The organism is Tenacibaculum sp. FZY0031, from assembly GCF_036350695.1.
GTDB lineage: Bacteria > Bacteroidota > Bacteroidia > Flavobacteriales > Flavobacteriaceae > Polaribacter.
This window is the reverse complement of the sequence record NZ_JAZDVY010000005.1, coordinates 173,014-367,182: the sequence shown is the minus strand read 5'-3', so window position 1 is coordinate 367,182 and position 194,169 is coordinate 173,014. Positions and strand designations below refer to the sequence as shown.

Annotated in this window: 180 protein-coding genes, 5 tRNA genes and 1 other RNA gene (1 of these 186 only partly in view); 78 read left to right on the top strand and 108 right to left on the bottom strand. The window is 32.3% G+C overall.

What is annotated here, in order from left to right:
- Positions 1-932: 932 nt before the first annotated feature.
- Complete coding sequence (locus V1T75_RS09555; protein ID WP_125344477.1) at positions 933-1,289, bottom strand: winged helix-turn-helix transcriptional regulator; 357 nt, start codon at positions 1,287-1,289, stop codon at positions 933-935.
- Positions 1,290-1,399: 110 nt separating this feature from the next.
- Here V1T75_RS09555 and V1T75_RS09550 point away from each other — a divergent pair, with 110 nt between their 5' ends.
- The 3 genes from V1T75_RS09550 to ygiD all read left to right on the top strand — a co-directional run bounded on the left by V1T75_RS09550 (position 1,400) and on the right by ygiD (position 3,467).
- Positions 1,400-1,909, top strand: coding sequence for an NAD(P)H-dependent oxidoreductase (locus V1T75_RS09550; RefSeq protein WP_330488317.1), 510 nt, complete (start codon positions 1,400-1,402; stop codon positions 1,907-1,909).
- Between the two features lie 18 nt (positions 1,910-1,927).
- On the top strand, positions 1,928-2,503 hold the full coding sequence (locus V1T75_RS09545) for a YceI family protein (RefSeq protein WP_330488316.1): 576 nt from the start codon (positions 1,928-1,930) through the stop codon (positions 2,501-2,503).
- 133 nt (positions 2,504-2,636) lie between these two features.
- A complete protein-coding gene (ygiD, locus tag V1T75_RS09540; RefSeq protein WP_330488322.1) occupies positions 2,637-3,467 on the top strand; it encodes a 4,5-DOPA dioxygenase extradiol in 831 nt (276 codons plus the stop codon).
- A 57-nt stretch (positions 3,468-3,524) separates the two neighbouring features.
- Here the strand turns inward: ygiD and V1T75_RS09535 are convergent, their stop codons facing one another.
- From V1T75_RS09535 to V1T75_RS09510, 6 genes are all read right to left on the bottom strand, one after another.
- Positions 3,525-5,744, bottom strand: a complete 2,220-nt coding sequence (locus tag V1T75_RS09535) for a nitric-oxide reductase large subunit (protein ID WP_330488315.1) — start codon at positions 5,742-5,744, stop codon at positions 3,525-3,527.
- A 2-nt stretch (positions 5,745-5,746) separates the two neighbouring features.
- On the bottom strand, positions 5,747-6,469 hold the full coding sequence (ric, locus tag V1T75_RS09530; RefSeq protein ID WP_330488314.1) for an iron-sulfur cluster repair di-iron protein: 723 nt from the start codon (positions 6,467-6,469) through the stop codon (positions 5,747-5,749).
- Positions 6,470-6,535: 66 nt separating this feature from the next.
- Positions 6,536-6,976, bottom strand: coding sequence for an RrF2 family transcriptional regulator (locus V1T75_RS09525; protein ID WP_330488313.1), 441 nt, complete (start codon positions 6,974-6,976; stop codon positions 6,536-6,538).
- A 119-nt stretch (positions 6,977-7,095) separates the two neighbouring features.
- The gene (locus V1T75_RS09520; protein ID WP_330488312.1) at positions 7,096-7,521 is read right to left on the bottom strand and encodes a DUF2147 domain-containing protein; all 426 of its coding nucleotides are present in this window, start codon (positions 7,519-7,521) and stop codon (positions 7,096-7,098) included.
- Positions 7,522-7,566: 45 nt separating this feature from the next.
- Complete coding sequence (locus V1T75_RS09515; protein ID WP_330488311.1) at positions 7,567-8,094, bottom strand: KdsC family phosphatase; 528 nt, start codon at positions 8,092-8,094, stop codon at positions 7,567-7,569.
- Positions 8,078-8,836, bottom strand: a complete 759-nt coding sequence (locus V1T75_RS09510) for a Rossmann-like and DUF2520 domain-containing protein (protein WP_330488310.1) — start codon at positions 8,834-8,836, stop codon at positions 8,078-8,080. The genes V1T75_RS09515 and V1T75_RS09510 overlap by 17 nt, the downstream gene beginning before the upstream one ends.
- 152 nt (positions 8,837-8,988) lie before the next feature.
- Between V1T75_RS09510 and V1T75_RS09505 the strand changes: the two genes are divergently transcribed.
- From V1T75_RS09505 to V1T75_RS09490, 4 genes are all read left to right on the top strand, one after another.
- Positions 8,989-10,398 (top strand): MATE family efflux transporter, encoded by a 1,410-nt coding sequence (locus V1T75_RS09505; protein WP_330488309.1) that lies wholly within the window; start codon positions 8,989-8,991, stop codon positions 10,396-10,398.
- A gap of 75 nt (positions 10,399-10,473) precedes the next feature.
- Entirely contained in the window at positions 10,474-11,631 is a 1,158-nt protein-coding gene (locus V1T75_RS09500) for a trans-sulfuration enzyme family protein (RefSeq protein ID WP_330488308.1), read from the top strand.
- Positions 11,632-12,348, top strand: coding sequence for a bacillithiol biosynthesis deacetylase BshB1 (gene bshB1, locus V1T75_RS09495; RefSeq protein WP_330488307.1), 717 nt, complete (start codon positions 11,632-11,634; stop codon positions 12,346-12,348).
- 55 nt (positions 12,349-12,403) lie between these two features.
- Positions 12,404-12,479: transfer RNA gene (locus V1T75_RS09490), tRNA-His, on the top strand.
- An 82-nt stretch (positions 12,480-12,561) separates the two neighbouring features.
- Here V1T75_RS09490 and V1T75_RS09485 read toward each other — a convergent pair.
- The gene (locus V1T75_RS09485) at positions 12,562-13,470 is read right to left on the bottom strand and encodes a lysophospholipid acyltransferase family protein (RefSeq protein ID WP_330488306.1); all 909 of its coding nucleotides are present in this window, start codon (positions 13,468-13,470) and stop codon (positions 12,562-12,564) included.
- Positions 13,471-13,561: 91 nt separating this feature from the next.
- Between V1T75_RS09485 and V1T75_RS09480 the strand changes: the two genes are divergently transcribed.
- A complete protein-coding gene (locus V1T75_RS09480; protein ID WP_330488305.1) occupies positions 13,562-14,209 on the top strand; it encodes a rhomboid family intramembrane serine protease in 648 nt (215 codons plus the stop codon).
- A gap of 31 nt (positions 14,210-14,240) precedes the next feature.
- On the opposite strand, the gene V1T75_RS09475 is transcribed toward V1T75_RS09480, so the two are convergent.
- From V1T75_RS09475 to V1T75_RS09465, 3 genes are all read right to left on the bottom strand, one after another.
- Positions 14,241-14,313: transfer RNA gene (locus tag V1T75_RS09475), tRNA-Gly, on the bottom strand.
- Positions 14,314-14,355: 42 nt separating this feature from the next.
- Positions 14,356-14,428 (bottom strand) — tRNA-Gly (locus tag V1T75_RS09470).
- A gap of 42 nt (positions 14,429-14,470) precedes the next feature.
- A tRNA-Gly gene (locus V1T75_RS09465) sits at positions 14,471-14,543 on the bottom strand.
- A gap of 503 nt (positions 14,544-15,046) precedes the next feature.
- Between V1T75_RS09465 and V1T75_RS09460 the strand changes: the two genes are divergently transcribed.
- Positions 15,047-15,241: a cold-shock protein gene (locus V1T75_RS09460; protein WP_330488304.1), complete on the top strand. Its 195-nt coding sequence runs from the start codon at positions 15,047-15,049 to the stop codon at positions 15,239-15,241.
- Positions 15,242-15,613: 372 nt separating this feature from the next.
- Here the strand turns inward: V1T75_RS09460 and V1T75_RS09455 are convergent, their stop codons facing one another.
- Positions 15,614-15,763 carry a hypothetical protein gene (locus V1T75_RS09455; RefSeq protein ID WP_167455898.1) on the bottom strand — a complete coding sequence of 50 codons (150 nt, stop codon included), beginning with the start codon at positions 15,761-15,763 and terminating at the stop codon, positions 15,614-15,616.
- 112 nt (positions 15,764-15,875) lie between these two features.
- A complete protein-coding gene (locus V1T75_RS09450) occupies positions 15,876-16,322 on the bottom strand; it encodes a GNAT family N-acetyltransferase (RefSeq protein WP_330488303.1) in 447 nt (148 codons plus the stop codon).
- 29 nt (positions 16,323-16,351) lie between these two features.
- Here V1T75_RS09450 and V1T75_RS09445 point away from each other — a divergent pair, with 29 nt between their 5' ends.
- Together V1T75_RS09445 and V1T75_RS09440 are read left to right on the top strand one after the other, a co-directional pair.
- Positions 16,352-16,786, top strand: coding sequence for a GNAT family N-acetyltransferase (locus V1T75_RS09445; RefSeq protein ID WP_330488302.1), 435 nt, complete (start codon positions 16,352-16,354; stop codon positions 16,784-16,786).
- A gap of 46 nt (positions 16,787-16,832) precedes the next feature.
- On the top strand, positions 16,833-17,717 hold the full coding sequence (locus tag V1T75_RS09440) for an MBL fold metallo-hydrolase (RefSeq protein ID WP_330488301.1): 885 nt from the start codon (positions 16,833-16,835) through the stop codon (positions 17,715-17,717).
- A gap of 34 nt (positions 17,718-17,751) precedes the next feature.
- Here V1T75_RS09440 and V1T75_RS09435 read toward each other — a convergent pair.
- Positions 17,752-17,825: transfer RNA gene (locus tag V1T75_RS09435), tRNA-Met, on the bottom strand.
- 104 nt (positions 17,826-17,929) lie between these two features.
- Between V1T75_RS09435 and V1T75_RS09430 the strand changes: the two genes are divergently transcribed.
- Together V1T75_RS09430 and V1T75_RS09425 are read left to right on the top strand one after the other, a co-directional pair.
- On the top strand, positions 17,930-18,313 hold the full coding sequence (locus V1T75_RS09430) for an START-like domain-containing protein (RefSeq protein WP_330488300.1): 384 nt from the start codon (positions 17,930-17,932) through the stop codon (positions 18,311-18,313).
- A 105-nt stretch (positions 18,314-18,418) separates the two neighbouring features.
- The gene (locus tag V1T75_RS09425; protein ID WP_330488299.1) at positions 18,419-19,249 is read left to right on the top strand and encodes an aminotransferase class IV; all 831 of its coding nucleotides are present in this window, start codon (positions 18,419-18,421) and stop codon (positions 19,247-19,249) included.
- A 2-nt stretch (positions 19,250-19,251) separates the two neighbouring features.
- Here V1T75_RS09425 and V1T75_RS09420 read toward each other — a convergent pair whose 3' ends face one another.
- From V1T75_RS09420 to V1T75_RS09375, 10 genes are all read right to left on the bottom strand, one after another.
- The gene (locus V1T75_RS09420) at positions 19,252-19,809 is read right to left on the bottom strand and encodes a YqgE/AlgH family protein (RefSeq protein ID WP_330488298.1); all 558 of its coding nucleotides are present in this window, start codon (positions 19,807-19,809) and stop codon (positions 19,252-19,254) included.
- A gap of 96 nt (positions 19,810-19,905) precedes the next feature.
- Entirely contained in the window at positions 19,906-20,655 is a 750-nt protein-coding gene (locus V1T75_RS09415; protein WP_330488297.1) for a LytR/AlgR family response regulator transcription factor, read from the bottom strand.
- Between the two features lie 3 nt (positions 20,656-20,658).
- Positions 20,659-22,752 carry a sensor histidine kinase gene (locus V1T75_RS09410; RefSeq protein WP_330488296.1) on the bottom strand — a complete coding sequence of 698 codons (2,094 nt, stop codon included), beginning with the start codon at positions 22,750-22,752 and terminating at the stop codon, positions 20,659-20,661.
- 83 nt (positions 22,753-22,835) lie between these two features.
- Entirely contained in the window at positions 22,836-23,930 is a 1,095-nt protein-coding gene (locus tag V1T75_RS09405) for a hypothetical protein (RefSeq protein ID WP_330488295.1), read from the bottom strand.
- Positions 23,931-23,962: 32 nt separating this feature from the next.
- On the bottom strand, positions 23,963-24,178 hold the full coding sequence (locus tag V1T75_RS09400; RefSeq protein ID WP_047789227.1) for a hypothetical protein: 216 nt from the start codon (positions 24,176-24,178) through the stop codon (positions 23,963-23,965).
- A gap of 301 nt (positions 24,179-24,479) precedes the next feature.
- Positions 24,480-26,657, bottom strand: coding sequence for a PepSY domain-containing protein (locus V1T75_RS09395; protein WP_330488294.1), 2,178 nt, complete (start codon positions 26,655-26,657; stop codon positions 24,480-24,482).
- Positions 26,658-26,684: 27 nt separating this feature from the next.
- Positions 26,685-27,158: a DUF2271 domain-containing protein gene (locus V1T75_RS09390; protein WP_330488293.1), complete on the bottom strand. Its 474-nt coding sequence runs from the start codon at positions 27,156-27,158 to the stop codon at positions 26,685-26,687.
- Between the two features lie 67 nt (positions 27,159-27,225).
- A complete protein-coding gene (locus V1T75_RS09385) occupies positions 27,226-28,719 on the bottom strand; it encodes an ankyrin repeat domain-containing protein (RefSeq protein WP_330488292.1) in 1,494 nt (497 codons plus the stop codon).
- 11 nt (positions 28,720-28,730) lie between these two features.
- On the bottom strand, positions 28,731-31,154 hold the full coding sequence (locus tag V1T75_RS09380) for a TonB-dependent receptor (protein WP_330488291.1): 2,424 nt from the start codon (positions 31,152-31,154) through the stop codon (positions 28,731-28,733).
- 28 nt (positions 31,155-31,182) lie between these two features.
- The gene (locus V1T75_RS09375) at positions 31,183-32,091 is read right to left on the bottom strand and encodes a DUF6607 family protein (RefSeq protein WP_330488290.1); all 909 of its coding nucleotides are present in this window, start codon (positions 32,089-32,091) and stop codon (positions 31,183-31,185) included.
- 95 nt (positions 32,092-32,186) lie between these two features.
- Here V1T75_RS09375 and V1T75_RS09370 point away from each other — a divergent pair, with 95 nt between their 5' ends.
- Together V1T75_RS09370 and V1T75_RS09365 are read left to right on the top strand one after the other, a co-directional pair.
- A complete protein-coding gene (locus V1T75_RS09370; protein WP_330488289.1) occupies positions 32,187-34,253 on the top strand; it encodes a TonB-dependent receptor plug domain-containing protein in 2,067 nt (688 codons plus the stop codon).
- A gap of 17 nt (positions 34,254-34,270) precedes the next feature.
- On the top strand, positions 34,271-34,903 hold the full coding sequence (locus tag V1T75_RS09365) for an HmuY family protein (RefSeq protein ID WP_330488288.1): 633 nt from the start codon (positions 34,271-34,273) through the stop codon (positions 34,901-34,903).
- Between the two features lie 75 nt (positions 34,904-34,978).
- Here the strand turns inward: V1T75_RS09365 and uvrA are convergent, their stop codons facing one another.
- From uvrA to V1T75_RS09325, 8 genes are all read right to left on the bottom strand, one after another.
- Positions 34,979-37,771: an excinuclease ABC subunit UvrA gene (gene uvrA, locus V1T75_RS09360; RefSeq protein WP_330488287.1), complete on the bottom strand. Its 2,793-nt coding sequence runs from the start codon at positions 37,769-37,771 to the stop codon at positions 34,979-34,981.
- Positions 37,772-37,967: 196 nt separating this feature from the next.
- Complete coding sequence (locus tag V1T75_RS09355) at positions 37,968-39,698, bottom strand: FAD-dependent oxidoreductase (RefSeq protein ID WP_330488286.1); 1,731 nt, start codon at positions 39,696-39,698, stop codon at positions 37,968-37,970.
- A gap of 237 nt (positions 39,699-39,935) precedes the next feature.
- Positions 39,936-41,015, bottom strand: coding sequence for a linear amide C-N hydrolase (locus V1T75_RS09350; protein WP_330488285.1), 1,080 nt, complete (start codon positions 41,013-41,015; stop codon positions 39,936-39,938).
- A 76-nt stretch (positions 41,016-41,091) separates the two neighbouring features.
- A complete protein-coding gene (locus V1T75_RS09345) occupies positions 41,092-41,823 on the bottom strand; it encodes a hypothetical protein (protein WP_330488284.1) in 732 nt (243 codons plus the stop codon).
- 403 nt (positions 41,824-42,226) lie between these two features.
- On the bottom strand, positions 42,227-43,402 hold the full coding sequence (locus V1T75_RS09340) for a hypothetical protein (RefSeq protein ID WP_330488283.1): 1,176 nt from the start codon (positions 43,400-43,402) through the stop codon (positions 42,227-42,229).
- Positions 43,403-43,667: 265 nt separating this feature from the next.
- Complete coding sequence (locus tag V1T75_RS09335) at positions 43,668-44,414, bottom strand: LytR/AlgR family response regulator transcription factor (RefSeq protein WP_330488282.1); 747 nt, start codon at positions 44,412-44,414, stop codon at positions 43,668-43,670.
- Positions 44,415-44,417: 3 nt separating this feature from the next.
- Positions 44,418-46,133 (bottom strand): tetratricopeptide repeat-containing sensor histidine kinase, encoded by a 1,716-nt coding sequence (locus tag V1T75_RS09330; RefSeq protein ID WP_330488281.1) that lies wholly within the window; start codon positions 46,131-46,133, stop codon positions 44,418-44,420.
- Positions 46,134-46,156: 23 nt separating this feature from the next.
- On the bottom strand, positions 46,157-46,651 hold the full coding sequence (locus tag V1T75_RS09325) for a hypothetical protein (RefSeq protein WP_330488280.1): 495 nt from the start codon (positions 46,649-46,651) through the stop codon (positions 46,157-46,159).
- Positions 46,652-46,971: 320 nt separating this feature from the next.
- Here V1T75_RS09325 and V1T75_RS09320 point away from each other — a divergent pair, with 320 nt between their 5' ends.
- Positions 46,972-47,553, top strand: coding sequence for an RNA polymerase sigma factor (locus V1T75_RS09320; protein ID WP_330488279.1), 582 nt, complete (start codon positions 46,972-46,974; stop codon positions 47,551-47,553).
- Positions 47,554-47,793: 240 nt separating this feature from the next.
- Here the strand turns inward: V1T75_RS09320 and V1T75_RS09315 are convergent, their stop codons facing one another.
- Complete coding sequence (locus tag V1T75_RS09315) at positions 47,794-48,450, bottom strand: endonuclease III domain-containing protein (RefSeq protein ID WP_330488278.1); 657 nt, start codon at positions 48,448-48,450, stop codon at positions 47,794-47,796.
- Positions 48,451-48,560: 110 nt separating this feature from the next.
- Between V1T75_RS09315 and bcp the strand changes: the two genes are divergently transcribed.
- Positions 48,561-49,013, top strand: coding sequence for a thioredoxin-dependent thiol peroxidase (bcp, locus tag V1T75_RS09310; protein WP_330488277.1), 453 nt, complete (start codon positions 48,561-48,563; stop codon positions 49,011-49,013).
- A gap of 39 nt (positions 49,014-49,052) precedes the next feature.
- Here the strand turns inward: bcp and V1T75_RS09305 are convergent, their stop codons facing one another.
- The 5 genes from V1T75_RS09305 to V1T75_RS09285 are packed head-to-tail and all read right to left on the bottom strand — an operon-like array spanning position 49,053 to position 54,222.
- On the bottom strand, positions 49,053-50,003 hold the full coding sequence (locus V1T75_RS09305; protein WP_330488276.1) for a sterol desaturase family protein: 951 nt from the start codon (positions 50,001-50,003) through the stop codon (positions 49,053-49,055).
- Positions 50,004-50,058: 55 nt separating this feature from the next.
- Positions 50,059-50,697, bottom strand: a complete 639-nt coding sequence (locus V1T75_RS09300; RefSeq protein WP_330488275.1) for an alpha/beta hydrolase — start codon at positions 50,695-50,697, stop codon at positions 50,059-50,061.
- 3 nt (positions 50,698-50,700) lie between these two features.
- A complete protein-coding gene (locus V1T75_RS09295) occupies positions 50,701-51,027 on the bottom strand; it encodes a hypothetical protein (protein ID WP_330488274.1) in 327 nt (108 codons plus the stop codon).
- A 4-nt stretch (positions 51,028-51,031) separates the two neighbouring features.
- Positions 51,032-52,291 (bottom strand): dihydroorotase, encoded by a 1,260-nt coding sequence (locus V1T75_RS09290; RefSeq protein WP_330488273.1) that lies wholly within the window; start codon positions 52,289-52,291, stop codon positions 51,032-51,034.
- The gene (locus V1T75_RS09285; protein ID WP_330488272.1) at positions 52,288-54,222 is read right to left on the bottom strand and encodes a BatA domain-containing protein; all 1,935 of its coding nucleotides are present in this window, start codon (positions 54,220-54,222) and stop codon (positions 52,288-52,290) included. Before V1T75_RS09285 ends, V1T75_RS09290 begins: the two co-directional genes overlap by 4 nt.
- A 121-nt stretch (positions 54,223-54,343) precedes the next feature.
- On the opposite strand from V1T75_RS09285, the gene V1T75_RS09280 reads away from it, so the two are divergent.
- The 3 genes from V1T75_RS09280 to rlmF are packed head-to-tail and all read left to right on the top strand — an operon-like array spanning position 54,344 to position 57,461.
- A complete protein-coding gene (locus V1T75_RS09280) occupies positions 54,344-55,009 on the top strand; it encodes a class I SAM-dependent methyltransferase (protein ID WP_330488271.1) in 666 nt (221 codons plus the stop codon).
- Complete coding sequence (gene bshC, locus V1T75_RS09275; RefSeq protein WP_330488270.1) at positions 55,009-56,604, top strand: bacillithiol biosynthesis cysteine-adding enzyme BshC; 1,596 nt, start codon at positions 55,009-55,011, stop codon at positions 56,602-56,604. The genes V1T75_RS09280 and bshC overlap by 1 nt, the downstream gene beginning before the upstream one ends.
- Positions 56,604-57,461 carry a 23S rRNA (adenine(1618)-N(6))-methyltransferase RlmF gene (gene rlmF / locus V1T75_RS09270; protein WP_330488269.1) on the top strand — a complete coding sequence of 286 codons (858 nt, stop codon included), beginning with the start codon at positions 56,604-56,606 and terminating at the stop codon, positions 57,459-57,461. Before bshC ends, rlmF begins: the two co-directional genes overlap by 1 nt.
- A 133-nt stretch (positions 57,462-57,594) precedes the next feature.
- Here rlmF and V1T75_RS09265 read toward each other — a convergent pair whose 3' ends face one another.
- From V1T75_RS09265 to V1T75_RS09220, 10 genes are all read right to left on the bottom strand, one after another.
- Positions 57,595-59,436, bottom strand: a complete 1,842-nt coding sequence (locus V1T75_RS09265; RefSeq protein ID WP_330488268.1) for a cystathionine beta-synthase — start codon at positions 59,434-59,436, stop codon at positions 57,595-57,597.
- A gap of 145 nt (positions 59,437-59,581) precedes the next feature.
- Entirely contained in the window at positions 59,582-60,346 is a 765-nt protein-coding gene (locus tag V1T75_RS09260; protein ID WP_330488267.1) for a hypothetical protein, read from the bottom strand.
- Positions 60,347-60,452: 106 nt separating this feature from the next.
- Positions 60,453-62,588 carry an amino acid permease gene (locus V1T75_RS09255; protein ID WP_330488266.1) on the bottom strand — a complete coding sequence of 712 codons (2,136 nt, stop codon included), beginning with the start codon at positions 62,586-62,588 and terminating at the stop codon, positions 60,453-60,455.
- A gap of 414 nt (positions 62,589-63,002) precedes the next feature.
- Positions 63,003-63,539 carry an HD domain-containing protein gene (locus V1T75_RS09250; protein WP_330488265.1) on the bottom strand — a complete coding sequence of 179 codons (537 nt, stop codon included), beginning with the start codon at positions 63,537-63,539 and terminating at the stop codon, positions 63,003-63,005.
- Positions 63,540-63,574: 35 nt separating this feature from the next.
- Complete coding sequence (locus tag V1T75_RS09245; protein ID WP_330488264.1) at positions 63,575-64,087, bottom strand: hypothetical protein; 513 nt, start codon at positions 64,085-64,087, stop codon at positions 63,575-63,577.
- Between the two features lie 75 nt (positions 64,088-64,162).
- Entirely contained in the window at positions 64,163-64,573 is a 411-nt protein-coding gene (locus V1T75_RS09240) for a hypothetical protein (protein WP_330488263.1), read from the bottom strand.
- A gap of 60 nt (positions 64,574-64,633) precedes the next feature.
- Positions 64,634-65,710 carry a DGQHR domain-containing protein gene (locus V1T75_RS09235; RefSeq protein WP_330488262.1) on the bottom strand — a complete coding sequence of 359 codons (1,077 nt, stop codon included), beginning with the start codon at positions 65,708-65,710 and terminating at the stop codon, positions 64,634-64,636.
- Positions 65,707-66,303 carry a hypothetical protein gene (locus V1T75_RS09230; RefSeq protein ID WP_330488261.1) on the bottom strand — a complete coding sequence of 199 codons (597 nt, stop codon included), beginning with the start codon at positions 66,301-66,303 and terminating at the stop codon, positions 65,707-65,709. The genes V1T75_RS09235 and V1T75_RS09230 overlap by 4 nt, the downstream gene beginning before the upstream one ends.
- Positions 66,304-67,003: 700 nt before the next feature.
- Entirely contained in the window at positions 67,004-67,174 is a 171-nt protein-coding gene (locus tag V1T75_RS09225; protein WP_330488260.1) for a hypothetical protein, read from the bottom strand.
- Between the two features lie 321 nt (positions 67,175-67,495).
- Positions 67,496-69,928 (bottom strand): outer membrane beta-barrel family protein, encoded by a 2,433-nt coding sequence (locus tag V1T75_RS09220; protein WP_330488259.1) that lies wholly within the window; start codon positions 69,926-69,928, stop codon positions 67,496-67,498.
- Positions 69,929-70,261: 333 nt separating this feature from the next.
- Between V1T75_RS09220 and V1T75_RS09215 the strand changes: the two genes are divergently transcribed.
- The 9 genes from V1T75_RS09215 to V1T75_RS09175 all read left to right on the top strand — a co-directional run bounded on the left by V1T75_RS09215 (position 70,262) and on the right by V1T75_RS09175 (position 76,852).
- Positions 70,262-70,492 (top strand): hypothetical protein, encoded by a 231-nt coding sequence (locus V1T75_RS09215; protein ID WP_330488258.1) that lies wholly within the window; start codon positions 70,262-70,264, stop codon positions 70,490-70,492.
- Positions 70,493-70,581: 89 nt separating this feature from the next.
- The gene (locus V1T75_RS09210) at positions 70,582-70,812 is read left to right on the top strand and encodes a hypothetical protein (protein ID WP_330488257.1); all 231 of its coding nucleotides are present in this window, start codon (positions 70,582-70,584) and stop codon (positions 70,810-70,812) included.
- A 78-nt stretch (positions 70,813-70,890) separates the two neighbouring features.
- Positions 70,891-71,115: a hypothetical protein gene (locus tag V1T75_RS09205; protein WP_330488256.1), complete on the top strand. Its 225-nt coding sequence runs from the start codon at positions 70,891-70,893 to the stop codon at positions 71,113-71,115.
- Between the two features lie 434 nt (positions 71,116-71,549).
- On the top strand, positions 71,550-71,774 hold the full coding sequence (locus tag V1T75_RS09200) for a hypothetical protein (RefSeq protein WP_330488255.1): 225 nt from the start codon (positions 71,550-71,552) through the stop codon (positions 71,772-71,774).
- 35 nt (positions 71,775-71,809) lie between these two features.
- The gene (locus V1T75_RS09195) at positions 71,810-72,052 is read left to right on the top strand and encodes a hypothetical protein (RefSeq protein WP_330488254.1); all 243 of its coding nucleotides are present in this window, start codon (positions 71,810-71,812) and stop codon (positions 72,050-72,052) included.
- 257 nt (positions 72,053-72,309) lie between these two features.
- Entirely contained in the window at positions 72,310-72,537 is a 228-nt protein-coding gene (locus tag V1T75_RS09190) for a hypothetical protein (protein ID WP_330488253.1), read from the top strand.
- Positions 72,538-72,605: 68 nt separating this feature from the next.
- Positions 72,606-73,934: a radical SAM/SPASM domain-containing protein gene (locus tag V1T75_RS09185; protein WP_330488252.1), complete on the top strand. Its 1,329-nt coding sequence runs from the start codon at positions 72,606-72,608 to the stop codon at positions 73,932-73,934.
- Positions 73,924-76,122, top strand: a complete 2,199-nt coding sequence (locus tag V1T75_RS09180; protein ID WP_330488251.1) for a peptidase domain-containing ABC transporter — start codon at positions 73,924-73,926, stop codon at positions 76,120-76,122. The genes V1T75_RS09185 and V1T75_RS09180 overlap by 11 nt, the downstream gene beginning before the upstream one ends.
- Positions 76,123-76,147: 25 nt before the next feature.
- Positions 76,148-76,852 (top strand): hypothetical protein, encoded by a 705-nt coding sequence (locus V1T75_RS09175; protein ID WP_330488250.1) that lies wholly within the window; start codon positions 76,148-76,150, stop codon positions 76,850-76,852.
- A gap of 48 nt (positions 76,853-76,900) precedes the next feature.
- Here V1T75_RS09175 and V1T75_RS09170 read toward each other — a convergent pair whose 3' ends face one another.
- The 17 genes from V1T75_RS09170 to V1T75_RS09090 form a co-directional block, all read right to left on the bottom strand.
- The gene (locus V1T75_RS09170) at positions 76,901-77,029 is read right to left on the bottom strand and encodes a hypothetical protein (RefSeq protein ID WP_330488249.1); all 129 of its coding nucleotides are present in this window, start codon (positions 77,027-77,029) and stop codon (positions 76,901-76,903) included.
- A 235-nt stretch (positions 77,030-77,264) separates the two neighbouring features.
- Positions 77,265-77,858, bottom strand: coding sequence for a DUF6985 domain-containing protein (locus tag V1T75_RS09165; RefSeq protein ID WP_330488248.1), 594 nt, complete (start codon positions 77,856-77,858; stop codon positions 77,265-77,267).
- A 150-nt stretch (positions 77,859-78,008) separates the two neighbouring features.
- Positions 78,009-78,719, bottom strand: coding sequence for a hypothetical protein (locus V1T75_RS09160; protein WP_330488247.1), 711 nt, complete (start codon positions 78,717-78,719; stop codon positions 78,009-78,011).
- A 383-nt stretch (positions 78,720-79,102) separates the two neighbouring features.
- Entirely contained in the window at positions 79,103-80,191 is a 1,089-nt protein-coding gene (locus tag V1T75_RS09155; protein WP_330488246.1) for a serine hydrolase domain-containing protein, read from the bottom strand.
- Positions 80,192-80,262: 71 nt separating this feature from the next.
- Positions 80,263-80,841: an NAD(P)H-dependent oxidoreductase gene (locus V1T75_RS09150; protein ID WP_330488245.1), complete on the bottom strand. Its 579-nt coding sequence runs from the start codon at positions 80,839-80,841 to the stop codon at positions 80,263-80,265.
- Positions 80,842-80,846: 5 nt separating this feature from the next.
- Entirely contained in the window at positions 80,847-81,188 is a 342-nt protein-coding gene (locus V1T75_RS09145; RefSeq protein ID WP_330488244.1) for a hypothetical protein, read from the bottom strand.
- Positions 81,189-81,246: 58 nt separating this feature from the next.
- Complete coding sequence (locus tag V1T75_RS09140) at positions 81,247-81,828, bottom strand: Crp/Fnr family transcriptional regulator (RefSeq protein WP_330488243.1); 582 nt, start codon at positions 81,826-81,828, stop codon at positions 81,247-81,249.
- Positions 81,829-81,904: 76 nt separating this feature from the next.
- Positions 81,905-82,636, bottom strand: a complete 732-nt coding sequence (locus tag V1T75_RS09135) for a GNAT family N-acetyltransferase (RefSeq protein WP_330488242.1) — start codon at positions 82,634-82,636, stop codon at positions 81,905-81,907.
- Positions 82,633-83,082, bottom strand: coding sequence for a DMT family transporter (locus tag V1T75_RS09130; protein ID WP_330488241.1), 450 nt, complete (start codon positions 83,080-83,082; stop codon positions 82,633-82,635). Before V1T75_RS09130 ends, V1T75_RS09135 begins: the two co-directional genes overlap by 4 nt.
- 51 nt (positions 83,083-83,133) lie before the next feature.
- Positions 83,134-83,736 carry a Crp/Fnr family transcriptional regulator gene (locus V1T75_RS09125; RefSeq protein WP_330488240.1) on the bottom strand — a complete coding sequence of 201 codons (603 nt, stop codon included), beginning with the start codon at positions 83,734-83,736 and terminating at the stop codon, positions 83,134-83,136.
- Between the two features lie 7 nt (positions 83,737-83,743).
- Positions 83,744-84,688 carry an XdhC family protein gene (locus tag V1T75_RS09120; RefSeq protein WP_330488239.1) on the bottom strand — a complete coding sequence of 315 codons (945 nt, stop codon included), beginning with the start codon at positions 84,686-84,688 and terminating at the stop codon, positions 83,744-83,746.
- A 6-nt stretch (positions 84,689-84,694) separates the two neighbouring features.
- Positions 84,695-85,069 carry a hypothetical protein gene (locus V1T75_RS09115; protein ID WP_281980181.1) on the bottom strand — a complete coding sequence of 125 codons (375 nt, stop codon included), beginning with the start codon at positions 85,067-85,069 and terminating at the stop codon, positions 84,695-84,697.
- Between the two features lie 116 nt (positions 85,070-85,185).
- A complete protein-coding gene (locus V1T75_RS09110; RefSeq protein WP_330488238.1) occupies positions 85,186-86,148 on the bottom strand; it encodes a peptidoglycan DD-metalloendopeptidase family protein in 963 nt (320 codons plus the stop codon).
- Positions 86,149-86,165: 17 nt separating this feature from the next.
- On the bottom strand, positions 86,166-88,418 hold the full coding sequence (locus V1T75_RS09105; RefSeq protein ID WP_330488237.1) for a xanthine dehydrogenase molybdopterin binding subunit: 2,253 nt from the start codon (positions 88,416-88,418) through the stop codon (positions 86,166-86,168).
- An 8-nt stretch (positions 88,419-88,426) separates the two neighbouring features.
- Positions 88,427-89,824: an FAD binding domain-containing protein gene (locus tag V1T75_RS09100; RefSeq protein WP_330488236.1), complete on the bottom strand. Its 1,398-nt coding sequence runs from the start codon at positions 89,822-89,824 to the stop codon at positions 88,427-88,429.
- A 146-nt stretch (positions 89,825-89,970) separates the two neighbouring features.
- Positions 89,971-90,741 (bottom strand): zinc ribbon domain-containing protein, encoded by a 771-nt coding sequence (locus tag V1T75_RS09095; RefSeq protein WP_330488235.1) that lies wholly within the window; start codon positions 90,739-90,741, stop codon positions 89,971-89,973.
- Positions 90,742-90,744: 3 nt separating this feature from the next.
- A complete protein-coding gene (locus tag V1T75_RS09090) occupies positions 90,745-91,839 on the bottom strand; it encodes a Nif3-like dinuclear metal center hexameric protein (RefSeq protein ID WP_330488234.1) in 1,095 nt (364 codons plus the stop codon).
- A 144-nt stretch (positions 91,840-91,983) separates the two neighbouring features.
- Between V1T75_RS09090 and lpxK the strand changes: the two genes are divergently transcribed.
- A complete protein-coding gene (gene lpxK / locus V1T75_RS09085) occupies positions 91,984-93,015 on the top strand; it encodes a tetraacyldisaccharide 4'-kinase (protein ID WP_330488233.1) in 1,032 nt (343 codons plus the stop codon).
- Here the strand turns inward: lpxK and V1T75_RS09080 are convergent.
- From V1T75_RS09080 to V1T75_RS09065, 4 genes are all read right to left on the bottom strand, one after another.
- Positions 93,012-94,997 carry a translation factor GTPase family protein gene (locus V1T75_RS09080; RefSeq protein WP_330488232.1) on the bottom strand — a complete coding sequence of 662 codons (1,986 nt, stop codon included), beginning with the start codon at positions 94,995-94,997 and terminating at the stop codon, positions 93,012-93,014. The two genes, lpxK and V1T75_RS09080, sit on opposite strands and share 4 nt — an antisense overlap.
- 36 nt (positions 94,998-95,033) lie before the next feature.
- Positions 95,034-96,095: a mannose-1-phosphate guanylyltransferase gene (locus tag V1T75_RS09075; RefSeq protein ID WP_330488231.1), complete on the bottom strand. Its 1,062-nt coding sequence runs from the start codon at positions 96,093-96,095 to the stop codon at positions 95,034-95,036.
- Between the two features lie 7 nt (positions 96,096-96,102).
- Complete coding sequence (locus tag V1T75_RS09070; protein WP_330488230.1) at positions 96,103-96,702, bottom strand: SprT-like domain-containing protein; 600 nt, start codon at positions 96,700-96,702, stop codon at positions 96,103-96,105.
- A gap of 139 nt (positions 96,703-96,841) precedes the next feature.
- The gene (locus V1T75_RS09065) at positions 96,842-97,522 is read right to left on the bottom strand and encodes an SDR family NAD(P)-dependent oxidoreductase (protein WP_330488229.1); all 681 of its coding nucleotides are present in this window, start codon (positions 97,520-97,522) and stop codon (positions 96,842-96,844) included.
- A gap of 74 nt (positions 97,523-97,596) precedes the next feature.
- Here V1T75_RS09065 and V1T75_RS09060 point away from each other — a divergent pair, with 74 nt between their 5' ends.
- Positions 97,597-98,877 (top strand): metal-dependent hydrolase family protein, encoded by a 1,281-nt coding sequence (locus V1T75_RS09060; protein ID WP_330488228.1) that lies wholly within the window; start codon positions 97,597-97,599, stop codon positions 98,875-98,877.
- 356 nt (positions 98,878-99,233) lie between these two features.
- On the opposite strand, the gene V1T75_RS09055 is transcribed toward V1T75_RS09060, so the two are convergent.
- Positions 99,234-100,730 carry a hypothetical protein gene (locus V1T75_RS09055; protein ID WP_330488227.1) on the bottom strand — a complete coding sequence of 499 codons (1,497 nt, stop codon included), beginning with the start codon at positions 100,728-100,730 and terminating at the stop codon, positions 99,234-99,236.
- Positions 100,731-100,746: 16 nt separating this feature from the next.
- Positions 100,747-101,787: a glutaminyl-peptide cyclotransferase gene (locus tag V1T75_RS09050; RefSeq protein ID WP_330488226.1), complete on the bottom strand. Its 1,041-nt coding sequence runs from the start codon at positions 101,785-101,787 to the stop codon at positions 100,747-100,749.
- A gap of 197 nt (positions 101,788-101,984) precedes the next feature.
- Here V1T75_RS09050 and V1T75_RS09045 point away from each other — a divergent pair, with 197 nt between their 5' ends.
- The 3 genes from V1T75_RS09045 (at position 101,985) to V1T75_RS09035 (ending at position 104,973) form a co-directional block, all read left to right on the top strand.
- Positions 101,985-102,236, top strand: coding sequence for a type B 50S ribosomal protein L31 (locus V1T75_RS09045; RefSeq protein WP_047789607.1), 252 nt, complete (start codon positions 101,985-101,987; stop codon positions 102,234-102,236).
- Positions 102,237-102,328: 92 nt separating this feature from the next.
- Entirely contained in the window at positions 102,329-103,861 is a 1,533-nt protein-coding gene (locus V1T75_RS09040; RefSeq protein WP_330488225.1) for an FMN-binding glutamate synthase family protein, read from the top strand.
- A gap of 14 nt (positions 103,862-103,875) precedes the next feature.
- Complete coding sequence (locus tag V1T75_RS09035; protein WP_330488224.1) at positions 103,876-104,973, top strand: methyltransferase; 1,098 nt, start codon at positions 103,876-103,878, stop codon at positions 104,971-104,973.
- A gap of 43 nt (positions 104,974-105,016) precedes the next feature.
- Here the strand turns inward: V1T75_RS09035 and V1T75_RS09030 are convergent, their stop codons facing one another.
- From V1T75_RS09030 to V1T75_RS08975, 12 genes are all read right to left on the bottom strand, one after another.
- On the bottom strand, positions 105,017-105,640 hold the full coding sequence (locus tag V1T75_RS09030) for an outer membrane beta-barrel protein (protein WP_330488223.1): 624 nt from the start codon (positions 105,638-105,640) through the stop codon (positions 105,017-105,019).
- A gap of 54 nt (positions 105,641-105,694) precedes the next feature.
- Positions 105,695-106,864: a histidine decarboxylase gene (locus V1T75_RS09025; protein WP_330488222.1), complete on the bottom strand. Its 1,170-nt coding sequence runs from the start codon at positions 106,862-106,864 to the stop codon at positions 105,695-105,697.
- A 242-nt stretch (positions 106,865-107,106) separates the two neighbouring features.
- The gene (locus V1T75_RS09020; protein ID WP_330488221.1) at positions 107,107-108,138 is read right to left on the bottom strand and encodes a M28 family metallopeptidase; all 1,032 of its coding nucleotides are present in this window, start codon (positions 108,136-108,138) and stop codon (positions 107,107-107,109) included.
- Between the two features lie 65 nt (positions 108,139-108,203).
- Positions 108,204-108,908, bottom strand: coding sequence for an ABC transporter ATP-binding protein (locus V1T75_RS09015; RefSeq protein ID WP_330488321.1), 705 nt, complete (start codon positions 108,906-108,908; stop codon positions 108,204-108,206).
- 136 nt (positions 108,909-109,044) lie between these two features.
- On the bottom strand, positions 109,045-110,076 hold the full coding sequence (locus tag V1T75_RS09010) for a FecCD family ABC transporter permease (protein ID WP_330488220.1): 1,032 nt from the start codon (positions 110,074-110,076) through the stop codon (positions 109,045-109,047).
- A complete protein-coding gene (locus V1T75_RS09005) occupies positions 110,077-110,655 on the bottom strand; it encodes a non-canonical purine NTP diphosphatase (RefSeq protein ID WP_073183277.1) in 579 nt (192 codons plus the stop codon).
- 154 nt (positions 110,656-110,809) lie between these two features.
- Positions 110,810-111,169 carry a DUF2200 domain-containing protein gene (locus V1T75_RS09000; protein ID WP_330488219.1) on the bottom strand — a complete coding sequence of 120 codons (360 nt, stop codon included), beginning with the start codon at positions 111,167-111,169 and terminating at the stop codon, positions 110,810-110,812.
- A gap of 9 nt (positions 111,170-111,178) precedes the next feature.
- On the bottom strand, positions 111,179-111,505 hold the full coding sequence (locus tag V1T75_RS08995) for a DMT family transporter (protein ID WP_330488218.1): 327 nt from the start codon (positions 111,503-111,505) through the stop codon (positions 111,179-111,181).
- 29 nt (positions 111,506-111,534) lie between these two features.
- On the bottom strand, positions 111,535-112,209 hold the full coding sequence (locus V1T75_RS08990) for a hypothetical protein (RefSeq protein WP_330488217.1): 675 nt from the start codon (positions 112,207-112,209) through the stop codon (positions 111,535-111,537).
- Between the two features lie 45 nt (positions 112,210-112,254).
- Positions 112,255-112,839 carry an SMI1/KNR4 family protein gene (locus V1T75_RS08985; RefSeq protein ID WP_330488216.1) on the bottom strand — a complete coding sequence of 195 codons (585 nt, stop codon included), beginning with the start codon at positions 112,837-112,839 and terminating at the stop codon, positions 112,255-112,257.
- A gap of 164 nt (positions 112,840-113,003) precedes the next feature.
- A complete protein-coding gene (locus V1T75_RS08980; RefSeq protein ID WP_330488215.1) occupies positions 113,004-115,448 on the bottom strand; it encodes a carboxypeptidase-like regulatory domain-containing protein in 2,445 nt (814 codons plus the stop codon).
- A gap of 6 nt (positions 115,449-115,454) precedes the next feature.
- Complete coding sequence (locus V1T75_RS08975; protein WP_330488214.1) at positions 115,455-117,152, bottom strand: M23 family metallopeptidase; 1,698 nt, start codon at positions 117,150-117,152, stop codon at positions 115,455-115,457.
- Between the two features lie 147 nt (positions 117,153-117,299).
- Here V1T75_RS08975 and V1T75_RS08970 point away from each other — a divergent pair, with 147 nt between their 5' ends.
- The 4 genes from V1T75_RS08970 (at position 117,300) to rny (ending at position 119,676) form a co-directional block, all read left to right on the top strand.
- A complete protein-coding gene (locus V1T75_RS08970; protein WP_330488213.1) occupies positions 117,300-117,590 on the top strand; it encodes a hypothetical protein in 291 nt (96 codons plus the stop codon).
- A gap of 16 nt (positions 117,591-117,606) precedes the next feature.
- The gene (locus V1T75_RS08965; RefSeq protein ID WP_330488212.1) at positions 117,607-117,894 is read left to right on the top strand and encodes a cell division protein ZapA; all 288 of its coding nucleotides are present in this window, start codon (positions 117,607-117,609) and stop codon (positions 117,892-117,894) included.
- Positions 117,895-117,952: 58 nt separating this feature from the next.
- A non-coding RNA gene (ssrS, locus tag V1T75_RS08960) (6S RNA) lies at positions 117,953-118,061 on the top strand.
- A 49-nt stretch (positions 118,062-118,110) separates the two neighbouring features.
- Positions 118,111-119,676: a ribonuclease Y gene (rny, locus tag V1T75_RS08955; RefSeq protein WP_330488211.1), complete on the top strand. Its 1,566-nt coding sequence runs from the start codon at positions 118,111-118,113 to the stop codon at positions 119,674-119,676.
- A gap of 57 nt (positions 119,677-119,733) precedes the next feature.
- On the opposite strand, the gene V1T75_RS08950 is transcribed toward rny, so the two are convergent.
- Positions 119,734-120,456 (bottom strand): hypothetical protein, encoded by a 723-nt coding sequence (locus V1T75_RS08950; RefSeq protein ID WP_330488210.1) that lies wholly within the window; start codon positions 120,454-120,456, stop codon positions 119,734-119,736.
- Between the two features lie 239 nt (positions 120,457-120,695).
- On the opposite strand from V1T75_RS08950, the gene V1T75_RS08945 reads away from it, so the two are divergent.
- Positions 120,696-121,190, top strand: coding sequence for a DinB family protein (locus V1T75_RS08945; protein ID WP_330488209.1), 495 nt, complete (start codon positions 120,696-120,698; stop codon positions 121,188-121,190).
- On the opposite strand, the gene V1T75_RS08940 is transcribed toward V1T75_RS08945, so the two are convergent.
- The 12 genes from V1T75_RS08940 to V1T75_RS08885 form a co-directional block, all read right to left on the bottom strand.
- Entirely contained in the window at positions 121,191-122,375 is a 1,185-nt protein-coding gene (locus tag V1T75_RS08940; RefSeq protein ID WP_330488208.1) for a gliding motility-associated C-terminal domain-containing protein, read from the bottom strand.
- Positions 122,372-123,280, bottom strand: coding sequence for a hypothetical protein (locus tag V1T75_RS08935; RefSeq protein ID WP_330488207.1), 909 nt, complete (start codon positions 123,278-123,280; stop codon positions 122,372-122,374). The genes V1T75_RS08940 and V1T75_RS08935 overlap by 4 nt, the downstream gene beginning before the upstream one ends.
- An 18-nt stretch (positions 123,281-123,298) precedes the next feature.
- On the bottom strand, positions 123,299-124,408 hold the full coding sequence (locus tag V1T75_RS08930) for a hypothetical protein (protein WP_330488206.1): 1,110 nt from the start codon (positions 124,406-124,408) through the stop codon (positions 123,299-123,301).
- Between the two features lie 5 nt (positions 124,409-124,413).
- Positions 124,414-125,133, bottom strand: a complete 720-nt coding sequence (locus tag V1T75_RS08925; RefSeq protein WP_330488205.1) for a hypothetical protein — start codon at positions 125,131-125,133, stop codon at positions 124,414-124,416.
- A gap of 48 nt (positions 125,134-125,181) precedes the next feature.
- Entirely contained in the window at positions 125,182-126,135 is a 954-nt protein-coding gene (locus tag V1T75_RS08920; RefSeq protein ID WP_330488204.1) for a hypothetical protein, read from the bottom strand.
- Between the two features lie 87 nt (positions 126,136-126,222).
- The gene (locus V1T75_RS08915; protein WP_330488203.1) at positions 126,223-127,275 is read right to left on the bottom strand and encodes a D-alanine--D-alanine ligase; all 1,053 of its coding nucleotides are present in this window, start codon (positions 127,273-127,275) and stop codon (positions 126,223-126,225) included.
- Positions 127,276-127,278: 3 nt separating this feature from the next.
- Positions 127,279-127,518: a DUF6095 family protein gene (locus V1T75_RS08910; RefSeq protein WP_330488202.1), complete on the bottom strand. Its 240-nt coding sequence runs from the start codon at positions 127,516-127,518 to the stop codon at positions 127,279-127,281.
- On the bottom strand, positions 127,511-128,326 hold the full coding sequence (gene murQ, locus V1T75_RS08905) for an N-acetylmuramic acid 6-phosphate etherase (RefSeq protein ID WP_330488201.1): 816 nt from the start codon (positions 128,324-128,326) through the stop codon (positions 127,511-127,513). Before murQ ends, V1T75_RS08910 begins: the two co-directional genes overlap by 8 nt.
- Positions 128,327-128,519: 193 nt before the next feature.
- A complete protein-coding gene (locus tag V1T75_RS08900; protein ID WP_330488200.1) occupies positions 128,520-130,745 on the bottom strand; it encodes an NADP-dependent isocitrate dehydrogenase in 2,226 nt (741 codons plus the stop codon).
- A 715-nt stretch (positions 130,746-131,460) separates the two neighbouring features.
- Positions 131,461-131,808, bottom strand: coding sequence for a 50S ribosomal protein L19 (gene rplS, locus V1T75_RS08895; protein ID WP_330488199.1), 348 nt, complete (start codon positions 131,806-131,808; stop codon positions 131,461-131,463).
- Positions 131,809-131,930: 122 nt separating this feature from the next.
- A complete protein-coding gene (trmD, locus tag V1T75_RS08890; RefSeq protein WP_330488198.1) occupies positions 131,931-132,605 on the bottom strand; it encodes a tRNA (guanosine(37)-N1)-methyltransferase TrmD in 675 nt (224 codons plus the stop codon).
- Positions 132,606-132,640: 35 nt separating this feature from the next.
- A complete protein-coding gene (locus V1T75_RS08885; protein ID WP_330488197.1) occupies positions 132,641-133,495 on the bottom strand; it encodes an RluA family pseudouridine synthase in 855 nt (284 codons plus the stop codon).
- A 238-nt stretch (positions 133,496-133,733) separates the two neighbouring features.
- On the opposite strand from V1T75_RS08885, the gene V1T75_RS08880 reads away from it, so the two are divergent.
- From V1T75_RS08880 to V1T75_RS08755, 26 genes are all read left to right on the top strand, one after another.
- Entirely contained in the window at positions 133,734-134,579 is an 846-nt protein-coding gene (locus V1T75_RS08880; RefSeq protein WP_330488196.1) for a helix-turn-helix transcriptional regulator, read from the top strand.
- 205 nt (positions 134,580-134,784) lie between these two features.
- The gene (locus V1T75_RS08875; protein ID WP_330488195.1) at positions 134,785-135,360 is read left to right on the top strand and encodes a DUF4255 domain-containing protein; all 576 of its coding nucleotides are present in this window, start codon (positions 134,785-134,787) and stop codon (positions 135,358-135,360) included.
- Positions 135,353-136,174: a hypothetical protein gene (locus tag V1T75_RS08870; RefSeq protein ID WP_330488194.1), complete on the top strand. Its 822-nt coding sequence runs from the start codon at positions 135,353-135,355 to the stop codon at positions 136,172-136,174. Before V1T75_RS08875 ends, V1T75_RS08870 begins: the two co-directional genes overlap by 8 nt.
- A gap of 12 nt (positions 136,175-136,186) precedes the next feature.
- Positions 136,187-137,029 carry a hypothetical protein gene (locus V1T75_RS08865; protein ID WP_330488193.1) on the top strand — a complete coding sequence of 281 codons (843 nt, stop codon included), beginning with the start codon at positions 136,187-136,189 and terminating at the stop codon, positions 137,027-137,029.
- A gap of 23 nt (positions 137,030-137,052) precedes the next feature.
- Positions 137,053-138,636 carry a phage tail sheath family protein gene (locus V1T75_RS08860; protein ID WP_330488192.1) on the top strand — a complete coding sequence of 528 codons (1,584 nt, stop codon included), beginning with the start codon at positions 137,053-137,055 and terminating at the stop codon, positions 138,634-138,636.
- Between the two features lie 68 nt (positions 138,637-138,704).
- Positions 138,705-139,172, top strand: a complete 468-nt coding sequence (locus V1T75_RS08855) for a phage tail protein (protein ID WP_330488191.1) — start codon at positions 138,705-138,707, stop codon at positions 139,170-139,172.
- The gene (locus tag V1T75_RS08850; protein ID WP_330488190.1) at positions 139,162-139,632 is read left to right on the top strand and encodes a phage tail protein; all 471 of its coding nucleotides are present in this window, start codon (positions 139,162-139,164) and stop codon (positions 139,630-139,632) included. Before V1T75_RS08855 ends, V1T75_RS08850 begins: the two co-directional genes overlap by 11 nt.
- Positions 139,633-139,654: 22 nt before the next feature.
- Complete coding sequence (locus V1T75_RS08845) at positions 139,655-139,822, top strand: DUF5908 family protein (protein WP_330488189.1); 168 nt, start codon at positions 139,655-139,657, stop codon at positions 139,820-139,822.
- A 3-nt stretch (positions 139,823-139,825) separates the two neighbouring features.
- The gene (locus V1T75_RS08840) at positions 139,826-140,503 is read left to right on the top strand and encodes a CIS tube protein (protein WP_330488188.1); all 678 of its coding nucleotides are present in this window, start codon (positions 139,826-139,828) and stop codon (positions 140,501-140,503) included.
- On the top strand, positions 140,500-142,299 hold the full coding sequence (gene vgrG, locus V1T75_RS08835) for a type VI secretion system tip protein VgrG (RefSeq protein WP_330488187.1): 1,800 nt from the start codon (positions 140,500-140,502) through the stop codon (positions 142,297-142,299). Before V1T75_RS08840 ends, vgrG begins: the two co-directional genes overlap by 4 nt.
- A 13-nt stretch (positions 142,300-142,312) precedes the next feature.
- Positions 142,313-142,615 (top strand): PAAR domain-containing protein, encoded by a 303-nt coding sequence (locus V1T75_RS08830; RefSeq protein ID WP_330488186.1) that lies wholly within the window; start codon positions 142,313-142,315, stop codon positions 142,613-142,615.
- Entirely contained in the window at positions 142,608-143,033 is a 426-nt protein-coding gene (locus V1T75_RS08825) for a GPW/gp25 family protein (RefSeq protein WP_330488185.1), read from the top strand. The genes V1T75_RS08830 and V1T75_RS08825 overlap by 8 nt, the downstream gene beginning before the upstream one ends.
- 3 nt (positions 143,034-143,036) lie before the next feature.
- Positions 143,037-147,527 (top strand): hypothetical protein, encoded by a 4,491-nt coding sequence (locus V1T75_RS08820; RefSeq protein WP_330488184.1) that lies wholly within the window; start codon positions 143,037-143,039, stop codon positions 147,525-147,527.
- Positions 147,527-150,229, top strand: coding sequence for a hypothetical protein (locus tag V1T75_RS08815; protein WP_330488183.1), 2,703 nt, complete (start codon positions 147,527-147,529; stop codon positions 150,227-150,229). The genes V1T75_RS08820 and V1T75_RS08815 overlap by 1 nt, the downstream gene beginning before the upstream one ends.
- Positions 150,222-154,412 (top strand): contractile injection system tape measure protein, encoded by a 4,191-nt coding sequence (locus V1T75_RS08810; protein ID WP_330488182.1) that lies wholly within the window; start codon positions 150,222-150,224, stop codon positions 154,410-154,412. Before V1T75_RS08815 ends, V1T75_RS08810 begins: the two co-directional genes overlap by 8 nt.
- Positions 154,413-154,478: 66 nt before the next feature.
- Positions 154,479-156,383 carry a hypothetical protein gene (locus V1T75_RS08805; RefSeq protein WP_330488181.1) on the top strand — a complete coding sequence of 635 codons (1,905 nt, stop codon included), beginning with the start codon at positions 154,479-154,481 and terminating at the stop codon, positions 156,381-156,383.
- Positions 156,384-156,391: 8 nt separating this feature from the next.
- Positions 156,392-157,315, top strand: a complete 924-nt coding sequence (locus V1T75_RS08800; protein WP_330488180.1) for a hypothetical protein — start codon at positions 156,392-156,394, stop codon at positions 157,313-157,315.
- A gap of 82 nt (positions 157,316-157,397) precedes the next feature.
- Positions 157,398-158,150: a hypothetical protein gene (locus tag V1T75_RS08795; RefSeq protein ID WP_330488179.1), complete on the top strand. Its 753-nt coding sequence runs from the start codon at positions 157,398-157,400 to the stop codon at positions 158,148-158,150.
- Positions 158,151-158,191: 41 nt separating this feature from the next.
- A complete protein-coding gene (locus V1T75_RS08790; protein ID WP_330488178.1) occupies positions 158,192-159,109 on the top strand; it encodes a hypothetical protein in 918 nt (305 codons plus the stop codon).
- Positions 159,099-160,451, top strand: a complete 1,353-nt coding sequence (locus V1T75_RS08785) for an ATP-binding protein (RefSeq protein WP_330488177.1) — start codon at positions 159,099-159,101, stop codon at positions 160,449-160,451. Before V1T75_RS08790 ends, V1T75_RS08785 begins: the two co-directional genes overlap by 11 nt.
- Before the next feature lies 1 nt (position 160,452).
- The gene (locus tag V1T75_RS08780; protein WP_330488176.1) at positions 160,453-161,148 is read left to right on the top strand and encodes a GH-E family nuclease; all 696 of its coding nucleotides are present in this window, start codon (positions 160,453-160,455) and stop codon (positions 161,146-161,148) included.
- Between the two features lie 29 nt (positions 161,149-161,177).
- Positions 161,178-161,621 carry a hypothetical protein gene (locus tag V1T75_RS08775; RefSeq protein ID WP_330488175.1) on the top strand — a complete coding sequence of 148 codons (444 nt, stop codon included), beginning with the start codon at positions 161,178-161,180 and terminating at the stop codon, positions 161,619-161,621.
- Positions 161,622-161,641: 20 nt separating this feature from the next.
- On the top strand, positions 161,642-162,139 hold the full coding sequence (locus V1T75_RS08770) for an SET domain-containing protein-lysine N-methyltransferase (protein ID WP_330488174.1): 498 nt from the start codon (positions 161,642-161,644) through the stop codon (positions 162,137-162,139).
- A gap of 83 nt (positions 162,140-162,222) precedes the next feature.
- Positions 162,223-163,842, top strand: a complete 1,620-nt coding sequence (locus V1T75_RS08765) for an eCIS core domain-containing protein (protein ID WP_330488173.1) — start codon at positions 162,223-162,225, stop codon at positions 163,840-163,842.
- 149 nt (positions 163,843-163,991) lie between these two features.
- Complete coding sequence (locus V1T75_RS08760; RefSeq protein WP_330488172.1) at positions 163,992-165,044, top strand: hypothetical protein; 1,053 nt, start codon at positions 163,992-163,994, stop codon at positions 165,042-165,044.
- 134 nt (positions 165,045-165,178) lie between these two features.
- Positions 165,179-166,192, top strand: a complete 1,014-nt coding sequence (locus V1T75_RS08755; RefSeq protein ID WP_330488171.1) for a glycosyl hydrolase family 17 protein — start codon at positions 165,179-165,181, stop codon at positions 166,190-166,192.
- Positions 166,193-166,247: 55 nt separating this feature from the next.
- On the opposite strand, the gene V1T75_RS08750 is transcribed toward V1T75_RS08755, so the two are convergent.
- From V1T75_RS08750 to V1T75_RS08735, 4 genes are all read right to left on the bottom strand, one after another.
- A complete protein-coding gene (locus V1T75_RS08750) occupies positions 166,248-169,502 on the bottom strand; it encodes a S41 family peptidase (RefSeq protein WP_330488170.1) in 3,255 nt (1,084 codons plus the stop codon).
- 100 nt (positions 169,503-169,602) lie between these two features.
- Positions 169,603-171,282, bottom strand: a complete 1,680-nt coding sequence (gene ggt / locus V1T75_RS08745) for a gamma-glutamyltransferase (protein ID WP_330488169.1) — start codon at positions 171,280-171,282, stop codon at positions 169,603-169,605.
- Positions 171,283-171,288: 6 nt separating this feature from the next.
- Positions 171,289-171,876, bottom strand: a complete 588-nt coding sequence (locus V1T75_RS08740) for an acyl carrier protein phosphodiesterase (protein WP_330488168.1) — start codon at positions 171,874-171,876, stop codon at positions 171,289-171,291.
- Positions 171,877-171,940: 64 nt separating this feature from the next.
- On the bottom strand, positions 171,941-173,404 hold the full coding sequence (locus V1T75_RS08735; RefSeq protein ID WP_330488167.1) for an aminoacyl-histidine dipeptidase: 1,464 nt from the start codon (positions 173,402-173,404) through the stop codon (positions 171,941-171,943).
- A gap of 70 nt (positions 173,405-173,474) precedes the next feature.
- On the opposite strand from V1T75_RS08735, the gene recR reads away from it, so the two are divergent.
- On the top strand, positions 173,475-174,092 hold the full coding sequence (gene recR, locus V1T75_RS08730; RefSeq protein WP_330488166.1) for a recombination mediator RecR: 618 nt from the start codon (positions 173,475-173,477) through the stop codon (positions 174,090-174,092).
- Positions 174,093-174,125: 33 nt separating this feature from the next.
- On the opposite strand, the gene V1T75_RS08725 is transcribed toward recR, so the two are convergent.
- The 5 genes from V1T75_RS08725 to V1T75_RS08705 are packed head-to-tail and all read right to left on the bottom strand — an operon-like array spanning position 174,126 to position 177,678.
- A complete protein-coding gene (locus V1T75_RS08725; RefSeq protein ID WP_330488165.1) occupies positions 174,126-174,530 on the bottom strand; it encodes a lipocalin family protein in 405 nt (134 codons plus the stop codon).
- Between the two features lie 59 nt (positions 174,531-174,589).
- Positions 174,590-175,180 (bottom strand): CopD family protein, encoded by a 591-nt coding sequence (locus V1T75_RS08720; protein WP_330488164.1) that lies wholly within the window; start codon positions 175,178-175,180, stop codon positions 174,590-174,592.
- A gap of 2 nt (positions 175,181-175,182) precedes the next feature.
- A complete protein-coding gene (gene hemH, locus V1T75_RS08715; RefSeq protein WP_330488163.1) occupies positions 175,183-176,211 on the bottom strand; it encodes a ferrochelatase in 1,029 nt (342 codons plus the stop codon).
- 13 nt (positions 176,212-176,224) lie between these two features.
- A complete protein-coding gene (locus V1T75_RS08710) occupies positions 176,225-176,740 on the bottom strand; it encodes a TrmH family RNA methyltransferase (RefSeq protein WP_330488162.1) in 516 nt (171 codons plus the stop codon).
- Between the two features lie 56 nt (positions 176,741-176,796).
- Positions 176,797-177,678 (bottom strand): helix-turn-helix transcriptional regulator, encoded by an 882-nt coding sequence (locus tag V1T75_RS08705; RefSeq protein WP_330488161.1) that lies wholly within the window; start codon positions 177,676-177,678, stop codon positions 176,797-176,799.
- Between the two features lie 211 nt (positions 177,679-177,889).
- Between V1T75_RS08705 and hemA the strand changes: the two genes are divergently transcribed.
- The 9 genes from hemA to hemF all read left to right on the top strand — a co-directional run bounded on the left by hemA (position 177,890) and on the right by hemF (position 186,847).
- Positions 177,890-179,161: a glutamyl-tRNA reductase gene (hemA, locus tag V1T75_RS08700; RefSeq protein WP_330488320.1), complete on the top strand. Its 1,272-nt coding sequence runs from the start codon at positions 177,890-177,892 to the stop codon at positions 179,159-179,161.
- On the top strand, positions 179,145-180,731 hold the full coding sequence (gene hemC, locus V1T75_RS08695; RefSeq protein ID WP_330488160.1) for a hydroxymethylbilane synthase: 1,587 nt from the start codon (positions 179,145-179,147) through the stop codon (positions 180,729-180,731). The genes hemA and hemC overlap by 17 nt, the downstream gene beginning before the upstream one ends.
- Before the next feature lie 3 nt (positions 180,732-180,734).
- Positions 180,735-181,697 carry a porphobilinogen synthase gene (hemB, locus tag V1T75_RS08690; protein WP_330488159.1) on the top strand — a complete coding sequence of 321 codons (963 nt, stop codon included), beginning with the start codon at positions 180,735-180,737 and terminating at the stop codon, positions 181,695-181,697.
- Position 181,698: 1 nt separating this feature from the next.
- Positions 181,699-181,947 (top strand): hypothetical protein, encoded by a 249-nt coding sequence (locus V1T75_RS08685; protein WP_330488158.1) that lies wholly within the window; start codon positions 181,699-181,701, stop codon positions 181,945-181,947.
- Positions 181,948-183,240 carry a glutamate-1-semialdehyde 2,1-aminomutase gene (gene hemL, locus V1T75_RS08680; protein WP_330488157.1) on the top strand — a complete coding sequence of 431 codons (1,293 nt, stop codon included), beginning with the start codon at positions 181,948-181,950 and terminating at the stop codon, positions 183,238-183,240. It abuts the gene before it with no gap.
- Between the two features lie 198 nt (positions 183,241-183,438).
- Complete coding sequence (gene hemE, locus V1T75_RS08675; protein ID WP_330488156.1) at positions 183,439-184,470, top strand: uroporphyrinogen decarboxylase; 1,032 nt, start codon at positions 183,439-183,441, stop codon at positions 184,468-184,470.
- 20 nt (positions 184,471-184,490) lie between these two features.
- Complete coding sequence (locus tag V1T75_RS08670; RefSeq protein ID WP_330488155.1) at positions 184,491-185,093, top strand: TlpA family protein disulfide reductase; 603 nt, start codon at positions 184,491-184,493, stop codon at positions 185,091-185,093.
- Between the two features lie 74 nt (positions 185,094-185,167).
- The gene (locus tag V1T75_RS08665) at positions 185,168-185,914 is read left to right on the top strand and encodes an EI24 domain-containing protein (RefSeq protein ID WP_330488154.1); all 747 of its coding nucleotides are present in this window, start codon (positions 185,168-185,170) and stop codon (positions 185,912-185,914) included.
- A 30-nt stretch (positions 185,915-185,944) separates the two neighbouring features.
- Complete coding sequence (gene hemF, locus V1T75_RS08660) at positions 185,945-186,847, top strand: oxygen-dependent coproporphyrinogen oxidase (protein WP_330488153.1); 903 nt, start codon at positions 185,945-185,947, stop codon at positions 186,845-186,847.
- An 8-nt stretch (positions 186,848-186,855) separates the two neighbouring features.
- On the opposite strand, the gene V1T75_RS08655 is transcribed toward hemF, so the two are convergent.
- The gene (locus tag V1T75_RS08655) at positions 186,856-189,492 is read right to left on the bottom strand and encodes a DEAD/DEAH box helicase family protein (RefSeq protein WP_330488152.1); all 2,637 of its coding nucleotides are present in this window, start codon (positions 189,490-189,492) and stop codon (positions 186,856-186,858) included.
- Positions 189,493-189,741: 249 nt separating this feature from the next.
- On the opposite strand from V1T75_RS08655, the gene V1T75_RS08650 reads away from it, so the two are divergent.
- The 3 genes from V1T75_RS08650 (at position 189,742) to V1T75_RS08640 (ending at position 192,915) form a co-directional block, all read left to right on the top strand.
- Positions 189,742-191,043, top strand: coding sequence for a dihydrolipoamide acetyltransferase family protein (locus tag V1T75_RS08650; protein ID WP_330488151.1), 1,302 nt, complete (start codon positions 189,742-189,744; stop codon positions 191,041-191,043).
- 98 nt (positions 191,044-191,141) lie between these two features.
- Positions 191,142-191,882, top strand: a complete 741-nt coding sequence (locus V1T75_RS08645; RefSeq protein WP_330488150.1) for a DUF6263 family protein — start codon at positions 191,142-191,144, stop codon at positions 191,880-191,882.
- A gap of 211 nt (positions 191,883-192,093) precedes the next feature.
- Positions 192,094-192,915: a hypothetical protein gene (locus V1T75_RS08640; protein ID WP_330488149.1), complete on the top strand. Its 822-nt coding sequence runs from the start codon at positions 192,094-192,096 to the stop codon at positions 192,913-192,915.
- 35 nt (positions 192,916-192,950) lie between these two features.
- Here V1T75_RS08640 and V1T75_RS08635 read toward each other — a convergent pair whose 3' ends face one another.
- Together V1T75_RS08635 and V1T75_RS08630 are read right to left on the bottom strand one after the other, a co-directional pair.
- Positions 192,951-193,628, bottom strand: a complete 678-nt coding sequence (locus tag V1T75_RS08635) for a GNAT family N-acetyltransferase (protein WP_330488148.1) — start codon at positions 193,626-193,628, stop codon at positions 192,951-192,953.
- A protein-coding gene (locus V1T75_RS08630) for a TIGR01777 family oxidoreductase (protein ID WP_330488147.1) crosses the window boundary here: on the bottom strand, positions 193,621-194,169 show its 3' portion. The gene runs 339 nt beyond the window's last position; the window shows 549 of its 888 coding nt (coding positions 340-888); the start codon falls outside the window, past its right edge; its stop codon occupies positions 193,621-193,623. Before V1T75_RS08630 ends, V1T75_RS08635 begins: the two co-directional genes overlap by 8 nt.

Below are 194,169 nucleotides of genomic sequence, written 5' to 3'. Positions count from 1 at the left end.
GAACCTTGTTACTACCAAATACTTCTCGATACAAAATTCCCTTCACTATGTTTCATGAATTTCACTCGAAGTGACAGTTTGTTGTTAATTTTTGGCTTGTTTTCTAAGGACGTTTTATTATCGTTATTGTGATGAGAGTAGAGAAAAGTACGGATAAACGCCGACCTATTTTTATGTTGCCAGAATTCAAGGTTATGGAGTACAAGAGAATCCAAAGAGTTTACGGTCTGGATTCGAATACGGAATACAACGTAGAATTCAAAAAAGGAAAAATAAGTCTTGATTTTTTGTTTCGTTTTGTATCAAGACAAAATGAAAGTATATGTTTGTGAGAACCCCGATTTATGAGATTTCTCAGACTTTGCTACTTCTCGGTTCGAAATGACGGTTCTGTTTATTGTAGTATTGTTCTTTTTCCATTGATGAAAAAGAACCAAAAAATCTAGTCTTTCGAAACCTTCACTCGAAAATTATTATCCTCGAAACTAAATGAAAAGAACTCGCTGTCGCTCAAACAGCTTTTAATTTTTGACGTTTCTTGCGGTGTAATTTTCGGCTTGTTTTCTAAGGACGCTTTGTAACCGTCATTGCGAGGAGAGTAGAACGAAGCAATCTTTTTCTCGACTACTGTCACCTCGAATCGATATAAGAGGTCTCAAGGTTGTGAGTAACTAATATCCATTTAAGAGATTACGTCACCGTACTGTGTTCAATTCATAATGACGTTGAGATGTCAGTTCGAGTGATTTTGTGTAATCAAGTGGAACAAAATAGTATCGAGAACCTTGTTACTACCAAATACTTCTCGATACAAAATTCCCTTCACTATGTTTCATGAATTTCACTCGAAGTGACAGCTTATTGTTAATTTCAAGCTTGTTTTCTAAGGACGTTATATGTAATGTTGAGTGGAATAATAAAGAAGGATCAACTTATTTTAAAGTTAACTCTCTATGCTCAATACCCCATTTAACCATCACGTCTAAGGCAGTATGTAATCGCATTCCCGATTCTGTTAATTCATATTCAACCGTAACAGGAGTGGTATCGTAAATGGTACGCTTAATAATTCCGTTAGCTTCCAAATCTTTCAATTCTTTAGATAACATCCTTGGAGAAATTTTTCCAATATTTCGTTGCAATTCTTTAAAGCGCATTTTACCATATAACAAGCTACCAATGATAGATAGTTTCCACTTTCCGCTTATTACATTTAAAGTGTCTCTTAATGCTAATACATATTGAACAGAGCATCTTTTTAGCTCTTCCATTTGAACAACTGCTTCCATGTTTTTTTAGTTGGTATACTTTTGCATACTGGTATACTAAAGTATAGTAGTTACTTTTATATAGCAAATATACATACTTTTGTGATATAAAAACAAGTAAACATAAAAGAATGAAACACTTAGTAATTGTAACACACCCAAATATAGAGGAGTCAAAAGTTAACAAAACTTGGATAGATGAGCTGGAACAGCATGATGATAAAGTAACCATTCACCAACTATATAAAGAGTATCCAGATTTAAATATCGATGTAGCAAAAGAGCAAGAAGTATTATTGAATCATGATAGCATTATTATTCAATTTCCGTTGCATTGGTTCAATACGCCATTTTTATTAAAAAAGTGGATGGATGAGGTATTAACGTATGGTTGGGCTTTTGGACCAGATGGAGATAAGTTAAAAGGGAAAAAATTTCGTTTATCGGTATCAACAGGAGGTACTGAAGAAACCTATAATAGTTTCGTATCTTTAGAAGACTTATTAAAATCAGTAACTGTTTCGTTTCAATATTGCGGATTAGAAATGTTACCATTACACGTGTTTTACGGAGCTAATGACAATCCGAAGCTTGAAGACATAAAAGTAAATTCTAAACAATACGCAGATTTAATCTTATAATTATAAAAACCATAAACAATGAAAAATTTAAAAAATCCTCTAGTGTTCGTATTCATTGCATTTGCAACACTATCGTTTACTACCATTACAAAAGAAGTTAAAAAAGTAAATACCAAAGAAAGTAAAGTGGTATGGAAAGGGTATAAAGTAACAGGTTCTCACGAAGGAACGGTTAGTTTACAATCAGGAGTATTAAACTTTGAAAAAGAGAAATTAGTAGGAGGGGAGTTTACAATAGATATGACTTCTATAGCAGTGACAGATTTATCAGGAAAGTACCAAAAGAAATTAGAAGATCATTTAAAATCAGATGATTTTTTCGGGGTGAATAATCATCCAACAGCAAAATTAGTTTTTACTAAGGTGAAAGCTAAAGGAAAGAATTCGTACGAAGTAACAGCTGACCTAACAATTAAGAATAAAACAAATTCTGTAACTTTTCAAATTTCTGTTTACGGAGGAAAAGCAACAGCATCGTTAAAAGTAGATAGAGCAAAGTATGATGTGAAATACGGTTCTACAAGCTTTTTTGATGGTTTAAAAGATAAAGCAATTTACGACGAGTTTGATTTGGTTGTTGATTTGGTTTTTTAAAACCCAACTAAGATTGTATGCATGCCTCAAACATTGGTTTGGGGTATGTTTTTAAAATAGAGTTAAAGAAGAATCCCTTATGAAACGAACGACGTTTTTACAGTTATTAGGGTTAGCATCAGTAAATTTGAGTATGGGAACATTAAGTGGGTTAAAAAAGTTATCAGATAGTTTACCTGTTTCTCAAACAATGCCAGTATTGTTTTTAGGGCATGGAAGTCCTATGAATGCGATTGAAGAGAATGAGTTTACGAGAGGTTTTCAACATATTTCAAAAACACTTCCAAAGCCAAAGGCAATCATTTGTGTTTCGGCACATTGGTTTACCAAAGGAACAAAAGTAACAGCAATGGAGATGCCCAAAACAATTCATGATTTTGGTGGTTTTCCTCAAGAGTTATTTGAACAGCAATATCCAGCAATCGGAAGCCCTGAACTAGCAAAAGAAACCAAACAATTGTTACATCCTAATTTTGTAGAATTAGATGAGCATTGGGGGTTAGATCATGGTGCTTGGACCGTATTAAAACATTTATTTCCGAAGGCTGATATACCTGTAATTCAATTGAGTATTGATTATACCAAAGACGCTAACTATCATTTTGAATTAGCCAAACAGCTAACATCGTTAAGACAGAAAGGTGTATTGATTATTGGTAGTGGAAACATTGTTCATAATTTACGAATGGTTGACTGGAAAAATTTTGATAAGGATAATTACGGATATGATTGGGCTATTGAAGCAAGAGAAACGGTTAATACATACTTATTAGAAGGAAATTATCAACCTTTGATTGATTATACAAAACAGTCAAAAGTTTTTCAGCTAGCAATACCAACACCAGATCATTATTTACCGTTAATTTATAGTTTAGGATTGCAACAAAAAAATGAAGAAATTCAGCTTTTTAATGATAAACTATTAGCGGGTTCTTTAAGTATGACTTCCTTAAAAATAGGGTAATAAAAAAGTCTGTATAGATGGGGTCTACACAGACTTTTTATAAAAAATAAGGAGGGGTTACGATTTTTGTTTTATTGCATTAATCGTTGTTCTTACCACAAACCAGCAGAAACATACAATACCTAAAGAGAATACAATATCTCCTATCATTCGCATCCATTTTAAAGTTTGTACTGTAGGATTGTATAATAACTCAGGGTCTCTGGCAAAAGAATATCCTTTGGTAATTGAAGTATATGCTTGAATGATACCTACTGGTAATAAGCTTAATACCACCATTAATACCAATCCACCGTTTAAAAACCAAAATGCATTTTTTACGAGTTTTTCGTTCCAGGCAATGTTTGAATACAAGCGTAGGCAGATTAAAATAAAGCCCATACCTAACATACCGTATACTCCAAATAGTGCAGTATGTGCGTGTACCGCAGTTGTGTTTAACCCTTGGATGTAGTACAATGCAATAGGAGGATTGATTAAGAACCCGAAAACACCAGCACCGACCATGTTCCAAAAGGCAACAGCAATAAAGAAAAAGATAGGCCATTTGTAACGTTGAATCCAAGCATTCTTTTTCAATAAATTCCAGTTTTCTCTAATTTCAAAGCCCATTAAGGTAAGTGGAACCACTTCTAAAGCACTAAACGTAGCTCCTAAGGCAATGGCTTGTACTGGAGTTCCCGAATAATATAAGTGGTGTAAGGTGCCAATGATACCACCTGCTAAGAAAATTGTTGCTGATGCTATCGCTGTTTTTCCTGCTGTTTTGGTTGAAATAATTTTCATTCGAGAGAAAATATAGGCAATAATCACCGTCGCAAATACTTCAAAGAATCCTTCTACCCATAGGTGTACGAGCCACCATCTCCAATAATTAATTACAGGTAGTGAACTGTTTTCTCCATACATTAATCCTGAGAAAAAGAACATACCAATAGCAACTACAGCTATTAATAGGATAGAAAGTAAATGTTTTGAGTCGTCTTTTTTACGGATACCATAGAGCACGTGTCTACCAACCATAATTACCCATAAAATTAAACCAATACCTAAGAATATTTGCCAGAATCTACCTAAATCCATGTATTCGTATCCTTGGTGGCCAAAGAAGAAATTAGTAGTTAAATCCAAAAATTGATGTACACCTAACCATTCTCCTAGCATAGAACCCAAAACAATAATTAACAAGGCGATAAACAAGAAATTGATTCCGAAAACTTGGTACTTCATTTCTTTACCGCTGATAATTGGAGCTAAGAATAATCCTGTTGCTAACCATGTAGCGGCAATCCAAAATACAGCAAGTTGTGTATGCCAGGTTCTAGAGATAGAATACGGAAGATATTCTGATAAATTAAAACCAAAGAAAGCTTGACCTTCTACTGTATAGTGCACAGTAACAATACCCAATACAACTTGTAATACAATAAGAAGTGAGATGACTAAAAAGTATTTTAATACTGCTTTTTGAGAGCTGACTAACTTTAAGTCTAATAAAGGATCGTTGTTTGGGTTTGTTACTGCTTCTCCTTTTTCATGATTTCGAATGTAGTAATAGGTCAACACTCCAATAAATAGTAACAATAAAATTATTGAGAACCCTGACCAGAGTTGTGAATCGGGAGTAATTGTATTGTTAATTAACGGTTCATGAGGCCAGTTAGAAGTATAGGTATAGTCTTGATTGGGTCTTTCTGTACTGGCAGCCCAAGAAGTCCAGAATAAAAAAGCATTAAGTTTAGCCAGTTTTTCAGTATTGGTTAAGGCACCTTCTGGAATGGCATATTGTTCATGACCCTCTGAAAAAATGCTTGCATAATACGCAGCGTTTGCTTCAATGGCTTCTTTTCGCTCTTTAGAAATTGTTATTGATTGGTCTTTTTCATTAAAGGTGTTGGTTCTAATATCTTTTACCAAACGAGCTTTTAAAGCAGCTTTGTTTTCTTCATCTAAAGCATCATAGTTGGTATTAAAGTCTTTTTTAGCCCAGTAGTTTAATAAGTAAACAGCTTCTTTGTGAATCCAATCAGCTGTCCAGTCTGGAGCTACATAACTCCCATGACCCCAAATAGATCCGACTTCCATACCTCCAATAGATTCCCAAACATTTTGTCCATCTTGTATGTCTTTTTTAGTGTATATAGTTTCATTACTTCCGTTAACTTTTACTGTTTCAGGTATAGGGGGTTGGGTTTGATAAATTTCTGTACCTACCCATATTAATGCAATAAATGATAATACCACTACTGCAATAAATCCAGTCCAAATTTTTCTCATTATTAATTGTTTAATTGATTTTCTAATTTGATTGCTTTTTTAAATAGAATGTTATTTTCTAAATGAATGTGTTTGTGTAAGTCTTCTTCAAACTCCTGTAGCATGGCTAAAGCAACTTTATAAGTGTTACAAGCATCTTCAGGTGGAGTGTAATTATTGGTAAGTTTTGCAATTGTTCTAAATCTACTACCTTCATTATCATGTTCAGTATGCATCATGTTTATAGGGTTTTCTACTGTACCAAAGGGAGGAGGAGTAAGGGGCGTATTTGAATTACTCGCCTCAACTAACTTTTTTATAAAAGGAAATAAAATAAGTTCCTCTTTTTTCATATGGGTGGTAAGTTCTCCGGCACTTTCTTTAAAGAGTTGCAAAACCTCGTGTAGCTCAGGATGGTTGTTACCATGTACCTTAGCTATTTTAGTTAAGTACTCTAAAATTTCAGGAATTTGTTTTTCTACATAGGTATGATGATTTTGATAGATGTAATCACACAAAAAATCTAAGGACCAGTTTTGATAGTCGTTAGTAGATTTTGAACCTCTATCAATTCGGATGAGTTTATTGATCAATGTATCTGGAACAATGTTTTTCTTTGTTGAAACTTCTTGAATAGTTCTGTTACCATTGCAGCAAAAATCAATTCCGTATAGTTTAAAAATTGTAGCTGTTTTATAGTTATTCGCAACGATATCTGCTACTGTTGTGTTGTTATTTATCTCCATTTTGTTTCTGTTTATAGTTTATAAATTATAAAAAGACCTTTTTATCTTTTATTATTGTAAATTTTTTTATTCTCGTTTTAGCCAAAAAGTATTTTTCTTGTCGTTTGTGTATAATACATCATGAAGGGTATTTCCTTCTAACATTTTTCTCAAGTTATCTCTAATTTCTACAAATTTAAAGTGAAGAGGGCACGGAGAGCTATCATCACATTGTTTTAAACCCAATCCGCAACCTGTATATATACTATCACCATCTAATACACGAACCACATCGCTTAAGCGGATTCTTTTAAGGTCAGCTTTATTAATTACAAATCCGCCATAAGGACCTTTAATAGAATCGATAATATTGTTTTTCGTTAAAATTTGTAATATTTTCCCTGTAAAAGCTTCTGGAGAATCAATAGCAGCAGCAATGGCTTTTACACCAACTTTTGTCCCTGAGTTTGACTGTTCTGCAACAAAAATAGTCGCTCTTAAACCGTATTCACAAGATTTTGAAAACATAGAAAAATAATATGCTACAAAGATATTAGTTTTCTTTAAAAAAAGACACTTAAGTCTTTTATTTTTTTATGAAAAAAGCATCCTTTTTTAGGATGTTCTTATATATTGTTATACTGGGTTTATTTTTTTCTGTACCAGTAGGCTGTTCTACCAAAAGCAGCAAAACCTATATACCCTCTAATTTTTAATTTGTTGTCGTTTTCAAGTTTAATATAACACTTGTATTCTTTTCCGTTTTTAGGATCTAAAATTTTACCTCCGCTCCATTCGTCACCATCTTTAGATAGGCCGGTTAAAATATTCATTCCTAAAATAGGATTGTTTTTACGTTTACCGCTACATTTATCACAAAGAGCTTCTTGACGATTTTTGTCTGTAATCTCAATAATTTTAGCGTATGCCTTTCCATCTTTTTTATATACTTCAATTACAGAGTCAACTTTGTTGGTCTCTTCGTCACGATTTTCCCATTTTCCGAAAATAGTTTGTGCGCTCATCGATAAGCTAACGGTTGTAAATAATAAAGTAAAAAGTATTTTTTTCATAATCTAAAAGTTTTAATAGTATATCGTTTTCAAAAAGTATTCCAATTAATCGTATTGTGCATCAAAGTTGCTCTCCCATTTTCCTTGTACACGCAATACTTGTTCTATAATATCTCGAGCACAACCGTTACCACCAGTTTTATCAGAAATGTATCTTGAAATTTGTTGTATTTCACGAGCTGCATCGTTAGGGCAAGAAGGCATACCAACGAGTTTCATTACAGGATAATCAGGGATGTCATCTCCCATGTATACTATATTTTCTGGAGTTAGTTTGTATTTTTCAACCAATTCATTAAATTGTTGAATTTTATCATGAGCACCTAAATAAATATCGGTAATACCTAAGCCTTCTAAACGTGTACGCACTCCTTCGTTTTTTCCACCAGAGATAATACAAACCCTATAACCAGCTTTTACAGCTGCTTTTAAAGCATATCCATCTTTAATATTCATTTGACGTACAAGCTGTCCGTCAGGAAAAACGGTTACGATTCCGTTAGTTAATACTCCGTCTACATCAAAAATAAAGGTATCTATTTGAGGTAAGTATTCTTTATAACTCTTTTCCATTTTGTTGGATTGATTTTGTAATAAGTTTATAAATTTCTTGTTGTTCAGCATTTAATAATGCTAAATGGTTTTGAATAGTTTTTTGGTCATTTCTTTTGGCAGGACCTGTTTGTGCTGCCTCAGGACTCAATTCGGTTATTTTTTGAGCTGTTTCTTGAATTAAAGGGAGTAATACTTCAAAAGGAACTTGGTGTTCGTTGCAAATATCAGCACCCATTTTATACATATGATTCGTGAAATTGTTTACAAAAACAGCAGCAACGTGTAATCGTTTACGTTGTTCTGAGTTGATACGGTATACCTTTGTTCCAATAGATTTAGCAAGGGTTTCTAACAACTGTAAATCTTCTTCACTTTCAGCTTCTAAACAAAAAGGAATTTCATCAAAGTTCACATCTTTGTCTTTAGAAAAGCTTTGTAATAAGTAAAAAATACCTTTACGTCCAGTGTTTTGTAACGATTGCATAGCTACACTACCAGAAGTATGCACCACTAAACCGTTTTGTTGTTCAATTTTATGAGAAACATCACTAATAGCATCATCAGAAACCGCAATGATATACACATCGGCTTCTGTTAAAAATTCTATACTATTGGTAATAGAAGTAAGGTCTTTTAAGTGTTGAATTTGCTCAATATTTCGAGCATACATTTGTACTAACGAAACTTCGTTTGTTTTACTAAAAGCATTGGCTAAATGTGTAGCTACATTACCGCCTCCTATAATGGCAACCTTAATCATAGCACGAAGATATTGAAATTAATTAAAATTATTTTCGCATATTTGTACCATTATGATTGTATAAGTCACCTCAAATAGTTGTGTTGCTTGAGCAACAAATAGTTAAGTCTTACGCTTTTTAAGACAATTTTATGTATTTATAAAACTTTATAATGACTGATAACAATCAAACATCAAAACAATCCATATTCTCACTTTTTAAAGATGCTGTTTTAGGAAGACAGCAAGATTTTACAACAGGAAGCATTCGTAAGGCAATTTTTTTATTAGCAATTCCGATGATTTTAGAAATGCTGATGGAATCTATTTTTGCCTTGGTAGATATTATTTATGTATCAAGAGTAAGCGTAAACGCCGTAGCTACTGTTGGATTAACTGAATCGGTACTTACGTTAGTGTATGCGGTAGCCATAGGATTAAGTATGGCAGCAACTGCTTTGGTTGCTAGAAGAACAGGAGAGAAGGATTCAGAAGGGGCAAATCAAACAGCAGTACAAGTTATTTTTTTAGGAGTTTTTATTTCTATCCTTATCAGTATTGTTGGAATTTTATATCCGAAAGAAATATTAGGATTAATGGGAGGTGAGCCAGACTTAATAGCTGAAGGTTACGGATATACTCGTGTATTATTGGGCGGAAATATAACAGTAATGTTATTGTTTTTAATCAATGCTGTTTTTAGAGGAGCTGGAAATGCATCTATTGCAATGTGGACGCTCATCTTGTCAAATGGATTAAATATTATACTCGATCCTATTCTTATTTTTGGAGTAGGCCCCATACCTGCATACGGAGTAGAAGGAGCTGCCATAGCAACAACTATAGGAAGGGGAACGGCAGTTATAGCGCAATTAGGAGTATTATTTTTTGGAGCTGGTAAAATAAAAATAGCGGTCAAAGACTTAGTAATAAGGGTTTCAGTAATGATAAATTTAATTAAAGTGTCATTAGGCGGAATAGGACAGTTTATAATAGGTACTTCAAGTTGGGTGTTTTTAATGCGAATTATGTCTGAGTTTGGTAGTGAAGTGCTAGCAGGATATACCATTGCCATTCGAATAATGATGTTTACCTTAATGCCTGCTTGGGGAATGAGTAATGCTGCTGCGACATTGGTAGGGCAAAACTTAGGAGCAGAACAACCTGAGAGAGCCGAAAAATCTGTTTGGATAACGAGTAAATACTGTGCCTTTTTTATGGGAGCTGTCTCATTGATTTACATATTCTTTGCACCAACTTTTTTAGGATGGTTTTCTGAAAACACCGAAGTTGTTGAAAATGGAGCTTTGTGTTTGCAAATTATGGCAGCTGGATACATAGCATATGCTTATGGAATGGTTGTAATTCAATCTTTCAACGGCTCAGGAGATACCAAAACACCAACCTATATCAATTTTGTATGTTTTTGGTTATTTCAATTACCATTTGCATACCTAATGGCAATTACACTAGAATTTGGGCCTATTGGAGTTTTTTTAGCAATAACTTTAGCCGAAGTTTTAATAGCTGTTGTTGGTATTTGGTTGTTTAAAAAAGGAAAATGGAAATCTGTTAAGGTATAAGGGAGTTTTTGTAACTTAGCTACTAAAGTTCTGTAAAGAAATCTAAAGGCTGAGATTTTAAAACCTCTTATTACTATGAATACCAAGCAAAAATTAGGCATTAACACTATTTGTACCCATGTTGGTGAAATAAAAGACGAACAGTTTAAAGGAGCCATTTCTCCTATTTATATGTCAACTTCTTACCAATTTGAAAATGTAACCATAAAAAGATATCCGCGTTATTTTAATACGCCTAATCAGGAAGCTTTGTGTAAAAAAATAGCAGCTTTAGAAAAAACAGAAGCAGGTTTACTGTTTGGTTCAGGTATGGCAGCGATTAGTACTTCTTTATTAGCATTTTTGCAAAAAGGAGATCATGTCGTGTTACAAGAAACATTATATGGAGGAACCTATAATTTTGTAGTAGAAGAATTTGAAAAATTCGGAATAGCATATTCGTTTACCAATAGTTTAGCTATTGAAGATTTTGAAAAAGAAATTCAACCAAACACACGTGTAATTTTTATTGAAACGCCATCCAATCCTTTATTAAAAGTGGTAGATATAGAAGCGGTTGCTAATTTGGCAAAACAGCACGGTATAATAACCATGATTGATAATACCTTTGCCTCTCCAATTAATCAAACTCCAGTTGATTTTGGAATTGATATAATAATACATTCTGCTACCAAGTACATGGGAGGTCATTCAGATATATTGGCGGGAGCCGTTGCAGCTTCAGAAGAGCACATACACTGCATATGGAATTTAGCAAAGAATTTAGGAGGTAGCCTAAGTGATTTTACAGTGTGGATGTTAGAGCGTAGTTTAAAAACAATGAACTTACGTGTAAAACGCCAAAGCAAAAATGCGTTGAAAATGGCAAAATATTTAGAGAGAAATGAACATATAGCTAGGGTGTACTACCCAGGATTAAAATCGCATACAAATTATAAGTTGGCTAAATCTCAAATGAAGTATTTTGGAGGTATGTTGTCTTTTGAGTTACAGGAAGAAATAGATGCCATGACTTTTCAACGTAATTTAAAACTTATAAAACCGTCTATGAGTTTAGCAGGAGTAGAAAGTACGGTGTTGAGCCCTACCCAAACTTCACATGCATTGCTTTCACCTGAAGAAAGAGCAAAACAAGGAATACAAGATGGGCTTATTCGTTTTTCGGTAGGAATAGAGGAAACAAAAGATTTAATTCAAGATATAGAACAAGCTTTACAAAAAACAATACAATAAATGAAACTAGATATATTAGCTTTTGGAGCGCACCCAGATGATGTTGAACTAGGATGTGCAGCTACCATAGCCAAAGAAATTTCAGAAGGAAAAAAAGTTGGGATAGTCGATTTAACTCGTGGAGAGTTAGGAACAAGAGGTTCTGCTGAATTGCGTGATAAAGAAGCTGCAAATGCGGCTGAGATTTTAGGGGTTTCAGTACGTGAAAACCTAGGCTTTGCAGATGGCTTTTTTAAAAACGATAGAGAACATCAATTAGAAATTATTAAAATGATACGTAAGTATCAACCAGAAATAGTGCTGTGTAATGCTATTGACGATCGTCATATCGATCACCCTAAGGGAAGTCAGCTAGTGTCCGACGCTTGTTTTTTAAGTGGTTTACTTAAAATAGTAACTGAGTTAGACGGGGTTCAACAAGAAAAATGGAGACCGAAACAAGTTTATCACTATATACAATGGAAAAATATTGAACCTGACTTTGTGGTGGATGTTACTGGTTTTATGGATAAAAAAATAAGCTCAGTTATGGCATATTCGTCTCAGTTTTTTGATCCGAAAAGTAACGAGCCAGAAACTCCAATAACTAGTAAAAACTTTACCGATAGTATAGAGTATAGAGCAAGAGACTTGGGAAGATTGATAGGGGTTGATTTTGCAGAAGGCTTTACATCAGAACGTTACGTGGCGGTAGAAAATTTAAGTAAATTAATTTAAAAAAAAGTTTTGCCAGAATACTAAAAGCTTGTATATTTGCACCCGCAAGTTACATGGTGATTGTAGCTCAGCTGGTTAGAGCGCCGGATTGTGGTTCCGGAGGTCGCCGGTTCGAACCCGGTCTTTCACCCAAAACCTTCTCAATTTGAGAAGGTTTTTTTGTGTTTTAAATTTACTTTTAAAATTAGTATTGAATAAAAAAAGCTTCTCAGTTTATTGAGAAGCTTTTCTGTTTTTTAACCATTGTTCGTATTTGTCTTTATGCTTAAAGCGCTTGTGTGTCCATAAATAAAACTCTGGTTGTGCTTTGATATTTTTTTCGGTTATGCTTAAATATTTATCCGTAATTTGATAGTTTTCATAATCCTTAGGAATTTCGGTTATAAGTTCAAATTCGGTTTCGTAGTGTCCTCTTTTAATTTTTTTAGCACAGTAGTTAACAACAGCAAGATCGTATTTTTTAGAAAGCATTTCAGCGCCTGTATGTATCGGTACTCTAACGCCTAAAAATTCAGTCCAGTAATGAGTTTTGTGTACTTGAGGAGATTGATCGCTTAATAAAATGTACAGTCCTTGTATGTTTTCTTGATTGTTTTTGTGAATGCCTTTTACTGTTTCTGAAGTTTTGAACCCTGTAATACCAAACCTAGATCTAGAGTTTTTTACAGCTTTTTCAAAATAGTTATTAGCCAGTTTTGTATAAGCACCAAAAACTTGAATGTCTAGTGCCAGTGGTAAGTTAAAAGACCATTCCCAATTTGCTTGATGTGCTCCAACTAAAGCAATGCTTTTTCCCTCTTTGGCAAGTTTGTTTATAACTTCAGGATTTTTGTACTTGTATCGCTTGAGTATTTCTTTTTCGCTAATTGTAAAAGCTTTGATACTTTCAAAAATTAGATCGAAGAAATGTTTGTAGAATTTCTTTGTTATGTTTTTTATTTCTGTATCGCCTTTTTCAGGAAAAGCCGTTTTTAGGTTTTGAATTACTACTTTTTTACGATATCCTACCAAGTTGAAAATAACAAGACGGAAAAAATCAGAAATTATGTATAGTAATCTCATGGGTAAAATTGATAGTATCCATATTAGCGGATACACAATAATAAAGATGAGTAGTTTCATTAAGTTTTAATTTTAGGCAAATATCGTATTAATTAATGAATGATTCACTTTATTAACTTTTGTTTATGTTTGTACTTACACAAAAAAAAATATGAGTCAAATTATTATTATATTAATTGTAGCGAATGTATTAGTGTCTTTAAAAGGATTTAGTGATGCTACTTTTTTTGATCGCTATAAATTTCAAGTTCAAAAAATATTAGGGGGAGAGAAACTACGAATGTTAACTTCAGGTTTTTTGCATGTAGATTGGTTGCATTTAGGATTTAATATGTACGCTTTGTATTTATTTGGAAAAGTAGTTGACTCAAGTTTTGGAACATTAAACTTTATATTAATTTATTTTGCAAGTTTAATGGCAGGAAGTATGTATTCGTTGTATCAACATAAAAGAGAAGCTTATTATAGTGCAGTTGGAGCATCAGGAGCTGTGTCGGGAATAATATTTTCTTCTATAATGTTGTATCCAGGTATGGAGTTAATTATATTACCAATACCTGTTCCTATACCAGGGTATATTTTTGGTGTTGGGTATTTGCTGTATTCTATTTATGGAATGAAAAATCAAGTAGGAAATATTGGTCATTCTGCACATTTAGGAGGTGCTATTGGTGGATATTTAATCACTTTACTCTTACGACCAAGTGTCATAACAAATCATACCATAATGATTGGTGCGATGGCGCTCATCATAGTAGGGGTGTTCTTCTTTGGAGATAAATTAAAACTGAATAAATAAAAAAACCGAAACATTAGTTTCGGTTTTTTTGAGCGGGAGACCAGGTTCGAACTGGCGACATTCAGCTTGGAAGGCTGACGCTCTACCAACTGAGCTACTCCCGCGGTAAAGACTTTTGTAATTGCTTACAATTATGTAAAAATTAGAGCGGGAGACCAGGTTCGAACTGGCGACATTCAGCTTGGAAGGCTGACGCTCTACCAACTGAGCTACTCCCGCGGTAAAGACTTTTGTAATTGCTTACAATTATGTAAAAATTAGAGCGGGAGACCAGGTTCGAACTGGCGACATTCAGCTTGGAAGGCTGACGCTCTACCAACTGAGCTACTCCCGCAGTAAAGCGGTTGCAAATATAAGACTGTTTCTAATATCTGCAAATATTTTTTTGAAAAAAAATAGCAAAAACTATGTCTTTGATAGGTAGTTTTCAGAAAGTGAATAACATAGGTTTGTAAAGATTTTATAAGTTTTATAGATAGTGAATGTAAAATCTAATCTTGTATAGTCAAAAAGAGTATAAAAATCGGTTTTTATTATACGTATAACGTATGAAATTATAGTGCTTAAAATTAAAAACAAACTAATTTCTTAATAATCAATTGAAAAAGAGTATCTTTGTACCGTTCAAGTAGAACATCTTAATTATTTCAAAGTAGTATATAGTAATTAGTTTTTTGAGTTTATTCTCTTCTTGTCTTTTTTTATCTCATTATTCCTTTATTTTTTAAGTGTTTATAAGCATGATAGCCCTTTGTAATTGTATCATTACATTATAGGAAGTTATATAAAGGTTCTTCTTTTACAAAACATTACATAATAATTTAAAACTTAAGCAAGATGCAAGAAGGCACAGTAAAATTTTTTAACAACTCAAAAGGATTTGGGTTTATTACATCATCAGAATCAGGAGAAGATATTTTTGTACACAACTCAGGATTGATTGACGATATTAGAGAGAATGACAAAGTACGTTACGATACCGAACAAGGTAGAAAAGGCTTAAACGCTTTTAATGTAGAGATTGTAGATTAAAGTTTAGGTTATAAAATAACCTAAATCCAACTATATAGAAAAGGCTATCTGAAAAAGATAGTCTTTTTTTTATGCCCAATTTTTAAGTGAATCATTTTCAAAATAAAAAAAAGAACCCACTCAAAAAAGATTGAGTGGGAAAATTGCTATGAAAAAGAACTTAAGACGTCTCTTAAGTGTTGCTAAGATACTTAGATTTTAATTAACAGCAGCATAAAAAAGCGTAAAAAAGTTATGGCTTAACCATAAAAATAAGGCTCTTTATTTATGGTTTTTGTAGTATGAATTATAAAAAAATGTTTGTACAGTTGAAATGAAGTGTGAATATGTGAATAAAAGATAAAAAAAAAGCGGGAAAATCCCGCTGATTTTTTAAAGAGGCTGGCACTGAATTTCTGCACAACCAATCCAAATTTCAGAACAAGTATTGTCTGGAAGTAAGCAATGCTTTTTTCCTCCGTGAATAGATTGTTGTTCTTTTTTGTTTAAACCTGTTCCTAAATTAGAAATATTCTTTACCATAATAAAAATTTTGAGTTTTTTCAAACTTAAATTATTTAAAATGGAGTATTGGAAAATAAACCGTAATATAAGTATGGTTTTATACTATTTTTTTATGTGACTAGTATCAGAATTAAAAGAAAGCTTTCTCTTCTCTTATAATTTTAAGAAAATGGAACCCGTAAATTTCAAAGCCTTCGTTGTAATAAAACTTATGAGACTTTCTGTTAGCAGTATACGTATTTAACTCAACCGCTTCACATCCTTTAGATTTTGTATAATCATATACCCATTTAAAAAGCTGCTTACCTATATTGTTACCTCTGTAGTTTTCATCAACAATTACATGGTCAGGTTCTACACTCTTACCAATATAGTGCCTAGTGCTATACCAAAGTCCGCAAATACCTATTAGTTTATCATCATCAAAAACACCTATGCATTCATAGTTAGGGTATGCTGCCATTTCTAAAACTCTAGCTTTTAAAATATCTTTGGGTGTTGTAGTATTGGCTTTACGTAAAAGCGGAAGAATTACAAGAATATCTTCTTTGTTAATCAGGTTAAAATTTATATTCATTCTGTATTTTTGAGTTAAAGAAATTTTAGATGATAAAAATAAAAAATATATCAGTTCAAGAAACCTATGCTATTCGATTAGCTGTATTACGAAACAACATTGATTTGCCATACAAGTTTAAGGAAGATGAGCTTGATAACACGTTTCACCTAGGGGCTTTTTATAACAATAAGTTGGTAGGTATAGCTTCTTTTGTACAAAATAAAATTGAAGTTATTAAAGGAAGTCAATTTCAGTTAAGGGGAATGGCTACTTTACCAGAGGTAAGAGGAATGGGGGCAGGAAGACTATTGTTAGAAACCGCCAAAAATATCTTGAAAACGAAGAAGGTGGCTGTTTTATGGTGTAATGCTAGAAAAGAAGCTGTTGGTTTTTATAAAAACTTAGATTTCGAGATCATAGGAGAGGAGTTTGAAGTGGAAAAAGTAGGCCCTCATTTTAAAATGTATTATCGTGTAAATTAGTAGTTTATTTACCGACTACTTTTCAAAAAACTAAAATATTTTACAAATGAAAAACTCATTATTATTACTAACTACCTTCTTTTCTGTATTATCATCTAATGTCTTTTCGCAACAAAAAGAAGTTACAATAATTTCAGAAAAACTAACAGAAAATATCTATGTTTTAAAAGGGCAAGGTGGAAATATAGGGATTTTTGTGGGAGAGAACGGTGTGTTTATGATTGATGATCAATTTGCTCCTTTAAGTAAAAAGATACTAGCAACTATTAAAACAATTACAACGAAACCAATAACCTATTTGATTAATACACATTGGCATGGTGATCATACAGGAGGGAATGCTAACTTTCAAAAAGAAGGAGCTGTAATTGTTTCTCACGAAAATGTACGTAAACGAATGAGTATTGAGCAAGTTATTAGAGGTAAGAAAAGACCAGCATCACCTAAAGAGGCATTACCAGTAATTACCTTTTCAAAAGATATACAGTTTTATATTGATGAGGAGCCAATTATGATTACGCATATTCATAATGCGCATACTGATGGAGATGCCTTAGTGTACTTTGGAAATAGTAATGTATTACATGTAGGAGATGCTTATTTTCAAGGAAAGTTTCCCTATATAGATCTAAATTCTGGAGGTACTATTGATGGCTATATTGACGGAATTGAAAAAATAATAATGATAGCCGATGATGCTACTAAAATAATTCCAGGGCACGGAAATGTATCATCAGAAAAAGAATTAAAAGTGTATTTAAGCATGTTGAAAGATTTAAAAAACACTATTATCTCAGAAATTGAAAAAGGAGCAAGTTTAGAAGAGGTGAAAAATAACTCTTTGCTCACAGAGAAATATAAAAACTACAACGGTTGGATTACAGAAGAAAAAATAAAAGAAGCAATTTATAAAAGTTTGAAAATGAATTAAAAATAAAAACCCAAATCTTTCGATTTGGGTTTTGTAGCGAGGAGCAGATTTGAACTGCCGACCTCAGGGTTATGAATCCTGCGCTCTAACCAACTGAGCTACCTCGCCTGATTGCGGGTGCAAATATAATTACTTTTTGGTTTTAGACAACAAACATTTAAATTTTTTTTTAAAAAATAAATATCTATATTGGCGCTTAAACAAAAAAATAGATGAGCAAAGTTAAATTTGAGTTAGAGTTTCCCATTCATGCATCCCCAAGCATGTTATATCAATATTTTGCAACACCAGCAGGTTTAGAAGAATGGTTCGCAGACAGAGTTAATTCACGAGGAAAACTTATTACTTTTATTTGGGATGACTCTGAAGAAGAGGCAAAAATAGTTACCAAAAAAGCAGACGAACGTATTAAGTTTAAATGGACAGAAAGTGAAGGTGATGATAGTTATTTTGAATTCAAAATTCAAGTAGATCCACTAACAAAAGACGTTGCTGTAATTGTTACAGATTTTGCTGATGATGAAGATGATGCAGAAGAAGCGAAAATGCTTTGGCAAAATCAAATAGAAGAATTAAAGCATACTATAGGAGCTTAAGAAACAAGTAGCATAGAATTAAAAGAGCGACTCGGCAATTTTGTCGAGTTTTTTTGTGGCTAATATTCGCCTAAATTGTAAGTTTGCAATTAAAATTTTTAAGAAATGCTAAACTTTAATGGAACATTAATTTCTGATAACGAAGTACAAATTTCAACAAAAAACAGAGCTTTTAAGTACGGCGATGCTATTTTTGAAACAATTAAAGTATTCAATGGTAAGGTTGTTTTTGTTGAAGACCACTATTTTAGATTAATGGCTTCTATGCGAATGCTTCGTATGAAAATACCTATGAAGTTTACTCTTGAATATTTACAGGAAGAGATTCTTAAAGCAATAACAGAGTTACCAGCATCTTCTACGTATAGAGTGCGATTAACGGTTTTTAGGAAAGACGGTGGTTTATATGAGCCGCTTACAAACGAAGTAGATTATATTATAGAAGGAACTCCATTAATACCTACAGAAAAAGAAGTGTATAGGATGGATGTTTTTAAAGATTTTTATAATTATTCAGGATTGCTTTCAACAATTAAAACAACAAACAGAATGTTGAATACATTGGCTGCTGTTTTTGCCAAAGAAAACGATTTAGATAATTGTATTTTATTAAATGAACGTAAAGGAGTTGTGGAAACTATTAATGGAAATATTTTTATAGTAAAAGGAAACACAATAAAAACTCCTGCTTTAACTGAAGGTTGTATTAAAGGAATTGTTAGGAAAAAAGTAATTGAAATTATAGAGAAACACCCAGAGTATACAATAGAAGAAACAACTATTTCTCCTTTTGAAATCCAAAAAGCAGACGAAGTTTTTATAACGAATGCTATTGTAGGAATTCAACCAGTTACTAATTATCGTAAAAAAGAATTTTCAATAGATATAACTAATAAAATAAAAAGTAGTTTAAAACTAGCAACAGTAACTAGTTAAAACTAGTTCATTTGTATATCGCTAGGGGCATTTGCCCAAATTTTATACTTGCCTCCTCTTTGTAATAGTTTTTCTTTCCAAAAACCTTGGTTACTGGTGGTTAAAATATTTTCGTAGTCATTCTCTGTAATAAACCAAGAGTTCATGAGCAGTTCTTCTTCTAGTTGGTTTGTTCCCCAGCCAGAATAGCCTAAAAAGAAACGAATATCACTAGCTTTTAACTCCTTATTGTTTAACAGTTCTTTTAAAAGGTCAAAATTACCTCCCCAGTAAATACCGTTTGCAACTTCAATGCTGTTAGGAAGTAAGTGTGGAACTTTGTGGATAAAGTATAAATTATCCTGTTCTACTGGTCCGCCCTGATATACTGTAAAATCACAGTCTATCTCAGGAACTAAATCGCTAAGTACATGGTCTAAAGGTCTGTTTAATATAAAACCCACCGAACTTTTTTCATTATGCTCAGTAAGTAAAACGATGGCTCTCTTAAATGAACTATCATTTAAAATTGCTGGTTCAGCAATTAATAACCTACCTTTTTCCGGTTTAAATGCAACCATAATTTTTTTAGTTTATAAACACTAAGGTAAATAAAAAATTAATAAAACTTTAACAAAAGTGTTAAAAAACCAGAGGAAATAGGAAAAAAACGGGAATTATATTTTTTCTAAAACACTAATAACTTCATTTTTTTTACGGACCGAAACAGGAACAGTTGTTTTGTTTTTTAAAACTAAATACCCTCCATCAGATTTTATAAATTCTTTAATGAATTGAATATTAATTAGATGGCTTTGATGTACTCGTAAGAAGTCGTACTCTTTTAACATGTCAGCAAAGTGTTTTAAGGTTTTACCAACCAGTATTTTTTGTCCGTCATTCATAAAAAACTCCGTGTAGTTATTATCGGATTGACATCGAACAATATCGTCTAAATTTACCACCGTAATCTTATCAGATGTGTTTAATGAGATCTTTTTAGGACGTTGATTCGGTTTTGAAATGGATTGTTGGAGGACTGTAAGTTGTTCCTTGTCGGGTTTAATTTGATTTTTTGCTTTGTTAATTGCATTTGCCAAATCTTCGTTTGAATAGGGTTTTAATACATAATCAATAGCAGCAAACTTAAAAGCTTTAATAGCATATTCGTCGCTTGCAGTAACAAAAATAATTTTTGAAGATAAGTTTGGATGGATTTCTAGAACGTCGAAACCTGTACCGTCTCCCAACATAATATCTAAAAATAAAATATCTGGTTCTTGCTTTCGTAACACTTTTAATGCTTCTACCACACTTTTAGCAGTGTCAATAATTTCAATTTCTGGATGATACTGAGTAAGATCGTTTTGCAACATCTCTAGGGCTGTAGGCATATCGTCTACTAAAATTGCAGAAAGTTTTTTCATGTTTTAAAAATCAGTGTTTAAAGGAATTTCAAATACGACCTTAGTCCCCGTTACTCTTCCTTCATCATATAATTCACTAATAGAAAAAGCACTCTTTTTCGACAGGTTTTGAATTCGTTCTTGTGTAACTTTTAAAGCTACAGATTTATGTGGGCTTATTTTTTTAAACTCTTTTGATCGATAAACACCAATACCATTATCTATTATCTCACAATGTAAAAGATTCTTTTTTACCGAAAAATTTACCGTAATTTTTCCATTTTCAACAGAAGAGATTCCGTGTTTTATACTGTTTTCAACAAAAGGTTGTATTAGCATTGGTGGAATTAGAATTTCTTCAGCATCAATGCCAAGGTTTGTGGTTATTGAATATTCAAAGGTATTCGAGTTTATTTGCTGCTCTAGCTCGATATAATTTTTTAGTGTGGCAATTTCTTCAGTTAGGCTAATTTCTTCCTGTCTAGAATTGTGTAAAACACCCCGTAAAAGTGTAGCAAATTTACTAATAGTTGTATTTAATTCAGCCAATTTTCCTGAGTTTCCTAAAGCTTTAATGCCATTTAAAACATTAAAGATAAAATGTGGATTCATCTGTAACTGCAAAGCTTTTTGCTCTAGAGATATCAAATGATTTTCTAGCTCTAATTTTGCAACTTTGGCTTTATTCTTGGCTTGAATTCTTCGTATGTAAAACCAAATGATGAGTGTTAAAATTAGAGAGGTTAATCCAATACCCGACCAAATAAACCAACTTTTTTTATAGATAGGAGTATCAATAAAAAAATTAAACTCAATAGGGGTACTCTCTGTTTTTCCAATTCTTGATTGCGCAGCAAACCTATAGTTTCCGGGAGATAAATAGGCCAAATCAATAGCGCTTTTAGTACTCCAAGGGCTGGTTTGATTGTTGAGCGTATAACGATACTCTAATTTATTTAAGTTGTTAATATTTATTGTTTTGTAATAAAAAGAGAGGTGATTTTTATCAGCGGGTAGTTTTAGGGTTTTATGATAGTTGTTGATGTCGATACTGTCTAAAGAAGTAAAAACTACCTCAATATTTTTAAAAGAAATGGTCGGTTTTTTTTGTACTGGTTGGTCGCTTTTAATAAAGTAAATTCCAGAGTCTTTTGTAGAAATCCAAGTGTTATTTTCATTGTCTTGAAAAGCACTGGTAATTTTATTGGTGGTTAAGGTGTTGTATTTATTAATGTTTCTTACGAAATTAAAATTAGCATCTAGTACTTCAATACCATTATCTTCAGAGATAATCCAAAATTGATCATTAATTTTTTTTATGTTAGTAACATTCTGTGCAGTGATGGTTTGTGTGTTTACTTCTTCATTAACAATAAACTTTAGTCCGTCGTTATAGGTAGTTGCAACAATCGTTTTTCCATTAATTAAAATGGAAGTGTAGTTATTTACATCTATTCGTTTTAAAACTTCAGGGTTGATAAGTTTATCGAGTTTCCATAGAGATTTATTTGTCGCTATCCAGTAAAAATTTCCATCAAATAGCATGTCGTTTATTTGATTAAGGTCAATTTGAAAGTTAGTGCGAAGAGGAGAGAGGTAGTCTTCACGAACTCTAACAATTCCTTTGTTAGTTCCTAAAAAAGTATGGTTTTTAACGGTTAAAAAGCAGTTTATATTGTTGCTTTCAAAATTAGTAAACCCATGGTGGTTTTTAATACTTATTCCTTTATTAGTACCTATAAAAAGAGTATTACCTTTTGAAAAAACAGTATTGATATGGTTAGAAATAAGCCCGCTTTTAGTAGTAAAGCTTGTAAACTCTTTTCCGTTAAATTGTACCAAACCTTTATTAGATGCTAACCAAATATACCCCGTATTGTCTTGAGCAACATTGTTTATGTGTACGCTAGGAAGTCCGTTATCTTTAGTGTAGGTTTTTAACGATTGGTTTTGAGCAGAAATACGTATAAGACCATAAAAAAAACAGGACAAGAATAAAAAAGTAAAGCGTTGTATTGAGTGTTTTTTAGGACTCAATACAAAACTACTTTTCATGACTGTTTTTATGATATGATGTAGGGTTTCCATGATAACAAACATACTTAAATAAAACGTCATTACGAAGGGAAGAAGGTTGAAGTAGTTACTTTTATTATGAGGTTTTCCTAGGTTCGTAATGACGTTTGTTCAACAATTATTAGTTATTTCATAGCGTATAAACGTTTGTTATTGGTATCTGGTTTTACATGCTCTAATTCTCCGTAAGGTTTTGTTAATGGTTTTAAAACACAAAGAGCAGAAGCTTTTCCTTTGATAATTAATTGACTGCCTTTTACAGTATAAGTCCATCTAAATTTCTCTACAGGAATATTTGTCTTTTCAACTTCTTTCATTAATCCTTTTTCACTAGCAATGAAGTCCATTATTTCTTCTTGCATTACAAAGTGAGGGATGTCATTATCAGAATTATGGTAATCTAATTCTAGGTTTACAGGAATTGTATAATGAATTGTATAAGGTTCTCCTACATAACGTTCTCTTTCGTTATTTAAAGCATCATACCAAGAAATTTCTTTTTCTTCAGGGTATTTTTTAGCAATTTCTTTTGATAAATCTACTTTACCAGGAGAATTTGCAGTTGGATAAAATACATAGTAGGGTTGAGCTAAATAATGATTAGAAAACGCTCCTCCAAAAACATTGTAGTAGGGTGATACCACTACTTGCGGAATTTTGTGCTCAGTTATAAAAGCACTCTTTAATGTGTTTACTAAATCAGTGTTTTCAGCCAATTGATTGGTGTGAAAAATAATTTTGGTATCATCTGTGATAGCTTCACTTTTTACTGAAGGCAATGAACCTCTAGTTATTGTTTTTTGCAAAGCTTCAGCAGTTACTTTCTCTCCATTAATTACGGTTTCTAAGTTCATTGCTCTAAAAGGGTTATTGTTGTTTACAATATGAACTTCTCCGTAAGGATTTTTCGTAGCGTTGTTGTTCATCCAAGTAATAATTTCTTCTACTGAATATTTTCCGTTGATTATCTCGTAGTTTTTTTCCTTGAAATAAACTCGTGCACTATCGTAAAAATGACTATTACTTTTGTCGTCTCCAGTAATAAATACTATAGGTTTTCTGTATTCCACTACAGGTTTTTCAATAGTTTTCTCTGTAGTAGCAATGTTTCCCAGTTCTTTGTTTTTGTTGTCACTTTTTGTGTTATTACAATTTGAGAATGCCCCGATTAGTAGTAGTAATCCCATTACTGTACCTACTTTTAAAATGTTTTGTTTCATAGTTTTTTGTTTTAAGGTTAATATAGTTACTGTTATTGTTGTAAAATGATAGTTACATCCTTTCCTAAATTTATACTAGTTGATAGTTTGTTTAAGATGTTAGGAAGGTTTCGGTCGTTAATCCACTGACCGTTTTCTTGTTTTTCAACAGAAGCGATTAATCCGCTTGTGTTTATTTGTAATTTTAAGCTAGTGTATTTTTCTAAATACATTTTTAATACTGATGAATAATTGTTGTTTGACCACATAATTGTTGTTTTTATATGATCAAAATTACCACAGAAGTACAGGTAGATTTGGAGAAAATTAGAATTCGTAGTAGATAAATTAGAATTCGTTGTTTTTGGTCAGTAGCCGGTAATTGATAGCTAAGTAAGAAAGTTGGTTTGGAGTTAGGAAATACATAGTTTTAGCCAACCGCCAACCGCCAACCGCCAACCGCCAACCGCCAACCGCCAACCGCCAACCGCCAACCGCCAACCGCCAACCGCCAGCCGCCAACCGCCAGCCGCCAATCGCCAACCGCCAACTGCCAACTGCCAACTGCCTTTAATAACAGTCCGTTTTAATTTGATTGGTCTTTTTGAAGTGGTTTAAGGATGTGTTTAGTTTATTTGAAGTTATTTGCTCTAATACCTTTTCAACACCTTTCAGCATTTTAATAGAACCGCAAATCATAATAGTACCTCCATTTTGTAAAACAGTAGAAATTGTAGTTTCTTCTTTTAGTAACAAATCTTGCACATATTCTTTCTCTTTTTCTTGAGAATAGGCAATGTGAATGTTGCTTTGTTCTATGTTTTTTAACAAAGGGGCGTACATTTTTAATGATTCTTTTGTTCTTCCTCCCCAAAACAAATGTGCTTTTGTGCCTTTTTTATGTTGCAGCATTCCTAAAAAAGGAGCGATACCTGTTCCGTTAGCAATTAGCACTACTTCTTTCTTTTTCTTAGGAAAATAGAAAGCTTTATTCTGTTTAATGCTTGCTTTAAGTGGCTCGTTTTGTTTTAACTGATAAAGTAGGTTAGAGCACACTCCAAGATCATGTTTTTTAATACTTAGTATGATGTCATTACCTATTTTTCCAATAGAGTACAAGCGTTCAATATTGTCTTCTTTAGGAGTGATAGAAAGTAAATCACCAGAGTTAAAACGAAGTTTTCTAGTGGGGTGTAAACAGATTAAAAAAGAGTCGTCGTTGTTTACTTCAGTTTTAGAAAGGGTTGTAAAAGTTTGTTGTTTTTTAGGCTTTTTAATTTCTTGTATCAATTCAAAATTAATTTCAGTTTTTTCACTCCATTGGTGTCCCCAAGTTTTAAAATCTTGAAAGGATTGATTATTGATTTTATAAACAGGTAAAAGAGTCTTAAACTTTGGAAGTTGTTCTAGTATATTTTCTATATCAATAGCAAACTGACAAAAATGAGGGTATGCTCTTGAACCAAAGCCAACTATTGAATAGTTCACTGGGTTTTGAATAGTCGTTTGTTGAATTAGTTGTAAGAATTTAGAAGCGTTAGAAGGAGCTTCCCCTTCTCCGTAAGTTGAAGTTAATACAATTAGATGTTTTGCATTTTTATACGAAGTATAATTGTTTAAAATGTCAATAAAAACAGGGGTGTCTTTTTTTATGAATGCGTTGTATAGAGAGGAAGCAAAAGGGTAGGTGTTGTTGGTTTCCGAACCTACTAATATGATAACTTCAGCATTGTCTTTCTTAATTTTATTTTTAGGGAGGGAACTTTTTTGTATTCTTTTGAAGGTCATTGCAAACCCTGAATAGATAAAAAACAGGATAGATATTGAAGAAAGTAGTAATACAACTGACCAAATAATTGTTCCGTTTCCTGTGTGCAATAACAAACTCCAGTTTAAAAGTATACTGGTTAACGAAAGGTTTTCTTTACTAATTATAGTTCCTGTATATTGATGAATTAGTACTTCACTATCATTTAGTTTCGCAAAAAAGTAATCTTCTTCGTCTTCAGAAAAAGGGAACTCAATACTTTTTACCTTATTTAAGGTGGTGTTTGTAAATGTAGGGAATTCAACAACGGTTATTTTTTGGTTGGGAAAAGTAGAAGAAAAATCAAAAGAATGCTTTATTTTATCTGTAGGTAAAACCGAAAATTTATCTAACGATAAATACACTCCTGTTAGCGTAATGATTATTATTGGGATAAGCGTGTAACGACCAACAATAATGTGGTAATACTGTTCAAAATTTTCTTTTATAACCTTAGAGAAAAGTTGTTTGAAACCGCCTTGTCGTTTGGCGATTAAAATGAAACCTGTTACTGCAATTAAGCAGAGTAAAAAAGACATAAAACCGACGATAAATCTTCCTGTAGACTTTAAAAATAAAGACCTGTGTAAGCTAGTAGCAAACTGAAAAATAGGGTTCTTTTTCTCGATATCACCTAATTTTTCTCCTGTGATTGGATGTATGTAAAATGTATCACTTTTTCCTTCTTTGGTAACTACAGAAGCACTTACAAAATCATTCTCATCAACGGTGATTGAAATTATTTCATCGTACTGTTTTTGTAGGGCAGAAATTGTTTGAGCAAGTGTAATTTCTTCAGTGTTAGAAATACTGTAGTCTGAAAGCTGTTTTGAGATAGGTTCAAAAGATAAAACAATACCTGTAACAGCAGCAACGAGAACGAAAAGGAAAGAAGATATAGCCAAGGTTAAGTGGCTATATCTCCATATAGAAGTGGTCATTTTTGTTAGCTATTTCTATTGATAAAATTACTGAGGCATTAAACGGATGTAACGAATAAATCCATTTCCTTCAAACTTCCCTTTAAGGTTTTCGGTAGTTAATTCAAATTCTACATCATTTTTGTAGTATTCTTGATCTTCTACAGCCGATTCAAATCTAATTTTATACCCTTTATCAATTTTATCGTTGTCAATTTTTAAAACGGTAATAGCTCGATTACCTCCGCTAATGGTCGCTCCTGTGATAGCGTCAATATCTGTACGAACTTTTCCTTGAAATTTCCACCATTCAGTAATGTCAGAATACCATTCTTCATCATCACCTTGAACGTATAATGTTTTTTCGTATTCTCCATTAGGGTTTAATAATGAAATAGCAATGTAAGCACCTTCACCAGTATAATTTTTCATTTGAATCATACATTTGTAGGTAGTGCTATCTGTTGTGTTAAAAGCCATTATTGAGAATACAGTAATAAAAAGAGCTATGATTTTTTTCATTTTTATCGGTTTAGTTCCATACCAAATCGCGTGTAATTGTATTTACGCACGATTTGGTAGATTAAGTTTATTTTAAAAAGTTAATATCTATATTTTTTTTGGCTAAGATTTCATTTTCCTTAGCTAGGTCGTGTACCGTTTCATCAAAATCAGTAGTAATTGATTTGTTAGCTCCAATACTTAATAAATACTTAATTACATTCGTATTGTTTGCTTGCATAGCGGCTACATGTAATGGAGTTAAGCCCTCGTTGTTTTTTGCATTTACATCAATTTTTAACGTGTTGATTTTTTTAAGTAAATCGATGTTGTTTTTTTCTATTGCTATATGGAATAACGTATTTTTATTGGCTTGAAGTTGTATTAAGTTTAATCCGTTATTGGCCAAAAGATTCATTTTTTCTGTAAAATCGTTCACTTTTTTTGGATGATAACTTTTGATTAAATAATAAGCTAAAGAGTTTCCTTTATTATCTTTTACGTCAATATCAGCCTCGTTTTCTATTAAATAATCTACCACTGCCTCTGAGTTGTATTCAACTGCAGATGTAAGTGCTGAATGCCCTTTCTTATTAGTGTGATTAACATTCTTGGTTTTTCTTAATAATAACTGAACAATTTCTAAAGAGTTTCTGCTAGCAGCAATACTTAAAGGAGTGTTTCCGTTCTCATCAACTTGATTGGCATTTACACCTTTGTCAAGAAAATAATTAAAGGTATTCGAATCTTTGTTCCCACGAGCTAAATTATGTAGCGGTGTTTTTCCATTGCTATTAGTAATGTTTGGATTGATCCCTAAACTCTCTAAATAGTTAAAAAAGGCTAAAGAATTGTAACCGCTTCGAGACCCCTGTGTAGCTAATAACATAGCATTTCCTCCTTTTTTATTTAGGTTTTTATAAGGTAATCCTTTTTTTATAAGAAGTTCTAATACTTCTTTATTTCCTTTTTTAGCAACATAGTTAAAAGCGCCATTTCCATCGCTATCAACACTGTGTATGTCCAAGCCTTTAGAAGAAAGATATTCAACAAAAGAGAGGTCTTTTAAACTGGGTAAAACTAATAGCAAAGCATTCGCCCCGTGTTCGTCAACGTCTGTTTTGATATCAATTCCGTTTTGAATGCAAAGCTCATAAATTTCTTTATTAGTTTGTCCTGCATTGGCTGCAAAAGTTAGAGGAGATAATTGATGAGAATCTTTTAAGTCCATACGAGCATTGTTGGCTATTAAATACTTCATTATTTCAACATTGTTTTTATAAGCAGCCCAAAACACATAAGTTCTTTTATCGTGGGTAATCTTATTAACATCATTTCCTTTTTTGGTAAGTAAATGCTTGATCGTTTTATTAGGTGCGCTTGCAAGAATAGCATAAGTAACAGCATCAAATCCATTCGGATTTAAAGCAGTAACGTCGTTGCCCTTTTTTATTTTCTGCTCAACAGTCTTTATTGTAGGGTTGGTTTGCCAAAAGGATCTTTCAAAAAAGATGTTTTTTGTTTGTGCTTGCATTGCACTTATAAGAAGGACAAGAGCAAGTGTTATATGTTGTTTTTTCATGTTTTTAATTTTTAGAATTTATAGCGTAGTGTAGAGCCAAAATTGGCAGGCTCAACTCTATTAATATAGCTTGTACGATAAGCGTTGTAGCCTATTTCGCCAAAGATATTATTTCCAAATACATCTATACTTAATTTTTCATTGAATTTGTAAGAGGCTTGTACATTAACTGTAGTATATGCTTTTAGGTCGAAAGGTTTCACCCCAGGAACTACACCTGTATGTGTGTAGTTTCTAGACCATACATTATGAGGTCGTTCTCCTAAATAATAAGCTCCTGCGCCAATTGATAAACCATCTAATGATTTTTGAAAAGCATAACGTGCCCACAAGTTAGCTGTATGCTTTGGTGTGTTCATTGGGCGAGAGTTGTAATAATAAGATACATGATCTTTGTATTTAGCATTTAAATATGAATATCCACCAATGATTTCTAAATTAGGAAGGATACGACCAACTAATTCAATTTCTACACCATTTCTAACATCGTCACCCCCTTGAGTATAATAACCTAAGTTGTTACCCGCGTTATCATATACTGGTAGGTTTAAGTTTTTACTTGAAGTAAAAAATGTAGTAATATTAAAGCGTAAAGCGTTGTTTAACCAGGTAGATTTGATACCTGTTTCAATTTGATCCCAACGCTCTGTACCTAACTCGTTACCGTCAACATCCATATAAAAAGAAGTTCTAGGGTCTGAGCTACTAGCGTATGAACCAAAAACAATGATATTTTCATTTGGTTTCAGATTAAAACCTACAAGAGGGTTAAAGGCGTCATCACTTTTAGATGTTCCTAATGGACTTCCTATAAAATTACCTTTGGTTCTCTTCATAGAGGTGTAGCGTAATCCTAAGAAAACATCTGCCCAATTGGTTAAGCTAATTTTATCTTGAACGGTAATTCCGTAAGCTTCTGTTCTCGATCCTGTATCTGCACTTGCGTTTCTGCTAACACTAATTCCGTTAGGAAGAGTATTATTTATAGGTTGTAAAACATCTATTATATCTACATAATTGTTCCCAGAATTATAGTTTGTTATGTATCTTAAATTATCAAATTCTGAAGTTCGAAAATCAGCTCCAATTTGGAAAGTATGTTTTAAAAATCCTGTTTTCACATCTTTACCTACCAAATCTAATTGTAATACACTGTTGTTATCTTTTCTACCTGAGGCACTATATTCTCTGTAACGTTGAGAGTCGGGTAGAACACTCAATCCGTTTCTTGAGCTCCCTTGAAAAGCGTATGAGGTTTCAGTATCAATATCTAAATCAGAAACAAAATACCCTGCTTTTATACTTAACTTATCGGTTAACTCTCTGTCAACTCTAATAGCATAGGTTAGGTTTTTTGTAGTAACATTGTCTGAGTCAAATCCCATAAAATTGTTGTTAGGAAGCTTGTAAATGTTATTTACATCGTAGGTGCCTAAATTAAGAGTTCCTTGATCTGGAGTTCTACTGTCATGCATATAATCCATTTCCAAAGTAATAGTTGTTTTGTCATTAGGTCTCCAAGCATAAGAAGGGTTTACATAAAAACGTTCAGAACCTACATGGTCTCTATAACTGTCGGCTTTATCATAAGAACCAGCTATTCTAAAAGCATGTTTTTTATCCGTGTCAATTGGTCCGTAAACATCAAAAGTAGGACGTAATTTACCAAAGCTTCCTGCTCGAAAGCTTACTTCACCCCCCGTATAAAATTTAGGAGTTTTAGTAACAACGTTGATAACTCCTCCCGCAGAACCTAAATCACCACCTAAACCTTGGCTAATAGCTGAAATTCCCTTTAGTACTTGAATGTTATCAACACCAGCCATGTCGGTAATCATTCCCGTTCCTCTAAAATCTGAGTTAATACGAACCCCATTTTTTAATAGTGGAATACCCCTAAAGCCTCTTAAGGACATACTTTCTTTAGTGTTTCCGTAAGTAGCAAACGTATAAACTCCAGCTACGTTTTTAGTAACATCACTAAGAGTTAAAGCATTTTGCTGATCGATTAGTTTGTGTGATAATACCGATATACTTTGTAATTGTTCGTTAGGAGCTAAAGGTAATCTGGTAAGTGTTTCTAGTTTTTCAGCTCTTTTATCTCTTGCACCAAAAAGTTCAATTTCATCTAATTGAGTGTCTGATTTTAAGATAATAATTAAGTTGTTTACATCTCCTGTAATCGCAATTTTTTGTGATGATTGAATAAAACCTACAGCACTAACCACAAGTTTATAGTTTGAAAGGGGTACTTCTTTAAGTATAAAGCGACCATTTTCAGTAGTTTCAGTACCTATTTTACTTCCTTTGATAAAAACATTTGCAAAAGGGATGGCTTCATTACTTTCTGATTTTACAACACCCTGTATAGTTGCTTGACTGTATATTGTTTGGATACAACTACATATTAGTAGTAGAGATACTATAATTCTCATTTCTTTTTTATTTGAGAGGTTTAATTTTTTAGTTTACTTTTTTTACAAAAGATTCTATTGCGTTATCAATTTGTTCTTCATTCGAAGTTTTTTCAGAAAACAAATGCTTGTATAAAGGTTTGTTATCTACTTTTTGCTCTAACGATAGGTGTGCATTTCTACCATAAACTTCTGCCCATTTATTTCTTACTAATAGCCACTTGTTTGTGTGAGTTTTCCACCAATCTTGTGCAGCTTTACATTTGCTATCAGCTACTTTTACGTAAGTGTTATAGCCCTTTTCGTGTGCAACAATAACATCTTCTTTACCTGATTTTCTTATAATTTTTCTGTTATCTTGATCGTGTAACCAACCGTAGTTTGTAATTTCATGACGATTACCTCTTTCAGTTACATTATAATCGCTTCTTTTTGTGTACTCTCTTCTTGGTAATGGAGCATCTGTAGTGTTTTCCCAATAGCTTTTACCATCTACATGAACCCAAGTAGCAGTACCTTCATATCGTGGACTATCATCTACTTGGTATACCTTTTGAGTCCATTGTTTTTTAACTTCTGATTTTGGTTTGGTTTGGAATAACCAATTGTTATCACCATTATACATATAAAAATCAGTGTTTTCATACAACCAATCTTGTCTCCAATGCTTCACAATATGTGGGTTAGATGGATTTCCTACTTGTAATAAATGTTGAATTGAAATTTGGTTGTTTTCGTCAGTAATTAATTCAGCCCATTCTAAAGCTTTGTCGGTTTTTGTTTTTGAAGGCTTGTAAAGAGAGTCTTTACTGTTGTTAAAAGTTTCAGCAAAGTTGAAGGTGACTTCATAGCAGCCACACATTTTTTTTATTGCTTCTCTGTCCTTTTTCTTTTTGTTTTGGGCATTGACTGTAAGTGCAGATAGTATTAATAAACTACCTAATAATATTTTTTTCATCGTGAGTTTTGTTTGATTTTATTTTTCTACAAAAATATAAATTTTATTTAGATTGATTAAAAATAAAGAATATATTTGCAGAAAAATTATTAAGAATGTTTCTAAATAAAAGCATGTTGCTAAGTTTTATATTGTTAAATTTCGTGGGGTATTCTCAAGAAAAATCTCATAGTGAGAAAAAAACAACGGCTAGCTATGATTTAAATGAGGTAATTGTAACCGCTACTAGAACATCGCGTCAATTGTCGTCGATTCCAATGCCAGTTATCTTAATCACGAAGGAACAAATACAAAAATCAGGGTCGGTTAGGCTGAGAGACATTTTATTAGAACAAACTGGAATCACCATAGTAACAGACTTTGGAAATTCTGAAGGAGTACAGTTGCAAGGAGTTGCAGCCGATTATACGTTAATCTTATTAGATGGAGTACCAATTGTTGGAAGAACTTCAGGAAATATAGACTTAAACAGGTTAACAGTAAACAATATAAAACAAATAGAAATTGTAAAAGGACCTTCTTCTTCGTTATATGGTTCTGAAGCAATTGGGGGTGTTATTAATATAATTACAGAGAAACCAAAGCGCGAGCAGTTAAAAGGTTCGGTGAGTTATTTTGCAAGAGGAGGAGCAAAAAATGAACTGGATATAAACACAAACGTTGTTTGGAAAAAGAGAAAATTAGGGATTGTAGCTGGAGGCAATTTGAATTCTAGTGAAGGGTTTGACTTATCGCCAGAAACGGCTTCAAAAACAACAGCACCGCATCAAAGTTTTACAGGAAATTTAAAAGTCATGTATGATTTTTCTGATAAGCTACGGGGAACAATTTCTCAACGATACTTTTCTCAAATACAAGGAGATAATTCTGAAGAAAACAAACAAAAAGACTGGAATGCTACAGTAAAACTGTCTCACGACCTAACCAATAAATGGAATGTAGATTATACTTTTTACGTCACTAAGTACAACGCAGAAAGTATTTTTAATGAGGAACGAACAAATTACGACCAAACACTTTTAAGACCTGAAATTAAATCCAAAAACACCTTCAGTATTGGGACTTTAATTTTGGGGACTGGAGCCAACTTAGAAAGTTTAGAAAGAACGGAGTTTAATGGGGTGAAAAAGTTCAATACTCCTTATGTTTTTGGTCAGTTTGATTTCAATCCGGTTAACAATTTAAATGTAGTTGTAGGAGCGAGGTTTGAAGATAGTAATCGGTACAAATCAGCATTTACTCCTAAAGTATCTTCTAGCTATAAAATAACTAATTGGTTAATGGCTAAGGGCTCTGTAGGTTATGGATTTAAGGCACCTGATTTTCGCCAATTATATTTCAATTTTAAGAATACAGCAAGTGGATATATTGTATTGGGTACACAAACTTTACACGACTTGTATGGAAATTTGTCGGAGGTACAAATGATAGAAAAAGAATTAAAGGCAGAAAGTTCTATTGGATATAACTTCGGGTTTCAAGTACAGCCGATATCAAATTTGAAACTAAATATCAATTTGTTTAGAAATGATATCAAAGATTTGATAGATACTTTTGACACACAATTAGATGCTTCTAAATTAAACTTACCGCTAGGAACAAGAACGTTTTCATACCGAAATATTGATGAAGTATATACGCAAGGTGTTGAAGTAGATATGCGGTATAAAGTAAATAACAATTTTAGGGTTTTAGGAGGCTATCAGCTTTTAGATACTGGAGATAAAGGTCAAGAAAAAAAAGTGAAATCTGGGACTGTTTTCTTTAGGAAAACCCCCACTTCATCTGCCCAAAGAATGACATTGTCTAACTACTATGGATTACCCAATAGGTCAAGGCATATGGGAAATCTAAAGGTATTCTACGAGAATTATCAATATGATTTTTCGGCAAATATTCGGGCGGTGTATCGAAGCAAGTATGCTTTGTTTGATACCAATGATAGTCAGGGGATTATAGACGAATTTGATGATTTTGTTTCTGCCAATACTCAAGTAAGTATAGCGGTAGATAAAACGTTTTTCAAGTTAATGAATGTTCAAGTTGGTGTAGACAATCTTTTTAATGAAAGAGGACTAGAAAATAAACAAAGTTTTACAAATAACGATAGTGTGTTGCGTTTGGGTAGCACTTATTACGGAAGAATTCAATTTAATTTTTAATATAAAATCAATACAAAATGAGAGTTTTAAAATCAATTTTAGCAATAACTATGTTAGCTTTTGTAGCTGTTTCATGTAGTGATAATGACGATGTTGTTTTAGAGGATGTGGTAGTAAAAAAAGTAGAAAATTTACATGCTAAAGAAACTAGCGATTATTCGGTAAGTCCACCTTTAGTATCAGGAGAGTTTGTAAAGTTTAGTTTTAAAACAGGAGAGGTAGTAACTGGGAATAATTGGGATATTGCCTTTAGAGGGACTACTATTCTTGTAAATGGAGGTGAGAAAACTGGAATTTCAGGCGAGCCAGATAGAACAGGTAATGCAGCGTTAGTGGTTGTAGATGGAGTTTTCTCTGAAATAACTTCTGTTACTAACGATTTTAATTTTGTGCAAGATAAAGAAGGTAGTTTGGCATTGCCAAAGGGAACTTGGTATACATATTCTGGACCACCACAACATAAAATTAGTCCAGTAGCAGGAAAAATTATTGTGGTAAAAACTACAGACGGAACTTATGCTAAGATAGAGATTTTAAGTTATTATAAGGATATGGATAGCAGTAATTCTTCTAATCCAGCTAATTCAGGAGCACAGTATTATACCTTTAATTACGTATACAATCCAAATATTGGAGACACGAAATTTTAGTAATCTTTAGTTATTAAATTTTGTTAATTTTTGTTGTGAAAGGCTGTCCGACCGAGAGGTTGGGTGGCTTTTCTCTTAAAAATGTAATTTTTCTTTTAAGTACTTCGATGTATATGATTTTTTGTCTTTAGCTAATTCCTCAGGGGTACCTGCAAAGATTAAGTTTCCGCCTTTTTTTCCACCTTCCAAACCAAGATCAATAATATAATCAGCGCATTTAATCAATTCAATATTGTGTTCAATGACAATAATTGAGTGTCCTCGCTCAATTAGCGCATTAAAAGAAGCTAATAATTTTTTAATATCATGAAAATGCAATCCAGTAGTTGGTTCATCAAAAATAAACAAAGCTTTGTCTTTGGTATTTCCTTTTACTAAAAACGAAGCTAGTTTTATACGCTGTGCTTCACCTCCAGAAAGGGTAGAAGATGACTGGCCTAATTGTACATAACCTAGTCCAACATCATGTAAAGGCTTTAATTTTCGGGCTATTTTGGTTTGTTTGTGTTCTGTAAAAAAAGCAACGGCATCATCAATTGTCATATTCAAAATATCATCAATCGATTTTCCCTCAAAAGTTACTTCCAGTACTTCTTTTTTAAAGCGTTTACCACCACAGGTTTCACACTCTAAATGTACATCGGCCATAAACTGCATTTCAATAGTAACTTCTCCTTCACCTTTACAAACTTCACAACGGCCACCGTCTACATTAAAAGAAAAATGCTTGGGTTGGTAGTTTCTTATTTTAGATAGTTTTTGAGATGAAAGTAACTTACGAATATCATCATACGCTTTTATATAGGTTACAGGGTTAGAACGAGAAGAACGACCAATTGGATTTTGATCGATAAATTCTACGTGCTTTAGTGAATCAAAACTCCCAGTAACATCCGTGTGTTGCCCTAGTTTTTCACCATATCCGACTAGTTTCTTTTGCATGGCAGGATACAGTATTTTCTTAACCAAGGTACTTTTACCACTACCAGAAACTCCTGTAATGACGGTTAAGTTGTTAAGCGGAAAAGAAACATCAATGTTTTTTAAGTTATTTTCACGAGCCCCAATAATGTCTATAGAATTTTTTGATGTTCTTCTATTAGTAGGGATTTCAATTTTTAATTCTTCGGAAAGATATTTGGCGGTTAGTGACTCAGATTGTAAAATATCTTTAAAAGTTCCTTCGGCAACCACATTTCCACCATAAGTTCCTGCTTCTGGACCAATATCAATAATATAATCAGCCTCTTTCATAATGTCTTCATCATGCTCAACTACAATTACGGTATTGCCTAAATCACGTAGATTTTTTAATACACCAATGAGTCTTTCTGTATCTTTTGGGTGTAAACCAATACTAGGCTCATCTAAAATATACATAGAACCTACTAACGAACTTCCTAGTGAAGTAGCTAAATTGATTCGTTGACTTTCTCCACCAGATAGTGTGTTAGATGTTCTGTTTAACGTTAGATAGTTTAAACCAACATTTGTTAAAAATTGTAAGCGATTATTAATTTCGGTAAGCAAGCGTTTACCAATTTTTTCTTCGTATTTGTTTAATTCAATATTATTGAAAAACATCGCTAATTCATCTAAAGGTAAGGTTACTAATTTATCAATAGTTTTACCATAAACTTGAACGTAGTTGGCCTCTTTACGCAAACGTTTTCCATTACATTCAGTACATTTTGTTTTTCCGCGGTAACGAGAAAGCATTACACGGTTTTGAATTTTGTAACTTTTCTCTTCTAGTTTTTTGAATAGATGATTAATTCCTTTGAATTTTTTAGTTCCATTCCAAACCAAGTTTGTTTGTTCATCTGTAAGTTCGAACCATGGCTTGTGAATAGAAATTCCGAATTCTTCAGCATTTAGAATTAAATCGTTCTTATATTTCTTGTAACTATCTGTTTTAAAAGGGAAAATAGCATTTTCGTAGATAGAAAGTCCAGTATTTGGAATTACTAAATCTTCATCAATACCAATCACATTTCCGTAACCTTCACAAGTAGGGCAAGCTCCGTAAGGATTGTTAAAACTAAATAAATGCGTGTTTGGTTCCAGAAACGAAATTCCGTCTAATTCAAAATTATTACTAAATTCGGTAGTGCTATTATCAGATAAGTTTTCAATAAGACAAATTCCTTTTCCTTCAAAAAAAGCTGTTTGAATGGCATCTCCTAAACGGTTGTAAAAATCTTCTTCGTGTTTTACAACAATTCTATCAACAACTAATTGTAATTCATTCCCTTTAAAATCTTTTATAGGAAATTCATCAATCCTATATACGGTATCTTGATATTTTAAACGAGCATATCCTTGCTGTGTTAGTACTTGTAAAACAGTTTTTATATCTCTGTCTTTATTTATGTGTATAGGAGCAAGTAATAATAACTTCGTGCGTTCCTCAAAAGTTTTTACATGATTGATAACATCAGAAACCGTGTGTTTTTTTACTTCATTCCCAGAAATAGGAGAGAAGGTTTTACCAATACGTGCAAATAATAATTTAATATAATCGTATATCTCTGTTGAGGTACCAACGGTAGAACGTGGATTAGTAGCGTTAACCTTTTGCTCAATAGCAATAGCAGGAGCAATTCCTTTGATATAGTCTACTTTAGGTTTGTGTAACTTACCTAAAAACTGACGTGCATACGAACTTAAACTTTCTACATAACGGCGTTGTCCTTCAGCATACAAAGTATCAAAAGCCAAAGAAGACTTACCAGAACCAGAAAGTCCAGTAATAACTACTAATTTATTACGAGGAATAACGACATCAATGTTTTTTAAATTGTGCAGTTTAGCTCCTTTTATGATAATATTTTCTTTTGGATTCACAGTTGAAATATCAGTCTTCATATACTCGAAAAAATAAGCTATAAAAGTACGATTTTCTATTAACTCTACATTATAACCTTAATGTAAATATCAAGGACTTTTCTTTTTACAAAACTTAAATTAAATATAGAATGTTTAGAAAATAAGGGGTCTATTTGTTGTTTTTTCGAAAATAGTCAAAAAAAATCCCCTTCATTAAGAAGGGGGAGAAGTAGATTTATATTATTGTTTTTCTTGTTCTGAAATGATTATAAGGATCTTTCGAGTATTGTTTTTTAATCCTAATAAGTTTATTGTAGTTTTGGGCAAAATATGTTTTAGTAGGAATAGAACTATCCTTAAAGCTTATAAATGCGCCAGAGGTATTTGGGATATCAAAATCTCTACATACTTCAATCCAGTCCAGCGCTCTATTGGTGTAATCATATAAAGTATTGTCTTGGAAGTTTTTTATTTTTTCTTCAATATACTTTTTAATTGCTGGATCCATATTTGTATCTAAGGCCTCCCACCAGCATTGGTATTGTATGGTATATTGTTTGTCATTGTAGGGAAAAGCACTATTGGTCTCAGGATGTTTTTTGTAAAATTCACCTGTAATAGCTCCTAAGGTAATATAAGATGTAATAGTATTTTTTCTGTTATGCTCATTTAATAGAGGAGAACACAGGCTTTCAATTAGTTTTTGATGTCCCTCTTCTCCTAAACCTTTTTTATCAACAAGTCTTGAAGTTATTTTATGTGGTGCAGGTAGATCTAAATCTGGTTGTAACGGTGTGCCCATTAATAACTTAGGAGGGAGCATGGATAATTTAATTTCATTAAAAGACTCCCTATCCCATGAACTCATAAGGTGGTCACCATAGTTGCTTTTATGTTCAAAATCTGCACCTGTGGCAGGTTCAATAGTTAACATAGTATCTGTAACGGCAAGTACATCTTTAAAGGTATCTTTTATAAACTCTCTCAAGCTTATTTCATCTCCTTCCCAATACCCATTAAACTGACAATTAAGATAGATAGTTTTATAAGGAATAGGAGTGTTTTCATCCCACGACCTTGCACTCACTTTTAAGTTAGTTCCAATAAGTTGGGGTGAGTTGTTAGGTTGAATAATTTCCTCCCATTTTTGTAGTACTTCAAGAGCAGGAACATTTTCTTCAACTTTATCTGGATTTAAATCGGAATACGGGTTCCAAACGACGTTGAAGCGATGTAATATTTTAGGTAGCTCAAAAGTTTTAATTCTAAGCTCGGTTACAATTCCGTAACTCATACCACCACCACCTCTTAATGCCCAAAGTAAATCAGGAATCTTACCATTTTTTTCATTGAGCTCTGCAAATTCTCCATTTCCTAACAAAACGGTAGCGCCGACTAAACGTTCACAGCACATGCCATATTTACGAGTCCATGGTCCCCAGCCACCACCCATGGTGAAGCCAGCAATACCCACAGTAGCACAAGTACCATGAGGAATCATTACATCTTGGTCAGCGAGTTTTGAAGTTAGGTCTTTAAAACGAATACCTGGACGAATATGTGCAATTTTTTCTCCGTCAATTTTTTCAATATAAATTTTTTCATTATCGTGTTCGGGATAGTTCATTTTAGAAACATCGATTAACACAATATTAGTTCCAGTACATTCGCCTTCGTGATCATGACCTCCAGCTCTGACTTTGAAAGGGAGCTTGTTGTTCTTTGCAGCTTTGAATGTATTTTGTACATCTTCAGGGCTTTCGCAATAAACAATCACAAAGGGATTGAATTGCAGTCTTCTATTGAAAATATGGCTGTTTTTATAATGTTCGTAAACATTATCTAGATTTCCCCAGTTTGTAGATACTGTTACATTTGAAGGTAACGACTTTTGGATTTCTTTTAAAAAGTTGTCAATGTTTTCTCTAAGTAGCGTATTAATTTCTTCTTGAATATTAGTTTTCATAGATATGGTAGTTTAAGGATTAAAACTCAAAAATAATTAGCACCTATGTGTATTTAAAAAAGAGTTCTTTAAATGATTAAATAGTTGATTTAAGTAATTGAAAAAGGGTATAAGCGGAAAATGAGTTTGTTTAAATAAGGAAGAGCTTCTACCAAAAATAAATTCAATTAAGTGTTTTTACTGTTACAAAAACAGTTGTAAAAATTACAACTGTTTAATATAAAGTTTTAAAAGAGTTTATTTATCCACTAGTGCAGCTGTCATAGCAAATGGATCAACAGTTTTTGTGAAATTTTCGTTTTGACATCCGTATAGTTCATGGTTTATAAATTCATGTTTATCGTTTTCAGAAACCACAATAAGTTTAGAAACGGCACTAGGAAAATCATTCATTTTATTCAAATCCATATAAATTTCTCCCATGGTTCTTGCATTACAAAAATAGTAGGTAAGATCATTGTGAGAGGCAACACTTGTCCATAAAGTTTGGGCTATATTAGGAAATTGAAGATTGTCAGATTTGAAGTTAACAGGCACAGATGCATTCATAACAACTGATTTAGATTGAGTTAAAGAATCATAATTACTAGTAGAGTTGTATAAATGATTTAAATAATACGAAGCTCTGGCAAACCTATCAGAAGGAAAAGGACCACCAGGAAGTGTATTACTAGGAAAGTTATTTTTATCATTCCATTGCCAACGCCAAAATTGATTTAGTTCAATTTGTTTGGCATAAGAAGGTTCGTTAGTCATTACTCTAAATTCAGGATTTTCGTAAATGATGTAATTTCCATGATGAACTTCAATAATGGCAGACTTACCATGAAGGTCAGAAACAGCAAGATGCAAAGAAGCTTTTTTATTAGAACCAGGAACTTCTCCTCCAATTAACTGAATTTGAGTTTCAGCTTCTTTGTTAAACTTAGCAATTACTTCAGAAACTGAACAACAGGTATCCAGTACAAATTGAACCCATCTTAAAACATCTAAATTTTTACAAGAGCTTCCATCTTCTCTGCAATAAGAAGCACCACTATCGTATAATAAATTGGCTACAAGCCCTTGAGAGTTGATACCGTCAGATGCGCCAAAAGGAGCTTCGGTACCCACCATTGTTACGATGCTACTGTATTGCGCTTCCCATAATAGTGAATGTTCATCTTGTATTGCAGTTCCGCACTTAATCATTTCCTCGTCTGGAGTTACTCTAAAAGCAAATATGGTCGTTGGCATTTGCTCTGCCCAATCCATATTTCTAGCAGTAGTTAAGAAGTTATTATCTTTATTGAAATTGTTAAATATTCTGGTACACATGGTTGTCGTTTTTTTAGGTTAGAAATAATTGTAGAACACCACTAGAAGTATATTTAGTGGTGTTACTACGTAGGGTCTATCCAATATTGTTTATGATGAAAAACTGTCTTGCTGAACATGCTCCAAGTAGATTTCCACAGAAATAACCGATAGCGTATTGATCTCCCTCTACTAAGCTATCAGTAGTGATAATAGTGGTAGCTAAACTAGAAGAGTCTATTACTCTTGTTCCTTTAATTTGCTCATCAACAGGATTGTTCTTAAATAAAAATATACTATCCCTGTTATTTTGAGGGTTTACTCCGGGCAATGCGTTAGATTGTACTTCAATTTCAAACCCTTGATTCGTTGCGTTAATGCTCAATACTTGTAAAGACTCGTAAAAAGTAGCTCCTTGTTTTCCTGAGATCAGTTTACTAAAACTACATAATGTTTTTTTAGTGTTTGCAGGTGTACTTACAGAAAGCCCAATAATAAATTGACCCGACATGAAGTTAAATTTATTACTAGTAATTTTAACGTTACCATTGCTTAAAGATGATGGTTCTATCTTAAAAGTTTCCTCAGGGGTTTTGTTTACAGGAGAGTCTAAGCCAGTATAAATAGCAATAGTATATGAAAAAGCTTTTCTAGTATTTAAAGTACATGTAATAGCTGTGTTGTACTTAATGTTTAAAGATCTTGGGTTTTCTGGATCTGTTTGTATCGTGATAATTTTAGAAAATTGGTCGTCAGTTACATTAAATAATACTTCGGAAGAAGAACTCAATTTTAAAGTTTCATTTTGATTGGTTAATAAAGTTTCCATTTTAATTTGGTTTAATAGAATGCCTACTCATATGGCTTTTCGGGGTGACGCCTCGTTTTTATAGTAGTCTCTGAACTCTACTTGAGTATTGTAGAAAACATCTGATAGCGCTATTTTTTGTTTTCTGATATAAAACTACTTGTTAAAAGGCTTGTAAATAAGGTAAATGTTGTGGGAGAGTAATTTTATGTAGTGAATAGAGAATAGATAGGTATAGAAAGATGTAGAAAAGGGTATCTTCACAAGCTTTAAAACTACGTAAAAGCCACCATTTTTATATCAAAAATGGTGGCTTTTCAAAACTACTCGAAAACTTTTTTGTTTATTATGAGTAGTATTGATGCAAAACTATTCTAAGCATCAAATCATTACTTGCTACATCTACCTTTCATTTACAAAATAACTAACTGTATGTTTTATATAGAACAAGGTCTGTCCATTCTGCTATTCCAACTAAGCTAACAGGTTTATTTTTGGGTTTTCTATATAAAAGAATAGTCTGAGAAAATACCCAAGGAACAAATGTACGATCATCATCGGCAGCACCAATGTGTATGGTTTGGGTCCTTTGTTCTATTCGAGATGTTGACTTTTCAAATACATCTCGTTGAGAAAATTGACTTTCGAGCTGGTTTTTAATTTCCATTCCAACTTTTTTATTGGCATAACTACCCGTCAGAGTTTCTTTGATACTTTGATTTTTTTCAAGGGTATACTTTATTGAACATCCCACTTCAATGGAGCTGACTTTTGTGACGTCTACTCCCTTAGGGATTGATTGATATTCGCGAGCATTTGAATTAATTGAGTATGCTGCTACTGCAAAATATTCCTCGATTAATTCGTTTTGTGAATAATGAGAATGATAAATTGGGTCACTAATACCACTCCATTCAGTTTTAGGGATATTCATGGTCTCGCTTCGTGCAACAAAACGTTGTTTAGGAGGGTATTCTACCGTCTTAGGGATGTACTGATTTGGGTCAAAAGGCTCTTGTACTGAGAGTTTTTGCAATACATCCCAATTATTCATCAAATCATTATTATTGATTTCTTGCATCAGACAATTTTCATATTCTTCATCTCTAATTTCGACAAAGTTGTTTTGATCACTTGCAACGATTTTATCACCAATCATTGATATTGTAATTGATCGAGAAAATGAATGTCCTTTTTTAGGTATTTTTTCCCATCCTTCTTGATCTAACAATGCACTTACTGTGAGCTCTGACTCATTGTTCGACGAGTAAGGAACATTAACTCGTAAATGTATAGTTCCATAAGATTTCTCACCACTTGGAGCCTCATCTATCCATGTACACTCTGCTTCATAACCTGTCCATGTACCATCTGATGCACGAACACCGAAAACTTGAATATTTTGACCAGCAGGAATCGTAACAGGTTTTTTGTTGTCTTTTCCATCTGTATACCAACGACCAACGAATAATTCTTTCTGCTTAACTTTAAAATCTCGATCTGTTGTATTGTTAATGAATAAACTAAACACCCATGAGTGTCCGTTTGCTACGTTTTTATTTACCTCTGATTCTAAATTTTCAGATATTAAAGTAGACATAATTTTATATTTTTAATTTCCTTACTCATAAGGCTTTTCGGGGTGACGCCTCGTTTTTATAGTAGTCTCTGAACTCTACTTGAGTATTGTAGAAAACATTTGATAGCGCTATTTTTTGTTATCTGATATAAAACTACTTGTTAAAAGGCTTGTAAGTAAGGTAAATGTTATGGTAGAGTAATTTTATGTAGTGAATAGAGAATAAAAAGGGATAGAAAGAAGTAGAAAAGAGTATTATGTTTTTTAGAAACAGTAAGAATGGTGGTTATTTTAAAATGGAAAAATTATTGATAAGGTCTTTGTATTTATCACTGTAATATACAAGATGTTGGTTTTTTAGAAGTAAAGAGTTTTTTGAGGTAGTTATTTCTTCAATAGCCTCTGTGTTTACAATGTATTTTCGATGAACTTGTTTAAAAAGTTTATCATCAAGGTAGTGGTTAATCTTATTCAAAGATATTTGAATTACAAACTTTTCTTGTTCAGTAACAATGTTACAATACCTGTTTTCTACTTCAATATAAATAATGGTAGCAATATCTACTTTTTTTAAAACACCTCTTTTTTTAATGAATAAATACTGATTACTTATTACTGTATCTTGATCATTACTAGCGTAAACATTAGACTGATTGTAAAATTTTTCGATAGCCATTTCAATGCTGTAAAGTAGTTCTAATTCATTAAAAGGTTTTAGTAAAAAGCGAAAAGGCTTGGTGAGTTTGGCACGTTCAAAAATTTGTCGATCTTTAGAAGAGGTTAAAAATACAAAAGGCTTCAAAGAATTGGGGACTGTAGATATGGTTTCAGCAAAAGTAATTCCTTCAGGGTTTTCTCCTAAAAAAATATCAATAATTACTAAATCTACCGCTAATTTGTAAAATAGAGAAATAGCGTCTCTGTATGTATTAGCAACTCCTACTACATTAAATTCTTTTAGGGTTAACATAGTGTTTAATTCAGAAGCAATTTCTTGATCGTCTTCAATAATTAAAATGTTTATTTTCTCCATTTATTATGGTTTTTTAAAACGTAACAATACTTGAGTTCCTTTACCTTCAGTACTTTTAATAGTGAATGTAGCGTTATTTTTTTGAGCTAACGTTTTGCATAATTGTATGCCTAACCCAGTGCCAATTTCTTGTTGATTCCTTTTTTTGTTTAGTAAAGAAGTTTCTTTGAGGAGGTTATTTACTATTGTTTTATTCATTCCAATACCATTATCTTTAAGAGTAAATTGAATAAGATCATCCACGTCTTTTGAATGTACTGATATTATTCCGTTATTATGAGAAAATTTAACAGCATTGTCTAATAAATTTCTAATGATTATTTTTAGAGAATCAATGTCAGCAAAAATAAAAGTAGCTGTAGGAATTTGATTTTGAAATGAGATATTTTTACTTTTAAAAAGAGGAATGAAATTATATTCTACTTGTTTTATAATAGAATGTAAGTCGACAGATTCTTGATGAAAATACAATTGCTTTGTTTGTAATGTAGCCCAGTTTAGCAAGTTTTCAAGAAGGTTGTAAGTAGTATTAGCGGTAGTGATATTAGAAAGAACAATATTACTTAAAAGAGAATCTTTTAAAGAATCGATTTTTTTTAAAAGATTGATATTGGTTCTTTTTATTAAATCTACAGAAGAGCGTAAGTCATGACTCACAATAGAAAACAATTTGTCTTTTGTCTTATTTAAAAGATTTAATTCTTCTTTTTGACGTGTAATTATTTGATGGTTTTTGTTTTTTTGGATATAAAAGTAAACGCTGATAATTAGTAGAAAAAGTAGAAGAAAAGATGAAATTAATAAGTTGTTTCTCTGACTCTCTTTTAATTTATTTTGAGAAGCCAATAAGTCAATTTCTTTTTGCTTTTGACTAATAGCTAGCTTTTTTTCAAATTGAGCAACCGACCATATTTTTTGTTGATTGGTAAGTGAATCTTTCCACTTTTCGAATTCTTTTCTGTATGCTAAAGACTTGGCAAAGTTCTTTCGGTTTTCTTCAACTACAGACATATTTAAAGCAGCTTTCCTTTTTATCTCAAAATCAGAAACTTTATTTGATAATTCATAAGCTTTTTCAAAATATGGTATGGCTATATTGTCTTTGTATTGTGCGTAGTATACATTGGCAATATCCATATATGAACCTATTAGTAGAAGTGTATCTTGTTTCTTTTCTTGAAGTTGAATTGCTTTTAATAAATTAGTTGTTGCTTTTTTATAATCTTCAAGGTGAAAGTAAGCTATGCCAGTATCATGAATAACAGAACTTTTTTCATACGCACTAACAGCATCAGTAATATTATTTAATTGCTCAAAATATAGGATAGCTTTTTTATAATTACGTTGTTCTAAGGAAATACCACCTAAGTTCCGTATTATTTTATGGTAAAAAGGGAAGTTAGTGTTTACTTTTTCATATTCTTTTAAACTTTCTGTATACAATTTTTTCTTCATAAAACTATATCCACGCATATAATGGATATAGTTATTGATATTTTGTTGTTTGTTAAATAATAAAGCTTTAGAAGAAAAAACAAGAACAGAATCCCATTCTTTTTTTAAAAAGAAATGAGAGGTTTTAGTAAAGTTGACTTCTTTTAATTTTAGTTTATTAATTTCTTTAAAAAAGAGAGAAAAAGGAACTTTGTTATTTTCTTGAGAAAATAGAGTACATAAAAAGAGCAACACAGTAAAGGTTAGAGCTTTACGATATTTCATTTATAAAATTTTTATAAGCGACGTTAATCAGTTGTTTGGACAGTAGTTTCTGTTCCTCTTGAAGTTTTTGGATCTATATTCCAAATAAAGGTTTGAATAATTTTAATATCACTTAAACTAATGCGCTCAGGAAAATTTTCAGTGTTGTTTGTAGAAAACTCTACTGTGTAAGCTTTGTATTTATTTGGAGTAGCTTTGTCACTTAAAATTCTAGCTTGTTCTTCATTGCAAGATAAAAATAGTTGTAGTTTGGGATGTCCAAAATTGCTTATAGAAAAAAGTTGATTAACATTTATACAGGTCAATTTTGCTTTTGAGTCAATAAAGAACAAAACTTTAATAGAAATACTTGTTTTTGTAGCATTAAACGTGGCCTCAACTACAGATGGTAAAGGTTGATTAAAATTATTTTCAAAAATAATGTTACCAGCTGGAACTATATTTTCTTCTTTTATTTCCAAAATTACTTCTCCTGGAGGATAAATAATTAATTCAGGTGAGTTTAAATTATGGTTCATAGTTTCGGGGGTGAAAAAAATTAAACTTTAATAAAGTGTCAAAAAATATAAATATAAATAAAGTTTAAACAATTTGTAGGTTAAAATAGTAGAAATCTTGTTGAATTTTTTTTATACTATTGAAGTGTAATTTGTGAGTAATGATAAATTTTTAATTAAAATTTTAAGATAATATTTGTATTTGTGTTTAAAAAATTTAATATTTGTAACTCATTATTAATCAGTAAATAATAGCCTATAGCAAGATAATTACTTTTATAACTTAATATCCCCTAACCAAAAGAGAACTAATAAGTTGCTCTTTTAAAAAAGTAATTATTATGCAAAACATAGTAGATGACAGTGTTTTAGTAAAAAACTACATTAATGGTAACGAGTACGCCATAGAATTATTGATTAAACGCCACCAGCAAAGACTTTATAGCTTTATTTATAGTAAAGTACAAAATAGAGATACCACAGAAGATATTTTTCAAGACACCTTTATAAAGGTTATACGAACGCTGAAAAAAGGAAATTATAATGAAGAAGGTAAATTTTTACCATGGGTTATGCGTATTGCTCATAATTTAATTATTGACTTTTTTAGAAAGAACAATCGTATGCCTACATTTAATAATACAGATGAGTTTGATATTTTCTCTGTGTTAAGTGATGGAACCTTGAATGCAGAAGGAAAAATAATAAAAGAACAAATTTTAAACGATGTTAAAGAGTTAGTTGAAGAATTACCTGAAGAACAAAAAGAAGTTTTAAAAATGCGTATTTATAATGATATGAGTTTTAATGAAATATCTGAAAATACAGGCGTTAGTATAAATACAGCTTTAGGTAGAATGCGTTATGCTTTAATTAATTTGAGAAAAATAATTGAAAAAAATAAAATTATTTTGGTCAGTTAAACAATATTTGAAAAAATGCATCGTTAAATCATTGATTATAAGTAATAATAAGGGATTATATATGATGCAAATTTACTCTAAGAAGTCTCCTGACTTTAAAATGCAACCTAAACAAGAAACAATTCAATATTTGATTAATTTTTCTAAATCGCTAACAGTAGTTAAAACAAAATCAAACTATCTCATTGAATTGAATTTGAATTAAGAGTGGAAAAAGCTTCAACAAGGTTGGGGCTTTTTTTATGCTTTCTTTTTATTATAATCGTCTATTACCGATTTTCTTCCAACAGTTTTAGTAATAATATCATTTTCTAACTTCCAACCTCGAGCAGGAGAGTACTCACGTCCGTAATAAATAATCTGTAAGTGCAGTTTGTTCCATAATTCTTTAGGAAATAAACGTTTTGCATCTTTTTCAGTTTGAGCCACATTTTTTCCGTTAGATAAATTCCAACGATATAGCAATCTATGAATATGGGTGTCTACTGGAAATGCAGGGATATTAAAAGCTTGAGACATCACCACACTAGCTGTTTTATGTCCAACAGCAGGAAGCTCTTCTAAGGCGTCCATATCAACAGGAACTTCACCATTGTGTTTTTCAATTAAGATTTTTGATAAACCATAAATTCCTTTCGATTTCATAGGAGACAAGCCTACGGGTTTGATAATTTCTCTTATTTCCTCTACGGTAAGTTTTACCATATCGTACGGATTGTCAGCTTTTTCAAATAATAAAGGTGTAATGGTATTTACTCGGGCATCAGTGCTTTGTGCAGACATCAATACAGCAATCAACAAAGTATAAGGATCTTTGTGGTCTAAAGGGATGGGAGTTTCAGGATACAATTCTTCTAAAGTATCTATAACAAACTGAACTTTTTCTGCTTTCGTCATTGCTTTATAAAATTTGAAAAAATCAAAGGTACAAAGAAGCTTTGTATGTTTTATGGATAATCAAAATCAACTTTGTAACTTTGACCTAATAACTTATGAAACATAATAATATGACAACACTAACAATAGGAGATAAGGCACCAAGTTTTGAATCAGTAGACGAAAAAGGAAATGTAGTAAAGCTTTCTGATTATGCAGGAAAAAAACTAGTATTGTTCTTTTACCCAAAAGCTAGCACACCTGGTTGTACAGCTGAAGCTTGTGATTTACGTGATAATTACAAAACATTTTTAGCAAAAGGCTACGACGTTTTAGGGGTGAGTGCCGATTCTGCAAAACGCCAGCAAAACTTTATTAATAAAAATGAATTACCTTTTCCTTTATTAGCAGATGAAAGTAAAGATGTAATCAATGCTTTTGGTGTTTGGGGACCTAAAAAGTTTATGGGTAGAGAGTATGACGGAATTCACCGTACTACTTTTGTAATTGATGAGAATGGAGTGATAGAAGATGTAATTACGAAAGTAAAAACCAAAGAACACGCAAATCAGATATTAAAGTAATAGTATTAGAATAGCTAATAAAAGAAAAAAGTCGAGTGTTTACTCGACTTTTATTTTTTGTAATTTCAGCTCTTTTAAAGAGGCTGTTTTAAGTTCTTCCTGTAATTCCTTACTCGTTTTAGAGCTACCATCATGACTCCATCCCGGGGGCATAAACACATATTTTAATCGTGTTGTTAATGGCAAATTCTTTTTTCGTGTAAAAAAGTCTTTAAAAATTTCTTTCCACTCATGGAAAATAATATTAATAGGACCTTTGTCTTCTAAAGGTTTGGTTAAACCATAACGTAACTTTTCATATTGCATTTCATCTTCTTCAGCTTGAAAAGTTCCAAAAATACGATCCCAAATAATCAACACCATTCCCATATTTTTATCTAAATATTTAGTATTCGAAGCATGGTGAACTCTATGGTGTGAAGGAGTAACAAAAATATATCCCCACCATCCTAATTTACTTTTAATAAAATTGGTATGGCATAAGGTTCCGTAGTTCTGGTTCATGGCGTATGCAAACATAATATGCAACGGCATAACACCTAGAAAAGCTAAGGGTAAAAAGAACATATACCTAAATAAAGGTTGTAAAACTGGAGATCTAAAACCAGTAGAAATATTATAAAATTCAGAGTTGTGATGTGTTACGTGTACAGCCCAGAAAAATCTTGAATGATGATCTACATAATGGTGAATATAATACAAAAAATCTTGACCAATAAAGGCTAATAACCAATACGCCCACGACATATTACCTTCCCAATCAATAATTCTGTATTGATAACAAAAGCCCATAATAGCAAATGAAGTAACCTTCATTAGTAAATCTAAGCCAAAGTTAATTAAGGCAAAGTATACGTTAGTGGCAGTATCTTTAAACTCATAGTTTTTAGCTTTAGCTCGATAGCTAAAGAACATTTCGAGTAAAATTACTGAAATGAAAAAAGGAGCACTCCAGTAGTAAAGTATGTCTTGATTAAATATGTTGCTCATGCTATTTTTTTAGTTGCAAAAATATTTAATTTTACTCTAATTTAATTGTTAAAGTTTAGAGTCTTTCCTCTATCCAGCTTTTAAAACTATAAAAGTTTTGAGGAGCAACACCGTGTCCAACAGGATATTCAGAATAATCATAATTCAACTCAAAGCCCTTCAATAAAATAGGGGCTTTACGTGCCCAATCTATAGGAAGAACTTGATCTACGGTTCCGTGAGAGATATAATAATCTGTTGTAATAGAGTTGTCTATTTCAGCAGGCAATAATTCTTCGTTAATATAACCACTTAAGGCTACTACGTGTTTTGCCTTGTTCGGGTATTTAAAACTTAACGCATAACTTAAAATAGCTCCTTGACTAAATCCTAATAAAAATGTTTTATCAGGATTGGTATTGTACTTTTCTTTGATTTCATCTATAAAAGAAGCAATTTTATCAACCGATTCTGCTGCTTGTGTTAAATCAGAAAACTTACCGTTAACTGAGTCAAAATTTATAGCATACCAAGCATAACCACCATACCCCATATCATGAGGAGCTCTAGCACTTACAATTAATAAATCGTCTGGTAATTCTTCAGCAAATGAAAATAAATCTTGTTCGTTGCTACCATATCCGTGTAATAAAATTAATAATGGAGGGTTAGCATTCGAGGTTTTAGGTTCTCTTACAATATATTGTAAACTCATGTGTTAAATTCCTTTAAATAGGTTTTGAAATTGCTCACCAACAACTGGTACAAGCTTCTTTTCTCCCTTTAAAACAGCTAAAAGGCTAATTAACCAAAGCACAAATAGTAGTACTCCAACAATCCAACCAGCATTACTACCTAAATATCTATAAACAACCCATCCGTTTAAAAGTTGAAGAACATTTAAACCAAGCATTTGTCTAATGTAAAAACTAGCAAAATCGTTTCTTTTGTTCATGTTTAGAATAAAACCGATAATAAGACCTATAACTGTAAAATGACTAATGATTGCTTCGGTTTTTCCTTCGTTTACTGTTAAGTTTTCCATGATTCTATGAGTTTAAAATTAGTTGACTATTATTGTAAATACCATAAACTTTTCCTTCTAGATTTTTCCCTAGAAAGATACTGTTTTTTGAGGTAGAAACAATGTTTTGCTCTGAGAAAGTATATGCTCCATCAGGGTTAAAAATAGACAAACTAGCTTTTTCATCTTCTTTTATGGAGGTCGATTCGATATTAAAACGTTTTCTAGGATTGTTAGATAAACAGTTAGTAATAGTTTCTAAATCTAATACAGTATTCAAGGCTCCAAAAGCACTTTCTAAACCAATAGTTCCGTCTTTTGCAGTAGAAAACTCTACTTTTTTATGTTCAATGTCAATCGGATTATGATCTGAAGTAATCATGTCTATAACTCCTTCTTTTACACCTTGTATTAAGGCTTTTTTATCTTCTTCCGTACGTAAGGGAGGATTTACCTTTTTATTAGCTTCAAAGCCGTGTAATTCATCATCTGTCAGCACTAAATTATGTACTGCAACACTACAGGTTACATCTAAGCCTTTTTCTTTTGCTTCTTTAATAAGTTGAACAGACTTTGCCGTTGAGATAGTAGGAATGTGTAATTTCCCTCCTGTATATTCTAGCAGAAATAAATCGCGAGAAATTTGAATTTCTTCTGCAAGCGCAGGAATTCCTTTTAAGCCTAAAAGCGTACTGTTTTTTCCTTCGTTAGCAACACCTTCACCTGCAATTAAATTGTTTTTAGGAAAGCTTAGTACCAATCCGTCAAAATTTTGAGCATACAACAAAGCTATCTTTAACAAATTATCATTGCTAACAGGGTTGTTATAATCGCCAAAAGCAATAGCACCCGATTGTTGCATGTCGTACATTTCAGACATTTCAATCCCCTTACTTTGCTGTGTTAAAGCTCCAATAGGATGAATGCTAGTTGCCGCTCCCTTTACTTTATTAATTAAAAACTCAATAGCCGATTTATTATCAACTATAGGGTGTGTGTTTGGATTGATAGCTACATGTGTAAATCCACTTTTAGCCGCTACTTGTACACCATGTTGCAAGGTTTCTCGCTCTTCATAACCAGGTTCTCCAAAAGAAACACTCGTATCAAACCAACCCGGAGATACATGAAGATTCTCAAGCGCTACAACAGTATAGTTTTCTTCACTAGCAATGTTGTTGTCAATTTTGGTAATAATACCGTCGGTAATTAAAATATCTTTAGTTTGTTGGTGGTAAGGACTAGAAGCATCTATTATTGTTGCCGATTTAAGCAGCGTTGTCATGGTTTAAAGAATTTTAAAATCAAAATTTCTAAAAGCAAAGATACAATAGCTAAGCCCAAAAACCATTTCCAAAGCCATCGAATTTTGTTTTCATTATTAATATTTTCTAAGGTGTTTTTAACTGAAGTAGATATGGTCATATCATTAGCTTCAGAAAATGTTAAAAAATCTAAGGTACTTTCATCTTTATTGTAATTGAAAGCAATATTTCTAAGCACATTATTTTGTTGTTGTATTTGATAAAAACCAGCAACCAAAGGTTGATCTTTAGTGGTAATACGTGTTTTGTTTTGAAAAGTTTGTTGCAAAGGAATAAAAGAACTTTTGCTACTAACAATACTTAAAACTTCATCTTTACCTAGTTGGGTATCAATATCAATAGTATTTTGTTTGTCTATGGTATAATACAATTCAGAAAGTTGTAAGCTCTGTTTTCCGATGTTATAAAAAACAGGTACAATTAAAGGTGAGTTCGTAAAATTACTATTGTCTTTTAGTAGAGGAGCCGCTACCCAATACATGGAAGCATTTGGTAGATTAATCTGTTTGATAAACCCTTGTTTGTTTTCAAAAGAAACGATGTTACTAGCATTTTTAAATTCAGAATTAAAAGAAGTTTTTACAAACGGATATTGAAAGTTAGCAACTTTCTTTTCGAAAACATTTTTTAAAAGATGATGATTATAATTAATTGAAGTAACCTTTAAGCTATCATTTTTTTTAGAAAGTAACTTTCCTGTATTTAGCTTCCTGAAAAAGTTGTTATAAGAAGAAAGTACTGATTCTTTATTTGGAATTATAACAAGATTTCCACCTTTTTTAGTGTAGCTTTCTAAACTATTCAAAAGGGTTGCTGGAATACTTTCCAACTCATTTAATACAATAAGATGTTGCTTGTCTATCAAATTATAGTTGGCATTTTGCAGCGTAGAAGAAGTAAAGTTAAACTCATCTTTGGTATAAATTCGTTGTAAGAAGTCATTCGATTTTCCAATAGCTAATACATTAATTTTTTCGTTAGCATTAATGGTAAAATAAAACGAATTATCAAACCCGTAGGTGTCGTTAAAATTCATAGCTACTTTACCTAAAAACACAGGTGCTTTTACAACAGAAAAAGTAACCTCCGTAGTCTTGTTTTCCTCAATACTAAAGGTTTGTTTATTCAACAATTTGTCATTATTGTATATAGCAATAGGAATATCATTTTTAGCATTTCCTTGATTTTTAACAACAATATGTACGTTGAAATTAGAGCCACCATTGTCATCTACAAAAACACTATCAATAGAAATGTTGTTTTTTTGTTCAGGAACCAATTTTACAAAAGAAGTATTTTTAGGAGCGTTGTCAATTTCCTCTTTTTTTATGTTTTGAAAATCAGAAATTACAATGTTTTTGGTAGGAGAAGTAACAGACTTATGCTCACTAGTCATTTTTAGAAAAACATCAGCAAGGTTTCTGTTTTTTGCCGTATTGGTTGTTTTTAACAACTCTTCTTTTAGTTCAGAAGCTGTTTTATTTGTGTAAAAATGATCGTTTGTAAGTAAAGAATACTTAGTGTTTTCTGTTGTGTTTTCAATAATTTCTTGGGTAGCAATTTGCAGTAAATTACCTTTTTCTCCAATAGCGTTAGTACTTAAAGAGTTATCAAGATACATAAAGAAATGTTGCTCTTCATTTGCTTTGTGGTTGCTAAAATATGGTTGAGCAAATGCAAAAATAAGAGCAGCGAGCAGCAGTAAACGAGTGGCTAAAATCAGCCATTTTTTTATACGAGAACTTTTACGTGTTTGCAATACCAACTTTTGTAAAAAAGCTACATTGGTAAACGGAACTTTTACAAATCGCTGTAGTTGGAACAGGTGTACCAAAATAGGAATGAGTAAAAAAGCTAAGAAATATAAAATCTCAGGATGTTTAAACTGCATAATTGTAATTTACTAACTGTAAAAATACCTAAATAGATGGTTTAAAAAAGAATGTAGTTAAAAATCTGTTAGAAGTGTGGTAAGTTTTCGACAAAGGATTAAATTTTCCTATTTTTGGACTATGACTACAAAAGAGAGTGAGTGTAACATTCCGGAAGAAATTAATTACAAAAAGCACTGGAATGCAGCCTATGTAAAAAATCCAACTGAAAAACTAGGCTGGTTCGAAGAAAGTTCGAAAGAAACTATTCAATTACTAAAAGAATCCAACGTATCTAAAGACGCTACAATCTTAAATGTTGGTGTTGGTTCATCTATGTTAATTGATGCATTAGTAGCTGATGGATATTCAGGTTTAATAGCAAATGATTTATCTGAAAAAGCTTTAATCGATATACAAAATCGATTAGGAAAAGATGCCTCAAAAGTTAATTTTATCGCTGATGATTTAGTAACTCCAACCAAGTTACATGAGCTTGATGAAGTTGATGTATGGAATGATAGGGCGGTACTACACTTCTTTTTAAAAACCGAAGAACAAAATGCCTATTTTAACCTGCTAAAGAAGCTTGTAAAAGTAGACGGATTCGTAATTATTGCTGTTTTTGCTTTAGACGGAGCAGAAAAATGTTGTGGACTGCAATTACAACGTTACAATACGGAAATGCTACAAGAAAAATTAGGAAACGATTTTGTTTTAGTCAATAGTTTTAATCACACATTTGTAAATCCGTACGGAGGAGAACGTCCGTATGTTTATACCTTATTTCAAAGAGCCAATAAGTAATGAACGTAACCAATATCCCTTATAAAAACACAGGATTCTTTTCTAAAACAATGGAAGATTATTTAAAGGCTGATGAAAAGATGCAACCTTTTTATAACCGTTATCCGAGTTTACGAAACTTTGAAAAGCAACTAGCAGAAAAGAAAGCAACTCCTATTTCAAGCACTCAAAGAAAAAGATTGGTTGAAGTATTGAGAAAACAATACAAAGACATTGATTTGTCGTTCGACACGCAAAATAATATAGAAAGCTTACTAAAAGAGAATACGTTTACCATAACAACAGGGCATCAGTTGAATTTGTTTACGGGACCGTTATACTTTTTATATAAGATTATATCAACTATAAACATGTGCGAGCATTTGTCAATGCAATTTCCGAATGAGAATTTTGTACCTGTATATTGGATGGCAACTGAAGACCATGATTTTGAGGAAATCAATTATTTTAATTTTAAAGGAAAAAAAGTACAGTGGAATTCTGATCAAACAGGACCAGTAGGGCGTTTTACAACCGAAGGGTTACAAGATGTTTTTGAAGTGTTTGCAGAACATTTAGGAAGTTCAAAAAACGCCATTCAAATTAAAGAACTTTTTGAAAAAGGATACTTGCAACACAAAACATTAGCAGGTGCAACCAGATATATAGCCGACAAACTTTTTGGAAAGTATGGTTTGGTAATTTTAGATGCTGACGAAAGAGAGTTAAAAAGAGCGTTAACGCCTTATGTAGAATACGATTTGTTACACGAAACCTCTTATAAAGAAGTATCGAAAACAATTACAGCACTAGAACAATCATATAAAATACAAGTAAATCCGCGTGAGATAAACTTATTTTATATCACCGATAGGATTCGCGAACGTATTGTTCTTGAAAATGGAATATACAAAGTAAACAATACAGATATTTCTTGGACAAAGGATGAAATCTTAGACCATTTACATAGTCAGCCAGAATGCTTTTCGCCAAACGTAATTATGCGTCCACTATACCAAGAGGTAATTTTACCGAACTTATGTTACATAGGTGGAGGAGGAGAGTTAGCCTACTGGTTAGAGTTAAAGGCATATTTTGATAAAGTAAATGTTCCGTTTCCTATTTTGTTATTGAGAAACTCAGCTCAAATACTTTCAGAAAAGCAGTTAGGTAAGTTAGAAAAACTAAACGTTTCAGAAGAAGAACTATTTTTAAAACAAGACGACTTACTCGCAAGAAAAGTGTTAGCTAACGGCGATACTAAGGTAGATTTTACCAAGCAAAAACAGTTTTTACAACAACAATTTGATGATTTACGTGAGCTAGCTCAACAAACCGATGTTTCTTTCTTAGGAGCTGTAAATGCACAAGAAAGAAAGCAGGTGAAAGGATTAGAAAACCTTGAAAAAAGATGGTTGCGAGCAGAAAAACGACGTCAAAAAGAAATGGTTGAAAGAATCGTAGCTTTGCAAAACGAATTATTACCTAATCAAAGTTTAGAAGAGCGTCAACGTAATTTTTCAGAGTTCTATTTAGAGTATGGAGCCGACTTCATTACAATTCTAAAAGAAAACTTACATCCGTTACAACTAGAGTTTACCCTTATTACACTTTAATGAGCACAAAAAAAGGATTACATCCTAAAAACATACATAACCAAGGATACGATTTTACACTATTAGTAGAAAAGTATCCGAAACTTTCTGAATTTATCATTGAAAAGTTTGAGAAAGAGACTATTGATTTTTCTGATCCAATAGCCGTAAAAGAGTTTAATAAGGCTTTATTAGCAGCTCATTATAATATTAAACATTGGAATTTTTCTGATGAAAATTTATGTCCACCCATACCGGGAAGAGTAGACTATATTCATCATTTAGCTGATTTAGTTGCGGGTGAGGAAAACGTAACGGTGTTAGATATTGGTACAGGGGCAAGCTGTATTTATCCTTTGTTGGGAATTGCAGTATACGATTGGAATTTTGTAGCAACCGATATCGATTTAGATTCGTTAGATTATGCTCAAGATATTATAGATGATAATGGTTTTACGGATAAGGTTGAATTAAGACAACAGTTTAAAGAAGAGCATATTTTAGAAGGAATTATAGAAGCAGATGATGCTTTTACGGTAACGATGTGCAATCCGCCATTTTATAAATCGGCAGAAGAGGCGAGAGGAGCCAACCGAAGAAAATCGAGAAACTTAGGGAATAATGCAGTACGTAACTTTGCAGGAAACTCTAATGAGTTGTGGTATATAGGTGGAGAGAAAGCTTTTTTGCATACCTATTTATATGAGAGTTCTAAGTTTCCGAAAGTAAGTGAATGGTTTACGAGTTTGGTTTCTAAAAAAGAAAACGTAGAAAGCTTACAGAACTCAGGTAAGAAATTAGGAGTTAAAGAGTTTAAAGTAATTCCTATGCACCAAGGAAACAAAGTAACACGTATAGTGTGCTGGAGGTTTTTGTAGTCGGTAGCTGGTAGTCGTTAGTTTTTAGTTGAGGCGAAATTTTTTTAAAAAAGTCATAGCGAGGAGTAAGATAGCCACGTCGTTCATTTCGACTTCGCTCAATGAGCTTCTTCGCTATGACGTTTTATTATTCTTAAATACTTTTTACAAAGTCTAAGAATACTTTTTTATGAAGCGCTAAATCCATATTAGGAGAAAGTGCTACACGAGCAATATAATCTTTATCCCCTTCTTTGGTAGTTCCTTGGGTTGAGGTTGCAGGAATGGTCCAGTAACAACCTTTTAACTGTCCGTAGCTTACACAATACTTGCTTTCATTTGGTATTTCAGTAATCATTAAGTTGATAAGCTTTAAGTTTAAAGCTCTTTTATAGACTTCTTTTTCTTCCGCAGTATTTCCTTTGGTAGGAAGATCTAATGAAAATACCGATGGCGTAAATCCTTGTGCTGCTAGTTCTTCTGAAACAAAATTGATTTTAGCATCAGGTAACACTTCATGAATAAAGTTTACAAACTCACGCGTATTCTTATAAGCATCACTAATGCGTTGTGTCATTGAAGGCATTTGTGTAGCTAATATTTCATATTGAAGCGGTGTAGCCTCGTTATCGCAAATATGTAAGTGCTTTTCTATTTTTTCTATTAAAGCATTCGTTGTTTTATTTCCAACACAGTATCCAGCAGTACATTTTCCACCACTAGGGAATTTTGATCCACTAGCAAACGAAATAGTTCTAATATTGGCTAACATGTCTGTATCTCCTAAAAAGTGGACATTCGGACAAAAAGTTTGATCTAGAATAAACACAGGATCAACCGCTGTTTCACCAGTAGGAGTCGTACGTTTTTTACTCAAAACATCTCTTAAATCGGTAAGATTAGGTACTTCTACTCTTGGATTGGTCGGAATTTCTGCAATGATATACGGAACCGCATCTTGTGCTGCAATGTTAGTTAGCACAGTGTCAATACTCTCTACCATGTCGTTGTCTCCATCAACAGGTAAATCAACAATGTCTACATTGTTTAAACAAGCAGCAACACGTCTCGCTTGGTCGTTTGTACCACCATAACAGTTTGGAGGTACAACAATTTTAATCGCTTTTCCTTGATGGTTTTCAAGAGCATCATCAATCAATCCCATTAAAATGGCGTATTGTATTGAAAGTCCACTTGAAGCTACTAACGCTTTTGTACTGGTGTTGGTAATTTCATTGATGAGTTTTTCAACCTTTGCTTTGTTTTGTGCTACGTCAGTTACTGTAACCTCATACGGTTCATCGATAAGGCTTTTTAATGCTTTTAACGAATTAGATGGAGTCATGGCAATGGTTTCTCTCCTTCTTACATGTTGAATGTCTGAAATATAAGCATCGTTTTGTGCACCGTTGACCAATAATAAGCTTCCCAATTCTGGATGTGTGTTGATATAAAAATCAACGTTTGGTACAATGGTAAAGTTGCCAATAGCTTCTTGCTCAACAATCAATACGGTGCTACCATCAAACTCAGGAATAGCTTCAACACTATCCACCTTTTTTAATTCAAACTGATATCCGTATACATTTTTAATTACCTCTGCATCAAAAAAGCTAGGGATTTCATTGGTGTACACTATTTGCGTGTTTTTATTAGCAAACAAATTCGCTCTTAGCACAGCCAATACAGGAACTGTTTGTGACGAAAAACTAATTACATTTGCTGCTTTAGTGTTGTATAGTTTGGCAATCGTCCACTCTAATACAGACGATAACGGATGCCCTAAACGAATATAATCGTATGCAGTTGGCAACTCGTTTAAAGATGAAGCAGTAGCATCGTTGTTGTTATACAAATCTTCAAACTGTTCTAAAAACTGGGTTTTCGCTAGCTTTTCTACATAAATATCCAGACGGTGCGTGGTTAAGTTTAACCAATCTGCTGGCATATTTTCTACAACATTTTTTATATAAGTATGTACGTTTTTGTCTTGCATTATAGGTGTCTTTTAATAAGACTGCAAGATACGTTAATTAGATTTTTTTGGAAAGTCAGAAGAGGAGAGTTTTATTTAACTGTCGATTGGTGTAACATTGTGTAGTTTTAAAAATAATACGAATGTTATATAGTATTTAGTACTGTCAATTGTACTCAATTTCCCTTTTAACAATACTCTTTACTGTGTTATTTTCGAAAATCTTTTTTTCAACCCAATTATTAAATCTGTCAAATTTATATTCATATTTACTTGTTGAAATTAACGAATCGTTTTGATTAAAATGTTTTGAACCGGTTAAAGTTTCACAATCATATTCGTACACAGTTTTACTGTTTAGTTTTTGGTTATTATACACTTTTGTTTCAATACTTTTAATTAATTCTTTTTTGTTAAAATAACTTGTTGAAATAGAGTTTATAATAGTGTCCGATGTGTTTAAACTAATTAGAAGAAGTGAGGTTGTAGTTTTTTCTTTTGTATTGTTGCTTCTATAATAGTATTTCTCAATTTGCTCGAATTTTTCATTTCTATTATCTAAACGGCTTATTGTTTGGTCTAAAAGGTTGTTATTGTATATGTAATTAACTTCAAGAGGTAAACTGTCAATAGACATTGTAACAATCTCTTTTTCCAATTTTCCTAAACGATTGTAGATATAATTGGTCTCCATTTTTTGCCCATCAGATGGAGTGTGTCGTGTTTGAGCTAATATTTTATTACTCTTGTTAAATCTTTTATTGGTGATGACAATAGTGTCAAGATTCTTATTGTTTGAGTCTTTGTTAGCTACATTAATTGCATACTCGGTTATTTTATAAGCGCTTCTGGTAAGTCCGTTTTGAAGTAATTTAGGCTTGTTGCAACAACCGACCAAGAAGATCGAAAAAAATAATATGAATTTGTTCATGTGGTTTTAATTATCCCCGAAGGTTTAAGGTACCTGTCGTTTTAATAAATAGATATCGCCCGATAGCGAAATTATCGTTTTAAACCTTAGTAAACAAACCAAAATTTTAAGAACTCTCCGTATCCAGTTTATCTATTTCATAACTCATATATTCTTTATACAGTTTCGCGATAGACTTGGTTTCTCCAAGTATGGTAAGTACATCGTCTGTTAGTAAAACCGTAGAACCGTTAGGCGTAAAGGTTTTATCGTTTCTTTCAACCAAAGCCACTAAAACATCTTTTGGTAACTGAATATCTTTTAGCTGTTTTCCTATCATGGTGTCTTGCGGAGTTCCTTCGAGTAGTTTGATGCTTACAAATCGCTCGTTTTGTAGTAAAAACTCCTTAATTTCTCTATGACTATCCATTTTAAGCAAGGTTTTTACGATGTGCTCTCGTTCTAAAATATCAAGAAGTCTCGATAGCATACGTAATTGCTGTTTTGGGTTTTCATCAGAATTAATTAGAAAAGCACAGATTTGTATGGGCTTTTTAAACTCATAGTCTTCAGACGGAAGTGTTCCTTCAATAGGAGTTTTCGAAATTACAATCTTCATGGATGGATGCGAAACGCTTTTAAACTTGGCATGAAAAACCAAAATACCTGGTAAAGTGATGACAGATTCATCGGGTATCGACTGAAAAAACTTGTGGAGTACTCCTTCTTTGTTGAGGTCTAACTCTTGGCAAAAGTAATCAGATACCTTATTTAATATTTCATCAAAGTTAGTGGTATCCTTAATTATTTTTATTTTCGATGTAATTACGGTTTCATCAAAAGGATCGCCTTCACGAAGTCCTTTTTCTTTTAAAATGGTCATTAATTCGTTTTCCAACTCATCGTATTGGTGTCTTCCTAAAAGCGCAAACCAATGAAAGATTGCTCCTTCACGTTTAACCTTTCCTTTGGAATAAAAATGATACCAAAGTAAGCCAATAACAATAATACCTGAGGTAAAAAGTATGGGCATCCATCCTAAATAAATAATAAGGATGAATGAAATAACAATTCCGATAACTTGCATAAACGGATATAATGGAGACAAATACCCAGGATCGTACGATTCTATTTTACTTTTTCTAAATACAATAACAGAGAAGTTAATAAAGATAAAAATCAATAATTGGAAGGTACTGGCAAGCTTTACAATACCTTCTTCTGATAGTACTAGAATGAATACTATAATTAACGCTGTGGTTAAAAATATAGCGACTACAGGACTTCCTTTTTTACCAATTCTAGCCAGAATAGCAGGAAATAGTTTATCGCGTCCCATAGCAAACGGATATCGCGAGGCAGATAATAGTCCTGCATTCCCTGTAGAGGCAAAAGCGGCAAGTGCTGCTACCGACATTAATAATACTCCCACATTATCGGGTAGCCATTTAAAAAGTTGTTCAGCGGCTGTAGCAGCTGGTGCCAATTCGTTAGCAAAGGCGGTAGGCTCAATAAGAGTTACCATAATAAAAACACCCAAACCATAAATTAATCCTGTAACTACTAATGAAAGTATCATACCTAAAGGAATATTTCTTTCAGGGTTTTTAATTTCTTCTGCAACACTTACTATTTGAGTGAGCCCTAAATAAGAAACAAAAACAAAACCTATAGTGGTAAACATCCCTCCAAATCCGTTTGAAAAGAAGGGAGTAAATTGTTTGTTAATAGATTCATCGGTAATAGTATCTGAGGTGAATATAGAAAAAAGACCATCTGCAATAAAACCAACTAAAATGACTAATAGGAATATGACAAACACCTTTTGAAAGGCGGAGGTTTTTTTAGCGCCTATTAAGTTTAATGCCATAAAAAAGAGAGTAGCCACAATGGCAACTATTTTGGTAGGTACTTCCCAAAATATAGCGGCATACGCACCAATACCAATAATAGCAAAGGCTGTTTTGAGCATTAAAGCAAAATACGTACCCAGTCCGCCAATAGTTCCCATGAGTGGTCCTAAGCTTCTGTCTAAAAAAAAGTAAGCTCCTCCTGATCGTGGTAAGGCTGTTGATATTTCAGCAATACTAAACATGGTGGGTAGTATTAATACACCGGCAAGTAAGTAGGCTAAAAAGACAGAAGGCCCTGTGTAATGTGAGGCGATTCCTGGTAGTAAAAAGAAACCAGAGCTAAACATGGCTCCAGTACTTATGGCAAAAACATCAAATAATCCTAAGTCTTTTTTTAGTTTGTTCCTCATGGCTTTTGTGTTTAAGGCTTATTAGTAGGTAGTTAGACCATGAGAAGATATGAAAAAAAATACACTTTTTAGGTGCTATTTGGTTAAGATAATGTTTGTAATGTGCTCTTTTAGAGTGTTTTTACTAAAAAGGTTAGCTTTTGCTGATTGTTTTACAGGGTGAAAAAAAGTGTTGTTGTTGTCGGGGCGAGACTCCAAGCCTAATAAGGGTGATACCCCAATGGTAATAGGAGCGATATTCCTTGCCTAAGGGGAATGATTCTCCCACGGTGGTGGGAGTTGTTTTTTATGGTTTATTGGCTACCGTGTAGAAAAATGTTAGTTAAGAAATGTAGTTTAATAATATGGGAGCCATTTTTCTGAGTAGGTGGGAAATTGGCTACTTATACTAAGGGTTGGTAGTGTGAAATGTGTTTATTCAACATACTTTTTGTATTCAGCAATTTTATTGTCTAACCTTTTATTTAAGTATTCATTCTTGTTATTTAGTGTTTCATTAATTACGATAGCTTCAGATAAATAGTTTTGAATTTTATCTTTTTTCCAATGTTTTGGTGGTTCTTGAAGGTTTGTGATTCTGTCTGCTAATTTTACCATTCCAACTTCTTTTTCAAGTTTGTTTATTCGGTTCAAGCTGTCTGTCATTTTCTCTTTTTTAGAGCTTATGTTTTTATTTTTAGTCAATGCTTGCACTCCATTAGCAACTTTTTCTCCAAACATGTCCAATAACTCCGAAAAGTCGGTATCAGTATCTTCTAATGTATCGTGGAGTAACGCTAATTGAACAGCATAATTCAAATCGAAATTGTTAGCCGCATTATATGCTAAGATTATTTCCATAGCAACGTTAGCAATATGTAGCAAATAGTTAGAGTTTGTTCCAGGAACTTTTTGATCTTTGTGCTTTTCTCCAGCAAACTTTATTGCTTTTTGATAGAGTTCTTGTGTCATTTGGGGTGTTTTTCTGTTAAGAGGCTAAAACTTTTTTAATCTTTATAGTTTTCTAAGGCATATTTTACATTTTCATTTCCGCTGTCTATTAACTCCTTAATTATTTGATTGCTTTTAGGGGAGTTTATAGCCTTCAATGCATGAACACATTTTCTTAAAGTTGATTCGTTTTCATCATCGTATTTTCTGTAAATCTCTTCTTTTATAACAATTTCTTTTAGAGGCTCAGTAAACTTATCATCTTTAAAACTTCTAACTATATCAACAATATTTTCATGTTCTTCATGCCATTCAGCTAAAATAATTTCCTCAAAAACATTTATATACTCATTATCAGTACCATCATAAAAGCACACGGTAATACAAAAAGTAAGTTTATCATTATCCTTGTTTTCAATAGCTTCTCTAAATAGTTTTAAAACTTGAGTTTTATATTTTTTTCTGTTAAGAGAAATACCCTCAAAAAAGTCTTCCCCTTGTCGTAAATTTTTTTCGTAATTAGAATAAATATCAGATAGTTTCTTTTTAGGAAAGAGTTTTTTTAGCATAGTATATTATTGTTCAAAAGGATAAAAAGTAGGCGAGAGTTAGTGAATTACTTATAATAATTACAGTAAGTGGCTCTATTTCGGATTGATAAATAATATTTTTCGGTTAAACTCTTCTTCAAACTTATACAAAAAATCTAGTTCTTTTCCATATTCATCGTATTTCTCCCAAGGGGTTAATTTCTTTTCTGAGTCAAGAAAGCTTTTGATTTTTGCTAACACTTCTTTACGAAGCTGTTTGGGTATGGTATCCTCGAAATTTTCAATCCGATTGTTTTCTTCATAGTTAATCAAAACATTGTAAAACTCTAATAGTTGATTTCGGAAGTTATTTTTTATAAATATTTCAACAGAAAATTCAAGATCAGATAATTCTTGTGGTATTACCATGTCAAATATTGGGGTTACAACTAAATATGGCTCTCCCCAAGAAAATTTCTTCTCTTCTAGTGAGCATTTAGGGAGTGTATCGGTGTCTATTTTCATTTGTTTTGATTGAGTTGCTGTTTTGTTAGTTATATTGAGTAGGTTCGGACGTAGTTGTGGTTATATGTTGTTGTATGCAGTTTTTATTGTTTCTATTATCATTTTACTTAATCTGTTTTGTTGCTGAGCATTAGAAGGAAAATATTCACTTGTTAATTCAAGATTTTCTTTTTCTAAAAAGCTTTTAAACCTTGTAAAACATTTTTTAAAATGATTGTAAGTCAGGTCATTATGTTTATCTCCTAAGTCATACATTGCATTGAAAGCATTTAAAATAGCAACATAACCAGTTGTTTTCCATAAAATATTATCTAGAGGCGATTCCCAATACTCAGGGAATGTATCTCTCAAAGAGTTAAACACATTCAAAAATATTTTTAATATTACACTGTCTTCATTATTTAAAAAATATGTTCTCAAAGGAAGCGATGGAACTTCAGGAAGTTCTTCATTTCTTTTTGATAATCTATAGTCCAAATCAGGATCTTTAGTTAACAAGAAAATTAGGTGTTTTACAAAAGTACCTTGTGATAAGGTAGCTAAATCTTGATTTTCTTCCTTTTTACCTAACATTTTCAATCTATTATAAAAAGGTGATTCAGTATTTTTATTCAAAGCACGTGCAATTTCGTGTGCTGTCTTTTGAGGACTTCTATATCTTGATAAAGCAAACAAATCATATATAAGGCTCATACTAACCTTTGTTTGTTTACTATTAATAATAGAAAAAACATAAGCTTTCTCTTCTTCTGTTAAATTGAACATAAGAATTATAGGAAGTTCAAATTTATCTTTAAAATCAGATTTTAAAATTCCTTTTAGTCTATGTTGCCCATCTATAACTTCTCCTATTTTTTTATTATTGCTTAAGGGTATCTCGAAGTTATTGTTGTTTAGTGTTATATTGGCATCTTCATAAACACTAATAATTATTGGAGTAGGAAAAGTTGCATCAGGGTCAGAACAATATTTTGCTATTTCATTAATTCTTTTACTTGATTCATCTCTTTGAATTGCACTAGGACTTGCAGACCTAGGTGTAACGTGTACTAATTGACCTAAATCAGTAGCTTTCATTTTACTAAAATAGAAGCTCCCAATAGGTTGATTTATTTCTATGTAAGGTGCTACTATCATATTTTATTTCCTTTAGAATCTATTTTTAAATCTTCTGTTTTGTCGTTCATTTCATCAACTTTAGCATCATCTTTTGACGCAAAATTGTCATCTAACTCTTTATATTTATCATAATTATTTTCTAATCTTATTACACTAAAAGAATAAACAGAGATAATTATGGAGAGAAATAAGAATGTCAATTGCCACCAATCAACATTGTACGTCAAATTCTTTAATTTTTCAATATTTATGTCATTAGGTGAACTAGAATAAAAAACGCCTGCAAAAAACAATGTAAAAATTGAAACAATAATTGTTAGAATTTTGATTGATTTGAATTTTGTAGGGTGATTTTCAATCAGGTTAACAAATAGAGGGCCTAAAACAGAAGCAAGTAAGGCTATTGAATAAGTATAGAAACTTCCATTTATACTATCTAGAAATAAAGATTGTGAGAAGCTTAAATCTCCGTTAATTACTCTAATAATAAAATTAGAGAGAACTCCAATTTGTCCTGCTAGCACTGTGAATAGAAACCAAGTCAAAAAAATAAGCCAATTCTCACTTATTACTTCAAATGGTTTAGTTGATAATTGCCAAATGTTTTTCATTAGTATTTTTGTTTCTCAAATAGCATACAATTAGTTTATATACGCAATAAAATTACTTGTATATTCCTTTTACGATAGTATAAGTGGAACTTTTAGCAATTTTATTAACACTCTCAAATATAAAAAAAAGTAAGATAAAAAAATGTGACTTTTTTATCAGGTCAACACACGAAGCCTATAAGCAAAAAAAAATAGGAGTAGAAGTTAAAATCAACACTTCAAAAACTAACAAGCAAACTGTTGATGAATACCTAGAAAGTATCGAAAATATCTAGGCAGATTATAATGCTAAACAACAAGAATTAATAAATGCTAAAGACAAACAAAAAGCTGAGGGTGATGCAGCAGGAAAAGAATATCACAATGAATCAGCAGCAAACGCAAGTAGTAATGCCGTTGCTCAAAAGATTGTAAAAGGTGACAAACCCAAAGGGGATGGGGTGTAAGATATTATTAAACAAGTATTAAAAGAACAAAATATCAAACTTGATAATGATAAAAAAAACTTGGCAAAGTTTTTTTTATTTATACTGAATGCTATACTAACTAAATGAATGAAGTGAAAAAAATATCATGGATGGCACAACGCTATGCTGAACTTAAGAAAAGTCAAGAATTACAAGTAGGATTAGCTTTTGTTTTTGGCCTTATATTGGTTGGAGCTATCATCCTGAAAAACTATCTTTTTGCCATAGCAATTCTACTGTCTGCTGTAATCTATTACCAACTTAAAAAAGAAAGAAGGAGCATATATTCCTATTGAAATTACAGAAACAGAGGTTTCTATTAATAACGAATTCATTGATTTTGATATAATCTCTGCATTTTGGGTAGATGAACGAGATGCGGAAACCCCTCTATTACTTCTCAAAATTAAAAATGCTTCACCAAGTGTAAATGAACTTATTATTGAACCTGAAATATCTCCAAATGATGTAAGAGATTATTTAAATCAATTTATCAAAAAAGAAAATCTCAAATTATCTTCAGTTCTGAAGTTGATTAATTCGTTGTGATTCTAAAAAAAAATGTATTAAATATAAGGACGATAATAATCTAAGTATAAAAACTTGTTCAAAACAAGTAAATATAAGTAATTTTATCTTCTATATCTCTATGAAACAGGTGTTTAATATAATATTTTTTTTAAGAATAGATTAGTGCTTATTTATTCATTGAAATACATTTAAGTTTATATCCTTTTCTTTATTTTATCATTAGCTATTTTTTTATTTTTAAGTTTCTTTAATTTAGAATTTCCAAAACTATAATTCAAGCTTAATGAAATAGAACGAGTATATTCATTCCTAATTTGTTGATTAGAAATCTGTACTAAATTACTTCTATATTGTGTTCTGGTTTCTCCATAAGAATTAAAGATATCACTAAAATAAAGAGTGGCAGACAAATTGTTAAATGTTTTCTTAATTCCTAAATCACTTTTAAAAAGAGCATTCTCTCTTTTATAAGCTACATTTTCAATTGGACTATCATATCTTAAGGTAATAAACGCCAATAACCCCTTTTCCTTTGATAAGTAAAGTACATTGTTAACGTTAATATTATAATTTACATTATTAATTTTTGATTCTAACAAATTATCTGTTTCATCTTTAAATCTTAAAAAATTCAGACTAGTTGAAAAATTCATTTCCCATAAACCCTTGAACCAATTTTGTCTAGTATAAAATTGCACATACGTTTTAGTTGAGTTTCCGAAGTTCACATAAGTGCTTTTTTGTAATGTTTCATCATTTTCAATCACTGGAATAATAAATGTTCCAGATTGATTATCCATATAACTAAACCCACTAGAAATATAATACTTGTAATTAATAGCATACATAGCGTCAATGTTGTAATATATCACTGGTTGCAAAAATGGATTATTTTCTTCAAAATAATTAGGGTTTATATAGGTTCTCCCTGGCAATAAAGACTGTATTGATGGACGTTTGATTCTTTTTGATAGGGCTAGCGATAATACCTTTTTGTCTTTTATTTTGTAAGCAAGCGATAAATTAGGGAATAAATTTACGTAACTAGAATCAATTTTTTGCTGAGTAGTTTGGTTTTTACTTAAATAGTTGGTATTTTCAATCCTAAGCCCAAAAGTTCCATTCCATTTATCATTAAATTTCTTCGAATAGCTAACATAACCTGCTAAATAATTTTCTTGATACTTATAAGTATTTGATAAAATAGAATTTAACTCTAACCCTAAATCAGTAGAATTAAAATAAGATAAATCATTTTTAAAATTAGTTGAACTTATTTGAGCTCCTACATTTATCTTAGATTTATTATTTATTTGAGATGAGTAATCTATACTACCTGAAATGTTAAAAAATTCTTGAGGAAAAACATTTTTATATGAATTATTAGTAGAGTTTACGTCAGCAGGAAATATTTTATTAAAAGACCCTTCATCAGTGTTATCTTTTCTAAACTGATTATAATCAATATTTGCAGTTATCTTCCTTTTACCTATAGTATCCAATTTACATTCATAGAAAACATTTCCAAAATTATAAATGTAAAAGTCTTTTCCTTTTATTGGGGAAGAATATGTTGAGTCAATCATAGATTCATTCAAAGATACGTAATTAGTAACATTACTTTGAGTACTATTTCCATCAACTGCAGATATAAACCCATTAATACTCAATAAATTTTGAGTATCTATATCATAATCTAAACCAAACCCTCCTCCTAAAACAGTGTATTTTCTTTCATATTCCCCAATCGTATTCTCTTTACGGCTACCTGAACTTACTACAAGGTTATCCGTTGAATTATAATTAAAACTTCTATTCAGAAATGGAGAAATACGTATACCGATTTTTCCTTTTCTATAATTTAAAGAACCATTAAGAATTGAAGTATTAAATACATTGGCTTGTTCGCTTGTTAACCTTAAATTACCCAAGATTCCTTCATCTAATAGTCTTTTCAAATTTATATTTAAAATGCCTCCTGTCGTATTTGCAGAATACTCACTACCAGGATTTGTTATAATTTCAACATTTTTAATATTTTTAGCTGGAGTTGTTTTGAGTAGAGAAGAAATCATTTCTCTAGGTAAATTAGATTTTCTTCCATTTATAATTATTGTAGTATTCTCTTTATTTATTATTGATAGCTGATCATTCTTTGGATCAAAATTTATAAGTGGCGCAATTTTTAATAATTCAAGAGCAGACAAACCTTCTTTTAATGATTTATTAGGAGTATAAATAAATCTATCCGATTTAGTTATAATTGTTGGTTTATCTGTGTTTACCACAACTTCAGAGAGATTTATTGCTCCGCCATTTTCTATAACAAGAGTTATAAACTTATTCTTATTTAGAGGCACAGTGTCAGACTTTTCTTCTAAATATCTCGCAAAAATATAAGTGCTTTTACTAAAGGAAACAGTATCTAAAGATATTTTAAACAATCCTAAATCATCAGAAGAAACTGATTTTACTATTGTCTTCTTGTCTGCATCTAAAATATGAATGGTACTAAAAGGCAAACTTACATTATCAGCATTAATAACTTTTCCTCCAATCTCATTTTTTTCTTGAGATAGAATTGAATTAAAAACCAATAACCAACAAATAAAAAATATTTTTTTCATAACTTTTTTTTTATTACAAACAAACATAGCGAAATAAACATTTATAAAACAACAAAAACCTTATTTTTAATTATTCTAAGTTAGAATTAGAAAATAAATTAAATTAATCAAAAAAAAACAATATATTAGCAATAAGAATTGCAAATAAAAACACGGAAAAATTGCGAAATGATAACTTACATTTATATTAATTGCTCTTTGTGTTCATTTTTAAATAATGACGGTGATAGTAAATTTGATGTTTGATTAAGATGGTTAGGATTTTTGTAATTCACAGGGTTAATTAAATTACCTTATGGATTTTTAATCAATTTAATACTTAAAAATAAAATCATGAAAAACAATCTAAAATTTACATTTGATGTATCTAATTTTGAACCTATTTCTGAAGATTCAGAAAACAAGCTAATAGGTGGGTTCTCGGCAAGTTTAGCATCTAACGATTCATTTAAGGAGATTGACACAAACCAAGGTTGTAACAATTGTCAAGGAGGTAACTGTGCTTCAGGTTGTGGTGGAGGTCAAAATATTAGTTGCAATACAACTGCAGGATGTAGTAATTAAATAAAATTATTTTCTACTAACAAGTTAAATTTCTGTGCAATTAATTAAAAATTGCACAGATTTAAATTTCCCCAAAAAAAAAGTACATTATGAAAAATAATTTAAAATTAACATTCGACATATCGAATTTTGAACCTATTTCTGAAAACTCAGAAAACAAACTAATAGGTGGGTTTTCTATTAGTGTAACCTCTAAGGAATCTTTTAAAGAAACTGACCCAAACTCTGGTTGTAACAACTGTCATGGAGGTAACTGTGCTTCAGGTTGTGGAACTGGAAGCAATGTAGGGTGTAACGCCGTCGCTGGTTGCGGAGGATAAATCTAAGATTGGCTTGTTTTTATAAAATATTGTTTATCAGCTTATTTTTTGGTTTTCCAAATCCAACACTTTATAATTATGAAAAATAAATTAACATTAAAAATTTTAGATTTTGAACCAATTTTAGAAGGTTCAGAAAATAAATTAACTGGAGGGTTTTCTCTGGGATACTCATCACTTATGAAGTCTGATTATTCTATGGCAAATAATTGCTGGGGTGGTAATTGTAGGGAAGGATGTGGAAGTTGGCCGACAAATAGCGGTTGCAATGAAGTAGCAGGTTGTGGAGTTATAAAAGAATAAAACGACTCATCCTTATGTTTTTTGCTAAATTATCTGTGATCCCATAGTTATTTTCATCATCACTCGGACATTTACCCTATAAGGCACCTAATAATAATTGTTGAGAGATTATAAAAGTGTGTATGAATATTTGCTATAGAATAATAATTATTGTGATTAAATAAAGAATTTAGAAAAACTCACAACAAAACAAGTTTTTTATGAATAAATCTTAAATTAAGTAATCATGTTATAGTAGTAACATCTTGATTTTCAGTCTGTTTTATCAAGTTGGTTAGGTGACTTATAACTTAGTAGCGTTCTCTTATTATTTAGAGAAATAATTTGCTAAAAATTGTTGATAAAATTTTTATTCCTACAACATTCTTGCTCAAATTTAATTTGTAGCATAAGGTATATAATCATGTATAATCAATTAAAAAATAAATTTTATTATGAAAACAAAACTAGTATTTAATGTTTCAGTTTTTGAATCTATTTCAGAAAATGTAGAAAACAAATTAATTGGAGGGTTTTCCCAGAGTTTTTCATCTTCTACAAAAGAAGAGTTTGAAACAACTAATAATTGTCGAGGAGGAAATTGTAGTACTGGGTGTGGTGATGGTCCAATAGGACAAAATAAGGGGTGTAATGTAGCAGCCGGTTGCGGTGCTAACTAGAATCAAATTATTAATAAATCAATAAAATTATTGTTATGACAAATAATGTAAGATTATCACTTAGTGTCTCAAATTTTGAGCCTATTTCAGAGAATACAGAGAATAAATTAATAGGAGGTTTTTCTCAAAGTATTTCATCATCTATAAGACGTGAAAACCCTTCTGCAAATAATTGTGAAGGTCAGAACTGTGCTTCAGGCTGTACTGGTGGCGATCCGCAAAACACAAAGTGTAATACTGTGACTAATTGTGGTGGGTCTTTTAGTGGTAGTTGGTAGAATTAGTACATTCCTAAATATAGTAAAGTAAGAATAGTAAACTAAACCTTGGTGATAAACACTTTTTATCATCAAGGTATACTAATTTATTCTCATAAGTTTTGGAAAACAAATTAATAGAATGGTTTTCTATAAAGTGTGCTTCTTATATTAAATAAAAAAAGAAAAGAAAGAAATAACTGTATAAGTAATTGTATACCTGTTCGTTCTAGTCTAAGTACAGGTTTAATTCGAGTTTCTAAGAACAAATAAATATTATGAAAAAATTATCGTTTGATATTTCGATTTTTGAATCTATTTCAGAAAATTCAGAAAGTAAATTAATTGGAGGATTTACACAAAGTTTTTCGTCCTCTTTTATAAAAGAGGACGAAACAGCTAATAATTGTCTAGGAGGAAATTGTAGTGCAGGTTGTGGTGCATCTAACAATTGTTTAGGAACTGGAGGTAATGGGTGTTGTATACCTGACCATCCTTCTCAATAAAATATAAAATCAATATATATAATATTAATTTAAATAAAAATATTATATTTTAATTAAAAAAAAATTACATGAAGTATAGTCAATTTAATTCAATAATTTCCATTGATAATGTTTTTTATTTGTATAATTCTTTTATACAAAAATTTATAGTTATAGACCCTTTATTAAAGGATTTATTAGAATCTGCTGTCATTGAAGGTATAGATGGATTAGAAGAAATCCATCCTGATTTTTTTTCATATTTAAAATCAGAAGGTTTTTTGATACCAAAAGAAACAGATGAAGTAGGTAAGATTAAGGAAATCGTAAAAAATGTTGATGAAAATGTAGATAGCTTTTTTCTAACTATAAACCCAACCATGAATTGTAACTTTAAGTGTTGGTATTGTTATGAAACTCATATAAAAAAATCGAGCTTTTCAGATAAAATGATAAATAAAGTAAGTAGGTTTATTGAAAAAACAACTCAAAAACCTAAGATGAATTACTTAAGTTTAGCTTTTTTTGGAGGTGAACCTCTTTTATATTTTAAAAGAGATGTAACTCCAGTGATTAAAAAACTTCAAAAAGAGTGTCGTGAAAACTTAGTAGATTATTCTATTAGTTTTACTACAAATGGTTATTTAATAGATGATTACTTTATAAACTTCTTTAAATCTCATGAGATAACTCCATCTTTACAAATTACCTTAGATGGTTACGGGAAGAAGCATGACGAAGTAAGGTACGTTACAAAAACAAAGGGTTCATATGTTGAAATCGTTAATAATATAAAACTTCTTCTTAATAATGGTTTCCCTGTTAGGTTGAGAATTAATTACACAAAAGACAATATTGATGACGCTTATAAAATAGCAGATGAATTTGATGATATAGATTTAAAAACAAAAAAAGAGTTTTTGTTGATTGATTTGCATAGAGTATGGCAAGATTCGGGTAATGAAGATATCCCTAACATTGTTAATAAGAACATCCAATATATTAAATCTAAGAAAATTCCTGTAAAACATAATTCTCCTAATAATGTTGTTGAATCATGTTACGCTGATAAAAGAAATAGTGTAGTAATAAATTATAATGGAGACATATATAAGTGTACAGCTAGAGACTTCACTAAAGAGAATAGGGCTGGTTATCTAACTGATGAGGGTGACTTAACTTGGGAAAATGATTATCTTGAAAGAAGAATGGATGTTAAATTCAAGAATAATCCATGTTTAACATGCAGATTATTGCCAATTTGTAATGGGGGATGTTCTCAACATGCTATGGAAGCTTTAGAAGAGGGAGGACGTGGAGAATATTGTATTTATGATGGAGATGATAAATTAAAAGATGATGTTGTTAAATCAAAAATAGAAGAGATTATAGGGTCTTTAGAACTTAATGAAGCTTAAATTTATTAATCAATTAGAAAGCAACGATTGTGGTCCTGCTTGTTTAGCAATGGTTACTAGTGCTCATGGCAAAAATGTTAGTTTAAAAGAAGCTAAAAAGATATGTGAAGTTACTCGAATGGGAGTATCTGTAAAAGATATTTTAAATGGAGGGGAAAAACTAGGGTTTCAAAGTCATGGGTTAAAATTGAAAGAAGAAGATTTATCGAAAATACCACTTCCTTCAATTTTATATTGGAAACAAGACCACTTTGTTGTTTTATATAAAATAAGAGAAGGAAAGAAAAAAAAGAGCTACCATATCGCAGATCCTGGGTATGGTAAAACTGTAATCGATGACGAGCTATTACAAAAAGAATGGTTAGGTAACCAACCTAAAGGTGTAGCACTAGTTTTTCAAAAAAATGATGAAAAATCATTAATCTCTTTTAACACTGAGATTAGGAAAAAAAGAATAACTCCAATTTTAAAAATACTTCTTAACTTTATAAAAAGTAATAACGTTAAGTACTTTTTTTCACTATTCCTTTTGTTAATTGGTTTAGGATCCAATTGGTTAATTCCAATAATTTTTCAAAAAGTAATAGATGATGGAATATTAGCAAAATCAATCGACTTGGTATTGATTTTACTTCTTTCTCAACTTTTTCTATTTCTGGGTAATTTCTGTTCTCGTTTTTTTAGCGATTATTTATTAACTAAATTTAACTTTAAACTTTCTATTATTCTCAAAGAAAGTTTTTTGTTCAAATTAATGAAATTACCAGTTAATTATTTTGATACTAGATTAAATACAGATACTTTACAAAGACTTACTGATTTATCTACCATTCAATCATTTTTAACATGGAAAGGAATAAGTTTTGGAATAAACACCTTAAACTTAATTGTTTTCAGTTTCATATTATTATACTTAGATGAAACTGTTTTTATTATATACCTTGTTTTGAGTACTCTTTCTATAGTTTGGGTTTCATTTTTTTTGAAAAAAAGAGCAGCAATAGAATATTCAATGTTCATAAGGCAATCCGATAATAGTAATAGTTTGTATGAATTCATAATGAACATGCCTGAAATAAAGATTAATCAAGCGCAAAATTCAATTATTTCTAAAATTATCCAAATTCAAGAAAAACTGAATGAGCTCCAACTTAAATCATTATTTTTAAACATGTACCAATTGTCAGGCGCAAATTTTATTCTAAAATTAAAAGAATTAACCGTAATTGCTTTTTGTGCATATTCTATTATTGGCAATAACATGTCTATAGGAACGTTATTAAGTATATCTTATATTATTGGACAATTGAGTGGACCTATAATTAATCTAATAAATAATTTAAGAGATGTTCAAGATGCTAGTATTGCTAAAAGAAGAGTTGATGATGTATATGAAACAAAGAATGAGGAGACGGATGAAGATAAAAAAATAAAAGAGATTGAAATTGAGGACATAGAGTTAAAATCTGTCTCTTTTAAATATCCAGGAAGCTTTAACCCATTCGTTATAAATGACCTATCAATTACTATTCCCAACAATAAGATTACAGCTATTGTTGGTACTAGCGGTAGTGGAAAAACAACGCTAATGAAATTATTGATGAAATATTATACTCATAACTCGGGCGAAATAAAAATGGGAAATGTTGATTTTGAAAAATTTCATTCTGATGCTTGGCGGCAAAAATGCGGAGTGGTATTACAAGATGGACATATTTTTTCAGGATCAATAAAGTATAACATTACGCTATCTAATGATAAGGAAATTAATATAAATGCTTTAAAAAATGCGCTTAAAATTGCTTGCTTAGAGGAGTTAGTCACATCTTTACCTTTAGGGATAGAAACAAAAATAGGAAATGTAGGGATTCAATTAAGTGGGGGACAGAATCAAAGGGTATTAATTGCTAGAGCTGTTTATAAAAATCCAGAATTCATTTTTTTTGATGAAGCTACTAGTGCATTGGATGCTAACACCGAAAAGAGTATCCTGAACAATTTAAACAATTTTTTTAAAGGAAAAACAGTTGTGGTAATCGCTCATAGGTTGAGCACCGTTAAAAATGCAGATCAAATAATTGTAATTGAAAACGGAAGATTAATTGAAAAAGGAATTCACGATGAATTAATCCAATCTAAAAGTCAATATTATTCATTGGTTAAAAATCAATTAGAATTAGGTAGTTAAATACTCCGTTTTAAATTAATTTACTATGAAATTTATAAAAATAATTACGTTTACATTTTTGGTAATAACAGTAAAAGTAGTTAATGCCCAAAAAAGTGCATCTATTATGAGAACAATCTATGTTGCTGGTTTAGTTTTTGACTATAATAACCTTAAACCTATTTCAGGTATTGATATTTATAATAAATCAAATGAGTTTTTAGTTAAAACTGATGAGAGAGGTTATTTTAAAACTCAATTACATGTTAAAAAAACTGGAGAAATTTATTTTTCCTTAATTATTAAAGGGGAAAAATTCAAAACTATTATTCAAAGTGAACACTGGGGAGATATACAAGGAAATCTTAAAGCTATTTATTATTTTGGTTTGACAGATAAAAATAATAAAGACAAACCATTTTCAGAATTATCTCATAAAATCAGAGATACATCCTACGAAATAATTATAGAAGGATTTAAAGAAGTAAAAGAGAAAATTAATCTTAATAATAAAATACAAGAAAATTTAAAAGGAAATGAAAATGTTTTTATAGTAGTTGATGGCAATTATTATATTGTAAATGAAACTGGAAGGATAAAATTAAAATCTAAAGAGGACTTAATTTCAATAAATAATAATGAATACATTCCTGCTCATAAAGTAAATTCTATTTTAAAAAGAAATGAAATTAAAAATATGAGTAATTCTAATTCAAAAAATGCTTCTGTGATAATTTATACAAAAAAATAATAATTTTATCAAAAATATATCTGAAAACCATGACGGATTAAATGTATCCTATACAAGTTTAATTAAAATATCAATATATTTTGGATGTGGCACTTTTTGATTGAGTTCCCACGAAGACAAATACATTTGATCAATCCCTAGTAATTGGGCTATATTATACTGTACTTGTTTACGCATCAATCGTACTTTACGAATATGCTCTCCTAAAGTCGTGGGCTTTGTGATTGGTTGGATTTTTTTAGGTATTTTAGCCTTTGACGTAAAACTACAAATGGGTAACTTTGAGTATAGCCATTGTTGACAGCAGTATTTTTATCCTTTCCAAAACTGCCACCATTTTTTATCCAATTCTTCGCTTTTTACCTCAGATTCTCTTAATTCAATCTCTTGTTGTTCTTTTTTTTGTATCTAGCTATATTTTCAGCGATTTGTTCTTCCTATTTTTCATCTTTAAGTCTTTCTCCTCTGTATATGTTCCGTTATCTTTTCTCAACTCTTTTGAACCAGAAAATGAAATATCCGCTGACCCAACATCAATTACTCTTTCTTTATGCATAATTACACCTAATCCGTGTTCTTCATCCCAAGGACAACCACATTCAAAGCCTAAATAACTATAATCGTCCTTTTGATCATCAAGTATATGTATATTCCCAATTCCGATAATTTTCTTTACATCTTCTATACTTTTTAGTTCAGGAAAACCATATTCTTCGTCATATTCCTTAATGCTATAAATTTCCATTAATTTAGGATAATGTTTAACAATTCCGTTACAAAATGAATTCAGAAGTTTTTCTTGATTCTCATAAAAGTAGTTTATGGCATTTTTTTGAAAACCTTGTGGTTTGTCAAAGTCATATTCTTGAACATAAACTCCAACATAGCCATTAGAATCACTCGGTATTGCAGAAGAATAAAGACCAGTTTCTCTAAATTTTTTAATTCTTTTGAACTCTTCTTCTAAATACCATTCTTCTCCTTTTTCAAAATTTAGTTCAATCATAGTGTTTTCTATATTACTGTCAACGGTCTCGTATAACCGTCAGTTATGGGATTAAAGTTAATGATTTTCGGTTTGGCACTGACCTTAGCAATTCTGAGTGGATTCGGACGTAATCGAATTCGTCGTGATTATGATTATATATTGTTAGGTTTACGTTATTTTATTCAAAATATTATCTATATGCCAAATCAATCGTTGTTTACTACCATTATCTAAAGCTCTTTGTCCCGACAACATTGAAGAGAAAAAGACATAAGAGTTTATTTTGGAATTATTTATAATTTTATCTGTACCTAAACTATAATCAAATTCAAAATCATATCCCATCCAAACTCCAAAATTCTTCCCCTTTTTCTCATATTTATCTCTCCCTAAAAAGTGTCTTGCAGCAGTATTTGATACAACCATAATTTTAGGGTTTAAATATTCAAGAATTTGTTTAGATATAGTTAATTGTTTGTTAATGAATTTATTTCCTTCTTCTGTTTTTAATAATTGGTTTTTAATAAAGGATTGTTGTGTTTCTCGAAAAACCAACATATCTAAATGAGACCAGGTAAGGCTCTTAAGACCTGTTCTTTTATCATCAAGCTCTTTTATTATATTGTTAAAAGGTTTAAAGTAGTTTAAATTTTCAACATCTTTTTTACTATAGAATAGTCCTTTGGATTTATCACCTCCATAAGAAGGGTTGATACCTACAAATAAAATATCTATATTTTTTTGGTTTTCATCAAATTGGAAAACAAAACCTCTATCTAAAAGATTGTCTTCACTTGTAGATGTAGAATTATTTATGGAGGTTTCAATGTATTCATTCCAAACTTCTTGATACTTTTTAACTAAATCTTGTCCTTTCATAATTTTTTTCTAATGAAATCTAACTAGTTTATATACATAATAAAATCACTATTACATTCCTATAATGGTAGAGTAAGGAAAAGTTTTAGCAATTTTTCCTCTAAATATAAAAAAAAGTAAGATAAAAAAATGTGACTTTTTTATCGGGTCAACACACGAAGCCTAATCAGGTCAACACACGAAGCCTAATCAGGTCAACACACGAAGCCTAATCAGGTCAACACACGAAGCCTAATCAGGTCGACACACGAAGCCTAAGGGGAGTGGTACCAAACATTAAAAAGATTACATATCGTATTGTGTAGAAAAATGTTAGTTAGTATGTTACATGTATAATTTTGGTTTTAAGAAGCAATAGTATGTATAGTATTACACAAAGTGTTTTACTCATCTTCAAGTATGATAGTTGCAATTTGTGAGTTAATTTGATTGGGTCTAATAGTCCAGTTTAAAGCACCATTAGTCAACAAAATAACTGTAACATTTTGATTGGTTTTTTCGTTCCAGTAATGTCTGAAAGAAGAAATACCAGCTCCTCCATGTCCAACCATTCTATAACCATCTTGAAGTCTATAAGACTCCCAACCTAATCCAAAATAGCCATCTTTTCCATTTTTTAACTTTACAGGAGTCCAAACTCTTTCGAGTTGTTTTTTTGTGATTATTTTTTCTTTCTGAATGGCTTGAAACCATTTAACTAAATCATCTATTGAGATATTTAAACCAGCACCAGCATACATAGGAGAAGAATAATTTAGAGGAAACATTTCTAAACTTCCATTTCTTTTTTGGTAGCAAGTCACCCTATTAGGAATAACTTTTTTAAATCCACCGTACTTAGCTGAGCTTAAATTGAATTTGTCGAAATATTCAGTTTGCATATAGGATTCAAAATCCTGATTTGCCAATTTTTCAATTATAGCACGAACTAGTAAAAAACCTGTTGCATTATATTTAGACTCCGTTCCTGGCTCAGAACTAAAGGGTTTGTCTCTAAGAGCATCAATAACACTTTTTTCACTATCAGGAGCTAAATAGATTTGATAATCTATTTGGTCTGGAACACCAGAAGTATGAGATAGTAATTGTTTGAGAGTTAATTTTTTCCAAGACTCAGGTAAATCGTTTCTGTTAGGAAGAAAATCTTCTAAAGTTTCATTTACCTCTCGTTTATGAATGCTTACTAATTTATGAAGTGCAACCGAACTGAATAATTTGGATATTGAAGCAACAGGAAAAGACTTATCTATAGTCATAGGTACTTTAAGCTGCGCATGTGCTAAACCAAATGATTTTTTGTGTACTACTTTATTATCAATAAGGATTACGTAGTTTAACCCAATAATATTTAGGCTATCAATGGTGCTTTCTAAATAAGCATCAGTTTTACTATAAACACTTTTATCATTTTTTTGAGCATAAGATTTACCTATCAAACAAGTAATTAGTAATAGTTGTAAAATTAGTTTCATTAGTTTTATTTTTTTCAATGACAGATGAGATTTGAAATTGTTACAGTTTGTAAAAAAATAATGATTACTTTTTATTTGTTCATTGTTCCAAGAGTTGCTACTTTTTTCAACCATTTAGTTCTAAACTTTTCTTTTGAGAGTCTTATAGGACCAATAGTAGTAATTCGCACTTTTTTTACCCCTATATAGTGTAATGTTAGTTTTTTCATGGCATTATGACTCGGGCTTTTATAAAACCATTTATAGTACCAAGCAGGTTGGTCTAAGGTGCAAATTATTCTGGCTGATTTTCCTGTAAAACATTTATCCCACCATAAAGAGTTTTCTCTTTTGTTAAAAGCAAAACCAGGGAGTAAAACCCGATCTAAAAAACCTTTCATAATTGCAGGTACTGAGCCCCACCAAATAGGATATACCAATACTAAGTGGTCTGCCCATTTTAGTTTTTCTTGTGCCTCTAATAAGTCAGGTTCAAGTTCTGTTCGTTTTCGATAGCCAAATTGAAGGTTGGGGTTAAAGTTTAATTCCCGGATGTTTATTTCCTGTATTTCAGCAGTCGATTTCTTAGCGCCTGTTTTATAAGCTTCAGAAAGGGCATAATTAAAACTTTCCTTATCTGGATGTCCGTTTATAATGAGTATCTTCTTCATTTATCTTAAAAAATAGGTTTTAATGTTGCTTCAAATTGAGAACCTGTTAAGTTTTCTGTTTTAAAAAACTTATACAGTATAAAACACGTAGGTATTGTTAAAAAGGCTGTGCAGATTATAAAAGTGCTAAGGCTACAAAATATGCCTAAAATTTGGGTGCTAGCTTCTCCTATATAGGAAGCGATATTGTTTTGCGGATTCTTAAAGTAGATATAAACCGATAAGGCATACTCATAAAACCGAATTGAAGTTTCGTAGATTAACCAAGCGGGGTAAAACCACTTTCTAATAGGTTCCCACCATTTTCCCCAGATTGACTTTAGTTGTTGTTCGTTGTTATCTTCCATTGTTATTGTATTTGTTAGCAAAATTGCTGTAAATGGAAGGCTTACCATTTGATATAAATCAAATTCGTTTTTTGGGGTTTCTTATCCTGCTCAACGTTTCCAGAGTTATTCCTAAATAAGAGGCAATATGTGTAAGTGGAATTCTGTTGGTTATAAAAGGGTAAATACTTAGTAGGTGTTTATACCTTTCTTCTGCTTTGTTGAATTGAATGGTGTATAAGCGCTCGCAAAGTCCCAACATGGTTTCAGTGACTATTTTACTAATTAAGCGTTCAAAATCGTGATGCTTTTGAGAAAGCTTATCAACCGTATCTTTTGAAAATTCCAAAACGGTTGAATCTTCAATAAATTCAACATAGTGTGGACTCGGTTCGTTACTAAAAAAGCTAACGATGGAAGCCATAAACTGATTTTCGAAAGTAAACCAATCAGAAATATCTTTACCATCTTTTAGGTAGTATGCTCTTGAACATCCTTGTACAATAAAAAAGACTTTTTTAGAGAATTGCCCTTCTCGTACAACAATGTCCCCTTTTTTATATATACAAACTTTTGAACTGGTAATTAATTCTTGTTGACACTCAGTAGATAGCGGAGTGTAGGTTTCCTCAACCGTTTTAAAGACTTCTTTATAATTCATCCTCTCTCATTAGTAGCTTCAAACCTACTATTTTTTTACCAAGTTCAAAAGTTATGCGTGTTAAGATGCTGTGTTTTTAAGAAGGATTGGTAACACCATAATTTTTCATTAAAAAGTCTAAAGAAAATCCTAGTTTTAAATACATTTCTTTTGCCATTTCAGAGGCTTGTAACGTAGCTAAGGATAAGTTGTTGTCAATAGCTTTATTCAATGTGTGACGCATAATTTCGGTAGCAAAACCTTGTTTTCTCTTTTCAGGAATAATACCTAAACTGTGCAAGCCAGCAATTGTATTAGTAGTGTATAAAATTACGGTGCCTACAAGTTCTTGTTCAAAATAAACAAGATAGTAGGGGATGGTTTCTTTGGTTTTTAAAATGGTTGCTGTATTTATTTCGTAATTAAAGGCTTTAAAAAAGGCGTTGCTCCAAATGTCAGCTTCTTCTGTGTTTTCTACTCTTTTAAAGTCGATGTGTCTTTGCGTTTCGAACTTTTCGTTTAGCTCTAAACTCATTCCGTATTGTGTTGACTTTAACTGAATTTTAGCGTCAAGTTCCATATTATTTTCTTGATAGGGTAGTGTAAATAAAGAAAATGTAAAATGGTTGTCTTTGTTTATCATTTGCTTTTGTATCTCCTTTAGCTGATTTTCAGAAGGAGAGAGGTTGGTCCAAATTCTATTAGGCCATTGGGCATTTTCGATATAAGCGCTTTCAAAAGATGTTTCTTTATGATGTCCTCGATATGGAGCTACAGCAGTTTTCCATAAAGAGGTTAAATTGTGAATGTTTGATACTATTTTTTTCATTTTGAGTTGATTAAAAGAATACTAATTGCCATGAAAATAATTCCAATACATTTTTTGGTAGTTATAGGCTCAACAGGCAGGTTTAACCAACCAAATTTTCCTGCGAATAACGAAAAAATCAATTGACCGCATAGTCCAAAAGCAATCATTTTTGAAATTCCTAGCTTTGGTATGGTGTAAAAATAAAGAGAAATACCAATCATGCTAAAAAGTCCGCCAATAAACCATAAATACCAAGGTACTTGTTGTGCTGTAGTTAGTTGAATACTTTCTTCTTTGAATAGCAAGATGGATAAGCACCCAAAAACAGCGCTGGCTATAGAGGTGGCTATAACAGCAATAACAGGTTGCTTTACAATAGCACCTAATTGCGTGTTAAATCCTGCTTGAACAGCCAGAGATACTCCACCAATAAAGGCCAAAAAGTATAAAAAGAATATTTTCATACTGCAAAGATGGAAAGGAAATAACACCTTTTTCTTTACATATGTTGATTGCTATACAGTTTTTTTAATGCTCTTACGTATTCGGCTTAATTGAGTAGGAGTGATGCCTAAATGAGAGGCTATATAGTGTAACGGTATTCTATTTTCTATGTTGGGGTTAGCGTTTACAAAATCGAGATACCGTTCTTTAGCTTCTTTTAAAACAATGTCAATTTCTCGTTTTTCTTTATCAATCACCCAGTTCTTTTCAAGATAAGCGATGTAAAAGTTTTGCAAGTCTTGGTTTTCCTTAATAAGTTGTCTGTAGGTGTCATACGGAAAATTAATAATGGTTGAGTCTTCTATAACCTCTAGAGAAAACTGAGAAGGTGTGTTGGTAAGTGACGATACTACAGAACCTATAAAACTACCTGATAAAAAGATGTTTTTATGATATACCGTACCGTTTTTATGTAAAAAACACGAAACTACAGCTCCTTTGTAAAGAACATGAACGTGTTTTGATACCTTACCAAAAGGTAATAGGGTGCTTCCTTTTTTTAAATCATGAATTTTTGCAGCTGAAAACAAAGAAGAAATCGCCTCGTCACTCACCGTAGCATAACGATTAAAAACGCTTGTTAAAAAGGTTTTATGTTCATTAGGTTGATTCATTATTCGTTTAGGTGTTTTTAATTTGAATAATCTGTGCCGCAATACTTACCGCTATTTCTTCTGGGGTTTCACTTTTTATAGAAAGCCCTATAGGTGCGTGAACGTTGTTTAATTCTTCTTGAGTAACTCCTTTATTTTGCAAAACTTCCCACATCGTTTGCAACTTTGCTTTGCTACCCAAAACGCCTAGAAATTGATAGTTGTTTTTTATCAACTTACTCAATACCAACTTGTCATCAGTGTATGTATTAGTCATAATGGCTACATAGCTTGAAGAAGATTCTTCTATGTAGTTTTCAATATCTTTATAATCAATAACCTGTTTTTTATGAGCGGTTTGGTTATTTTCTAAGGTGTTGAGGTTTTCTCGATTGTCAAAAATCACCACATAGAAACCAAGTTTTACAAAGAGTTCAGAAACAGCAACTCCTACATGACCACCACCTACAATGTACAAGGTTTCTTTAAAGCCAATATGTTCTTTAAAATACCAATCTTCTTTCGAGTTGATGGTATATTCAAACTGACTTTCTAGAACATCAGGAGTAAAATCAAATAGGGTAGGAGATAAATGTAAAGTTCCTTTTTTACCGTGTTGTAAAGAAGAAATAATGGTTGAGATTATTGAAACATGCTTAGCATCTAAGCAATGAAAGGCTACCGTTTGTTCACCAGAACAAATCATACCCGAACCATCTTTGATAGTTCCTTTATGAATTTGTTTTTTGATGAATATTAGCGGATTCTCTTGTTGTACTAGTTGTTTGGCCTCTTCAACGAGCGCAAATTCCATCACACCACCACCTACAGAACCGAAAATAAAACCATCTTCAGCAATTAGCATTTTAAAGCCTTTTCGGCCTGGAGAACTACCAAGGTTTTCAATTACCGTTAGTAGGTATACCTTCTGTTTGTTTTGAAGTTTTGTATATAACTGTTGCCAGAATTTCATAAAAGCTTAGTTAAAAATGGTTTCGCTTAGGGCATAATAAATAGCCATTAGTGCAGAAAAAATAGCACTGGCTAAAAAACGCCAATCGAGTTTTACTTTATTTTGAATGATAAAATTAGCGATAAACGAAATAGGAATGTTCACTAAAAACGACCAACAAGCAACAATGAATAAGTTACTGGTTATTTGTTCAAAGTTCCCAGAAAATAGCTTGATAAACAGCAAATGTCTAAAAATCCAAAGTGGATTAAAGTACGCAATGGCTAATAGGGTTTTTGCGAGTGTTTTTTTGAGTCCGCTATTGTTTGCTGTCTTTTTTTCTATCCAATTAAAATAATTAGGGATTTCAAAAGCATAAACAGTAGCACCAATAAGTACCATTCCGAGAAGTCTGTATATTGAAAACTCGTTTAGTAAAAGGGATGCAATGGTATCTCCGATGCTATAAATTAAAGCACCCCTAAATATATTCTGTTTGGTGTATTGTAGTTTGATACCTATTTATTTTGAATTAAGTCACCTTTAATCGGTGAGTAATTGGTTTTTTCTTTGTTATTAACCAAAGCTTTGTCAAAGTAACACTTAACTCCGTCTGCACTGTTTATACTTTCAATATTTTGAATGTGAAAATGTAAGTGTGGGTAGTAAGATTTTCCAGAGTTACCAACCTGAGCAATAATTGTTCCTTTAGTAACAATATCTCCTGTTTTCACTTTAATAGAGTTGTTTTTTAAATTACCAAAGAACAAAAACTCATTGTTGTTGGTTTTTAATATAATGGAATTTCCAGCTGCATAATAACGGTTAATATGACCTGGGTCATTATCTTTAATTCCATCAATAACGGAGATAATTTCACCATTTATGGGGGCTAAAACATTTTTGCCAAAAGAGTAATAGTTTTCGTTTTTATGTCTTTGTCCGTTATGAACTTTTTTGTTGTCATCAATTAAAACAAAATCAAAAGCTTTTTTTTGTGGATTAACATCATAATGATTGTTATCACTTTTAGCATCTCCTCCTTGTGCTACGTACCAAACTCCTTCATCGAAAGGTAAAGCTATTTTTGATATGTTTTTTTCTAAATAGGGGTTGTCTCTATAAACAAAACCTCCTAGTTTGTTTAGGATTTGATTATCTGGATATAATTTAAAACGTTGGTTTCCTTTTTCAAAATTAACATTAAACCTCACAGAATTATTAGCAGTTTCAACATAAGAGAAACTAGTTATTTTTCCATAGGTAAAATTCATCTTGTTTAAAAGAGAATCCCATTTTTTTCTCGGGACATTCTTTTGAAACCTAGCGGCAAATCTGTTATATATTTTACGATACTGTTGTTTGTTATAGTTTTCTTGAAAATGAACCATAAACTCACCAGTTCTTATTTTTTTACTTTGTCCTAAGAGACTTAAACTAATTGTACTAATTGCTAGCACAAAGAATATTTTCTTATTCATAAACAGTATTAATTTTTCTATTTTTCATACAATCCCATCAACACTTTTTCGGGTGTAAAAGGAGCGTGGAATTTTAATTTATAATTAGGGTTGAAAGCTTTCACCGCTTGCTGAATGGCAAAATAAGCTCCAATTCCATACATTAATGGAGGTTCACCAACTGCTTTCGATTTTTTAATAGCCATTTGATTCCCTTCCGTTTTTAACGGAATGGTTTCTATTGTTTTGGGTGCCGAAAAAATATCAGGTACCTTGTAGGTAGACAACGCATTCGAGAGTAATCGTCCGTCATTATTATAGGCAATTTCTTCTAGAGTCATCCAACCAATTCCTTGTGCCAAAGCACCTTCAACTTGCCCTAAATCAATACCCATATTCATACTTTTACCAAAGTCGTGTACAATTTTTACGCTGTCAATTTCATAATTACCACGGATACAATCTACCGTAACTGTTGTGATGGCAGTACCGTATACATGGTAAGCAAACGGATGTCCTTTTTCTTTGGTTTTATCAAAATGAATAACTGGTGTAGCATAATGTGCATTTTCAGAAAGTGCCACACGACGTAGCATCGCTTCAGCAATTAAAGCTTCCCAGGTTAGCTCTGATTTATGATCATTTGTAAAAATAAAATTCTCTTTGAAGGAGATGTTTTTTTCTTCGGAAGAAAGCATGTCAGCGGCAACTTTTGTTAGTCGTTCAACTAACGAATTACAAGCCATTTCAACTGCTTTTCCGTTAAGGTCGGCAGTAGAACTCGCAGCAGAAGGTGAGGTGTTGGCAACACGCGTAGTATTCGTTGTCTCCAGTTTAACCTTATCTGCCGAAATTCCTAAAACACTTTGTGCTACTTGCAACATTTTAGTGTTTACACTTTGTCCCATTTCCACAGCAGCTGTAGAGACGCCAACACTTCCATCTTGATAAATATGTATCAATGCACGTGCATGGTTCATTGGGGTATTGGTAAATGAAATACCAAAAGCAATAGGCATTAATGAAATACCTTTTTTGTATCGGTCATTTTTACTGTTAAAATCTGCAACTTCTTGCTCTAATTTTTCAAGTTGATATTGTTCTTTTGCACTCAACCAAGAATTCTGTGCTTGCACTTCGGTAGCAATTTGTCCGTAAGAAAACTCATCATTTTCAGCTAATAAATTGGTTTCTTGGATTTTTCTTTTGTTGATGCCTATTTTATCAGCGGCATCGGCAATAGCACTTTCAATGACAAACATACCTTGCGGACCACCAAAACCACGAAAAGCGGTATTAGGGGGTAAGTTGGTTTTACAGCTATACACGGTAGTACTCACATTCGGAACGAAATAGCTGTTCGTTGCATGAAACAAAGTCCTTTCAGCAATAGCAGGTGATAAATCAGCGGCGGCACCAGAGTTTTGTAAGAACTCTGCCTCAAAAGCTTTTATTTTTAGGTCTTTGGTCAGACCAATTTTATAAAATGAGGAATAGGGATGGCGTTTTCCTGTCATGCGTAAATCGTCATGACGATTCAGCATGTATTTAACCGGACGATTCAAATGCTGCACTGCCACAGCAGCCATCACTGCCCATGGAGTAGCTTGATCTTCTTTTCCTCCAAAACCACCACCTAAACGGATGACATCTACTTCAATTTTATGCATTGGGATACCCAACACTTTCGCCGCTGTTTTTTGTACAGCAGTAGGACCTTGCGTAGAGGAAGTAATTTTTATATTTCCGTTTTCTTGAGGAACCGCATAACAACCTTGTGTTTCGAGGTACAAATGCTCTTGTCCGTTTGAAAAAGTTTCGCCTTCAAACACATAGTCACATTCGGTAAAAGCATTTTGGGTGTCTCCTAAGTTAAATGAACGAGGAGCATTGATAAAACTTCCTTTTTCTTTGGCTTCTTTAGCGGTTGTGATTACAGGAAGTTCTTCAATATCTATGGTAATTAAAGCTCTCGCTTTTTTAGCAATGGCTTCACTTTTTGCAACGATAAACGCAATCGGTTGTCCCCAAAAATGGACTTCATCTTCTGCCCATAAAGGTTCATCGGGAATAATACCACCAATTTGATTTTCTCCTAAAACATCTTTATAGGTAAATATTTTGATAACGCCTTCTAGCGCTTCTGCTTTTGAATAATCTACCGATTTGATTTTTCCATGTGCTTTTGGCGAGTCAAACACCAAGCCGAATAAGGTATCCTGTCTCAGCATTAAATCGTCAACAAATAACGATTCTCCTCTAACATGTGTAAAACTGTCTATGTTCTTCATCGTTTTCATTAGGCAATTAGTTTTTTAAGTTCTACTTGATTTGGGAATAGTTCTAAAAAGTGAGCAAAAAATAACTGTCTTGCCAATAATCGCTTATAGTCAGCAGTTCCACGAACATCGCTAATAGGCGAAATTTCTGATTGTAAAATAGTTTCGGCTTCTTTTATAGTTTCAGAATTGATTGTTTTTCCGATTAAAAAGGTATTGGTATTTGATAAATATTTTGGAATAGCGGCTACACCTCCTAAAGAAAAATGAGCATCTGTAATTATATTGTTTTTTAGTGTAATTCTTCCTGCCGAATTTACACTAGCAATGTCTAAATGTGTTCGTTTGCTCACTTTTTCAAAATTAAAAAAGTCTTCTGCCTGCGGAACTTTAAACTGTATTGATTGTAAGATTTCGCCTTCGTGTAAATCGTATGTTTTGTAGCCTTGATGAAACTCTTGAAACGGAATTTGTCGCACATTCCCATCTTCTTTTTGAATGGTTACCATTGAGTTCAATGCTAAAAAGAAAATAGACATATCGCCAATAGGAGAGGCGTTTACAAAGTTACCACCGATGGTTCCCATGTTTCTAATTTGTTCAGAAGAAACAAGTTTTAAAAATTGTTTGAGTTTCGGGAAGAGAGTTTGCAATTGTTTACTTTCGGCTATTTCGGTAACCGTTGTATTAGCGCCTAATGTGCAAAAACCTTTGGTAAAAGAAATTTCTTTTAAAGCGTTTTTATCGGTTAATAAATGTACATCTTCTTCAGCCATTTTATCAGCATGTTGTACATATATATCGGTTCCGTTAGCTACTTTTATTCCTGTTTTTTCAAATATTTTTGGTTGTATTTGAGCTAGTTTTTCAGGGATAGTTTCAAAATAATTAGGAATAAACCCTTCTTTGATTAACCAGTCGATTTGATGGTTCTTATCTTTTTTTTGTAGTTTTTGTGCTATTTCAAAACCAGCTTTTTCAATCGATTTATACCCCGTACAACGACAAATGTTTCCGCTGATAGCATCGTTACAAGAAGTTGTTTGTTTACTGTCAAGAGCATAACCAGTCATAGAAACCACAAATCCCGGTGTGCAAAAACCACATTGCGTCGCATAATTATCGGCCATTGCTTTTTGAACGGTATTCAGTTCTTTTGGCAGATTGATGCCTTCTACCGTAACGATGTGTTTTCCGTTAGCATTCCCTAAAGGAGAAATACACGAAGTTATACTTTGATAGCTAAGGCTACCGTTTTTTTGTTCACCGATTAGAACGGTACAAGCACCACAATCGCCTTCACGACATCCTATTTTTGTGCCTTTTAATTGTTGGTGTTCCCGAATAAAGTCGAGCAGGGTAATACCAGCGTTTGCTGTTGTTTTTATTACCTGATTATTTAATATAAATTGTATCATAAGCAGAATGCAAGATACGAAAATGTAACATTAGGTGAAAAGTGAGGCGCTTTGATTTTTAATTGTTACTAATTTTATAATAAAAGCTTATAACAACAAAAAAACCTCCAAATTTTGGAGGCTTTGTATGTATTTTAAGAAAAATATTAAGCAAATAAGCTGTCTATTTTTTCTTTTTCTTCTTGTGCTAAAGCAGGATCTACTAAAATACGACCACTGTGCTCGTCAATTGTAATCTTTTTACGGTTAGCAATCTCTAACTGTACTTGAGGTGGAATAGTAAAGAAAGAACCTCCAGCAGCTCCACGTTCAATAGCCACAACTGCTAATCCGTTTCTTACTTTAGTTCTAATTCTTTTGTAGGCTGTTAATAAATGCCTGTCAATAGACTGTGAAAATTCTTCAGACTTTTCTTTTAATAATTGCTCTTCTTTCTCAGTCTCTTTTAAGATAGCATCTAATTCTCCTTTTTTGTGAGCTAAATGCGCTTCTTGCTTAGCTAGTTTTTCTTTGGTGCTATCAATAACCTCTTTCTTTTGAGCAATTTTAGCTTTGTACTCTTTAATTCTCTTTTCAGATAATTGAATTTCTAATTCTTGGTACTCAACTTCTTTAGATAAAGAGTCGAATTCACGGTTATTACGAACATTTTTTTGTTGTTCTTCGTATTTAGTAATTAAATTTTTAGATTCTTCAATCGCTAACTTTTTATTACTAATATCAGTTTCTAAATTTTTAACATCCTCAGCTAAATTAGAAAGTCTCTTGTTTAATCCGGCAACTTCATCTTCTAAATCTTCAACTTCTAAAGGTAATTCACCGCGAACGTTTCTAATCTCGTCAATTCTAGAATCGATTAACTGTAAATCGTATAACGCTCTTAATTTTTCTTCTACCGTTACTTCTTTTTTTGCCATCTGTTAAATATAGTGTATTGGATTTGTACTCTTTTCGCTTAAAATAATTGCAAAAGTACTAAATTTTTTGCTAAGATAATCAACTAAAAGCTTTTTTGTAAATTGCTCACTTTCATAATGTCCTACATCTGCAAGTAAGATTCTTTTTTCTGCTTTAAAAAAATCATGGTATTTAAAATCAGCACTTATGTAAGCATCGGCACCAGTTCGTAGTGCATTTTTAATAGCAAAACTTCCCGAACCTCCTAACACTGCTACTTTTTTAATAGGTTTATTAAGTAATTCTGAGTGTCGCACACAACCAGTTTTAAAGGTTTCTTTTACAAATAATAAAAAGTCTTTTTCATTCATCGCCGAAGGAAGTTCTCCAATCATTCCCATACCTACATGTTGGTTTTGATTATCTAAAGTAATAACTTCGTAGGCAACTTCTTCATACGGATGGTTTTTAAAGAGAGCGGAAAGTATTTTTCCTTCTAAATAAGAATCAAATGTTACTGTAATACAGGTTTCTTTTTCAAACATCAATTCTCCTTTTTTTCCTACTGTAGGGTTCGAGTTTTCGTTTCCTCTGTAGCTTCCTTTTCCTTCTACATTAAAAGAACAGTTATCGTAATTCCCAATATTTCCCGCGCCAGCTTCAAATAATTTTTCACGTAAATTAGTTGCTTCTTCAAACGGAACATAAGTGGTTAGTTTTTTGATGATTCCTTTTTTAGGAATCAAAGTTTTCATGTTTTCTAAGCCTAAAACTTCTCCCATTTTAGCTGAAACTCCATTATTAACATTATCTAGAGCGGTATGCGTAGCATAAATAGCAATGTTGTGTTGAATGGCTTTTAACACGACACGCTCCACATAATTATTCCCGTTAATTTTTTTCAAACCGCTAAATACAATAGGGTGAAAACTTACAATAAGATTACAGTGGTTAGCAATTGCTTCATCTACCGTTTCTTCAAGCGTGTCAAGTGTGACCAAAACTCCAGTAACTTCAGTATTATAGTTTCCTATTAGCAAGCCAACATTATCAAAATCTTCAGCATACGAAAGCGGCGCTAATTGTTCAATATAATTGGTAATATCTTTTATGTGCATTTGGGTAATTTTCAAAGTATTGATACAGCAAAGTTACAAAGTTTAACTGTTTAAAAAGTTAGAAAAGTGAAGAAGTGAGAAGGGAAGAAAAGATAAAATAGTTTGTGGTGTAAGTGTAAAAACTAATTTATTATTTTTGGAACAATGAAATTACTTCGATTTTTATTATTTCCGTTTGCTGTTTTGTACGATGTAATCACCAGGGTTCGTAATTGGTTTTTTACTATTGGTATTTTAAAATCGACTTCTTTTGAAATCCCTGTAATTGCCGTGGGGAACTTGAGTGTAGGAGGAACGGGAAAATCTCCACAAATAGAGTATTTGATACGTTTATTGAATGATAAATATAGAATGGCCGTTTTAAGTCGGGGCTATAAGCGTAAAACAGAAGGATTTCAGTTAGTAAACGATACACATACAGCTGAAGATGTTGGTGATGAACCCTTACAGTTTTATAAGAAGTTTAAAAAAGTTATTACCGTAGCTGTGGATGCTGATAGAACGAATGGAATTCAGCAGTTGTTACAACAAAATAATCCGCCAGAAGTGGTATTGTTGGATGATGCTTATCAACATAGAAAAGTAACAGCGAGTAGCTATATTTTACTAACCAAGTACAACGATTTGTTTGTAGACGATTTTGTATTACCCACAGGAAATTTAAGAGAAAGTAGAAGAGGAGCTAAACGAGCAACGATGATTGTAGTTACGAAATGTCCTGAGAATTTATCCAAATCTACGCAAGAAAAGATAGTGCGAAAACTCAATCCAAAATCATATCAAAAGGTGTTTTTTACAACCATTGCTTACGATGAGAGTTTAAAAGGAACAAATGAGTTAACAATTGATGATTTGCAGGATAAGGAAGCGTTGTTAATAACGGGAATTGCAAATCCGACTCCTTTATTGAATTTTTTGAAAGAAAAGAAAGTAAGTTTTAAGCATCTAAACTTTCCTGACCATCACAATTTTACTCAGCAAGATATTTTAAAGATTGAAAAAGCGTTTAATGAGTTGCCGTCTGAACAAAAAATCATGCTAACTACCGAAAAAGATTATATGCGTTTAGAAGGAAAGGTGAATCCTCTTAATTATATCTCTATAAAAAGTCACTTTATAAGTGAAGAGAAAGCTTTTAATTCTTTAGTGTTGAGTGAAATAAAGAAGGTAAACTAAATCACTCGTTCGTCAGCTTTGTATGCTCCACGACGGTGTAAGATCCATTGCGCTTCGTCTAATGGATTCACTCCTTTAAAAGGTCTTGATTTTCCTTCTCCTTCAGGACATACGTCATAACCATGAAAAACCATTCGCAAACGGATACGACCGCTGCAAAGAGTATTTAATTTAATACTTAGGTCTAAAGAAGTGGCTACGGGAATTGTTCCTGTAAGATGCATCATATCATTTTGAAAAGAGGGAGAGTTGATAGTAGCTCTTCTCGTCGTAAGTTCTGAAATAATTTTACTTAAAAATTCTTCATTGGTTTTTATTTCAAAGCGAACTAACGGTTCTAACAAATGTGTTCCGCCAGCTTGTAAGCCTTTCATGATACCCATTGGAGTAGCTAAGTTAAAGTCACCAGGTCTTGAATGAACATTATGATCTTCTCCTTTAATCAATGTTATTTTTACATCAGTTACTTCCCAACCAAGCAAACCTTGCTCTAAAGCTTTTGGAATCGTTCTGGCTATTTCGTTTTGATATTTGTTATGAATGTCGTTTTTAGAAACCGTAGATTGGTAACTAACACCAGAATTTAAAGGAGCGGGCTCAATTAAAAAAGTCATGATTGCCCAACAAGGTTTAGGCATCCAATAACGAATGTAACCTTCTGCAGCTTTGCTTATGGTTTCTTTGTATACAATTTGAGGCTCTGTAAAAGTAGCAGGGATTGAAAATCGTTCTAATAAAACATGTGTAAGCACTTCAATTTGCATGTCTCCCATTAGTAACAATAATAATTCTTTTTCGGGTTTATGCCATTTGAATTGTAGTGTTGGATCTTCTCTGTCTATAATTTGTAAAGCCTGCGCTAACGCATTGTAATCTTTATCGTTATCAGGTATTACTTGTACACTTAAAACAGGCGTGTTTAATTCGGGTAGTTTTGGAATTCCTTCGGGGTTGCCAAGAATGTCTCCTGTTTTTGTATCAACAACACCTGTAATAATTCCGATATCACCAGTTTTAATAGTAGTGTCTATGTGTTTGGTATGATGAAAAACTTTTGATTGGTTTATTTTTGTTTCTACGGCTTGAGTATGATTATAAATAACCGACTTAGAAGATAATTCACCCGAAAAAACCTTTACATGCGCCATGACACCATGAGTTTTATGATGCTCTAACTTGTATACATAAGCAGAGGTTTCTTGTGTAGCAGTATTCTTATCTGGTTTAATGAAACTTGTTAATCCGTCTAATAGTTCCTTTACACCAATGTTGTTTTTAGCAATTCCAACAAATACAGGAGAAATTAAAACTTTGGAAGTGTTTTTTACAATAGATTTTATATAGGTCTCATCAGTAATGGTGCGACCGTTTAAGTATTGTTCTAACAGGTTTTCATCGGTTTCAATTAACTCTTCTACGATGGTTTCTTTTTGCTCTTTGGTAAGGGAATTATTGTGAAAAACAGGACTAATATAGGCAGTGTCTAATCCTTCATGATGACTGGTATAGATAGATACAGTTTTAATTTGAAGCTCGTCTTTTATTTGTTCCAAAACACTTTCAGTATCTGCTCCTTGTCGGTCAATTTTATTAATGAAAATTATTGTAGGGATTTTTAGTTTTTGCAAGGCATCGGCAATAGTTAAGGTGTGAGCTTGTACACCTTCAACAGCCGAAACAACTAAAACAACAGCATCTACCACACATAGTGTCCTTGCAACTTCACTAGAAAAATCTACGTGTCCTGGAGTATCTATCAGATTAACTTTAGTATTGTTCCAAATAAAAGAAGTGGTTGCTGCTTTTATGGAAATTCCACGTTCTTTTTCTAGCGCTAAACTGTCAGTAACAGTAGAGCCTTTATCTACACTTCCGATATTTCTTATAGCTCCTGTATGGTATAATAAATGTTCGGTTAAAGTAGTTTTGCCAGCATCGACATGTGCTAAAATTCCTATGTTAAGAATGTTGGAATATTCCATTAATCAGTAATATCTTATAAAAAGAGAGGTAATTTGTTAAAATTGCTCTTTTGCTTCAGTTCGTAGTTGTTTAATGTCTTGTTCGGCTTTACGTGGACAAATAACCAATACATCGTCTTTTTCTACCACAATAAAATCTTGTAATCCTTGAATTACTACTTTTTTACCGTTTTTAGTGCTAACCATATTTCCGTTGGCGTCTTTAAAAATAGTTGTAGCTCCAACTGTTGCATTTTGGTGAGTATCTTTACCAAGTTTGTTATATAAAGAACCCCAGGTACCCAAATCATCCCAACCAAAATCTACAGGGAGTACGTGTACTTTTTCAGAGCGTTCCATAATTCCGAAGTCGATAGAAATGTTTTCGCATTTTTCATAGTTACTTTTAATAAAATCATCTTCAAAATTGGTGTTGTACACGTTGTCTTCAGTATCTAAAATGTTGACCATTTCAGGAAGATGTTTTTTAAAGGAATCTAAAATGCTAGAAACAGACCAAACAAAAATACCAGCATTCCATAAATAGTCGCCACTTGCTAAAAACTGAGTAGCTTTTTCTAGATTAGGTTTTTCGGTAAACGTTTGTACCTTTTTTATTTCAGAAGCATTTTCTTCAAACTGAATATAACCATACCCTGTATTAGGATGATTTGGTTGTATTCCTAGAGTCATTAATATATCTTCTTTAGCACAAGCGTTAAAAGAAGTCTCTATATTTTTAAGAAATTCTGTTTCGTTTTCTATCCAATGATCCGATGGAGCAACTAACATTACTGCATTTTTGTTTTGCTGATGAATTTTTAAAGCAGCATATAAAATACAAGGAGCAGTGTTACGCATTGTAGGTTCGAGTAGTAGCTGTTTGTTGCTAATTTCGGGAAGTTGTTCTAATACTAACTCTTCGTAGCGTTCATTCGTGGCAATTAAAATATTTTCTGCTGGAATTAATTGATTAATTCTGTTGAAGGTTTTTTGTAACAAAGACTCTCCAGTTCCTAATAAGTCGTGAAATTGCTTAGGGTACTTTTCAGTACTTACAGGCCAAAGACGAGAACCTACGCCACCCGCCATAATTACTGCGTAATAATTAGTATTCATACAAGTATTATTTGTTTAAAGCTACTAGTTTCACTTCTGCATTTTGGTTGAATAAATATACACGCTTGTTTTCTAAATTTAAACATTCATAGCGTGTTCTTCGTTTATCACCTCTTTTGTATAGTTTTTCCTTGAATTGAAAAACGCTTCCATTAGGTATTTCAAAGATAAAGTTCTTTCCGTCTTCTGATTTTCCACCTCGCAATGCCAGTGATAAATTTACATCAGCATCGGTGCTGGCTTTTGGATTTTTTAAATAGTTGGCTAAAAAAGGGAGCATATTTTTGGGATAAATCTCAGGCTGTAAAAAAGGCAACATTAAATGCTGAAAAACTGTTTTCCATTCTTTACCATGCGGTTGTACTCTTCCAAATTTTTGATAGGTAACATGATGTGCAATTTCATGAATTAACGTTAACAAAAACTGATAAGGGTTTAAGTTGTTATTCACTGTAATTTGCATGTGACCATTAGGTAAGCGACGAAAATCACCGTGTTTGGTTTGACGTTCGCTTACTATTTTCAAATTGATTTTATGCTCAATAATTAAATATTCAACTAACGGAATAGCTTCTTCAGGGATGTATTTAATCAGTGTTTTTTTCAAAAGTCAGTTCGAGTGGTTTTTATTTTGAAATAAAATGGAAAAATAAAAATTGTATCGAGAACTAGCTAATACTTCTCGATACAATTTTCTTTTCAGCTATGTTGAACGAAAATCACTCGAAGTGACAGTCGTTATTTTTCTATGGAGTAGAACTAGAAACTTGTAAAACTTTTCCGTTGTAGTATTTATTACCAGTTAACGCAAAATCAAAAATATAATTCGCCATTTCTTTAGCCGATAAAGGAGCTTCATAACCAGGGAAAGCTTCTTCCAGCATTTCTGTTTGTACAGCACCTAAGGCTAAGACGTTAAAAGCGATTTGTTGTTCTTTATATTCTTCGGCCAGTAATTCAGATAAAGTAATTACTGCACCTTTGGCAGAGCTGTAGGCAGCTAATCCAGGGAACTTCATACTTCCTTGAATTCCCCCCATGCTACTTACAGTAACTACATGGCTACCTTTATTCATAAAAGGCAAGAGATTTTTAGTCAATTCAGCAACTGCAAAAACATTCACTTTATAAACCTCTTCAAAATCTTGTGTAGTTAATTGTTCAAAAGGTTTGTTGATTAATTTTCCAGCGTTGTTGATAAGGATATCTACCTTTTTCCATTCCGTTGAAACAAAATCAACCGCTTTTTTTATATCCTTTTCGTTTGATAAATCAACTGAAATAGTTGTAATGTTGGTGTGGTTTATTTCTTCTAAAGGTTTTGTATTTCTTGATAGAGCTAAGACTTGATGTCCTTGATTAGCAAACTGCTGCGCTAATTCAAAACCAATACCTCTGCTCGTTCCTGTAATAACAATGTTCTTCATGTAATTGTCAAAATTTAAAAAGGCAAGCTACATAAAAATCACTACATTTATTGCGTAATCATTCTTAAATTATCATGAAAAAAAGACTTTTTTTAGCGCTATTCTTAACAATATCAATGGCAGCATTTACTCAAAGTACCTATATGTTTTGTGGAAAATTAATTGATACAGAAAAAGGAAATATAAAAGAACAACAAACTGTAATTGTAAAAGGCAATAAGATTGTTGATGTTTTAAAAGGGTATGTGAATCCTGAAAACCCTGATGATGTAACAATCGATTTAAAAGATAAGGTAGTCATGCCCGGATTGATTGATATGCATGTGCATATTGAAAGTGAACACAGTCCTAAATCGAGGTTAGAAAAATACATTTTAAATGAGGCGGATAGAGCGTATAATTCTGTAAAATTTGCTGAAACCACTTTGTTAAATGGTTTTACAACAGTGAGAGATTTAGGAGGAACAGGGGTTAACATTTCTTTGGCAAAAGCAATTAAAGCAGGCAAAATTACTGGGCCTAGAGTATTTACAGCAGGAAAATCTTTAGCAACTACAGGAGGGCATGCAGATCCTACCAACGGAAGTAATAGAGAACTGATAGGAAATCCCGGTCCTAAAGAAGGAGTGGTAAACTCAGTTGAAGATGCAAAAAAAGCAGTACGTCAGCGTTATAAAAATGGGGCAGATTGTATAAAAATAACAGCTACAGGTGGAGTGTTAAGTGTGGCTAAAAGTGGAGACAACCCACAATTTACGATTGAAGAGGTAAAAGCAATTTGTGAAACGGCAAAAGATTATGGAATGCATGTAGCGGCTCATGCCCATGGAGATGAAGGAATGCAACGTGCTATTATTGGAGGGGTAAAAACTATTGAACATGGAACTTATATGAGTGATGAAACAATGGAATTGATGAAAAAATACGACGCGTATTTAGTGCCAACTATTACAGCTGGAAAAGAAGTAGAAGAGAAGGCTAAAGTAAAAGGATTTTATCCAGAGATTGTAGTGCCAAAAGCCTTAGCAGTTGGTCCGCAAATACAAGGAACATTTGGGAGAGCTTATAAAAAAGGAGTAAAAATAGCTTTTGGTACGGATGCAGGCGTGTTTAAGCATGGTAAAAATGGAAAGGAGTTTGGGTATATGGTGGAAGCAGGCATGCCTGCTATGGAAACGATACAGTCTGCAACAGTAACTAATGCAGCACTGTTAGGTATGAAAAATGAATTAGGACAAGTAAAAAAAGGATTTTATGCAGATATTATAGCAGTAGCTGAAGATCCAACTCAAAATATCCATACGATGGAAAAGGTTATTTTTGTAATGAAAAACGGAAAAGTATTTAAAAACTAAATAATTTATGATAGGTAATAAAAGTTCTAATTATAAATAACTAAAACAAAAAAGGAATACACATGTATTCCTTTTTTACCCTGAATAGATTCCTCAATCTATTAGTATTGCCCCCCGACAAATATTTATATATGTTGTTATTATTGATTTTCTTTTTTTAAAAAGAGCTACTCATTACTGTTAAGAAAGAATAGCTCTCAACTAACCAAACTAATTAATCTATTTATTTTATTACGATGAATGAAACAAATACACTACAAATATATGCTTAGCTCGTAGTGTACTCTGTTATAATTCGACGAATGGTTTGTTTGAATCGTTGAATGGAAGTGTTTTTGTAGATAAACTCTATTGGTCTAAAACGTAATATGTTGATATGCACCCATATCAGGTGAAGGGGACCTAGTAATTCCTAAAATATCTTCAGATACAGCAGATGCCTTTGCTTTATTAATAGCGTCACTATTTTCACCAATGATAAATTCGTTTCTGGTAACATCTTTGAAGTTAGGTTCTCCGTTTAGAATGTTGTTTTGATAATGTAAGCTGTCTTCAAAATTTAATTCATTATTATCAGCAAATGAATTATTGAAATCATTGAATTTTATTAAACAATTCTCAATCATATAATTAAAGGTTGTTCCATCAATTCTATCAAGAACAAACTCAACATTGTTATTTCCTTCAATAATACAGTTTGTAAAATTAGCAGCAACTAAATCATTAATTTCAGTTACTTCTTCGTTACTTGTATTGATGTAAGTAATGTGGTTATTGACTAAAACTGAAGGTAACTGACGAATACTATTGTTCCAAAAGTTAGCAAAAGTGGCATGGGTAAAAGTATACTTTCCTCCAAAAGTACAAGCTAATGCAGATTGTCCTGCACTACCTATTACTAAGTTCTCTCCTTCAATATGAGTGTTTCTACCTAAAACACCATAGTTTGAACTGTTATATATTTCAGTGTTTTTTATAGTTAGCGTAGGAGAGGAGGTATCTTGTCCGTCAACAAGGAGTCCGACTGTTCCATTTTTAATTTGAGCGTGATTCAACTCGTTATCATAGCTTCCCTCACGTATCCAAATTACTCCCCATTGCCCTGGTATTTCACTAAATTGATGCTCTAGTCGATCTCCTTCAAAAATGACTTTTTCACCTAGGGTACCATTTGCTTTTAAGTTAGCATCTTTATCAATAATTAAACCTGAGTTGTTGTGAAAGTGAATTTTAGCCCCGGCTTCAATAGTTAGAGTTTTGCTAGGGGGTACAGCAGCATAACCATAAATAACATAAGGTTTTTTATTGGTAAAAGTTAGTTCTTCATCAGTTAAAAAACGACCTTGTATCTCAGTTTCTTTACCATCAATAGTTAATGTTTCAATGCCTGAACTACTTTTAGAAGGAAAGATAAAATGAGCATCTTGTACCAAAGTAACCAAAGCTACATCTTGTTGATTCTCTCCTGTGTCAAACAGTATCTTATCGGTGTATAAAGGGTTGGTAACTGCGTTAACATCAATAGTGGTTTCAATAAATATATAGATGCTATCATTTGCTAAAATATCGATGTTGTTAAAGTTATCACCGGCTAAGCCATCTACGTTTAATCGGTAATTTGACGTATTTCCATTTTCTAATTTAATTTCTGGAATAGTAATGGTTTTGTTACTCTTGTTATATACTTTTAAATTATAAGTAGCAGAACCAATATTACTAAAAATAGTGTCTAGAAATACGGTGTCTTTGGAAAATTGTAGCTTCCCATAACTAGGAACTGTATTGAAGTCTTTTCTACAAGACATTACAATAATGGATAAAATAAGTGCTAGTACGGGAAGGGTATTTTTCATGGTTTTTGGTCGTAGATTATTGTTTGATTAATTCTATTTCGAATAATTTGCCCCAATGCTTTCCTGTAACAAATAAGCGATTGTTTTCAGCGTCATAAGCAATTCCGTTTAACACATCGTCTTGTGGTTCTAGAGCCTGGTTTTTTGCAACGATATCTCTTAATCCGTTTAAGTTTGCAACCCCTTCAACAACACCAGTTTCAGGATTGATAATAACTATAGAGTTTTGTTGCCATTTGTTTGCATAAATTTTTCCGTTGATAAGTTCAATTTCATTTAGATTATCAACAGGATATTTGTTTGTATAAACTTGAATACTTCTTTTTTCTTGTTGGGTATTTGCATCTAAAAACCAAACCTTGTTAGTTCCGTCTGTTTTAATAAGTTCAGAATTATTGTGAGTTAATCCCCATCCTTGATTGCTATTTGTATAATTAAAGCTTCCAAGTTGTTTAAAAGTTTCAAAGTCGTAAATAAACCCTTTTCTGGCTTGCCATGTTAACCAATAAATTTTATTGTTAAAAATAGTCATCCCTTCTCCAAAGTATTTTTTATCTAAATCTACTTTTTGTAATACGTCACCGGTTTTTAATTCAACCTTGCGTAAGGTAGATTGTCCTTTACGTCCTGTACTTTCATATAAGTACCCATTTTTATACTCCAAACCTTGTGTATAAGCATCTTTGTCGTGCGGGTAAATATTTACAATTTTATAAGAATATACAGCAGGAGCTTCTTTGGCTAATACTTCAATAGAGTTGTTTAATTTTTTTGATTTATTAGGGTAAAAAGCCAAAGCAGTAACGGCATGTTTTCCTACACCAAAATCAGCTGTGTTAATAGTAACACTTGTTTCGTTCGTGTTTACACGTTTGTTGTTTACGTACAATTGTACAGAGTCTATCTGTTCACCTTTTAATTGTTCAAACTTAATAGCCGCTTTTTTACCTAGTGTGGTTTTTTTAGTAGTATCTAATTTAAATTTGTAATTAGTTTCGCTACAAGAGGTTACGAGTAAGGTAGTTAATCCTAAGGTTAAAAGTTGATAAAAACGCATATATATAATGTTATTTTCGATAGTTTATAAAGATGTTGTACAAATTAAAGCAAATTATTTGTTTGCAAATTAAAAAAAAGGGTTAAATTTGCACCCTCAAATAGCCATTGCAGGTTTTTGATATATGAAACAACTATAAAGCTTTACCAACTTTATAATTTTTTCAACAAAAATAAAAGATTTTAAATTTACAAGAGATGAAAAAAGGTATCCATCCAGAAAATTATAGAATGGTAGCGTTTAAAGACATGTCTAACGGAGATGTTTTTTTAACACGTTCAACTGCTAATACAAAAGAAACTTTAGAGGTAGAAGGCGTTGAGTATCCATTAATCAAATTAGAAATTTCAAGAACTTCACATCCTTTCTACACTGGTAAGTCTAAGTTAGTAGATACTGCAGGGCGTATTGATAAGTTCAAAAACAAGTACGCGAAATTCAAAAAATAATTTCACGTATTTCAAATATAAAAGAAAGCTCTGGCTATATGTCAGAGCTTTTTTTATGCTAAAATTGTATTTTTGCCAGAAAAACAAAAGAGATGAGAGATACCATTTTATCTGTTATTATTGTAATTAATATATTATGTGGTGTGTTGGTTTATTTCATGCCAGATATGGGAAATTATATTTTGTTAACTGTTGCTTCAGCGGTAACTTTATTAGCAATATATGACGCCTTTATTCAAAAAAAGCACTCGTTAATGCGTGCTTTTCCTGTAATTGCTCGTTTGCGTTGGGTGTTTGAAGAAGAACGAGAAAAAATTCAGCAGTATTTTATTGAAGATGATTTGAGTGGAAAGCCTATTAATCGTGAAAAAAGAAGTATTGTTTATCAGCGGTCAAAGGAAGAAATTGAAACGGTGCCTTTTGGTACCCAGCACAATGTATATGCAAAGGGATATGAGTTTGTAAAACATTCGTTATTTCCTAAAGATCACCACCATATAAGTGGTGAAAGAGTACTTATAGGTTCAGATAAGTGTACCCAAAAATACAATTCTTCTATCATCAATATTTCAGCAATGTCTTTTGGGTCATTGAGTAAAAATGCAATTATGGCATTGAATCAAGGAGCTAAAATGGGCGATTTTGCTCATAACACAGGTGAAGGAGGAATTTCACCTTATCATTTACAAGGAGGAGATTTAATTTTTCAAGTAGGTACTGGTTATTTTGGAGCTGGAAAAAGTGTGAATGGGAAGCGCGTTTTTGATGCAGAGGTTTTTAAGAAAAATGCTGTTAGAGAAGAGGTAAAGATGGTTGAAATTAAGCTTTCTCAAGGAGCTAAACCGGGGCATGGAGGAATTCTTCCGGCAAAAAAGAACACAAAAGAAATTGCTGAAATTCGTTCTGTAGAGCCCTTTACACGAGTAGATTCACCACCAGCACATGATGCTTTTTCTAATTTTGATGAAATGATTGCGTTTATTCAGCAAGTAAGAGAATTATCAGGAGGTAAACCTATTGGGATTAAATTTTGTGTTGGAGATAACGATGAAATTGAAGCCATGATTAAAGCTTTTGCAGATGCTAATAATTATCCTGATTATATCGCTGTTGATGGAGGAGAAGGGGGAACGGGGTCTGCGCCGTTAGAGTTTTCAAACTACATTGGCACCCCTTTGTTAGAAGGGTTGTCTTTTGTAAACAAGATGTTGAAAAAATACGGACTAAAAAATCAAGTAAAAATTATTGCAAGTGGAAAGGCTATTGATGCTTTTGATGTGATTAAATATGTAGCTTTAGGAGCCGATGCAATTGGTATGGCTCGTAGTTTTATGTTGAGTTTAGGATGTATACAGGCACGTGAGTGTAATTTAGATACTTGCCCTGTAGGTGTGGCAACACAAGATAAAGATTTAGTAAAGGCTTTGGTAGTTAAGTATAAGAATATGCGTGTGAAAAATTACCATAATAAAACCATTAGCGCAATAAAAGAAATGGTGGCTGCTATGGGGAAAGATTCAATTGAGGATATAGAGCCAAAACATATTTTTAGAAGAAATAGAGCTGGAGAAATAACTTCTTTAGATGATATTTACTACGCTAAAGAGGAGGTTTTAATTAGCTAAACGTAGAAAATTAATTGGATACTACCGTAAAAATAAACTCAAAAACGTATCAATTACAACGTTATCCTAAGACTTCTGATAAAAGTTTACGAGCTTGGAGTAATGCTGAACTCTTAGTGTTAGATTATATAACTGAAAAGAATATAGAGCAGGTACACCTTTTTAATGATCGTTTTGGGCTGTGGAATTGTGCTTTACAGCATAAAAAAGTTACTACTGTTTGGACGTATGCTAGTCAGCAAAAAGCAATTTGGCACAACTTAGAATTGAATAATTTTTCTACGGAAGTTGATTTTAAAACTCCACTTAATGATTTGCAGCATGTAGAAGTAGCCTTGATTAAAATACCAAAGTCTTTAGAGTTATTTGAGTTATTCTTACAGCAAATTCATAAAGCTTCACATGAAAAAACTGAGGTTATTTGTGGTTTTATGACTAAGTATTTTTCTCCTTCTTTTATAAAGGTTGCTGAACAATATTTTGAAGAAGTTACGCAGTCAAAAGCTTGGAAAAAAGCACGATTACTTATTTTTAAAACTCCTAAAAAAGAAATTCAAAAAAAAAATCTAATTAACACTATCCAATGGAAAGACAGAGCTTTACAGCAATATTATGGCGTGTTTTCTTCTGGAAATGTAGATATAGGAACACAATTTTTTTTAGAAAATTTAGTGGTTAAACCAGAAGAACTAAGAGTATTAGATGTAGCTTCTGGAAACGGAATTATAGCTTGTGAAGTTGCCAAGCAAAATCTACAAGCTAAAGTAACTCTACTGGATGATTTTAACTTGGCTATAGAATCATCTAAAATTAACTTAGAAGGAAATAAAGCAGAATTTTTATGTGATGATACTCTAGAGCACATCAAAGAAAATTCTTTCGACTTAGTAGTATCAAACCCACCTTTTCATTTTGAATATGAGAATAATATTGACGTGGCACTCAACCTTTTTAAAGGAGTAGAAAATTGTTTGAAAAACAATGGAAGATTTTTGTTAGTTGCTAATTCACATTTGAATTATAGTACGCACCTAACAAAACTTTTTTCTTCAGTAAGTGTGTTGCAACAAAATAAAAAGTTTCAAATAATAGAATGTATAAAAAAACGCTAAGAAGTTCTCTTAGCGTTTTTTGTTTGATTTGTAAACTTTAATACTACCAATAATATGATAAACCGAACATTAAATCAGTTGAGTTTATATTAAACTGAAATGAATCAGACTCCCTATCTGGAAAATTACTTTCATCTTGGTCTGTTTTAGAATACCCTAAGCTACCTATATTAGCTTCTAAAGCGATGTTTTTATTTAAAAAATAAGTAAGTCCAGGTCTTATCCCTACAAAATATTGGTTGGTGCTTCTTTCGTATGGAGTAGAATTAATATTGCTTGAATAATCAGCATAACTATAACTAAACTCTCCTTGTAACGAAATAGTTAATTTCTTTCCAAGTGGAAAGTGTTTTTTAACATAAGGAAAGATTTGGTAGGAATTACCTTTTCCAATTTGACTCCCTGATTCACTTTTAGAATATCCATAGCCTACACCTAAACCTATAATTAAGTTGTCGTTAATAGTGTATCCTACCTTAGGAGAGAAGTTAAAGTTAAAATATTTAGAAGTTTCAGGAGAACCCTCAAATTCATTACTATTATGTCCTATAGAAAAATTTGCACTAGTATACCACGTGCCTTTTTCAATAGTTAACTTTTCTTTTTTTTCTTGCCCATAAGCAAATGACAATGCAAGTAGCATTGTCCCTACTACTAATTTTTTCATAATTAAATTTTCTTTTAAAGCAATCAAAAGTACTTGTCTTAAATTAATAAAAGGTTAGCTTAATGAAAAATCATAGGAAAATTCCTCTTCAATAATTTGTTCTGTACAATTTTTTAAATCGTTTATAAATTCATCAATTTGAGTTTTTGTTACGTTAGGCATACAAATAACATGAGAAATGTTCCCTTCAGTGGCTAACTGCCATTTATCTTTAATACTTTGTGGAGTTTTTGGTAATACCACAGTAATTGCATTAGGATTTCTCCAAGCATTTATTCCAATTTTTTGCAATTCAGCTTCGCAGTATTCAGCTATAGCTAAACTATGCTGATAACGCTGTTGTAAACCTTCAATACCTAACTTTTTTATGGCATACCACAAAAATAAAGGAGAATGCCCGTTACGTGAACCTGTAATAGTGGTGTCAAACGAACCGATATATGAAATACCTTTAGCAATTCTATCTCTATTCGATCTTTTGGCCATTAACACGCCAGTTGGGATTGGTGAACCAATAAATTTATGCCCACTAATAGAAATACTATCTGCGCCATCCATAAAATCAAAAGGAAGGCGAGGCTGCATGAATGGTCCGAAAGAGCCAGCTAAAGCAGCATCACAATGAATATAATGATCTTGAATAGCCAAATTGTGTAAAATCCCTTTTATTTTACCGATGTCGTCTTTAGCTTCTTTCATAGTGGTACCAAAAGTAGCCAATACGATTACAGGCTTATGACGATTCATACGAACCGTATTTTCAAAATCTTCGTAATCCATTTCACCATTTTCTTGTGATTTAATTACAATACTAGGTATGTTTAATAGGTGAATGTTTTTACGTACACTGTAATGAGTAGATTCAGAATAGTATACCATAGCCTTAGGAAATAATTCACGAGCAATGTATAAGCCATATAAATTACTTTCTGAGCCCCCATTAGTTACGTATCCCCAAAAGTCTTTTGGGTTTGCTCTAAATAGTTTAGCAAAAAAAGCAATGACTTCGCGTTCCATTTCATGAGTTCGTACACGGTAAGTTCCTTGTTCAAAAGGGTCCCCCAGGTTGTTAATTGGGTATTGAAAAAATGTATTTAATTCTGAATAATCAAAATCTTTTGATACAGGGTACCCTAAAAAAGTGTCGCGGGCAGCAGCCAATTCTTCTTGTAATTTATCTAATTTTTGTTGATTTTCTACTGATAATTTTCCTTCGTTAACCATGGGATTACAATTTAAGCGGGCAAATGTAAACGAAGCAATGTTATTTGTCAGGTTTTTGTTTAATATTTAGATTATTTTTCTGATATAATTATTTAAATAGATAAATAAACTGTTATTTCTTTTTTGTGTGGATAAAAGAAGATATATTTTAAGGTTGAGGTTAAAAATGAAGAAGAGAACGTAAAAAAAGCCCACCTAAGTAGATGAGCTTTTAAACTTTATAATTTAAATTTGATTAGACCTTATTCTGCAGCTTTATCAACCACAACACGATGCTCACGATTCGCAACTTCCCAAGCAGTATGGAAAACCAAACGAGCTCTATTTTCTAACATTTCGTAATTGATTTTGTCAGGAGTGTCAGTTGGTCGGTGATAGTCGGCATGTGTTCCATTAAAATAAAAAATAATAGGAATGTTGTGCTTAGCAAAATTATAATGGTCAGAACGATAATAAAAACGGTTAGGGTCGTTATCATCGTTGTATTTATAGTCTAAATCGATGTTTGTATATTTTTTATTCATCGCTTCAGAAATGTTATGTAATTCAGTACTTAGCTTATCAGAACCGATTAAGTATACATAGTTAGGATTTCCTTTATGGCGGTCGTCAACTCTACCAATCATGTCAATATTTAAATCAGCAACAGTATTGGCTAATGGGAAAATTGGGTTTTCAGTATAATATTTAGAACCTAATAAACCTTTTTCTTCACCTGTAACGTGTAAGAATAAAATAGAACGTTTAGGACCTTTACCAGCGTCAGCAGCTTGTTTAAAAGCTTCAGCAATTTCTAAAATAGCTACAGTTCCTGAACCATCATCATCTGCACCATTGTATATTTCTCCATTCTTAACCCCTTCGTGGTCTAGATGAGCAGAAATAACCACTATTTCACTTGGCTTTTCCGTTCCTTTGATAAAAGCAACAACATTTTCAGAGTCTTTTAAAGTCATTCCTCTACGATTGTTACTTAAATACTCAGAAGGTACTTCTTGAAAATAATCATTACCACCTAAAGGGGAAGCTATTCCTTGACTAACATAAAAATCTTTTAAATACTTTACCGCCTTTTTTTGTCCAGGCTCCCCTGTATTTCTTCCTTCAAATTCATCGGAAGCATAGATAAACAGATGTTTACCTAAATCTTTTGCCGTAATGGTTTGGGCATATTTTGCAGCTTGGTCTGTGGTGGCATCATTATTTGCAGTTTCTTTGCTAGAGCCACAAGCTACCAGTGCAAAAGCACTAGCTATATAAAGTAATTTTTTCATCAATAATTAAGGTTTGTTTAGTTTGATTGGTTTCAAAAGTAACAAAATGTTACAATCGCTCAAATTTAATTTTTCTTAATAACGAATTGTTCTAATGTTTTGTTAAAACTTATTAATTCTTTAGGGAAAAGTTCATTAAAGGCATTTTGGGTAATTAATTCTTGAGAAGTACCAGTGTATAGTTGTTTTTCAGAAAGCAGTATGAATTCATCTGCTAGTTGGATGGCTATATTTACTTCGTGAGTAGAGATAATAATAGTTTTTCCAGTGTTTTCTACAAGTTTTTTTAATAAAGAAAACACTTTGAAGGTGTGATGTATATCTAGGTGAGCAGTTGGCTCATCTAAAATAATAATTTCGGTATCTTGAGCTAACGCACGAGCAATAAGTACACGTTGTAACTGACCATCGCTTAATTCATAAAATCGCTTGTCTTTCAAATGGGTAATTTCTGTTTGCTCAATTGCCCAAAGAATCTTTTTTAAATGTTCTTGTGTTAGTTTGTCAATCCAGTTAGTGTAAGGTTGGCGACCTAAAGCAACGAGTTCAAAAACAGTTAGTTGACTTAGTGGCAGGCGTTCGGTTAATACCAAACTTAGGGTAGTAGATAATTCTTGGTTGGTATAGGCTGAAAGTTCTTTTTGATTGATTTTTACAACACCTTTTAAAGGTTTTTGAACTTTAGAAATGGTGCGGAGTAAGGTTGATTTTCCAATGCCGTTTTTACCTAATAAAGCGACAAACTTTCCTTTTTCAATAGTTACGTTAATATCCGAAACAATAAGAATTTCTTGCTTTTTTGACTTGTACCCTATAGAAAGGTTTTCTGTTTGTAAGACGATATGTTTTGGTTGCTGTTTGATATGTACTCGTTTAACTATTTATACCATTTTTAAATTCTGAACTTTATACATAAATCTTTTTCTTCCTAATTAATAACCAAATAACTACTGGTGCTCCAAATAAAGAGGTTATAGCGTTGATAGGTAAAGTAAATTCACTTGTAGGTAATTGTGCTATGCTATCGCAAATTAATAGAATAATTGCTCCAATTAAAGCAACTGCAGGTAATAATACTTTGTGGTTTGAGGTAGAAAAAATCATTTTAGCAATATGCGGAACAGCCAATCCAACAAAAGCAATAGGTCCAGAGAAAGCAGTAATGACTCCTGTAAGAATACTTGTAATTAATAAAATAATATTTCTGTTTTTTTTAATGTCAATACCCAAGCTTTTTGCATAGTTTTCACCTAATAAAAAGCTGTTTAAAGGTTTTATAACAGAAAAAGTTCCAAGAATTCCTACAAGGTAAATTGCTCCAAAAACTGAAAGTTCAGCCCAAGTTAGGTTTCCTAAGCTTCCAAAGCTCCAAAATAAATATTGTTGTATTTGCTCCGCTTCACTAAAAAAAGCTAAAACACTAATAACGGCCGATGTTAACGAGCCAAACATTAAGCCGATAATTAAAATAGACATGGTATTTCGGACTTTGTTTGCAGCGATAATAACCGCTGATAATACTAAGAAAGATCCTGCACTAGCAGCAATGGCTAATGCCCAGTTGGAGTAGATTGCTACTAAAAAAAATCCTCCAAAAACACTAGAGCCTAAAATGAGTAATGCTACACCAAGGCTTGCGCCAGAAGATATTCCTAATACGAAAGGACCAGCAAGTGGATTTCTGAATAATGTTTGCATTAACAAACCACTTATGGCTAATCCAGATCCTACCAGTATTGCAGTAATTGCTTTAGGTAAGCGGTAGTTGATAATAATGGTTTCCCAACTATCTTTTGCTACTGGATTACCAAATAAGGAATTGAAAATTTCTTTTAAAGGTATTGATACGGAACCTAAGCTAATGTTTAATAATAAAAAAACGATCAGTAAAACCGATAAAAGTAAAAAATGAAAGGTGTATGTTTTTGATAAATTCAATTAGTTAATTGATTTTAAAAATGCTACTAATTGTTGAATTGCTAATCCTCTATGGCTTATTTTGTTCTTTTCTTCTGAAGTCATTTCTGCAAATGATTTATTGTATCCTTCAGGTTGAAAAATAGGATCATATCCAAAACCTTTTTCACCTTGTTTAGATGTTAAAATAGTTCCTTTACAAACTCCATCAAATAAAAACTGTTTTTTGTCTAAATTTAAACAAATAGAAGTCCTAAACTGAGCATTTCTATCAGTTTTATTATCCAACGCTGTTAATAGTTTTTGCATGTTGTTTTCAGCATTAGCAGGTTCACCTGCGTAGCGAGCAGAATATACTCCTGGTTCTCCATTTAAAGCTTCTACCTCTAAACCTGTATCGTCGGCAAAACAATTATATCCAAATTTTTCGGTAATGTAATTTGCTTTAATCTTAGCATTACCTTCTAAAGTAGTTGCAGTTTCTTCAATATCATCAAAGCAATCGATATCTTTCAAAGAAAGTAACTCAATAGAGCTAGGGAGCATTTTTTGTACTTCAGCAAGTTTGTTTAGATTATTAGTAGCAAAAACTAGTTTCATGTGTTGAAAATTAACAAAAGCAAATGTATTCAATTTTTATCATCTTTGCTGGTGTTTTTATTTTTTATAAAAAAGATATTCGTCTTGAAAGTCTTGTAAATAAAGAGGTATTGTGAGAAGGTAGGGTTAAAAATTATTAAGTACCCTAAAAGGTTTATCGTAAAATTTTTTCCATTTTACGACCTTTAGCTAATTCATCTACAAGCTTGTCTAAATAGCGAACTTGCTTCGTTAACGGAGTTTCGATTTCTTCTATTCGATAACCACAAATAACACCTGTAATTAAATGGGCATTTGGATTTAAGTTGGCTTCTTTGAAGAAGGTTTCAAAAGTTACTTTTTGATCAATTAAGTTGTTTAACATCTGGTTATCAAAACCAGTTAACCATTCAATTATTTGATGTAACTCCCCTTTAGTTCTACCTTTTTTCTCAACTTTCGTAACATAGTGTGGATAAACAGAAGCAAAAGTTATGTTTGCAATTCTTTCGTCGTGTTTTGGTGTTGTTTTCATGTTTTATAGTTAGTGAGAAACTACTTTTAGTCCTACAATTGAAATAATTAAGGTAGTGATAAAAAAGAGTCGCCAAAATGTAGCAGGTTCTTTAAAAATCAGAATCCCAATTAATACTGTTCCTACAGCTCCTATACCTGTCCAAACTGCATAAGCAGTTCCAATAGGTAGCTCTTGTGTTACTTTTATAAGAAGTAACATACTGATAGATAAACAAACTAAAAAGCCTATATACCAGTAAGAAGTTTCAATTCCCGTGGCTTCTTTAGCCTTGCCAAGACAAGCAGCAAAAGCGACTTCAAAAAGCCCAGCTATAATTAATAAAGTCCAATTCATTTATTAAATTTTACTGTTAACTGATTATTTTATATAACAGATTCTCGTTGAGATGTTAATTTATGAAAATTTTTATTAGTAAGTAATTCTGCTACTTTATTTCTTCCCTCAGCTCCATTTTCTAATATATAAGCTAATTCTTTTGGAGTTAAAAGTGTTATGTTAACCAATGCTATTTCTTCAATACTTAATTTTAAAGAGTCACTAATACTGTTATTTTTTAAACCTAACAATATACCAACCTCTTCATCTTCATTTACAAAATATTCAGGTAATCCACTACTATCAATAGTAGTGGAAATGTAGGTGTAATCATTTATAGTATATGAAATATTAGGGTTAGCAGCAGCAATATTACTTGCTCTTCGTATAACTTTAAATTCCCAAGAATCAATAACCTGTTGAATGTCTTCATATTTATTACCGCTAATTGCATAGAGCTCTAAACCAATACCGTTATAGGTTTGGTTTTCTGAGTTTGTATCGTAGTCGTCATATGGATCACTTAATCCATCTGTAGCTATAATAGTTTCATTATCAGTATTGATTCCTATATGTGCTTGTCGCAAAGAAGGCCATTTTGGCCCTCCTAAAAAGGTAGGGTTAATCATACTTCCTATAACATCAGAAAAAGGAGTTCCTGTTTGTTGCCAGTATTCATTTCTAATCTCAGATGAGCGTTGAAAATGTTGTTCGTAATTCATAATGTTGTGTATTGTTTATAGTTTTTACAGTGTAAAAAAAATGATTTAAACACCTTCTTTATTAACTATACCTCCCCATTCGTCGGAGTAAACATATTTGCCATTTTCAAGATTGTTACAATAGTTTTCAAAGAAAATTTTAAAAGAAGGAGCAATAAATTCTCTTATACTATCGTCATGCCACATCCTTATTATTTGCCCTTTGGTTCCATTTTCAGTAGGGTCCATATCTATACAAAGATGATTTCCTGATCCGTCATAGGTAATTGGTATCCATTTAGGGTTCCACCAAAAGTTTTTAATTTCTTCGTCAGGCTCAGCTTCACAATCATCAAAGTCTCCACTGTGATATAAATCATACCAAATTTTCCATTCGTCCATTATTCGGTCAGAAGAAAGTAACTCTTCAGCATCTATAAAACCATCAGCATTGCTATTTTGACCATTGTGTATACTTAAAAAGGCTATAAAGTCTTCAGGTAATTCTGTTTGTATAGTTTGTTGTAATTGTTTTATTTCTTCTGGTTGAACTGAAGGTTGAAGTTCTTTTGATAAATGAGGAGCGTTTGAAGTGATCCAATTTTTAAATCTGTTCCATAAGTTTTCAATTTCAATTTTTTGATTTTTCATTTTAATTATTTTTTGTAGTATAATATTGGTGCTTATTAAACTCTCTTACAAAAAATGGATAGAGTTTTCCATAGTACTTTTAAATTCTTGAGCTAAAGTACTATGTGTAGAAAATGCTAAAGGAAGTTTTTTCGCTAATTTTTCGTTAAAAAGAGTAGAGGAGACTAAAACTGCATTCCTAGTTTAAAGTTTAGCACTCTTCCCGTCATGTAGTTAGGAATACCGTATTGGTTTTTACTGTAAGCATCACGTACCCATGTGTTGGTATTGGAGTTACGAATATCAAAAATGTTAAAAAGTTCTAAACCAGCAGTAAGCTCTTTAAAACTTCTTAAAAAACCTGTTGTATGTTGTTTGTTAGCATCTGCAAAAACATAAGAAATTCCTACATCAGCACGTTTGTAATCGTTTAAACGGTTTTGAAATTGATATACATCTGAATATGCAGGAGCTCCACCTGGTAAACCTGTATTGTAAACTAAGTTTAAGTAGGCTTTCAAATCAGGTAAGTTAGGTACATAATCTTGAAATAGTACACCAAACTTTAAACGTTGATCGGTTGGTCTAGCAATGTAACCTCTATTGTTACTATTTTCTTCGGTTTTTAAATATCCAAAGCTTACCCAACTATCGTTACCCGGAACAAACTCACCATTTAAGCGAACGTCTAAACCATAAGCATAGGCATCAGTAACGTTGTCTGCACGATAACGAATACGGACATTATCTACAGAATAAGCATTTACATCAGATAAGTCTTTATAATAGAGTTCGGTAACTAATTTAAAAGGACGCTCCCATACGTTAAAACTATATTCATTCCCAGCAACTAAGTGAATTGACTTTTGTGCTTTTACTTCGGGATGTACTTGTCCGTCATAATCACGTAATTCTTTATAAAAAGGAGGTTGTGAATACCATCCGCCAGATATTCTAAATAGCATATCGCTCTCCCAATTAGGTTTTATAGCAAATTGTGCTCTAGGACTAAAGATTGTTTGAGAATAACTATTAGTAGAAGCTGTTTTTATAGACCAATAATGAGCACGAACGCCAATATTCATCCAAACTTGGTGGTCGTTCCACATTGTTTTTCTACTAAATTGTAAAAAACTAGTAATACGGTTAATGTCTGTTTCATTTTCTGCTCTCACATTTCTGTAAGGCTCAATAGGACCTGTAAAAGGTTCGTATGGTTGATTATTAGGAATATGGTGTGGTGGACGAACAGAAAAACCTAAAGAATCTATCACTTCCCATTCACGAATGCGGTCTTTACTATTTTCTTTCTGGTATTTGATACCAGCTTTCCATTCATTGTTACCGTCTTTTAAAGTAGCTTTTAGTTGAATATTGCTGATTAAAGCATCCAAGTCGTTGCGTGCATGATTAATTTGCGAACCTATTCCTTGAGAAAATTCAACTTCACCAAAATTTTCAGCACCAATATTGCTATTTACTTCGCCTATGGCGTAAGCGGCAGCAATATCAAAATATTCTTCTTCTTGTGTATTAAAAGAAGAAATTGTACCTGTAAGTTTTAGGTTGTCGTTAACTTGATAATCAGCAGAAAGTGCTCCAAATAAGGTTTGAAAACGATCTTTTTCTTGCCCTTGATAAAAAACGATCAATTCTAGCGGATTCGTTAAAGTTCCAAATCGGGTTTTGCGAGTTAATGGTTGGTAATTATAGTTGTTAAGAGAGAAGTTCCCTAAGAGGTTTAATGTAAGTTTGCTAGTTGCTTGGTAGCTTAAAAATGATTGAACATCTGTAAATTGGGGTCTAAAGTTAACTTCAGTCTGTTTATTATTTACAAATAAGCTATTATCACGATAACGAACACCAACAATTGCACTTAGTTTATTATTGGCAAAAGTATCTTCAATGGTAAAACTACCTCCTAACAAACTTAAATCTAGCTGAATGCCAAAGTTGGTTGGCTTTCGATAGGTGATATCTAGTACAGAAGATAATTTATCTCCATATTTTGCTTGAAATCCACCTGCAGAAAAATTGATATTCTGAATCATATGCGGATTGGTAAAACTTAGTCCTTCTTGTTGGCCGGAACGGATTAAAAAAGGGCGGTAGACTTCAATTCCATTTACATATACTAGGTTCTCATCAAAATTACCTCCACGAACATTGTATTGAGTGCTTAATTCATTGTTGTTACTAACTCCAGGGAGTGTCATCAATATATTTTCAACACCGGCATTGGCACCAAGTATGTTTTTTACTTTTTTAGTTTTTATTTTGGTAATACCCTGTGCTTCTTTTTGTTGGTTTTTAACAATAACTTCTTCTAATTCTTCACTCTTAATTTGTAAAGTAGGAGAGAAGTTAAAGCTTCTTTTTCCTCTAGAAGTGAATTTTTTTACCAAAGTTTTATAGGAAACATGAGTAAATGTAACAGTAACAGTTTTGCGAATAGGAATGGTAAATTGATACATTCCGTTGGCATCGGTAGTAGTTCCTTTTGATAAATAAGAAATCGCAACTCCTTCAATTGGTGTATTGAATTTATTGGTAATGATTCCTTTTACTGTAGCTGTTTTTTGTGCAAAAACGAGTGAAGGGAACAGTAATAAAAGAATAAATTTTTTCAAGCTTGTTTAGTTTACTTTTCTGAAAAATGTTGCTGAAACTGTTTCAGTATTACCCACATTATCAGAGACTACAAGTTTAAAAATATGTTTGCTACCTACCAACTTTTTATCATTAAAATCGTACGTTAAGATTCTTTTTTTATGATTATACTCCATTAAAACCCATTCACCATCAATAGTAGCACGGTAATTTTTAATACCAGTATCTTTATCTCCAATTTTAACTTTAAGAGTTTTGTTTTTAGAAATCCATTGATTATTGCTAAAGTTATATAATTGAATAGTTGGTTTTTCAGTATCGAAACGCAAAGCATAACTACCTAAAAGCTTTGTGCTCGTATATACCTTATCTATTTTTTTTCTTGTAGATGTATACCTCGGATATTTAGGATTTGTAACATTAGCTATATACACCTGTTGCTTTTGATTTTCTGTTAAAAAAGAGGTCTCAAAAGTTAGCGTATAACGTTTGTCTAAAGGAATTGTAGGGTCGTGAATTTTAGCAGTACCATTTTCTACCTTAAAATCGATAAAGCAATCTTCGTAAAAGGTGTTTTTTGGAAAAGCAACAGTTATATTTTTCAGATGGAACTTATTAAAACTAGCAGCGGTAACTTTATAGTTGGTGGTATCTTTTTGTTTGTATACTAAGTTCGCTTCAATTCCTTTAACAGGTATGGTTACTTTAGAGGTATTGTGTTTAAAATCTTTGGCAATAATTTCAATACTGTAATTCGCTCCATTTTCAATATGAATTTTTCCATTATTAACTAAATCTTTATATAAACTAAGTTTGTTGGCTTCTACTTTATGTGTTTTTTGTATTTTATTTTTATAGTTTTTGTAATGTTTATAATCAATTAACAGGTTAATGTATTTGCTTTCGGCAAAAGAAAAGGTTTCAAGATCATGATAATACATGCGTTTACCATTTACCTTCATTTCTAAACTATAAATTCCATTTTTGTTCAAAGCACCATTTAATCTGTCAAATACGCTAATACCAAAGCCAATAGTACCGCTAGCGGTTATTTTTTCAGCTATATAATTACCATGGCCGTTATTTTTAAAAGAAACTACAGATGCTAAAGCAGAATTGTTAATTCTCGCATCATCACTTAACGGATAAGCCATTAATTTTTGAACAGTAGGTGTTTTATCATCTTCGGCATTTAAACCAAAAAGCATCGGATTGATAATATGTTCGGTTTTCGTATTTCTAATTTCATAGTGTAGGTGCGGGCCGCCAGAGCTACCTGTGTCGCCAGTATAACCTATTATCTGTCCTTTTTTTACAGGGAATTTATCTGGTTTTAGAAAAAGGTTTCCTGTGTTGTATTTTTCTTTTTGATACTGGATACTTTTTACATATTGTTGAATGCTTGGTTCAAATCGTTTTAAATGTGCATATACAGTTGTGTAACCATTAGGGTGAGTTATATACAACGCTTTTCCAAAGCCATATTGTTGTACTTTAATGCGAGAAACATATCCATTAGCAGGAGCATGAATAGGAATACCTTCTTTTCCAAGAGTTTTCATATCTATACCAGAATGAAAATGATTGCTACGCAACTCTCCAAAAGTACCTGATACTACTACTGGTATTTTTAAAGGGTTTGAAAAGTAATTTCGAGGGTACTTATTTTGAGCATTACCACTGATAAAAAAGACGAATAAAATAAGAGAACAATAAAATTTCAAAATGCAATAGTTTAAAGCAAAACTAGTAAAAATCTACTAAAAACCTTAGGGGTTCATAATCAGTGTTTTGGTAAAAAATACTAAAAGAGTTGCTAATTATAAGTTATATTAATAACTTTGTGAGAATAGTTTTATTCTCTATAATAAATGAGTAACCCTTTAGAAGCAGTTCATTTACTGGAAGATAAGTTGAAGAACTTACTTTCAAATTATGAGTTTTTGAAAGAAGAAAATAAAGTTTTACTTCAAAATAACGCGGAGTTACAAGTTTTATTACAAGAAAAAGAGAGGCAATTAGAAGAACAGCAAAAACAATTTAATTTGCTGAAAGTTGCAAAAACTATTGAGGGCAGTAACGAAAATACAAGAGAAACAAAACTCAAAATAAATGCTTTGGTTCGAGAGATTGATAAATGCATTACTCTTTTGAACACATAATATAAAGTTCTTTAGCATGTCAAAGATAAAAGTTAATGTAGTAATTGCTGGTAGAACGTATCCATTAAGTGTGAATAGTACCGATGAAGAAGAAGGGTTACGTAAGGCAGCAAAAAGTATTAATGAATTGATAGCTAAGTTTGAACAAAGTTATGCGGTAGCAGATAAGCAAGATGTTTTAGCCATGAGTGCTTTACAGTTTGCGTCAAAAGCAGAAATAGTATCATTAAAAAATACTAAAGAAAAAGCCGAGGTATTGCAAAAGATAAATGAATTGACTAACTTGCTAGAAGATCATTTATAAAACGTTCTTTAAAATATATTATTTAATATACTGCCTACATTAGTACATTGTTTGTTAAACTCAACGTTATTCAATTATAAAGGATGAGTCGTGGTTAGTAAAGCAAGCCGATTTTACCTCGGATCCTTGATCAATCAGTTAATCCTAAACTTGTTATTTTGGAGTTTTTTAAAACCCTATTAATGTAGGCTTTTTTTATACAATCAAATCAAAATTATGGAGGGAATATTATTTCCTGTTTTAGCAGGAATTATAGGTGTAGCAGTAGGTTTTTTTATTGCTAAAATGTTAGAAAAATCTAATGCAAATAAATTAATACAAGAAACAAAAAAAGAGGCCAATAGCATTCTTAAGGAAGCTAAAGTAGAAGCCGAAGCAATAAAGAAAGACAAGATTTTACAAGCTAAAGAAAAGTTTATAGAGCTTAAGTCTGAACACGAAAAAGTAATTTTATCTAGAGAAAAGAAAGTTTCTGATGTTGAAAAAAGAATAAGAGATAAAGAAAGTCAAGTATCATCAGAACTAGATAAAACCAAAAAACTAAACAAACAGTTAGAAAAGAAAGAAGCTGATTTTGATTATAAATTAGAGTTCTTAGAAAAAAAAGAGTCAGAATTAGAAAAAATGCACAAGCGTCACGTAGACATGCTTGAGCAGATTTCTGGACTATCTGCTGATGAAGCTAAAACAGAATTGGTAGCATCGTTAAAAGACGAAGCAAAATCTGATGCTATGTCTTTCATTCAAGACACTATTGAAGAAGCTAAAATGACTGCGCAACAAGAAGCACGTAAGGTAGTTTTAAATACGATTCAAAGAGTGGGAGTAGAGCAAGCTGTAGAAAATTGTGTTTCGGTTTTCAATTTAGAGTCAGACGATGTTAAAGGTCGAATTATTGGTAGAGAAGGGCGAAATATTCGTGCTTTAGAATCTGCAACAGGAGTTGAGATTATTGTTGATGATACCCCTGAAGCAATTATTTTATCGTGTTTTGATCCTGTTCGTCGTGAAATAGCTCGTTTATCTATGCATAAATTGGTTACAGATGGAAGAATTCACCCAGCAAGAATTGAAGAAATTGTTAAGAAAACCGAAAAGCAAATTACTCAAGAAATTATTGAAGTGGGTAAGCGTACGGTGATCGATTTAGGAATTCACGGTTTGCATCCTGAATTGATTAAAACTGTTGGACGAATGAAGTATCGTTCTTCTTATGGTCAGAACTTATTGCAGCACTCACGTGAAGTGGCAAACCTTTGTGGTCTTATGGCTGCTGAAATGGGCTTAAATGCTAAAGCAGCTAAGCGTGCAGGTTTATTACACGATATTGGTAAAGTACCTGAAACAGAAAGTGAATTACCACACGCATTATTAGGAATGCAATGGGCTGAAAAATATGGAGAGAAGCCAGATGTATGTAATGCAATTGGGGCTCACCACGATGAAATTGAAATGAAGAGCTTAATAGCCCCTATCGTTCAAGTATGTGATGCAATTTCTGGAGCAAGACCAGGTGCCCGTCGTCAAGTGTTAGATTCTTATATTCAACGTTTAAAAGATTTAGAAGATATTGCTTTCGGATTTAACGGAGTGCAAAAAGCCTATGCTATCCAAGCCGGACGTGAATTAAGAGTTATGGTAGAAAGTGCTAAAGTAAACGATACTAAAGCTGCTGAATTATCATTTAATATTTCTCAAAAGATTCAGAACGATATGACTTATCCTGGACAGGTTAAAGTAACGGTAATTAGAGAAACCAGAGCGGTTAACGTAGCTAAATAGTTTGCGGTACTTTATAAAATAAAAAATCCCTCATCAAAACTGATGAGGGATTTTTGTTTACTCATGGTTTCTTCTCGATTTCCCTTTTTGTTCAGGCTTTCCTTTTCTGTACTTATTGTTGTACTTTTTATTTTTGAAAGCTTTTTGTTTACGTCTTTTTATAATTTTACTACGCTTTCCAATTTTAGCATTTGGTAAGGCTCTATAGTAGTAAAAATTAGTGTCTTCTCTAAACTGACGATAGTTTCTTCCAAAGTCTTTTCTGTAAAAATATACATCGTCATAATCAAAAATATCACCTATATTTATATCGATATTTACATCAACCCCATCATCGTAATAATACTGATCATCTCCATAATGGTGATGTCCTCCTGGTTTTACATATCCTCTAAACCTTGGATTTCCCCATCTATCGTATTGGATATGCAGGTTTCCTACTTTAAATAAGTTTCCGAACTTATACCTCATAAATACACTACCAATTCTTTTTACATTTCCTCTGGCATCGTAATTTATATACACATTTCCTACACTTCTAACACGACCTCTTCTATCACGTTTTATACGTACACCGTAATCTGAATATCGATCGTAGTGGGTATTAAAGTCGAAATCTCCGTTTAAAAATACATGAAATTGGATTCCTCTTTCAACAAAGGTAACAGCGTCATTATAACGGTTTGTAACCCCAATTTTGCTAGTTGATTTTTCAATGTTGTCGGCATTTACAGTTGTTAATGACATCATTGCTAATAATAATAGTATCCCTGTTCTCATAATTGCTAATTTTAGGGTTATGCTTACTCTATATGCTTTTCGGCTTCCGCAGTTGTTGTATGTTTTTCAAAGAACGTGCCAAAAAATATATTAACACTTTTTTAAAGAGTTAATATAAAAAGCTTTTTTGTGTTAGGTGGCTGATATATAGTATCTTATTTTGAATTGGAAAAATAATTTATTTGTCCCCGTAAAAAGTTCTATATTTATACGACTTACTTGAAAACTTATAGGTACGAATGATAGCAGCTATTGATAAAAATTTACAAAGAGGAATTAAACTATTGGAAGCGATTAGTGATGAACAATACAGTGATACATCTATTCCACCTTATTATTCGAGTATAGGGGCTAATATGAGACATATTTTAGATGTCTTTGCCTGTATTTTTAATGGATTAAATAAAAAATGTGTTGATTTTTCTGATAGAGAGCGCAATCAATTAGCAGAGCAAAAAACAGCCTCTGGTATTGCATATTTTAATGAAGTTATTGAACAATTATATTGTTTAAAGACGGAAGATTTTGATACAATTATTGCTGTTACTGACGATTTAGGAACAGGAAAGGTTACGGCAAATTATACTTTAGGTAGCGCTTTGATACAAGCGCACAGTCATGCAATACATCATTTTGCTAGTATCGGGTTTATTATAAATCAATTAGGGATAGAATTGCCGGATGCCGATTTTGGATATAATCCTACTACTCCAAAAAAAGTGTTAGTAAAATAATTATCGGTTAATATAAACCCAGCCCTTCTTAAGTTTTTGATACGCATTTGGTTCATCTCCCAATTCTAGGTAGTAGAAATAGGTTGCTGCTGGAAGTTTATCTTCTCTATTAATGGTTGCTCTACCATTAGAGGTACCATCCCAATCATTTTTATAGTCTTCAGTTTGGTACACAATATTTCCCCAACGGTTATAAATAACCAGCTTGTTGTGAGTGTATTCATTTACCTCGTCAAAAACCAAGAAGTCGTTAAGATTGTCGCCGTTTGGAGAAATTAAAATGTTGTTATTATTGGTTTTAATTTTATCATCTAGTAATGAGCCGATAGTAATTACTTCATAATTGTCAGGAATAAATGCAGCTGATGTAATTGTTCCTTCAGACAAATCTCCAGTAACCCTTAATACGTCTAAATTTACCCATTGACTTTCAGTTTTACTCCAACCTACTACAATTAATTGCGAAATTTGATTCGCTAAAGAAGCAATATCACTACGACTATTCCATGTTAATGTAATCTGGGTTTCATTTTTTCCGTCTAAATCCCAAAATTCAATAGTGCTAATATTTTCAATTAGAGCTTGTTTTTGGTCTGTTAAAAAATTAACAGTAAAAGTAGTTGGAAAATTAGGGTCTTCGTAAAAATATGCTCCCTTAAAAAAGTAGTATTTATTAGTGTGAGGTAAGCTCATGGGACGTAGCATTGCTCCGTCTCCTATAGGAAAAGAAAAACTAGAAGTGTTTTTGTTACCTTGTTTTAAAGAGGTGTATCCGTTTATATGTCGTTCATTATCTTCACCTGCATAGAAGTCATAATCTATAAAATCGAAGGAAATATTTGTGTTATTTCTGGGGGTGATGACTTGTCCGTTAATAAAACTTAACTGATTGCGTACTCCTAAAGAATTAAACAATTCTAAGTTTTGTAGTGCATCAATTTCTACATTAAAAAAGGTAACTTGATTAGTTCCAGAAATAGTTCTAACCTCGTTATCAGCATAAAAACCAGCAAAACCTGTATAGTTATCTAACGTGCCATTATTAACGATGTTGGTGTGAAAACCAATTTTAGCACCATCATGTAATTGGACGTTACCTGAATTGTGAAAAGCGTTTTGTGCTGTTGTAATAGTAATACAACTTATAAATAAAATAAACGATATGTGTTTTCCACGAAAAATCATTTGTTTACTCTATAAGTTATACGGCGGTTGGTAATTATTCTTTTATTACATGATATAATCTCAACTGAAACGGTATTTGTGTTTGAGATAGCTCCACTTGTAGCCGTAACTTCATAAATATAAGTGCCTACTATAGTAGGAGAATCAGTTGGGTTTTCATTTGTAGAGGAAAATGTATAAGCTACAGGAGAGGAAGTGACTGTCCAAGTGTATGAGGCACTACCAGCATCGGTACCTGATGGGTTAGCGAATAAATTTACTGTTTGACCAGAACAAACAGGAGTGTTAGAAGTAGGGGCTACGCCCAAGTTACCTCCATTATTATTTGCTTCGTTAAACGTTAAGGGTTTTGGGTTTGGACCTCCACCATTACAGTTTGTATATCTTGTTGTACCGATGTATAAAATTTTTTGAACATTACAGCCAGCTGGGTTTATATAAATACCGTGATCGGTACCTAGGGTTAAACCATCTGGATTGGAGTTTTCAATAAAGAATGAAGCATTTGTGGTTAAAGACAAAGATACATTAGCATCCCATCTTAAAAGGCCGTCATAGGCTATGTTAAACTCAAGTGTATTAATGCTAGAGGTACCAGTGATGGATAATGTTTCAATAACGGGGGTTCCAGTTCGATCACCTATGGTTACTGAATTAATAGTATTACTAATTGCGCTATTAATTGTTACTGTAGCTCCATTAGAAATAGTAACATCGTTTGTGCCTGCTACTTGACCAGGATACGTTGTTGCAGGAATCCAAGCAACACCATTGTACACTTCCCAAATACTAGTAGTTGTCCAGTTGCCCGAAGCTATAGTTCTGTAATCATTTAAAGATTGAGAAAATATATTAGTCGTAGATAATACCAAAAAGGAAAATATAGATATAGTTAAAAACTTCATAGATTATCTTTTTAAGTATTATTTTACAACAAATACCACATTAATTATAGTGTTGTCATCCGCAGGTATGTTATCTACACTATAAGTCATTAATCCGTTATCATCTATACTGTTAATAGTTAAGATAGACGTGTCATAATCGGTAACGTAGTAGTATAATTCATCAGCATTATAAGTAGGTATAGTAGCTGGAGCACTAGTACTACCAACGGCAGGACTATTAAATTGAGTTGTGTATTGAGTATATAAGTTAATGGTTCTACCCGAACCAGTTGTACTGGCATCTATAGCAATAGAAGGCGGATAGAATATTCTAGAAGCTTTGGTAGGAGCTATTTGCTCCCAAACACCATCATTGTATATATATATGGTGCTATGTTCACCTGAAGTTAATTCATAAATAAAAAAATCATTTTCTATAGGGGTGTAACCTACAGGGAAAGAATAAGTAGCAGGTGTACTTGTAGAAGAGTTTGATGTTTTTGTTACAGTGTTTTGTTGGTTGTTAACCCATTCTACACCTGTGCCCGTAGAACTTAGTATTTGACCAGAAGTTCCAGCAGAGTCATTAACATCTAATAATGTATTGTTAAATTCTGTAGGACTTTGTAACATAATGTTGTTTGGAGCAGAAAGTTGTATAGTACTAGCAGATGAAAGCTGAATAGTGCTACCAATTCCTGTAGCGCTTATTTGCATATTATTGATAGCATTCATTTGAATAGTATTGTCACTAAATACTTGAATACTATTATTACTAAATAATTGAAAGTAAGTTAAGTTTTCAAAAGTTAACCCAAAATTATTGATACCGCTTAATTTACGATTTGCTGTTAAAGCATCATCAGCAGTATAGATGTTTTGAGAAGCTAATGTAGAGGTGATTAATTTCCAACCATCTACAGTATCATATATTTTTATTTGATTGTTGGTAGTATCGAACCAAACATCGTTTTCAACTGGAAGTGTAGGGGCTGTTGTAGAGGTAGTTACAGTATTGTTGTTAACTGTTTGTATAGTTCCTTTATTATCAATAACCCTAACTTCTTGTGCATTGATACTAAAAGTTAATAGTACCAATGCAAAAGTTAGTATAAATGTTTTTATATGTTTAATGTTTTTGAACATTAATATTAATTGATGTAGTGTACTTCAATAACATCTCCTAGATATAAAGGTAAGTCAGCAGAGATATTTATATCAATAGATCCAGCTGTAGTTGCAGTGAAATCAGTATTCCAACGTAATTTTACTCCATTTCTAAATACAAATAACTTAGCTTCATTTGTAGCGTCAATAACAGGTAAACCAGCTACAAGAATACTTTCTGTAGGTCCAGTAGTATTAGTTGGAGGGGTAGCTTCTCTTCTTATAGCTGTAACTTGGAATAAGTCAGCTAATTGTATTTTTTGGATAGCTCCAGAATCTTCATCTCTGATTAATACTGTAAAACCAGTTCCACCAGCAGCAGCATCTCCGTCATGAGATTCACGATCAACAGCGTTTGTAGAAGCAGTACCCGCAGTGACTAACTCTAATCCATCTAAAGCAAATTCTGTTCCTGTTCCAGCTGTAATATATGTGTTTTCAGTTAGTGTACCTCCTAATTGCCAAGTAGTAACTACACCACCACTAGGTGTTGTGTTGGTAAAAGAAGTTAAACCATTTTCAGCTTGTAAATATTTAATAGTACCCTTATTGTCTACTAATTTCACTGTACCTCCATTATTACCTAGAGTAGTAGCTCCTTGTACAATAATATCGCCAGAGGTAGTTTGTGCACTAACAGTACCCACAGCAAGGAAACCAACGGCTACTAAAGCGACTTTTAATTTGTTTGTAATTGTTTTCATGATTTTTGAGAATTGATTGCGTTATTAAACTTTTTTATTGGTTATTTATTAATATAATTGAACTATTCGTATTTCATCACCTGCATAGCATATAGCATCAGGTTCTATGGTAATTGTTGTAGGATTGTCTACGGTAAAATCGATTCTAACTCCGTTTCTGTATACATTAATTTTATCAGTTGTGTATAATATAAGACCAGTAAATGTTACTTGTCCATCTGTAGCTGTAATTTTTGTAACGTCTTCTCTTAGTAAATTAGAACTGTCTACTTTTTTCAAAACCCCAGTGGTTCTGTTTACTGTAACTATATCGTCAGTTGTAGTATTTCCATTTTCTAAACCACTAATAGCTAATGTATTTGTAGTACTAGTTTCAATAGTGGTAGGTTGAATTAACACGCCGCCTAATTGAATAGTATTACTAGCGTTTATTAAAAGTCCGTTATTTGCAGATGGTGTTGTGTTAGATGTCACCCAAGTTGTACCATCATAAGCATAAATTATACCGGTGGTTGTATCTACATAAACATCTCCAGGTGTTGGATTGGGAGCGCTACTAGCATTAGGTACTCCATTACCCCTTCTTGGGTTGTTATCTATAGAAATCCAACTAGTTCCGTCCCAAATACTAGTAGTGTTATTTTGAGTATCGTTAATCCAAAAATCACCAATATTATTGTCAGAAGGTGGGGTAGAGGAAGTTGTTACTTTAATTGATTCTCTCGTATTTCCAGAGCCTCCACATAAGCTAACCCATGTAGTTCCATCGTACATAAAAACACAGTTTAAGTCAGTGTTAAAAACTAAGGCACCGCGTAAGGGCTGAATAGCATTCATTTGTGTATCTGTCATTCTGCTAATAACCAATACCTTATCTGAACTTTCTAATTCTAAAATAGAGTTTGAATGTATGGAAGAGGGATTTTCCCCAACTTTAACTTGAGAGAAAGTTGGAATTATTGCACAAAAAAGAAGTAAAGAAAAAAGTAACCTTCTTTCCATTCAGTTGAGTAATTAATTGGTTTAAGACTCGGGGGGATTCTTATAATACATGAACATGTATTCACTTACAAATATAGAAAAGATTTTTTATTTGGAGAGACGTTTAATTTTTTTTGTATACTTTTTTAATAAAATAATTTCATTAAGAAAGCTCAGAGAATCTTTGTAGGGGGTGTTAAAATTTTTGTGGTTTGTAATAGCAATAGTAAAAAGTGATTTCCAATGTGTTCTTATAGCTTTTAAGGCTTTTAAATAGGTGTAGTTTTGCGAATCGTAAATATGAGTAGGTTCTGCTATAATTCCGTTAATTTCTAGTATTTTAAAATTTATGCCTTCCTCTAATTCTTGAAAAGTATTGTATTTTAAATCAATTCGTCCATAGTACCAACCAGGAATTGATTTACTTAGTTTGTCAAAGGTGGCTGTTAGTTTATCACTTATTAAATAATTACCATTAATAAACTGAGTTCCTTTGGAATGATTTCCCACAGCTGTAAGTTTAATAACCTTATTTTTAATAGGAATTTCCATAAGTTTGTCTAGATGGATTTTGGCAAATAAATCTAGGTACAATTTGGCTCTTTCATCAGCCAAAATTAATTCTTTTAAAGTAGAGGTTCCGTCTCCAGTAACAGATAAAAAACGTTTTAGCGTTAAGGAAGAAATTTTACCTGTATCTTCTTTGGGGTTCCTGTGGTAAAATATGCCACACTCATTTTCATAGTCTAAGAACTCTTGAATAATAATATCAATAGCATATTTTTCAAGATAGTTTTTTAAGGCTTTTTTTGAGGCTATTTTTTCAACCAACAAGCCTCTAAAGCCTATATCAGGTTTAGCAATTAATGGAAAGTTGATTTTTTGTTTTTGAATATTTTTATAAACGATTTCAAAATCAGTATTTGGTTTAATTAAAACTGACTTTGGTCGGTGTTTTTCAGGAACTAATAAAATTGTTTCGTACTTACTTTCTGTGCCATTTCCTGAGCTTTTTATACATGGATTAGCAGCGCTAAAAAAAGCCAAATGTTTGGCTTTAAAAGCTAAATAAAAAGCGTATGGAAGATTAGGGAGATAAAACATAGCGGATGGCCAATGCTCCCAATCTGTTATTTTTTTTATGGAATTATTTTTAATCAAAAGTTATTTACTGAAAAGGTGATCTAATATGGTTTTAAATGTTTTAAAGCCATAATATACGGTAAATAGTATTAATAAAATACCAATTGTAAGCAAGGCGTAGGCAATAAAAATCTTTGGAGTTTCTTTAAAAGCTCGTAAAGCTTTAAACGCAACACTTAATACCAAAGGAGCAACAATTAATAAGCCTAAAAAAATAAGAAGCTTTTTTATACCTGTTTCAAAAGTGGTAGGTTTATTCATTGGTAACATTTTTTATTGCTTCACGAACACTTCCATATTTTTTTAATAGTTCACTAGCCGTTTTTTGGTCGATATTTAATTCAGAAGCTAACATTTTTTCTCCCCTATCTACTAGTTTGTTATTCGATAGTTGCATATCTACCATTTTATTTCCTTTAACTCTTCCTAATTGAATCATACTAGCTGTAGAAAGCATATTTAACACTAATTTCTGTGCTGTTCCAGCTTTCATTCGAGAGCTTCCAGTTACAAACTCAGGGCCTACAACGACTTCAATCGGAAATTGAGCAGTTAGCGCCAAAGGACTTCCTTGGTTACAGGTTATACAGCCTGTAATAATACCATTATTATTACATTCTTCTAAGGCAGAAATAACATAAGGGGTTGTACCAGATGCAGCAATACCCACTACAACATCTTTTGATGAAACTTGATGCTCTTGTAGGTCTTTCCATCCTTGATTTGTCGAATCCTCAGCAAATTCAACAGCTTTTCTAATGGCGTAGTCACCACCAGCGATTAGTCCAATAACTAATTCGTGAGGAACACCAAAAGTAGGAGGACATTCACTAGCATCTACAATACCTAACCGACCACTAGTACCAGCACCAATATAAAACAATCGCCCTCCTTTTTTTAAGTTTAAAACAATTTGTTTTGTGAGCTTTTCTATTTGAGGAAGTGCTTTTTCTACAGCCAAAGGAACCGTTTTGTCTTCTTTATTAATGTTAAACAATAACTCTGAAAGACTCATTTTTTCTAAATTATGGTAGTTAGAATCTTGTTCGGTTGTTTTGATAAATTTCATGTTTCAAATTTACTAATTAAAAGTTTTAAGATATTAGAATGTGACGATTATAATTTTGCTGTATTGTAAACTCTGAGCTTAAGAAATAGCAATTCAGAGACAGTTGCTGGTATGCTCATTAGCTTAGGGTATTTTTAAATAAAAAAGCAGGTGATAAAATCACCTGCTTTTTTATTTTAGATAACTAATTTCATTAGATGCTTTGTAAAATTTCATTAAGAGTTTTACTAGGTTGCATAACTGCATTAGCTAAATCGTTATTAGGTTCGTAATATCCACCAATGTTTACAGTTTTTCCTTGCACTGAATTTAACTCTTCTACAATTGTTGTTTCATTTGCAGCCATTTTTGCAGCTATAGGTGTAAACTGAGCTTTTAAAGCTGAATCTTTGTCTTGAGATGCCAACGCTTCTGCCCAATACATAGCTAAATAAAAATGAGAACCTCTGTTGTCTAACTCTCCTGTTTTTCTTGATGGTCCTTTTTTATTGTCTAATAACTTATCAGTAGCATCATCTAAAGTTTCCGCTAATATCTTGGCCTTATTGTTGTCGTTAGTTTCCCCTAAATGCTCTAAAGAAACAGCTAAAGCTAAGAATTCTCCTAATGAATCCCAACGTAAGTGGTTTTCTTCAACTAATTGTTGAACATGTTTAGGAGCAGATCCACCAGCACCCGTTTCAAATAATCCACCACCGTTCATTAATGGAACGATAGATAACATTTTAGCTGAAGTTCCTAATTCTAAAATAGGAAAAAGATCTGTTAAATAATCACGTAATACATTTCCTGTTACAGAAATAGTGTCTTTTCCTTCTTTAACTCTTTCTAAAGTATATTTGGTAGCTTCTACTTGAGATAAGATTTTAATTTCTAAACCTGTAGTATCATGATCTTGTAAATACTTTTCTACTTTTTTGATAATTTCTGCATCGTGTGCTCTTTCTTTTCCTAACCAGAAAACAGCAGGAACTCCTGTAGCTCTTGCACGAGTAACCGCTAATTTTACCCAGTCTTGAATAGGAGCATCTTTTGTTTGGCACATTCTCCAAATATCACCAGCTTCAACAGTATGTGTTAATAAGGTAGTTCCGTTAGCATCAATAACTTCAACTTTTCCATCTGTAGCGATTTCAAAAGTTTTATCGTGAGAACCATATTCTTCTGCTTTTTGAGCCATTAAGCCTACGTTAGGAACCGTTCCCATTGTAGTAGGATCGAAAGCTCCATTTTTAATACAGAAATCGATAGTTTCTTGGTATAAACCAGCATAAGAACTATCAGGAATCACAGCTTTAGTATCTTGTTGTTTACCTTCTTTATTCCACATTTGTCCTGAAGTACGAATCATTGCTGGCATAGAAGCATCAATTATTACATCAGAAGGAACGTGTAAATTGGTAATTCCTTTGTCAGAATTTACCATAGCTACATCAGGATTACTAGTGTAAATAGCTTCAATATCTGCTAAAATTGCCGCTTTTTTATCAGCTGATAACTCTTCTAAATTACTTAATAAGTTACCAAATCCGTTGTTCACATCAACTCCAATTTCTTTAAAAGTATCACCGTGCTTAGCAAATAAATCTTTAAAGAAAACACGAACAGCGTGACCAAATATAATAGGGTCTGAAACCTTCATCATGGTTGCTTTCATGTGTAAAGAGAATAAAACTCCTTTATCGTTAGCATCTTTAACTTGCTCATCTAAGAAAGTTAATAGTGCTTTTTTACTCATAACAGAAGCATCAATTACTTCTTCAGCAAGTAATGATACCTTTTCTTTTAAAACAGTTTTGTTTCCGTTAGCATCTGTATGTACAATTTGTACATCAGTTGCATTAGGTACAGTAACTGATTTTTCACTGTGTGCAAAATCTCCTTCTGTCATTGTAGAAACATGAGTTTTAGAGTCAGCACTCCAAGCTCCCATTGAATGAGGATTCTTTTTTGCGTAGTTTTTTACAGCTTTTGGAGCTCTACGATCAGAGTTACCTTCACGTAAAACAGGGTTTACTGCAGAACCTTTTACTTTATTATAACGTGCTAAAACTGCTTTTTCTTCATCGGTGGTAGCTTCTTCTGGGTAGTCAGGTAAAGCATAGCCCAAAGCTTGTAATTCTTTTATTGCTGCTTTTAACTGAGGAACAGAAGCAGAAATGTTGGGAAGTTTTATAATATTAGCTTCTGGTTTTTTTGCTAAATCTCCTAAAAAAGCCAAAGTGTCTTCAACTTGTTGTTCTTTAGGTAAAAAGTCTGAGAAATTAGCAAGAATACGACCAGCAAGAGAAATATCTTTGGTTTCTACTTCTATGTTAGATGATTTTGTAAAAGCTTTTACGATTGGTAAAAACGAACGAGTAGCTAATGCGGGAGCTTCATCCGTTTTTGTGTACATAATTTTAGCAGTCTTATTCATATGTATAAGTAATAAATTAAATTGTATTTTGAAGTGACGCAAATTTAAGAATTACGGTTGAGTTTTTTGATAGTAAATTGTTATTAATTAAGGTGTTTTATTGCGAATATGATAATTTAAAAAGACTAAATAGAGAATTTGTTATTAAAAATAAAAGCCATATCAAACAATTTCTTGTAATTGATATGGCTTTCTTGAAATAGTAAGAGGTACTGACTTGTATTGCTACATTATCAAATAAAAACAGTGTTTATGCTTTTTCCTTAGAAAAAGCTACATTGCTATTTCAAAAGAAGTTTCACCCTATAAATTAAATCATTTATAAAATAAAAACTTCGATGTTTTTAAACAACTTAGTTAAGCTAAACTTACACCAATAATACTTATAAACTTATAACTAGAAAACTATAAATTACGAATAACTTACAATTAATCAAAAATTAGGATGATTTTATTTAGCCTTAATTAGGTTTAAAAACAAAATATATAAAGAACGTTACTTTAAAGGTTTACTTTAGGTGATTGGTACAGTTAACTGTAATTCTGACGTCACTTTTTGTAAACTCTCTTTCAAAGATAAGGAATAATCATTTCTTTTTTGTCGTTTTAATTATTTTGTTATCAACAAGTTAAGTGTGTGGTTTTATTAACAAATGTGAATAAAAAAACACTGTGAAAATCACAGTGTTTTTTAATTTCTTTTGAGAAAAAATTTTTAGCGTCTTTTTTCTTTAATTTTTGCTTTCTTACCAGTAAGACCTCTAAAGTAGTAAATACGTGCTCTACGTACTTTTCCTTTTTTGTTGATCTCAATCTTTTGGATAGTTGGTAAGTTAATAGGGAAGATACGCTCAACACCTACAGTACCAGACATTTTTCTAATAGTAAATGTTTCAGAAGCTCCACTTCCTCTTTTTTGGATAACAACTCCTCTAAAGAACTGAGTACGAACTTTGTCTCCTTCTCTAATTTCGTAGTATACTGTAATAGTATCACCAGCTGCAAATTCTGGTAATTCGTTTTTTGTTACAAATTCGTCTTGAACAAATTTTACTAAATCCATTTTCTTGTTATTTATGGTTGTATAAAAGCAACATTCACGATTTTCGTCAGAGGTTGATTTTGTGGCTGCAAATTTAGAACTTTTCTTTTGATAAAAAAAATAAATAAATTACTGATTATTAGTTAATCTAATAAATCTGGACGTATTTCTTTAGTCCTTTTGTATGCTTGTTCAGAGCGCCACTCTTCAATTTTAGGAAAATTACCTGATAATAAGACTTCTGGAACTTTCATACCTTCATATTCTGAAGGTCTTGTGTAAACAGGAGGAGATAGTAAATTATCTTGAAAACTATCGGTTAAAGCAGAAGTTTCATCGCCTAAAACTCCAGGTATTAATCGAATAACAGCATCACATAAAACAGCAGCAGCTAATTCTCCGCCAGTTAACACATAATCACCAATAGAGATTTCTTTGGTTATATATTTATCACGAACGCGTTGATCCACTCCTTTGTAATGTCCTGTTAAAATAAGTATATTTTCTTGTAATGAAAGGGTGTTTGCTGTAACTTGATTAAGGGTTTTAGCATCAGGCGTCATGTATATGATTTCATCATATGTTCTTTCAGATTGTAGTTTGTCAATGCATTTAGCTATAGGCTCAATCATTAAAACCATTCCTGCGCCTCCACCAAATTGATAATCGTCTATTTGACGATAATTACCAAAACCATATTCTCGTAGGTTATGAAAATGAACTTCAGCAAGTTCTTTATCAATAGCCCTTTTCATCATTGAGTTTTCAAATGGGCTTTTTATTAAATCGGGTTCTACCGTAATAATATCTATTCGCATGCGACAAAGATAGATGTTTTATAGGAGATATATTGTCAGAATATTTTTTTGAATTTCTTTGGAAGTTCTTTCGTGAGAGTTATGTTTTTTTTACTAAATGGGTGTGTAAAAGTGAGGGTAGATGCATGTAAAAACAATCCTTTTCCTTTTAAAATTTTATTTTCTAAAAAGTATTCTTTATCACCTAAAATGGGGTTGCCTATAGTAAATAAATGGTTACGCAATTGATGTTTTCTTCCTGTTTTAGGATGTAGCTTTACCAAGTTTAAGAAATCAAATCGAGAAGATTCAACGGATTGTATAACTTCAAAAGAAGTGACCGCATTTTTACCATCAATAGGAGTATCAATTTCTCCGCTTCTTTCCATTTTTCCAATGCAAATTGCATGGTATGTTTTTTGAATTTCTTTTTTTTCAAACAGTTGGTTTAATACAGGTATACTTTCAGTTGTTTTTCCAATGAGTAACAATCCGCTTGTTGGATAATCTAATCGATGTATGGGGCGAGGACGAGTAGCATTAAAAACAGTACTTTTTTGTAAGTTTTGCGTAAGGGCGTTATCAATTGTGGCAAAAGAATTCCCGCTAACCAAAATTCCTGCTGGTTTATGAATAATAGCTAAATAATCATCTTCAAAAAGAACTTCTAAAGGAAAATTAAAATATTTTTTCTTGAGGCAGACTTCAGGTTCCAATAAGTTGATTGTTTCTCCTCCATTTATATATAAAGCAGTGGTAGCTGTTTTACCATTCACCTTTATAAGTCCTTTTTTAATCGCTTTTTTTATACCAGATTTAGTAAGAATGGTTTTAAAGATTCCAACAGCATATTCTTGTAACCGAATAGGAATTTTTATGTTTTTTACGATGTGAGTTTCAGAAATTTTCAAGAGGAAACACTTATTTTATTCAAAACTAAGCAAATATTTTTGGTTATCAATTACGTTACGTTCTTACCTTTTTTTTTAGCACTGATAGAAAAAAACAGGAAACATGTTAGAAAAAAAGCGACTTTTAAATGGTAAGTCTTTGAGTATGTGTGCAAAGCAAAAAGAACTCTTAAATAGTCTTTAACCAAATTTATAAGGTGTTAATTTTTTAAAAGGACACCTTGTACTTAATTAGCTTTTGAAAAAAGATCACTACATAATCGTTGCTTCCGATACGACGCATACTGTTTCAAGAATAGTAAGTGAGTTAGATGATTTGCGTGGCTATAGCACAGTTACCGTGAATTCAATTAAACTATTAAAAGAATTTTTGCACACAATTACGCCAAAACTTATCATTCTTAGTTTTAAAAATAATAACATAGAAATTAAATACTTATTTAATTCGTTTTCGAAAGTAGTAGCGCCAGTACTTTGTTTAACAAACAGGTATGAAACTGTGGATTTTTCATTAGAAAATACTCCAGTAATGATTCAAACACTTGAAAATAGTTTAGGAAGTAAACACTTATTATGCAATGTTAAAAGTATTTTATCTCTTAGTAGTGTGCATCATAAATCGAGTTTAAATACTAACAGAAATGGAGAACCATCGTTTCTTACAGAAAATAAAAATTTGGCACGTTATGTTTTAGAATTAGATCAAAAAAAAGCGTTGTTAAAAAGCATGATGGAGAGAATAAAAGAGTTAAGTTTATCAGTAGATTATCCTACTAGAGGGAGGTTGAATTCTATTATAAACAATATAAAAGTTAATACTAGAACAAATCATTGGGATGATTTTAAAGTGTATTTTGAAAATATCAATCCCGGATTTATCAAAGAGTTAACCCATAAATTCCCATGTTTAACGGTAAAGGATATTAAATACTGCTGTTATTTAAAAATGAATATGTCTAATGAAGATATAAGGTATATTTTAGGAATTAGTAAAGAAAGTGTTCGAACACATAAATATCGATTAAAGAAAAAAATGATTTTAGAAAAAAAACAAGATTTAAAAAGTTTTATTCGTTCTTTTTAAGAGAAGGAATAATTAGAAAAACAGGATACAAGTGACTCTTAAAAAGAGTCACTTTTTTATTGGATTAAAATTGGATGTCTACGTTTTGTCTATGAAAAAGTTGAAAGTTAAAAGTATGTCTATGATTTGTATATCGTTGTTTTTAGGTGGCTCTGTTTCTTGTGTTTAACTTTGGAAGTGCCAAACTAATATCCCCCGAAAAGCAATGATTTTTAAGTCGTTACAATTTACAAGCAATATGCTTAATCAGTTTTTAAAGAATAAATTCGGATTAAGTGATGATGTTGTTGTAGCGAATAATATAATAGACCAGAAGGGAGCCGTACCTATTGAAAATCAAAATAAGGTAGTTATAACATTAATTCACATAGGGCAAGAAACAGTCAAATCTTTTTACAGTAGAAATAACCAGAGTAAGGATGGAAATTATGTGCATAAGCCATTAGAAGAACGCTATAATTTGTACATATTAATATCTCCAAATTTTGAAGACTATAATGAGGTGTTAAAATTTTTAAATGCTTCCATACAATTTTTTCAAATACATACCGCGTTAGATGCCAATACTTCCTCAAGTATTCCAAAAGGTATTTCACGTTTGGAGTTTGAGTTTGAAAAAGGAGATGGTTATCAACAAATGCACAATTTATGGAGTGCATTAGGAGCCAAATATCAACCTAGTGTTATTTATAAGATGAAGCTGATTAGTATTTCCTCAAATGAAATAAAAGGCTTTACATCAGAAATTACAAGCACTTCAAATACTTCAAAAGATGTTTAAAAGCAGTTTTTATAAGATGTTTCGTGTAGAGGTAATGCATACCTATTTTGTAAATAATATATGTAAAGGTTTGGTGTATGTAGCATCAAAAGAAACGAAAGGTATTATTAAACGGTTTTCTTTAAAATTAAAAGTCATAGATAATGGCTTTGAGTTTTATACTCAAACAGAAAAAACTATAGAAGAGTTTTTAAATTATATCACGTTAACAACGGGAGAGGAGTCATTCAATTTTAATATAACAACTACAAACCAACAATTTTACCATTATACAAATTTACCAGTAAATCAATTAGGAGTTATTAAATTCAGTAGTGCTTCGGTAGAAACCAGTAATAAAGAAAAAAAGTTGATTCCAAGTTTTACAAAAAAACAAGAAGCAAACATACTATCAAGGGTTTCCATACATTTTCAAGAGCTAGTAAAACTAGATAAAAGTAAAGAATTAGCAAATTATAAAATTCAATTTAAAGCTAGAGAAACACAATGGAAATATTTTATACTAAATAATAGTAAGCAAAATTTAGGAGAACTGTCAATAACAGGAAAATCAGAGAAACAGTTTAAAGGTCCCTTTGATGTAATACTTCAAAACGGACAAAAAGCCCAAGAGTTTTCTTTAAAAGAGGGCGTATTGCCCTTGTCTGAAGTTCCGAAATACCAATTTAATTTAATAAGCAATACAAAGAAAAATGGAGAGGCTAGAACAAGGGTGATTTGTAAAGGGTTACCAACACCCAATCCTAACACTATTGAAATAAAAAGAAGTGAATCAGAGTTGGTTGTTGCCTCTTTAATGTATGTATATGTATAAAATAAATAAGTAATGAATAAATTAAATACGTGTAAACAAAGAAACCCAATGCCTCAGGGAGCAAAGGAACCTAATGCAACTTCTGTTAACGGAATGCTAGAGTTTGATGGATACTATTGGTGGACAAATTATCCGTTCGGAATTTCAAACTCAGGATATTGGTTTAATAATCAGCAATGGGATCCGAGTTGTGCATCTGTAGATAAAGAAGGATTGCATTTAAAAATGAAAGAAACGCAATTGCCAAATGGACCTAAGCAATGGTCTTCTGTAGAGTTAGTATTGTGGGGAGAAATAGCTGATAATCCTAATACTGTAAGCAATCCTCCAAAGCGTAAATATCCGGGGTATGGAAAGTATTTAATAGCAGCACAAACAACAACAGGCAATTTTAACGATATAGCCAATAACTGCTGTTTTGGAGTGTTTACGTATCAATTTGAAAACGATGTTTCAATAATTAATAGTCATAGAGAACTGGATATGTTGGAGTGCAGTAGGTGGAATAACACTAGTGATCCAACAAATGCACAATTTACATTACAGCCTTGGGAACCTTCAGGAAATGTACATAGAATTACATTACAAGACAATGGAGAACTAACAATTGTAATGGATTGGAAAAGCCAAAATACACCTGTAGTTTATTCAATTTACTATGGTTTATATGACTTAAAGAGTTTACCAACTACACCTAATATCACTTGGACAACAGCAAAGAATCAAAATCAATACATTCCGAATGAAGGGTGTCAAACTGTGCATTTAAATTTATGGAGACAGCCACAAAATTACACTCCTTCGAAAGAACAAGAAGTAGTAATTAAAAAATTTCAGTATCAAGAAAATAACTAAAAATAACTATAACCAAATGTTTTATGAATTTATCAACCATTAAATCTCCAGGGGTTTATATCAATGAAGTAAATGCTTTTGGAAACTCAGTAGTACCTGTTGCTACTGCAGTTCCCGCATTTATTGGGTATACGCCACAAGCTATGTACGAAGGGAAATCGTACACGAATGTACCTACAAAAATTACATCGTTCGCAGATTTTCAAGCTATTTTTTGCTTGCCCAATCCACCTGCGCCCGCAGACCCTGCAAAACAATACGAACCAGAATATTATTTAGTAAAACAAGATAGTCAGCCTACAAAAGGAGACTACATGATGATTGGGAGTGATTTTTACTCAATTTTACCAGATCCTAGTACAGTTTACTACCTATATAATAGTATAAAATTGTTTTATGATAATGGAGGAGGAGATGCTTATATCGTTTCAGTTGGGGCTTACGGGACACCATCGGGAACTCCTGCAACTGTTGGTGAACACGTGGTGAATCCAAATGTGCAAATCAATCAATTAACCAATGGTTTAGCCTTACTTAAGCAAGAGCAAGAACCAACAATGTATATATGTCCAGAGGCAACATTATTATCAATAGAAAACAATGCCTCTTTAATGCAAGCCATGCTATTACAGTCTACAGAAATGCAAACAGCAGTATGTATTTTTGACATTATTGGTGGTGATGATCCAGATCCATTAATGTATATGGATGATATTGAGGCATTTCGTAATAGTACAGGATCTAATGGGTTAGATTATGGAACAGCTTACTATCCTTTTGTAGGAACAACAGTAATGCAATCTACAGACATTGATTATACAAATCTTTTTGGAGGAGATGTAGCAAAATTAAAAGATATTTTAAGCCCTTCTGATAATCCTAACGTGACGGTTGATGCTATTATAGCAAATATTCAAAATCCACCAAATGGAAAAGCACTAACAGTTAGTCAGTACAATAATTCGTTGCTAGTAGCGAGTCCAACATATAGCACTATCATAGCTCATGTACTACAAGATGCAAACCTATTACCACCTAGTGGAGGTATGGCAGGAGTAATAACTACGGTAGATAACCAAGTTGGACCATGGCAATCACCAGCAAATACTTCTATGGTAGACGCCGTAAACCTACCAATAAGTTTATCGGAAACACAACAAGCTGATTTAAACGTAGATGCCATTTCAGGTAAATCTATTAATGCCATTCGATTTTTTAATGGATTGGGTATTTTAATATGGGGAGCAAGAACATTGGATGGGAATAGTAAAGATTGGAGGTATTTATCAGTAAGAAGAACAATGATTTTTTTGGAGCAATCTTGTAAACTAGCAGCAAATGCTTATGTATTTGCTCCTAACGATAAGAATACATGGGAAGCAGTAAAAGCAATGATTGGAAGCTTTTTAAATGGAATATGGAAACAAGGTGGTTTACAAGGAGCAAGTGCTTCTGATGCTTTTTCAGTAGAGTGCGGTTTGGGAACAACAATGACTTCTGAAGACATCTTAAACGGTTTTATGAATGTAACAGTAAAAGTAGCAATTGTACGACCTGCCGAATTTATAGTGTTGACTTTCCAACAACAAATGGCTACCTCTAGTTAATAGAAAGACTAGGGATTTAAAACAAAAGAAATAACCAAACAAATTAATATAAATAAAAAAAGAAAATTATGGCAACAGATGACGGTAGCGTAGAAGGCGCAACATGGCCCATGCCAAAGTTCCGATTTGAAGTAGACTTAGGAACTGAATTAACAGGAGTCGCATTTCAGGAAGTATCTGGAATGGATGTAGAGAACCAAATTATAGAATATCGTAAAAGCAATAGTCCGTTGTTTTCTACAGAGAAAATGCCAGGAATTGTTAAATACGGTAATGTAACTATGAAGCGTGGAGTGTTTGTAAATGACAATACTTTTTGGGATTGGCATGCAGAAATAAAAATGAACACAATTAAACGTAGAACAGTACTTATAAAACTATTAGATGAAGGCGGTAATGTAACGATGCAATGGCAGTTAAATAATGCATGGCCAACCAAAATATCGAGTACCGATTTAAAATCTGATGGAAACGAAGTTGCTGTCGATACTATTGAGATTGCACATGAAGAACTCATTATAACAAATGGCAAATAAGAACAAGGCTAAGACAGAAGATAAAGTAGGTAAATTTCCTGTAGGCTTTTATTTCTCTGTTTCATTTGATAGTAGTGAAGGTTTGCCTTTTCAACAAGTATCAGGTCTAACCAAAGAACAAACAGTAGAAGAAGTAGCAGGAGGCGGAGAAAATAGGTTTAAATACCGCCTCCCTGCTGTTTCAGTCAGTAAAAACTTGGTGCTCAAAAGAGCACTGGTACCTAAAGGAGATGCATTAACTAAATGGTGTAAAGAAACTATAGATGGCGGTTTGGCTAAACCGATACAAACCAAAACAGTTTCAGTAAACCTTTTGAATAAGGAAGGACAAGTATCTATGAAGTGGAATTTTTATAAAGCATACCCAATTAAATATTCAATTTCTGATCTTAAATCACAAGAGAGTGAAGTTTTAATCGATACAATAGAATTGGCCTACATACATTTTACAACATCTTAACACGAGTATTAAAAGCAAACCAATGCCTGTAGAAATTAGAGAATTAGTTATAAAAACTCAAATCATTACCGAAAAAGAGCAATCTACATCTTTTGAAGAGCAAGATTTTAATGTCTTGAAAGAAGAATTGATGGAAATGTGTAAACGCATGCTTACTGAAGGAGTGAGAAAAACAAATTATAGACGATAAATTATGGGACTAGAATTTTTGAAAATAACAGGATATACTGATGAAAATTTTAGCACAGCTCTTCCGGGAGAACCTTACAAAGTAATGATCAATCCAAATTCTATAAAGTGGAATAGAAAGATTTGTTACAACGAGCAACAACCGATAGATTCTAGCAAACCTTCTCAGAAGTATAAAAACACACCTAGTGATGAATTAAGTTTTGAAATTGTAATTGATTGTACAGGGGTAGTCTTCTCAAAAAGAATTGATATGGCTAAAGAAATTAAAGCCTTAGAAGATATTGTATATACATACAATGGTAAAATTCATCGTCCTAATTATGTGAAAATTCAATGGGGAGCCAACTTATCGTTTAATAGTGTTTTAAAAACGTTTAATACTACCTATACATTGTTTAGACCAGATGGAAGTCCGCTAAGAGCAAAAATTTCATTGAGTTTTGGAGAATACGTATCAGAAAAAAAGAAAAAAAAGAAAGAAAAAAAAGAGTCACCAGATGTTACACATTTAGTAGAAGTAGTTGAAGGTGAAAGTTTACCTCAATTATGCAATAAGGTGTGGAATTCGCCCAATCATTATATACAGGTAGCAAAATATAACGGGTTAAATAAGTTTAGAAAATTAAAAGGAGGACAAGAATTAATTTTTCCTCCAATTATTAAACCTATAGTATCATGAGTGGAACAACAGACATAAAAAGTGGAGGATTGGTAACTTTTGATATAAAAGTTGACGGTAAGATAATTCCAGATACTGTTGAGGTAGAACGTATTATTGTTGAAAAATCTATAAACAGAATAGCAAGAGCGACTCTAGTAATTCTCGATGGAAATGCTGCTACTGAAGGATTTTCTGTAAGCTCCTCTACAACTTTTGTTCCAGGGAATAAAGTACAAATAGCAGTAGGTTATGACTCTGTAAATGAACCTGTTTTTGAAGGAATAATAACCAAACAAAATATACGAGTACACGGAACCACTGGCCCTACATTAGAAGTTGAATGCAGAGATGAGGCCATTCGTATGATTGTAGGACGTAAAAGCCTTACTTTCTCCAAGAAAAAAGATAGTGAAATAATTTCTTCAATTATAGGCACATATTCAGGTTTATCAGCCGATGTAACAGCTACAAAAACCAAGTGGGCAGAACAAGTACAATACTACACAACTGATTGGGATTTTATTATGGCTAGAGCAGAAATAAATGGGATGGTGGTAACAACACTTAATGGTAAAGTAGCTGTTTTTCCACCTGATAAAGATAAAAAATCTGTGCTTGAAATTGAGTATGGAAACAACTTGTTAGAGTTCAATGCCGATTTAGATGCCATAACTCAGTTAGCTTCAGTAAAAGGGGAGTCATGGGGATTTCCTTCTCAAAAAATAACAGCAAGTTCCGCCAGTAATAATTATGCAGGAGCAGGAAACTTATCTAGTAAAAAATTATCAGAAGTAGTAGGGTTAAAAGAATTTAAAGTACAAACCACTGCACCTTTAGCAGCAGCAGATTTGACCAATTGGTCAAAAGCAACACTCCTTAAAAGTGAGTTTTCAAAAATAAGAGGAGAGGTTAAGTTTCAAGGAAGTAATAATGTAAATCCGGGAAAATATATAACGTTAACTGGCTTGGGAGATCGATTTAATGGAGATCATTTAATGTCTAATATTATACACACTATCGCAGAAGGAAATTGGATAACTGAAGTAACCGTAGGATTATCTCCTAGTTGGTTTACGGAAGAACCAGATGTAATGGCGCCTCCTGCTTCAGGATTGTTACCTGGTGTTCAAGGACTCTTTAATGCCACGGTTAAGAAGCTGTATGAAGACCCGGATAATCAATATAGGATACTAATAGATATCCCATTATTTGATTCGAAAGGACAGGGAGTTTGGGCTCGTTTAGCCAATTTTTATGCAACATCAGGAGCAGGAGCCTTTTTTTTACCTGAAGTGGGGGATGAGGTGGTGGTAGGTTTTTTAAATGAAGACCCAAGATACCCTATAATCTTAGGAAGCTTATACAGTAGCACAAAAAACAAACCCTTTAAGAGCTTAGCACCAAACCAAAAAAACACAAAGAAAGCAATTGTATCTAAACAGGGAGTTTTTATTGAGTTTGATGATGAAAATAAAGTGTTTACCATAGAAACCCCTAGTAAAAACACAGCCATTTTTAATGACAAAACAAAAGAGGTAACCATAAAAGATCAACATAGTAACAGTATTGTAATGTCTTCTAGCGGGATAGCTATTAAAAGTGCAAAAAATATTTCAATAGAAGCCACTCAAAAAGTAACAATAAAAGGAAAACAAGGGGTTGTTGTAGACAGTTCTCCAGGAGATGTTACTGTAAAAGGAACCAATATTAAACAAACAGCCAATGTTAAGTTTTCAGCCAAAGGAAACGCTCAAGCAGAATTACAAGCAGGAGCTCAAACGACCATCAAAGGAGCAATGGTAATGATTAATTAATAAAAACAAAAATATGCCACCAGCAGCAAGATTAACAGATTTTCATGAATGTCCTATGCAAACACCAGCGGTACCTTCACCCATACCACATGTTGGAGGTCCGATTGTTGGCCCAGGGCAACCAAATGTATTAATAGGAAAATTACCTGCAGCAAAAGTAGGGGATATGTTAGTATGTGTAGGGCCTCCAGATACAATTGTAAAAGGCTCTGCAACTGTAAAAATAGGGGGAATGCCAGCAGCCAGAATGGGAGACCCAACAGCACATGGTGGAAAAATAATGCTAGGAGCTTTTAATGTAATGATAGGTGGGTAATATTAATGTAAATAGAAAGAAGGAATTTTTAGGGGCAGGTTGGGCTTTCCCAGTAACATTTTCAGTAGGAAATTACCAACTTGAAATTACTAGATATGAGAATAATATTAAAGATTCTATAGAGGTAATTATGCAAACCAATTTTGGTGAACGACCTATGAATCCACAATTTGGTTCTGGTCTTCAGCAGTATTTTTTTCAAGAAATGAATGAAACTCTTAAAGCTGAAATAAAAGACACAGTAACAAATAGCTTACTAAATAATGAACCTAGAATAAGTGTTTTAAATGTTGAAGTAGAGTATATTGATGTTTTAGAGGGCCTAGTAGAGGTTACGATAGATTATGAATACAACCAAACAAATACACGACATAACTATGTATATCCTTTCTATTTAAAAGAAGGAACCAACTTGTAATAAATGAATGTAATTGACCAAAATAAAATACTTAACTCGCTAGAATTAGCGCTAGAGAATCACACTCGTTTGATTGATAGTCGAACAGAGAAAGATGATTTGAATTTTTTGGCCAACTTCGCATCGTTACTTAATTTTTATGATAAAACAAATTCAGTAAATGGAGATTGGAGTCCTTTTTTACTCAAAGATCCAGTGTTTTTAATTGCTTCAATAGCAAAGACACCTTATCAAAAAATACATTCTTTGTTCGTACAAACTTGTATAAATTTAGAAGAGTTACTGGTGTGTAAAAAAACTACTTCAGAAGCCAACAAACAGCACAAAAGCATCGCAAATTGTTTTAACCAGTTATTTAATCAACTACTAAGTGTTTTTCATCTCGTTGAAAGATGGATTCATTATATGTTAGAATCACCCCTTACCTATAATTTAAAAAACTATACGATTAACCAAGTAAAAGAAAAGTATAGTCAGTTTTTGTGGGCACTTATTTGGTTAAAAGAGCAACTACACATAAGCAAACAAATACAAGGCATAACTTCAGTAAACAAATATTTTTATACCATATTCAATCCAAAAATTTGGAAACAAGCTGATGTGAAAATTCCGTATTCGGAATTGCTAGCACTTGCCTATCCATTAAAAGAAAATACAGCATATGATTTTTACAATTCGTTAAAAACAACAGGAGAAATTATTTTTTCATTCTTCAATAGTATTATAGAATATTCATTTGTAGAATTTAAAAACATAAAAAAAGAGAAAAGTTTATTTCCTGATACTTTGTTACTTCATACATTCACAGAATTGATGAAAATTTATAAAAATCAATTGAATGGACTCACAGAAAAACATTTAAGATTTTATTATAAAGACATTTTACGTCAAAAAAAACAGTTAGCTAAAGCCGATTCAGTTTTTGTATGTGCAGATTTGTCTGAAGTAAAGATTCCTTTTCAGTTAAAAAAAGATACATTATTTACAGCTGGACAGTATGCTGATGAATCAACAATTTTATTTAAAGCTATAAATAATGTTTCCTTGAATCCAGCTAGTATTTCAGAAGCATATACACTTACTCAAAAAAACAAAGAGAACGGTTTATCTAAACTCTATAAAAAGCAAGTTGAAGACGTAGGAACAGTACAAAGAAATGAAGGAGGAAACATTGAAGGCTGGAAAACGTTTGGTTCACAAAATACTCCCGAAGGAAAAGACGTACGATTAGGTTTTGCAATAGCATCTCCTGTATTACAACTAAAAGAAGGAGATAGAGAGGTACATCTAAGCTTTACTTTTTTAACTAAAGTAAATAGTCTGAGTTTTTTTAAAAGAGGAAAATATTATTTAAGCACAGAAGAAGCGTGGTATGCGCTATCTAAAGAGAATATTGAAATAACTAGCAATAGTAACAACAAATACCAAGTTCATTTTAAAATTACTCTTGGAAAAACTAGTCCTGCAATAGTCTCTTTTCAAGAAAATCCAGATGGCATAGTAAGTTCGTGGCCTATGTTTAAAATGAGTTATGATGAATTTGTGGATATCACAAACCCTCCCCAAATTAAATCGTTAGAAATAAAAGTAGCTGTAAAAGAAATAAACTCTTTTCAATTGTATAACGATTATGGATTGTTAGCAACGGAAAAACCTTTTCAACCTTTAGGTCCCACGCCCGAAAAAGACCAAAGTTTTATGATTGGCAGTTCTGAAATTTTTAGCAAGCCAGTAAAAAATTTTTCAATACAATTAAACTGGAATAATTTACCCACTGCTTTTACAAGTTACTACCAACAGTACAACAAATATTTGGCAGGTTATTATAATGACTTACCTAGTATTATTGAAGCTAAAGAAAAAAAGGAAACACCATTTTTTAGCAGAATATGGCCTTTTAATAAAAAGAAGAGAGTAATAACAACCCCCATTTACGATACGCCATTTAATGATGAGTGCTTTGAAGTAGTATTTCAATTACTTCAAAATAAAGAATGGATTCCGTTTGAAATGAATACAAGTAGCTCTTTTTTAGATAGTTTACTTCTAAAAAAGAAGTCCGATACCTACAAAAGAGAATTGTTTCAAAAGATACACTATGTCAATGCCAGTATAAAAGTTAGAGATGTGTTAACCATAAAAAAGCAACTAGAAGTTGATGAGTTATTTACGATTAAAGAGGTTTTAAAGGTGAGGGCGAACCTAAATATAAATGACAAATTATCGATAGAAGTTGCTCTAAAAATAAAAGGATTTTTAAAAATAGAAGAACGATTAGTTGTAAGTGATATTTTAAAAATAAAAGAAGATTTAAGTATTAATTACTTAACAAAAAATCAAGAAAAAGTAAAGGTAACCGAACTTTTTGAGTTTAATCAAGACTTAAAGGCAGCTGATGTTTTTCTATTAAATGAAAAAGTAAGCGTGGATAATACATTAGAAATTCAAAACCACTTAAAGAGTTCGAAAATAGTGTTTTATAAAAATCATAAAGTAGCCTCATTAGATTTAGAAGTTAAAAACCAACTATCTATCAATGCTCACTTAAAAATTGAAGACGTTTTTGAAGTTAATAAGAATTTGACAGTAAGCGATTTGCTAACAGCTAGAGGAAAAGAAATTGTTAGGTTAAAAAAAGACATAAATTTAAACGATTTATTAATACTACATCCAGAAAACTCAAGTACTCACATAAATTGTGTAGGAAACTTAGTTCTTGAAGATGAACTAAAAGGTACTACTGATTTTGATATTCATGGAAAGTTGCAGTTTGAAGGAGATGTGGGTATAGAACATACCATAAAGATCCAAGAAAGATTTTCTTTTCAAGAAGTTGTTAATATAAACATTCAGCGAATTGAAAAAAATGCCACAGTTCGAATAAGTAAACTTAATAGTGATAGTGTTTTTGGATCTACAAAAATTTCAAAAGTTCAAAAAGATATAAATCCTACGATTCAAAATGTACCTATAGAATTTACTGAACAAACGTCAACAGGATTTATACGTATGCAATTGATAGGTCCAAAATACGGGTTTGGATCAGCATTGTATTCAAAAATAGTTAGTGCTATAGCCTTATATAATGCCGACGGTATAGCGTTGAACTTTAAAGATGGAAAGATTAAGTACCCATTAGCTAAACCGGCAAATGAACCCTATACACCTGTTGTAGGCGTATTTAAAGGAGAGTATACAAGTAGCGTAACGTATAACTTTTTACATAAAGAAAATGAATATCCATTACAATGTTTTTATTACGATGTTTTTAAAAACTATAAAGTATATGATACTAGTTTAACGAAGAAAAGAAATGCTGAGATACGAAATGGTTTCCCTGCATTGTTACCAAAAGTTGAAAATAAAGGAAACTTGTTTTTAGCATTAGAAAAAGTAAAAGCCCCCGCAGCAGTGAGTTTTTATTTTGAGCTGGCACAAAGTTATACAGTCCCAAATCACGGTAAACAAGAAATTAACTATAAATATTTAGCACAATATAGTTGGGAAGCATTGCCTTTACTTTCAGACACAACTGGTGGATTTGGTTGTTCAGGTATTGTTACCTGTAACATTCCGTCAAGTATCGCAACTACACATACCACAATGCCCAATGATAAGTATTGGATATGTATTGGAGTGAAAAACAATCCAGATGCATATTGTGAAACTACTTTTTTAAAGACAAACGGTTTTGAATTACAACGAACAGGAGAAACGTATAAAAGTACTTTGGAAAGACCAGAAATAAAGGCAGATGTAATTGAAAGTCCGTATACATCCATCCCCGAAATTGCTACCGTTGTGCAACCATTTCCTTCTTTTGGAGGAAAGATGGCTGAAACAGAAAAGCAAATGAACAAACGAGTAAGTGTACGGTTAAAAACGAAAGCTAGGGTAGTAACAAGTCAAGATTATTACAGAGAAGTCAAGGAAGTGTTTTCCGAAGTATACTACGTAAAAACGAGCTATGAAAACCAGCTAAAGAAAACGATGGTATATGTAGTTAAAAAAAGTCAAAAAAGTACCGATTCAATGGCGTTCAGACCTCTCGTAAATCAATGTTATCAAGAAAAAATACACACATATTTAGAACATAGAGCTTCTGGGTTTGCTAATATTCAGGTAAGTAATTTTGAATTGATTTATGTCAAAATAAAAGGAGAAGTTAAAGTTGTTGCTGGATACGAACCTAAAGGAGTGGCTCAGAAAATAAATACAGGTATTAATGTTTTTTTATCACCTTGGATAACGACTTCACAAAAACAAATAACCATCAATAAAGGAGTGAGTGTTGCCCAGCTTTCCGAGTTTATAAAGAGCTTTAAAGAAGTTGAGAATATTACATTTTTAGAATTTTATCTAGGAAAAAAAGAGCACGACTCTGGAAAAATTATATACAAAAGCATGCCCTATCATGCGGTAAGTGTTTTAGATATAAAATTATCAAACTTACTAGTCCCATCATTAAATAACACAGAAATAATTTACATGTAATGGAAGCATTGAATTGTATAGAAAATACCAGATTACCTATAGAACTTAACTTTGAAGAGCTCAAAGCATTGGGACTTGCTTATATTCAAAAAAACAACAATAATACTTGGACGAATCTTAATCCAAGTGATCCAGGAGTTACAATTTTAGATCAGTTGTGCTTTGCTTTAACGGAATTGGGATACTGTACTAATTTTTCAATCAAAGATATTTTAACCGATAAGAACGGAGAGTTAATAGTAAAAAATCAATTTTATCTACCAGAAAATATACTAACAACATCGCCAGTTACAATTAATGATTTTAGAAAATATGTGGTTGATCAAGTAAAAGAACTAGTAAACTTACAAATAAGCCCTCTGCAAAGTCAGCATAATGTTTACAAGGTAGAAGTACTGATAAATCGAAGAATTGATAAAAACAAACAGGTTGAAATACTTTTTCCCAATAATGAAGAAAAAGAAGGAACTAAAAAGAGTCAAGAAGCCATTATTTTAGAACATACTTTTTTTGTTCTGAATTCTTGTAGAAACCTAGGAGAATTGTTTTTGTATCCAACTTCTCTTAGCACTAAAAAGCATCAGGTATATGGAGAGCTAGAAATAGAAAACGGACATGATGTAAATAGTATTTTAATAGAAATAGAAACAGCAATAAACAACTATGTATTTCCAAAGTTAATTCAAGCAGGATATAATGAGTTAAAGGAAGAAGAAACGACAAATACTATTTTTAATGGACCAAAATTAACTAATGGATGGATTGCAGAAAGTAACATGCTTCCAAAGAAAAACAGAGTTCAAGCTTATGAATTAACAAAAGTTATTCAATCGATAAAAGGAGTGTTGTCCATTTCAAATGTGTCATTTGGAGGTACTGAGACAATGTATGAAGTATGTTCTTCTGAGGATGAAATATTGGTGTTTGGTTTTATTGATTCATCAGAGAATAAAAGCAACAGTTTGCAGGTTTTTACAAAAGGAAAAGATATCAGTGCTAGTATAAAAGCTTCCGTTGTAAAAGAATTATCAGGATTAGACGATGCTAATAGTCAAATTAGTAAAGTGTCTACGGTTAAAATGGCTCCAGCGTTACCCAAAGGAACCTATAGAGATATTAATAGTTATTATTCTATTCAAAATACATTTCCAAGCATCTACACTGTGGGTAATGAAGGAGTAAGTGCTAATGCAACTGCTTTTCAAATAGCACAATCTAGACAGCTAAAAGGATATTTAACATTGTTCGATCAAGTATTAACTAATCAGTTTATGCAACTGGCTAGTATTAATAAGCTCTTTTCTTTTGAAAACGCTGTAACAGGAGCACCCGCTGATGAAGAACAATTTTATAGTGTTCAAACAGCTTTTGAAAATGAACATCCTGAGTATCCATCACCTTTTGTTTGTTTTTCACCAACCTACTATTATCAATCATTGTATAAGGAGGTTCCTCATATACGTCCTTTACTACGCAATTTTAAAAAGCATGAGTTCGGTTATGAAATTCAACCTATTACACAAACAGTAAATAATAGTTGGGAAAAGTATCAAAATGATCCTTATAACTCTTATATGTGGGGATTGATGTCTTTTATGGAAGATGAAGAGGTAAATTTAGAAAGAAGAAACAAAATACTAAATCATTTATTGGCAAGACATGGTGAGTCGCCAATATTAATAGATACTATTATTGAAGGCACGGTGTATTCGGGAAATTCGCAAAAAGATAAAGTCATTATCAAAAGCTTGTATTTGCAAAATTTAGGGCTTTTATCGTATTACAGAACCAAAGCATATAATTTCATAGGGGCCTCACCATTAACAATAAATTATATAGAACACTCTTATGAGTTACCAGAGAAAGAATATAAAGAGCTGCAAAAAAAGCTAATTCAGGGAAATCAAAAAAACTTCATTTTTGATACTCTTAACGTAGAAAAAGAGCAAAAAATAACCCAAATAGATTTTACAGATTTTTCGGCAATAGAGCTAAAATTAAATCTACTATTTGCTTTGAATATTTATTATCAAGATTACTTGATAAACTATAACGATGCCTATGCGTATTGGTTGATTACACAACGAAAAGGTTTTTTATGTATAGAAACTAATTTGCTAAAAGAGTCGGCAGATTATGAAATAATAATTACGGAAGATTTTACAGGAGAATTATACTGGAAACTAGGTCAAAAACTAACGTATAATGAACTTTTAAAATTAGAGCTTTTACTAAAAAAGCAAATTGGCTTTGCAGAATTAAAAAAAATATATCCCCTCGTAAAAGTGGAAAAAAGCTACTGTAAGAAAAGTGCTTTTATAAACATAGAACATTCTGTGTACAAATGGCTAGTTAAAATACCTTTAGAAGAATATTCATTACCAATAACAGCTTCGTTTTTTGATAATGAACTTCTGTTAATTTTTCCTGAATTTTTTGAAGGGACTTCGAGTTTTAAAATTTCAGATTTTAAAAATAGGCTGTCTTGTTTTTTAGAAAGTGAACTGCCAGTACAAGTAACGACAAAGAACTTTTTTGTGAAAAACAATTTACTCAAAGAGTTAATAGTTGCGTATGCAAAATGGTATAATAATTTACGTTTTAATCAAGAAAATGGTGAATTACATGGTGCCGATTTAACAATTAGTGCAAGAAAGTTGATTAAAATACTAGTTAAATTAAATGGATTAGATCGTGATTAAAAACAACAATCATATCATAGCACGTTGCTATTGGAGTACTTCTTTCAATGATAAAGACAAGGGGGTAGAACTTCAAAATGCGATTAGTAACTGGAGTGAGCATCACATGCCTAGAAAAATAAAGAGTGTTTTTGATGTTGTATGTCCAGAAGAGCAAACTCTTAAAATTAAAAGTTTAGAACTCGATTTAGGAGTTATAAGGTATAAAAATTTACAAGAAGATTTACATCTGAAATTAAAAGAGCAACTGCTATTAAAACTTAGCGATATTTTAATGCATCCAAACAAATATGCCCAAAGTATTGAAGTTGTGACAAAAGAAAGCACCCATTTAGCAACGTTAAAATACTTTTTATTAAAAGGTGTCATGCCTTGGAACTATCAAAAAATAAAAGGATCGATTAATGAAATTTTTGAACATCAGTTGTTGCATAACAAGTATGAAATGATGCACATGATAAAGGTAGTTGGGATTCATGAATATGTGAGAAAAAGAATAGCGTGGCAGTTAAAAGAAGAAAATGTTAAAGAGATTATTAAGAGCTTAGAAAGAAGTAATGACAATTATATTATAGAGTTTTCTGAAGAGTTTGTGAAAGTCCAAGAACGAGAAGCCATGGTTAAAACAGGACTTCATGATTTTAAAAAGAATTTACTGTTTTGGATTCTCAATTACCTATTTGTAGAAAGAGGAACCATGTTTAATAAAATAGAATTTGTACAAAGCAATATTGAGCAAATGGCAAAGCATTTTAACATGGAATACCTCGAACTCTTTGCGCTGATTGAGGAGGCTGTTGATAAAGTACACGAGCATTCGTATGTTAAAAACAATTTTATTTTAATTCTTTCTATTCTTTCTCAAAAGCAGCAAAATACTTTTTATAAAAATCCTTCAACTAAAAAGCAAATAGAAAAGCAATGGCAGTTGTTAGAGCATTTATTACAATTAGCTAACAATCGTAATACACCGCATCAAAAAAAGCAACTCGAAGAACTCATACATCATTTATCAATCAAAAATCCAGTTCGGTTTAAAGAAATAATTACCTCATTGAATAAGAATTCATTAAATGAAGTAGCACTTAGTAACAATATATCAAAAGAGTCTTTGCAAATACTATTTGAAACACTGTCTCCTACCTGTGCGGAAAAAATAATAAATCAGATAGCATTTTTGGAGAAATTAGAATTAGAAAAACATTTTAAGACGTCAAAAAGATGGTTGCTTTCGAAAGGAATTCAGTATTTGAAAAAGAAAAATGGAGTATTTTCAAGTAAAGAATTTTCGAACTATATCATAACAGAACTGAATAGAATTCAAAGAACATCAAAAATAAAAATTTTTGAAAAGATATTAAATACTCCAATTTTAACAACAGATAAAAGCACTGAAACGTTGAGTGTTTTTAAAGAGTTAAAACAGCTATACAGGTTAGAGCTAACCAAAGAGATCCCTGTTTTTTCTGAAGAAAAACTAATGGAAATTCTTAATGAATTAGAAACTGGTTCGAAAAAAAGAAAAGAAGGAAACGTTAAAGAAAAATATTATAAAATTCTTCGTGTATGGCTTAAAGAAGATCCAAAATCTTTATGGAAAATATTGAAAGCTTATGAAAAGCAAAAATTTGTTAAAGAATTACTACTTGAATTACTAGACGATATCACAACAGTTATTCCGCTATTTAAAAAAGTATTTCCCAAACAGTATGAGATACTAACCAAACTAGAACTTAGTATTGATGAGGTTGTTCGTAGAAACTCGATGTTATCTCAAAATCTACAAACCGTAAAAAAGCTAGTATTATTTGAAGGAATAAAAATCTTAATAACCAAACAAAAACTAGATACCACTTCTTTTATAAAACTAGTTTTAGTACGAGTGAGTATTCAAAAAGAACAATTAAATAATAAATTGTATGAAGAGTTAATTGTCAGTGCTGTATCCTCATTTTTAGAAGAGCGTCAAGAGTTTTCAAATGCTCAAAAGAGAGAGTTGAAAATACTTGTTCGTACAATGAAGGTATCGTCTAAACTAGAGGAGTTAACTAGGTATATAAAAGAGCATCATAACAAACAAATAGAGGTAGCAGGAATCTTAACTCTTTTGATTCGCGAGAAAAAGATAAATACGAATGACTTTAAAAAACATGAAACTATAATAAGTCAATACTTATTAAGAGAGGGAGGGATATTGCAAGAAAACTTAATAAAAGAGTACCAAGAAAAAAGAAATTTACTTTATAAGAGCTACACAACTTTAGAACTCGAGAAAATCATTACAGAAATTTATTGGTTAAGTATCGCAGACTATCAAAGTTATAAAGGAGATAAAGCAAAATTTGAAACACTCTTTAAGAGGTCCGTTTTACAGTTTTTAGGTGCTTATAAGAGAGAAAAAAAGCAAATACGAAAAAACAAAAAACGGTTTATAGAAGAAAAAACAGTAATGAATCGTGTAAAGCTAAAAAGAGAAAGCTTTTTAGTAAAAGAAGTAGTATTTCATGTAAAAGAAGCGATTCAAAAAGGAGTTCTGGAAATCGTTATAAAAAAGAAAAAACTGCAATTAGAAGAAGTACTGCTTTTACTTCTAGAAGAATGTCCAGTATTGGTATTTGAGCTATTAAAGGATAAATCTATAAGAGTCAACCAACTTGAAAAGCTACAATTAATTATTTCTTTCAAACAGTTTACCGCATTAATTGTACGAAATGTAGTAAATAATAGCCTTAGTAGTGTCATGAAAGATGGTTTAATATTATACTGTTTGCTGGAGGAGTTAGCTGAAGTGACAAAAGAAATAGAAGCCAAATTTTGGAATAGCATTATACAACTAATTAGAGGAAGTAAGGAAAGAAAAGAATTAAAAAAGTTAGTTAGGGTAGTTCTGGAAGAGTTTTCAAAGAAAGAAATAAAAGCTTTGGAAGTAGTACATGTTATAAAAGATAAAAGTATGGAAATATCCAGTGTTTTACGAGAACTATTGGAGGAAGATAGCTTCGCATTTGAGTTGTTAGAGAAACCAATTAAAGAAAAGTATGAGTTTGAAATTATAACATCAAAATACAAAGCCGCTAGTTTAGAAAAACTGGTAACATCTTTATGTGTAGAAAGGAAAATACCGTCTTGGTTTTTACACACAACACCAATCACATTTGAGGAAGTATTGAATGACATTTTAAGAAATAGCCCGTTAACAATAGTATCAGTATTAAGAAGAAAAGCAATAACCGATACTCAACTGTATAAACTGGCTGAAAAAATAGAGGCTTTAACTCTAATTAAAATATTAAAAGAATTATATCCTAATCAACAAATCCAGTTAACAGCTATAGAGAAATTGCACAAGGCAATAAGAGCTATTTCAATAAAAAATATTAAGGCAGAAGAAATTCAGCAAATACTTCTAAAAAAAGTACTAAAAAGCTGGGTAACTTCTAATTGGAAGCTTATAGGAGCAGCTTCAATATGGAAAGAATTGTTATGGGAAGTGTGTACTAAGAAAGATGTAGAGGAATCTCTTTTTTTAGAGGCCTTAGAGAGTGTGAAAATACAATTACCAATGCAGTTACAAATGAGTTATAATGAATTGGGAAAATCGGAAAAAATTAAAAAAACAACTCAAAAAAAAGTGGATAAACAAGAAAATACAAACCAACAAAGTGAAGCTAGGTTAGCTGTTGGTATAGCCGTTCCAAATGCAGGAGTAGTATTGTTGAACAGTTACTTTTTAATACTATTTGAGCGACTCAAACTGGTAGAAGATAACAGCTTTGTTTCAGATGAAGCTCGTTTAGATGCCATTCATTATTTACAATATATAGTAACAGGAATGACCAAGACTGAAGAATCTTTTTTAGCACTGAATAAAGTACTATGTGGTGTTTCGTTGTCTCAACCGATACGTGAAGAAATACAAATGTTAAGTGAACATAAGCATTTAATAGAAGGGCTTATTGAAGCGGGTATTGGGTATTGGAGTGCTATTGGAGCAACTTCAATACAAGGCTTTAGAGGAAACTGGTTGGTGCGTAATGGCGTTTTAAGAGAAGAGGAAGATCGTTGGAGTTTGATAGTTGAAAAAAGGCCGTATGATATTTTGATGTTAAAATCTCCTTTTTCTTTTTCTATTATAAAATTACCATGGATGCCAAAGCCACTTCATGTAACGTGGCCTTTTTAAAGAAAAAAAAGAGGAGCTAAATGCTCGGTAGAGCGATAAAATAAATAATAACCTAAACCAAATTTTATGAATTCTTACAATGAAAATCTGCATTCTAGTGTCGTTTCGGCATTGAATGAGCAGGAATTAAAACTTCAGAAAACAAAAGCCACTCTTGACGCTTCGATGTTTTCACTATACTATGCTGAAGGAGCTCGAATAACCGCAGCTGAAAACTTACATAAAGCTAATGAGCAATTCAACTTTCAACAATTAGTAAAAGAACAAGCAGTTATTGATAGCGATTTAGCTACCAATGTATTAGCATCTGCTAATTTAGGAAATGAATTAGTAGCAAAGTCGGTAACAAATACTTCTGTTGCTGCGGCCAATGTACAAATAGCGTCCAATGCTATTTTAAAACTAGCAAGTGATACAGGAAGTATTTTTAGTATGGTTAATGCGGCCGATTACGGTACAGAAATTTACGATCAAAGCAAGGAAGCCTATGAGTTGATGAACAAAACAGCGTATTTAGCAGAGCAAACTTCACAATATAGCATGGAAGCTTCAACTTTAATAGCAGAAGTACCTTCCAACACACTATCTAAAAAAGCGCAAACAACAGACGCTTCTATTAAAAGTTTGTTAGAAGCAGTTACAACTAACTTTAATACAGCTTCAGCTAACGTAGCAGCCTCATCAGCATCACTTGCAGGTACAAACTCAAAAGAAAAAGTAGCAGAAGGAACTTTAGAAAACACAAATACAGTTTATAATTCTGAGGTACAGGCCTACGGTTTGTACAATAAAGAGTTGAACTTAAACTTGTTAGTGAAAGTACCTGATGTGGTTGGGGAACGAAGTAATTATAAAGTGAGTTTTAACAGCTACCAAAGTCCATTTACGAACAAAAGAAAAGGAGGATACCCCGTAAAAGGTTATTATATCTTTTTAGTAAAAAATGACAGGAAAGATACTTTTTCAATTTCAGATGCAGAAGCATTAATTTTAACGGAACCAACTTCTAAGAGGTATGTAGAAATGCCAAGTGAAAGAAGTGCAAAAAATGAAATAGATATTTACCAATCACAGTTAAAAGATGTCGATGGTGCATCTATGGAGTTAGGAGAAAACTATGTAGTATTTGTTTTTGCATTGCTAAATAATGAATACAAGAAACTACTAAACACTTTTGATGATTATTTATCGGCACCGTCAGCTGTGTTTAGCTTAACAAAACAATTGGCTGCTCCAGCTTCAGAAACAATTAAGGTGATAGAAAATAAAATGATATTTCACATTGATGAAAATGATGGTAATGAAGTAGAATACCGTTGTATGTTTTTACCAAATAATAAGAAGTTTGTAAAAGGATTATTAACTGTAGAAGGGTTAAAAACAATTGAAAGTGAAACAAGGAAGTTAGAAAGAATAGCCGATAAGTATGATCCAATTATAGCGAAGTTAGAATCGGAAATAAACAACCTTACTTCAGAAAAAGGAGGGGTTGAAGATTTGTTGCTAACAAATCAAGAAGAGCTGTCATCAGATGATTTAGAAACAAAAGAACTTAAAAAGTTAAAAGACGAGCGTAAAAAGCTAAAATCAGATCAGGATAAAACTACTTCGCAAATAGCAAAGTTAGAAAAAGAGTTAAAAATAGTTGAACGCAGAAAGCAACAAGCAATCAATAGTATTGAAACACCAAAACATATTCAACCAGGATTCTTTTTTAATTACACAGTTGCTTCTGGGTTGAATATAGAAACCTATTCGCTTGCTCAGAAAACGGATAAAGAAAATGAATGGGAGGTTGAAATAACAACAAGTACCACAGATAATTTTGGGAATCGATTGCATGAAGATGATAAGTATATTCCAGTAGTATTAGCAATGCCTGATGAAGGAGAAGTAGTGAATAAACAGATTGTTGGAGCGTTATCAGACTTTCAAAAAACCAAAGACTTTACTTATACACCTAAAAAATAAAACGAACCATGGCAACATTAAATATAATTAATACGATTCCTAATAAATACGGAATTACAGAAAAAAAGAAATCAGAATTAGATGCATTAACCAATCAAGTTTTGTATGCACAAGACAGAGTTGAACAATTACAAGCTATTGTAAATTCACTAACAGAAAAATCACAATTATTGCAGACGCAGTTAGCTACTGAGAAAGCAAATAAAGGTTTAGCGTTAAGCAATAAAGAGTTGTTAGATCAAGTAGTAGATAATGTAATTGATTTGCTAACAGCCTCTCATGGTGCTTTTGATAAAGTGGTGTATTCAGATTCAAAAATTAAGGAAGTTTCTAATAGTATCAAAAACGTTACAGATAAGTTGATTTACTCCGCGGAAGTAGTTAATAAATTATCAAATTTAGTAATCAGAAAAAAAGCACAAAACCCATTGATTTCTGATGAATTAATAACGATGGTTACCAATGCAGGAAAAGATGCTAATAATGCAGTAGCATTAACACTAACAGCATTAAACTCAGTGTTTGCTTCACAGGCAACTACAGTAGAATCAGAAGGAACTATGTCGTTAGAGTATTTATATGCAATTAAGTTGTACGAGTTTATTACAGGAGAAGACCTATCAGATGATCCTGCTGATGAAACTTCAAAAAAGATACTTAACATATTAGATAAAATTAGGCTTAATAAGAGAAAAATTATCATCATCGAAGAAGAAACTATTGTGAATGAGCCAGAAAAGGCAAGTATTAAAGAGTTGATATACAAAGCCTATAATAGAGCATCTTTAAGATACAAGCAAGTATTAACAGCTAGTAATGATGCTGCGAAACAGCTTAGTGAAGCAGAAACGGCTTTAAGCAAAGAAATGGGGGTTTTAAACTCATTGCAATCAGGATTAGCAGCAGCAAATGCAGCGGCTTTAGCTTCTTAATGTTAAATGAAAAAGGTAAGAGATTGTCTTTATGATAATTTTATTATAAAGGCAACCTCTTTTTAATAGATAACTAGTTAGAATGTATCTCAATAAAAAGAACCTTAAAGTAGGTAGGGATTCGACAAATGTGCTAGATAGAGCCGGGACTAAGGCGTTTCAGTTGGTAGACAATAGAAAAGGCTTAGAATCAGAGAATATAATTCAGAAAATGCATAGCGATTCTGAAGATGGTTATGAAGGTGATTTTGAAGATGATTCTGAAAATGAGTATGAACCAGAATCAGAGGATGAAAGGATTGATTCAGAAGAAATTTTTTATGATAAACCATATAGAGGCTCTCGTTTTTTTTACACAAGCAAAGATCAAGACACTAGAAAGAATCTTATTGAGCGTCAAACAGGTTCTGATGGAGAATTACATTCAGGATTTTATGGCGATGGCCCTGTGATAAAATTAGATAGTAAAGGAAGAGAGATAAGAGAACATAATAAGAAATCAACAAAGAACAAACAGCCAGATATAGATCATATCATAGATTTTGTGGCTATTGATGATGAAGTTAATAAATACGATGATAGTGATCTTTCATCAGATGAAACAGAAGAGTTTAAAAACTACTTATATAATTTTGAAGGTAATTTAGAGATTTTATCAAAAAGTGCTCACAAATCTAAAAGAAGGTATACACGAGAAACAGTAACAAAAAAAATAAGTAATGAAGCTAGAGAACTTGTAAAAGAACAAAGGAAAAATTTTAAAACAGATGTTAAAGCTCAAAAAAGATTAAAAGGTAGACGTAAAAAGTCAAAAAAAAAGCTAGTCAAAAAGTAAAACCATTACAGTACACATAACTTTATAAAAACATTATAACCATGAAAAATATCACCAAAAAGTTTTACATCGATTTTTATAATAGAACTAATGGTTTTATTCCTTCAAAACCATTAAATCAACACATATACCCGGGTGATTTTTTTCAAATACACAAAGGAGAAGTGATTGTATTGGGTAATATTTTTAAAAACAACATTGTAGCTATTGATGAAGTAGAGTTAGAATATGGAATAGAGCTCAGCTCATATAATTGGAATTTTAGTAATGGAGTTACAAAACCATACTCTGGTAGAGATAGCGGTAAAAATCCTATTGAAGGAAACTTTGGTTACAGTAAGCAAATACTAGCTTTTCAAGAGTTTGGAAGCTTTTTTTTTACAAGCGAACAACCAGAGGCGGTTAGAATTTTAAATTGGAACGAAATAGCTTCAGAATTAATCATCAAACTTACACAAGTTTTGTATTCTTTTAGAGAACTGTATGTCGTTACAGAGAGTGTAACTACCAACGCTTGGGCATTGGCAGTTTCAGGATCTGATAAAGGAGAGTTAGAAATAGCTTCAGAAGCAGAGAGTTCAGGATTAATTGAACTATTTGGAAAAGCAAGTTCAAAAACAATTCAAGCAAGAGACATAGAATACTATAACAGGGAAAACAAAAGAATTCCGTCTTTTTTTAAAGCAAAGAAACTCATAGTACAACCAGAAAAGCTAGAAGTTTTTATAAGTAATTTAATAAGAGAAAGAACTGGTGTAATAGATTGGGCAAATCGTATGTTTAAAAATAGCTTTCATAATGAAACATTTACTGTTGCTATTCCTAAAAATAAACCGATATCTGTATTAGATATGCTACAAGCAAATCAGTTAAATCCGAACACAGCATTACAATATTTTACATGGGAAAATGCGAGTTTAGATGATGTAGAAAAATTATTTATTTCTTATGGAGATTAAAAATAACATACAAGCGTTATATAATGAAGTTTTGTGGTTACAAGAAGTCATACATAATGTTATAAGTACTTATTTAGAGCATGAAGGGGAAAGACCTCATTGGACACAAATACCACAACCCAATATAAGAAAAGAAGAATCCACTTACGCTGAATGTGTACAAGCATGGGAACTAAATAGCTATCAGAGATTAGCATTAGCATTGGCGCTAGCTCCGCAATTAAAACCAGAAATTTTAGATGTTTTCTTTGGGAGGAATAAAATTTATGATCGTGGTTTTACAGAATTTGGCGGAGTAATAGAAAAGAATCATAGCGGTTTTTTACCTACAGGGCAAACATTACTATTTTTAATTACTGCAACAGAACCACATTTAAGAAATAAGGTTATAGAAATTTTTAGCAAGGAAAACATCCTCATAAAAGAACAAGTAATATGTATTGAAGAAACAGAAAGTTTTATACCTGAGTATAATGGAATATTAGCTTTTAGCAAACGATGGTTTCACTTTTTTGTTACTGGAGAAAAAACAAAACTAGAGCATAGTAGTAGTTTTCCTGCTCAAAAAATTACAACCCATTTAGAATGGGAAGATGTGGTTTTGAACGATGTGGTAATGGATCAGGTATTAGAATTAAAATCATGGTTGCAACATGGAAACACTTTGATGAAGGAATGGGAATTGTTTAAAAAAATTAAACCAGGCTATAGGGCGCTTTTTTATGGTCCACCTGGAACAGGAAAAACCTTAACGGTTTCTCTGTTAGGAAAAGTATCAAAACGAGAAGTATATCGGGTAGATTTATCGATGATTGTTTCAAAATATATTGGAGAAACTGAGAAAAACTTATCAAAAATTTTCGATATCGCTCAGTACAAAGATTGGATACTCTTTTTTGATGAAGCAGATGCACTGTTTGGAAAACGTACAGAAGCTAATAGCTCTAATGATCGGCATGCCAATCAACAAACATCTTATTTGTTACAGCGAATAGAAGACTTCCCTGGAGTAGTTATTTTGGCTTCCAATTTAAAAGGAAACATGGATGCTGCTTTTACCAGAAGGTTTCAATCCATGATTCATTTTAGCATGCCAGAAGTTAATGAGCGCTATCAATTATGGAAAAATGCTTTTTCAGGAAAATGTACACTGCATCCAAATATAGATGTGTGGAAAATAGCAGAAGCATATGAATTGGCGGGGGGAGCAATAATTAATGTACTCCGTTTTTGTGCTTTATCGGCTATTACTCGTAATGATACAGTAGTTACAAAAGAAGAACTTTTAGAAGGAATTCGAAAAGAGTTTAAAAAAGAGAATAAGACAATAACTATTTTCTAAGATGGGAGAATATATAAAACATAAGAAAGAAAAAGAATCAAACATTTTTCAAAGAAGAGAAGGTAAAGGAAGTTTTCTAGAAGATAATAGAGGTCAAAATTTACCACCCATTCAAAGAGGCAAAAAAAATAAAGGTGACGATAGTGAAGATGATTATCAACCACCATGGGCGAAAAAACAAAAAAGATTTGCATTTACAGCAGATAAACCTACTAAACTGATCAAAAAAACAGCTCATAAAAGAAAACATTATGACAAAGAAAAATATGATGCAGTTTATACATGTCCAGCCTGTAGGAGACCTCTAGGATATATAAATAAAGGGTCTCAAAAAATGAATTTGACTAAGTTTTCTTATACAAGTAAGAATAATAATTTAAAAAGTCAAAGGGCATTAACATTAGATCATTCCCCGCCTTGGGCAGGAAGACTACGTAAATTAGAAAGCAGAAATGCTACGGATCAAGAAATGAAAGATGATTATAATGATGAAGATAGACTAAGAGCTTTATGTAAAAAATGCAATGAAAGTCATAAATACGAAAGTACAAAGCATATAGATTATGAGAGTGACGATGATGAAGAAGGATATATGACAGATAGTGAGGAGCCAGAAAATTCAGGATTTTACGCTCCTTTCAGATATAAGAAAGATGATGATGATAGTGCTGGAGGAGGAGGAGGCATCTTAGCTTAGAAAAATCTTTTAAATAACAACATCAACTTATGGAATACAAGAAAGAAAAAATAATTCAGCAAAAGAATAATGACTGGGAAAGAGTAGGCAAAAATGCAATGCAATTAAAAGATAATCGCTCAAGATTTAGTGATTCACAGTCTACCAATATAACACAATTAAAAGAAAAAACACCAACCAATGTAACTCAGTTAGTAGAAGAAACTTCCAAGCCTTTTTGGGTTCCGGGACCAGGAAAAGGTTTTATACCATTTATGGGAGCACAGTTTGATGGAGCTTATAGAGATCCGCAACATAAAAAGTTATTAGATGATATACCGGAGGATCAATGTCCTGTAAAAACATTTCACCAAGAAAATGATTATGCCGCAAGGTTTCCTTATGAAGGATCAAAAAGTAAGCTTGGAGATACTGGAATTAAAGCACACCGTATTTACAATAGGGTTAAAAACTTATTTAATTTCGGGGAATAACTGTAAAAAAAAAGTTTGTTATGTATACAAATAGTAAAAAGTTTGAAAACAATAAAAACATAGATTTTGTTGCACAAAAAAGAAGTAAAGGTGTTTGTTATACAGACAATAGGTCAGTTATAAGGATAGAAAATAATTCTTTTTTGAGTAGAAAAGATATTCAAAAAAAATCTTTTAATGAAACTGTATCGAAAGAACCTGTAGGAAATGAATCATGGCTTATAGGTGAGTCATCAATACATGGTAAAGGTGTAATAGCAGGCAAAAAATTAAATAAAGAGAAAGAGTTAGGAAAGGTAGCAACCTTAAATGAAAAGAATATTAATATCACCTCTAATTTTGGTTCTTTAATTAATCATCAATCAATGAAGAAAGCAAATGCTAAAATAAATAAAAAAGGCAGCGATTTTTTTCTAAAGACGGAGAGAACTATTCATCAAGGAGAAGAAATAACGACCGATTATGATTCTGCCGAGCCTTATTTTGCTAAAAGTAAGTCAAATTTTAAAGAAGTTTAGATTCGTATAAATGAGAATTCAAGAATGAAAGTTAGATGAAATCATTGAAACTTTCAAAGTATTAATTAAAAGAGAATAATTTCATGAAAGAACAATCTCATATTTCAAAGAATAAAACAAACAACTCTATTAAGCAGTCATCTAGTGAATATGTAGGTCAAAGAAAAGAAGCTACTTCTAAGGGATGTATTTTGACGGATAACCGATCTAATTTTACTGTTCAAAAAAAAGAAAATAACACAGGGCTTCCTGATACTTTAAAATCAGGAATAGAAGAGATATCCGGCTATTCTATGGATGATGTCAACGTACATTACAACTCCGACAAACCGGCGCAGCTCAATGCCCATGCCTATGCTCAAGGAACGGATATTCATATAGCAAGCGGGCAAGAGAAACATTTACCACATGAAACATGGCATGTGGTACAGCAAAAACAAGGAAGGGTTCAACCAACAATGTCTATAGACGGAACTCAAATAAATGATAACGTAGGATTGGAAAATGAAGCAGATATAATGGGTGCAAAAGCACTTCAAATGAAAAAAAAACAAGGTTCTACAATACAAAAAAAAAACAACTATAAAGCTAATCATAAAGAAATAGTTCAAAGAAGTTTTATGAACAGATTTCGACGCGCTTTTGGAATAACCCAACATGAAAAAAATGAAGGGCAAAGGTTATTGCAAGATCCTCAAATGTCTCCTTTAAACATGGAAGTTGATTTAGAAGATGCACAACAACGTTTAGAAAGTAATGTCGGGGTTAAAGCATCTATGGCAAGTTCTATTGGTAGTGGATTAGCTACCGCTATTGGTAAACCTGCTGATCTAGTTGGTAAATTATCTCAGTCAGGAACAGGAGCTGAAGCTTTAAAAATAAGTGGAACTGCCGGAGGAATTGGAGGTATTATTGGTGCTACAGGTTCATTAATTGATGCTGGTGTAAATTTACATAAACATCAAACGGGAAATCAATTATCTGGAGATAAAAACTTACTTAAATTAGACATTGCATCTAATTTAACTAATGTTGGAACTAGTATTGCCAGTTCTGTAGGAGGTTTTGCATCAGCAGTTGGAAATACAGCTACTGTTACTAGTTCTGCTTTAGCAGCTGGTCCATTTGCAGCGGCAGGAGGTCTCTTTGAAATGATAAGAGGTGGAGTTGGGGCTAAAGTAGCTAGTGATAGAGAAAGAATGTTGGGAGAGATCGGTACTCAAAATGCCGGTAGTGCATTAACACGAGAAATAGCTTCATTTGCAGAAGATAGTCAAGAAACCAAAAAGAAAAGCAGTATAGCAAATGTCGTAAAAGGAGGATTAGGCTTAGCTGGTGGTGCTGCTCTTTTAGCCGGAACTGGTCCTATAGGTTGGGGACTTTTAGGAGTTGCTGCACTTGCAGGGTTAGGTGTTAAAGGTTATCAAACGTGGAGGAAATACAAACACGGTAAAAGAGCAATGTCTGGCGAATATAATAATATAATGGATCAAGGTGAATTAAATCAAGGAATAAAATCGAGTAAAAAGTGGTATCACCCTAAGTTCTACGAAAAGATTTTAGCTCATGACTTAGTAAGAAGCAGTGCAGGAGGAAAATTAAGCGACTCTACTTCTGGTGTTCAAGATGAATTAAAGATAATTAATGCTTTAGGCTTAAATCCAAATACCGCCAGTGCTAAAGAGATAACTGAAGCAATGTAATTGAGTTTAATTTAAAACAAATTTACATTTTTAATCCTTTAAATATATTTATTCTATTACTCCTAAATGAAAAACGGTAAAACTAGAAAAATCAATTACACAAAAATATACAAACCACTAATACTCTATGTAGACAAAAATTAAACCAGATGCAAACTCATATAAATAAAATACACGAAGAAAAAAAAGATGCACAAATAAACAGTAACATCAAACAAAAAAGAAATACCGAAGGTTTTTATTTTAAAGATAATAGACCCAATAATATTGCTCAAAAAAAACTTTTTAGAACTCAAAAAACTCCAATTCAAATGGTAAAAAAAAAGAGTTTAAGAGCTAGGGTTCGTGAAAAACTAAAAAAAGAAGGGTATGAAAGTCTAACAGCACGTGAAAAAAGGTTTGCACCTCCTTCTGTAATAGAAACGGGTGCAGGTGAAGGACGTTTTTCTAAATCTTTTCGTAAAAAATTTGGAAAAAACTATGTGGCAACAGATATCGCAAATGAAGAAGGTCCAAATGGGTTTTTAAGCTTTTCAAAAAAAATTGGAGTACAAACAAAGTTTGGGGTTAATGCCAACGAAATAAGTGAAAAATTTCATAAAGGTACTATAGATCGCATCGTTGGGGCAAATCCATTTGGAGTTAAAGGAGTTGGAGGTGCTAGTTATGGTTTAAGTAAAGAGAACCCTGGAGGTAGTGGTAAACAGAGATATTTACCCGATAATAGGTTCTTAAAAAGTGCCAAACCTTTATTAAGACCAGGTGGTTCAGTAGAGTTATATGGTAGAAGTAATATGTTAAGAGATGCCGCCGTTGCTAATATTCCTAGTACAGGAAAAAAAGGAAGAAGAACAAAGGAAGAAGTACAACAAGTTCTTAAAGCTAAAGAAAAATATGAAGGCTCAAATGCAAATCCTTATTTAACAATTGCTCCTGATGAATTACATGATTTAGCTAAATCTACAGGTTATAAAGTCAGAGTAAAAAGGGCTAAACAGCCAAGAAACGTATTAAAAGGAGGAAACCCAGACACAATTGACGGAGATGAAGAAAGAGCAGAAAAAGGTTTAAAACCATTTAACACGCGTTTTTCATTTATTCCTGAAGAAGACGGATATGAATCAGATACTGATGATCCTCGTATTATTTATAGTGATGGAGAAGCCTCAGACTGGGAAGAGAGTTCCGACGAAGAAATATAATAAAAGTTTATATTTTCAAAAATTAATATAAACAACACTCCTACCCTCTTTTCATACGCTTAAAGTAACTTAAAAAAATAGTGCCTAGTTATAGTATAACTTTAATAACCAAACAACCATAAAAACTAACTATTATGAATGCTTCAATTTTTAGCTCTACTATAGGTGTTAACTTTAGCAATACCTTTCAAAGTGCTGGAAAACAAGTAAGTGCAACAACTGCAGCAACGCAAATAAAAGCAACAGGCGTTAAAGCGGTTAAGATGTTTACCTACAATCAGACAGATTGTATTAGTGCTTTTGCTAAGGAAGGATTACAAGTTTTAGTCGATATTCCTAATGGAGATTTAAAAGTTTGTGCTAGTTATGATACAGCTACTATAAGTGCCATCATAAAAGTATTATCAGATTACTCAACTACTATTCCAATGATATGTGTAGGAAATGAACCTCTAGGAAGTTGGTGGGGAAAAAAGTTTACTGGAGATCTTGTAAATGCTTTAAAAAACATTAAAAATGCCATTATAGCGAAAGGACTAGCCACCAAAGTAACGGTACCTTTTAACTATGCTATTATGGGAAATTCATATCCTCCTTCAGCAGGAACTTTCAATGGTAGTCTTAAGAATACAATTTTAGATGTTTGTGCTATTTTAAAAGAAGATAATTCAGTATTTATGGTTAATGTATATCCATTTATTACTCAAAAAAATCAACCGAAAAATGTTCATTTAGATTATTGTTTGTTTACTGCAGGTGAAAAGCATTGGGTTCATGATGGAAGTTACACATATAAAAATATTTTTGACGCAATGTATGATGCGTTATATGTGGCATTAGGAAATAATGGATATGGAAGCTTACCTATTGTTATTGGTGAAGCAGGATGGCCTACAGAACCTACTGCTACTTACTCTACAGCAACAAAAGCAAATGCACGAACATTTAATCAACATTTAATTAATCATTGTAAAAGTGGAAATGGAACACCACGTAACCTTAATGTTAAAATTCCTTGTTTTATTTTTGAAATGTATGATGAAGATAAGAAGCTAACTGATGCCGGTCTTTTTGAGCAACATTGGGGAGTTTATGGATATAATTCTCAAAGTAAAAAGTATGAAGCTAAGTATAGTTTAGCATGGTAACGAGTTGTATGATATAAAAAAAAGGATAATTAATTAACTATCCTTTTTTTTATTTTTAATACCCATTAGGTCTTTTCCATCGAACAGGTGGAGCAGGCTCAGGTTTAGGAATAAATTCATTAGTTTTTAGCAAGCGTAAAGCTTCATCAACAGCCTTTTCGAGTTGAGGATCTTTTCCTTTTAAAACCTTACTTGGCTCTTGGTGTACTTCAATATCAGGAGCCACACCTTCACCTTCAACAGCCCAATTACCATCTAAATCAAAAAATCCACCACGAGGAGCAACCATTCTACCACCATCAATAAAAGCAGGTGTATCCCAAGTTCCTACTAAACCTCCCCACGTACGAGTTCCTACTAAAGGGCCTATTTTTCTTTCTTTAAACATATATGGAAACAAATCACCTCCTGATCCGGCACGTTCGTTAATAATCATCACTTTTGGCCCCCAAATACCAGCAATAGGCGTTGTCCATGGTTTTCTTTTGTTAGCCTTACTATTAAAATAACCAAAAGGTTTTCTTGATAAGATATCAATCATATAGTCAGCTGCACTACCACCACCATTATTTCTTTCATCTATAATAACTCCTTTTTTATCTTGCTGAGAAAAGTAATAGCGATTAAAAGAGGTAAATCCGTTGTTTGATGTGTTTGGAACATATACATACGCTAATTTTCCGTTAGATAGTTTATCTACCTTTCTTCTGTTTTCTTCTACCCAGTCTATAGAGCGCAAATTTCTTTCGTTAGCTACTGGTTTTATTAAAATAGTTTTAGCTCCTTTAGAAGTAGGTTTAGAGTTTACTTTGATATAAATTTCCCTACCAGCGGTTTGCTCTAAGAACTTATACGGATTGTCTTTTGAAGTTACAGGAACGCCATTAACTTCCAGTAGGTAATCTCCTTCTTTAACATCAATTCCCGGAAGCCCTAATGGGGCTTTAATAGAAGGATTCCAACGTTCTCCTTTGTATATTTTAGAAAACTTGTACAAACCATTTGCTTTTTCAAAATCACAACCTAATAATCCAACAGGAACGTAGTTGGTTTTGGGAGTATCGCCTCCGTAAACGTATGAATGACCAATAGCAACTTCACCGCTCATAATGTCTACCACATAGTTTAAATCAGTTCTGTGCTTTACATGATCAATCCAAGGAGCGTACCATTGGTAGATTTTATCCCATGGTGCACCGTGTACATTGTCAACATATAAAAAATCTCTCATATAGCGCCAACCTTCTTTAAAGATTTGATGCGCTTCAGCTTTAGGGTCTACCTTAATTTTTAAATTGGTTTTTATAGATCCTTTGCCAGGTTTTGCTGGAGATTTACTGCTTACAATGCTCCAGTTTCCTTTATTTGATAACAATACAGATTCTCTATCTTCTGAAACAGTTATAGAACTGATTCCTTTAGTAAATTCAGTAGCTTTTTCTTTAGAAACATCATAGTCATGGATAATTACACTAGGAGTGTTTTGAATAGCTTCAGCTATGAAAACATGATTTTTGGGGGCTTTGTATAAAGCAGTGTAGTTTTTAGCAGGCAATTGTAAGGCAATGGCTCTATTGAAAATGCCTTTCTCGTCAATTACAACTTTTATTTTATCAGCTTCTTTTGATGTTTTTTTATTGTCTTTTTCTTCTTTTTTATTCTTTTCTTCTGAATCTTTTTTCTCAGCTTTCTCTTCGTCAGTTTTCGGTAGGTTAGGAGCTTTGTCTTTGCTGTTCAGAACAATTGCATATAAACTACGTGTTACTGAAGGGTCGTAAGAACTCATGTCTAGCCACCCAGAAGCTAACCCATAGTTGGTACTAGCCAAGGTATACATATATTTTCCTGAAGCATCCCAAACAGGTGAAATAGCATCTGCTAAAGGATCTGTGATTTGAATTGTTTTTTGGGTACTGATTTGGTATGCATAAATAGACTTAAAATGATTTTCGTTTTGTTTAGCATAAGCAATCCAATCACTATCAGGTGACCATTTCGGGTTCATAGTTCTATTAGGGTGTGCAAAATTATCAGTCGCTACTTTTTCAGCTTTTTTAGTTTCTAAATTCAAAACCCAAATATTAAAATGTGTATCAGTAAATGATACATACTTTCCATCTGGAGACCAATCAGGTTTGAAATAAAATGTAGGATTAGGAATTTTAATATATGATTTATTATCTCCATTTTGGTCGGAAATTACCAACTCGTATTCTCCGTTTTTATCAGAAAACCAAGCAATTTTATCTCCTTTTGGAGACCAAACAGGAAATCTATCAGCAACACCAGAAGAGTTAGTTAAGTTTCTCCAAGTACCGTTTTCTTTTGGAACGGTAAAAATTTCGCCTCGGTATTCAAAAATGGCTCTTTTTCCTTTAGGAGAAATATTCGGGTTGGTTAAATTTCTTCCTTTTACATCCATCCAACGAGTTCTCGCATAATTTAAATCACCATGAACTGTTATTGGTATTTGTTTGGTAATAGAAGTTTCAGGAGTTAAAAAATGAATATATCCTCCTTGTTCGTAAACAATTCCGTTTGAATTAGCATCTAAGCTTTTTACGTCAAATCTTTTATGAAATGTAAGTTGCTTTTCTTGTTTGGTAGCTAGATTGTACGACCAAATGTTACTGGTATAGTCTCTTTCAGAAATATAGTAAATATTACCGTTGTACCAAACAGGCTCTAAATGCCTTTCTTTATCTTTTTGAGGGGTTTTTACTAGTTTTTGATTTTGCATATTCAAAATCCAAATAGGCATTGCCTGACCACCGCGATAATTTCTCCATTCCGCATCCCAACTTGTAATAGGAGTATAGGCAAGATATTTGCCGTCTTTTGAAAATTCTCCATAAGCGGCTCTTGGAACATTTACAACTTCAGGTAATCCTCCTTTTAGTGAAACAGTATAAAATTTATTTGTTTGAGTTGGCCTGCCTTCTCTAGATGAACGAAATAAAATTTTGTTATCAGAAGTCCAGCCTTGTACAAAATCACCACTTGGGTGGTAGGTTAATCGCTTAGGTTCACCTCCGGTAGCTGGAATTACATATACATCAGTATTCCCATCGTACTGTGCAGTAAAGGCAATCATAGTACCATCATTAGAAAAATGCGGGTTCGATTCATAGCCCTCATCGCTCGTAAGTCGTATAGCATCACCTCCTTGAATAGGAGCTTTCCATAAGTCGTTCGCATATACAAAAACGACTTCAGAATTCGATATTGTAGGTTGCCTTAAAAGGCGTGTTCCTTGGGAAAAACCAGTATAGCAAATAGCTAAAGTAAGTAAGGTTAGTATTTTTTTCATGCTTTGTTGAAATTTTAAACCTTAAAACTACTTAATTAACTGTTAAAGGGAGTGAAAAAATTGTTAAAACCTTAAGCAATAAAAAGCTTGAGTTAAAAAACTAAAATCCTAGAGCTGTATCATCCCCTCTGGGATCGGCACCACCTTCTAATTTCCCATTTGGGAGCACTAAGATAGCATCTACTTTACCAATTACTGGAGAGTTGGTTTCGTCTAATTTATACCCTAACTGTTGTAAGTCTTTTTTTACTTGTTTGTCAAAACCTTTGGGTTCCATTTTAATTACATCGGGTAACCATTGATGGTGAAAACGTGGTTGATTTACGGCTTCTTGCATTCCCATGTCAAATTCATGCACATTTAAAATGGTTTGTAATACAGATGTGATGATGGTTGAGCCTCCTGGAGTTCCTACAACCATATGTAGTTGACCATTTTTCTCTACAATGGTAGGAGTCATAGAGCTTAACATACGTTTTTCGGGTTCAATTTTATTAGCTTCAGCTCCTATTAAACCAAACATGTTTGGTACACCGGGCTTGCTTGAAAAATCGTCCATTTCATTGTTTAGGAAGAACCCTAAATCAGCGCAGTACAACTTAGAACCATAAGCTCCGTTAATTGTTGTAGTGGCAGAAATTGCATTTCCAAATTGATCAACAATAGAGTAGTGGGTGGTTTCATCGCTTTCAACCATGGTAATATTTCCGTGAGAAACATCAGCAGAAGAAGTAGCTTTTTTAAAAGAAAAATTAGCCATTCGATTTTTTGTGTACTCTTTACTTATAAGTGTTTTAATAGGGATTTTTACAAAATCAGGATCTCCTAAATAAAAACTTCTATCAGCATAAGCTCTGCGTTCTGCTTCAGTAATTACCTGTATGGTTTTTGTTGAATTATGTCCGTATTTATCTAAATCAAAAGGTTCAATTCCATTCATTATTTGGGCTAAACAAATCCCTCCACTGGCTGGTGGAGACATAGAAATAATTCGTAAATCGTCGTAGGTAAAGGTAATCGGAGTTCTCCATTTAGCTTCGTACTTAGTCAAATCTTCTTCGGTTATAATTCCTCCATTGTTTTGCATAAAAGCAACCAAGCGTTTAGCGGTTTCTCCATTGTAAAACTCATCACGACCGTTTTTTGCAATACGTTCTAAAGTTGCTGCTAAAGCAGGGTATTTAATAGTATCACCTTTTTTCCAAGGTTTGTCAAAAAGAATAGAGTCTTTGTTTACTTCTAAAAAATAATGTTGGTACTTTTTTATACGATTCTCTTGTTTTTGAGTAACTACAACGCCTTTTTTTGCTAAAGCTATAACTGGTTTTAAAATTTCTTGAATAGGCAATGAACCGAATTTTTCATGGGTTGCAAAAACTCCCGCTACTGTTCCTGGGATTCCTACTGCCAAGGCTCCCAACGTACTTTTGTTTTCAATCACATTTCCTAAACTATCTACATACATGTTTTTGTGAGCAGCAAGTGGGGCTTTTTCGCGATAATCTAATGCACCGATTTCGCCTGTATTTTTCCGATAAACCATAAAACCACCACCACCAAGATTCCCAGCATAAGGGTAGGCTACTGCTAAGGCTAACTCTGTGGCTACCATAGCGTCGAAAGCATTTCCTCCTTTTTGTAAGATATCCGAACCAATTTGTGAAGCTTCTTTACGGGCAGAAACCACCATGGCTTTTTCGGTAATTGTACCTACAGCTTTTTCTTTTTTACAGCTGTATAATGCTGTGAGTGTTAAAAAAAATAAGAATGCTTTTTTCATGTATTATTAACTTAGGTCTTTTAGTTTTTGATGGGAAAACGAACGAAGATCTTCAAAAAAAGTAGTGAAATCGTTTTCAAAAGTTTGATAATGCTCCAACAAGTCTTCTGTAGCTAAGTTCATTTTTGATTTTCCGTTAGTACGTCTGTTCATTCCACTCAATACTTCTTGAATTCCTTTGGCAAATTGATAATTGTACAACCAATTAAACTGTACCATGTAGGGTAGCATTTTTTGTGTTTTATCAGGAAGAATCTCCATATTATCTTGGAGTAATTGATATACGGAGCTTACATAAATGTTTAGTGGGATTTCTGAGTAGATTCTCCAGTTTTTTGCTAGATAATGATCGTAGAAAATGTCAATAATAACTCCATCGTAGTGTCGGTAACGTTCATGTAAACGTCGTTTACTTATTCTAACAATTTCATGCGCATCTGTATAGGTGTCAATTTCGCGATGTAGTAAAATCCCTTTTTGAATATCTTCATGAAAGTGGGAAAATTTATTCCCTTTCACGTGATCTGCTATAAAATTACCAATCATAACATTTGTATTGCTTTCAGAAAGGTATAAGTGCGCTAAAAAATTCATTTTATAAATGTAAACAAAAAACCACAACTGAAAAGCTGTGGTTTTAAAGTTTATGTGTAAGTCTTTAACTCTTAACTGGAGTATTCTTTAAAATCTCTAATAAAAATTTCCAGAATTTTTGTGTTGATGATATTTGTGCACGTTCATCAGGTGAGTGAGCTCCTTTAATATTTGGACCAAATGAAACCATGTCCATTTCTGGATAGTTTTGACCTAAAATACCGCATTCTAATCCTGCATGACATGCAGCTACAATAGGTTTCTCATCGTGTAAATCTTCATATAAATCAGTTACAGTTTTTAAAATTTCAGAATTTACATTTGGTAACCATCCTGGATACGAACCAGAAAACTCTACGTCAAAACCTGCTAATTCAAAAGATGAACGTAATGAATTAGCTAAATCCCATTTATTAGTTTCAGAAGAAGAACGCGTTAAACATCCAACTTTAATAGCTCCGTCTTTTACAATAATACGAGCAATATTGTTTGAAGTTTCTACCAATCCTTCGATATCAGGACTCATACGGTATACACCATTCAACGCAGCGTAAACCGCTTTAATTAATCCTTCTTGAACACCTAAGTCCATTACAGTATCAGGAGTGTTAACTTCTTTTAATTCAATAGTAAGCTTAGGCTCTAATGTTGAGAACTCAGCTTTAATATTGTTAATAAGCTCATGTATTTCAAATAAGAAAGGTTCTTTAGAAACAGCATCAATAACTACAGTTGAAAAACTTTCACGAGGAATAGCGTTACGTAAACTACCTCCGTTAATTTCCGAAACACGTAATCCGAAATTCGTAAAACCGTCAAATAACAAACGGTTCATAATTTTATTAGCGTTTCCTAAGCCTTTGATGATGTCCATTCCTGAGTGACCACCATTTAATCCAGTGACAGAAATTTCATAAGCGATAGTATTTTCAGGAGTAGCTTCTTCATTATAACTTCTTGTAGCAGTAACATCTACACCACCAGCACATCCCATGCCTATTTCATCGTCTTCTTCGGTATCAAGATTTAACAAAATTTCACCTTCTAACAATCCACCTTCAAGTCCCATTGCACCTGTCATACCTGTTTCTTCATCAATTGTAAATAAAGCTTCGATAGCAGGATGAGGAATATCAGTAGATTCTAAAACTCCCATGATAGCGGCAACACCTAAACCGTTGTCTGCTCCTAAGGTAGTTCCATCAGCTTTAACCCAATCACCATCTACAAACATTTTAATTCCTTCGGTATCAAAATCAAAAACTGTATCTGCGTTTTTCTGGTGTACCATATCTAAATGGCTTTGCATAACGACTGTTTTTCTGTCTTCCATTCCAGTTGAAGCAGGTTTGCGAATAATTACGTTTCCTACCTTGTCAACCATGGTTTCAAGATTTAGTTTTTTACCAAAATCTACCATGAACTGTATTACTCTTTCCTCTTTTTTTGAAGGACGAGGTACAGCATTTAAGTCGGCAAAATTTTTCCAAACAGCTTTTGGTTCTAGGTTTCTTATCTCTGAATTCATGTGAATTGAAGTTTTAATTTTAAAGTTACGAAGATACTTAATCCTTATTGAAAAATTGTAAATTCGCAGCATGGATTTTTCGTCGAAATTATTAGAAAATGCAGTAAATGAAGTAAGTCGATTACCAGGAATTGGTAAGCGAACAGCACTTCGTTTGGTGTTACATTTATTAAAACAACCGAAAGAGAACACGAAGTATTTGGCAGAGGCTTTAACGCACTTACGTAACGATGTGAAATCGTGTAAAAAATGTCATAATATTTCTGATACAGTGTTGTGTGATATTTGTAGTAATCCGAAGCGAAATGCAGAGATTGTATGTGTGGTAGAAGATATTCGTGATGTGATGGCGATTGAAAATACAGCACAATACAGAGGTCTGTATCATGTGTTAGGAGGAAAAATTTCACCTATTGAAGGAATTGGTCCTCAGAATCTACAAATTGAATCCTTAGTAGAAAAAGTAAAAGAAGGCGAAATTAAAGAGTTGATTTTTGCCTTAAGTTCTACGATGGAAGGTGATACGACCAACTTTTATATTTACAAACAGATAGAACAATACGGAATTACAACTTCAACGATTGCCAGAGGAATCTCGGTAGGAGATGAGTTAGAATATGCAGATGAGGTGACGCTTGGACGAAGTATTGTAAATAGGATACCTTTTGAACAGTCGATAAAAGGGTAAAAAAAACGAAGTTTTAAAACTTCGCTTTTTGTGTTACTTCCTTTTAAAAACTTGAATATTTATGGTGTCTCCAAATCCATTAGTTTCTGACATAAAACTATTTCCATTGTCACTAAAAGTTATAGTGTAAATTTGTTTTGTATTAGTTTTAATGTCAGTTATTTGATATTTGTTATTACTATTATTTATCCATGTGCCACTGTCTTTGTTTTCTATAACACAATTATTTGGGTCGTCTTGATTTCCATAATTGGTACTCGAAAAAGTACCATTATCATTAAAAAGTATAGTAGATCTTTTATTACATTCATCGACTTCTACTCCACTATCAGAAAAGAAATACCAAGTTCCTACAATAGGATCTAAATTGTTTTCATCGTCGGAAGAACAAGCTAGTAAGCTAAACATAGCAATTGTTAAAATTAAATTTTTTTTCATAGTTTAAGATTTAAAATTTTTCGCGAAAATAGTAAAGTTACTCGTTAGAAAAAAAGAAATTAATTGCTAGTTTTTTTATCCTCATCAATCAACTCTTGCTCGTATTTATCCCATGATTTTTTAGCTCTTACTTTTTTATAGTAACGAATACCAATCATCAATAATACTCCAAATAATATAATTCCTACCACACCCCAAATCCAGTTAATAGCACTTTTTAAAACGACTAAAAATACAACAGCAAATAAAATTACTGTTGGAATTTCATTAAACATGCGAAGTTTATTAGGAGTGTATTTAATCTCATCACGTTGTAGTTCTTTGTAGATTTTATGACAAAATCCGTGGTAAAAATACAGCGCTAATACAAAGGCTAATTTTACATGCATCCAAGGCATTTTTAAATAAAAAGGATTTTTATATAGCATCCAAAAAGCAAAAAAACTAGCTAAAAATAAAGAAGGCCAAGTAATAATGTACCATAAACGTTTAGACATTAGCTTGTATTGGGTTTGTAATATAGACTTGGCTGGCTCGTCTTTTTTTTCTGCCTCTACATGGTAAATAAATAAGCGACCTATGTAAAATAACCCGGAAAACCAAGTTACTACAAATATGATATGTAATGCTTTTACGTATAAAAAGTCCATAATTAATTCTTATTGAAATCGTTAATCCATCCTACTAAAACATCTACCCATTCATCATTATCGTTAATACAAGGAACTGTATGAAACTCTTCACCACCAGCTTCTAAGAACTCGTGTTTACCTTCCATAGCTATTTCCTCTAATGTTTCTAAACAATCAGAAACAAAGGCAGGAGTTACAATAGCTAATTTTTTAATACCGTCTTTCTCAGCTTTATTTACAATCGTTCTGTCGGTATACGGTTGTAACCAAGGGTCTACTCCTAAGCGTGATTGGAATGACGTTGATACTTTATTTTCGTCTAAACCTAATTCAGAAATCACATTTTTAGTAGTTTGATAACATTGGTGGCGGTAGCAATACTTATGAGCTTCAGAAGATGTATTGCAGCAACTTAAGTTCCCTGGGAGAGGGGTACAGTGCGATTTTGTAATGTCAGATTTTCTAATGTGGCGCTCTGGAACTCCATGGTACGAGAATAAAATATGGTCGTAATCTTTGTCAGCCAAATAATCTTTTATGCTGTTGGATAGTGCCTTGATATATTCTGGTTTATTATAAAAAGCAGGAACATCTGTAATTTTCATGTTCGGAAAGAATTCTTTTCGTAACTCTTCAGTTAATACCAAAATAGTTTCAGTAGTTGCCATAGCAAACTGAGGATATAACGGAACCAATAAAACATCTGTAACTCCTTTATCATGTAATTCCTGTAATCCACTTTTAATGGAAGGGTTTCCATAGCGCATTGCTAAAGCAACAGGAAGTTCTGTTTTTGTTTGTACTTTGTTTTGTAAACGTTCAGATAAAACGATTAAAGGAGAGCCTTCTTTCCACCAAATTTTTTGATAGGCTTCTGCCGATTTTTTAGGACGAGTATTTAAGATGATGCCCTTCACAATAAAAGTTCTTAACCAATAAGGAACGTCAATAACGCGTTCGTCCATTAAAAACTCTCCTAAGTATTTTTTTACATCTTTCGGGTTTGTACTTTCTGGTGATCCAAGGTTTACTAATAAAACTCCTTTCATATTTTGGCTGAATTTATTTCAGAATCTTTTCTTTTAATTGGTTTGTTGTTTCGTATAGAGCAATAGCTAAACTATGAATTACATTCATGCTAGAATTACGCCCATACATTGGTATAGCTACTGTTGCATCAACTAAACTAACGTTTTCTATACCGTTTCTTTCGCTACCCAAAAGTAACACAATTTTAGAATGTGAAGTAAAATCGTAATCGCTAATATTTATACTTTCATCGGTAATTTCAATACCAATAATAGTGTTTCCTTCTTCTTTTAATTGTTGTATAAGTTGTTCAAAATTTCCATAGGTATCATGTGATATTTGCTGAATCGTATTTCGAGCAGTTTTCTTAACAATTCTGTTATCTATAGAAGGAGAACTTTTATGTAAATAGATTTTGGATACTCCGAAACTTTCAGAAATACGAAAGCACATTCCTATATTTTCAGGAGTACGGATAGCGTCACAAACAATAGTTACTGGAAAGTTTTGTTGGTTGTTCTCTATATCATAATGAGTGAGTTGTTTCATTTTGTAAGTTTTTAATTTTGTCTACTGTCTACTGTCTACTGTCTACTGTCTACTGTCTACTGCAAACTCATTACGTATTGTTTAGGGGTCGTGCCAAACTTCTTTTTAAAAGCAGCAATAAAATGACTAGATGTACTGTAGCCAACCTGTAAGCCTACTTCGTTAACATTGTATTGATTGCTTTCTAATAGTTTTCTAGCATGATCCATTTTATAGTCAAATAAGAAACTGTACACTGTATCTCCATAAATTTGTTTGAACCCTTCTTTTAACTTTTTAAGATTTAACCCCACTTCATTTGCCAAGTCTTGTAAACTTGGCGGCTCACTCATCCTAGCTATGATAACGTCTTTCGCTTTTCTGATTTTTAAAACCTCACGGTCATCCACTAAGAAAGGGCAGTATTCTTCATTGGTGTTTTCACCACTGTCAAAATGTAAACTCAACAATTCATATGATTTACCTTTAATATAAAGGTCTCGCATTGAACTTTGGTTTTTTGCCGTTAAAATTTGTTGAAGTACTAGTAAAACATTAGCGTTTATTTCTGCATTGTCGTAATACTTTTTGTTTTTATTGTTTTCACTTAAAAAAGGGATATAGCTAGCTTCTTTTGAAAAAAATGTATGAAATTTTTCAATAGAAATGAGCACGGATACCAAAGAGGTTTTTGGTAATATTTCTAAGTTAATTGGTAGATCTTGCTGTGGGTTGTATAAGAAAATAGAATGCTTGTCTAAAACGTTAAAAGTATAGCTGTTGTTGTTGAAATGAAACTTGCAATTCCCTTTAACACAGTAATGTAGTTGTATATAAGAGTTGTCGATATCTCTTTTAAAAAACTCTATTTTGTCAGAGTTGTTTTGGAATTTTAGCACGAAAAAACCTTGTTCTATAGGTACTTCTCTGAATGTACTTTCTGCGATGTTTTTTGACATGGATTCTGTGGTTTTTAGAAAGCTTACTATTTAGAACGATTCTAAAGTAAAATGTTTCTCCTAGTCTATTTTACTGCAAAAATACACTTTTGTGCAAGTTTTTAAGGCGTTTTTAAGTGAAAAAACAAATAGCGACATTAAAAGTTCTTTTAGCGATACTTTTTTTTGTTCAATATTTATATTTTTGACCGACTTTTTTGAAGAAGACTCAATGACAGTAGAAAATAAACATCATAGTAATTTATACAATATAGGCGTTAGTTATAAAAAAGCTGATGCTGCGATTAGGGGGAAGTTTAGTATTTCTAAAGAAAATCAAATACAACTTTTAGAAGAAGCCAAACAAAAAGGAGTAGACGGAATTTTTGTATTGTCAACTTGTAACAGAACTGAAATTTGTGGTTTTGCAGAGCACCCCTTTCAGTTAATAAGCATGTTGTGTAAATACTCAAATGGTTCGGTAGAAGAGTTTGCAAACGTATCAAATGTCTATAAAAATAAAGAAGCTATCAGTCACTTGTTTAGAATGGGGACAGGGTTGGATAGTCAAATTTTAGGTGACTACGAAATAGTTGGTCAGTTGCGTCAGGCATTTAAACAAGCTAAAGAAGTAGGAACTACAAATGCATACTTTGAGCGTTTATTAAACCATGTAATGCAAGCAAGCAAGCGAGTTAAAAATGAAACAAAATTAAGTTCAGGGACTACTTCGGTGTCGTATGCAGCTGTTCAGTACTTGATTAATAATTTGTCAGATTATAACTCGAAAAATATTTTAGTATTTGGTTTGGGGAAGATGGGGAAGCATACCTGTAAAAACCTAGCAGAGTATACACAAAATACATCGGTAAGCTTACTTAATAGAACGGAAGAAAAAACAACAGAATTTGTAAAAGAACACAATTCTATTAGAAAAGCGTCGTATGCAAATTTAGCAGAAGAAGTTTCTAATAGCGATGTATTAATCGTTTCTACAGGAGCTAGTTTTCCTACAATTACAAAAGAACATGTTCCAACAGATAAAGAATTATTGATTTTAGATTTATCAATGCCAGCGAATGTATCAAAAGAAGTTGCTGATTTAGATAATGTAACGATGGTGAATGTAGATGATCTTTCAAAAATAACAGACGAAACGTTAGCTATTCGTCAACAAGAAGTACCCCTTGCAGAGGCAATTATTGAAACTCATAATCAAGAATTTCAAGAATGGTTAAATCACAGAAGATTTACCCCAGCTATTACTGCTTTAAAAGAATCGTTACAAAGCATTCAACAAGGAGAAATAGCTTTCCATAAGAAGAAAATTAAAAATTTTGATGAAGAACAGGCAGAAATATTAACATCAAGATTTATTCAAAAAATAACCACACAATTTGTAAAACACTTAAAAGACGAAGAGACTTCGGTAAATACAAGTATTGAAGTAATGGCTAAAGTGTTCGGAGCAAATTTAGAATCCATCCATGCAGAAGATAATTAGAATAGGTACACGCGATAGCCAATTGGCTATGTGGCAAGCAAAAAAAGTTCAAAAACTTTTAGAAGAATTAGGTCATCAAACTCAATTAATCCCCGTTAAAGCAACGGGTGATTTAGTTTTAGATAAACCCCTTTACGAATTAGGAATCACAGGAATTTTTACTAAAAATTTAGATATCGCCATGTTGAATGACGATATTGATATTGCAGTACATTCTATGAAAGATGTTCCTACAGTATTGCCAGAAGGAATTGTACAAGCAGCGGTTTTAAAACGTGCGAATTATAACGATATTTTGTTGTTAAAAGACAATGAAGAGTTTATGGCACAACCTAACGGAGTAATTGCTACAGGTAGTTTACGTAGAAAAGCACAATGGTTAAACCGTTACCCAACACATACCGTAGAAGGTTTACGTGGAAATGTAAATACGCGTTTACAAAAGTTAGAAGATAACGATTGGAACGGTGCTATTTTTGCGGCGGCGGGACTAGAAAGAGTTGGTTTACGACCTAAAGGAGCAGTTAATTTAACGTGGATGATTCCAGCACCAGCTCAAGGTGCAATTATGATTACTGCTTTAGAGGAGAATGAAGAAATCAAAGAGATTTGTGCTGAATTAAATGACAAAGACACTGAGATTTGTACAGGTATAGAACGTGAGTTCTTAAATCGTTTAGAAGGTGGATGTACAGCACCTATTGGGGCATTAGCTTTTATAAATGAAAAAGAAGAAGAAATTAACTTTAAAGGAATTTTATTGAGTAGAGATGGTAAAAAGAAAATTGAAGTTAGTAAAAAAGTAAAAGTAGGAAAGCATAAATATATTGCAAAAGATTGCGCTAATTATGTGATTGATAAAGGAGGGAAGTTAATTATGATGGAAGACGAAGGAATTGAAAAACAATTTTCAATTTATTCGACTAAAAAACTATCTGAAGCGCAAAAGAAATTATTACCTATACACATGAGTGTTCAGGATAGTGATTTTATTAAAATTCGCTTTAACAGAATTGCTCCTAAAGTAGTTAAAGAAGAAATTGAACATGTAATTATTACCAGTAAAAATGGAGTAGAAGCATTGCTAAACTCATTTACTTCAGATGAATTACAATTTAAAAATATTTACTGTGTTGGAAGAAGAACCAAAAAGTTAATCGAACAACGTATCGGAAAAGTAACGCATTCAGAAAGAAACGCTAAAAAACTATCAGAATATTTATCAAAAGAGTTGAAAGGACAAGAGGTAACTTACTTCTGTAGTAATTTACGTTTAGAAACTTTACCACTTATTTTAAAAGCAAACGAAATTATTGTAAATGAAGTAGAAGCTTATAAAACCATGTACAGTCCAGCAAAAGTTGATGAAAAAGTAAACGGAGTACTGTTTTACAGCCCATCAACAGTTGAGAGCTATATGGAAAAAAACACTGCTGATAAAATAGCTTTTTGTATTGGAGATAGTACTGCTAATGAAGCAAAAAAACATTTTAAAGAAGTACAAATAGCAAAGATGCCAACTGTAGAAAGTGTACTAGAGTTGGTAAACCTTCACTTTGTAAAAGAATAAACTATGTTTAGAACACGCAGACTAAGAAAAACAGAAAACATCCGTCGTTTAGTTAGAGAAAACAAGCTATCGGTAGATGATTTTATATATCCATTATTTATAGAAGAAGGAACAGGTATTGAAACAGAAATTCCTTCCATGCCAGGAATCAACCGTTACTCATTAGATACCATTTCTAAAGAATTAGACGAAGTTGTAGTCTTAAAAATTCCAGCAGTACTGTTATTCGGTATCCCATCTAAAAAAGATGATGAAGGTACTGAAACTTGGAACGATAACGGAATCATGCAACAAGCTATCCGATTCATAAAAAAGAACTATCCAAGTTTATATGTAATTACCGATGTGTGTTTTTGTGAATATACCTCACATGGCCACTGCGGAGTAATACACGATAATGATGTAGATAACGATGCTACTTTAGTAAACTTAGCAAAGCAAACCGTATCACATGCGAAGGCTGGAGCAGACATGGTAGCACCATCAGGAATGATGGACGGTGCTATAACGATGATGCGTGAGTCGTTAGATAATACAGGCTTTGCGAACTTACCAATCATGGGGTATTCTGTAAAATACGCATCAGGGTTTTACGGGCCTTTTAGAGAAGCAGTAGATTCAGCACCGTCGTTTGGAGATAGAAGAACCTATCAAATGGATCCTTCTAATAGAGATGAAGGATTACGTGAAGCAACTTTTGATGATGAAGAAGGAGCAGATATTTTAATGGTAAAACCAGCTTTATCATACTTAGATATCATTAGAGATTTAAAAAATAATTTCGATAGACCAATCGCTTGTTATAATGTAAGTGGAGAATATTCAATGGTAAAAGCAGCCGCTGAAAAAGGATGGATTGATGGTGAAAAAGTAATGATGGAGAGCTTGCTTTCTATGAAAAGAGCAGGAGCAGATATCATTATTACCTATTTTGCGAAAGAAGCAGCTAGAGTTTTAAATAGATAAAATGGAAAGAACAGCTGTGGCAGGAAATATAGAAGCCCCGATATATAAATTATTACTAAATAAAGGGTTTAAAATATCTATACAAGGAGAGTATTGGGTTGCTAAAAATAAATACTTCGAAGCTATAGCTGATAATATAATAGAATTGGCAGGTATTATATACTTGAGAGAAAATAAAGGTAAGAACTGGAGAGTTAGTGATGATGTAATTGATAATTATATCGACTTTCTTAAAATGAATGAAAAATAAATGGAATTCAAAAAATCACAAGAATTATATAACAAAGGATTAGAGAACTTAGTTGGAGCGGTAAATTCACCAGTACGTGCATTCGCATCCGTAGGAGGAAACCCTTTATTCATAAAAAAAGCGAAAGGAAGTAAGATTACTGATGTAGATAATAATTCATACATCGATTTAGTATTGTCTTATGGTCCAATGATTTTAGGACACCGTCATAAAAAAGTAGAAAAAGCTATTAGAAAAGCGTTGAAAAATGGGTATTCTTTTGGAGCATCAACAAAAGGTGAAATTAAATTAGCAAAAATTGTTTGTGATGCTTTCCCTGGAATGGACAAGGTTCGTTTTGTAAATTCTGGTACAGAGGCGGTATTAAGTGGAATCCGTTTAGCGAGAGCGTATACAGGAAAAGATAAAATAATAAAGTTTGCTGGTTGCTACCACGGTCATCAAGATGCTTTATTAGTAGCTGCAGGTTCAGGTTTAGCTACCTTGAGTTTACCAGGAAGTAAAGGAGTGCCAGAAGGAGCTGTGAAAAATACGTTGATTGCAAATTATAATGACTTAGAAAGTGTAAAAGCACATTTTGAAGCGCACGATGATATTGCAGGAGTTATTTTAGAACCTATTGCAGGAAATATGGGGGTAGTAACTCCACAAGATGACTTCTTAAAAGAATTAAAAGAGTACGTAAACTCAAAAGGAGCTTTATTAATTATTGATGAGGTAATGACAGGTTTCCGTTCTAAGTTTGGAGGAGCTCAAGAAGTATTAGGTGTTGAAGCTGACATTACTTGTTTAGGAAAAGTAATTGGAGGAGGTTTTCCAGTAGGAGCCTATGGAGCACGTAATGAAATCATGGAAACAGTAGCACCATTAGGAGGAATGTATCAAGCAGGAACTTTGTCAGGGAACCCAATTGCCATGGCAGCAGGAATTTCAACTTTAACAGAATTAAAGAAACAAAATCCGTACGAAAAGTTTAACGAGATTGCTCAGATCATTGAAGTATTCTTGTTAGAGTCAGCAAAAAAGCATGGAGTTGAAATTACAGTTAACCGATTTGGTTCGATGATTAATCCATTCTTTACCAATAAAAAAGTAACCAACTTTGAAGAAGCACAAACTTCAGATACGAAGAAATATGCTACTTTCTTTTGGGAAATGACTAGAAATGGTGTGTTTTTACCTCCAAGTCAGTTCGAAGCTTGGTTCTTGTCTTCAGCATTAACAGAGAAGGATATTCAAAAGATAGCTAATGCCATTGATAAGTCGATGGAAAAAGTTACTCTTAGTTGTTAGTTTTTGGCTGTTAGCCTTATAATACGTTATAACAAAGAGTGTAAAAAAGATAAGAAATTTTAGAGGTTTAGATATTTGGAAGGAATTGAGATTGTGAAACAAGTTTGTAATCTTTCAGAAAAATTACCTTCAGAAGAAAAAATCATTAATAAACAAAATAAAAGCTAATAGCTAATAGCTAATAGCAACAGCTATAATATGATAAAAAACGATTTATTTTTAAGAGCGTTAAAAGGAGAAACAGTTGACCGTCCACCAGTTTGGATGATGCGTCAAGCAGGTAGGTATTTGCCAGAGTTTATGGAAATTCGTGAAAAGTACGATTTCTTTACGCGTTGTAGAATTCCAGAATTAGCTTCAGAAATTACAGTACAGCCAATTCGTAGGTACGGAATGGACGCAGCTATATTATTCTCAGATATTTTAGTGATTCCACAAGCCATGAATATTGAAGTGGAAATGAAACCTAACTTTGGACCTTATTTGCCAAATCCTGTTAGAGATAAAAAAGGATTAGATAGTGTAATTGTACCTGATATTCATGAAGAATTAGGCTATGTAATGGAGGCTATCAAAGCAACCAAAGAAAAACTGAATGATGAAATACCATTAATAGGTTTTGCGGGGTCTCCATGGACAATTTTATGTTATGTTGTACAAGGGCAAGGGTCTAAGAATTTTGATAAGGCAAAAGAATTTTGCTTCACTCAACCAGTTTTGGCACACGAATTGCTTCAGAAGATTACAGATACCACAATTGCTTATTTAAAAGAAAAGGTAAAAGCAGGTGTGAATGCTGTACAAGTTTTTGATTCTTGGGGAGGAATGTTATCTCCAACAGACTATCAAGAGTTTTCATGGCAGTACATCAATCAGATAATAGAAGCATTAAAAGATGATGCACCAGTAATTGCTTTTGGTAAAGGGTGTTGGTTTGCCTTACATGAAATGGCACAATCAAACGCCTCAGCTTTAGGAGTGGACTGGACATGCTCAGCTAGAAATGCACGTTATTTAACAGGAGGAAATATTACATTACAAGGTAATTTTGATCCTTCAAGATTGTTGTCTCCACCGGCTGAAATAAAAAAGATGGTACACCAAATGATAAATGAGTTTGGTAAAGACAAATATATTGTTAACTTGGGGCACGGAATTTTACCAAACATCCCGCTAGAGAATGCAAAAGCATTTATAGATGCGGTAAAAGAGTATAAAGCCGACAGATAACCCCTCTTAAATAATTAAAAATGAAGAAATTATCTTTTGTTTTGATGTGTTTTTTAACAACTGTTATTTTCGCACAAAATAAAACGTATTACAATTTTGCAGTAAACAATTGTGTAGAAGAAAGTGCCGAAGGTTTGATTGATAAGTGCATTAAAGGCTCTTATTTGTTAAATTATAATTTTACGACAATAGACAGTAAAACGGTAAGTACAGACAAAATTAACAAGCCAATAGTGTTGATAGCTAATGCTACTTGGTCGGCTCCTTGTTGGGGAGATGTACCAGCCTTAAACAAAATGGTAGAAAAATATAATGATCAATTAGAGTTTATTATGATTTTCTGGGATAAGGAAGCTAAGGTTAAAAGAATGTCTGAAAAGTTGGATAAAAGAATTAAGCTAGTTCCTGCAAGAGATATCGATAAAGTTCAAAAAGGATTTTTAGATATCAGTGGTTTTGTGCACAAATTAGACTATCCAACAGCATATTTAATTGGTAAAGACAAACAATTTGTTAATGTTAAAAGAGGAGCTGCAACACCAACAAAAGAAGTAGGTTGGGATAAAGTTAATGAAATCAATACCAAAAATTTTGAAGATTTTTTAGCACCAATATTAAAATAAATCATTTGAGACAATATTACTCGTAACCTCTTTCTTTATTGAAAGAGGTTTTTTATTTTCACACAAAAAAAGATATGATACAAAATATTGTAAAAGGAATTCAAGCCTATTTTGGTGCTTTCGGAATGATTTCAAAATTAAAGCTATGGAAGTATTTTATTATTCCAATGTTTATAAGCCTATTAACAGCAACGTTTATTGGTTTTATGGCCTATACATTTTCAGATAATATTGGTCATTATGTAGCCAATTTCTGGAAATGGGAGTTTGGAAAAGAAACCTTTGAGGTTATCAGTACTTTTATAAGCGGATTACTTATTGTGGTAATAGGTTTGGTATTGTATAAACATATTGTAATGGCTTTATCTGCGCCTTTTATGAGTCCAGTTTCAGAAAAAATTGAAGATCATCTTAGAGGAGAAGACCATACGCATAGAATAACTTCCTTTCAAGAGCAATTAATTAGAGGTATACGAATAAACCTTAGAAATTTAACTAGAGAGCTTTTATTTACAATCCCTATCTTATTATTAGGATTCATTCCTGTGATTGGTATTGTTTCAACTGTGTTATTGTTTTTAATGCAAGCATATTATGCCGGTTTTGGAAATATGGACTATACTCTTGAACGTCATTTTAAATACAGAGAAAGTATTAATTTCGTAAAAGAAAATAAAGGATTAGCTATAGGAAATGGAGTAGTATTTATGTTGTTTTTATTAATCCCTGTTATCGGAGTAATTCTCGTATTACCATTATCAGTAACCGCAGCTACTACAGAAACTATTAAGAAAATACAGCTTAAAAAATTACCAGAATAAGTACTTTTGCATTTCAACAGAAAGAAACATATGAAAGAACAATTTTACGCCTACATTCAAGAATTACAAGATACCATAACATCTACATTAGAAGTGATAGACGGTAAAGCTAAGTTTCAAGAAGATTTGTGGAAACGTGCTGAAGGTGGAGGAGGTAGAACTCGTGTGATTGAAAATGGAAATATTTTTGAAAAGGGTGGCGTAAATATATCTAAAGTTTTTGGCGAGTTACCTGAAGCATTAAGAAAGCAATTTGGAGTGGAAAGTGGAGACTTTTTCGCTTGTGGATTAAGTTTAGTAATCCATCCAAAGAATCCATTTGTACCTACAGTACACGCTAACTGGCGTTATTTTGAAATGTATGATGGTGATGGAAACATTGTTACCCAATGGTTTGGTGGTGGACAAGATTTAACTCCGTATTACTTATTTGAAGAAGATGCAAAACATTTTCACACGGTATGTAAAGAAGCTTGTGATAAGCATCACCCAGACTTTTATCCAAAATTTAAAGAAACCTGTGATAACTATTTCTGGAATGCACACAGAAATGAAGCACGTGGTTTAGGAGGTTTGTTCTTCGATTATTTAAAAGAAACAGAAGAATTCTCGATGCAAGATCGATATGATTTTGTGACCGAAGTAGGAAATAGCTTTTTAAACTCTTATGTACCAATTGTTGAAAAAAGAAAAGATATAGCGTACACTCAAGAACATAAAGACTGGCAAGAAGTGCGTCGTGGTCGTTATGTAGAATTCAATTTGGTACACGATAGAGGAACCTTATTTGGTTTAAAAACGAACGGACGTATTGAAAGTATTTTAATGAGTTTACCACCAACAGTGCAGTGGAAATACAATCACCATCCAGAAGAAGGTTCTGAAGAAGCAAAATTATTAGAGGTATTGGCTAAACCTAAAAACTGGGTGTAAGTTTACTATTATTTCCAAACAACATTTTTCTTAGTAAGTTCATTATTCACGTTATGAATATGGAAAAGACGCGCCTTTAATAACAGTTTTCTTCCCTCCATAGTTCGAGTATATACCAACTTAGATTTACCCATATGTTTGTTCCAGTGAGATAGAAAAACTTGACATTCTTTTTTACGAACACCAAAAATTTCTGGAACAGGAAAAAAATGATGTAGTTTTAATTTTCTGCGGAACCAACTCGTTTTTATCAGTAAATATTTAGGGTTATCGATAGGTTGTAACAACTCATCCAAAGCCTTTATGAATAATGTGCTTTCATACCTGTTTGCTCCGAGAATGGTACAAGAAACATTTCCTTTAGCTAATAATTCAGTATTAATTTGTATTTCGTTGATAAGCGTTGTTAAATGATTTAGCTCATGAAGAGATTCCAAAATTGCAGTTGCCATTTTAGCTATCTTTTTATGAATCAAACCGAAGTATACATACAATTGAACAGACTTATAAATTTTATAACCAAAAGTTAGTCCTAAGGCAGAGGACAAAGCAAATAGGAAGTAAACAATTCCCTTTTGTAATAAAACATTAAAGTTTTTAATGATAAACTCTGGAAGAAAAAAGGATAAACCAACAATAATTTCACCCACAGTATACTTTACAATATCTTGATAATACAACTTTTTCTGTTTAGGATATTGTTTATTCTTTTCATTAAAAAAGGTAAGTTCTTTACTAACTCCTGTTCCATGACTAGTGGCTTTTTTCCATCGTTGAGCAATTAAACTTCTGTTTGTAGATAGTTCTAAAGTCTTTTTGTTTTGTTGTTGAATATCATTATCAATAAAATTAATAGGAAGCTGTAAACGTCCTATTCCGCTGGTTATAACAGCTTTTTCATTGTTAGAAATGCCTAAGAAAGCGTTAAAACGACGAGCAAGAATTTCAAAATCTCGTCCTCCAAACTCATCCGAAGTATCAATACAAGCCAAATGCCAAATCAAGCCCACTTTATCAGGGCTTTTACTATCTACTCTAATTGCACGACCACGCATTTGGTTTGAAGTAACAAACGACCCCACTACTGAAGCCAAAATTAAACTGTTGATGGATGGAGCATCCCAACCTTCTCCTAATAACGATTTTGTACCCACTAAAACTTTGATATGTCCGAGTTCAAAAAGCTGAGTAATGACTTCAACAATACTATGTTTAGATGAATTTTTAGTGGTAAGAATTACAAACTCAGTATCCGATTTTAAAGGAGTGTAATTGTAGTTATCAATAGCATCAATTAAACCAAGCTTTGCAATATTACTACTATGAATAATTACCAAACTACCTGTAAGAACAGCTAAACTATTTTTGTTTTTAGTAGTTATTCTAACATGATGAAAAATAGGAATAACCCCTAGTTTTTTTATTTCTTTTATTTCAGGTAAAGTAGCGTTTAGGTATTCTTTTCTAATATAATCCGATAAAATAACACAACGTAATTCGTCTTGTAAATTTTGTTGTTCTTGTTGAACAATTGCGGTAATACTTTTTAATTTACTCGGACTATTACTGAGTGATTTATACAAAAGTTCACTCCCTATTAAATTAACTTTGTTGTTACTAAAAACAGCTAGTTTTCGAAGCTTTTTTTCTAAAACATCTAAATAAACTTCATCTTCAATAAGATTTTCACGATCAGTTACCAATAAGTGTTGAAACAAAATTTGAACCCATTCATTTGTAATTGAAGGAAAATCAATCTCTTCATCTTTATCAAAACCTAATACACGCAGTTTTTCAAAAGGAATCCTTTCTCCTGCTTCGTGTAAAAAGATTAACATAGAAGAAAAGAAATTAGAATACTTGTAGAGCTCTTCTAAGTTTTCCTTTGTTTTCGCATAAAATCGATGCTGCTTTAGAAAAGAAATAAATGCTTCATCTTTTAAAATGTCAGTAACAAACTGAGCAATTTTTAATCGGAAATCGGTAATAAAGTTGATTTCTTGATCTTCTGGCTTGGATAGAAAAACTAAATCTTGATGCGGACAAAGATTGTGTTCTTTTACTAAATCAGGAACTACAATTTCATCGTCAATTTCTCCGCAAAGCTTAAAATATTTTTGAATTTCTGAGTTTTCACTATCGTAGGGTGGAGTGGCAGTTAAAGCAACAACCGTTTGCATGTGTTGCTCTTTTAAGTCAAATAAACATTTCCACCAAGCATTTTTTAAATGGTGAGCTTCATCTAATAACAAAACTTCTATTTGATGTTTTTTAAAGAAATTATAATAAGTTTCTTTTGTTTCAAAAGACTTATAAAAACTGTGTAAAGCCTGGTAAGTAGAAAAGGTAATATCAGAAGGTTGTTTAATATCAAATGAAAGCTGTGTGAAATTACAATCGCTAGTAAAAAAGTTTTGCAAACGATCTTCCCACTGATTTCTAATGGTTAAAGTGGGAGCTAAAATCAGTGTTTTTTTTCCGATTCGTTTAATAATTTCTATTCCTAAAATGGTTTTTCCCGAGCCAGGTGGTGCAACTATATGAAAATGATCATCCTGTATATGAACTGAAAAATTTTGAAGCACTTTTGCTTGATAAGGTCTCCAGTCAAATAAGAAGTTAAGTTTGGTAATAGCTTCGTTCAACAATTTTTAATTAGGTTAAAGAGTTCAAAAATAGAATTTTGAGTTAACAAACAAAACTTTAATTTAATATTAGATTATTCGTAACAATATCTGTTTATTATAGAGATAACAATAATCTAACTGTGATTTTTCAGAGTTGAATTGAGGATAATTTAATTGCAAAAGAAGAAATCAGAAATATTTAACGGATAAAATCATGAAAAAATCGTTGCTTTTTAGTAACTTCGCAAGCGTTTAAAATTATACACTATGGCTAGATACGAATTGAAGTTGCCTAAAATGGGCGAAAGTGTTGCAGAAGCAACAATAACTTCTTGGGTAAAAGAAGTTGGAGAAACTATTGATATAGATGACACCGTTGTTGAAGTAGCTACCGATAAAGTAGATAGTGAAGTACCTAGTGAAGTAGAAGGGACCTTAGTTGAAATCTTATTTGAAAAAGATGCTGTTGTGCAAGTAGGAGAAACTATTGCAATTATAGAAACAGAAGGAGAAGAAGCGGCAATAACTGATGCATCTAAGAAAGAAGAGGTAAAATCAGAAACTGTTGCAGCAGTAGAAAAAACAGTCGAAGTAGCTAAAGAAACGGTAGCTACTACAATCGATACATCCTCAAGTGATCGTTTTTACTCACCATTAGTAAAGAGTATTGCGCAAACAGAAGGAATATCTGTAGAAGAGTTAGAAATTATAAAAGGAACGGGTAAAGAAGGAAGAGTTACTAAAAATGATATGTTATCATATTTAGAAAATAGAGGAAGTCAACCTAAAGTTGCAACACCGGCTTCAACAGAAAAGAAGCCAGCAGCTCAACCTACACCAACGCCAGTTTCATTAAGCGGTCAAGATGAAATTATAGAAATGAGTCGTATGGGGAAATTAATCTCTAAACATATGGTTGATTCTATTCAAACATCGGCACACGTACAGTCGTTTATTGAAATTGATGTAACGAATATAGTTAATTGGAGAAATAAAGTTAAAAATGCCTACCAACAAAGAGAGGGAGAAAAGTTAACATTTACACCAATATTTATGCAAGCTGTAGCTTCTACAATTAAGAAGCATCCAATGATAAACATTTCTGTTGATGGTGATAAAATCATTAAGAGAGGGAATGTAAATTTAGGAATGGCAGCTGCTTTACCTGATGGAAATTTAATAGTACCAGTAATTAAAAATGCTGATATGTTAAATTTAGTGGGGATGACAAAACAAGTAAACGATTTGGCAACCAGAGCACGTGCTAATAAGTTAAAACCAGACGAAATTCAAGGAGGAACTTATACTGTAACCAATGTTGGTAGTTTTGGAAGCATTACAGGTACTCCAATTATTAATCAACCTCAGGTTGCAATTTTAGCTTTAGGAGCTATTGTTAAGAAACCTGCAGTAATTGAAACTCCTGAAGGAGATTTTATAGGAATTCGCCATAAAATGATTGTTTCGCATTCTTACGATCATAGAGTGGTAAACGGAGCCTTAGGAGGTATGTTTATAAAAACATTAAAAGAAATTTTAGAATCTTGGGATATAAATCAAGATTTTTAAAAAATAAATATTAATATTTAAAAGGCTTAGGTATTTACCTAAGCCTTTTAATTTTTACCTATATTAGCTACTTAAAAGTATAATAGAAATTAAAAAAGATGAAAAAAATTTTAATAGCACTTTTGTTAGGGGTAACCATAATAAGTGCAGCACAAGAAAAAGTGTTACTTCGTTTAAACTATGAAAAAGGACAGTCATATACTATGGATATGAATATGAGCCAAGTGATAGGCATAGGTATGATGACCAACGATATGCATATTCAAATGAAGTATAATATTACTGGTGTTTCTGATAACACCTATGAAAGTAGTGCACAAATTACTAAGATGGCGATGGATATGAAGCAAGGAGGAATGAACTTATCCTATGATTCGACCAAAAAAGATGAGGAATTAGACGAAGCTGGAAAAATGATGAAGGCTAAAATGCAACCAATGTTGTCTGCTACAATTATAACAAAAGGAGACAATTTAGGGAACATTATAGAAACTAAAGTTGAACCTAGTACTATTCAAGGAGCTAAAGATTTTGCAAAACAATCAGGGAGTGTAATTTACCCTAAAGAAGCTGTTGCAGTAGGTGATACTTGGACAAAAACTAAAAATGATGGAACAATGAATTTTAGTTTTATCTATAAAGTAAAATCAATTACTTCTAAAAATGTTTTAATAGATATTTCTGGAAAAATAACAGGAGCAGCAGATGGTGATATTACCGGTGCTATGGATATCGATAGAAGTACTGGCATGCCTTTAGAATCAAAAATTAATATGACGATGAAGGTTCAAGGACAAGACGCAACAACTAATATGACAGCCAAGTTTACGAAAGGTTAAAAACATACCTCATAAAGTTATTTGAAAAGCTCAGAATTTATTCTGAGCTTTTTGGTATGCTAAAAACAGTTAAAATACTTGTTTTTAATATGTTGTAATTTGTTAATTTTGTAAAACCCTCATTATACTTCTCGCAATGGGGTAGTTTAGAATACACTATTCAAGCAAACCCATAATTACATTTTTTCAATCATAACTAAAACTAACTATTATGAAAACTGTTAAACTTATGCCATTAATGGGGTTTTTATTATTTATGCTTATCCCAATATCTGCCTTTTCACAAGAAGAGAATCAACGTCCAGAGTATATAACTGTCACGACAGGACACTGGAACCTTAACTATGAAAATTTTGATAAAGAGGAATGGATTGCTGTAGAAAAAGAGTTTTTAGACAATGTGGTAAAGAAGAATGAATTTATCTTAAGATCATTTGTGTTTTTACATCGCTTTACACCAGATAATACAGAAATAGTTTTTGTAACTACATACTCTTCTTGGGATGCTATTGATAAAGCTTATAAAAAAAGTGGAGAACTAATAAATAAAGCTTGGCCAGATAAAGATAAAAGAGAAGCGTACTTTAAGAAAAAAGAGGCGTATTACACACCTAACCATTCAGATGAGATTTATGTACCTATAGGTGGAGCAAAAATCTTGCAACCAACAAATAAAGAGATGATTTGGTTAGTAGTAAAAGGACATTTTGCTTTTCCAGAAGATGGCTCTATGGAAGAATACGATGCATTATCTAAACAATATTTAGATAATGTTATTCAAAAAAATGAATTTATAAAAGGATTTTACCAGCATACACATGCTTGGGGATCAGATAGAACAGAATATACCAGAGCTTATGTAGTAGAGTCAATGGCAGATTTAGATAAAATGAGAAAAAAGAGTGATGAACTTTTTAAGGAGCATTGGTCAGACCAAGCTAAAAGAAAAGAGTATGGAAAACAAATTGGAAAATATTTTACAGGGAAACACGGAGATTACATTTACACATCAGTACCAGAATTGACTAAATAAATATATACAGAAAGAGCTCAGGAATTTCTGGGCTCTTATTTTTTATGGAAAAACCACCAATTCATATCTCTTGAGAGTTTGTACCCTAATTTTTCATAAAGTTGTATTGCAGGGTTTCCTTTGTTGGTATGCAAAATAGGATGTTTTCCAGCGGTTAAAATTTCTTTAGTAACATGTTGAGAAAGTTGTTTAGCAAATCCTTTTCTGGTGTATTTAGGATGGGTAACTACAGCGCTAACTTCAATAAAATCATTGGTTTGCATCCGTTGTCCGGTTACAGCAACAAGCTTTTGGTCTTTAAAAATTCCAAAATACTTCCCCATATCAAAAGTTCTTTTCCTGTAATAACCTGGCATTACTAACCATACTAGATTAAAAATGTCATCAACGTGTTTTTCAGTTAATGGTATTATTTCTTCTGTAATATCAAAATCTGTTAAGTTTTCAAGTACCATTTGGCAGCCATCAATCTTTTTATATAGAAGAATTTTGTCTTTGTCGTAGGTAGGGGTTTTTGTTTCAGAAACTAAAAAGAATTTATCTGTAAGCGTTGCATATTCATTCAGGGCATTTGCAGTTTTTGAAGCCTCTGTAAAAGCACCGAAAGGACAAATAGTAGGATTATAAAACTTTACGTTATCATAATTAATAGCAAATTTTTCATGTGTTTCACACAACGAATGCCAAACAGGGTTTTCAAGTTTGTTATCCATTATAAATATTGGTTAAAGCTGTTACTAAGTCTGAAAAAATAAAATTATAGCTGCTATTTGTTTTCTTAGAAGAAACCCTGCTTCCTTTTAATAAAATATAAGCCATTTCACCTAAAGCGGCTTTTAAAATAAACGAAGGAGCATTCATAGGAAGTACGGGTTTATTGATAACCTTACTTAATACCTTCGTGAAATTTTCATTGGTTTGATGTTCAGGAGCAACAGCGTTATAAACTCCAGTAAAACTGTTGTCTTCTATTGCTTTTGTATACAGTTCACATAAATCAACAATATGAATCCAAGGCATGTATTGTTTACCATTTCCTAAGGCAGATAAAAACAAAGGGGTATTCATTTTTTGCAATGCACCACCATTTTTTGAAAGCACGACACCAGTTCGTAAAATTGTTACTGGAATGTCAATATGTTTAAATTGATGAGTAGCCGCTTCCCATTTTACACAAATTTTAGAGATAAAATCATTTTCGGGCTTATCTTTTTCTGTATAGATCTTATCAGAAGTAATTGCTCCATAATACCC

Bases quoted from the DNA above. Each gene is read 5' to 3' on its own strand.
- V1T75_RS09555 (WP_125344477.1), bottom strand. From the start codon at position 1,289: ATGGAAGCAGTTGTTCAAATGGAAGAGCTAAAAAGATGCTCTGTTCAA.
- V1T75_RS09550 (WP_330488317.1), top strand. From the start codon at position 1,400: ATGAAACACTTAGTAATTGTAACACACCCAAATATAGAGGAGTCAAAA.
- V1T75_RS09545 (WP_330488316.1), top strand. From the start codon at position 1,928: ATGAAAAATTTAAAAAATCCTCTAGTGTTCGTATTCATTGCATTTGCA.
- ygiD (WP_330488322.1), top strand. From the start codon at position 2,637: ATGGGAACATTAAGTGGGTTAAAAAAGTTATCAGATAGTTTACCTGTT.
- V1T75_RS09535 (WP_330488315.1), bottom strand. From the start codon at position 5,744: ATGAGAAAAATTTGGACTGGATTTATTGCAGTAGTGGTATTATCATTT.
- ric (WP_330488314.1), bottom strand. From the start codon at position 6,469: ATGGAGATAAATAACAACACAACAGTAGCAGATATCGTTGCGAATAAC.
- V1T75_RS09525 (WP_330488313.1), bottom strand. From the start codon at position 6,976: ATGTTTTCAAAATCTTGTGAATACGGTTTAAGAGCGACTATTTTTGTT.
- V1T75_RS09520 (WP_330488312.1), bottom strand. From the start codon at position 7,521: ATGAAAAAAATACTTTTTACTTTATTATTTACAACCGTTAGCTTATCG.
- V1T75_RS09515 (WP_330488311.1), bottom strand. From the start codon at position 8,094: ATGGAAAAGAGTTATAAAGAATACTTACCTCAAATAGATACCTTTATT.
- V1T75_RS09510 (WP_330488310.1), bottom strand. From the start codon at position 8,836: ATGATTAAGGTTGCCATTATAGGAGGCGGTAATGTAGCTACACATTTA.
- V1T75_RS09505 (WP_330488309.1), top strand. From the start codon at position 8,989: ATGACTGATAACAATCAAACATCAAAACAATCCATATTCTCACTTTTT.
- V1T75_RS09500 (WP_330488308.1), top strand. From the start codon at position 10,474: ATGAATACCAAGCAAAAATTAGGCATTAACACTATTTGTACCCATGTT.
- bshB1 (WP_330488307.1), top strand. From the start codon at position 11,632: ATGAAACTAGATATATTAGCTTTTGGAGCGCACCCAGATGATGTTGAA.
- V1T75_RS09485 (WP_330488306.1), bottom strand. From the start codon at position 13,470: ATGAAACTACTCATCTTTATTATTGTGTATCCGCTAATATGGATACTA.
- V1T75_RS09480 (WP_330488305.1), top strand. From the start codon at position 13,562: ATGAGTCAAATTATTATTATATTAATTGTAGCGAATGTATTAGTGTCT.
- V1T75_RS09460 (WP_330488304.1), top strand. From the start codon at position 15,047: ATGCAAGAAGGCACAGTAAAATTTTTTAACAACTCAAAAGGATTTGGG.
- V1T75_RS09455 (WP_167455898.1), bottom strand. From the start codon at position 15,763: ATGGTAAAGAATATTTCTAATTTAGGAACAGGTTTAAACAAAAAAGAA.
- V1T75_RS09450 (WP_330488303.1), bottom strand. From the start codon at position 16,322: ATGAATATAAATTTTAACCTGATTAACAAAGAAGATATTCTTGTAATT.
- V1T75_RS09445 (WP_330488302.1), top strand. From the start codon at position 16,352: ATGATAAAAATAAAAAATATATCAGTTCAAGAAACCTATGCTATTCGA.
- V1T75_RS09440 (WP_330488301.1), top strand. From the start codon at position 16,833: ATGAAAAACTCATTATTATTACTAACTACCTTCTTTTCTGTATTATCA.
- V1T75_RS09430 (WP_330488300.1), top strand. From the start codon at position 17,930: ATGAGCAAAGTTAAATTTGAGTTAGAGTTTCCCATTCATGCATCCCCA.
- V1T75_RS09425 (WP_330488299.1), top strand. From the start codon at position 18,419: ATGCTAAACTTTAATGGAACATTAATTTCTGATAACGAAGTACAAATT.
- V1T75_RS09420 (WP_330488298.1), bottom strand. From the start codon at position 19,809: ATGGTTGCATTTAAACCGGAAAAAGGTAGGTTATTAATTGCTGAACCA.
- V1T75_RS09415 (WP_330488297.1), bottom strand. From the start codon at position 20,655: ATGAAAAAACTTTCTGCAATTTTAGTAGACGATATGCCTACAGCCCTA.
- V1T75_RS09410 (WP_330488296.1), bottom strand. From the start codon at position 22,752: ATGACGTTTTATTTAAGTATGTTTGTTATCATGGAAACCCTACATCAT.
- V1T75_RS09405 (WP_330488295.1), bottom strand. From the start codon at position 23,930: ATGAAACAAAACATTTTAAAAGTAGGTACAGTAATGGGATTACTACTA.
- V1T75_RS09400 (WP_047789227.1), bottom strand. From the start codon at position 24,178: ATGTGGTCAAACAACAATTATTCATCAGTATTAAAAATGTATTTAGAA.
- V1T75_RS09395 (WP_330488294.1), bottom strand. From the start codon at position 26,657: ATGACCACTTCTATATGGAGATATAGCCACTTAACCTTGGCTATATCT.
- V1T75_RS09390 (WP_330488293.1), bottom strand. From the start codon at position 27,158: ATGAAAAAAATCATAGCTCTTTTTATTACTGTATTCTCAATAATGGCT.
- V1T75_RS09385 (WP_330488292.1), bottom strand. From the start codon at position 28,719: ATGAAAAAACAACATATAACACTTGCTCTTGTCCTTCTTATAAGTGCA.
- V1T75_RS09380 (WP_330488291.1), bottom strand. From the start codon at position 31,154: ATGAGAATTATAGTATCTCTACTACTAATATGTAGTTGTATCCAAACA.
- V1T75_RS09375 (WP_330488290.1), bottom strand. From the start codon at position 32,091: ATGAAAAAAATATTATTAGGTAGTTTATTAATACTATCTGCACTTACA.
- V1T75_RS09370 (WP_330488289.1), top strand. From the start codon at position 32,187: ATGTTTCTAAATAAAAGCATGTTGCTAAGTTTTATATTGTTAAATTTC.
- V1T75_RS09365 (WP_330488288.1), top strand. From the start codon at position 34,271: ATGAGAGTTTTAAAATCAATTTTAGCAATAACTATGTTAGCTTTTGTA.
- uvrA (WP_330488287.1), bottom strand. From the start codon at position 37,771: ATGAAGACTGATATTTCAACTGTGAATCCAAAAGAAAATATTATCATA.
- V1T75_RS09355 (WP_330488286.1), bottom strand. From the start codon at position 39,698: ATGAAAACTAATATTCAAGAAGAAATTAATACGCTACTTAGAGAAAAC.
- V1T75_RS09350 (WP_330488285.1), bottom strand. From the start codon at position 41,015: ATGTGTACCAGAATATTTAACAATTTCAATAAAGATAATAACTTCTTA.
- V1T75_RS09345 (WP_330488284.1), bottom strand. From the start codon at position 41,823: ATGGAAACTTTATTAACCAATCAAAATGAAACTTTAAAATTGAGTTCT.
- V1T75_RS09340 (WP_330488283.1), bottom strand. From the start codon at position 43,402: ATGTCTACTTTAATATCTGAAAATTTAGAATCAGAGGTAAATAAAAAC.
- V1T75_RS09335 (WP_330488282.1), bottom strand. From the start codon at position 44,414: ATGGAGAAAATAAACATTTTAATTATTGAAGACGATCAAGAAATTGCT.
- V1T75_RS09330 (WP_330488281.1), bottom strand. From the start codon at position 46,133: ATGAAATATCGTAAAGCTCTAACCTTTACTGTGTTGCTCTTTTTATGT.
- V1T75_RS09325 (WP_330488280.1), bottom strand. From the start codon at position 46,651: ATGAACCATAATTTAAACTCACCTGAATTAATTATTTATCCTCCAGGA.
- V1T75_RS09320 (WP_330488279.1), top strand. From the start codon at position 46,972: ATGCAAAACATAGTAGATGACAGTGTTTTAGTAAAAAACTACATTAAT.
- V1T75_RS09315 (WP_330488278.1), bottom strand. From the start codon at position 48,450: ATGACGAAAGCAGAAAAAGTTCAGTTTGTTATAGATACTTTAGAAGAA.
- bcp (WP_330488277.1), top strand. From the start codon at position 48,561: ATGACAACACTAACAATAGGAGATAAGGCACCAAGTTTTGAATCAGTA.
- V1T75_RS09305 (WP_330488276.1), bottom strand. From the start codon at position 50,003: ATGAGCAACATATTTAATCAAGACATACTTTACTACTGGAGTGCTCCT.
- V1T75_RS09300 (WP_330488275.1), bottom strand. From the start codon at position 50,697: ATGAGTTTACAATATATTGTAAGAGAACCTAAAACCTCGAATGCTAAC.
- V1T75_RS09295 (WP_330488274.1), bottom strand. From the start codon at position 51,027: ATGGAAAACTTAACAGTAAACGAAGGAAAAACCGAAGCAATCATTAGT.
- V1T75_RS09290 (WP_330488273.1), bottom strand. From the start codon at position 52,291: ATGACAACGCTGCTTAAATCGGCAACAATAATAGATGCTTCTAGTCCT.
- V1T75_RS09285 (WP_330488272.1), bottom strand. From the start codon at position 54,222: ATGCAGTTTAAACATCCTGAGATTTTATATTTCTTAGCTTTTTTACTC.
- V1T75_RS09280 (WP_330488271.1), top strand. From the start codon at position 54,344: ATGACTACAAAAGAGAGTGAGTGTAACATTCCGGAAGAAATTAATTAC.
- bshC (WP_330488270.1), top strand. From the start codon at position 55,009: ATGAACGTAACCAATATCCCTTATAAAAACACAGGATTCTTTTCTAAA.
- rlmF (WP_330488269.1), top strand. From the start codon at position 56,604: ATGAGCACAAAAAAAGGATTACATCCTAAAAACATACATAACCAAGGA.
- V1T75_RS09265 (WP_330488268.1), bottom strand. From the start codon at position 59,436: ATGCAAGACAAAAACGTACATACTTATATAAAAAATGTTGTAGAAAAT.
- V1T75_RS09260 (WP_330488267.1), bottom strand. From the start codon at position 60,346: ATGAACAAATTCATATTATTTTTTTCGATCTTCTTGGTCGGTTGTTGC.
- V1T75_RS09255 (WP_330488266.1), bottom strand. From the start codon at position 62,588: ATGAGGAACAAACTAAAAAAAGACTTAGGATTATTTGATGTTTTTGCC.
- V1T75_RS09250 (WP_330488265.1), bottom strand. From the start codon at position 63,539: ATGACACAAGAACTCTATCAAAAAGCAATAAAGTTTGCTGGAGAAAAG.
- V1T75_RS09245 (WP_330488264.1), bottom strand. From the start codon at position 64,087: ATGCTAAAAAAACTCTTTCCTAAAAAGAAACTATCTGATATTTATTCT.
- V1T75_RS09240 (WP_330488263.1), bottom strand. From the start codon at position 64,573: ATGAAAATAGACACCGATACACTCCCTAAATGCTCACTAGAAGAGAAG.
- V1T75_RS09235 (WP_330488262.1), bottom strand. From the start codon at position 65,710: ATGATAGTAGCACCTTACATAGAAATAAATCAACCTATTGGGAGCTTC.
- V1T75_RS09230 (WP_330488261.1), bottom strand. From the start codon at position 66,303: ATGAAAAACATTTGGCAATTATCAACTAAACCATTTGAAGTAATAAGT.
- V1T75_RS09220 (WP_330488259.1), bottom strand. From the start codon at position 69,928: ATGAAAAAAATATTTTTTATTTGTTGGTTATTGGTTTTTAATTCAATT.
- V1T75_RS09215 (WP_330488258.1), top strand. From the start codon at position 70,262: ATGAAAAACAATCTAAAATTTACATTTGATGTATCTAATTTTGAACCT.
- V1T75_RS09210 (WP_330488257.1), top strand. From the start codon at position 70,582: ATGAAAAATAATTTAAAATTAACATTCGACATATCGAATTTTGAACCT.
- V1T75_RS09205 (WP_330488256.1), top strand. From the start codon at position 70,891: ATGAAAAATAAATTAACATTAAAAATTTTAGATTTTGAACCAATTTTA.
- V1T75_RS09200 (WP_330488255.1), top strand. From the start codon at position 71,550: ATGAAAACAAAACTAGTATTTAATGTTTCAGTTTTTGAATCTATTTCA.
- V1T75_RS09195 (WP_330488254.1), top strand. From the start codon at position 71,810: ATGACAAATAATGTAAGATTATCACTTAGTGTCTCAAATTTTGAGCCT.
- V1T75_RS09190 (WP_330488253.1), top strand. From the start codon at position 72,310: ATGAAAAAATTATCGTTTGATATTTCGATTTTTGAATCTATTTCAGAA.
- V1T75_RS09185 (WP_330488252.1), top strand. From the start codon at position 72,606: ATGAAGTATAGTCAATTTAATTCAATAATTTCCATTGATAATGTTTTT.
- V1T75_RS09180 (WP_330488251.1), top strand. From the start codon at position 73,924: ATGAAGCTTAAATTTATTAATCAATTAGAAAGCAACGATTGTGGTCCT.
- V1T75_RS09175 (WP_330488250.1), top strand. From the start codon at position 76,148: ATGAAATTTATAAAAATAATTACGTTTACATTTTTGGTAATAACAGTA.
- V1T75_RS09170 (WP_330488249.1), bottom strand. From the start codon at position 77,029: ATGCGTAAACAAGTACAGTATAATATAGCCCAATTACTAGGGATTGAT.
- V1T75_RS09165 (WP_330488248.1), bottom strand. From the start codon at position 77,858: ATGATTGAACTAAATTTTGAAAAAGGAGAAGAATGGTATTTAGAAGAA.
- V1T75_RS09160 (WP_330488247.1), bottom strand. From the start codon at position 78,719: ATGAAAGGACAAGATTTAGTTAAAAAGTATCAAGAAGTTTGGAATGAA.
- V1T75_RS09155 (WP_330488246.1), bottom strand. From the start codon at position 80,191: ATGAAACTAATTTTACAACTATTACTAATTACTTGTTTGATAGGTAAA.
- V1T75_RS09150 (WP_330488245.1), bottom strand. From the start codon at position 80,841: ATGAAGAAGATACTCATTATAAACGGACATCCAGATAAGGAAAGTTTT.
- V1T75_RS09145 (WP_330488244.1), bottom strand. From the start codon at position 81,188: ATGGAAGATAACAACGAACAACAACTAAAGTCAATCTGGGGAAAATGG.
- V1T75_RS09140 (WP_330488243.1), bottom strand. From the start codon at position 81,828: ATGAATTATAAAGAAGTCTTTAAAACGGTTGAGGAAACCTACACTCCG.
- V1T75_RS09135 (WP_330488242.1), bottom strand. From the start codon at position 82,636: ATGAAAAAAATAGTATCAAACATTCACAATTTAACCTCTTTATGGAAA.
- V1T75_RS09130 (WP_330488241.1), bottom strand. From the start codon at position 83,082: ATGAAAATATTCTTTTTATACTTTTTGGCCTTTATTGGTGGAGTATCT.
- V1T75_RS09125 (WP_330488240.1), bottom strand. From the start codon at position 83,736: ATGAATCAACCTAATGAACATAAAACCTTTTTAACAAGCGTTTTTAAT.
- V1T75_RS09120 (WP_330488239.1), bottom strand. From the start codon at position 84,688: ATGAAATTCTGGCAACAGTTATATACAAAACTTCAAAACAAACAGAAG.
- V1T75_RS09115 (WP_281980181.1), bottom strand. From the start codon at position 85,069: ATGGTACTTATTGGTGCTACTGTTTATGCTTTTGAAATCCCTAATTAT.
- V1T75_RS09110 (WP_330488238.1), bottom strand. From the start codon at position 86,148: ATGAATAAGAAAATATTCTTTGTGCTAGCAATTAGTACAATTAGTTTA.
- V1T75_RS09105 (WP_330488237.1), bottom strand. From the start codon at position 88,418: ATGAAGAACATAGACAGTTTTACACATGTTAGAGGAGAATCGTTATTT.
- V1T75_RS09100 (WP_330488236.1), bottom strand. From the start codon at position 89,824: ATGATACAATTTATATTAAATAATCAGGTAATAAAAACAACAGCAAAC.
- V1T75_RS09095 (WP_330488235.1), bottom strand. From the start codon at position 90,741: ATGGCAAAAAAAGAAGTAACGGTAGAAGAAAAATTAAGAGCGTTATAC.
- V1T75_RS09090 (WP_330488234.1), bottom strand. From the start codon at position 91,839: ATGCACATAAAAGATATTACCAATTATATTGAACAATTAGCGCCGCTT.
- lpxK (WP_330488233.1), top strand. From the start codon at position 91,984: ATGAAATTACTTCGATTTTTATTATTTCCGTTTGCTGTTTTGTACGAT.
- V1T75_RS09080 (WP_330488232.1), bottom strand. From the start codon at position 94,997: ATGGAATATTCCAACATTCTTAACATAGGAATTTTAGCACATGTCGAT.
- V1T75_RS09075 (WP_330488231.1), bottom strand. From the start codon at position 96,095: ATGAATACTAATTATTACGCAGTAATTATGGCGGGTGGCGTAGGTTCT.
- V1T75_RS09065 (WP_330488229.1), bottom strand. From the start codon at position 97,522: ATGAAGAACATTGTTATTACAGGAACGAGCAGAGGTATTGGTTTTGAA.
- V1T75_RS09060 (WP_330488228.1), top strand. From the start codon at position 97,597: ATGAAAAAAAGACTTTTTTTAGCGCTATTCTTAACAATATCAATGGCA.
- V1T75_RS09055 (WP_330488227.1), bottom strand. From the start codon at position 100,730: ATGAAAAATACCCTTCCCGTACTAGCACTTATTTTATCCATTATTGTA.
- V1T75_RS09050 (WP_330488226.1), bottom strand. From the start codon at position 101,787: ATGCGTTTTTATCAACTTTTAACCTTAGGATTAACTACCTTACTCGTA.
- V1T75_RS09045 (WP_047789607.1), top strand. From the start codon at position 101,985: ATGAAAAAAGGTATCCATCCAGAAAATTATAGAATGGTAGCGTTTAAA.
- V1T75_RS09040 (WP_330488225.1), top strand. From the start codon at position 102,329: ATGAGAGATACCATTTTATCTGTTATTATTGTAATTAATATATTATGT.
- V1T75_RS09030 (WP_330488223.1), bottom strand. From the start codon at position 105,640: ATGAAAAAATTAGTAGTAGGGACAATGCTACTTGCATTGTCATTTGCT.
- V1T75_RS09025 (WP_330488222.1), bottom strand. From the start codon at position 106,864: ATGGTTAACGAAGGAAAATTATCAGTAGAAAATCAACAAAAATTAGAT.
- V1T75_RS09020 (WP_330488221.1), bottom strand. From the start codon at position 108,138: ATGAAAAAATTACTTTATATAGCTAGTGCTTTTGCACTGGTAGCTTGT.
- V1T75_RS09005 (WP_073183277.1), bottom strand. From the start codon at position 110,655: ATGAAACTAGTTTTTGCTACTAATAATCTAAACAAACTTGCTGAAGTA.
- V1T75_RS09000 (WP_330488219.1), bottom strand. From the start codon at position 111,169: ATGAAAACAACACCAAAACACGACGAAAGAATTGCAAACATAACTTTT.
- V1T75_RS08995 (WP_330488218.1), bottom strand. From the start codon at position 111,505: ATGAATTGGACTTTATTAATTATAGCTGGGCTTTTTGAAGTCGCTTTT.
- V1T75_RS08990 (WP_330488217.1), bottom strand. From the start codon at position 112,209: ATGAATTACGAACAACATTTTCAACGCTCATCTGAGATTAGAAATGAA.
- V1T75_RS08985 (WP_330488216.1), bottom strand. From the start codon at position 112,839: ATGAAAAATCAAAAAATTGAAATTGAAAACTTATGGAACAGATTTAAA.
- V1T75_RS08970 (WP_330488213.1), top strand. From the start codon at position 117,300: ATGAGTAACCCTTTAGAAGCAGTTCATTTACTGGAAGATAAGTTGAAG.
- V1T75_RS08965 (WP_330488212.1), top strand. From the start codon at position 117,607: ATGTCAAAGATAAAAGTTAATGTAGTAATTGCTGGTAGAACGTATCCA.
- rny (WP_330488211.1), top strand. From the start codon at position 118,111: ATGGAGGGAATATTATTTCCTGTTTTAGCAGGAATTATAGGTGTAGCA.
- V1T75_RS08950 (WP_330488210.1), bottom strand. From the start codon at position 120,456: ATGAGAACAGGGATACTATTATTATTAGCAATGATGTCATTAACAACT.
- V1T75_RS08945 (WP_330488209.1), top strand. From the start codon at position 120,696: ATGATAGCAGCTATTGATAAAAATTTACAAAGAGGAATTAAACTATTG.
- V1T75_RS08940 (WP_330488208.1), bottom strand. From the start codon at position 122,375: ATGATTTTTCGTGGAAAACACATATCGTTTATTTTATTTATAAGTTGT.
- V1T75_RS08935 (WP_330488207.1), bottom strand. From the start codon at position 123,280: ATGAAGTTTTTAACTATATCTATATTTTCCTTTTTGGTATTATCTACG.
- V1T75_RS08930 (WP_330488206.1), bottom strand. From the start codon at position 124,408: ATGTTCAAAAACATTAAACATATAAAAACATTTATACTAACTTTTGCA.
- V1T75_RS08925 (WP_330488205.1), bottom strand. From the start codon at position 125,133: ATGAAAACAATTACAAACAAATTAAAAGTCGCTTTAGTAGCCGTTGGT.
- V1T75_RS08920 (WP_330488204.1), bottom strand. From the start codon at position 126,135: ATGGAAAGAAGGTTACTTTTTTCTTTACTTCTTTTTTGTGCAATAATT.
- V1T75_RS08910 (WP_330488202.1), bottom strand. From the start codon at position 127,518: ATGAATAAACCTACCACTTTTGAAACAGGTATAAAAAAGCTTCTTATT.
- murQ (WP_330488201.1), bottom strand. From the start codon at position 128,326: ATGAAATTTATCAAAACAACCGAACAAGATTCTAACTACCATAATTTA.
- V1T75_RS08900 (WP_330488200.1), bottom strand. From the start codon at position 130,745: ATGAATAAGACTGCTAAAATTATGTACACAAAAACGGATGAAGCTCCC.
- rplS (WP_330488199.1), bottom strand. From the start codon at position 131,808: ATGGATTTAGTAAAATTTGTTCAAGACGAATTTGTAACAAAAAACGAA.
- trmD (WP_330488198.1), bottom strand. From the start codon at position 132,605: ATGCGAATAGATATTATTACGGTAGAACCCGATTTAATAAAAAGCCCA.
- V1T75_RS08875 (WP_330488195.1), top strand. From the start codon at position 134,785: ATGATTTTTAAGTCGTTACAATTTACAAGCAATATGCTTAATCAGTTT.
- V1T75_RS08870 (WP_330488194.1), top strand. From the start codon at position 135,353: ATGTTTAAAAGCAGTTTTTATAAGATGTTTCGTGTAGAGGTAATGCAT.
- V1T75_RS08865 (WP_330488193.1), top strand. From the start codon at position 136,187: ATGAATAAATTAAATACGTGTAAACAAAGAAACCCAATGCCTCAGGGA.
- V1T75_RS08860 (WP_330488192.1), top strand. From the start codon at position 137,053: ATGAATTTATCAACCATTAAATCTCCAGGGGTTTATATCAATGAAGTA.
- V1T75_RS08855 (WP_330488191.1), top strand. From the start codon at position 138,705: ATGGCAACAGATGACGGTAGCGTAGAAGGCGCAACATGGCCCATGCCA.
- V1T75_RS08850 (WP_330488190.1), top strand. From the start codon at position 139,162: ATGGCAAATAAGAACAAGGCTAAGACAGAAGATAAAGTAGGTAAATTT.
- V1T75_RS08845 (WP_330488189.1), top strand. From the start codon at position 139,655: ATGCCTGTAGAAATTAGAGAATTAGTTATAAAAACTCAAATCATTACC.
- V1T75_RS08840 (WP_330488188.1), top strand. From the start codon at position 139,826: ATGGGACTAGAATTTTTGAAAATAACAGGATATACTGATGAAAATTTT.
- vgrG (WP_330488187.1), top strand. From the start codon at position 140,500: ATGAGTGGAACAACAGACATAAAAAGTGGAGGATTGGTAACTTTTGAT.
- V1T75_RS08830 (WP_330488186.1), top strand. From the start codon at position 142,313: ATGCCACCAGCAGCAAGATTAACAGATTTTCATGAATGTCCTATGCAA.
- V1T75_RS08820 (WP_330488184.1), top strand. From the start codon at position 143,037: ATGAATGTAATTGACCAAAATAAAATACTTAACTCGCTAGAATTAGCG.
- V1T75_RS08815 (WP_330488183.1), top strand. From the start codon at position 147,527: ATGGAAGCATTGAATTGTATAGAAAATACCAGATTACCTATAGAACTT.
- V1T75_RS08805 (WP_330488181.1), top strand. From the start codon at position 154,479: ATGAATTCTTACAATGAAAATCTGCATTCTAGTGTCGTTTCGGCATTG.
- V1T75_RS08800 (WP_330488180.1), top strand. From the start codon at position 156,392: ATGGCAACATTAAATATAATTAATACGATTCCTAATAAATACGGAATT.
- V1T75_RS08795 (WP_330488179.1), top strand. From the start codon at position 157,398: ATGTATCTCAATAAAAAGAACCTTAAAGTAGGTAGGGATTCGACAAAT.
- V1T75_RS08790 (WP_330488178.1), top strand. From the start codon at position 158,192: ATGAAAAATATCACCAAAAAGTTTTACATCGATTTTTATAATAGAACT.
- V1T75_RS08785 (WP_330488177.1), top strand. From the start codon at position 159,099: ATGGAGATTAAAAATAACATACAAGCGTTATATAATGAAGTTTTGTGG.
- V1T75_RS08780 (WP_330488176.1), top strand. From the start codon at position 160,453: ATGGGAGAATATATAAAACATAAGAAAGAAAAAGAATCAAACATTTTT.
- V1T75_RS08775 (WP_330488175.1), top strand. From the start codon at position 161,178: ATGGAATACAAGAAAGAAAAAATAATTCAGCAAAAGAATAATGACTGG.
- V1T75_RS08770 (WP_330488174.1), top strand. From the start codon at position 161,642: ATGTATACAAATAGTAAAAAGTTTGAAAACAATAAAAACATAGATTTT.
- V1T75_RS08765 (WP_330488173.1), top strand. From the start codon at position 162,223: ATGAAAGAACAATCTCATATTTCAAAGAATAAAACAAACAACTCTATT.
- V1T75_RS08760 (WP_330488172.1), top strand. From the start codon at position 163,992: ATGCAAACTCATATAAATAAAATACACGAAGAAAAAAAAGATGCACAA.
- V1T75_RS08755 (WP_330488171.1), top strand. From the start codon at position 165,179: ATGAATGCTTCAATTTTTAGCTCTACTATAGGTGTTAACTTTAGCAAT.
- V1T75_RS08750 (WP_330488170.1), bottom strand. From the start codon at position 169,502: ATGAAAAAAATACTAACCTTACTTACTTTAGCTATTTGCTATACTGGT.
- ggt (WP_330488169.1), bottom strand. From the start codon at position 171,282: ATGAAAAAAGCATTCTTATTTTTTTTAACACTCACAGCATTATACAGC.
- V1T75_RS08740 (WP_330488168.1), bottom strand. From the start codon at position 171,876: ATGAATTTTTTAGCGCACTTATACCTTTCTGAAAGCAATACAAATGTT.
- V1T75_RS08735 (WP_330488167.1), bottom strand. From the start codon at position 173,404: ATGAATTCAGAGATAAGAAACCTAGAACCAAAAGCTGTTTGGAAAAAT.
- recR (WP_330488166.1), top strand. From the start codon at position 173,475: ATGGATTTTTCGTCGAAATTATTAGAAAATGCAGTAAATGAAGTAAGT.
- V1T75_RS08725 (WP_330488165.1), bottom strand. From the start codon at position 174,530: ATGAAAAAAAATTTAATTTTAACAATTGCTATGTTTAGCTTACTAGCT.
- V1T75_RS08720 (WP_330488164.1), bottom strand. From the start codon at position 175,180: ATGGACTTTTTATACGTAAAAGCATTACATATCATATTTGTAGTAACT.
- hemH (WP_330488163.1), bottom strand. From the start codon at position 176,211: ATGAAAGGAGTTTTATTAGTAAACCTTGGATCACCAGAAAGTACAAAC.
- V1T75_RS08710 (WP_330488162.1), bottom strand. From the start codon at position 176,740: ATGAAACAACTCACTCATTATGATATAGAGAACAACCAACAAAACTTT.
- V1T75_RS08705 (WP_330488161.1), bottom strand. From the start codon at position 177,678: ATGTCAAAAAACATCGCAGAAAGTACATTCAGAGAAGTACCTATAGAA.
- hemA (WP_330488320.1), top strand. From the start codon at position 177,890: ATGACAGTAGAAAATAAACATCATAGTAATTTATACAATATAGGCGTT.
- hemC (WP_330488160.1), top strand. From the start codon at position 179,145: ATGCAGAAGATAATTAGAATAGGTACACGCGATAGCCAATTGGCTATG.
- hemB (WP_330488159.1), top strand. From the start codon at position 180,735: ATGTTTAGAACACGCAGACTAAGAAAAACAGAAAACATCCGTCGTTTA.
- V1T75_RS08685 (WP_330488158.1), top strand. From the start codon at position 181,699: ATGGAAAGAACAGCTGTGGCAGGAAATATAGAAGCCCCGATATATAAA.
- hemL (WP_330488157.1), top strand. From the start codon at position 181,948: ATGGAATTCAAAAAATCACAAGAATTATATAACAAAGGATTAGAGAAC.
- hemE (WP_330488156.1), top strand. From the start codon at position 183,439: ATGATAAAAAACGATTTATTTTTAAGAGCGTTAAAAGGAGAAACAGTT.
- V1T75_RS08670 (WP_330488155.1), top strand. From the start codon at position 184,491: ATGAAGAAATTATCTTTTGTTTTGATGTGTTTTTTAACAACTGTTATT.
- V1T75_RS08665 (WP_330488154.1), top strand. From the start codon at position 185,168: ATGATACAAAATATTGTAAAAGGAATTCAAGCCTATTTTGGTGCTTTC.
- hemF (WP_330488153.1), top strand. From the start codon at position 185,945: ATGAAAGAACAATTTTACGCCTACATTCAAGAATTACAAGATACCATA.
- V1T75_RS08650 (WP_330488151.1), top strand. From the start codon at position 189,742: ATGGCTAGATACGAATTGAAGTTGCCTAAAATGGGCGAAAGTGTTGCA.
- V1T75_RS08645 (WP_330488150.1), top strand. From the start codon at position 191,142: ATGAAAAAAATTTTAATAGCACTTTTGTTAGGGGTAACCATAATAAGT.
- V1T75_RS08640 (WP_330488149.1), top strand. From the start codon at position 192,094: ATGAAAACTGTTAAACTTATGCCATTAATGGGGTTTTTATTATTTATG.
- V1T75_RS08635 (WP_330488148.1), bottom strand. From the start codon at position 193,628: ATGGATAACAAACTTGAAAACCCTGTTTGGCATTCGTTGTGTGAAACA.